Below are 230,686 nucleotides of genomic sequence, written 5' to 3'. Positions count from 1 at the left end.
CGCCTTCTGGATACTCGCGATGTCTTCAATAGTTGAGGCAATCTGCTGCTCTCGAGCATGTTTGAGGCGTTCCATTTCTACACGTTGGCTTACTCCAAAGCCCATGTCTTGCATTATAATGTCGGTACCCGAATCACCCGCTTTAGTAAGCCCTTGACGCGTCATACCTAGGCGGATGTTCTGAAACTCATCACTACGCACATAGACCGTGTTACCCTCAAGCTTGTAGTCAATCTGATTGGCGTCCATGTAATCGAGGGTTTCTATTAGCTCTTGTGTCTCCATTTTAGCGAGTGGACGATAGTCGGGTTCTTGAGACCATATGAAAACAAAGATTGCGATGGCAACGCAGATAACCAGCACTACCACAAGCGCCACTTGGCGCATCATGTCTGTACTGCCCAAGGTGTCCATAAAACCAGACTTATTTTCTGGCTCGTTGTCTGCAGATTGATGTTGATCTGGAATAGTTAAGTTTGTACCTGTTGCTTCAGCCATAACCTACCCCATTTATACCGGCATATTCATTATTTGTTTGTAGGCATCAAGTACTTTGTTACGCACTTGTACAGTCGCTTCAAAGGCGATGCCAGACTTCTCTTTAGCAAGCATGACTTCTGCCAAACTTAGGCTCGGATCACCCATTTCGAAACGCTGTTGCATGTCTTTTGAATTCAGCTGCATGTTATTGACGCCGTCTACCGCATGCTTGAGCATGGTGGCAAAGTCGCTAGCCGATGAGTTAATTTCATTAAGCTGCTGAGGCTCATTAACTTGAAGACGAGTTTGCCCAATCATGTTTTGCATTTCTTGATACAAACTGTTGGCTTTAACGTCCATAACCACTCCTAGAGTTCTTACACAACACGCCGCTGATTTGGCGAATTCTTTATAGATAGGAGAGATTTAGCAATCACCTTGCCAACTTTATTTAGCGATAAAAATCAACAAGTTAACACAGAAAAACTGAAGAATGCCAAATTTATGACACGAGAATGGAAGAAACAACAAAAAACCGCCGCCCAGTAAACTGCAAAGGCGACGGCCGGCTATGAAACCAGTAAAAAGGTGCAACACAATGGCTATAGCCATTGTGAGTGGGGTATTACACTAAGCAGGCACTTCGATGCCGTCCTCTCTCATGCGCGCAAGCTTGTAACGCAGAGTTCTTGGACTAATACCTAGCTTTTCTGCGACATCTTTTCGCTTGCCATTACAAGAGACCAAGGTATCGAGGATAATTTGATGTTCTTGATAGCGAAGCTCTGAACCTAACTTGTTGTCTTCAACCTGCTCTGGAGTCGCATCAATAGTTACCTGAATATCCTCATCAATCATGAGATCGCTGGCATCAATTTCGCCGTTCTCACATAAGATGAGGGCACGCTGAACTACGTTCTCTAGTTCGCGAACATTGCCCGGCCAACTATACTGACTAAGCTTGTTTCGGGCTGCCGCACTTAATCTTATTGTACCCAAACCTTGTGATGAGGCGTGTCTATTCACTAGATGCTCAGCCAGCGGTACTATGTCACCGGGGCGCTGAGCGAGTGGACGCCACTCGATTGGAAATACATTTAATCGGTAATATAAGTCTTCTCTGAACTCACCTGCGTCTACCGCTTTTCTTAAATCTCGGTTGCTCGTGGCGATAACTCGCACATTCAATTTTACGGTCTTACGCCCACCAAGTCGCTCAACCTCGCGCTCTTGTAATACTCGTAATAGCTTTGCCTGTAGCGCTAAGTCCATTTCGGTGATTTCATCTAATAACAACGTGCCGTCTTGCGCTTGTTCAAACTTACCAGGACATGCCTGAATAGCGCCGGTAAACGCCCCTTTTTCGTAACCAAAAAGGGTTGCTTCCAACATATTTTCCGGAATTGCGGCACAATTGATAGCAACAAACGGTGCCTCGCAACGGGGTGATTGGTCGTGAATGTAACGTGACAACACTTCCTTACCCGAACCACTAGGCCCCATAACCATTACAGTTGCATCAGATTTAGCCACTTTGCGTGATAGTTCGAGTAATTTGAGACTTGTTGGGTCAGCAACAATTGGCGTGCGCGATTCTATCTTTTGTGCTGGCGCGTAACGTCCAACTAGGTTAAGTAACACCTCAGGAGCAAAAGGTTTTGATAAATAATCTGTGGCACCATCGCGCATTGCTTGCACTGCATCGTCAATCGTCGCATAAGCCGTCATCAATAAGACAGGCATGTTGGGAAACTTTGCTTTTATGCTTTTGAGCAACGTTAAACCGCTCATTTCACCCATTTGGATATCACTGACCACAAGGTCAACGTGGCGTGAAGACAGCACCATCAGCGCGGCTTCTGCACTGTCTGCATCTACAACGTCATAATTCCCCAACAAAAGCGTATCAAATAGTGCCTCTCTGAGGCCTGCGTCATCTTCTACAATCAAAATGGTTGTTTTAGACATCATTATCTCCTGATACTTATGCTACTTGCGTCATGGTATGACGTGTATCTATGGGTGGATTGCACGGAAGCGTTAACGAAAAGCAAGCGCCGCCATTTTTTACGTTGCTCACACTCAAGCTTCCGTTATGTGCAGTAACAACAGATTTCACTACCGCCAAACCAAGACCAGTTCCATGCGTTTTGGTAGTAAAGAAAGGTTCGAATATTTTTCTTTGTAGTGAGCGAGGCACACCTTCTCCGCGGTCAGTGACAGAAACGGTTAACTGACCATTGCTGTGACAGGCCTCAATACTGATCATTTCGTTTTTGGGCGTTACTTGGCTGGCATTGTGAATCAAATTCAAAACAGCGCCCTGTAATGCCGTCAAATTACCTGTTATTGATATGTCTTGATCAAAACCTGAAAAAGATAACGTTTGAGCGTGTTGAGCTGCCATAGTATTGGCACTCCCCTCAATAGCGGCGAAAAGCTCAGCGAGCCTTATCTGCGCGACCACTTGCTCTTCACCAGATTTAGCAAATAGCAGCATGTCGTTCACCTGACTCTCGAGCTCTTTTAAGCGGTCTGACAACTTATTTGCAAACTGAGTTTGTGCCTCTGCCGCTAGACCTTTTCGCGTGAGGTTTGAGGCATACAACATGGCAGCAGAAAGTGGTGTTCTTATTTGGTGAGCCAGTGATGCCACCATTTTTCCTAATGAAGACAAGCGCTGCATGTGACTAACACGCGCTTGTAACTGCCGTGTTTCAGTCAAATCGGTAATAACTATTAGCTGGCCCGGTTCATTTTCAAGGGGTGTTATTGAAAGCTTTACCCGTCGTCCGTCAACCAGTGATACTTCATGGCCATCGTCAGCACGCGGCTTAAAGGAACGGGTGATGATGCTACGCCAAACCTCTTCTTCAAGGGGTTCACCTAACAAGGCTTTAGCTTGCTCGTTGGCTTGACGGACAATACCTTTACCGTCAATAACGATGACGCCTGCAGGCATTACTTGCAACAAATGCTCTAAACGAGATGCTTGCAGTCGTAACGACGCAATATCATTAGATTTCGAGCTACACTTACCGCTTTGCGCAATCGCACTGTCAATTTCATCGTGCAAAAAACGATTTGCTGAATAGTCGGTTGTATTGTGTGTGCCTTCAAAAGCCATATTACCCTCGTCAAATTGCAGACGCTATTGAGATATGACTGGATAAAGCAGAAGATGTGCCAAAATTATTTACACAATAATTTCAACAAGATAAGAAAGAAATTAGGGAATAAAGCGTAACGTCAAAACCCTGACGTTACGCATCTTCAGTGCGTTGGATATCGTACTTGCGCATTTTCTCAACAAGTGTAGTGCGTCTCATGCCAAGTTTGTCGGCCGCACGAGCCACCACCCAATCCTGGTTATCCAAGGCTTGGCGAATAAGGTTAACTTCAAGCTCTGACAAGTACTCTTTAAGATTAACACCTTCTTCTGGAAGTGCTGATGATATCGTGCTGTTAGGCGCAACATCTTCATTGCTGCTATCTGGCTCTTCTTCAGGTTCTTGTGCAGCGGCTTCGGCGAACAAAGCATTGAACGCTTCGCGCTCAAGGATCTCTTCTGGATAATCAGGTTCGTAAGCTTGCACATCGCCGTATTGGTATTTTTCGGGTAAATCAGCAATATCGACAATTTGCCCAGGATACAAAATAGTCAGGCGCTCAACTAAATTAGACAGTTCACGTACGTTACCTGCCCATTCATGCTCCATAAGTGACGCTATTGCATGTTCAGTAAACCGAACGCCTTCTACACCATCACCTTGAATGCGACTATTAAGCTCTTGTAATAATAACGGAATATCATCTTTTCGCTGACGAAGAGCAGGAGAGTCAATTGGGAAAACATTTAAGCGGTAATACAAATCTTCGCGAAACTTATCTTCGCTAATCATGTTTTCTAGATTGCGGTGGGTAGCGGCGATAATACGCACGTTACACTGTAGAGGTTTATTCCCACCTACTCGCTCATAAGTGCGCTCCTGCAATACTCGCAGTAGCTTGACCTGCATCTGCATTGGCATATCGCCAATTTCATCGAGAAATAGCGTACCGCCCTCAGCTAGCTCGAAACGCCCTTTCCTAGCACTTATCGCACCAGTGAAAGCGCCCTTTTCATGCCCAAACAATTCACTTTCCAGCAGCTCTCCGGGAATAGCACCGCAGTTAACAGGTATAAACGGGCCATCTTTACGCTCAGATAAAAAATGTACGTTACGGGCAACAACCTCTTTACCTGTGCCCGATTCACCGAGAATAAGTACGGTTGCATCGGTTGGCGCAACTTGCTCAACTAAACGGCGTACAATTTGAATTTGCTCACTTTTACCCACCAAACTTCTAAACAAGCGCGTTTTCGCCCCTGAAGAACGTGAAAGGCCAGGCTTACGCCTTGTGTACTCTTGGCAACGGTGTATTGCCTGTGTCAAAACTGGGTAGGTAAGAGGTGTTGCTATAACACTCACTAAATTGCGATATGCAGATGCTTGGCTATTACTTTCTACCAAAGCCACAAAAGGGATATGAGGGAATTTTTCAACAAACCCTTTCACCACTTGGCTCGATGTGTGCTCAATAAGCACCGCATCAGCCCCACTATCTTGCAAATACCGCTCACCCTCATTAAAACTGCGAGCCTGGCATGACTCACCCATGAAGGTAACGATAGTTTCCAAGTTTTGAATAAGTTCCTGATTGTCACTAACCAGCAAAATGTTCTTCATCAATTCCCCGAGAACGCTTTGTTATTATTTACAGTTTAGCGCATTTACAAATTGTAACGGCAAAAGATCGCAGCGCAACAGCTGAATGAGGAAATTTACCAATAAAAAAAGCAGGTTGCCCTGCTTCTTTCGAATAATATTGAAAAATAATGCGTTAATTTAGCAGTGCAAGAACCTGACCTTCTTGCTGATTTGCTTGCGCTTGAACAGATATTGCTGCTTGACCACGCACGTCATTAGCCGCTCGATCTGAGGCGGCTTGTGCATAGTCTAGGTCTTGTAGCCGACTTCTTGCTTCTGCTGTATTAACATTCGCTTGTGTGAGGTTACGAGCAGTGCTTTCAAATCGGTTTTGCACTGCGCCGAGATCGCCACGCGCACCGCCAACCACTTCAATAGCATCGTCGGCTGCACTAAGCGCATCTTCAACACTTGTACCTGAGGTTATGTCGATTGACAGTACACCGCTTAGTTGCGACGCGATATCTTGAGTATTAATGCTAATCGACTGACCACCATTTGCGCCAGTTTGAAATGACAGTTCGCCATTATCAGAAAGTAATGGTTTACCAGCAAAGTTAGTTTGCTCAATGGTTTGACTGATGTTTTCTTGAAGCTGTGTAATTTCAGATTGAATTGCGCGGCGATCGCCGTCACTCAGCACACCACTGCCAGATTGCAGTGTTAATTCACGAATACGATTTACATCGTCGTTAATGCTCCCCAAGCCACCTTCAGCCACTTGAGCTACGGAAATGCCATCGTAAACATTGTTGATTGCTTGGCGATTGCCTTCAACTTCAGAAGTAAGACGGTCAATAATTTGCTGTGCCGATGCATCGTCAAGCGCATTGTTAACCTTTTTACCACTAGCAAGCTTCTCCATTAGAGATTCTTGCTTCTCCCGCACTTGGCCGAGAATGGAGGATGTTGAGCTGTCAATTTGCATGGCGCTTTCCTATATCAATTAACATTAAGAGTGTAGCAGAAAGCTGGACAAAATGTAGCCAACGAATCGTATAACAATGAATACCTTTAGATGCAAAAGCATAACCTCATGGATTTGATTGACTTGCCGATAAGCTATTGGTGTACAATTTGTTAATTTTCAGAGAGTAGCGCTATGACGACTGTAGTTACCTATGGCACATTTGATTTATTTCATATTGGTCATGTGAGGCTTTTAAAGCGCCTGCATAGCTTAGGTGACAAGCTTGTAGTCGGACTATCCTCTGATGAATTCAATACCGTTAAGGGTAAAAAGGTTGTTATTCCTTATGAGGATAGAAAGGAAATCCTACTTTCTTGTCGTTACGTAGACAGCGTGTTTCAAGAAAACTGTTGGGAACAAAAGCGCGAAGATTTACAAAGAGAAGGAGCCGATATTTTCGCCATGGGTGATGACTGGATTGGTAAATTTGATGATTTGCAGGATATCGTCAAGGTTGTCTATTTACCACGCACTCAAGACGTTTCAACCACAGAGTTAAAAACTGTCATTAGTGAAATCCAAAACGAAAAAATTCGCCAGCTACAAAGCCTCACTGAGCATTTAAATGCTTTAGTCAAGCGACTTTGATGAACAAAACTCTAGATTCAACCACGCCATTAAAAGTAGAGAAATAGAGCAGAAAAATATGAACGTAGCGATTATCCCTGCGCGAGGGGGAAGTAAGCGAATTCCTAAAAAGAATATTAAACCGTTTTGTGGCAAACCTATGGTCGCTCACGCAATAGAAAATGCGTTGGCAAGCCCCTATATTGATAAAGTTGTTGTTTCTACAGACGATGAAACAATCGCCAATGTAGCCGCTGAATATGGTGCCGATATACCGTTTATAAGGCCTGCTGAGCTGGCAGACGATTACACGGGAACCAGTCCTGTTGTTCGCCATGCGCTTAATGAACTTCTAGAAAAAGGCTGGGATATCAATTATTGCGCTTGTGTCTATGCAACATCTCCCCTCCTTACCACCTCATTAATCAATACGTGTTTTGAGATGCTAGATGGTGCTTTAGATGTAGACTATGTATTTACAGCTGCGCGGTTTTCATTTCCGATTCAAAGAGCGATATTACAAACCGAAAATGGCGGTGTTAAACCCTTCGACGAGTTTGGTATTACTCAACGCTCACAAGATTTACCTCCTGCTTTTCACGACGCAGGTCAACTCTATTGGGGCCACTATAAAACTTGGCTCGACACCAGCAAGCGTATTTTCGGCGCCAATTCAAAAATGGTCGTGATGCCTGATCATTTGGTACAAGATATTGATACCCCTGAGGATTGGGTAAGAGCCGAATTACTCTTTAAGTTAATGCAGACTGAGAGTCTTACGTGAAGGTTGTGGTTCGGGTAGACGGTACTGCGCAGATAGGGTTAGGCCACGTTATGCGTTGCTTAACACTTGCAAACCAATTCCTTCCCTTCGCTCGTGTCACCTTCTTATCATGCCCTCTCCCTTTTGCGTTACATCAACAAGTGGAGCAAGCCGGAATTACTTTGTTAACTGCGCCACCATTAAATAGCAGTGAACAAAGTACTCGTTCAGATTGTAAGCTAGACGAGCAAGCCCAATACAAGCACGCAAACCAATGTATTGATGTGCTTTCACGAGCGCATAACGACAGCATCGATATTTTAATAATAGACCATTACCAACTGTCATCTGCATTTAGCAAAACAATGCGTAGGTGTAGCAAACATATCGTTGTTATCGATGATTTGGCCAATCGACAACACGATTGCGACGTACTGTTAGATCAAAACCTCTATGACAATTATGAAGTACGCTACGAGCAGCTAGTGCCTAGCCATTGCCTCAAGCTACTTGGACCTAAATTCGCTATTTTACGTGATGAATTCTACTCGTCTTCTGTCATACCAAGAAAAGACAATCATTTTCTCATTTGCTTCGGTGGTAGCGACCCTTCAAACCTCACGGAGCGAGTAGTAGATACTTTACTTTCGTTAAAGTCCCTGACCATTTCGGCCGATATCGTGGTAGGCGCTGGATATACGCACACTGATTCATTGAAAACAAAAGTGAGTTCACTGGCAAATGTTACGCTTCATGTGGCATGTTCCTACATTGCTCAGTTGATGAAAACAGCCTCTACTATGATAGGAGCAGGTGGTTCGATGCACTGGGAACGTGCGGCGTCAGGCGTAGCGGGTATGATTATTACGCTAGCCGACAACCAAATTGAAACGACGCGCTGCTTACATAAGCAACAATGTTGTTTGTGGATAGGCAAAAGCGATGACGTTACTCAAGAAGACATTAGCGAAGCGATCAATTTTGCGATAAGTTCGCCCGAAAAAATGCGTAAACTCGCCGATAATGCGGCGTCGCTACTAAACAGCAATAAAAATCCATCTTTTGTAGTGGATACTATATTGAACAGTATTAAGAGGTAGTCATGAATCCAATCACAATCGGTGATATTCAAATTGGTCCTGGGCGTGCGCCCTTTATCATCGCAGAGATGTCTGGTAATCATGGCCAATCATTAGATAAAGCATACCGCTTAATTGATGCTGCCGCAGAGGCGGGAGCACATGCAATAAAATTGCAAACCTATACACCAGACACCATTACATTAGATTGCCATGAGGGCGAGTTTTTTATCGAAGATCCCAATAGCCTTTGGAAGGGAAATTCTCTTTACAACTTGTATAAAGAAGCGATGACGCCATGGGAATGGCACAAAGAGCTTTTCGACTATGCAAAAGAAAAAGGGCTGTTGGCTTTCAGTACGCCTTTTGATTTAACCGCAGTCGATTTTTTGGAAACACTAAATCCTCCCTGTTATAAAGTTGCTTCTTTTGAAAACACCGACCACGCTATTTTGGCTGCGGTGGCAAAAACAGGAAAACCTGTGATTGTGTCCACCGGCATGGCCAGTCAATCTGAAATAGCTGAATCTGTAGAGGTACTTCGCGCCAATGGTTGCAAAGACCTTGTGTTACTCAAATGCACCAGTAATTATCCGGCGAACCCAGTAGACGCCAACCTAAAAACGATTCCACATTTAAGTGAACTCTTCGACTGTCAGGTTGGGCTTTCCGATCATACACCTGGCGTGGGTGTAGCTGTCGCTGCAGTTGCGCTTGGCGCGACCGTAATTGAAAAGCATTTTGTGCTTGATAGAAAGGGTGGTGAAGTCGACGCAGAGTTCTCGCTTGAACCACATGAAATTAAGTTATTGGTCGAAGAGACAGCCCGTGCCGCAGTGGCTATCGGCAAAGTAAGTTATGGCGCAACAGAGCGTGAAAAGGCCTCTTTAGTGCATCGACGTTCTTTATATATCGCCCATGACATGAAAGCAGGTGACACACTTACGGCGGAAAATTTACGCTCAGTTCGTCCGGGACTTGGTTTACCGCCTAAATACTTGCCGCTCTTACTTGGAAAACAAATAAAATGTGATGCTCCTAAAGGGACCCCTATGAGTTGGGAGCTACTGTAACATGAAAGTAATTCTGTTCGGTGCAAGTAAAGCGGGTGAGAACTATATTTCCAATCATCCCAATATTGAAGTATTGGCGTTTGCCGATAACGATAGTGCCAAGCACGGTTCTAGTTTTATGGGTTACCCTGTTATTGCTCCGGCAGACATTTCAAGTTACGACATCGACAACATAATTATTACCAGTCAGTGGATTGACCAAATACACGGTCAACTCACTAATGACTTATGTATTCCCAAAGCTAAAGTGATTGTTCCGAGCAAACAAGCTGTGAAAGCCGCACTGCCTTTTGAAGACAAAGGGACGCTTTCTTTCGCTCAAACTTTATTGCGAACGTTAAATCGCTTTTGCCAAACGCGAGATATCGTATTTTGTTTAGACTCAGGCACACTATTAGGCGCGGTAAGAGACAAAGGGCTTATTGCATGGGACGACGATATTGACCTTGCTGTCGACAAAACAAATTTTGCTAAGCTGCAATCTGCGCTACCCGAGCTTAGTAAAATGTTAACTGAACAATTTGATGTAGATTGGAACATTGTGATTATCAATGTAAACGGCATTGATTCATGTATCAATTTAGAGTTTGCGAATTCAAGTACCAGTGCATACGTACAATTTGATGTCAGCATTCAATGCAGAGAATCGCTCGAAGGTTATTCAGAACTATTATCCTCTGGTGGATTATTTTTCGCGCCAGCAAAGCACTTCGACAACTATGAGCCAATTACTTTTCTAGACGAAACGTTTTTGGCCCCCTTTGATAAAGAAGGCTTTTTGACTTTTATGTACGGGGCATGGGAAACGCCTAAAAAAACAACTCAAATCACCGAATATGAAAACCGTCGGGCATCGATGCCTTCTCCAAAAGGTGGTATAAAAATACAGAAACGTACAATCACAGCAAAAGGCATTTAAGACAAACGTGAACGTTCTTCTTTCCAGTGCGAGTAACAAAGTCCCCTTACTGTTGGCTTTAAAAGATGCGGTTAAGCGGATTTCGCCCAGTGGTGTAGTGACTGCAGGTGATATCAACGAAAGAGTATTGACGCGTTACTTTTGTGATGAGTTTTGGTGTATGCCGCCAACAGTCGAGGCAAATATCGATCACATTATCGCTGAGCTTAAACAACGAAAAATCACTCATATATTTCCCACCAGAGATGGCGAACTACTTTTCTGGGCCGCACTAAAAGAAAGATTGAGCGACGCAAACATTTTCGTCATTGTGTCAGAGCACGACGCCATTGAGCGCTGTTTAGATAAGCTAGCCTTCGCTCAGCTTGATGTACCGTCCATTATTCCAACGTTCTGCGAGCTAAATGGCGAATTAAAACAATCCAAGACAAAACGCTATGTGGTGAAAGAACGTTTTGGTGCAGGTAGCAAATCTATCGGGGTTAACCTCAATATTGACGACGCAGCGGCTCACGGCAAGACACTTTCATCGCCCATCTACCAACCCTTTATATCAGGCCAAGAAATAAGCGTTGATGCATGGTTAACTCGCGAGAACGTTGTAAAAGCGGCGGTGTGTCGCGTACGTGAACTTGTAATAAATGGCGAGTCTCAAGTTACGTACACCCTTCCCCAGTTTCCCTTGCTACCCATTATAAATGACGTATTATCGGCGCTTAAACTCTCCGGTCCTGTCGTACTACAAGCCATAGTAAGCGGTCAGCATTTACACATTATCGAATGTAACTCGAGATTTGGCGGAGCATCAACGCTAGGCATCAAAGCAGGCGTCGACAGCTTATACTGGAGCTTATGCGAATCGCTGGGCCATAATATTGACCAGATACCAGCCATACTTTCAAAAGAGAAACTCACGCAAATACGCGCTGCCACAGATTACTACCTATGATTTACATTTTTGACCTTGATGACACGCTCTATAATGAGCGCCACTATGTTGAATCTGGCCTAAGGGCTGTTGCTTCCTATGTCGAGAGTACCTGGGGCGTAAACAAAGAAGTCGGCACCAAGGAATTGACCACTTTACTGGATAAGAACGGTCGAGGTCGTATTTTCAATGATTATCTTGCCATGCACAACATTGCAGACACAAAAAGCAATGTGAAGGCATGTGTTTCTGCATACCGATTACACAAACCCTCTCTTACTATGCCATCAGCACACCTTTCGCTGTTGAATGCTTTACCTTCCCCTTTGTATTTAGTCACTGACGGCAACAAAATAGTGCAAAGTAATAAGGTTGACGCGCTAAATATTGCGCCACTGTTTAGACGCGTATTTATCACACACCGATTTGGTGTGAAGCATGCAAAGCCATCTCTTTACTGCTTTGAAAAAATAAAAAAGGCGGAAAAATGTGAATGGCGCGATATGGTATATATCGGCGATAACCCGTCCAAAGACTTTGTTAACTTAAACAAAGTGGGAATGCCCACGATAAGAGTCCTTACTGGCGTGCACAAACACGTTGTCGCTAAGCCGGGATATGACGCTGCTCATACAATTAACCACTTAAACGAATTAACGTCGATCAAGCTATAGAAAGTCCCTTTAACATAGCTTCTTTTAGCAGAAGTATTTGTGCACTGATAAACACCTAAACGCATAGATTCTAATGCTTTATGGCAAATATGCCGACACATGATATATTGTGTTTATAACCATAAAAACAGCGAGCAAACCATGTTCGACGGAAAATCGATTCTCATAACAGGTGGTACAGGGTCATTTGGCCATAAATATGTCGAAACCTTGTTAGCGAGACACAAACCAAAGCGCTTAATCATTTACTCGCGTGACGAGCTAAAACAGTTTGAAATGCAGCAAAAATTCAACGCGCCTTGTATGCGATATTTTATTGGTGATGTGCGCGATAAAGAGCGTATGCATCGTGCTATGCAAGGTGTTGATTTCGTTATTCACGCCGCGGCTATGAAACAAGTCCCAGCTGCTGAGTACAATCCTACAGAATGCATACGTACTAATATCGATGGCGCGGAAAACGTAATCAATGCTGCAATAGACAATAACGTGAAAAAAGTGATTGCACTGTCAACGGACAAAGCGGCAAACCCTGTTAACTTGTATGGTGCGACTAAGCTCGCATCTGACAAACTGTTTGTGGCAGCCAACAATATCGTTGGTGCGGGCGCATCGCGTTTTTCAGTGGTTCGTTATGGCAACGTAGTAGGTTCTCGTGGCTCGGTGGTGCCTTTCTTTAATAAGCTAATCGCAGAGGGCAGCGACCACATTCCAGTCACGCACAAAGACATGACACGATTTTGGATAACCTTGCAGCAAGGCGTCGACTTTGTGTTAAAGAACTTTGAGCGTATGCTAGGCGGTGAAATATTCGTTCCAAAGATTCCCTCAATTCGAATCGTCGATTTAGCTGAGGCAATGGCGCCTAATACCCCCATAAAATATGTTGGAATTCGACCTGGTGAAAAGCTGCATGAGATGATGTGTCCTGGTGATATGTCGTTGCACACGTTTGAATTTGCCGATCACTTTGTTATCGCTCCCGCTATTAAGTTTTTCCATAGAAGCAATAATTTCACGTCAAATGCACTAGATGAAGTGGGTAAACCTGTGGATTCTGGTTTTGAATATGTATCTGATACAAATGCGCACTTCCTCAGCATTGAAGAAATAAAGCAGTTTAATGAGGAAGCACGAAAGTGATTCCCTACGGGCGCCAGCACCTTGATGAGAGTGATATAAAAGCAGTCTTAGACACACTAAAATCTGACTGGTTAACTCAGGGGCCAGCGATCCCTAAGTTTGAAAGTGCATTCGCAGACTATTGTAGTGCAAGCTATGCTGTTGCGGTTAATAGCGCGACATCAGCCCTTCATATCGCATGCCTTGCTCTTGGCGTAGGTCCGGGCGATTGCGTGTGGACCTCGCCTAACTCATTTGTTGCCTCATCAAACTGCGCGCTCTACTGTGGCGCTGGTATAGACTTTGTCGACATTGATTTGCAAACCGGCAACATGTGTGTCGACGCCTTAAAGTACAAGTTAGAAAACGCTGAAGCGAACAACTGTTTACCAAAAGTAGTCATTCCCGTGCATTTTGCAGGGCAACCTTGCGACATGGCACAGATACGCGCACTTTCCAAACGTTATGGTTTCTTCGTAATTGAGGATGCCTCTCATGCTGTTGGTGCAAGATACCAAGACAAATCTGTTGGAAGCTGCGAATTTTCTGATATTTGTGTATTTAGTTTCCACCCTGTGAAAATAATCACGACCATGGAAGGCGGTATGGCGCTAACCAACAGTATGGAACTGGCAGATAAAATGCGCATGCTTCGTAGTCACGGCATTACCAATGATCCAGCGATGATGACTGAGGATAGTCATGGTCCTTGGTATTATCAACAGATTACGTTGGGCTTTAATTACCGTATGACTGATGTAGAAGCGGCGCTTGGCTTAAGTCAGCTGGATAAACTCGATACATTTGTTGAAAAGCGAAACGCACTAGCTGCCTACTATGACAAGTCACTTTGCGACCAGGCAAATATTGCTCCGCTTATACAACACAATGATACTTACTCAAGTTATCATCTATACGTTGTCAGAGTGAAATCACTAGACAGTACGACGCATACAACGCTTGTGACACAATTGAGAGAGAGCGGTATTTTTGCCCACGTTCACTACATCCCTATTCATTTACAACCTTACTATCAAAACTTGGGGTTTAAGAAAGGCGACTACCCAAACGCGGAGCGTTATTATCAGCAAGCCATTACGCTGCCTATGTTTCCTGACCTAAGCGAAAATGATGTTGCGTCAATTGTGTCTACGCTCATCAAACATGTAGATAATTTACGATAGAATCTGCGATAGATTCTCGTACAACCGCGATAAATATTCTCAAAAAAACTCTATTTAAAATCTCTGTAGTCGATAAAGAAGATAGGGAGCAAAGAAGTAAACAACATTCTGGTAAGTCAAAAGAGAATCTCAATTATGTCCACGCGAACAATAACAGCACTGCTTACCACCTACAATTGTGAGCGCTTTATAAACGCCACTATTGACAGCATCCTCTCGCAAACTTTTTCAGATTTTGATTTTCTGATTATTGATGATGGCTCATCAGACGATACATGTAAGCTTATTAGACAATATAATGATCCGCGTATCACTCTTATTACGCACGACGAAAACAAAGGTGTTGGGTACCGACTTAATGAAGCATTAGACTTAATTCAAACGCCTTATATTGTAAAAGTAGATGGCGATGATTTAAGTCTCCCTACTAGATTTGTAGAACAACTATCTTACCTTCAAAGCCATCCAAATGTTGCAATAGCAAAGTGTTACATCGAATACTTCACAACAGATCCACAGGTTGAAAGAAGTGATCGATTCCGACAGTTTCAAGAAGAAAAGGCCCCTCTCCTAAACAGCATAAATACGATTGAAAAAATTAGGGAAGAGTTACTAAGATGGTGCTGTGTAACACATAGTACTTATTTTGCCCGAAGTGACGTCATCAAACAGCTAGGATATGCCGAGCGAAGAATGGGGGAGGATTACGATCTCTTTTACAGGGCCATTAAAGCAGGCTTTGACATCGGTTGTGTTCCAAAGTGTCTACTAAAAGTGCGATTAAGTGACTCTTCGACAACAACCTTGAACAGCTCGACCGATGCATTTGCAAATATGTTAGTAGAGTTGAAATTAGCGGAGATAGAAAAGATTGTAGATAAGCATGGGGCGCTTTATCTTTATGGACGTGGTCAACTATCTAAAGCGCTAGCAAAGTGTTTTGCAGCGCGAGGGTACCCAATAAATGGTTTTATTGATAAAACTGCTGGCCGTGAAACCATCGAGGACACAACTCTATGCGTATTTGAGCACTCACCTACTCAATATGGTGGTGTTATTATTGCCGCTCAACCCGTTCGAGAAAAAGTAAGAAAGTCGTTAAGTTACGCTGGCTGGCGTGAATGGGATGACTTCTTGGTTATAGCGTAACTTATTCAATGAATGTTAAAACTAAAGCTGCAGTTATAGCGGATGAATTTACATTACTATCGGTTGCATCAATTTGGGATGTTTGTTCTCTCAATAGACTCAATGCAATTGAGCAACTGAAAGCCTTCTGTCCAGACCTATTATTTATAGAATCTACATGGAATGGTGCGGATGGAAGTTGGAGTAATGAAAACCGCATTACGTCTCAACTTCCTCTCATTCGGTCTTTAACAGAGTTCTGTAATCAGAACAACATCCCGACTGTGTTTTGGAATAAAGAAGACCCTGTGCATTTTGTAGACTTTTCTATCAGAGCAAAACTGACAGCACTTTTTGATATTGTGTTTACCACAGAAGTCGATTGTATTGCTCGCTACAAAGCCTTACTTGCACATGAGAGGGTCTATTTTTTACCCTTTTTTGCGAATACACAAACATTTTACCCTAAGGATTTGAAACGTCAGTCTGGCTATTGCTTTGCTGGTTCCTGGTATGAGAAGTACCATGAACGCAATAACGATTTTCTTCACTTATATGGCTTGATAAAAAACAGTGGCGCGTCAGTAAGTATTTTTGATCGAAACCATCAGAAAAATATCGAAGGAAGAACATTCCCAGCTGAATTCCAACCAAGTATTGTAGGTAACCTCCCCTATTCAGAGATTGACAAAGCTTATAGCGGTTATGAAACCGGTATTTCTCTAAACATTGTAAAAAATGGACAGACCATGTTTGCGAGACGAGCAGTAGAGCTCTTAGCATCAGGTACCGCTGTTGTATCGAATTACACAAGAGCAATGAGAGTCTTGTTTGGAGAATTGGTTGATACCGTATCTTTATATGATGACAAAATTCACCATACATCATGCGATACATCCGATCGGTCTACCTTTATTAAAAACAATCTTGATGAGCATTATTTCCAGCATCGAGTTGCGCAAAAGATTGCGTTGTTGCAAGGCAAGGGGGGCATACCTAAAAAGGGAGGTACTAACGGGAGTTGCCGCCTACGTCTTGTGGAACAAATGAGTGAACACTTTAATTATCAAGACGCTATTTGTTATACCCGTTCTCCAGTATCTAACTTATTAGAATCTGGCCATTTTGAAGTTAACACCTCTGCCTTGAAGGTAAGTACTACAAACGACAAAGTAACAATAACTTCAACGCTATCAGAAGCTGAGCATTCTTATATTAATCTGACATCTCATTTTCATGTTTCTGAATTTGCGGAGTTCGAAGAGTTTGTCTACCTAACAGATGATGAACGTACCGAACTAGATATATGGCAATACAATGAATCTGGTGCTTGTGTTCAAAGAGATTTGTTTTCCACATCTCAACCATGCAAGCTAAAGGTACAACCTACTGCGATATCAATAAGAATTGGATTCAGAGTGACTGGTCCAGGCACTAGAAGCATTGAAGTGCTATCAAAAGGACGGTTACGACGAATTCCTCACTATATCATTCCAATAACTCGTTCTTATTTGCACGTCACATGTAGCGAAGAAGAGCTGATTGCTAATGTTAACGCGATTAAAAGCCAGCATTCCGGCAACTATGAAATATTTGTAGATACTGGGAAAGACGATACATTCAATTACACCAGCATAGGACAGACAAACATAATTATCGGTGGAGAAAGAGTTCACTCGGCCATAAAAGAGGGTCGAAAGTTGGCTGCACAGCTAGGCTACGATTTTTACACGACACCACTGACGATAGAAAACCAAAATTCATGAAAATATTGAAATCGCCGATACTATCGGTAGATGCAGGAAAAATTTAAGAGAGAGCTGTTTGATGCAAGATGATTGGTTAACCTTGTTTAGGGAGCAGTGGCAAGATAGGACATTCATCGCCTTTGTGGGTACGGGCAGAATTGGTACCGAGTTTTTTGCGTCCTTCTTTAACTCGGTGCTTAAAGAGGGCATCAGTGTACATGAACCAATTCCTGACGCATTCAACCTTGCCATGAGCTACATCAGAGGTAAGCGAAACACTCAAGAAGCTGCTAAAGAATACATCCGAATTCGAAGCGGCCTATTTTCTCAAATGGAAAATGAACGTTGTCATTATTTCGTTGAATCGAATAATAATCTTTCACTGCTGCTTCCGATTATCAAGCTCTTATTTCCAAACTATAAAATCGTACATATTGTTCGTCCTCCAGAGGACTATGTTTGTTCAGTCCTTGGCAATATACAAGCGAATAGCTATTCGATGTACAGCGTTGATGATCCCAGAAATCGTCCAACAGCAACTGATTTCAGTGATGATAGCTTTGCAACAAAATGGGCACAATTTGAACAAGCTGAGAAAATTGCGTGGTTCTGGGGAAAATACAATGAAGTAATTAGAAGCGAACTATCTGGCGACGCGCATTATCTGCGTCTCAATTTTGTCGATTTGTTCAAGAATAAACCATACGCGTCAATGGCAGAAATACTGACTTTTTTAGATATCCCCTCTTTAAAAGCGTTAAGTGAAGAAGAGATAAACACTCATCTTCATTCACCTAAAAACAGTGCAAAGAAGAAAATAAAGAGATTTGAAGAATGGCCAATCGCATTACAAGAAAAATGTAAAACCATCTTCAATCACTTTGGAGCTGAATATAGTCTTGAGAGCTGATTTTTCACAGTTCTTTCCTTAACAAACACGTGTATTATTATGATTGAGCGTAAATTAGCGACATTTTTATCAGGCCAAGAATTAAAAAGAAATGCACTAACTCGTGAAGAGCTAGAACGCCATGACATGCGCTTTTCCAAAGGACTTCGCAACACTGTATTTGAACAGGGTGCACATTTTCACTCAGGTATTATAAATCCCGAGTTTACAGTGTTTCTTGGCGCATACTCCTACATGAATGACCTTGGCTATGTTCGTGACAACACCTTTATAGGTCGATACTGTTCAATTGGAAGAAGGGTAACCATTAGCGCAGGAATTCATCCCATGCATGGCGTAAGTACACACCCCTCGCTACGCAAACCCATGAAATATAATACTCATCAGTTATCCGAACTTGGTATCGAAAATTCAGCGCCGACAGTAAAGAAAACCAGAATTCTCAATGATGTTTGGATTGGTGATGGGGCCATTGTCATGCCTGGCGTTGAAATTGGTAACGGCGCAGTTATCGGCGCCAATGCTGTGGTGACAAAAAATGTACCTGACTATGCGGTAGTTGGAGGAACCCCTGCCCATATAATTAAATATCGATTTCCTGAGTCTGTCAGGGAAAAACTGGCGAAGAGTCAATGGTGGAACCTACCCCATGATGTTCTCACCAACCTGCCCAGTGGAAATATATTTGATTTCCTTTGTGCAATAGATGACTTACCACAACTGCAAGAAGAAAAAGCAAACTATTACTTGCTGCATGAAGATGAAAAAGTTTAGATTCCTAACGCATAGTATTAAAGATAATGACCTACAGTAAAACGGCACAGTGATATGAAAAGTTTAGTTAAATTTGTTCGTTCTATTTATGATACAGATGCATTCATACCACTGCACGAGCCGCGTTTTTCTCAGTTGGAACATCACGTTCTGCGCGATGTTGTCGATTCCACTTTTGTGTCCACTGTTGGAAAATATGTTGATAAATTTGAAGACCAAATCAAGTCCTATACCGACGCTCAAGGCGCTGTAGCTGTAGTTAATGGCACTGCAGCACTACATGGTGTACTTCATGCGTTGGATATTTCGTACGGCGATTTGGTGATAACTCAAGCCGTGTCATTTGTTGCTACTGCAAATGCCATTAAGATGACTGGAGCTGAGCCAGTATTTGTTGATATATCACGAGAGAGCTTAAGTCTTTGCCCAGAAAAGCTCGCTCAGTTTCTCTCTGATAATACCGTTCTTGATGACAAAGGCAGATGTATTCACTTATCAACCCGAAAGCCAATCAAGGGAATTGTTGTTGTACACACTTTTGGGCACCCAGCGCTTTTGGATGAGCTTATACAAGTTGCCAACAACTGGCATATTCCTTTGATTGAAGACGCGGCTGAAAGCTTGGGAAGCTTCTACAAAAACAAGCATACTGGAACGTTAGGGAAGTATGGTGCAATAAGTTTTAACGGAAACAAAATTGTTACCACTGGCGGAGGTGGGATGATTTTGACGCGTAGTAAAGAAGATGCTCTTCGTATCAAGCATTTAACGACAACAGCTAAAGTAGCTCACCCCTTCGAATACTATCATGATGAGTTTGGATTCAATTATAGAATGCCTAACTTAAACGCTGCTCTTGGCTATGCGCAATTTACATCATTCCTAAATATTCGAGAACAAAAACGTGAGTTAGCGCAACAGTACGCTAGTTTTTTTGAAGATACTGAATATAGTTTTGTTAAGGAGCCTTCTTATGCGAGTTCCAATTATTGGTTAAACGCGGTGGTGTGCAAAAACGCTGACGCTAAGACTGCGATGTTGGAAGATACTAACCGACAGGGGGTCATGACACGCCCTCTGTGGCAGCTTTTAAATACGCTTCCGATGTACCAAGCATCCCTGTGCGCTAACCTAGACAATTCACAGTGGCTTTTCGAGCGTTGTGTGTGTATCCCTAGCGGAACATTCAAGGAGTTATCATCAAATGAACAACAGTGACTTCTCAGTTTTTTTTATATCAGAAACCGACACTATCCTTGATGCGCTAAAACAAATGGACCGTATTGCTAAGAAGCTGCTTATTCTTGTTTCGCACAATGATACCTACATAAACCTGATTTCTGTAGGCGATTTACAGCGCTCAATAATCAATAATGTTCCCCTTAGCGCACCGATTTCAACACTTAAGATTGATCCCAAATGGGTATGTAAAGACACTGACTCTTATAGCCACATAAAGCGTACGATGGCGAAGATTCGCTGTGACTTCATGCCAGTCATAGACGAATCTAATACCATTACGGGAATATATCACTGGAACGACGTTTTTGGTGGCGTTAACAGATATAAAAGCCAGGGTTGTAAAGGTGTGCCAGTCGTTATAATGGCCGGAGGTAAAGGGACGCGCCTGAAGCCGATATCAAATGTGCTACCTAAACCTTTGACTCCAGTAGGTGAGCGAACCATATTAGAAGAGATCATCAGCCAATTTAAATCTGTCGGTTGCGACGAATACTATCTTTCCGTTAATTATAAGAAAGAGCTAATAGAATACTTTGTGAATGGCTTTAAAGACGACGACTATGAAGTCAATTATATTTGTGAAAGCGCGCCACTGGGAACTGCTGGCTCTCTTTCGTTACTCAAAAACAAAATAGACCGTACGTTCTTTGTCACGAACTGTGACATTCTGATTAATCAAAATTTAGATGAAGTCCTTGAGTATCATAAAAAAAATAATAACAAAATCACTTTAGTGGCGGCCTTGAAACACCATAAACTGTCTTACGGTACACTTAAAACTGGGGACGACGGCGTTTTACTTGAGCTCGAAGAAAAACCCGAGTTTACGTTTAAGATAAATACAGGCGTTTACGTGCTGGAGCCTGATGTATTAGATCATCTACAACAGAACGAATATAAAGACATTACTGACTTAATTACATTAGTTAAAAATGCCGGAGATAGAGTGGGCGTTTTTCCTATTAGCGACAAATCGTGGATGGATATTGGAGAGTGGCCAGAATACATTAACACTGTCAAAACATTATCTGATGACGATAATTTCAGTGGTTTAGTATTGAGTTAAGATAACGATGAAAAATATTGTTGTGCTTGGGGCTTCTGGCCATGCAAAAGTGGTGATAGATATTATTGAGAAGGACAATAGATTCCGAATCGCTGGTATTGTCGATCCATTGTTGCCCAGAAAGTCGATGTTTATGGGGTACCCTGTAATAGGCCATGACGATGACCTTCCAAGGATTGTAGAGAACTTTCAAATTTACGGAGCCATAGTTGCAATAGGTGACAATTCTCTGCGCCAGCGCATTGTCAGAAAAGTGAGTCATAGTGTCCCACACCTTAGCTTTGTAACTGCTATACACCCAAGAGCGACCATCGGAACTCAAGTCACGATAGGCCCAGGAACAGTTGTTATGGCCGGAGCCGTAATTAATTCAGACGCAAAAGTAGGTAGTTTCTGTATTGTGAACTCTATGTCGCTTTTAGAACACGATTCTTGCTTGGGAAATTTTGCGAGCCTTGCACCGCGTGCATCCACGGGAGGAAATTGTGATATTGGCGAGATGGCGACTGTAGGAATGGGCGCTGTTGTACTGCAAGGACTATCAATAGGGACAAATACAATTGTTGGTGCAAGCGCAATGGTGAATAAAGACTTACCAGCTAATGTAACCGCTTATGGACTGCCAGCACGCATTATACGTCACCAGCAGCCACACGATTAGCAGAGCTATATATTACTGTACACTTTACTGTCAGGATCAGTAATAAAGCCATCTCTGACGACTTGTAATATTTGTTCTATGCCATCAGGTACAGTTTTCGTAATTTTAAAATCGAGTACACGACTAATTTTATCGAAGTTTACGCGGTAATCTCGAGGGTCTTCTTGTTTTTCAACGTAGCGAATATTAGCGTCTGGTAGAAACTTAATAATCTCTTCAACTATCATTTTTTTCTGATAATTTTCTGAGGAGTCTCCAACGTTGAACACTTCAAAAGCCACTTTTTCGCTCGACGCTTTAAACACTTCGAGCACTGATCGTGAAAGATCGACTACATGACAATATGGACGCCAGAATTGCTCACCAAATATGACCAACTCTCTTCCAAGCGCCAATTCCTTTGTAAATTCATTTACGGTTAAATCAAATCGCAGTCTTGGAGATAATCCGTAAACAGTTGAGAAACGAAGACAAGTAGGTTCGCACTGACTTCCCTCTTCTCTTTTAGACAACAAAAATTGTTCAAATTCGACTTTGGTTTCTGCGTACAACGAGACTGGCGCGAGTGGAGACGTTTCCGTTACAAATCCATCACTGTCTTCCATCTTCCCGTAGTTACTGCAGGTTGATGCGAATACGAAACGCTCTACCCCATGCTTGTTTGCAACATTGTAAACTAACTTTGCCCCATCTAAATTAATTGACTTAGTGAGTTCAGGCTCTTTAGCACAAGCAGGATCGCCAACAATTGCCGCTAAGTGAGCGACAAAATCAATGCCTTGCATAACCTCATTTAGTAGTGATTCGTCACGGATGTCACCTTTGACAAAAACAAAGTTCGGATTATTTAATAGCTCTACAATGCTTTCACCACCGAAGCTCAATGTATCTAGTACAGTGACGTGATAGTTATTTTCGAGCAGGATCCGTACTAAAACACTTCCTATATAACCGGCACCGCCGGTAACAAGTACCTTTTTCATGTTTATTCTCTTTATATTGAAGTCTGTGAAGGCCTAGTCAACAACCAATTCATACCAACCCTTTATCAGCACCTGCCAATCACCAAAACTAGCGACGCGTTCTGCATTTTTACTTGTATCCTTGGGGGATGATATAAGCGATAGCAACGTTTGATTTATATCAGTCAATTTATCTATTGTGGTGTAAGTGACGCCTGCATTCACCAATTTAGAATAGTCCAACCAGCGGCCTGTTATCAATTGACTCCCTGCAAACAACGACTCTATTACTGTGCCGGATGCGGCATCAGTAATAGGCACAATGATATTGATATCTACTGAAAGTCTCAGCATCGCTACATCATCATCGGACAAATAGCTCTCTAGTGTTTGATAACTCAACTTTGTTGAAGCTAATGTTCGTTTTAGCTGTTCAATGTAGCTAGGGTAATTTCCATAGGTAATAGGCAGAACGAAGTGAACATTCGTTAACTGATCTTGGATTTTAGCAAGCTGTTCAACAACTTTTATGTGCTGATGCCCAGGGTCAGCATTGTAACCTACAAGTACAATAGTCTTATCGACCGGTAAACCTAATTTTGTTCTATATGTCTGCTTATCAGCTATGTTTGCTCTTAAGCTTTTTATCTTTTCAAATGGAAGTAGCCCAAAGTGACAATGAGAAAACTGTATAGAAGGTTTCCTCTTCTCAGACAATAAATTTTGAAGCGACGCTTTCATTTTAGGTGTATGACAATTGATTGAATCACATTTATTTAAAATTTGAGCCAACATTGCTGGGTTGCTACACCGCATTAGGTCAGAACCCCAAATTACAGCGGTTAGTTTACGTGTACATAACTTGTATAGAGGCACTGCAAACTGATGTAAAATATCGACAAAATGAATTTGAATGTTGTCGTAACGAACACGGTTTTTCCGAAACAATACCCATCGCAGTACGCCTAAAAACCAGCCATAACGCACTTTCTTACCAAACTTATTTTTCCACCACTCGCAAATTGAGTTGACATAAATATTGTCTGCCAGCACGTCGTCACGCTCTATCGGCAGAATACTAAGACAATCTACCCGCAAAGCAGGGTCGTACGCTTTTAGATTGTTAATTAGTCCAACAACAAAGGTTGAGTTGACGTTACCAATTATGAGCACTGATTTCATTATTTGTTAAGTACATCCTGGAATGTACCCCTTCAGTTGATTCCGTTGAGAATTCGAATAGCATCTTTTTTATTAGTGTACTTTTCGCTCGAAAGCTCTTCATACCTAAAGCTTTCTTTTCGCAAAGAAGGAATATAAGTTAGCCTATCTCCTGTAGGCAGTATTAGACACGTTGGATCCAAGAGTTCATTTGTCAGAATTAGGTAATCAGGTCCCGCATAAGAATGGAAAGGCTTACATAAAGCAATTATTTCTTCAAAAAACGTAGGTGACAATGAGGGATGAAAACTGACTTTTTGCAGAAAGATCGCGTTATTAAGACCGCTCATCAGCGCTATTATTGCCATATTGGTTATCGCTACCTCGTTATATTGAAGAGGCGCAGTAACATCTAAAAAGTTACCTGAAGCAATAACATGTAAGCCCTCGATAGGCACCATGAAGTTGTTCTGCTCAATATCCCTTATAATATTACACGTGTTTTTTCCAACAACACGTCTCGGGTTGTGTTCATCTACCCAGTTCAGTGTTAGGTTTTGGCGTACATTCTCTCTTTCAAGAGTAGCTAGTTGGGTCAATACTGTTGAGATTGGCTCTGGCTTATTGCTGTGCTCGATGGAAAACGGCGTAAGTTGCCACATTTCCTTAAGCTTATTTGTACGGCGAATACCTGAAAAAGGAGATATATTGTCGAAACCATATTGGTAGTTTTCTATCGTTTGATGAATATCCGATACAGTTCGACGCCAACTGGTAAGCACAGCATTTGCAGTCGACACTACAACGTCATTATCATTTATATTCAACAACTTACTAAACATACTATTAACGTAGTTTAGTGTTCCATTAAGATAATAGAACGCGAGTGATTTTCCTCGTCGATAAGAAGCAACAATAAACTCTCTTTGATCAGAAATCATCTGCGCGACATCTTCAACCGTCTCAAAGGATCCATCTAGTAAGCGAGTCAGCGCGGACAACTCTTCCAGCAAACTGTGTGTACTGTACTTTTCATCAAAATTTTGGACAAACTGAAGGTTAAGTTTTGAAGAAAATGCATCGCTAACAAGTGTATTGATTGCAAACGCTTTTTGTTCTGAAGTTGCACTGACTAACATTAGCGCCTTGTCTAATGGTTGCGCTCCAGTAATTCTGGCTCCATCATTCAAATTGTAGACATCTACTTTTGCTTTCGTAAACGTAAGCTCTAGAACGCTCTTTGATACCTTAAATTCGTATTTTGTCTTTACCCACGGCTTAAAATTTCCTGGAATGACAAGTGACATAGAATGATTATCTGCATAGCGATAAAGTTCCTTACCCTCGCCGTCGTAATATCCCGAAGAACGTGAGTGATGATAAGTGTCACTGACAAACCCCATATCGGTCCCAAACAAATAAATCTGCTTAAATCCAATTGTTGTTACTAAATCAGATACGAAATTTGTTACTGTAGGATATGCATGTTCGAGTAATGCAAAAGGATGTTTTTTATCGAGCTCTGTAAGCGATACTGTAGACGCTTCGCCTTGTTTGAAAGCAAGTAAGGTACGCTTGAACAAAGAGGTTGTATCGGGGTGAATGCCATTGCAACTCAATAGCGTGATATTCCTCAAATATTCACTATCTTCAATGCGAGAGAGCCAGTCAAATGTGGAACGGTTGGTTTCTATCTCTGCGTGAAAATCAGGCGTTATTCCATTATTGTAGAGCGATTGAAGCGCTGTACCACATGAAATGACGATAGCCTTGTCATTCTCCAGTTTCAACGTATCAATCAAACCATCCAACGAAGGACCATTTCCCACGACAAACACTGGCACTTCGAGTACTTCTTGGGGAAGCTTCTTGCGCGTATTAGCCAATAAAAAGGGAATATTCTTCTCTAGTGCTGTGTGCGTGTGAGCTATGCCAAAATTGGCATTGTCAAAATAATCTCCCATGGCAATTATGACTAATAATTGCTCTCTCAATTGAGCCACAGCATCTGTCAATTTATCATTTACGTAAGTTTGATAAAAAAACGTGTTGGCCAGCATATAAGGTCCAACAGTTTGAAATTGTACAAGGAGATCGTTTGTTAAATTAGAGCCATCGTCGCCTATATTCAGATATAAGCGCTTTTTGCCTTCATCGAAAGTTTCAATAATTTTAGCCCAGTCGATAGCGTATAAAGAGGCATAGAAGAAATCTTTGTTTGGTTCACAAATGAAAAGCATACCAGTATCATGATTGCTCATTAATGCTTCTACTGAGTAACCACTTCCGATACCAAACATGATCAGTGATTTAACATGCTCAGGCAGTTCTCCCTGCTCTTCGTTTACTCCCTTAATAATCGATTCACACGCTTCTACTAGCTGATAATGAAGATACCCCTTGAGCTTTTTCCCCTTGTAGCTCAGTAACAACCCGTCCTTATTTGGTTTTCTCGAAAACAACTCAAAACTAGTAGTGGCCTCACTTTTAGGCGATATGGAAAAAAGGCTATGTGTGTTTTTATGTACAACATTAACTGTACCATCACTACTTGCGACGGGGCGCCAACGCTGTGGCGTATATGAGGAAAACTCGTCGTAAAGATCTGGAAAGTACTTTTTCAACGCGTTTAAGTTTGCGAGCTTGCACTTTTCGTCTAAAAACCGCTCTTCAAAACCATACTGACTATTAAGTGGCGCCCAAATAGGAAGATAACTTTCATTCAATGACGCCGTTGCGTTCTTAGGTATCCATCCTTGCAACTCTGACCAATTGCTAGCGTAGAGCTTCTCCTCCAAACTATTAAAAACTGGGAGGTTGAAGTGCTTGTATAGTTGAATTTTATTAACACCTACATGGGCAACAAGCTCGTTTATATCACTAACAAAATTCGTTGCATCAGCGCCTATTTGCAAGTAAAGCGCAACACCCTCTTCCTTCGCTTTTTGAAAAATAGACTGCCAGGGAATACAAGACAATGAACATATGAAATAGTCTACGTTAGGTTCATACACCACAATATGTTTATAGTTTGTTGCTTCGACTAAATGCTCTATGTGGTGTCCTAAGCCTAAACCCAAACAAGCAATTGCTTCCATGATCTTGGGCTTTTCGAAAGTGGTGGCTGACAACTCAACCGGTGAAAAGCACGAAAGATAACTATCAAGATGAGACAGAACTTCTTGCTTTGGGTGAGCACCATAGAGTACTTGCCCACTATTGAAGTTTACAATATTAAGCTCTTTATGTTTATTACATAATAACGTAGATACTGACGCCTCTCGTTTTTTTACCATGTCAGCAAGTGTTGGTATAAAGCGCTCAAACGCACCAAAGCTTAACCGATAATTATCACTAATCTGCTGTGCAAGTGCTCGTTCTATATCTTGCTGCGTTTGTTCATCTTCATGAACATGAAACTGAATTTGCTGTAACATAGCTATTTATATTTCTTTACGGCTGCGCGGCCTCTAGAAAACTTGACCGCTTCATCTTTTGCATTTTCTAGCAAGCCTTGCGCCAGCTCCTCAAGCTTTTGATTTATCGCAATTTCATTTCTAGAAAAAGCTTTTTTTGCGTCTCCCTCAAGACGCGATAGCGCGCGAACGACAACTTTATGACGAATTTGGGATAAGTATCTGAAACGTTCCGTAGAAAACGCTTCAATATCGGAGGACAGACAAGCAGACAACTCTGCGTTGACTGCTTGAAGGAAAAGTGGTGTGTATTCGTGGTTTAAAATTGAGTTTTTCAAACAGCTTGTCGTTTTTGACGCTGGGCTTCGTACGCTTCCTGCTTTGCTTCTTCAGGAATTTGTACCCACGCGTCTCGAATGGGTGTTAACAGGCTAGACACTTCATCTAAAATATTCAAGTTGTTGTTTATGTGCGCTTCGCTCAATCGTTCTACCATGTAGTTGTATAACGCAAACATGTTTTCTGCAACCTCACCACCCGCTTCAAGATCAAGCGTATCTCTCAAGTGCATAATAATGGCGCTTGCTTTAGAAATGTAGTTAGCTTTCTCGACAAAGTCTTTACGTTCCATTGCGCCTTTCGCGTACGCGATACGATCAAGCCCACCTTGCAACAACATTAATGTCAGTTTATGCGGATCAGCATTGGCAACATCTTGTTTAAGATTTCCTTTGCGATACGCGTTAATACCCTTAAGTGACATAATATCTCCAACTCTTTTCTATCTACAGCGACGCTAATAACGCAGAGCCAGTTTGGTTTAACTGAGCAACGGTTTGGTCAAGATTCAAATACTTGTCACGAAGAATATCTTCGTAACTTAACATGCGTAATTCCAATGTTTCACGTTCGTCAAAGATCTCATCGCGAGTATCTTTTGCAGAGCGCTCTCGAAGACTAATCAAACCACTGTACGACGTGTACTCTTTCGAAAATTCGTATAATCTTGTGGCGATACCTTCGTCATCATCAGTAAATAACTTGGCGATTTCATCGAAGTTATCTTCTAGCGCGTCTTCTAAACGGTCTTCACCCGAGCCCAAACCAAAGTCAGTTGTTCCGATCTCAAGTTTACCGTCACTATCAAATTCAATACCAACTTGAAATAAGCCCCCTAGCGCGGACGCGCTAACATTGTCACCAATGATTGATGCTAAGCCGGTTTGGATACCTCGTAATAAAGAGTCACCCGCTAGCGCACCATCTTCTTCAAGCTCTGATTCACCGTAACGCGTTAACGTCTGTATTTCGTCTATTAATGAATTGTAGTTATCGACAAAATCACGAATCTTTTTATCTAAACCGTCTTTGTCGTAACCAATATTGAGTTTCGTAGCGAGAAAGTCGCCCACAGAATCTTTCGGTGACACTTCACTGACTTCAAATGACACGTTTTGAATGGTGTTCTCAAATTCATTTGAGCTACTTTGCACCTCTATACCATCGACATACGCGATAGCATTTTTGGCTCCTTCGATATTCGCTGCACTGATGTTTGCCGTACCGCCAGTGGTAGATAATCTATCTAACTCTGCAGCTCCTGTGTCATTGGTAATAACAAGATCGTTGCCGTCGCCAGTTTCACTTGAAGAAAACACTAAGCGAGGTCCCGCAGCAGTTCCGGTATCAATAATATTGGCAGTAACACCAAAGTTATCATCAGCGTTATTAATCGCTTCTCGAAGCTGGGTTAGCGTCATGCCAGCCGACACATTAATAGTAAAGCTCTCACTACCGCCCACATCAAAGCTGAGTGAGCCCGTGCCGGATGAAAGCACCGAATCGCTGCTTGAAGTAAATGCACCGTCATCTGTTGTTATACGGCTACCAGACGCCAATTGCTCGACGACTATCTCGTAACTCCCCCTTAAAGCGGAGTTAGATGCCTCTGCAGATAATACATCGTTGTCTTCGGAAGGATTGGTAATAGTCGGTTCACGACCATTAATGCCGTTGTCACTTCTTAACTCGTCAACAGCATCTTTGAAGTCAGACAATTTAGATTTAATTTGACCGAGGCCAGAAATTTCAGCCTCGTTTCGCTCTTCTTTTGCATTAAGACGCGCCTCTTTAGGCTGCCTTTCTGCATTCAAAAGCTGCTGCACAAGATCATCAAGGGCCAAGCCCGATCCTACACCTAGAGACTGAATTGTCATACATTACCTCATTAAACCTGATTGTTGATAAACACTCCCACGCTGTTCCCAACATCCTGTTGTAATTCTTGGATACGCTCGGCAAGTTTTAGTACTTCCTCGGAAGGAATTTGCCGTATCACATCACCAGATGATGAATCTTTTACCGTTACCACAGAGCGATTTGTATTTTCATCTATGGTAAACGCTAAATCACGATTCTGAACTTTCAAGAATGATTCAACTTTAGCGACAGCTTCCTCAAGCTGGGCGCCATTTCTCTCACTATCTTCTATATCGGCTTGTCGATTAGAAGCTTGAGATAAATTTTTACTGTCGACCGCCGAATTAGCTGTGTTCCGCTCAACTGCTACATTTGCACTTTGCTTTTGTTGAGACAGTGATTGTTCGCGTGAAGAGTCTACCTCTGGTGATCCTTCTGTCTCAACGCGAACCGGCGCAACAGCGTTATTTGGCGCTACTGATGTAACCGATGCAAAAGCTTGGCCATTTTGGGTATTTTGAATTTCCACCTAATACCTCCTTACTGAAACGACAAAACGGGTACTTGCTCGAAAAGCAAACACCCGTTACATCTCAATTAAGGTAACTAATATAGTATAGCTTATCCAAGCAACGACAACGCAGTTTGCGGACGCTGGTTTGCCTGGCTGAGAACTGAAACAGATGCCTGCTGAATAATCTGGTTTCTAGTCAGTTCAGCGGTTTCTGTTGCAAAGTCAGTATCTCTGATTTGTGAACGCGCTGAAGACAAATTCTCACTAATATTACTTAGATTACGAATAGTTGATTGGAAACGGTTTTGAAGCGCACCCAAATCAGCACGAACCGCACCAATACCCGAGATTGCACCGTCGATATCAGAAAGCAATGACGAAGCGCCAGTTGCAGTTGAAACATCGTTGCTTGTAATACCAAGACCAGTTGCGCTAAATCCGCTAATTGAGCCTAAGTTTGTAGACGACAAATTAACAGAGATTGTTTGACCTTCGTTCGCACCAACTAGGAACTTCGCAGAGAAGTTACCATCAAGTAAGTTAACGTTACCAAACTGCGTATCCGTTGCGATACGCGAAATTTCAGTACGAAGCGCAGACACTTCTTTTTGAAGCGCCAGACGGTCTGCAGAGCTGTTGATACCATTTTGTGATTGAACAGCTAGAGTACGGATACGCTGTAAGCTAGTTGTTACTTCGCTTAGTGCACCTTCAGCCGTTTGTGCTAATGAAATAGCGTCATTGGCGTTACGCACAGCTTGATTAAGACCTTGCACCTGTGATGTAAGACGATCTGAGATTTGAAGACCAGCGGCATCATCTGCAGCACTGTTAATACGGAATCCCGATGAAAGTCTTTCAAAAGATGTGTTTAGACGATCATTAACGTCAAAAAGCTGACGCTGTGCATTAATCGAAGACACATTAGTATTTACAAATAAAGACATTAGATTACCTCCTAGGGATTCGATGGCCGTTGTGGTATCATCAAACCCTTCCAGTTCAAATTAGCTGGGTCACTACTCCCTGCTAACTCCTCTCGTAAAAGTAAAGTAAATTACCCCTCAACAATAGGTATCGGCCAACCCTTTAGGTTCTTTAGCTTTTTTTTCTATTTTTTTGAAAAATAATCACAAAAACAACATAAACAATTGATTTAAAGCAATTAATTATTTTAATTTTTTTGATGAGATAATGGAGTTTGTGCAACAAGTTTGAAAAAAAGCATGCGAAAAACCCAACGCCCAAAACGCTTTTGCGTAAAACAGACTATTATCAGATGTGTCCCGTTTAGGCGTTGAAAACGAGAATTAGAATGCTACGTGAAGAAGGTCGACGAGTTGATGAATGAATCGCAATGTTCTTGTATCCCGCGCGCTCAGAGATAACTTTCAAAGATATCAAAGTTGGCACTAAACATGCTAAGTAATATTTGAACACACAGTGTTGCTCAGCTTGTGTTTGAAATTGACGGGATGTTTCGGTAAGAATAAAAAAAGGCCGAGACAATTTATCTCGGCCAATTTGCTCACGTTAGGAGATTGAGCAAATTCAGTTTCTGTCGGCTGGCAGGGTTTAAGTAGGATAAACTGGCCTCTCAACCAACACTTCTACACTCTCAGTCCTGTTAGTCGGCGCTTTCTTCAAAGGGGCGGCCCTATGGCCGCAACCTTTGTGGGGGATGGCCTCTCAACTCCTTCCCAAATTAACGCCTACGTAATTAACCTAGTAGTGACAATGCTGCCTGAGGACGCTGATTCGCCTGGGCAAGAATAGTTGTACTTGCTTGCTGAAGAATCTGGTTACGGCTTAATTCTGCCGTTTCAGTGGCAAAGTCTGCATCTTTAATTCGTGATCTTGCCGCAGATACATTCTCAGAGATATTGCTCAGGTTACGAATTGTTGACTGAAAACGGTTTTGTAATGCACCAAGGTCAGCTCGCAAGCCACCAATAGCCGATATCGCTGAATCAACTGCAGTCAATAGGCTTGACGCAGAACCTTCGGTTAACACGTTGTCGGTGGTAATGCCCAAACCTGTAGCACTAAATCCGTTTACACCTGCACGCGTCAATGCATTGGTAGACAAATTAACAGAGATGGTTTGACCTGCGTTCGCACCAACAAGGAATCTTGCTGAAAAATCACCAGACAGTACGTTTACACCTGCGAACTGTGTGGTCGTTGAAATTCGTGAAATCTCAGTACGCAGTGCAGAAACTTCTTTTTGCAGTGCGACACGGTCAGCAGAGCTGTTAATACCGTTTTGAGACTGGATGGCCAACGTACGAATACGTTGAAGTGCTGTCGTCGTTTCTTGCATTGCACCTTCCGCGGTTTGCGCTAGTGAAATGCCGTCGTTCGCGTTACGCACAGCTTGGTTCAACCCCTGAACCTGAGATGTCATACGGTCGGTAATTTGTAGACCAGCAGCATCGTCCGCTGCACTGTTAATTCTGAAGCCTGATGAAAGGCGCTCAAACGCAGTGCTTAGATTGTTGCCAGTAGTGAATAATTGACGTTGTGCATTCAATGAAGACACGTTGGTATTTACAAATAGACTCATGGGTCTCTCCTAACAGTTTTAAGTGTGCGCTATTATTTTTATTATTTGCGCATTGGTTTTAAATATTTGGCATAGCCTGTGCTTTACTTACCAGTGTCAGAGTAAATCTGACGTTTTATCGGCACACTACCGATGAAACTTGCTAAAAAGAGAATTTACTTCTCTTTGCTGGCTGGTGGGTTTGTTGTTCCAGAACCTCAAACCTCTCACTACCTCCTGGCTTCATTCTCGCCGGTCAGCAGCTCCACCCAACTTCAGCAAACCTTCTTATTTATCGACATAAAAACGAATTTCCTTTAATAATATTTGAAATTAATTTTTACACCTTTAAAGCACTGTTTTTCCTAACTTTAATAAACACCTAAATTCAAATTAAGGTGCAAAGTTTTGTTACTTTACGTGCATTAGAATTATTATTGTTTGCACCAGAAGATAAAAAACATCTTTACCTCCCCTTTGTAATAGTTATCGTCACATCAGGGAATTTCCTTTAGCGTTTTTTTATGTTTTTTGACGCGCCTTTCGAAGTAAGAATAAAGTAATTAAATTTCATATAGTTACAAGGCACTGAGGAAGAGTTGAATGGCAGAAACCGGTGTGGTTGTTAGAAAAAAGTCAAAAAAAAGCTGACACTTCATCAGTGTCAGCTTTTAAGTTATCTCGTGGATCAGAGCACTACCTCCTGGCTCCACCCTCGCTAACGCGCTTATCCAAGAAGCTGTAACGCAGCCTGTGGACGCTGATTAGCCTGAGACAATACAGTTGTACTTGCCTGCTGGATAATCTGATTACGCGTCAAGTTAGCCGTTTCTGTTGCAAAATCAGTATCTTTGATCTGAGAGCGGGCTGCAGATACGTTTTCTGATATGTTGCTCAAGTTACGAATAGTTGACTGGAAGCGATTCTGAAGTGCACCAAGGTCTGCACGTAGACCACCGATAGCAGAAATAGCACTGTCAACCGCGGTCAGCATGCTTGATGCATTGCTTTCGCTTAGAACGTCTGCACTTGTCACACCTAAGCCTGTTGCACTGAAGCCACTTACACCAGCGCGCGTAAGCGTACCAGAAGACAAGTTAACAGAAATAGTTTGACCCGCATTGGCACCCACTAGGAATTTAGCTGAAAAGTCACCCGACAATACATTTACACCAGCAAACTGGGTAGTTGTAGAGATACGTGAAATTTCAGTACGCAACGCAGACACTTCTTTTTGAAGCGCTACACGGTCAGCAGAGCTGTTGATACCGTTTTGCGACTGGATAGCCAACGTACGGATACGCTGCAGTGCTGTTGTAGTTTCTTGTAGTGCACCTTCTGCAGTTTGCGACAGTGAGATCGCATCGTTTGCGTTACGAACCGCTTGGTTAAGGCCTTGCACTTGTGAAGTCATACGATCGGTAATCTGTAGACCTGCAGCATCATCAGCAGCGCTGTTGATACGGAAGCCTGAAGATAGACGTTCGAAAGACGTGCTCAAAGAATTGCTCACATCAAAAAGCTGACGCTGGGCGTTCAATGAGGATACATTGGTATTGACGAACATAGACATAAAGTCTCTCCTACACTCTCAGTCCAGCTGGTGCTGGCAGTCGGACATACCGACGTTTTGTTTTAGTAGTCACCAACACCTGAGGGGTAATTGATGAACTGGCTCTCTCAGAATCTATATCGACAAGATTTAACTTCCCTTTAGAAAAAATTACGAAAATTGCCGAAAAGCGGTAAGGTATTGCCGTAAGGAAATAGATATTTCTTGGTTAAGGGTCAGATTTTTAAAGGAGATTTCGATGTTTGACAAAATTCAGTTCGAAAAACCTGTACGCATTTCTAAGCCAGCAAAACACGCAGCATTTACCGATTTGCACGACAATCCTTTTGACGATTCTCATAAAACGTTATTTTGCTGTTATCGAGAAGCGCAAGATCATGTCAGCCCTGACGGAAGGATCCGAATACTTACTCTTGATAAAACGACGTTCAACGTTATTCGACACACTAGGTTATCGCTGCCAAAGTATGATTTGCGTGACCCGAAGTTTTCATTTGACGGGCGAAGGTTAATTCTTACTGCCTATGCCAAAACATTTTTAGAAGATGGAACCATGTTTACCAAAATGGTGAGCTTTTTCAGTACCACGGGAGAGTCGTGGTCGAGTAGAAATGAGTTTGGTGAGAGTCGATGGTGGTTGTGGAATCACACTTGGTACAAAGACGAAGCCTATGGCTTCGCTTACAATCGCCCTTCTGAATTTATTTCTCTTTTTAAAGGCGATCCAACACGCTCAATGCAAGCCTATAGACCCAATTTATTTGGTAAGAAAAAACAGGGAAAAGGATACCCTAACGAAAGTGCTTTTCTCATTGACGACGCTGGTACTGCGTCGGTTTTTTTGAGGCGCGATGCAGACACATTTAGTGCACAATTTGGCACAGCGGTGGCACCTTATGTGAATTGGCAGTGGTATGATTTAGGGATCTATATTGGTGGCCCGGCCGCTGTGGCACTTAAGGATGGAAACTTTTTAGTTGCCGGGCGACATATTGACTGGCAGGCTCGCAAGTTTTCCACTCGCCTTTGGCATTTTAACGCTGATACCAAAACGCTTTGTGAACTTTTGACCTTACCCAGTGCGGGTGACACTAGTTACCCTGGACTTGTGCTTGAAGGCGATACCTTGTATTGCTCTTACTACTCTTGCCATATCGACAAGGAAGCACGTGTTTACATGATTAAAATAACTGGCGTAAACACGCTGTATTCGTAGGTTTATATGTAATTGAATAGAGACAAATTGGTCACTTGGGGAAAAGTGGCCAATGCAGCACTCAATGCCGTTTCTTGCTTCGCAAATTCCGTAGAAGCCTCGGCGTAGTCAATATCCTGAATCGAAGAACGTGCAGCTTTGGCTGCGATTTCCATATCTAAATTACTTTCGTAAGTACTTTCGGCAATATTAAGCCGACTACCGATAGATGCCCGTTCTAGTGAGATCTTCTCAAGCCCATTATCAAGGCCCACAAGCGCATCGGCGATAGACTCTTGCAGCGCGCTATTGTTAATAGTTGAGTCCATTAAAATAACTTGGATCTCATGAAGTGATTGCGCCACACTTTTCTTTTCTGGCGCATTGAGAGAAAAGTCTATGGTATCGCCAGTAGTCGCCGATGCAGAAAACTCCATACCTTTGATACTAAATGGTGATCCAGACTGGTAGTCAACAGTGTCAATTACTGCACCAGTGCCTTGATTTACCAGTTGTGCCTGCCCTGACGCTAAAAACGTAATTTGATAGTCGTTGTTAGCTGCGGTAACCGGATCATAGTTTTTGTCGAAAAACGTATCAAACGTACCTTGCTGTTTTACTGTTGCGCTTTCTAAATCAGCCACAGTGCTGCCAGTTACCGAAAATTTAAACCGCGAGAGTACATTTTCAAACACTTCATAGCCATTGCTGGTCGATTGAATTTTTGAGCTGTTCGACAATTGAATGAAGCTTACCCCGGGGTCGCCTGCAAAAGTAATCGCATTACCGGAAGCAGCTGGGTTGTAATCAAACGCCTGATTTCCAGACTGATAGCCTGCGTACAAATAGTTACCATCTGCATCTTGCGTATTCATCAAATTGAACACTTCTAACTTAATTTGTTCAAGTTCAGCACCAATGGCACGTTTGTCAGGGTCTGAAAGAATGCCATTACCCGCCTGTACGACAAGGGTTCTTGCCCGGTTAATTGAGTCAGTAATATTTGTTAATACCGCTTCTTGCTGTTCTAACGAGCCAGTAACCAAATCGTTGTTTCGTTGAAATTGGCTCAATTCATCGATTTCTTCAGTGAGGCGAAGAACTTTCGCTGCGCCAACAGGATCATCACTTGGGGTAATAATGCGCTTTCCCGTGGCGAGCTGCTCTTGCGTTTTAGCAAGATCGCCTTGGTTATTCATAATAGAACGCATGTTCTGATCATAAAGTTGGTTTGTTGAAATACGCATTACTCACCTACCTTGCAGATTGCAAAATGGTATTAAATAAATCTTGTGCCGTAGACAAAATACGAGCGGCGGCAGCATAACTTTGCTGATACTTTATAAGATTCGCAGCTTCTTCATCTAGACTCACGCCCGATACTGACTCAAACCAGTTTTGAGACTGAACTTTCATTGCCTCAGCTGACGCCAGTGATACATTCGCCATCGCTGTATCTTCACCGACACGGCCCACCATAGACGCATAGGCATCTTGAAAGGTACGAGGCGTATTTGTTGACTCGCTACTTACTTGTACGTTGTTGGCATTTTGCAGTGCAGCTAAACTTAATGCATTACTGTTGTCGTTAAAACCGTCGGTATTATAGCCAATAGAAAAACTATCCCCAGCACGCGGCAAGCCATCGAGGCTTAGATCATACCCAGGGTAATCAGTCAGACCGGCAAAACCCGCTGGCCAAGTACCACTATTTTTCGCTTGCTCAATCAAGTTATTCAGATCAGTGGCCCCTGTTACCGTCGCAATCGTCGCCCCTGTACCATCGAGTACATCATAGGTATTCGCAGCGGTAAACACGATTTGCGCAGGTGCCGCAGTGTCGATGCCACCCGCACCATCAAACGCAGAACGGTCGGTGCCCGCACCCACAGTGGTATTTGTCACGGTAACATCAATTACGTTTGCACTGCCTAGGTTCGTATCGTCGGCGCCAGCGCGAACTGGGTTTGCAAAGGCTAGATCTTCAGGGCGGTTCGTGGCAAGCGTTATGCTTGATGCAACCGTCTTAGTCGGCTGAACCAAAAATTCATTGCCTATGGCATACGTCGACGTCCCTGAAAAGTCGACTTCAATGCCACCTGGCAGTTCATTGAACCCTGTGGTTACCGCAAAATTTGAATAAACAATATCATTGCCCGATGCATCTTTTTTTGGCGTTCCGTCTGAATTAAGTAAGGTAATTTCAATTTCACTCGGCACACCTGCTGCAACGTTTGTCACCTCTATGCGATAGTCTGCGTCAGTCAGTTCAGCGCCTTGACCTTCTGTAATTTGCGCCGTTACAACATAGTCACCTGTAGTGCCCTCGTATGCTAAACCTGGGAATGTAGGAATAGTGAAAATGTCTCCACCTAACTGGCCATCTAGGTCCATCCCAAGCTTATTTTGGGTATTCATTGCATCAGCAAAGGCTACTGACAACTGCCCCACATCACGCATTGCTGGGCCTAGCACTTCGTCACGGTAGCGGAACAATCCGCCCATACTTCCGCCCAAGTCACTTTCCACGATGCGCACCGACGCATCGGCTTTGGTATTTGAACCAAAATCAGTTTCTAGCTTTAACTGCTTAAAGTTTAGGTCAGCGTTGCTATTTAGCTCGAACAAATTAAACGCGCCGTTTTCGAGTACAAGTGACTCTCCTGATGTCAGGTTAATGGTTACGGCACCATTTTGGCTTTGACTTTCTTTTACTGAAATCCCCATGATTGAGGCGAGTTCATCAATGGCTTTGTCTCGTTCATTAAGCAGTGCACTAGGCTGATCGCTAGTGTTGTTACCATTTGCGATGACAATGTTTCGGTTAAGATCACCGATATTTCCAATCAAGGTATTGGCACGATTGATCAAAGAAGTAAATTCTAAGTTGAGTTCTTCTTCCTTCTCTATCATGTAATCAGAAAGCGTCTTCATTCGGTTGTACAGCGACTCAGACTTACCCAGCACCTGCTCTCTGGAGGCGAGATTGGTAGGGTCGTCAGCTGCAGTTTGTAACGCCGAAAAGTATTCAGTCAGCCCTTTTGATATAGAATTGGCCTCACTGGCAAGCAAGTTGTCTATGGCGGTTGTCTTTTGAGAAAAAGATTCCAACTCTCCCACAGACGTAATGTCTCTTCGCAGCTGATTTTGGGCAAAGACATTGATGATACGTTCAGTATTACCAATTTCTACACCAAACACACCGCTGTTTTTAATCTCTGTGCGCTCGCGAACATACCCCGGCGTATTCACATTGGCAATGTTATTACTGGTGGTCTGAAGCAGCTTGCTACTGGCATTAACACCACTTGTCGCTATAGAAAATAAATCAACCGAATTCATTTTGATCTCTCCATCCCTATGGCATTAGCGCACTGAGTCGGTCGCTGTGATAAACGGCCATTATCTTGTTCGCGTATTCTGGATCGGTAGCGTAACCCGCATCTTGTAGTGCTTGCGTGTACTGGCGCGCATCAGAGGCCTGCTCTACCGCTCGATTATAACGAGGCTGCGATGTAATGAAGCGCCCATAATCTTCCATCGCCTCTTCTACAGAGCCGTAAGAACGAAATGCCGCTTTTTGTTTTTGAGCGATGCCGTTATTAAACTCAAGGGTATCTACAACCGCTTGCTCACCTTGCCATTGGGCGTTTGCTTTTATGCCAAACAAGTTGTGAGAACTTTTCCCGTCAGCGGTATGGATAACAAATTTTCCCCACCCTGTTTCAACAGCAGCCTGCGAAATAATTGCTTTGGGATCCATTCCATACTTATCAGCCACTTTCTGCGCCACTGGCATTAAGCTTTCAACAAACTGCTCTGGACTTTCAAACATCGCATCTTTACGCGCAGACTGAGTGCGAATAGAGCGCGAATTTAGGGCGAGATCTTGCGCTTGCTCAATGTACTGTGCACGTTCGCGATTTAGCGATGACAAATTACCATCGCTACGAATAACGCTCGATGGCGTATAACTATCTTCGGTTTGCCCTAACTGCTTAACAATCACGTCAGCAAGCCCTAACCCACCATTAGCCGTCAAGTCAGCAGCAAGCTGCTGGTCATGCATGTCGCGATAGAATTTTACTTGTTGAGAATTAAACGGACTATTTTCATCAGCGAGTGCGTCTTGTGCTTTACGCATAGACTTCAACATCATCTGCACAAATATAGCTTCGAATTGCTCAGCGGCTTCTTGCAATACTTTCTCATCGCCAGACGCTATTGCTTCACGCATTTTGTTAATGCTACCTAAATCGTGAACATTGCGAGCCATGTCCAATTGATTTTTAGTACTGAGCGCTTCCATCATGCAGCTTCCTAAATAATGACCAGTTCGCCGCGTAGGGCACCGGCCTGACGCAAAGCTTCAAGAATTGCCATCAAATCACCAGGTGCCGCTCCGACTTCATTGACGGCGCGAACAAGCTGATCCAATGTAACGCCCGGTTCGAACTTGAACATGCGACTGTCAGCCAAATCAACATCTACAATCGACTGTGTAGTAATCGCAGTTTGTCCTTCACCGAAGGCATTGGGCTGCGAAACCTGCTGATTTTCGGAAATTGTAACGGTAAGCCCACCGTGCGTAATGGCAGCAGGCAACAGACGAACGTCGCTTCCAATGACAATAGTGCCAGTTCGACTATTGATAACCACACGCGCAGGCGCATCTGCTGGCGTGAAGTCAAAGTTCTCAAGGGTTGCTAAAAAACCAACGCGTTGGCCTGCGTCTCTAGGTGCAGTTACTCTTACTGAAGCGGCATCAATGGGCTTTGCAATAACATAACCATTCTCAGGCTGCGCCCCCAGTCTTTCATTGATGGTGTCAGCTAGCGCTTTAGCAGTGGAAAAATCAGGGTAGTGAAGATTAAGCGTCAAATAATCCCCATTGGCAAAGCCGCTTGGCACGCTTTGCTCTACCATGGCACCATTAGGAATGCGCCCTACAGTCGGCGTATTTACAACGATTCGAGAACCATCACCGCCTTCTGCACCGAAACCGCTTACCACCAAACTACCCTGTGCCACGGCATACACTTTGCCATCAACACCGCGCAGGAAAGTTTGTAACAACGAGCCACCTTGCAGGCTTTTCGCTTCACCAACTGAGGATACAGTTACATCAATGGTTTGACCGGGTTTGCTGAAAGCGGGCAAATTGGCATGTACCGCCACCGCGGCAACATTTCGCGTATTAGGTCGCGTGTTGGCATCCATCCGTATACCAAAATTAGCCAACATGGTTCTAAAACTTTGCTCAGTAAAAGGGTTCTGTTCGCCAGTGCCTGGCAAGCCGACAACCAAACCGTAACCAATTAACTGATTTGAACGAACACCCTGAATGGATGCTACGTCTTTAATACGCTGTGCATAAGCGCTATGAATGCAGCCTACACACATGCACAGTGCTATCGCGAAAAACGAAAAATAACGCATAACTACACTCTCCACGTTAAAGTGGCCACCAAGATGAATCGAAGAACTTTGCCAACCAGCCCTTTTCTTGTGCTCTTGCAAAGGTACCAGTGCCGCTGTATTGAATGCGCGCATTGGCAATTTTGGTAGACTCTATTTGATTGTCAGGGTTGATATCTAACGGACGAATCACACCTGTAAGACGAATATATTCGTCTCCGTGGTTAAGGGTCATCCATTTCTCACCGCGCACAACTAAGTTTTTGTTGGGGAGTACATCGACAACTGTCACCGATATAGCGCCTTGAAGGCTGTTGGTCTGATTGGCCGCAGCGTCCCCCGAAAAGTCATTCGACGAATCAAGACCAAACTGGATAGACTGATTACCTATGTTAATGGCGTTGCCCGCTAAACCCGTAATCGGTTGCAAGTCTGCTGTTGTTTCACGCGATGTGGTCGTGTTCGCAGATTTCGTTGCCGCCGTATTCTCGCTTAGTACCACGGTAATAATGTCACCTACTTGACGTGCGGTAACATCTGAATACAAGCTGTTAGCCAGATGAGGTCTAAACAAGGAGCCGTCTTCAATAACGGTTTCTTCCGGATAATTCGGCACCACAGGCGCATAAAACGGGTCATTCGCCTGAACGCGCTCATCAGTAGTACTCTGACAGGCGCTAAGCAGTGAGCAAAGCATAATGAAAATGGCGCAACGCATCTCAATCTACTCCTACAGCTGTTGAATAACTTGACCAAGCATCTGATCAACAGAGGAAATAACTTTCGAGTTCATCTCATAAAGACGTTGGCTTTCAATAAGGTTTACCAATTCTTCTGTCACGTTTACATTCGACGTTTCCAGCGTACCTTGAGAGATCATGCCAAGCCCCTGCAAACCTGGGATACCTTGTATAGGCGCACCACTTGATGCCGTTTCTACATATAGATTTTGCCCAGTGGGTTGCAAACCAGTTGGATTGACGAAGTCGGTTACATTCAACTGTCCAAGTAGCTGAGGCTCTGCCTGTCCTCGAATACTTACGCTGATCTGGCCGTCTTGTGAAATCGTGATTTGCTGCGCATCAGGAGGGATCGTGACCTGAGGTTGTAACAAGTAACCTGCACCAGAGGTAACAATTTGTCCTTGGTCGTTTAGGCTAAATTGCCCATTACGGCTGTACGCTAATGTGCCATCTGGCTGAAGTATTTCGAAATAGCCACGGCCTTGTATAGATAAATCTAACGCATTTTCGGTTGTTAGTAGGTTTCCTTGCGTATGTGCTTTTTGCGTAGAAACCACTTTCGAACCTGAACCTAGCATTAGTCCCGAAGGCAGCTCAGTATCTGCTGACGAACGGCCACCTGGCTGATTGATATTTTGATATAACAAGTCTTCAAACACTGCACGGTCTTTTTTAAAGCCAACCGTTGATGCGTTTGCCAAGTTGTTAGATACCACAGCAACATCAGTTTGTGCGGCATCAAGTCCGGTTTTACTAATCCACAGTGCTGGATGCATGTTAACCTCCGACGTTGCCTTTCAAGCAACAAATCTAAAAATACGTTTACAGAATTCGTAGCAGCATGTTGCCGCGAGTATCTAATTCTTCCGCTTGCTTCATTACTTTTACTTGAAGCTCGTAATGGCGCTGAAGACTGATCATGTCGACCATCTCTTCTACGGCATTCACGTTCGACCCTTCTAGCATGCCCGACATCACTTTCACGTTAGCATTGGGATCTGCAATTGAACCGTCTTCCATTCGAAAAAGACCGTCTCGACCACGTTCCATATCAGCGTAATTAGGGCTGACAAGTTTCAGTCTACCCACCTCTTCAATAACGTTAGCGGGTGCGCCGAGTTGTCGCATAGACAGTGTGCCATCAGACGCAATATTCAAGTTGTCCAACGGCACTGGAAGAAAAATTGGACCGTTGTCGCCTAATACAGGGCGTCCTTGAACATCTGTCAAAATTCCGTCGTCACCTAACTTGAAGTTACCATTTCGCGAGTATGCTTCTTGTCCGTTTTGGTCTTGAACGGCAAACCACCCGTCCCCTTGAATAGCAACATCAAGGTCACGTTCAGTCTTAATCATCGGGCCCGACTCGTAATTATTTGAAGGGCTCTCTGTCATTGAAAATACTCGGGTTGGCAAACCTTCACCGTACGCGGGCATTGACCTTGCCTGCTCTAACTGAGCACGAAAACCTGTAGTCTGCGCATTGGCCAAATTGTTCGCGCGTACACCAGTACCTAAAAGATCTTGAGAAGCGCCACTTGCTGCGATGTAGAGTAGTTTGTCCATGACTGACTTTTGACTCTGATTAAACCTTACCCTTGATTTTGCAAAGGCAATGCCAATGTGTAGAGTTTGTAGCCAACAGGCTCACATGAAGTTGTAGAGGTATGAAATATATAGAAAAATAAAGAGGCCGCGCAGAGGCGACCTCGTGAATTAATATGAACTTTGCCGACGAAAAAGCGCTTAGTTATTGCCGCTTTTCTGCCGCCCTATCCGCCTATCGAATATTCAGGATAGTCTGGTTAAGCGAATTGTTTACTTCAAGCGCTCGAGAGTTTGCCTGGAAGTTACGCTGAGCGATGATCATGTCGATTAGCTCAGTGGTCAAGTTTACGTTCGCTTGCTCTAGCGCTGATGAATTAATTTCACCAAAGGTACCCGTGGTAGCTTCACCTGCTAGTGCCTCTCCAGACAAAATACTTTCTTTCCACTGCGTGCTACTTTCCTGAGTAAGGCCCTGCTCGTTAGAGAAGCGTACTAAGGCTACACGCACGATAGGTTCAGACGTACCGTTTGAGAAAGTTGCTCGCACAAGGCCATCTGGACCAATATCAATACCCGTCAAACGGCCCACTGGCAAACCATCTTGCTCAAGTGACGTTACTTCGAATGCAGACGCGAACTGAGTAGGTTCATTCGGTGTTGCACCATTAACATCAAGGTTAAAATCAATGCTAATTTGTTGCGATGGATCTGAACCGTTTGCCAAAATAGTGGCACCAAGTGCCTCTGTTTGCATCTTAAAGTCTAGTGTTGCAGTACCATCTGGCGTTTCCATCCCAACAAAGTCACCACCTTGCGAGAAGATGAGCTTTGAAGCAGTCACTGCATTACCCGTATTTGATCCCACAACATTCACTGCTGTAGCAGGGTCAGTATCAGCGCCAGCAGAGTCGGTCATGTCAACCAAGGTATCGTCAACGGCCGTTGCAACATACCATTCGTTATCTACACCCGCGGTGCCGTCTTTAATAAAGTAGTATGTCATTACGTGGCTATCACCTAATGAATCGTACACTGTCACTGACGTGGCCGCGTTGTAGGTTAAGGGGTCTTCTGGGTTAAAATCTGCCGGATCAAGTGCTGAATCACCCGCCGGTAGGTTCATTCTAATGTCGACTTCAGAAGTTTGTTGCGGCGAACCCGAAGAATCAGGAATTCGCACGGGCTCGGTGGTACTTAATGCAACCGATGCACTCGTGCCATCAGCATTCACTGGAAAACCTAGCAGGTTGTCACCATTACTGTTAACGACAAAGTTATCACTATCTAGTTTGAACTGACCTGCGCGAGTGAAAGAAAAATCGCGAGAGGTTATTTCAGGTACAGTGGCAAAAAAGCCATTGCCGGTAATCGCCAAATCCAGTGAAGTATTGGTAAATTGCAAACTACCTTGTGAAAACTGCTGTGCAACCTCTTGTGTTAAAACACCATCACCCACTTTGGTTTTACCGCCAGCCAACAGTGATGCCGCATAAACGTCACCGAACTCTGCACGAGATTCCTTAAAGCCAACTGTATTTACGTTTGCGATGTTGTTGGCGGTTACATCCAAATCTTTTTGTGCGGCAGATACGCCACTCAGTGCAATATTAAAAGACATTATTGATTCTCCTACTAACTGCCGATTTGAATGACGTCATCAAGATTGATACTGACATCACCATCCAAATTCAAAATTACGCCTTGACCACTACCGGCCAAACTGACACTTCCCACATGGCGGTTTACGGCTGTGTTCAACTGAACACCTTCACCGTTCAACTCACCGGTAGCATTGATTACATACTCGCCCGGGGTGACATCATTGCCATGCTTGTCTTTGCCATCCCATTCAAATTCGATATTGCCAGCAGTTTGAGTGCCAGCATCAATTGTTTTAATTACTTCGCCGTATTGGTTTTCAATGGTAATTTTCATGTTCTGAACTGTCTTCTCGTTCACAACTACCCCTGAAATACCGTCACCTTGATTTGCCATATAGCCCACGTTGCCTTGCACCAATACGTTTTGACCAATAAGACTAGAGGCTTGAAGCGCTTGGTTTGATGTCATGGAAGCAGCGAACGACTCAAACTTTTCATTTAGCTGTGAAATGCCATCAGCCATAGTAAAAGATGTCATCTGAGCAACCATTTGGTCATTATCAACCGGTGCGGTCGGATCCTGATTGGCAAGCTGTTCAGTCAACATCGCGAAGAAATCTTCTTGCGATAGCTGCTGCTCAGTCCCGTCGGCAATCTTCACCGTCTCTTCTTGCCAATACAAATCTGTATTTAAGCCGGTATTGTTTATGGTATTCACTGGTTTATCCTCACATTAACCAAGCGGCAGATTATTGCCCTTGACCGAGTTGAAGCACGCGGCGGAAAATTCTTTTGGTTGTATCGGCAACTTGCACATTTGTCTCGTAAGCTTTTGACGCCGACATCATATTCGCCATTTCTTCCACAATGTTGACGTTCGGCTTATAGATGTAGCCATTCTCGTCTGCCATTGGGTTATTTGGTGCATATTCCACTTGCAGTGGCGCATCGCTCTCTACAATGCCTCTTACCTGCACGCCAGTACCTTTTGACTGATCACGCATGGCATCTTGAAGCGCTGTTGCAAACACAGGGTGTCTTGCTCGGTAGGTCTCGTTGTAACTACTGCTCACCGAATTCGCATTGGCGATATTACTTGCAGTGGTATTTAAGCGCACATTTTCCGCTTCCATACCTGTGCTCGATATTGTCATTACATTAAAAAGACTCATGACTATTGACCTCCAGAGCTTAACGCTTTCTTCATGCCTTTAATTTTTCCATTCAAAAATTCAAGACTTGCTTGATAGCGCAACCCATTATCTAAAAATCGATTTCTTTCGGCTTGTACTTCAACAGAGTTCCCGTCTCCCGTATCAGGTTGAGTCGGGATTCGGTATTTCATGTCAAAATTTGCCGCTACTGACGTTGAATTGCCGCCTATGTGGCGAGAATTTGTCCTAACGAGACCACCTGAAGAGTGAGAAGAGACGCCGCCCGAACTTTCTTTCATTGCAGACTGCATAGCTTTGTTAAAATCGATATCTCTGGCTTTGTAGCCAGGTGTATTGGCGTTGGCAAGGTTGCCCGCAATCACTTCCATACGCTCTGTGCGTATCTTGAGCGCGGATTCGTGAAACCCTACTAATTTGTCTAAATTAATTGCCATAAATCGACCTCTGACTTACTCGTATTGCTTTCTCTGTGTTCATCTTTTGGCTTGGCGTTTATTTGCCCACAAGATGAGATATGAAAAAGTCTCTTCTAAGCATGTGATGTATGTGGAAGTTCAACACACGTCATCGATACTTATTTTTGATTGCGGTTAGGCTTTCTTGAAGATTATTTAGCAAAGCAGATGCCAAAATGTGTTTTTGACGGGGAAAGATAAGTAAGAAAACGGGTTTGATTAGAAGAAAAACACTTATTAATCAAACCCATATTAATATTTATTTTTTTTGATAGTAGAGCCCAGGGTGACACTTAACCATGCTATAGATATCACTCGCTGCGCTTATAGATTCAGAAGCGCCAAGGAACAGTACGCCATCACTTTGCAGCTGTCCGGCAATTTGTTGCAGTATTCGCTGTTTAACTTGAGGTGAAAAATAAATAAGGACGTTGCGGCAAAAAACGATGTCGAAGCGGCCAAGACCTGCATAACTTGACAACAAATTAAGACTTCGAAACGAAACCATTCGCCGAACTTCAGGCTTCACTTGCATCAGGCCTGTTTCGTGTTGCTCAAAAAAAGTGTCACGGCGCTGCGCAGAAAGACCACGAGCAAGTGAAAGTTCGTCATAGATACCTTGCTCGCACTTCTTAAGCATTTCAGAAGAAAGATCAGTCGCCACTATTTCAACGCCAGCACGCAGAGCGCCCGGCCGCTGACGCTGGAACTCAAGTACTGACATGGCAATAGAATATGGCTCTTGGCCGGAAGAGCATGCCGCACTCCAGATCCTGATCTTCTGATTCTTAGATGCGAGTTTTGGCAATAAATCCTTGATGAGAAGATCGAACGGGTAATTATCTCGAAACCACAACGTTTCGTTTGTGGTCATTGCATCGATCACACCTTGCAGAAGTGTGCGATCAAATCCGCGCACAACAACATCGATGAGTTCATCCGCAGATTCGTACTTATGCTTGTAAAGCAAAGAGGCAAGGCGGCTTCGTACTAAGTACTGTTTATTGTCACCTAATACAATACCGCACTGCTTTTCGAGAAAGTCTCTAAATTTAAGGTAACTTTCTGGCGAAACATCTTTATTAGCCAATGCAGTGTTGCTCCGTTACTCGCATTCAGTCATTAACCATTTTTGGACCGCTGTAGCCAACTCATCTGGGTGGAATTTAGCGATAAAGTCATCAGCCCCAACTTTCTGCACCATGGCTTGGTTGAACACACCACTTAATGAGGTATGTAAAACGACATGAAGCTTCTGAAGCTCTGGTGTATTTTTGATTTCGGCAGTAAGGGTGTAGCCGTCCATTTCCGGCATTTCAATATCCGATACCAATACACCTACTCGATTTGTTACATCACCATATTCTTCGGCAATAGCCTTTAGACGATTGAGCGCTTCTAACCCGTTTTTGGCAAGCTCTATTTCAAGCCCGAGGCTTGTTAGCGCCTTTTTGACCTGATTGCGCGCCACGGCAGAATCATCTGCAATAAAGATGATCTTGTTCTCTTGGCCTTGGGTGGTTAAGCCCTCTGCAACCTCAGTGCTAACTTCAGCATTGAGCGGTGAAATTTCATTTAAAATCTTTTCAACATCGAGGATTTCGATTAGTTCATTTTCTACTTCTGTAACCGCGGTCAAGTAGCTGGCGCGCCCTGTACCTTGAGGCGGCGGCATAATAGCATCCCAGTTTGTATTGATAATGCGCTCTACAGCACCCACCAAAAATCCCTGAACGGAGCGGTTGTATTCAGCGATAACAATAAAGGAATTTTTCAAATCCTCAATACGCTTACCACCGGTAGCCATGCTCAGGTCTATTACTGAAATAGTTTGCCCACGGATATGTGCAACGCCGCGTACTAGCGGGTTCAACTTCGGCATTGCGGTTAGAGGTGGACATTGAAGTACTTCACGCACTTTAAACACGTTAATCCCAAAACGCTGACGTCCGTTCAGTCTAAACAGCAACAGCTCTAAACGATTCTGTCCAACGAGCTGGGTGCGCTGGTTAACTGAATCTAAAATCCCCGACATAGGTCACCTCTAAGTAATACTGGGCATGATCATTGCCTACTATGTTTAAGATAGACAATATCACTAAATTTTTGCAGGTCAAACGACAGAAAAATGACGCTTGCTTCTGGTTATCGACCAAAATGCACGTTACTGCAACTTTGTTATCTGCATTGAGTTACTTAAGCATAGTCAATAACTCAACAACTGAACACGAAAAGTCATGATGAAAAATACGTACGCTAGCCTAAGCAGAACCATTTATTCGTTCGTCACACTTGTTGCGATGGGACTTATCCCCATTTCGAGTGATGCTTCGCAAAGTATGCACGAAAAAGTCGAAGAAGGCGCGAAACAATATTTATTGTCACAACTTGCTGATAACTCTCAAGATACTAGCACTGATGTGTCAATTGTGAAGATAGACGATAGAATAAACATTCCCAATTGCCCGACTGGCTTCCAATATCATGCTTCTGATGAAGCGCTCGCCCAGTCGTACATATCTGTTCGTGTGAGTTGTGGCGATAATGATTGGTATTTATTCACAAGTGGTCAAGTTACGCGCACTACGGAAATTGTGGTAACTCAAGGCGCGGTAAGTCCAGGAACGGTTTTGACCGCTTCAAACCTATCACTTGCCAAAGTGGATATTCGAAAACTTAGATTCACCGCTTTCACCGATATTGATGCGCTTGTTGGCGCTCGCGTAAAACGGCGGGTAACTGATGGTCAGGCACTGCAAAGCAATATGCTATGCTTTGTATGTAAAGGTGATAGGATTACCATAACCGCACAGGTGGCTGGTATGGAAGTAAAAACAGCTGGAATTGCCCAACAAGACGGTGTTGTAGGTGATAACATTAAAGTGATTAACGCCACCAGCCAAAAGCCTGTTATTGCAAGAGTCGCCAGTTCAGAAGAAGTCGTGATACACTTGTGATTGAGGCAGTGAAAATCTACCGCTTTTGTTAGTAAAAAGGCTAAAGAAAATACGCGCTAGGCCGATACAGATAACAGAGGCAAAAAGGTAGTGAGGATTAATTATGGCAATTAATAATATAAACAATGGGTTACCTAAAACTCCCGTTGATAATGGCAAGGTTGCGCAGCAAAATCAAACGCAGCAAGCCCAACAACAGGCATCGGCTCAGACTGCATCGACAGCGCCTGCGCCACGTCAAGATTCTGTTTCGTTGACACAGTCGGCGCAGCAGTTAAATCAAGTTCAAAAGAAAGGGTCTGAAGCGCCTGTGAATCAGGAAAAAGTGGACCGTCTTAAAAAAGCAATTCAAAGTGGTGAGTACCGCGTTAATCCAGAAGTACTGGCTAACAAAATTGCAAAACTTGAGTCAGAAATCTTCAGCTCAAAGTAAAACGCATGCCCGTTGGCATGTAGAGTCCACTAATCTTTAAAGTAATTTAGTAAGTAGCTTAATAAGCAATGTAATACAGGTATCGAAGTGACAGAACAGATGAGCAATTTGGAACAGGCACTAAGCAAACAGGTAGAACAACTTTCTACACTCGCTTTATTGCTTGAAAAAGAATTGCAATTGATCAGTTCCCGCGAAGCAGAATCACTGATGCGTTTGCTCGACGAGAAGTCTGTCTTACTGGAAGCTATTCAAACTCTTGACGGTCAGGTGGAGCAGTTGATAAATGCTGTTCAAGAAATGACTGAAAAAGAAGAAGCGTTACTAGAGAAAGCAAAGTCGCTTTTAGACGATTGTAAGTATCGAACTCAAATCAATCAAAAAGCCGTTGAGCAAGGACAGCTACGCCTCACACACCTACGCAATTTGATGATGGAGTTACGCGCCAAAGAATCGTTGACTTACGATAAGAAAGGTAAACCGAAAGGTGGCACTTTGGGTTCTGGCGTAAGTGCGTAACGCAATTTAACTCGGCACTACCTTAATAGTATTTAACGTTTTTCACCCTTCTAGGCTTTGCTGTCGTTAGGTAAAGGTCGTAGACCTGCTTCATATCTAATGAGAGTTCGGTAACATAAGTGTCATCTCCAACAGGATACGCCTTCACAACCTCAGCGCCACGGATAACACCTTCTACTGATGCTTTGAGTGTTTCACTTTCAACCACAAGACTCGAGACAGATTGGTTACCTTCTAAACGCTGCCCGTATACTTGTTCAGCTAACTCGCGATAGGCATCAAGTTTTGAAGCTCTCATTGCCATTATTAGCTTAGCGCTCTCGCTGTCACCGCGCTGAGAGTCAATAGGCGCATAACCAACCGCTTTAAGTATAGGATAGCTCTCGGGCTCCACCGTTTCCCATTCCACATGCTTGTCGATAATGCCACAGCCACCCAAAGAAAGTGCAGCCCCTAGCGAAATAGCAAGCAACGAAGATTGACCGATATTCTTAAGTTTCTTAGACACTTTACATGGCATAACCGTATTTCCTGACAAAAACAACTCAGACAACATTTTGACGCTGTTAAGCGTCTATTGGCTTTGAATTAATGTAACAGTAATTCATAAAGCAATTTGTGCGCCCATTTGAATTACTCTCGTAAATCTGAATCCATTGTAGGTTTGATTACGGGCCGTAAATTGCCTGAAATGTTACGCAATCAATAGACGGATTTTTGGCAAAGATTATTGGCATCTTTTTAGCATATCCCATATGCGTTTGCTTCTTGCCTTAATAAACAAGGTACAAACAGCGCGGTAAAAGCCGCGCACAACAACACAACCAAACGCCCTTATCAATAGACGCCTGACGCGCGTTGCGTCAAGGTATTAGTGACATTTTACAGAGGTGTATTGTGCGACATTTAAATAGAGTGACAGCAACAGCCCTATTTAACATTGTTGTGGTGGTCATTTGCCTAATTGCACTTTTTATGGGGCAAGCAAATGCCGCATGGTATGAAGCTAAAGGACAAGCCGTTATTATTGATGGCGATAAAGAAGACGCAAGAAAGAAAGCTACGCAAGAAGCACTAAAACAAGCAATGTTATTCGCTGGTGCGTCTATCCACAGTGTACACACACTTACCAATGGGCTGCTTGAAAACGAAGAAATGACAATCAGCGCCTCAGGCGAAGTTGCTCAATTAGAATTAGTCGATGAAATATACAATGGCAACGTTATTACCGTCGGTATCAGAGCCGATATCTTTCCAAAAGCACAATCATGTGACGCACAATTTGATGAGAAACACTTTTCAACAACGCGCTTTTTAGTTAAAAGCCGTCAGCAACTCACTCATGGTAACATTGTAAACTTTGACCAGGCATTTACTGAGCGCTTTGGTTTTATAATGCGCAATACCACTGACAACCTAAAACTTACGCACATAGCGCCCCACACTGCCCAATTTAAAACCCAATTTACCGAACAAAATGTGCGCAATCTTTCTCAGCAAAGCAACACGCAGTACGTTATTCTCGGCAGTATAGACGACCTCAGTATTGAAACATCTCCATCATCAATTTTCACACCTTGGAAAGACGACAAACAGCATAGACATTTTTCGCTTACCCTGCGCGTATACGATGGTATCAATGGTGGTCTTCTGTTCACGCACAACTACAAGACACGTGCGCAGTGGAGTTTTGACAAGTTCGAGAATGTTGACGAATACTCAACCGCATTTTGGCAGTCCCGTTACGGGCTAGCAGTGCAAGAGCTCGTTGAAGACGCCGTGCAAGATATAAAAGAAGCGACAGCATGCCAGCCAGTCACAGGGCGAGTTATCCACGTTGCAGGCGATGTTATTTCGGTATCTTTAGGGCGAGATAACGGCGTCAGTAATAATGATGAACTATACGTTTATCAATCAAAAGAAGTCATAGACAACTATGGTCGTAAATACCTTCAATATCACCTTTACCCTGGTACTTTTGTTGTGCGTAACGCGTATAGCAACTCCTCGTCAGTAGTGAGTAAGAATACAGGTATTGTGGCTAATATTCAGGAGAACGATTTTGTTGTGAAGAAATAGTGTGATTCAATTCTATGGGTTAACAGGACTAATTTTTTACGTATAATCAAGATGCTGTCCCCATAGTTTAACTGGATAAAACAAGAACCTCCTAAGTTTTAGATCTGCGTTCGAGTCGCGGTGGGGACGCCATTTTCGTGATATTTTCACATACCTTTAACGTAAATTGCTGAGATCTTTTATCTTGCAATTTGTGCATTTCGTGGAAAAAGTCGATTTTTCATGAAAAAAACTCGCCTAAAGTATTAAAAAAAATAGCATTTTTGGGCTAATTGAAAATTTATACGAAAGTATTAAGCTGTTTTTCGAGTCCAAAAAAAACACTCCAAAATCACAAAAATCCCATTTAAAACAAAAGCTAACGAAGTTAACAATTCCAATTCTCATCTGTAGTCAGGGCACTGCTTAATTAGTTATGTGTGTTGATACTTTATCTTTTGTCAAGTCATGTGGTTGAATAACCATCGAAGTATGCTAGCAGTCTAAAACAGCGTACATCACCACTATAAAATTCATAACATTTTCGTGTCACTGGAAGTTAGGTGACACTTTTAGGGATAATTTGGGATATACACATGAAAAAACGCTTAGTGTCTCTTGCGCTACTTTCAACGCTATCTGCTTCAACAATTGCTGCAAATAGTACATTTCAAGCTACTGTAAACGCCATCTCTGATGCGGCAATTGCACAAACTACTGCACTTCATTTTGGTGCGATGCAACCAACTTCAGGTGCCGTTTGTACAATGGACAACACAGGTGCAGTTGCAGGAAGCTGTGATGCAACCAACGCAAACATTGCTATTGGTCTAATCACAGTAAGTGGGCTGACCGCTAACGTACCACTAAACGTAACCGTTACAGGTCAAGCTGGTACTAATGTTTCATTTGTATCTGAGTTTGATATCAACGGCGCTGTTGGTACACATGAAAATAACGCTGACAACACCGCTATTGCTGTAACGACTAATGGTACGGGTGATAACTTAACGCTTGACGTATACGGTCAGATGACTGTTACTACTGCACTAACACCTGGTGACAGCTATACAGCAAACTACATCGTAGATGTATCTTTCCAGTAAAACTGCTAAAGTAGGGTGCTAATTCAAGCACCCTTTCACTCTCAAATCATGCAGTTGGGACCTTCACTTTATGCGCAGTACACCATTCTTTTCTCGTTTCTTTTTTTATACATTTTTACTTTTTGGGCTAATACTTTCAACGCAGGTTTCAGCCAATGTCGCGCTATCTAAATTTAGAGTCTATTTCGACGGTAAAACCCGAACCGCTTCACTGCAATTAAGAAATACGGGTGCTAAAGAGTTTAAGTACACTGCTGAATTAACGCTTAACGAAATGACCGAAGAGGGTGCTATTTATAGCGTTAATAGCGACCCATTGGCTGCCGATAAGTTTATTCGCTTTTCGCCAAAGCGAGGCACTATTAAGCCAGGTGAAAGACAGGCACTTCGCTTTGCTTTAAGAAAACCGTCAGGACTTGCCGATGGCGAATATCGTGCGGTATTGCGTATCGTAACTGAACTAGCTCCTACTGAAGGCGGCAACGTTAACCTTGCAAGTAAGCTGGCATACAATGTACCCATTATAGTTCGTCACGGTGAGGTGTTTGCTGAATCAAGTCTTGCCTCACCCTCTACTGTGATGCATAACGGCCAGCCCCATATACAGGTATGGCAAACAAGAACGGGGAATCGTTCTTTGTTCGGCAATTATGTGGTGGAAACGACAAATGGTGAAACCTTAGGTGTGCTAAACAACGTAGCCGTTTATCGTCCCCTGGAACGCAGAAAAGTATTAATACCGTTAACTAATGCGTCAAAGGGCGACGTGGTAATCCGCTATACAGAAAACGAAAAATTTGGTGGTAGTCTAGCACTCTCTATCCCCCATACTATTAACTAACCCACTTTTAGATCTTTATGTTCAGGCTCGTTCTGCTTTTGCTGCTTGCGTTAACAAATAGTGCGTTCGCAGCAAATTGTAATATCAGCGAGCCTTTTAAGCGCGTAACACTCGATGAAGACAACTTTTATATTGCCGTTTTACGCTTAAACGGGCGCCCGGTGTGGGACGGATTAGATGTTTACAGCGTCGATGATCATTTGCTTGTTCCTGTTTCACTTCTTGTAGATGCAATGGGCCTGAATTGGAACATAGACATTCCTACGAATAATATTGCTTCGCAAGGCGCTGAAAGCCACTGCGATTTTGATATTCAATTTTCATCTACCAGTACAAACTCTCGCGACTTCCTTTATTGGAGTAAAGACGATTTTGACCTTTACATTGATGTAAATGCGCTGCCAGCTTTGCTGCCCGTAAGTTATGAGTTCGATGATTCACTTTTGGTATTAAGTCTTACCAGCAATGATATAGAATTTATAGATACCACAGAGCCTCAGTTGATTGTCCCAACGTTTTATAAAAAAGATACCGAGAGTATCGACCGTGTTATTGACGATACGTACCACTTTTATACCTCCCCATTGTTTAGTTATCGCGTTGTAGCGCAAGACAGGAACGCGCAATCAGAACGATTAAGTGTCAATATCAATGCTGGTTTCGATTTACTTAAGCACGAAACCAACTTTCGAATGAGTCGAGTAAGGGATACTAGCCAACACTTCTTACGACTGACGAGAACGTTAGAAGATACCGCGACGTTACTTAGCGAACGAGGCTTAACTTATGAATTAGGTGATATTCAATTAGTCGGAGACAATGTTGTCACCTCCCCCAGCCAATCGCTGGGTTTCCTCGTTCACAACGGCGATGACAAGGGGCGACGGAACTTTTCCAAAACCACTATTGAAGAGTTTGTACTTCCGGGTTGGCGTGTGCAGCTGTTTAGAAATGGGCAGTTTATCGATGAAAAATTCAGTGACGATCAAAACAAAGTACTGTTTGAAGATATTGATACGTTTTACGGAAACAACTTCTTCGAACTTAAACTTTACGGTCCTGAAGGACAACAGGAAACCCGAAATCAAACCGTTAGCGTTGGGCAAGAGCAAACACAAAAAGGTGACATCGATTTTAGTTTTGGGGTGAATGACAATAATTATCGCCTGTTAGATGGCAAAGTTTCTGAAAGTGGTTTAGGTAAATCTGTATTAGCGAAGGTAGGCGTGGGCTTAACTGATGATACAAGTATATCGGGTACTTACCAGCGTTTATGGCTTAACGATACACCACTCGATTATTACACCAGCGCAATAGACACGCAATTTAAAGGTTCTGCGTTGCATGTATCCCTTACACAGCAAGAACAAGGTGGTTATGCGACGTTTGTTGGATGGAATGGAAGGATAAATCAGGATGTTGTATTCAACTTTTCAAATCGACATCTTAGTAACTTTGTTAGTCAGCGCTATGGTGAAAACTCGCTTATTGAAAACGAAACCACTGCTCGAATTAATGGGCAAACTGAATTGTTTGGGCGGCTAGGCTGGAACGCCAACCTATCGTATCGTACGTTTAAGCGAACAGTTGACAATGCTAGCCTCGGGCTAAACATAAATAACAATTTATTAGGCGGTACGTTTTCTGGTGGTGTAGTGCTAGGCAAAAATACTGCAGAACCTGTAACAGGCCGATTGTATTACTCTAAACAAATTGAAGGCTGGCAAGTTGCCAGTGCTTGGGACTTTGTTCCATCAGATGGCTTTAATACCGACACTTTTTATGTTGCATTGCGCTGGCCTTATTTACTATCTCAGCATCGAGAAACACGTTTACAGTACAGAGCAAGCGGTACGAACAACCTTGAATTGCAACATCAGCACAACTGGACCTTCGACTTTGTTAACGTGGGATTGGGTGGAACGCTTGGTGAAGACGGCGACTGGTCAATAAATCTCACATTTACAGGCAATATCAATTATAACCCGTACAGTCGCGCATTTAATTTTGACAGAGCGGCTACTACAGCAGCTGGTAGAATAGATGCTTTTGCATTCCTTGATGCAAACAGAAACAATCAATTTGACAGCAATGAACAACCTCTCGAGGGTGTGAACTTCAAAGGTAATTCGCAATGGCGCAATGATTACACCAATGAAGAAGGTAAAGCGCGCATTATTACCAATCATAACTTCCAAACTTTATCGATTGATAGCGCCTCACTGCCCGATCTCTATATGATAGCCGCAGACAATAATGTTGAAGTACTGACGCACAGCGGTGGTGTAAACCAAGTGAATTTACCGGTACACACCATAAGCGATGTAGAAGGCACACTTTTCCTTGTTAGCGAACAACAAAGTCGCGGCGCACCGAGGGTTCAGCTAAATATTGTTGATGAAACTGGCAATAATGTGGCCACAACTTATACCGAGAGTGATGGTTATTTTTACGTTACGCAACTTCCACCCGGTGAGTACGAACTTGAAATAGACGAAGGCTACTTACAACGAAATGCGCTAAGCGTAAGTAGCAATTCATTGTCATTTATTGCACCTACTGAAGGTGATTCCATCTACTTAGACGACATCAAACTTATCAAGTCAATCGAATCGTCACAAGGTCTCCAATTAGACGATGATAGTCAATTTACCGAAAGTTCGATTATTGATGCCGATGTTAAATACGAAATACAAATTGGTATTTTTAGACATGCTCGTTCGATAAGTGAAGTCGTTAGACACCTCCCTACTACACCGAGCTCAATGCAGTATTATCGCAATCATAGATTAGCCATGACCTATGTAACGGTTGGCGGGTTTACAAGTATTACTGATGCATCGCTATTTTTAGAAGCAATTCAAAGTCACGTTGCGTTTAGTAACGCATTTATTAGTCCTGTTACGCGCTATGAAGGCGAAGATTGGACAAGAGAAACGGTTGTTTATGAGTTTGATGAGAAAATTAAAGCGTCACAACGTGCACTTACAAAGAGCCTACCCAAACAAATATGTCAGTTGTCTGCATACTACTCCAAGACATCCGTAAACCCACAAATACTTATATTACACCCAGAATTATTGCTTGTACCAAACTCACCTGCAGACGCAACATTTTATCGATTGTTAGCACCGGTTAACGAAAATGGTAAGTGTGTTGATGACTACCTTGATCATCAATATCGAGACACACCTTTCATGACCCGCGCTGCGAACGTTCTTCACTAGAGCGCGTTTAATTAAAAGGGTTATTGAAAGTTTACGTTAACGGTATAACTGGCTTGATAGGTGTCACTGCTTTGCAATTCAGACAACACTTCTAAGTTTCCATGCACACTGATAGTCATGGTGTCAGTTGGCTGAATAGTAGTAACGGAAACACTTTGATCGCCGTCGCTATCCGTACTCACTATACTGTCGACCGTTATGGCAGGCTGAAAACGCAATATGCCGTTATCAGAACCGACGACTTCAATTTGATATTCTTGGTTAGCAAGCAACCCAGATATATCGATTAGCCCAACAGAGATATTGGCGTTAGCGCTCGCGCAGGCGCCAGATACCGTACCAGAGTTGTCAAGCGAACAGGTTGAGCCTGAAGTGTTGAGTATGCTTCCAAAATGCAGTGGGCTCGCCTCACTGATACTCGGTTCGTCGAATGCCGTAACTGCAGCCTGGAATACTGTGGACGCGGCAGTAACCGGCACAGTAATCAATAGGCAACACAATAGCGTTAGACGTAAAAACATAATTAGAACACTCATCAGATGATACTGAGTATTATAGCCTATTCTTAACCTTGTGCTTAATATCCAGCGACGAAAAATCACCTTCTATATATACCAAAGTATAAATAGACAAAAGTATAAGATCAGAATACCTAGTCGTATGCGAACGGATATATTGTAAAAACAATATTGCGCCCCACATTAAAGTAAGCGAATCAAAGAAGCGAGTAGTTAACGGGAGCTGACCATGATGTATGAAGATAATGATGATTTAAGTTCGTTCTTTGATGAAATGAAAGACGTTAGACGTATCAAAAGCGATAATGTGGCTCAACTTCACGACCCAGAAAGTGCGCTAAAGCAAAAACGAAAACGCGCATCCTCCCAAGATAGTATTCGAGATAAGTTATTAAATCCTCTGAGTATGGAAGGCGTAAAACCGGTACCGCCTGATGATTTTATTGCCTTTCAGCAACCAGGGATCCAAGATGGGGTGTTTAAAAAACTTCGTTTGGGCAAATACCCTTTAGAGAATAAAATTTCGCTAAAAGGAATTTCATTAAAAGAAAGTTGTGATCGCGTTTATCAAACCATTAAACAAAGTCATGAACGGGGCGTTCGCGCACTGCTTATTCAACACGGACAAGGCCTTGACAGTAAACCGTTTCCAGCTTTAAAGAAAAGTTATGTGAACCATTGGCTGCGTGAGCTTGAAGAGGTCATTGCGTTTCACACAGCCCAACCATTGCATGGCGGTTTTGGGGCTACTTATGTTTTACTTAAAAAACATCCCGCTCAGAAGATGATCAATAGGGAAAATAATAGAAAGCGCTAACGCGCATTATTTGGCGTTTTTTAGCCCCCTAAATGAGTAACGCCCGTAACAGGAAACCTGCTACGGGCGTTAGAATTTTTCTTTCAGACTACTTAACTGAAGACTGCACACTAAGCGTCGATGGAGCATCGGCTGATTTCGCTGAAGTGCTAAACACAGCAGTAACGAACATCAGAACTACAGCAACAGCTACTCCGGTTAAGCCAAACCCTTTTGAAGAACGATTCATTAGTCGTCTCTTATTATTAAAGCCAGCGTATGACTTCGCAACCACGTTGCTTACCACTGGTACAACCCCAACTAAACTCCTGTAACCTAAGCGCATTCCTTGCTTGCACTACAATAGATCAGAGATCCGCTATTGACAAGAGTAAAAAGCAGATTTTTGACGCTTTGCCAAAGGTTTGACACAAAAGGTCTGCTACTTTGGTAAGAAAACGGCTATTTTTGTTTAAATTCAACACCCATTGATGATGAATCTTTCAAAATAGCCGTTTTACTTATTACTGAGATCCGTCAGTTATTAGCCAACAAATTTGCGTGCATTTCTAAAGATACGCATCCACGCGCCATCTTCTTGCCAATCATCCGGACGCCACGAGTTCGCTACCGCTCTAAATACACGTTCTGGGTGCGGCATCATAATTGTACTGCGCCCATCTGATGACGTTAAACCTGTGATCCCTTGTGGTGAACCATTTGGGTTTGCCGGGTATTGCATCGTTGGCTTGCCGTAGTTGTCTACATAACGCATCGCCACTTGCGCACTCACTTGTGCCAGGGCATTATCGTTGGCAAATTCAGCCTGACCTTCACCGTGTGACACGGCAATTGGCATACGAGAACCCGCCATGCCGTCAAGTAACACCGACTTAGACTCCATTACCTCAACCATAGCAACACGAGCTTCAAATCGCGCCGACTGGTTAGTGACAAAGTGTGGCCAGTGTTCAGTACCAGGAATCAATGATTTAAGGTTTGATAGCATCTGACAGCCGTTACATACACCTAAGCTAAAGGTGTCGTTGCGTTTAAAGAAGCCTTCAAATTGGTCGCGCGCCATACTATTAAACAAAATAGACTTAGCCCAGCCTTCGCCCGCACCGAGTACGTCACCGTAAGAGAAGCCACCACAAGCAGCAAGGCCAGCAAACTGTTCAAGCGTTATACGACCGGCCAACACATCACTCATATGAACGTCGATAGCGTCGAAGCCTGCGCGAGTAAATGCCGCTGCCATTTCAAGATGCGAATTGACGCCCTGCTCTCTTAGAATGGCGACTTTTGGCTTGACGCCCTTAGCAATATAAGGCGCAGCAATGTCTTCATTAACATCATAAGACAAAGCAACATGCAAACCTGGGTCTTCAGCGTCTTGCTTAGCAGCGTGCTCTTGTTCAGCGCACTCTGGGTTATCACGCAGCTTCTGCATTTCAAACGTAGTTTGCGCCCATGTAGTGCGCATAGCAACGCGACTGTCGGTAAGTACAGCAACGCCATCGCGGCTGAACTCAATCATGTCTGTCGTGTTAAGCGTGCCGATATCGTGGGTAAGGTCAGTGAGGTCAAACTCGGCCAACACAGCATTAACCGCGTCTATATCGCTTTCGAGCACTTGAATAACGCCACCTAGTTCTTCATTGAACAATACAGCAACCTCATTGCCTTTAAGGGTATCAAGTGTAACGCTCACGCCTGTCTTACCGGCAAACGCCATTTCAGCAACTGTAGTAAACAGGCCACCATCAGAACGGTCGTGATAAGCTTGAACTAACCCTTTTTCAATGAGTGCCTGCATGGCGTCAAAGAAGCCTTTAAGGCGCTGTGCACTGACAACATCCGCAGGGCTATCACCAAGCTGTGTATACACTTGAGCTAAACAACTCGCACCCAAGCGATTTTTACCTTCGCCAAGATCAAGCAGTAACAAGCGGCTTGCACCTTTGTCAGTGCGAAGCTGAGGTGTAACCGTTTTACGGATATCTTTAACAGCACCAAACGCTGAAATAACCAGTGACAACGGTGAAGTAACCGCTTTATCTTCACCGTTCTCATTCCATGCCGTTTTCATAGACATTGAGTCTTTACCAACAGGTATCGTTAGGCCAAGCTCTGGGCAAAGCTCTTCACCTACGGCTTTTACCGCTTCGTAAAGGCCAGCATCTTCACCCGGGTGTCCTGCTGCCGCCATCCAGTTTGCCGAAAGTTTAATGCGCTTGATATCGCCTATGTTTGCCGCAGCAATGTTCGTTAGCGCTTCACCAACAGCAAGGCGCGCAGACGCGCCGTGCGATAGCAAAGCCACTGGCGTACGTTCGCCCATCGACATCGCTTCACCGTGATACGTATCAAATGCAGTGGCCGTTACCGCCACATCAGCAACAGGCACCTGCCATGGACCTACCATTTGATCGCGGCTTACAAGACCCGTTACAGAGCGATCGCCAATAGTAATTAGGAACGTTTTCTCAGCAACCGTTGGCAAAGATAAAATGCGATTCGCAGCATCAGCTAATGTAATACCTGTATCATCGAGTGCAGGCGAGCTGACTTTTGTAGAACTTACGTCGCGATGCATTTTAGGTGGCTTACCTAAAAGTACATCAAGCGGCATATCAATAGGTTTATTATCAAACTGGCTATCGTTAAGGTTTAGGTGTTGTTCTGCCGTTGCCTCACCAACCACGGCAAACGGCGCACGTTCGCGGGCACAAATTGCTTCGAACACTGGCATATTTTCAGGTGCTACAGAGAGTACATAACGCTCTTGTGACTCATTACACCACAATTCAAGTGGCGTCATACCAGGTTCATCTGACAGTACTTTTCTTAGTTCAAAATTACCGCCACGGCCGCCGTCATTGACAAGTTCAGGTAATGCGTTTGAAAGACCGCCCGCGCCAACATCGTGTATAAACTGAATTGGATTGTTTTCGCCTAATTGCCAACACGCATCAATGACTTCCTGACAGCGACGCTCCATTTCTGGGTTGTCACGCTGTACAGAGGCAAAATCTAAATCTTCGTTCGATTGGCCAGACGCCATTGACGATGCAGCACCGCCACCAAGGCCGATATTCATCGCTGGGCCACCCAACACGATTAGCTTTGCGCCAACTGTAATCTCGCCTTTCTCGATGTGTTCACGACGAATGTTACCTAAGCCACCAGCCAGCATAATAGGCTTGTGGTAACCACGAACTTCAACGCCGTTGAAGCTATTAACTTCTTGCTCAAACGTACGGAAATAACCCAGTAACGCAGGACGACCAAACTCATTGTTAAACGCCGCACCACCAAGAGGTCCTTCAAGCATGATATCAAGCGCGCTTACAATGCGCTGAGGCTTACCATACTGTATCTCCCACGGTTGCTCAGCCCCGGGAATACGTAAGTTAGATACGGTAAAACCAACCAAGCCCGCTTTAGGTTTTGAACCTCGACCAGTTGCACCTTCATCACGAATTTCACCACCTGAGCCGGTTGCTGCACCTGGGAAAGGCGAAATAGCAGTTGGATGGTTATGCGTTTCTACCTTCATCAAAATATCGATATTTTCATGATGGTATTCGTATTGGTGTGACTGCGGATTTGGGAAAAAGCGCCCTGCTTGCCATCCTTCCATGACTGCCGCGTTGTCTTTGTAAGCGGAATACACATGATCAGGTAACAACTCGTAAGTGTTTTTGATCATTTTAAACAACGATTTTTCTTGGTCTTCGCCGTCAATTGTCCAACTCGCATTGAAAATCTTGTGGCGGCAATGTTCAGAGTTTGCTTGAGCAAACATATAAAGCTCTACATCGGTAGGGTTTCTTCCTAGCTTTGTAAAACTATCAAATAGGTAGTCGATCTCATCATCCGCCAGAGCTAGGCCTAATGAGACATTGGCATTTATCAATGCATCTTTGCCTTCACCTAGTACATCTACACTGGTGAATGTATTTGCTTCAGTATGAGCAAATAGTACAGCAGCATCGTCTGTGTTCGAAAATACAGACTCAGTCATACGGTCGTGAAGAAAACTTGCAATCAGAGCAAAATCATCTTCAGTCAGTTCACTCTCTGTCTCAATATAAAACGCACAGCCTCGTTCAATACGATTAATGCTTTTTAGACTACAGTTATGAGCGATGTCGGTGGCTTTGGAAGACCAGGGAGAGATAGTGCCGGGGCGAGGAGTTATGAGGAAGAGGGTTCCAGTGGGGGTTTGTGCTTGCCTCGCGGGGCCGTAAGTGAGCAGCTTTTCCAATATTTCTATGTGCTGCTTAGACAAATCACCCTGGGAATCGACTAGGTGAACATATTCGCTATAAAGGTTTTTGACCTTAACGCCGGATTGACCCAGCTTTGCAATCAGTTTAGTTTGGTTAAACTCTGACAGTGCAGGAGCGCCTCGAAGGACCAACATATTGATTTACCTGGTTTGTTAGAAACAACGACCACCAATGCGACACGTTGCCTCTTGGATTGATGAGTATTTCGGCGCGGATTATAGAGTAAATATGATCGCTTGATAACCTCATAACGCGCTAACATGACGTTTTTTTTAAACTTAGACGGTTTAATCACAATAAGACAAGGTCTATGCCGCTACTTGAATACAAAAAACGATTAAAACTTTTACTTGTAATCACTTTATCCATGTTGGCTGTAAGCTGTGGTGTGCCATCGGTGCATACTGCTTTATCGACATTGTTAGAGCGCGAATCGTTGCGCGTAGGCACTGTCTACGGTGCTGCAACCTTTTACAACGGTGCTGAAGGGCCACAAGGCTTTGAGTACGAGTTGTTAGCAGGTTTTGCCGATTTTCTTGGCGTCACTCTCGATTTATATCCATTCTATAGCTATGACGTCATGCTTGAGCAGTTAGAAGAAGGTAACCTTGATATCGTAGCCACAGGCGATGCCATAACTCCTCTGCTAGCCAAACGATTCGACTACGGACCGGCTTACCAGCACGTAGAACAATTATTAATTTATCAAGCTGGAACCACTCGCCCACGAGACCTAGAACAACTAGATAAGCCTATTGTTACCGTTTCTGGCAGCAGCCAGACACAACTACTAGAAGAAAGGCTTAACCTCGCCCCCCAACTTCAACCGTCCCAACGATTAGTCACTACTGATGACTCTGACTCTGAAGAATTACTGCAGCAAGTGGCTGATGGCTCCATTGCTTATACCGTGGCAGATAGCAACCGCCTTGCGCTGCAGCGCAGGCGCCATCCGAATCTTGCTGTCGCATTAACACTTCAAGAAAACATGCCAATGGCGTGGGCGCTACCGCTCAATCAAGACGACTCTGTAAAGGCCGCACTTATCGAGTACTTTGGAACCGTACATCAATCTGGTTGGTTTACTGTTTTAGAAGACAAATATTTTGGCCACATTAGGCAATTTGACTACGTTGACTCGCGAGCGTTTAACGCATCTGCAGAGACCGTACTCAATGAATATAAACCGTTATTTCAAAAGTACTCTGGCGAGTTGGACTGGCGACTAATTGCAGCAATGAGTTATCAAGAGAGTCATTGGGAACCCGAGGCTGTATCGCGAACCGGCGTAAGGGGGTTGATGATGTTAACCATGGATACGGCAAGTGACTGGAACGTTGATGACAGAACCGATCCAGAGCAAAGCATTCGAGGAGGTTCTCGCTACTTTGCCAGCCTGTTAAGTCGCATTCCCGCTCGTATTAGTGAACCTGACAGAACGTGGATGGCAATGGCTGCGTATAACGTTGGAATGGGACACTTAGAAGATGCACGAGTCTTAACACAACGACAAGGCGGTAATCCTGACTTGTGGGTTGATGTAAAACGCCGTCTTCCACAACTTAGACAAAAGAAATACTACCGCACCACCAAATACGGTTATGCACGAGGCGATGAGGCGTTGCAATACGTGGAGAATATTCGCCGCTATTACGACAGTTTGGTCTGGCTTGATGAACAAGGACGTATATAGGCGCGATTAACCTGCCATTTATCCTACGCCTATTGATAATTGTCATATCGATGTCATTTATAGGAAGTAGAGTGAGATATACCTATTTCACCGCACTATCGTGCGAGTGTCATAAACTGAACAAAAGCGTGTTTAATTTAAGCTCGCAACACGCTGAACTGAATGACTGAATGGTTGTCTTACCTCACGTTACGCAAGCAATTGCAAGGAGGATTAATGAAAAAAAACCGTTTTATGAGAAAAGGAACAAAATTGAAGAATAACAATAGACGTAGAATGATGTTAAAACGTTGCCATCAAAAAGTACTGCAGCGCCGTAAATTATTTGTCACAAGCGATATGTTTACCCAATTAACTCGAACAAACTAGCCTTCAGCGCTCTGCTTTTTCGCCTTTTTGGCAGCTTTTATTTCCTTCCTGCGCTTTTGAAAAAAACATGACAATTTGTCGGCACATTCATCAGCAAGCACCCCAGAGACGATTTCGGCTTGGTGATTAAGCGCAGGATGTTGCAATAAGTTCATTACTGAGCCAGCGGCCCCTGTCTTTGCATCCCATGCGCCAAATACCACACGCTTAACCCTAGCATGCACCAACATACCCGCACACATTGAGCACGGCTCAAGAGTGACATATAAGGTTGCGTCGACCAATCGGTAGTTTTGTACTTGCCTTGCAGCCTGTTGTACCGCACGAAGTTCAGCGTGTGCCGAAGGATCATGTGTGGTGATAGGCTCATTATACCCCTCACCCACTATCTCACCGTCAACAACAATACAAGCGCCTACAGGCACCTCGCCAATCAACTCGGCCTTATCAGCAAGAGATAGCGCGTGCTTCATAAACTTAATGTCTTGTTCAGAAACCATTGAAATAGCGTCAATACTATCCGCTTGTTGTTGGACCATCTCGGAGCCCAATAATTGATTATTTTCGTTACTCATTCGTCAATTTAACTAACTTGGATGGTGAAATTACTCAAAAGGCTGTAGCCATAAATGTACTAGGTCGCGTTAACTCATTATAAAATAGTGACTTTTGTCACTTGGCAATGTATTTGCAATATTTCAATATAACCATACTTGCTATTCGTAACTCGTTACATTTAATGCTGAAACGCTATGCCATTTAGGGCTATAGTAACAAAAGGGATATAGCAGTAAGTAGAAAAATAGACGAAACAGGTAAATTGCCGAGTTTTCATCTACACTCTTTTAACGCCATCTGAGAGGGATACCGCCGTGAATATGACCGCTGTTGCCATTGTTGCCATTTGTGCTTGGGCGCTTGTAAGTATTATCGATAGTGCCAAAGACAAAAGTAAAAAAAAGCTAAATAGCAAAGAGACTGACGCTTACAAAGCAGAAATAGCCGAACTAAAAGAGCGTGTTTCGGTCCTTGAAAAAATCGTTACCGATGAGCGCTATGATTTGAAAAAGCAATTTGCTGATTTAGAAAAAGATCGCGTAGCCTAACCTAGATTTCTATGCAGCAAGGCCAGTATTAATTGGCCTTGATGCTCTTACATGTATCCCACTTATTGATAACGCAGTGCAATTGCACTTTGCGCTAGCTACCTTCAAGCAGTTTACGTTCAGCACGCTCCACTCGTCTAGGTTTACCCGCAATCACCAACACGTCATGCGCTTGTAATATGGCATCTTGGTCTGGATCTTTCACTTCGTTGCCATTGCGCCTTAGCCCTTTAACTGTCACGCGCATTCGAGCAAAGTCTATGTCTTTGATGGGTTTACCGATACAGGATGCATGCTCAGAAAGTACGACAGCATGAATAAATTCCAGCTTATCCTCAGTACCATACGTTATCTCGGTTGTCTCACCAGGATAAAAGCCGTGCATATGATCATACCGGCCTTTTCGCTCTGCACGCACGCGTTTTAAAATACGTGACATGGGCACTCCCGCATAGTGCAGCACCTGAGAGACCAACATTAAGCTTCCTTCTTGAAGCTCTGGAACCACCTGATTAGCACCTGCATTGTAGAGACTGTCGAGCTGATAATCTCGTTTAGTACGAGCCATTACATCCACGTGCTCTGCAAGTGAGCGAGTCTGTGTAATCACTTGCTTGGCTTTATCTACTTGGTCGAAGGTGACTAACACAAGCTTGGCGCTTTCTACATTTGCACTTATCAAAATATCCTTTTGGCTTGCATCACCGAAAATCACTGGTTCCCCCGCATTTCGGCTTTCATGCACTCGTACCGGGTCCATATCAATAGCAACAAAATGAATACCTTCCATTTTAAGCATTCGCGCAACAGACTGCCCTACACGACCAAAACCACATATGACAACATGGTTGCTTAACGAACCGCTCAACACCGATGCCGTATCGTCATCGCTCGGCAACTCGTTGTTTACTATACGCTTTGCAATAATAACGCTGTTAGCCATTAGCCATGGCGTAAGGGCCATACTTATAACGCCCATACACACAATAAGCGATGACTGTTGTGAGGTAAGCACGCCGTGAGTAGTGGCCAACGCTGCTATAACAAAACTAAATTCTCCTATTTGGCATAGTTTTACGCCAGCAGACCAACCATCAATAGCATCTGTTTTAACGAGCATTGACGCTGCACGAACCAGTACCACTTTAACAATCATTAACGCGAATACACCAAATACAATCTCAAATAAGCTGTCCCATAGTACCGTCAGTTCGAGTTGCATTCCCACCGTGACAAAAAAGAGACCCATCAATATATCTCTAAAGGGTCGAATATCTGCTTCTAGTTGATATTTATATTGGCTTTCTCCCAACATCATGCCAGCTAAAAACGCCCCCAACGCCATGGATAGACCGAAGTAATAGGTAAGACCACCAGCAAGTAGTGCAATTAAGATGGTAGTCAGTACAAACAATTCATCCGTTCTTGTTCTCGCGACTTCTCTAAATACCCATGGCAGCAACCACTTACCTATCGACATCAGTAGTGCTATCACAAATACACCTTTTAATAGTGCTTCGCCTAGCGCCAACGCAATACTGACTTCACCAGTTTGCGCCAGTAATGGAATCGCAATTAAAAAAGGCACTACCGCGAGGTCTTGAAACAATAAAATACTGACTGCAAGCTGTGTTCTTCGATTGTTGAGGATCCCCATTTCCGTGGCCTGCTTTATAACAATAGCAGTAGAACTCAGTGCTAACGTCCCGCCAATGATTATCGACGCACTTAAATTGATCCCAAGAAAATACGGTACACAAGTAAACACTGCTGTGGTGAGCAGCATCTGGCCAAGCCCTACACCAAATACCAATGAACGCATTGCGAGCAGTTTTGGGAGCGAAAACTCTAAGCCTAATGAGAAAAGTAAAAACACAATACCCACTTCAGCTAATAGGTGCATTTCCTCTGGGTGGGCAAAAACCGTTAATACTTGTGGACCTGCCAAAATACCGGCAAAGAGATACGCGAGAATGGGTGGCAAGTGTGCGCGCTTAAATAACGCGACGGCACACACAGAAATAAACATCAGTACCACAATATTTAAAAAGCTAGTTCCCACATCAACTCCATCTTGTATAACCACTTACTAATCAAACATTTCAACCAATATCGCTAGACTAGCCTTCCCATAAAGCGCTGCAATTAATAGTGTTTTGCAGCTGCCACGTGTCGCGTGAAGAGGCGTCAAAATAAGAATTGGCATCTACTTTGCTAAATCACATATATAGATGCAAATCCGGCAAGTTTTGCCGCTGTAAAACATTAAGCCAACCATACTATTGGCGTTTAGCAATTACAGAATCGTCAGGGCATTGACGCTATTTTTTGCATACCGAAGCACATTTGCATAGAGGTATCACTGTGGATTTTTCATCACCCATTTACGATAGCACACAACATGACAACTTTTACCCTGCACAAAGTACAGGCACATCACTTTCTGTTAGTGAGTTAACCGGGTTTGTCACGCAACTACTCTCTACGCTCGAATTACAGGAGTTAGGTGCACTGTATTTTCAGCAGTTGAATATGCTCCTTCCAATGGTTGGCTTTAGCTTATCTGATTTTGATTCTCGCTGGGTATATGGCAACGCTAAGGTTTCCTCGACGTTGATTGATTTACCACTTCACGGGGCGCATTCATTAAGTGGCGAACAAGCCCATGCCTACTATTACATTAGCTCACCACTGTCGTTGTCGCAACGCGAAACCCTTTTCCAACTGCATGATTTATTTGGAAAACAAGTGAAACATGCATTGTCACTGCTTCGTTTACAGCAAATGGCAACAAAGGACAGTTTAACGGGAGTGGGTAATAGAGCAGGCTTTGAACAAGCTATGTTACGTCAATTAGGTTGGGCGCAGCGCCATAACGAGCCCTTCGCGCTTCTCATCATTGATCTAGATAACTTCAAATACGTTAATGACAACTATGGGCACAGCGAAGGAGATAAGGTGCTCGTTCATATTGCGTCGCATCTCACCAAGGTTTTACGTGACGAGGATGAAGCTTTCCGCTTTGGTGGCGATGAGTTTTGCTGTGTACTCGATTGCCAAACACAACAGCAACTAGCATGCGCCGCACAGCGTATTCAAACCAGTATCAATCGCTCTCAATACCTTTCTCGGCTTGGTATCTCTTGCAGTTTAGGCGGTGCGGTATATCGTGATGCTGACACCACCGAAGCACTATTTGACAGAGCAGACAATGCACTATACCGCGTTAAAAATTCAGGTAAAAACAGCTACTACGCGGCTTAAGCGCGTTGTTAGAGCGGTAAAAGCTGCGGCAAAAAACTGCCGCTCTCTTGTTGTGCTATGTGCTGAAGGTTTCGCTCTACAAGTCCCGTGAAAACGTTATCTTAATGTCGCTATTGCATGTTGTTAGGTAGACACAAGCGTTATCTACTATAAGTCCTACTGGCACGCCGTTTATGAAAATCACAGGCACCTGACTTCGTTCCCACAAGGGCACACGCCACACTTTAAACCAATCCTTCAAGGTTTTAGAGACGCTTGACGAACTTGGCTTTACTTTAAGTCCGCGTTGATTTGTTTTAAGTACAATCTCACCGCTGTCATTCTTGCCTGAAACTTCAACGCGTATGTTTCCCTGCAACCAAGGTAGGTAACATGGTTCATTGGCAGTCAGTGTTATTTCACTTTCTGCAGGGTGTTTGGCATGCTCAACCCAGAAAAGGTCGCCGTTAAATCGTGCCACTTTCCCCCAATTAAACAACACTTCTGGTGTTGCATCGGGTTTAGCATGCAACATCGCCAAGATTTCGTCGAGTTGCGCTTTAGAGGGAACAAGTACCTTATGCGATGTGAACCACGCTCTTACAACGGCTGATTGCCATGGTACATTGAGTGTCGCAAGCCGTTCACCATTAAGACGTTTACCATTGTGTTTGACCGTATCAAGGTGAGCCAGCGCGGTTTCATTAACGAGTTCGGTTTGCTGTGCACACAACATGGCACTACGCCCTACCGTTTTAGTAAGCTTTGGCCAGCGTGACATGAGCTGAGGGATAATTTCATTGCGCAAGAAATTTCGGTCAAAGCTATTTTGGGTGTTTGACTCATCTTCTATCCACTTGAGACTTTCATCTTCAGCGTACTGAATGATATCTTTCTTTTCTAAGGCAAGCATCGGACGCACAACCAGTACGCCTTCGCGCAATTGCGCTTCTCCCATCCCCGAGAGACCTTGCGGCCCTGCTCCGCGCTTTAATTGAAGTAGCACAGTTTCGAGCTGATCTTGTGCATGTTGGCCTAATAGAAGCACGCCGTTAACGCTACGACATACTTGCAATAATTCCTTGTATCTCGCCTTACGCGCTTCTGCTTCAAGGCTTTGCCTTGCACCTTTTGCCACATCAACATGATGAAGGTGAAAGGTAATGTCATTCAATCGGCACTGCAGCTCACAGTGCTGTGCCCAATGATCTGCGTTAATACTAAGCCCATGATGAACATGTACTGCATGGATAGGACAATCAAACTGGTCGCGATAATCAACTACAGCTTGTAACAGAACGGAGGAATCAACACCGCCGCTGTAAGCAACAACGAGCGGTGTCTTTTGCGAATATGCAGCATCGGCAAGTGCGTGAGTGATGCGGTTAACAATATGCTCACTCACTGAGAATGATTGACGTGTCACTTACCTACAATGCCTTTTTTATTTCAGCGATGTTTAGCGCTTAACAATAACCAAATGACATCAAGCGTGCATAACGCTCTTCCATCAGTTTTGTTTTATCTAGCTCTTTAAGCTGATTAAGCTGCTGTTTAATTACCGCTTTTAGGTTTGCAGCCATGCCATTGTGATCACGATGTGCACCACCTAACGGCTCTTCAACGATACTATTGATTAGGCCTAATTCTTTAATTTGCGGTGCACTTACGCCCATTGCTTCTGCCGCTAATGGCGCTTTTTCAGCACTCTTCCACAAAATTGATGCACAGCCCTCAGGTGAGATAACCGAGTAGGTTGAATACTGAAGCATGTTTACGCGGTCACCAACACCAATAGCCAGTGCACCACCCGAACCACCTTCACCGATAACAGTACACACGATTGGCACTGTTAATTCAGCCATTTCAAACAGGTTCTTAGCAATAGCTTCACTTTGACCACGCTCTTCAGCACCTACACCAGGATATGCTCCAGGTGTATCGATGAAGGTAATGATAGGTAGATTAAAGCGTTCCGCCATCTTCATTAGACGCAGTGCTTTGCGGTATCCCTCTGGCTTCGGCATACCGAAATTACGTTTGATTTTTTCATTGGTATCACGCCCTTTTTGATGACCAATAACCATCACAGGTTGGTCATCCAGCATCGCTGGGCCACCAACAATGGCTTTATCGTCAGCAAAAGCACGATCCCCTGCAAGCTCATCAAACTCAGTGAAAATGCGAGGAATATAATCTAGTGTATAAGGACGCATTGGATGACGTGCTAGTTGCGACACCTGCCACGCGCCTAGGTCAGAAAAGATTTTCTTAGTAAGCTCCGCACTCTTGCCACGAAGTTTATTAATCTCTTCTTCGATACCTACATCAAACTCACCACCTTGATTTACCAACCTAAGCTCTTCAATTTTTGCTTCTAGTTCGGCTATTGGTTGCTCAAAGTCCAAAAACTGTATACTCATTTCGTGTCCTATTCGTACTACGCTCGTCTATGCAAACGCGAGATGTCCAATCTATCGAACTCTTACCCTTAATGGTAGAGTATTGAAACGGCTTTTTCTCCCAAACACTGTTTGAGGTCGTGTAAAAGTTGATCCTCTGGTGTGACATACCATTTAGCTCCGCATGCTAGAGTAACCTCTGCATCGGGATGTGTCACGACCAATTGAACGGGACAGCTTCCACCGTTAAATGCCTGCAAGATAGATTGCATCTGACTCATTTTCTTTGGTTCAAGCATCTGGGTATCTATATTTAGTGCCAGTGCTCTCGCGTTTTTCTCTCGTGCCTGAACAATGTCCATTACATCACGGGCGGTGATTGTATTGCCCCCAGAGAAATCATCAAAGCTGACCTGTCCCTTTATGAGTAAAATTCTATCGGTTTCAAGGACACTTTCGAACTGTTCATACATATCGGGGAAGAAACGTACGTCTATTCTCGCACTCTTGTCATCCAGAGTCACAATAGCCCAACGGCGCCCGCGCTTATTAGTCATTACACGCACACCAAGCACAAGACCAACTGCATTAGCCATTTGATCTTTGCCCGTGGGTTTTAAATCAACCAAGCGTCCATCAGTGTAATAACGCAGTTCATCGGCATATTGATTTATGGGGTGACCCGTAAGATACAAGCCCAATGTGTCTTTTTCGCCCTCCAGCCAGACTTTTTCTGGCCATTCTGGCACGTCGGCAAACGCCTGCTTAACATCTTCTGGTTCGGTAGTCAGTAGACCAAACATATCAGACTGGCCAAACGACTCAGCTTTTGCGTGCTGACCCGCAGCTGCAAGTGCCTCTGGCAAGCTTGCCATTAGCGTTGCGCGATGTGGACCTAAATTGTCCATTGCACCTGCTAAGACCAACTTCTCGAGCACGCGCTTATTAACGCGCTTGATGTCGATTTTGGCGCAGAAATCAAAGAGGTCTTTAAACGCACCTTGGGTTTCACGAGCTTCAATAATCGCCTCAATTGGGCCTTCCCCTACCCCTTTAATTGCGCCAATCCCGTAGACAATACGCCCTTCGCTATCGACGGTAAATTTGTATTTACCTGCATTCAAATCTGGTGGCAGTATCTCAATACCCATGCGCTCACATTCATCGACAAGGGTTACGATTTTATCTGTGTTATCCATATCAGCAGACATTACTGCAGCCATAAATTCCGCGGGATAGTGTACTTTTAACCACAGTGTTTGGTAAGAAACCAGTGCATAAGCTGCCGAGTGTGATTTGTTAAAACCATATCCCGCAAACTTTTCTACCAAGTCGAAGATTTTCATCGCCAGGTCTGGGTCGATGTTATTGCCTTTGGCACCTTCAGCAAACGTACCACGCTGCTTGGCCATCTCTTCTGGCTTTTTCTTACCCATTGCACGACGCAGCAAGTCAGCGCCGCCCAGTGAATAGCCTGCCATTTCCTGAGCAATCTGCATTACCTGTTCCTGATACAAGATAATGCCATAAGTAGGCTCTAGAATTTCTTGCAAGCACTCGTGCTGATATTCAGCATCGGGGTAGGAAATTTCTTCACGTCCGTGCTTACGGTCAATAAAGTTATCTACCATGCCCGATTGCAGTGGACCGGGGCGAAATAGCGCAACCAGTGCGATAATATCTTCAAAGCAGTCAGGTTTAAGGCGCTTAATCAGTTCTTTCATACCACGGGATTCCAGCTGGAATACCGCGGTAGTCTCGGCGTTTTGAAGCGTTCTAAAACTCTTAGGGTCTTCGAGTGGAATCGCGCTGATATCTACTTCAACGTTTTTGCCTTCCTTAATCATATCAATCGCCCACTGAATGATAGTCAGTGTACGAAGTCCTAAGAAGTCAAATTTTACAAGGCCGGCAGTTTCAACGTCATTCTTATCGAACTGGGTAACCGGGTTTTTACCTTCGTCATCACAATACAATGGCGAAAAATCAGTAATAGTGGTTGGCGCAATAACAACACCACCGGCGTGCTTACCTGCGTTTCGCGTAACCCCTTCAAGAATACGTGCCATATCGATGAGGTCTTTGACTTCCTCATCACTTTCGTACACTTCAGGCAATTGAGGCTCGGCCTTAAACGCTTTTTCAAGTGTCATGCCTGGGTCTGGTGGAATAAGCTTAGAAATGCGGTCTACAAAACCATAGGGGTGGCCTAATACGCGACCTACATCGCGAACTACCGCTTTTGCCGCCATGGTACCGAAAGTGATAATTTGTGATACCGCCTGACGCCCGTAAAGCTCAGCAACATGGTCGATTACTTCGTCTCGTCTATCCATACAGAAGTCGACGTCAAAGTCGGGCATGGATACACGTTCTGGGTTCAAGAAACGTTCGAATAGCAAATCGAATTCAAGCGGGTCAAGGTCAGTAATTTTAAGCGCGTACGCAACAAGTGAGCCGGCACCTGAACCCCGCCCTGGACCTACCGGAATACCGTTGTCCTTACTCCACTGAATGAACTCCATAACGATAAGGAAGTAACCGGGGAACCCCATTTGGTTGATTACTTCTAACTCTACGCGCAAGCGATCATCGTATTCTGGTCGCTTTTCTTTGCGCTCATTTTCATCGGGGAATAAGAATTCGAGGCGCTCTTCCAGACCTTCTTCCGATACTTTAACCAAGAAGTCTTCCGTGGTCATGCCGCCCGTTGGAAATTGCGGTAGAAAGTATTCGTTTAGCCGCACAGTTACGTTACAGCGTTTTGCAATTTCAACGGTGTTTTCAATTGCTTCTGGAATGTCGCTAAACAACTCAATCATTTCATCGGCAGTTCGCAGATATTGCTGGTCGCTATAGCGCTTGGGACGACGATTGTCATCAAGGGTGTATCCATCGTGAATACACACGCGGATCTCGTGAGCTTCAAACCCTTCTTGCTCGATAAAACACACTTCGTTAGTGGCTACTACTGGCAACCCTTGCTTTTCGGCAAGCTCTACCGCCAAATGTAAGTAATCTTCTTCGCCCTGACGACCTGTGCGTATAAGTTCTAAATAGAAGCGGTCGGGAAAGTGAGTTTCATAGAATGATAATGCGCTATCTAGTATTTTGGCGTTGTTCTTCATTAGTCCAACGCCAATATCCCCATGCTGAGCACCTGATAACACAATAACGCCTTCACTGTGCTCTGCTAACCATTCTTGGTCGATAACCGCACGATGAGATAAATGCCCGCGAAGGTACGCTTTTGAAATAAGAATAGTTATATTTTTGTAACCTTCGTTGTTCATTGCGAGCAACGTCAGCCTGAATGGTTCATCACCAAATATTTCATTTGTCACCCAAAAATCAGTGCCGATAATAGGTTTGATACCTAAATTATGTGCTTCAGAGTAAAACTTTACCAAGCCGCACATATTCATTTGATCAGTAATGGCAACGGCAGGCATGCCCAAAGCTGCTACCTTTCCTAAGATAGGCTTTACCTTGTTAAGCCCATCCATCATCGAAAAATCGCTGTGGACACGTAAATGAATAAATGGCGATGACATGATGTTATTTCTCTTCAAGTAACGCTTTTACTGGTTTGAAACTTTTGCGATAGCAGTCTAAAACGCCAAATTCGGCAATGGCTTCAAAATGCGCTTTAGTCGGATAGCCCTTATGCCCAGCAAAATTATATTGGGGATAGGCGTCGTGTAAGGTGAGCATATCATTGTCACGCTCCACTTTGGCAATAATTGACGCTGCCGATATTTCTGCATGAAGACTATCACCTTTCACTACGGCCTCTGCGTCGTAATTCCAGGCAGGCACGCGATTGCCATCTACGCGCACAAAGTCAGGCTTTACTGCAAGCCCGTCAACTGCACGAGTCATGGCGAGCATGGTGGCGTGTAATATGTTGAGTTTATCGATTTCCTCAGGACTGGCGCGTCCGATACTCCAATAGAGTGCTTTTTCACGAATTGCCTGTGCTAAAGCAACACGTTTTTTTTCGCTTAACTTCTTAGAGTCAGTGAGCCCTTCAATGGGATTATTAGGGTCTAAAATAACTGCGGCGGTGACCACATCACCCACCAGTGGTCCGCGCCCTACTTCGTCTACTCCGGCAATTAACTTATGCAAACAATTCCTCCACGACAGCTTTTGCTGCTGTTTTATCAGCATTGCATTTTAGCGTATGGTGGAGGTCGGTGAAACGGGAAATAAGAACAGAATTGTCACTTTCGAAGAAGTTGAGCAACTGTTTGCTCATATTCTCTGCATTAACGTCATCTTGAAGCAATTCAGGAATAATTGCTTCATTTGCAAGTAAATTAGGTAAGGTGAAAAACGGTGCTTTGTACAACCGCTGCATAATGCGGTAAGTCAGCGGTGCAAGTTTGTACGCCGCTACCATAGGCCTTTTACACAACATCGCTTCCAATGTCGCCGTACCAGAGGCAAGCAAAATTACATCACTGGCAATCATTGCCTCGCGTGCGGTGCCTTGTGAAATTTTAATGGGTAAGCGCGCTTGCGCATTATCGCTATTAGAAAGGATGTCATTAATTTGAGCAAGGCGGTGCTCATTTGCCGCAGGGATCACAAACGTGATATCGCTTTGCTTAGAATGAATCGCTTCAATGGTCTCTAAAAAGACAGGCAGTAGTGTCTCAACTTCGCCGCGCCTTGAGCCAGGAAGTACTGCAAGTACGCGTTGATCACTATCAAGTCCAAGAGATTGCCGTGCCGCTTTTTGATCGGGCTCTATGGCAATAGCATCTGCCATTGTGTGACCTACAAACGTATAAGGTACTTGGTATTTATCATATACCTGTTGTTCAAATGGGAATAAACCCAACACTCTGTTACATGCTTTTGCGATTTTATGAATGCGTTTTTCACGCCATGCCCACACCGTCGGGCTTACGTAATGCATGGTTTTTATGCCACGTGCTTTTAACGTTTTCTCTACACGTAGATTAAAATCGGGGGCGTCGATACCAACAAAAATATCAGGTGGGTTTTTCTCAAAATGAGTAAGCAGCTGCTTTTTAACTTTTAATATAGCCGGAAGATGAGAAAGCACTTCAACTAGCCCCATAACCGATAAGGTTTCCATGTCAAAAAGACTGTGAAAGCCGTTCATCATCATATTGGGGCCACCAATACCCTCGATAACAGCATTGGGGTATTGGCGCTTTAGTTCAGCCACCATTCCAGCGGCAAGTACATCACCAGAGGGCTCTCCGGCAACCATGCCGATTCGTAATGGCCTTGTCATAATTAGCGAATAATGCCTCGCTGTGCATTTTTAAGGAAGTCGACCATTCTGGCCACACCAGGAAATGAAGCAGCAGGCTCGGCGAGCTTGGTAATTGCTTCTTCCACTGTATTGCCCTCACGGTAAATAGCCTTGTAGGCGCGCTTAATCGCCATCACTTCATCTTTCTCGAAGCCACGACGCTTCAACCCCTCAGAGTTAATTCCCTGTGGGATATTCTTTTGGCCACTGACCATCACAAAAGGTGGCACATCGCGCAGAATAATGCCGCCAGCGCCCAAAAAGGCATGTGCACCAATCTTACAAAATTGGTGGATACCTACTGCACCACCTACGATGACAAAGTCGTCCATGTGAACGTGACCTGCCACTGCAACATTGTTAGCAATGATAATATCGTCGCCTAGAACACAATCGTGAGCAATATGCGCATTAGCCATAAATAGGCCACGAGAGCCTATAATGGTAATGCCTTTATCTTGAATAGTGCCGCGGTGAACGGTAACCCCTTCACGAAACTCGTTATCATCACCGATAACCAGTTCGGTAGGCTCGCCCGCGTACTTTTTATCTTGGCAGTCTTCACCAATAGAAGAAAACTGATAAAACTTGTTGTTTTTACCGATACGCGTAGGGCCGCGTACCACCACATGTGATTTCAGTATACAACCATCGCCAATTGTTACATTGTCATCGACCACGCAAAAGGGGCCTATGGTGACGTTTTCACCAATGGTTGCACTATCAGAAATTACCGCAGTAGGATGGATCACGTTATGCTATCTCTCTCATCGCACACATAAATTCTGCACTACAAGCTAGGTCGCCATCGACACTCGCAGTACCTTTAAACTTCCAGATCCCTCTGCGCTCTTTTACTAAGGCAACATCGAATTCTAATCGGTCACCTGGTACAACCGGACGCTTAAAGCGCGCGTTGTCTATCCCTGCATACAAATATAACTTGTCATTATTGCCCATGGTCTTAAAACCAAGCACACCGGCAGCCTGCGCCATCGCTTCAAGAATGAGCACGCCTGGAAAAATCGGCTGTTCGGGAAAGTGTCCCGTAAAACAAGGCTCATTAATGGTAACATTCTTATAGGCCTTAATCGACTCACCCAGCACATAGTCTGTTACGCGATCGACCAATAGGAATGGATATCTATGCGGAAGTAATTCCAGGATTTCCTGAATTTCGATGGTATTGAGTGAATTGGTCAAAAACTTTCTCCTGTATACAAGCATGACCTTTAGTGGTGTTTACCCTCAATGCATTGTCGCGGGTATAATGGTCAAGCTCGCCGTAAAAAACAAAACGGCGGCAACCATACGCTGTTAAGCGTAAAAAACAAATCAGACCAACACCTTTTGAGTATTGGTCTGAAGATATTATAGCCTGTTAACTGCCTACCTTGGCAGCAAAAGCAATTAGTTAACTTTGCTAACTTGCTCTAGAACTTGCTCAGAAAGGTCATGCTCTTCTTTTGCAAATGCAACTGCACCTGAGTTAAGAATAAGATCATAGCCTTGCTTCGCCGCAACAGAGTCAATCGCTTGCTTGATAAGACCAAGAAGCTTGTTGCGCTCTTCGTTGCTACGACGCTGAATATTTTGCTGTAGCGGTTGACCTTTTGTGGCTAGCGCTTCTCGTACTGACAAGATTTTTTGTTCTAATTCTTTCTTCTCTGCATCGCTCATTGTAGCTGCATCGCGTTGTAGACGCTCTGCGTAAAACTGACCGTCACGTTGAAGTTGGTTTACTTCTTCAATTTGGTCTTTAAACTCTGCTTGAATTGCATTTTGAATTTCAGCAGCCTGAGGCATAGCTTGGAAAATACCTTGAACATCAACAACTGCTACTTTTTGTTCCGCCATTACAGACGTACTTACTAAAGCGCTACCCAACATTGCACCAGCAACGATATGTTTAACCAACTGTTTCAAAAGGAACTCCTTTTTTCATCTTTTTATAGGGCGCGGTAATCTCGCGCCACTTTTAATATTTAGAAAGTTTGACCGATATTGAAGGTGAAGAATCTTGCATCATCACCTTCGCGCTGTTGTATAGCTTTCGAGAAGCTGAATACCATTGGTCCCATTGGAGAAATCCACTGAACCGATACACCTGCCGAGCTACGATACAGGCTCCAATCAGAATAGTCCAATAGCACTTGTTCACCGCGCTGGTTTGGACTTACTTCAAACTGGCTATATCTGTCATAGTCGAATTCAGTATCCCACACGTTACCCACATCCACAAACAAACTTGTGCGAACTGAGTTGTCCATGTCTTCTTCAACAAATGGTGTTGGAACAATTAGCTCGATACCACCGAGCGCCATTGCGTTACCACCTAGGCTTCGCTGCGACCAAGAAATTTGGGCATTGGCAGGATCGCCAGGGAATGGTACGCCATCTGGACCAACAATACTGCCTGCGTTGCCAAGGAAGATACCGCGAGGACCCACTGTGTTGTTTTCAAACCCGCGCAATGAATCTGCACCACCCGCCGTAAAGTTCTCGGTGAATGGAAGAATTTGCTCATTACCGTCGATATCACCATAGCCATTACCGTAACCTAGACGCATACGAGCAAGGAACGACCAGCGTTGATTACGAGAAAGTGGGAAGTACCACTTTCCATCGAACACGCTTTTGAAGTAGTTAACGTCTGAGTTTGGTGTAGTGATACTAAAAGAAGCACGTTGCGATGAACCCGCCGTCGGGAATAGACCGCGGTTCAATGTACTTCTACTCCAGCTCACGCTCGCCAAATAGCTATCGTATTTAATCGCTGCATCTGGATCTTCACCATTGGTGAATTGGTTATAGAATTGTTCGGTTTGCTCGTAATAACCACGGTTAAATAGCTCTACGTTAGAGTAAGTCAAACCGAAGTTTATACGGTTGAATTCGTTGATGGGGTAACCAATGTTGGCCCCAATAGACCAACGCTTTGAGTTGTACTGGATAACGTTGAAGTCAGAACCATCAAATTCGCTATAACCAATACTTCCACCCAAGCTAATGCCATCAATAGTGAAGTAAGGGTCGTTATAAGTGATTTGTGCTGAGCGCTGATAAGACACTGTACTTAGGTTAATACCTACGCGTTTACCTGTGCCCAAGAAGTTATCCTGCTGAATGCCAGCCTGCAAACTCAATTTGGTACGGTCACCATAGCCGATACCAGCATTAAAAGAACCTGACGGCTGCTCTTTAACGTTAAAGTTTACATCTACTTTATCTTCAGAGCCTGGAATACGGATTGTTTCAAACTCAACCTCTTCCATGTAAGTCAAACGAGAAAGTTGGTTCTTTGATGACTCAAGTAGGTTATTTGATAGCCACGTACCTTCCATCTGACTAACGTTTTGACGAAGTACATTATCAGCGGTGACTACGTTACCATTAAACTTTATACGGTTAACGTAAATACGTTTTCCTGGGTCTACAGATAAAGTCAATTTAACGGTTTTATCTTCATCATTAATATCAGGTACTGTAGTTACAGTCGGATAAGCGTAGCCAAAGCGTCCTAAATATTTGCTGATGAATTCTTCGGTATAAGTGACTTCAGCTTGGTTGTATAGCTCACCTGGCGTAAGTGGCAATACTGCTTCAATATATTCTTCGTGCCCGAGTACGTCACCGACCAGCTCTACTTCAGAGATAGTATATTGTTCTCCTTCACTTACGTTCATCGCAATATAAATACCTGACTTCTCGGGTGTCATTGACACTTGAGTCGAGTCTACATTAAAACGCAAGTAACCGCGGTCAAGGTAATGGTTGCGCAACGTTTCCATATCACCTTGTAGCGTTTGCTGCTGGTAACGGGTTTCTGAAAGGAAATCCCACCACGGTGTATCGTATTGGAGCTCAAACGCTTCCATTAACTCTTCGTCAGAGAAAAGCTCGTTACCCACAATGTTTATCTGCGCAATCTCAGCGGCATCGCCCTCTTCAAAAAGCAGCTTTAAATCTACGCGATTGCGCGGAAGTGGCGTGATGATTGCCGTTACATCAGCATTATATTTACCAATACTGTAGAAGAAATCTTTGAGGCCATTTTCAATAGATGTCAGTACTGTCTTATCAAGCGGCTCACCAACTCTTACGCCATTACCATCTAAGCTTTCTTGAAGCTGCTCATCTTTGATGTCGTCATTGCCTTCAAAAATGATATTACTAATGGTTGGACGCTCAGCGACGCGAACAACAAGTGTGTTGCCATCGCGCAGTATTTCTACATTCTCAAAGTGAGTTGAAGAGTAAAGCGAACGAATGAGCTGTGTCACTCGGAACGTATTTAGCTCATCACCAACCTGCACCGGCAAGTATGTAAGCGCCGCACCTAGTGCAACACGTTGTAAGCCTTCTACACGAATATCTTCAACAACGAACTCACTGTCTTGCGCCGCAGCGTTGGCAAAGCTAGCACTGGAAAGGATGGCTCCGGCTGCTACTAACTGTTTTAACTTCATCTATTTTTCTTTTCCTGGCCGCGTTTTTATATTAGCTGTTTTGTACTTCCTGATTTGTATCAGGTTATGCGAGCAATATCGTTAAATATAGCGATACCCATAATCATAAACAGAAGCACGCCACCTATTCTGTAACCCCACTCCTGCACCGCTTCAGGCACAGGTTTGCCTGTGATCCACTCCACGGTAAAAAACATGAGGTGACCACCGTCAAGCATGGGCAAGGGTAATAAATTAATAATGCCTAAATTTACGCTTATTAAGGCAAGAAAACTCAAAAAGTACGCAAGTCCATACTCTGCACTTGTCCCCGCACCTTGAGCAATTGAGATAGGCCCATTTAAATTTTTCACAGACACATCGCCTGTGATGAGCTTACCTATCATGTCGACACTGAGTGTCATAAGACGCCACGTTTTATCTAGCGCCCTCCCAATAGCCTCTATAATGCCATATTGATGGGTAAACACATACCCCTCAGGCCAAGGCTCAAACGTTGGGCTTACACCTAAATACCCACTTTGCCCTTGTGGTGTATCACGGCGCGCTATCGTGGCATGCAGTATCTGTGTTTGTCCATCCCTTTCTATTTCAAGCGCAACACGCTCTCCAGGGCTATCGACCACCACGTCCACCAAACCATTCCACGATGACAACTTGTTTCCGTTCATCGCAAGAAGCGTATCGCCAATTTTCAGGCCCGCTTGCTGCGCTGCACTTCCCTCTCCAACAAAACCCACCTCCAAAGTAGGATCAGGTCGAAATGGGGTTAGTCCCAAACTGCTTAATGGAGACTCACTATCTGGGTCAAAGTTCCAAGAAGTCAGTGTAAATGTCAGTTCTTTTTCAATACCTGCTGCATTTTTAACCGTAATTTGCGCTTTTTCATCACCTATGTTCGACACAAGCTCAAAATTTACTGCTTCCCAATCTGGCGTAGCGCGAGAACCAATCTTTATAATTTCGTCACCATTTTGCATACCTGCCATCGCAGCGATGCTGTCGGGCTCAACACTTTTAACTACGGGTTTAACTGTCTGAAGGCCAACCAAGTACATTAGCCACAACGCAAAAAAAGCGAAAATAAAGTTCACCCCTGGTCCGGCGGCAATTACCGCCATTCGCTGTAATACGGGTTTATTATTGAATGCTTTGTCAGCTAGATGTGGTGGTACGTCGTCAATACGCCCATCTAACATGCGAACGTAACCACCAAGTGGAATCATCGCAATCACGTATTCGGTGCCTGATTTGCTCAGCTTGCGCCAAATTGGCTTACCGAAGCCTATCGAAAAACGTTCAACTTGAACGCCGCACTTGCGTGCAACATAAAAATGGCCCCACTCGTGAACAGCGACCAAAATGCCCAAGGCGATAATAAAAGCCCCAAGGCTCCACAAAAACGCTAACACAGGAACTTACCTCTTATAATGTCGCTCGCTTTGTCTCTTGCTAAAGCATCTTGTTCAAGAATTTGTTGAATAGACGATACTTTTACCATTGGCATGGACTCAAGAGTGGCTTCGTTGACCTTGGCAATGTCACAAAATTGAATTTGCCCTAAAAGAAAACGCTCTACCGCTACTTCGTTAGCCGCATTTAAACGCGTAGTTGCACACTGCCCTTCTTTACATGCATCGATGGCAAGCTTCAAATTGGGGTAGCGCTTAAAACACGGTGTTTGAAAACTGAAACTGCTAATATCAGCGAAGTCTAGAGGAGTTACACCGGCTTCAATCCGTTCAGGAAATGCAAGACCATACGCAATAGGCGTACGCATATCTGGATTACCCATTTGAGCAATGACAGAGCCATCAATGTACTGCACCATAGAGTGGATAATACTTTGAGGATGGATAACCACATCAATATCTTCAGCACCCGCGCCGAATAACCAACACGCCTCAATAAATTCGAGCCCTTTATTCATCATAGTGGCAGAATCTATCGTAATTTTTCTGCCCATCGACCAATTAGGATGGGTACTTGCCTCATCAATACTGATAGACGAAAAGGTATCTAGCGCACGCTCTCTAAAAGGTCCACCCGAGCCCGTAAGAAGAATTTTGCGAATGCCCGATGCCTCAAAATTTCCATATTGGAAGTCATGAGGTAGGCATTGAAAGATAGCATTATGCTCGCTATCAATCGGTAAGATTGTTGCGCCACTTTGATTCGCGGCTTCAATAAATAGCGCGCCAGACATCACTAACGCTTCTTTGTTTGCTAGCATGACACGCTTACCTGCTTTAACAGCAGCAAGTGTAGGCAGTAAGCCTGCAGCACCAACAATGGCGGCCATAACTGAATCGACTTCAGGTGCACTTGATACATCTTCAAGCGCTTGCGCCCCGCATAAAATTTCAGCATCTACGCGGTATTGCTTAGCTAACTCACAAGCCTTGTCGTACAGACTATCATCAGCGACAACAACATAACGAGGGGCGCATTTAAGCGCTTGTTCCATGAGAAGGTCTAGCTGTGAATTACCCGTAATAGCAAATACACGGTATTGTTCAGGGTGGCGGCTAATAACATCAAGCGTATTACAACCAATGGAGCCTGTTGCCCCTAGTATTGTTACCGTCTGCATTACGCCATCCAAGTTACATAGCAGAACGCAAATACCGGAAACGCTGCGGTAAGACTATCAATGCGATCAAGCACACCGCCATGTCCAGGTAGTATCTTGCCACTATCCTTAATACCCGCACAACGCTTTAACATACTCTCGTTAAGGTCGCCTAAAGCAGATACTGCTACCGTAATACACCCAACAACAAAGTGAAGCCAAATTCGCGAAGGTTCAACCTGATAGTGCAATGCCGCAAAGGCGATAATCGCAAATGAAGCGGCAATACCACCTAACAACCCTTCTAAGCTTTTTCCTGGTGATACATTTGGACGAAGCTTGTGACGACCAAATTTAACACCCACGAAGAAAGCACCAATGTCAGCAGCCCATACAATACCCAGTACGTAGAATATTAAAGAGGTACCGTAATGGTGGTCAACATCGTACAAACTTGTCTTGAGCGCAATTACAGCAACCCACGTAGGAATAAGAGTTAACGCACCAAATAACGTTCTAACGCCTTTACTCTCACGCCAAAACCCCGTATGTTTTGGATAGGCTAGCACCATAAACAATGACGCAATCCACCAAAAGACCGAAATTGTTAAAATACCTCTATACAATCCATGAAGTTGGCCTTGGTGCCAAATGCTATCTGCATCCACAATAAGCGAAAGTAGTATACAAATACTGAATGCGCCTACTAAGTACATAAGCTTTTTGGGGCGCTCGCACACACCAGACATATTTGCCCACTCGTAAGCGCCGATACCAACGACACCCGCAATGGCAATTTCAAACCAAAAAATAGGAAGGAAAAGAATGGCATAAAGCGCCAGAGGCGCAAGAATTAATGCAGTTATTATTCGTTGTTTTAGCATAGTTTGCCCTTGGCTCCTGTTACCAGGGCGCGCCTGATAATCGCCTGCATGGTCTTAACCATCGGCAGTGACAACCTGCTCACCAGTAAGTCCAAATCGGCGCTGGCGAACATTGAAATCGTCTACGGCTAATTGAAACACGTCTTCGTTGAAGTCGGGCCATAGAACGTCGGTAAAATACAATTCAGCATAAGCACATTGCCAGAGTAAAAAGTTACTTATACGGTGTTCGCCACCTGTGCGAATCAGTAAGTCTAGCTCTGGAAGGTTTGCTGTAGAGATATGAGTATTAAACGTGTCTTCATTTATGCTATCAACATCAATGTCACCACATTTAACTTGCTGGGCCAGCTGCTTGGCAGCGTTGACGATATCCCAGCGACCACCGTAATTGGCGGCAATATTAAGGACCAAGTCTTTGTTGTCCTTCGTCATCTCTTCGGCTTTGCGAATCTTTTCTACAAGCTTGGCGTCAAACGCAGAAACGTCACCAATTACCTGTAATCGCACGCCGTTTTTATGCAGACGCTTAGCTTCGCTGTTCAACACAAGATTGAACAAGTCCATCAATACACTGACTTCTTCTTCTGGTCGCTTCCAGTTTTCACTGGAAAACGCGAATAATGTCAGTGATTCAATCGCGTTTTGTCTAGCAAAGCGCACTACAGCGCGCACTGATTCCACCCCGGCTTTGTGACCAAAGGTACGAATTTTCCCTTTCTTCTGCGCCCAACGACCGTTGCCATCCATGATGATGGCAACGTGCTTGGGGCCGGCAGATGAAACCGGCTCCACTACTTTTGTCGATTTAGCTGCGCTTAACCGCTTTCCAATCATAATACTGACTTAAACTTCCATTAATTCTTTTTCTTTGTCAGCAAGCATGCTGTCAACTTTCTTAATGAACTCGTTAGTAATTGACTGGATGTTCTCTTCTGCTGCACGGCTCTCATCTTCGCTGATTTCTTTTTCTTTCAGCAGATCTTTTACATCGCCATTCGCGTCGCGACGAATGTTACGAATAGCCACACGGCCACCTTCTGCTTCGTTGCGCACCACACGAATTAAGTCTTTACGACGCTCTTCAGTAAGCGGAGGAAGAGGAATACGGATTGAACCACCCGCACTCATTGGGTTAAGGCCCAAGTCAGATTGCATAATTGCTTTTTCTACCGCTTGAATGGCGCTTTTATCAAAAACAGTTAGCGCAAGTGTGCGGCTATCTTCAGCGACTACGTTAGCAACTTGCTTTAGCGGTGTATCAACACCGTAATAAGGGACCATAATACCGTCAAGAAGGCTTGGATGTGCACGACCTGTGCGAATTTTACTGAATTGGCCCTTAAGTGCTACAAGGCTTTTTTCCATGCGCTCTTGCGCATCTAATTCAATTTCATCAATCACGATTTGTATCCTATTGTTCTTAATTAATCGTTGTCAGCGTGGCGGATCACAGTACCTTCTTTTTCGCCCATCACTACGCGCTTTAGGCAGCCTGGCTTGTTCATATTGAACACGCGAATTGGTAAGCTGTGATCACGAGCCAAAGTGAATGCTGACAAGTCCATCACTTTAAGTTCTTTTTCTAACACTTCTTGATAAGTTAACTCATCGTAAAGCGTTGCTTCTGGGTTTTTAACTGGGTCATCACTGTAAACGCCGTCAACTTTTGTTGCTTTAAGAACAGCGTCAGCTTCAATTTCAATTCCGCGCAAACATGCTGCAGAATCTGTGGTAAAAAATGGGTTACCTGTCCCGGCAGAGAAGATAACAACACGGCCTGATTTTAGTAAGCTAATCGCTTCTGCCCAGTTGTAAGCATCACACACGCCATTAAGTGGGATTGCAGACATCATGCGCGCATTAACGAAGGCACGGTGTAGTGCATCACGCATGGCTAATCCGTTCATCACCGTTGCTAACATTCCCATGTGATCGCCCACTACGCGATTCATACCTGCTTTTGCTAGGCCTTCGCCGCGAAACAAGTTACCACCACCAATAACAAGGCCAACTTGAACACCTAGCTCAACCAGCTCTTTAATTTCTTGTGCCATTCTATCTAGCACTTTTGGGTCAATACCAAAGCCTTCTTCACCCATTAGGGCTTCACCACTTAGCTTTAACAGAATGCGACGGTATGCTGATTTTGGTGTGATACTCATAGTTTGAAATGTCCTCGTAAACCCGTTTTGTCGTATAGCTTTCTTACTGTCTAAAGGCAAAAAGCATAGGACAAAGCGTTTTAGCATGCTTAACTGCTTAGCTTCACATCGTTGAGCGATAATGGCAACAACAATGAAGTGCAGCTATAAAAAAGCACCTCAAATGAGGTGCTTTGTAGTTTATCTAACTATTGCGTAATGCAAAAGATAAACGCTCAATTATTTCTTAGCAGCTTCCATTTGAGCAGCTACTTCAGCAGCGAAGTCTTCAGTCTTCTTCTCGATACCTTCACCAACTTCAAAACGTACGAAGTTGATTACGTCTGCGTTGTTGTTCTTAAGAAGCTCAGCAACAGAGATTGAAGGATCTTTAACGAAAGGCTGACCAGTCAAGCTCACTTCGCCTGTGAACTTCTTCATGCGGCCTGCAACCATTTTCTCAGCGATATCAGCTGGCTTACCAGACTGGATAGCGATTTCGATTTGGATTTCTTTCTCTTTCTCAACAACTTCTGCTGGAACGTTTTCAGGCTTAACGAACTGCGGGCTTGCCGCTGCTACGTGCATTGCAACGTCTTTCGCTAGCTCTTCGTCACCACCAGTAAGGATAGAGATAACACCAATTCGGCCACCGTGAATGTAAGCACCTAGTGTATCACCTTCAACGTTGATAACACGGCGAGGAGAAATGTTCTCACCGATTTTAGCAACTAGCGCATCACGCGCTTCGCTAACTTTAACGCCGTTCATGTCTGCGTCGTTAAGCGCTTCGATGTCGTTGATGTTGTTAGCTGCTGCTACTTCTAGAAGCTCGTTACCGAACTTAAGGAAACCTTCGTCACGTGCAACGAAGTCAGTTTCACAGTTTAGTTCAAGCATAGTCGCGCGACCTGCTTCAACTTTAGTAAGGATTACACCTTCAGCTGCGATACGACCAGCTTTCTTAGCCGCTTTCGCTTGACCTGATTTACGCATGTTTTCAATGGCTAACTCGATGTCACCATCCGTCTCAACCAGGGCTTTTTTACAATCCAGCATACCTGCGCCAGTACGTTCGCGCAGTTCTTTAACTAGTGCTGCAGTCACTGCCATTTTTCAATTCCTCAGCATTAAATTTTAAATTCGTTAGGTAAAAGGGGCGATACCGCCCCTCTCAATACGTCTCGTATTATAGCTCTGTCATATTATCTTGATATGACAGTTAGCAATCAGAATTACTCTGCTGCTTCTACGAAGTCGTCTTGCTCAGCTTGTACTTCAAGGTTGCTTTCGCGACCTGAGTTGATAGCGTTTGCAGCTGCATCCAAGTAAAGTTGGATAGCACGGATAGCATCGTCGTTACCAGGGATGATGTAATCAACACCGTCTGGGTTAGAGTTAGTATCAACAACACCAACAACAGGGATACCTAGGTTACGCGCTTCAGTGATAGCAATGTGCTCGTGATCTGCGTCGATAACAAAGATTGCGTCTGGAAGACCGCCCATATCCTTGATACCGCCAAGGCTGTTTTCAAGCTTGTCCATTTCGCGCTGAAGCATAAGTGCTTCTTTCTTAGTTAGCTTTTCAAACGTACCGTCTTGGCTTTGTTGCTCAAGATCTTTAAGACGCTTGATTGACTGACGTACTGTTTTCCAGTTAGTCAACATACCACCTAACCAACGCTTGTTTACGTAGTACTGGTCGCACTTAAGAGCAGCTTCTTTAACCGCTTCACCAGCTGCGCGCTTAGTACCAACGAAAAGGATTTTACCTTTCTTAGACGCAACACCTGAAAGGTAGTTAAGTGCGTTGTTGAAAAGTGGAACCGTTTTTTCAAGGTTGATGATGTGAACTTTGTTACGTGCGCCGAAGATGAAAGGCTTCATCTTTGGGTTCCAGTAACGAGTTTGGTGACCGAAATGCACACCGGCTTTCAGCATGTCACGCATAGAAACATTAGCCATTTTATTTTCCTCTTGGGGTTAGGCCTCCATATACCCCTTGTATCGATTCAAAACTGCATTTAAGCAGCGCTGAACACCCCGATACGAAGTGACGGTATATGTGTGTTTTAATAAAATAAATTTACCCTCTAAAACGGCGCTTTTTGCACAAGGCAAATGGAGCTTTCCGTCAGGGCGCGCGCTTTATATCACAAGTCGCCACCAGTCTCAAGTTTTCAACCTTAAAACACATCTATTTTAGTCAGTCAGCGCTTGGTGTCTTTCCGCTGGCTTGCTCTGTTGACTCTTTTGGCGCATCCACAACAAAAACCCTAACATACAACAACTTACCAATAGTGGCCTGTTTAATGTTATACTTCGTATCATATTTATACTTATTGATTTTAGCTTAAATGATTTGAGAGGCGCTGTGACAGCAATCATCAAAACCCCAGAAGAAATCGAAAAAATGCGCGTAGCCGGAAAACTGGCTGCCGAAGTATTGGAAATGATTACCCCGCATGTGAAAAAGGGTATAACGACAGATGAGCTTAATACTATCTGTCACGATTACATCGTCAATGAACAAAAGGCGATTCCTGCTCCACTTAACTACGGGCACCCACCTTTTCCAAAGTCTATTTGTACGTCAGTAAACCATTGTATATGTCACGGTATCCCATCGGATAAAAAGCTCAAAGATGGCGATATCATCAACATTGACGTTACTGTGATTAAAGATGGTTATCATGGCGATACCTCAAAAATGTTTATCGTCGGTAAACCTTCAATTCTTGCCGAGCGACTCATTCGCGTTACTCAAGAATGCCTTTACAAAGCCATTGAGCAGGTTAAGCCGGGTATGCGTCTAGGTGATATCGGTCATATTTGCCAAACCCATGCAGAAGCGCATAACTATTCAATTGTCCGCGAATATTGTGGTCACGGTATTGGCGCTAGCTTCCACGAAGAGCCACAAATTGTGCATTACGGGAAGGCAGGTACAGGTGATGTTTTAGAGCCTGGTATGTGCTTCACTATCGAACCTATGGTCAATGCTGGAAAACGTTATTCTAAAGTCCTTCCAGATCAATGGACTGTTGTAACCAAAGACAGAAGTTTAAGTGCCCAATGGGAACACACGCTGTTGGTAACTGAGGACGGTGTTGAAGTGCTAACCCTGCGTGAGGATGAAACGTTACCTCGTGTAATATCTCATAGTTGATAAAGCGAGAAATTGCTGTATTGCTTAATTTCGAAGCAGTTGAATAAAGGTTCAACTGCTTTTTTTATGTCCATTTTCCATAACTTATCACTATTTTGTGACTTTTTTTATTTTCAAGCTTACCGCTATCCCGCACAAAACAAGGGGTGAGAAACTTACGATAAAAGCCGCCAGACAGCCAGAAACATATTTGCAACAATTTATCATAAATATTCACATTTCACCCCACATTATGCACCGTTTGGATACTGCGAAAATAAATAGATTCGTGTTATTGTTCGTAACGTCTAAAAAGAAGTCTTTTGGAAAGGTACATTTTGAGCCTGCAATCACTGATTAAAAACATCGACACTATTAGTTCTGTTGACGATATACCTGCAATCAAATCTTGTGTTGAAGCAAGTTATGTGTGGATATCGGCATCTTTTGACTCAACGCCAGTTAATCAATTGGTAACGGGTAGAGCGCAATTCATCGATGCACTGTTGTGCCACCTGTGGCAATTGTATGGTTTGGACACCGTGAGTGAATTATCGCTTTGTGCCGTGGGAGGATACGGCCGCGGGCATCTGCAGCCTCATTCTGACATTGACCTGCTCATAGTGAGTAAGAAGAAGCTTAAACCGGAAGTACAAGAAAAGATTGGCCAATTTATTACATTGCTGTGGGACATCAAACTTGATGTTGGGCAGTCAGTGCGAACCATTAAAGAAACGGTTAAGCTTGCAAAAGACGATATAACCATCGCAACCAACCTAGTAGAAAGCCGCTTACTTTGTGGCAGTGAAACTACGTTTGAAAAACTTTGGGAAGAAGCCAACGGGCGAAACTCATGGAGTAGCAAAGCGTTCTTCTCAGCCAAATATGATGAACAATTAAAACGTCATGCAAAATTTAACGGTACAGCCTATAACCTTGAACCAAACATAAAGGAAAACCCAGGATGCCTTCGCGATATTCAATCTATTGGCTGGGTTGCGAAAAAACACTTTAAAGAGTACGACGGCTGGAATCTTGTTGGGCACGGTTATTTTACTGAGCAAGAACACAGTGAATTAATTGCCTGTAGAATGCATCTCTGGAAAATGCGCTGTGCACTGCACCTAGTCGCAGGGAGAAGTGAAAACAGATTATTGTTTGACTACCAACCCGATGTCGCAAAGATGTTGGGGTACGGTGAAGAAGGCAAACCCTCGGTTGAAAAAATGATGCGTGACTTTTTTCGGACCGTCGCACGGGTTTCTGAATTAAATCAAATGTTGCTGCAACGCTTTAAGTACGACATGCTAAACCAAACTGTGCAGCGTACTTCAATCATTAATGAAGACTTTGAACTTCTCGACAACATGATTTCACCGCGTCATGAGCATGTTTTTACCTCTCCTGAGGCAATTTTAGATTTTCTAAATCTCATCACTAATACCCCAGAGGTACAAGGGTTAAGTACGATTTGTATTCGACAACTTCGCAATGCCCATCGCGCATTTGAAACCGAGTACTTTGTTGAACGCCCCCAATGTCGTGAAAAGTTTATGGTATTAATGCGCCAACCAGAATTCTTTAATTTTGGTTGGGACATAATGCACCAATACGGTATTTTGCAAGCCTACCTACCTGAATGGGACACCATTGTGGGTATGATGCAATTTGATTTGTTTCATGCTTATACGGTTGACGAACACACACATCGGCTTGTAAAGCATGTGAACTATTTCTTTTCGAAGGAAAATAAAGACTTTCCGCGCTGTGGTCGAATTTGTCGAAATTTAGATAAACCAGAAGTCCTCTACATCGCCGCCATCTTTCATGATATCGCCAAAGGCCGTAATGGTGACCATTCGACACTTGGCGCACAAGATGTTGCGAAGTTTTGCAAGCTGCATGATATTCCAAGTGACGACGCTGAAATGATTGCTTGGTTGGTCGAAAATCATCTACTTATGAGTGTAGTAGCACAGCGTCGCGATATTTATGACCCTGACGTTATCAGTGAATTCGCTGGCGCAGTAAGAAGCCATAACCACTTAAATCTGCTATACACCCTCACGCTTGCTGATATACGTGCAACTAATGATAACTTGTGGAATGACTGGAAAGCGTCGCTTTTACGCGAACTATATTTAATGACTCAAAAAGCATTAGACAATGGCTTGCAATGCCAAGTTACGCTTAACGAGAGAGTAACCACTCACAAACACCAAGCGCGTCAAATATTACAGGAGCGCGCTATCGACCCAATAGCAATTGATGCACTGTGGGCACGTTTGGATGATGATTATTTTGTGCGCTTTAAACCAACTCAAATTGCGTGGCACACTGACGAAATTTTAAAGGCGCAATACGATTGGCTTACACCTGAACACAACGGCCTGTTAGTCAAAGCAAATGATAATAGTGCAAAGGGCGGAACTGAGCTTCTGATTTATGGAAAAGACAGAAAAGCGTTATTTGCCCAAGTCGCTTCGGTATTAGATAGTCGTAATTGCTCAATTCATGATGCACATGTTACGGTGACTCGCGACGGCTATGTGTTCGATAGCATGCTAATTTTAGAAAACGACGGAACGCGATTAACATCAGACTCGCGCATCGCCTCTATCGAGAACGCCATATCGGCGCAATTAGAAAAGCCGGGCCGTTCCCATGAGAATAAGCGCAAACTACCGCGACAAATGAAGCAATTAGATGTGCCAACTAAAGTACGGTTTTTCACGCTTAACGACGAAGCGACACTTGTTGAGTTAGAAGCGCTGGACGCACCGGGCATTTTAGCTAAAATTGGACACGCTTTCGTCGATACCAACACCACACTTAAGCTTGCAAAAATCGCCACCATTGGCGAACGCGCGGAAGACATTTTTATTGTCAGCAATGAATCTGGCAAAGCATTAACCCAAGAACAACAGGTAAGCCTTAAAAAGCGTATACTGTTTAAACTCGATCAACTTGAAGATATCACGATACCATGAATGAATTGAAAGCCATTATTGAAGACGCCTTCGAAAATCGCGACAGCATTAGCCCAACGTCGGCACCTGAAGATGTTAAAAACGCAGTAGCACAAGCTATTGAGCTACTTAACACTGGTAAAGCGCGTGTTGCTGAAAAAATAGCTGGCGAGTGGGTAGTACACCAGTGGCTAAAGAAAGCTGTACTGCTTTTCTTCCGCTTACACAATAACGATGTAATTGAAGGTGCTGAAAGCAAATTTTACGATAAGGTACCACTGAAATATACCAACTATACTGCTGAGCAATTTGCTGCAGATGGCGCACGTATCGTTCCGCCAGCGGCCGTTCGTACGGGTACTTTCGTGGGTAAGAACGCAGTAGTCATGCCTTCTTATGTCAATATTGGTGCGTTTGTAGATGAAGGTACTATGGTAGATACATGGGCAACTGTTGGTTCATGTGCTCAAATTGGTAAAAATGTTCACCTTTCTGGTGGTGTGGGGATTGGTGGCGTTCTAGAGCCGCTTCAAGCTAACCCGACAATTATTGAAGATAACTGCTTTATTGGCGCGCGTTCTGAAATTGTAGAAGGCGTAATCGTCGAGGAAGGCTCAGTGATCTCTATGGGTGTTTATATCGGTCAAAGCACGCGTATTTATGATCGAGAAACCGGTGAAATCCATTATGGTCGTGTACCAGCGGGTTCTGTGGTTGTTGCAGGCAACTTGCCAAGTGCAGATGGGAAGTACAGCTTGTACGCTGCAATCATTGTTAAGAAAGTTGATGCAAAGACTCGCGCTAAAGTAGGTATTAACGCTTTACTTCGCGGTGTTGAATAGCCTTTTGGTTGAATAGCCTTTTGAAGGTAGCGATTTATCCGAAAAATGGCGCTTAACGCGCCATTTTTTTGTCTTTACGCGATTAACTTATCTTTAATGCTATTCACCCACTCAACCACGTCTTTCTCTGGCTCCAATGTCTCCATTGCATCAACTTCTAATAAATCTGCAACGGCAGTCGCTTGAAGTTCATTAAGTAGTGCTTGAAATTGCTTACCTGCGCCACAAAAGCTTTCCCCGTAGCTGCTATCACCTAATGCAGCCACTGCAAATGGCTTTCCTGTTAACATCGGCGACTCATCCTTCAAGTCAGAAAAAACAAATTCCAGATTAGGTGGCACATCGCCCTGCCCCGTGGTTGACGTAATAACAAGTAGAGCGTCGGCGTCTGTAAAGTCAGTAACTGAAGGATCACTTTCTAGAACGCAGTCTATCCCCTGCTGTGCTAAGTTTTCTTCAACTTGCTCCGCAACATGCTGAGCATTACCGTAAACCGTGCCCGCGATAATCGTTAATGTCGCCATTTTTACCTCTTTTAATTCATAATAAATTTATTACTTTCGCAACAAGCGAACACCATACTTAAGCGTGCATGTTACTTCGTTATTTTAAATGGCTGTAATGTATCTACTAGCCTTTGCATCTCTTGATGCATGCCCGTATTCACATCCACCCACTGGCCAGTAACAGGATGCGTAAAGCCCATATGAGTACAACTTAAGGCCAAGTTAGCAAAATTAAAGTATACCTTTGCGAATTTGTTTTGTTTGCCGTCGCCATGCGTTGTATCACCAATGATGGGATGACGAATATGCACCATGTGACGTCTTAACTGATGTTTGCGCCCCGTGCTAGGATGAAGCTTTACTAACGAATATCGAGCACTTTGATACTTGCCTACTGGTTCAGGCACCTCAAAGTGTGCGATTGACTCATACACAGTAGTTGCTTGCTGAGGTGGCTGTTGGGGGCGTTTGTGTTTATCTGCAATTTTATCGTAGCGATATTTTAGTGCATAGTCGATGAGACCAGTATTATGTACAAAGCCGCGAACAACAGCGTGATACGTCTTTGTCACTTGTTTTTCCATCATTTGCTTGCCAAGCTGGGCAGCAATTTCTGAATTAAAACTAAATAGCAAAACGCCAGATGTAGGTCTATCCAACCGGTGAGCGGGGTAAACATGTTTGCCAAGTTGGTCGCGAAGAGTCTGCACTGCAAAAACTGTTTCATGTTTATCAATGGGACTGCGATGCACCAATAAGCCAGGCGGTTTATCAATTGCCACTACATGCTCATCTTGAAAAAGCACATTTAGTTTTTCACTACTGAGACTTAACGCTTCCACTAGCTGTACTTCCCATCGCTATTTTTAAAGCTAACCTGATATTGCTTCGCTATAGTATCTATTCGCTGCAATTGTTCCACAACGCCTTTACCCGCAGAGTCTTCATTGGTTAAGTGAAGATAGACCTCGGCGGCAGGTGCGATATTCATCGGTGGAATAGGCATCTTCTCATCCACAATCATGCGCATTTTGGGAATAAATATAAATGCCAACCAGCTTTCAAATGGCATGGTGTCGATTGCGAAAGGTTCACTACTTTGCAATGCTTCTTTTGTAGGCACCTGTTCAGGCCACAAGTTTGCCTTTTGCATTGTAATTGCCAATACATCAAGCGCTGCGCTTAAAGCAATATAAGACACTGTTGACGTCACCTCGTTTAACGGCTTACTTCAAATTTTTTCAAAGACTAAAATTGCGGCGCAGTATAGCATAGGAAACAAAGTTCGCTGGGCGTGTCAGAAAAAACAACAGCTGTGATAAACTTGCGCCTTAAAGCAAAAACATTAGCAGTAATTTCGGAATACACGATGAGCGCCAATAGCATAAATTCAATCAGCGAGTTTTTATTACACGCTGGTACAGAATATCAAGTATTTGACATGGGTCGCAGACTAACCCCACTTGATAGCCAACAGTTCTTAGATATTGAAAATGGCAGCGCCTACGCCCCCTATCCTCGTCAGCAGCATGCGTGGTTTGGTATTGTTTTTTGGAATAAACGCGCTTCTAATCAGCATTACATTTGGTTTATTAAGTTACCGCTTGATGAGCAAGGGTTGGTTGTATCCGCCACACGAAATCATTTTTTAGAAATCATCGTTGATGCTTTGGGTCAATCTGTCGCCGACGACTCTGAAAAAGCGCAAACGCTACCAGATAATCCGTATTCCTTCGTCCCTGGTCAGTCTCTACTCGCTCAGTTTAACGCATTCGTGAAAAACACGCTTAAACAACCACTTAGTGAAGATGCTCAAAAAGTAGAAGCGTATATAAAGGCGCCTCAATTAGTCGATTGGCAACAAATATCAATGCAAAGTGTCGCTGACTTTGTTCACGGTCTCAAAAGCCACGAACACTATGACGCCATCGTTAGCGCGTTTTGCACTAACAAGGCGCTTTATTCGGACGTTTTTCTCAATACCTTCTTAGAGATGAGTGAAAACATCTCATTGCCAGAGCAGATAGAAACATTTGCAATCGAACGTCTACAAAACAGCGGTGATGTTTCACTTAGCGCTCTGCGTGCACTTTCCAGTGATGTTTTTTCTAAGCGCATTAATACGCAATTAGTTGCACTTTTAAGACAAGAAGTATCTTCACGTCTAGATATTTTAAGTGTAATAGCCGCACGGCATTTCGAACAAATGGATGAAGTGCTGCTAGAAGTATTTTTAGAACAGGCGGCGAAAGTGGACGAAAAAGAAGGGCACAATGGCGCGCTATTTTCAGGCTTTTTTTCTGACTTAGTTCAAATCCCCAAGTTACGTCGCCAAGTGTTGACTTTGCTTCATTCTTCTACTCATTCTCAAAGTCTGACGAAAGCATTCGATCAACTCTTTGCTCAAGCGAGAAAGTGACATGACACTATTAGAACTTGTAGTTTGGCTGGTTATTGCATTTGCGGCTTATCAATTTTGGCGAATTCGCGCAATTTCAGAGGCCACGTATAAATACTTAACACACTATTGCAAAACACATCAGCTTCAGTTGTTAAGCGTCGCGCGCGCTAAAACCCGCTTTTCGTTTAAATATGGAAAACCTGATTGGCATAGTTCATTTAATTTCGAATTTTCCAGTAATGGAGAGGATAGATACAGTGGACAGGTAGAGTTGGTTGGATTACGCATTGTGCGCACTGAAGTCCCACCGCATCGTGTTTAAACAGAATGCGTGACGTACTATGAGATCATTGTGCGCAGGTTGTACGTATTACTCGCCCACTAATAGGTAAAAAAAGGGGAACCAAACGGTTCCCCTTTTTCTTGGAATTTTGAGTTTCCCTCTCTGCGATCCCTTGCAACTAAAATCTTCCCGATTAAAATCCGTATACGCCCCTTTCCTTCTAATCTCGCGACATCCTGTGCGAGCTACCCGTCCTTGCGTAGGTCCCTTTCCATTTCTCCATGACTTACTGTACATCCTTTATACAGCGTTCCCCATCCTAGGGCTGTCCTATGTCAGACTCCGCTGACAGTCCTTTCCGTTGCTCCATGTTTCACTGTACTTCCTGCTACAGTCTTACCAATCCTTGGCGTGTCCTCATGTCTTCCTTGGTTAGCTCGTCCGTGCAAATTCGTCCTGAACTCTGGCTTCCTGCTACATCCTGTCGTGACATCCCGTCACTCAATTAATCCGTTAAGTCCCTTACAGTCCATAAATCCGTGTAGATACAGCATCCTCGCTGTGTTTCCTTTTCCTGTACTCACCGCCTTGTGAGATTCTCATCCTTAAGTTGTCCTAGGTCGTCCCTGTTAAATCTTCCTGACTCGTCGTGATTCCCTGTGACATGTTCATAGTATCCCTTCTAATTATTACCGCCATATGGAATTACACGATTTTAATGAACTATTTTCTTCTACTTTCGGCTAATGAATAAAAAAACGATAAAAATCAACTACTTTATACTTTAGTATAATTTTAAACTTCAAAAAAAAGGTAAGATCACTCACATATTTTGTAGGAAATGTCTTACAAACGAATGGGACGTTAGGGAGAAAGGGATGAATACAGAAAAGTGTTGGTCGCTCACCAACATACTTTTCTGAGACCGAAAGTACAAAAAGCGAACGAAAATTCTGTTAATGAGATGACTTTCTTTGCGCTCTAAACATGACTTCACCATTAACATGAGAAAGCGTCAGATTTCCCACTACGCTGTAATTATCGTCACCAAAGAAAGAGCGATGCTTAGGTACTGTGACAAATACCGCCACCCCCTCACTCTTATTATCTTCGTCAACAACGCTGTCGATTGCGCCAAGCAAAATATGACCTAAACCATGATCTTGATAATCTGGGTGGACCGCAATAAAGCTCAGCATGTGAAAGTTGTCTGCTGGTACCAATGCGCGTACTTTTTCTTCTTTTTGAAGCATTTGCTTAGTACCAAACAAACCGGCAGTTAATAGCATTCTTAGTCGCCAATGCCAGTAACGGCCAGAGCCAAAAGCAGCATCGGGTGAGGTAAGGCACGCCAAGGCTATTAAACGGTCATCATCAAATAATCCAATCATGGGTTGTTCTGCTACCCAAAAGGCATTTAATTCTTCGCGAATAGCTGAGCGAAGTCGACTTTCGTACCCTTCTTTTTCTGCTTGAAAGATCTCAACAAAAAGTGGGTCGTCAACATAGGCATTATACAAAATCGATGCCGCGACTTTCAGATCATCCACACACAGATAGACCGCTTTAACGCTCTCATGAATAGGTGCTATTGCATTTGTAGAAGCGTTTGTTGTCATGAAGAGTTCCTCACTGTCCGGCAAGCATTACAGGTTGAGCAAAATGATACGACACACCATTTTTACTTACTTAATAGGCGATGAGTATAGTTCACACAAGCAAACAGCGCCCTTGATTAAACTTTAGCCTACGCTAAAAAACAAAAAATGTTAACTTTTTGTTAACATCAAGGGTAAATACGAAGAACCAAAGCTAGAAAGGAAAGAAAAAGAAAGGAAGAAATAAAACTAGAATAAGATATTGACCTTCGCGCTAAAGGCCCTAGAACAAGCAATAGGGCACTCTCTCAAAGGTCAATATCATTAATCGGTATTAGTGCATGAGACTGTATGCACTATCTCCCCAACCAATCAGACTACCATTTTTGAATACCAGCGGTGTGCACTCATCTTTGGTTGTGATGCCATCGCCCATTGTTTTTTGTGTACGATAATAAAGCACGCGGTATGTACCATCTTGCTTTTCAAATAATTCGTTAAAGTCAGCTACACCCATTTTGCGCAAAACACTTTCATATGCTGTGCCGGTCTCCAAATTAGCAATATGTTTGCGGTTATTGAACTCTCTATCTTCCCAATCTGCACCATAGTGGCTGTCTGAACCACCACCGACAGATACCACACAACCAGAAAGAAGTACTGAAGAAGCCAAAGCAGCTGAAATAAGAAGCGTTTTCATGTGTTTTCCTTGTTGAAACATTTTACTTTTTTAAATTTACTGAAGCTCGAATGAACGGTAACTGAATACTACTGATTATCGAGCTTTTGATGCGTTCTTTTGAGTTAGATTCGTAACCAGATACAATCAAGAATGGCGCCAAAATATAACACATTGATTTAATTAAATTATTCAAATAAGCAACACATATTTCGTCAAGAAAATTGGTGAATATGACAAAATTTTAGTTAAATTGACCGCAATACCCGTTTACACTAGTCATTACGTACTTCTCATTGCGAATTTTATGGACAACATTCAACAGCTTATTATCATCTGCCAAAAAATGCATAGTGAGGGTAAAACGCCTTCAGTAGGAATGCTTCGCTCGAAAGCCCCCTTTAAGGCTTCTGTTACAGATGCTATTGAGGCGATTAAACGCTTTAATGCGTCGAAGAAAAGTGAACTAGGTTCACAGCACGTCCCGACTAAGAATAAAGAAACGCACGAGTCGGCGTTAGAAAGGCGCGTGATAATTCTGGAACAAGAAGTGGCAGCGTTGAAGCAATCCCTTTCAGCATTGCTTAACAAACCAAAATAATTTCTGCTGTTTAGAGCCTCGGGCTCAAGTCAGCGATAAAATGAGCAAGTGACGGCGCAAGAATCTTTTGTGCAGGTTTACCAACCTGTTCAAGAGCAACTTCCCCCGTCTCATTAACAACTGTCAAAATGAAATCTTCTTCGTCTGTTAATCCGAAAAACAAAGTTGGCGCTTGATTAAGACGTTGCTTCATCAATAAATGACCGATGAGGTTTTGCTGCAGTCGCTCAAAATCATCTTTATTCCACACTTGAAGAAGTTCGCATTCACCTTGTGGAGCGGTTGCTTTTAAACTGTCACTAAAGTAGCGAGTGAAAAACACACAGTATTGCGGGTCGAGAGTAAGCGACATTGCGTCTTCAACATTGCTAAAAGAAAGTGTCTCAGTTTGACGCACTGGCCTCCATGCAACCATGCCTATTTCTTTGCTATTGCCTTGATTACTCGCCATACCAGGCTCATTTTCAACGTAACATTCTGAAGGCCACTCTTCATCGTAAGGTATAACAAGTTTGTCCGGCTCACCGAGCTCGACATAAGATGATACAAAATTATCTAATTGTTCAGTTATAGTTAGTGTCATTGTGAAGTTACCATAGAACGCGCTGACCTTTGCGCTACGTTTTTGCAGCTGCTTGCAAGGTTTACCCAAGCGAGCGTCATACTACTTCACTCGGCGCTTATTTGGAATAACCAAACCACGTACCTTGTTTATTGCCTGAAACTCGCATGAAATATGCGAACCGTGTACCGCAAAGGTCAACACGCTCATGCTATTTTGGGGTACACTATACCTATAGTACGTAGTACGTTCTTCAATATCAGTTTCGTTTTGGTAACTTTGGTTTTGCAAAACGTGAAGCCCATACCAATGATGTTTATAAAGGTTAGTATGTCAACGGATAACACATTCGAGAAAATTTCAATTCAAGCACCTGATGATCTTTCGTTAGGAAAACAAGTTGAGTACGAATACGAGTACAACCCCGGCTTGCTACAAGGCGTACCAAGAAGCTTAAGTCGCGATACATTAAGCCTTGGTGAATCGCTACCTTTCACTGGTGTTGACACTTGGACTGGCTATGAGCTTTCTTGGCTAAACGCGAAGGGTAAGCCTCATGTTGCTATCCTTGAGTGTAATGTTCCGATTTCGTCTGAAAACCTCATAGAGTCTAAATCATTTAAACTGTACTTAAACAGTTTCAATCAAACTAAATTTAACTCTGCAGATGACGTAAAAGCGACGTTAACCAAAGACCTTTCTGCTTGCGCCGGCGAACCCGTGGAAGTAACGCTTACTTTGCCTAGTGCATTTGGGCAACTGGAGTTTAGGGAGTTTGCAGGAGAACTGTTGGATGATTTGGATATAGAAATTACTGACTATTCGCCCAATACACAGTATTTATCGTTATCACCTTCAACTGAGATTGTTAGTGAAACGCTTGTATCTCATCTACTTAAATCAAATTGTTTGATCACAAGTCAGCCAGATTGGGCTAGTATTCAAATAAGATATGAAGGCAATAAAATTAATCGAGAAGGTTTACTGAAATACTTGATTAGTTTTCGCCAACATAATGAGTTCCACGAACAATGTGTTGAGCGTATATATAATGACATTATGCAACACTGTGCCCCAGAAAAGTTAACAGTGTGCGCACGTTATACACGAAGAGGCGGTTTGGATATCAATCCTTTCCGTTCTAATTTTGAAGCGCCTTATGGGAATTACCGTCAAGCACGCCAGTAGCTTGTGAGTTGTTAACTTGCAGCACTAGTTACTCGTTTCAGGCTAAGCTAAATTATAAAGACGAAAATAATGGAAGCAAAACAACTACAGGCTCTAAAACAAAATAACGCGCTTCTTTGCCAATTTATTGTGAGGCTCTCAGCGTTTTATGAAGGTTTCTCCGACAAACTTGATGACGAACTACGGACGTTGCGCGGCCACCTTTCTGGCACCCCTAACTTCAGCCTTGCTGCAGTTAGTATTGATAAGCTAAATAAAGCGCTTCAACATCAAGAAGTAACGCTTAGAAAATACAGTGTCGAAACGCTCTCTTCACTTGAAGACGCAATGAAGCAATTGCAGAAGATTGTTTTTGAAGATGAAGAGCTAAAGACCCTTACCACCAATGAGCTTATTAAGTTAAATCAACCACATAACGATATTTTTGGAATTTATAAACTTTTCGCAAAGGCTATAGCACTTCACCGCATTGCACTAAACAAGAAAATTGTCGGCCTAAAACATTCTGAAAAAGAAATAACGCCAGACCCGGGAACGAGTAGTTCTACACAAAATGAAAACCCACACTACCGCTCTATATTGGTTGAACTGAATCAATTGATAGCGTCGTATGCACAAAAAAAGCCTAATGATAAACAACTTATGGATATCAAGCAGCGACTAGAACAAGGCATGGACGAAGATCAGTTACTGAAAAGTTGCGTTGTTATTTTACGTATGATTGTGCAGGACGCTATGTCAGAGGCCAGTTTCACCGGAAAAGTGATTCAGAGCCTACATAACTCACTGGGTCAGATTAATAATGAAGTTGGTGAGAGTATAAAGGGCAGCCAAAGCCAGTTCGAACAGCGCAAAGCGGGTAATGAGCAACTAAAGTCTCATATAGATAGTATTGAAGAAGCCGTCTCAGTAAGCGATTCGTTAGAGACGCTTAAAGAACAAACTCAATTTTGTGTGCAGAACCTTGTTAACACACTTAGTGAACAACAAAACAACGATGAACAAGGCCAAGAGGCTTTGATGGCGTTGCTTTCTTCTATGCAGGAAAAGATAAATACGCTGCAACAGCAAACAAGTGTATACAAGAAAAAACTTGCTGAACAAGTAATGCAAAGTCGCACCGATTCACTTACACGTTTACCAAATAGACAAGCGTACAATGAGAAGTTAGATGAGGCCTTTGCGCAATATAAAGAATCCGGTAAACCCCTGGCGGTTGCGGTTGTCGATATTGATCACTTTAAGTCAGTTAACGATAGATTTGGTCATGCTGCTGGTGACAAAACACTTCAAGTAGTGAGTAAATTTTTAAAACAGCATTTAAAACGCCCAGAGTTTATTGCACGCTGGGGCGGAGAAGAGTTTGTTATGCTCTTCCCAGATACCACCATTGAAATGGTAGAAGATAAACTCAACGCGTTACGCAATAAACTCGCTTCAATGCCTTTCAAGTTTAAGCAGGAAAAAGTCAAGATAACCGCCTCTTTCGGCGCTACGTGTTTCAATACAAATGACAGTACTGAATCCGTTTTTGAGCGCGCAGACGAGTATCTCTATCAAGCCAAACGAGATGGCCGTAATCGCGTAGTGACGGACTTAAGTACTGCGCAATAGGACGCAGATGTATGAAAAAAGTGCAGCTTAACCCTGTTGGCTCAATGAGCCAGCTCTCTCAAGTTGAAGTCGCTAAATTGCAAGACACGACCAATAGTGAACTTTTCTCTATGTTCAGGAATTGTAGTTTAGCGGTACTCAACAGTGGTGTTGATGAAGACAATTACGAAACCCTGTTTGCACCATATGAAAATTTCGATATCAGACTGATTCGAAGAGAGCGAGGCGTTAAGATTGAACTTGTGAACCCGCCAGAAGTTGCTTTCGTTGACGATAAGTTGGTCAGAGGTGTACATGAACACTTGTTTGCGGTTCTTCGTGACTTGCTTTATATGGGCAACAAATATGCGTTTCTGCATCAAGCTCACCCAGCCGACAGTTCTGAAATTACCGATATGGTATTTGACATGTTACGCCACGCACAGGCACTTGAAGGCAACGATGGAGTAAATACCATCGTATGTTGGGGCGGCCACTCAATCAATCAGGTTGAATATAAGTACACAAAAGAAGTGGGCTACCAACTGGGCTTGCGCGACATGCATATTTGTACCGGATGCGGCCCTGGTGCCATGAAAGGGCCAATGAAAGGTGCCACTATAGGTCATGCCAAACAAAGACATAAATCAGGTCGCTATATTGGCATATCAGAACCAAGTATTATTGCAGCTGAGCCACCTAATGCTATTGTAAACGAACTTATCATCATGCCGGATATTGAAAAACGTCTTGAAGCATTTGTTCGCTTGGGACACGGTATTATCGTATTTCCTGGTGGTGTAGGTACGGCAGAGGAACTACTGTACCTTTTGGGAATTTTAATGAATGAGCGCAACGCACAACAGCCCTTTCCAGTAGTACTGACGGGACCCGCTGGCAGTGAAGGCTACTTCGAGGCAATCGATACTTTTATCGGTGAAACACTAGGTAGCGAAGCCCAAGATAAGTATCAAATTGTTGTGGATGATCCTGAAGAAGTAGCAAGAATACTGTGCACAGGTTTAGAAAAAGTGAAAAAATTTAGGGGGGCTATGGGCGATGCTTTCAGTTTCAACTGGTCACTCAAAATTGAAACCGATTTTCAACAGCCCTTTGTGCCAACACACGAAAGTATGGCTGCACTTCAACTTAACCACGATCAAAGTAAAAGTGATTTAGCAGCAAATTTACGAAAAGTGTTTTCGGGTATAGTCGCGGGTAACGTTAAAGCAGAGGGTATAAAACAGATTAAAGAACGCGGGCCTTTTGAGATTACGGGTGATGCAATGTTAATGCAGAAAGTAGATACTTTGCTTGAATCGTTTGTCGCTCAACACCGAATGAAATTACCAGGCTCTGCTTACAAACCCTGCTACGTGGTTAAAGAAGCATAAGCAATTTTTTACATTTTTAGCATAACACGACGCATTTGCTTACGTTTGGCACTTATGTTTACAGACAAATTTAGGTTACACTAACTGTTAGATTGTTACCGAATTTGCAATGCAGTGTGCCTACAGTAACGATCTGCCTGTATTTGTTATCTTATATTTTTATACGCTCATAGGGTTTTAACGACTATATGGGCTAAAAACGCGCCTCTACATAGCGTTAAGAACACGAGAAGTAACGGTTATGAATAGCAAAGTTATTCGTTTAATTTTGGCTGGCATTGCATTGTATGCGGTGTTTGTTTTTATGGTCATCGCATTTTATCCAGACAAACCAGAAAATATGGACTGGAAAGACCGTGAAGAATACAACCGTGTTCAAATTACTAAGCTAAAACTCGGTAGCACCCGTGAAGAGGTGCTCGCTCTGCTTGGTACGCCAGATATTACGGAAGCGAAACAACAAGGCGCGACCGTTATTCAAGTTATGTTCTTTAGAACCCAACACGTTAGAGCAGACGGATTAACCACCCAAGACGAATGCACACCGCTTTTATTTGAGAATGATAAGCTCATAGCGTGGGGTGAAGGGGCCTACTCAAGCTATCAAAATAGTTGAGTTTAAATGGAAGTGAACAATATCATTTCCGCCCTTTCGCGTCTTGTACACCCTCCCAAACATTCAACGCCAATAGACCAGTGTGTTAATCACTGGCTCAAGAATGCGAAACGGATTTTAACAATCGTTAATAGTGATCCCGCTATTGTTGTACCTATCATTCATATTGAAACACCGATGAGTGAAATTTCACGGCATGTGTTATTGCTTGCGTTATTTGGAAAATTAAATCAGTTTAACGAGCACTACCTTCAACACATTATTGCCGCACTACTTGCAACGCACTGGATCACTACGAATAACGTGCACGAGGAACGCAAAGCACTTATTAGCTTTTTAACCAAGCGCCAATTGTTTGTCTGGCGCGATATCATTCGATTGCGGAAAGCATTTGCTAATAGTGCTAGTTTACGTCGTATCTTGGCTGACTTGCGGTTAACGCAAGCGCAACGTTTGAGTGTAATTTCACGATTGTGCGCAACAAGGAGTTCCAATTCCAGTGCCAGTACGACATTTGAAATTGTCGTCCGTAATATTGCTCCATTACAACGAATACTCGTATCGAATCTCGCTACGCTTTTTACACGCGCCGTTCCTGGAGCGAAAGTGTTCGTTGGCGGCAAGGCTGGCGTGGTTGTTGATATCCAGAAAGATCACGCTTTTGTTATTGCATTAAGTGATAATGATATAGATGGCACATGGCAACCTTTCACTCGTGTGTTGTTTCCAAAACCGCTATTTATACCCTACGAACACTTGGTAGCCCTATATTCCCAAACCTCTGACAACAGGCAGTACAAGGGAGGAAACGGGTTTCTACCAGCCACATATGCAATTCAAGCTCCGCCTACTTCACTTACCGCTATCATAGATGAGTTACAAAAGCGGGATTGCGAAATTCCCTCACTGTGCGAAAAAATAGAAAACGTTGAATCCTTTAATCTGTTTCTAATGCACACCGCGAGTCAGGACAACCGGCTACAGTTACAGGTTAAAAATATAAAACAGGCCGTGATGACTTATGGCATTGAACGTGTTGGCGACATGCTCATTCAGTTTGCTTTAATGGAAAGGCTCACGCAAAAACAATTTCCACTTATGTCAACGTGCAAGCAATTCACATTGCTTTGCTGCGCAATAGCCAGCTCCCTTGCCAGTATGACTAATACCAAATTCAGCCCTCAATCTGCAGCGCTAACAATGACATTTTTGTGCTCTCCGCTTTTTACCCTACCTGGTTTGAAAATAGCGCGTAAGCTTCCAGTAAACCCAGAAAAACCCTTTTCGTTTAATCACGCTTTTCACGTTAAGAGTGAGATACCTTGGATAACAAGTGCAGGTGAGCTTGCCGGGAACTGGCATCAAAGTGCCACATGGCGTGCCGTTATTCATCACTGCAACAAGCAAAATGAAGAGATTCCATCGTCATTAAGAAAAGAACACGCACTCATGCAACTGGCGTTTGCACTTGGAAAAATCAGTCTGTTTCATGGCAACATTTTTACTTTAGGCCAAGACATCACGTTTAAAACACTTTTAAATCAACTTTCGCTTAGTCAAAAAGACATACAATCAATAATCACATCCCAATCGGCGCTACTTTTCTGCCCGCTCGCTTAAAAAAGTACATCGACCTTTATTGTTCATCATTTTTGTAAATACGGTTTATGCGAATAAATCTCGATAAGTGGCTATAACTTGCGCCGACTATCGTATAAAATACGGCAACTTTTGCGCTGCTTTACGCAACATCCCTACAAAATCAATTATAATAAGCTAGCAGGCAGACTTTGGCGCATTTCGCTCGCCAGACTACAATTTAAACCTAACGATTTTGACAACAGAATTATCAGAGGATCCCTCAACATGACTCAGCAACGCATTACAGTCATTCGTGGCGACGGCATTGGCCCGGACATTATCGATGCAACCACAAAAATTCTAGATAAGGTTGGCTGTGACTTTGCCTATGATTATGCCGATGCAGGTTTAGTGGCATTAGAAGAGCACGGTGAGCTTCTACCACAAGAAACGCTAGACCTTATTGCAAAAAACAAAGTTGCACTAAAAGGTCCTCTAACTACGCCAGTAGGTGAAGGCTTCACCTCAATCAACGTAAGCCTTCGCAAGCAGTTCAAACTGTATGCGAACCTTCGCCCTGTAATGTCATTCAAAGGCACCAAAGCCCGTTATGAAGACATCGATATCATTACGGTTCGCGAAAACACGCAAGGCATGTACTCAGGTCTTGGTCAGGTTGTTTCTGAAGACGGTAATGAAGCTGAAGCAATGAGTAAAATCACTCGTGACGGCGCAGAAAAGATCGTTACTTTTGCTTATGAGCTTGCTCGCCGTGAAGGTCGCAAGAAAGTAACCGCTGTTCACAAAGCAAATATCCTTAAATCAACTTCAGGTTTGTTCCTAAAAGTAGCCCGTGAAGTTGGTGAGCGTTACCCAGATATTGAATCTGCAGAGATGATCGTAGATAACTGCTGTATGCAGCTTGTTATGAACCCTCATCAGTTCGACGTAATCGTAACTACCAACCTATTTGGTGATATCCTTTCAGATCTTTGTGCAGGTCTTGTAGGTGGTCTTGGTATGGCACCTGGTGCGAACATCGGCGAAGATTGTGCAATTTTTGAAGCCGTACACGGCTCTGCACCAGATATCGCAGGTAAGAACCTTGCAAACCCTACATCAGTAATACTTGCTGCTGCGCAAATGCTTGAATACCTTAACATGGGTGACAAAGCTGAGAAGATTCGCGCAGCACTTAAAGATGTGATTGAAACGGGTGATCGTACTACTCGCGATCTTGGTGGTGAAGCTGGTACTACAGAATTCACAGAAGCGCTTCTAGAGCGTCTATAAAGATCATTGGTTACTGCAACTAACAGTAACCATGTGATATTCATATTTAAAATAGCGAGCGTGTGCTCGCTATTTTTTTACCCTCGATAAAACTGTACTAAAACTGGTCTACCTTTTTCTCTCAAACTTCGTACCATCTCACTTGTACACATTTTGTACGCAAATCTACTACGATGTAATGCGTGCCCTTCACGGAACAACAGCATTACAAATGCATGACAAGGAATGACAATGAAGAAAAGACTAATTGGTTTAGCTGCATTAGTAGCAATAACAATACAATCACCTGTAGCAACAGCGGCAGTATTCAATGATGATGACAGCCCTTCTGCATACAGTGAGGTGACGAGCAAGCGAATTGACCTCAACAATGCTTCTATTGAGCAGCTAACCTCTCTGCCTGGCGTAGGTAGCGCTAAAGCACAAGCGATTGTTAAATATCGAGAAGAGATTGGCCCCTTTCTGGAAGTTGCGCAACTTACGCAAGTAAAAGGAATTGGCGAGAAAATGTTGTCGAAAATACAACAGTATGTAGAAGTAAAACCGTAGAAATAAAAAATGCGCCTAAGTAGGCGCATTTTCAATAGGAGTTGTAAACTAAAGTGGCGCTAGCCAACAACAGAAGCAAGGTATTCTTTAAATTCATCTGCAAGTGCTGGATGACGAAGTGCGTACTCTACGTTTGCTTTCATATAACCTAGCTTACTACCACAATCATGGCTCTTACCTTTCATGTAATAGGCATCAACTTGTTCAAGTTTCATCAGCGCATCAATAGCATCTGTTAGCTGAATTTCTCCCCCCGCGCCTGGCGGTGTGAATTCAAGTAAGTCCCAAATCTTTTCAGAAAGCACATAACGCCCCACTACGGCTAAGTCAGACGGAGCCTCATCCAATGGCGGCTTTTCTACCATTTTATGGATTTTAGCTGATTCACCAGGTGCTATAGATGCGCCGTCAAGGTCGGCAATACCAAACTTTGAAATATCTTCTTGTGGTACCTGTTCAACCATTACCTGACTTACGCGGCTCGTATTAAACTTAGCGACCATATCCGCTAAATTATCCTTTTTAGGATCGCTTGCAGCATCATCAATGATGACGTCTGGAAGTACTACGGCAAAGGGAGCGTCGCCAATAACTGGACGAGCACACAATATAGCGTGGCCAAGACCGTTGGCAACACCTTGACGAACTTGCATAATCGTTACGCCTTTCGGGCAGATTGATTGCACTTCTTCTAGCAACTGACGTTTTACACGCTTTTCAAGGGTAGCTTCTAACTCGAATGATGTATCAAAGTGGTTTTCGATACTGTTTTTACTTGCATGAGTAACCAGAATTATTTCTTTGACGCCCGCTGCAACACATTCACTAACGACATACTGAATTAATGGTTTATCAACAACCGGAAGCATCTCTTTTGGAATTGCCTTGGTGGCTGGAAGCATTCGTGTACCCAAACCTGCAACAGGGATGACCGCTTTTTTAACCTGACTCATAAGTTAATATCCTTTTTTAAAATCCTAGTCACACGCCAATGACACATTTCGTGGCCAATTTTCTAGATCGTGTTCGAATTATCTATCATTACTCGTTTAGGTAATGCAATGGGTGTTCCAATTACCATTTTGGTACGCCATTGTATTAAAACAGGGCATTTGGCTAATTTTTTACCATAACAAGCACTTTTTTTGCGCTCAATACTAGCGAATGCACTAAAATGGTGAAAGTGATTCTAGTAAAAATTTCGTAAAGTGTCTCTCATTTACCACATTTAGTATTGCAACTTAGCCAATTGGGCCTGAGCGTTTTTTCACGCCATCTAGGAGACCTTTACGCATGTAAGTGCCACGTAAATCGCCTTGCTCAAAACAGTACCTATTAACAAGGTAACGCAGAGGTATTGCTAAAAGATGACGACATTTCCAATAAAGCGGTACATAATTTCTTTTTGCCAGTGTAAGGACGTTGCGAAACTGATAATAGAGGCGAATTGGCGAGCCTTGCTTAAAGGTCACTCCCATCACTCTAACGCGTGCATCACCTTGGCGATGGGGCATACACGCAGTTTGAGACTGAAAAACCTTAAACCCCTTGCTTCGCGCGCGCCAACACCACTCGTGATCAACACCATCAATAAACAGTTCTGTTTCTTTTTCCCCTACGCATTTAAACGCATGCTTAGATATTAACATTCCAGAGGCGATGATCTGTTTTACTTCTTTCAAACATGCCGAATACGCCTTACCCTTCTGGAGAACGCCTTGGTCAACACACTCTGAAAACTGACAGAATATAGAGGGGCCAAGCGCAGCAATAGACTCTTTTTTTTCTAGGTCTTTGAATTGTTCAAAAAGTGTCAAAGCAACGTCAGGCGTAAAAAGGCTATCTTGGTCGAGTAAAAAAGCATAATTGCATGACGCCGAAAACAACGCTCTTAACCCAATATTCTGTGCCTCAGCAATGCCCACATTGTTGGGGCAATGTATATAAGTTATATTGCCCTTGATTTGCGCTTCACAAGATGTGGGAGAATTGTCGACAAACAATATTGGCCATAACGCTGTATCGAACATACCAACAAAGTGATTGATATGCGCAATATCTGGATGATACAAAATGACTACAATACCCGCGTTCAATGCTTTCCAAACCTTTCTAAGAAATGTCTATCAACCTTATATGCTAATTTTACAACTTTTCCCGGCATTATGCGCAACGATAACACACCGCACGCATAGAATAGGTTGTAAAAGGAGTACTGTCTCAGCGCTTTTATGGCGTAAAGTCGAGCCTTAAATTCATTGAGAGATTTACTCAGACCTCGACGTTTATAGAAATTATTGACTCGTCTAAATTTCAGCAATCTGTCTTTTAGATTCCTGAAAACATAACCTTTAGAAGCCAGTCGAATCCATAAGAAGTAGTCTTGCGTGTTACGTAGCTGCCCATCATATCGATGCCCATCAGTGAACACATTATATCGAACAACAACGGTTGGGTGGTTAAGTGAACAACGTCTAGGTAGAATTCTGACAATCTGGCGATGCGATGCAGGCATAACCCGTGCGCCAACCTTTTTACCTCGCTCGTTAATTTCTGTTAATGCTGAACCGAGTACCGAAATATTATTGTGGCGCTTTAAATAGTGTACTTGCCGAGAAAGGCGATTTACTTCAGAGACATCGTCCGCATCCATTCGAGCAAAATAGGAAGGCTGATATTTTAGGCCAAAATCAATGGCAAAATTCATTGCCGTAGCCAAGCCCTTATTCTCTTCACTAGAGACGAGAACAATTCTTTCATCGCGTGCAGATGCCGCGGTCACTGACTCCAGTATTGAATCAGGAACTGGGCCATCGAGCACGATGATAAACAAGAAATCACGGTAAGTTTGGTGCTCAATACTTTCGATGGCCTCATTTAACCACTCTGCATTATCTGCCTCATAGACAGACATAGCCACTATGGTCTCTACTTTCTCATATTTAAAATTGTTATTGAGAATGGCAAATTGATTTTTCAAATAAAGACACCAAGGCTAGAAGTAGTAACAATGCTAAGGAAAAACACAATAAGCGCAGAACACTGCGCTTTTTAAAAACAGCATGTTACAGAGAAAATACAGAGGATTCCATGACTTTGCTGAAGCTATGCGGTAAACCGTTTAACGAAACGCAACACACTCCAAATGTGTTGGATAACTAAGCTATATACGATGAGCATACCAATAAAGCCCCAAAACATTACGGGTTCTGGCACTTGATATACCTCACCTAAAATACCAATGAGGCAATAGCACGCCCCCAGCATTAGAATGGCAACTAGTGACTTTCTGCTGCTGAGTCCTGCACGCATAAAAATATTATGCAAATGCTGACGATCGGGCTTAAGCATAGACTGCCCTTTTCTCGCCCTGCGATACATAATCGCGGCCATATCCATCAAGGGAAGGCCTACTAGCCACACCGCTGTAATTGGCCTAAACGCTGCTGCTTCATTCTGTGTATGATCAACCAACAACCAAACAATGGTGAGACCAACGAACATACTGCCCGCATCGCCCATAAATATCTTATTGCCTTTGAACCCCTTCCAGCTTAAGTTAAATGCAAGAAAAGGTACAATAGCGGCGACTATAATAAGTGGTTCCATGATCGACGCGCCATTGCCTGTAGCTATCAAAAAGCCAGCAACCGTCAACAAAATAACCAAACTCATTCCGCCGGCTAGACCATCAATTCCATCAATCATATTGAACGCGTTAATAACGCCTACTACACAGATGATAGTGAAAAAATACCCGCCGATACCAAGCACTACATCACCAGTGCCAAAGATATTTCCTAATGATGTAATATAGTTTTGCGCACTCCACGCCATTATAGCGGCAACGCCGAACTGACACATAAGACGTCCCTTTGCACTTAAGTCAAAGCGATCATCTAACATACCCAGCAAAACAACAAATGCAGACGCAGTAAAAAAGAGTGGATCATTTTTCATCCAGACATCAGTGGCAACACTTGCCACCAACACTGCCATAAAAATGGCTACGCCTCCCGTCAACGGGACTATACCTGAATGGCGTTTTCGCGCAGAGGGCTGATCAACCAAACCAAATTGATGTGCTAGCGGCGTCATCACAACTAATAGTATGAGAGCCACAAAAAATGCAGTAAAAAGAGGTACAAACTGCAAATATGCTAACATAAAACGTACAACCTCGAGCCTCCGCTAATTCCATTCCAGAACGTTTGCAGCAAGCTAAATAATTTAGATTTTAAAAATGCTATCGATTCCATTTATTTACAACTTCCATTTCATCCAACATCATGAGGGTTTCGTTATTATGAGTTTGTGGATAGAAAACTGTACTATGATATAAGACATTTACGCTGCTCACCACCCTCTCATGTAAAAATAACTGCTTCAACGCAACACAAATTTGTTTTTTAGAGCCATTGTGGTCATTTCATACTCGCAAAAAGAGCCTAGCAACTGTATTACAGTCACTCCAAAAACGCTTACAGACATTTCTACAAACATGCTTTTTCATAAACTTGTGGTATCCTAGCGCCAAATTGCTATATGGATATCAAAGCTAATGTTAAAACAAATTACGCGCTATATTCTTCCAGTCGTGCTTACTATCAGCGTAAGCGGGTGTACAAGCGCCCCCAAAACGACGCATGCCGATATTCCACTGGTGCATTCATCTCTGGCTTACTCATTAACGCCAGACTCAGAACATGCAATTAATATTCCCAAAGCCAATCTATTATTCAATAACCAAGAATCATTCGAGATACTTTTTAATGGTCAGCAATACAATGCTTATAAATACTATATCTCGGCTACTGGTAATAAATGTATTCGCTTTATGTTACGGGACAGTGAGATACAAAAAACAGAAATTGAAAATCGATTAACCACGTGTCAACGAAATGGTCAATGGAAGGTCATTGCACCATTAGTGGAGTCATCACCCTTGGCTGCGAAGTAATCCGTGGAGAGTTTAACAATGAAAAAAATAATTACGCCGCTACTGCTATCTTTTTGCGCTTTTTCCATGACAACGTCTCTTGTAACAAACGCGCAGTCTATTGAACAATTGCAAGAGTTGCGTCAGCGTGCACAGCAAAACGACACAACATCGAATGCTGCAAGACCAATATCGCCATTAGATATTTCTAGCCAGCGCACACTTCCTGGCGCGACTGGCGTTGAGAGCACCATGGGCCAATTTTCTACGCAGCCTAGAAACGGCATGCGTCTGCCTGGCGAGCCTACTATTGATACGGTATTTCCCGCTCAAGCCCCAATGGAAAACCCTCCGTTTGCGGCTAATCTATTCATCGGTGGTTTTGAGTCTGAGAGAACCTCTGGCTTAAACGATAACTACCTTGTTGCGCCGGGTGATAAAATCGCTATTTATTTGTGGGGTGCGGTCAATTTTTCAAATGTAGTCACCGTAGACAATCAAGGGAATATTTTTATTCCCAATATCGGGCCAATAAGCGTAGCAAATACACCAGCAGGTAGTGTAAATCAAACGGTGACAAGCAGAATCAAACAAGTCTACACCAATGACGTAAATATTTATGTCAATCTGCTTACCTCAACCCCTGTTTCAGTATTTGTTTCTGGCCCCGTTTTGCGCCCTGGTCAATACGCTGGCTTGGCGTCTGATAGCGTACTTTATTACCTTAAACGCGCTGGTGGCGTTGATTTCCAGCGCGGAAGTTTTCGTCAAATTGATGTTGTCAGAAACGGCGAGGTGGTAGCAACGGCCGACCTTTACGCGTTTTTTAGAAACGGAAAGTTACCAGAATTGTCATTTAAAGATGGCGACACCATTTTAGTGCATCCGATTGGCAATACCATCGTTGTTGAAACTGGTGCGCGCAACAGCTTTACCTTTGAATTTCTTAATGAAGAGCTAAATGGTAGCGTGGTAAATTACTTTGCGCGCCCAGGTGAATTCGCCTCACATGCATCTGTTGCAGGTGTGCGTAATAATAAACAATTTGCTCGCTACCTGAGTATTCAAGACTTTGCGGCTTTGCCGTTAAAAGCAGGCGACACTGTTGAGTATGTAGCCGATCACGAACCGCAAATTTATCGTATAAACGTAGCCGGTGCCTTCTCTGGCGCTTCACAGGTAATGGTAGATAAGGGCGCACGATTAATAGACGTACTCGATCACATTGAAGTTGATACTAAACTATCAGACACTCAGAATATCTACCTTTTGCGTGAAAGCGTTGCGATAAAGCAAAAAGAAATTATTGAAGAAGGGTTACAACGCTTAGAAAGAAGTATGTATACCGCCCCAATAAGTTCAACGGGAGAAGGTACAATTCGAGCACAAGAAGCACAGCTTGTTGCCGATTTTATCGCGCGAGCGCGACAGGTTGAGCCTCAAGGCCGCGTAGTTGTGTCTGAAAACGGTGACGTTGCTAATATTTTGCTTGAACCAAATGACACCATTGTTATACCTGAGATCACGGATCTCATTCATGTAGGCGGGGAAGTACTGCTACCGCAATCTGTTGTATTTAACCCAGATGCGACGACAGAGGATTATGTTGCATGGGCTGGAGGCTTTACAGAGCGCGCTGAAGATGAGCGAATTCTTATTATACATAAGAACGGCAATGTGTCTTTTGCAAGTGTCAGCGGTACATTTTTATCTGACGAGCACACTATGCTTCAGCCTGGCGACCAGATTATCGTGCTTCCTGCAATCGACACCAAAATCATGCAAGCGGTTAAAGATGTCTCGCAAATTATCTTTCAGATCGCCGTTGCAGCAAACGCTATCGACAGATAGACAGTATGATTACATTTAAAGAACAACTCTACGCATGGAGAAGCGTGATATTCGCGCTTTTTCTGCGTGAGTTGCAAAGTAAATTTAATGATAAATTTGGACTGGGATGGGCATTTCTTGAACCGTTTGCATTTATTTTCGCACTCTCCTATTTGAGAGGGTTAGTTAGCGGCGGAGATATCCACACTATTCCAATTTTTATCTTTATGATGATTGGAATGGTTGGCCTTCAGTCGCTAACCGTGTGTCTGCAATCTGTTTCAACATCTGTAAGGCGCAATAAGCCTCTCTATGCGTTTAGGCAAGTACAACCAATATCTGCAGTGATCACCGCGGGCTTCTTGGAGTTCTCAATAAAGGTAATTGTAGTTGCATTATTAATATTAGCGATGTATCTCATGGACACCGAAGTATCTATTCACGACCCGCTACTATTAATAGGCCTCTTTTTATTGCTCTGGGTATTTTCAATTTCGATTGGTCTTATGTTTGCCATTGCAGCAGCTTTTGTACCTGAAGTGGATAAAATAAAGTCTATGCTTACCCGGCCGCTTATGTTTATCTCATGTGTATTTTTTAGCCTGCAAGATTTACCTGATGAATTTTGGCCCTATTTAACCTGGAATCCTCTCGTGCATTTTAATGAACTAGCACGCTATGCCTGTTTTGAATCCTACGGACAAAAAGGCGTATCGCTCAGCTTTCTCATTGAAGTTACTATCGCATCACTCTTTTTGAGTTTGTCGATGTACCACATTACTTGGAAAAAGGTGCTATCTCGATGATAAGAATAGAGAACCTCACTAAGAGTTATCCAAGTAAGATGGGGCCACAATATATTTTCAGAAATCTAAATTTTGATTTTCCAACTGAAAATAATGTGGCCATCTTAGGTAAAAATGGTGCAGGTAAATCTACCTTGTTTAGGATGCTCGCTAAAAGCGAATACCCTGACAGAGGGCGCGTGTTAACCAATAAATCCATGTCGTGGCCAGTCGCCTTACAGACCGGGATTCACCCTCAAATGACGGGGCGAGAAAACACTCGCTTTATTGGGCGAATCAATAATGTAACGTCACTTCCAGACTATGAAGCAAGAGTACAAGCTTTTGCTGAATTGGATAAACGCTTCGACTTACCCGTCAAAAATTACTCTTCAGGGATGCGTGCGAAACTTGTTTTTGCGTGCTGTATGAATATTGATTTCGATATTTACCTTATCGATGAAGCAACATCTGTTGGCGATCCGCTTTTTAGAAAGAAAGCCCGCGAATCTCTTAAAGAAAAAAGTGAAACGGCGGGCGTTATCATGGTAAGCCACGAGCTAGACCAAATTCGCGAGTTTTGCACTTCAGCTGTCATTATCGATGATGGAAAGCTTACATATTATAACGATCTCGAAGAAGGCATCGACGTTTATACGCAGGATGCAGACAATAAGAAAACACTAAAATAGGTTTAAATAACAGTGGAAAAATCTCTTACTCAGCTCAATGCTCTTCTCAAGAAAAACAAAACGCTTATTCTTGTTTTGCCTTGGGCATTGTACGCATTTTATCTCATTCTTTGGGCTGCGCCCCAATATGAAAGTCAAAGCCAACTTATTGTCAAATCAACTGATGGTGGCAGTAGCTTTGATCCCTCGTCGCTATTAATGGCTGCTGGTGTCCCCGGCGCAGCTTCAGCAGGTGAAAGCCAATTAATTGAGGCTTATATACAATCTGCCGATATGATTAACTATTTAGACGAAACTATAGGTCTTCGAGAGCACTATATCTCTGATGAAGCCGATTTTTTTAGCGGCCTGGCAACCACTCATACTCGAGAGAGCTTTTATGAATTCTACTTATCACACATCGACGTCAGCGTTGATTCTGCATCTTCCGTAATCACCTTAAAAACCCGAGCATTTAACGCTGAGTTTGCACAAGTAATCAACCAGGCTATCGTCGATAAAGCAGAACAATTCATCAACAACATCAATAACAACCTAGCCAAATCAAAGCTGGCATTTGCGAAAGGTGAACATGAAATTGTTGAACAGAAACTTCAGCAGGCTAAAACTGACATTTTGGCCTTCCAGTCAAAATACAACGTATTAGACCCGACAGCCGAAGGCGCTGCATTTCAGCAGATAGCATTTTCACTAGAAGCCACGCTGGCACAGAAAAAAGCGCAATTGAGCACCATGTCTACTATGATGTCTGACGCTGCGCCTGAGATAATTAACGTTAAACGCGAAATAGCCGCCCTACAAAAAGAAGTGGAAAAACAAAAAGAGCGCTTGAGCACTGCCGAAGATGAAAGTGAGGCACTTTCTGTAACCGAACTTATGGCACAGTACAGCAACCTGCAAGTGCAACTTCAGTTGGCTATTCAGGCATACTCCTCATCGCTAATCACACTTGAAAATGCCCGGGTAGAAACCTACCAAAAACTTCAGCACCTTGTCACGGTTGAGTCACCCACCTTACCCGATGATAACGCCTACCCCACCGTTATTTACAACTTGGTACTGTTTGGCGTAGCACTGCTACTTATCTATGGTATTGTTCGCATTGTTGTTGCCACTATCCGCGAACTGTAATTTTTTTATCTTTCTAGTAAGAACAACAACCGACTAAGTGATTAATCCTTAGTCGGTTGACAAACCTTTGATGAAGTTTATCGTCGAAATCTTGTGTCTTTATGCAAGCTCTAGTATAAGAAGCTATCCGCCTAAGGACCTATATCAAAGAGCCTGTGCAAATAAGTGCTCTACAATAACAACCATAAGCAATATGGAATAGAAATATAATTATGAAATCATCTAACGATACTAGCTTTTTCGGCCATCCAGGGGGCCTAAGAACGCTATTTTTTACAGAGATGTGGGAACGCATGAGTTATTACGGCATGCGCGCGCTTCTTGTACTTTTCATGACAGCAAGCCTACAAACCCAAGGGTTGGGCTTCACTGTGGCAACAGCTGGCGCTATCTATGGCCTATATACCGGTGCGGTATATTTTCTAGGTTTGCCCGGCGGTTGGCTAGCAGACCGCTTAATTGGTGGTAAAAAAGCCGTTTGGTACGGTGGTCTTATAATTTTTACTGGTCACGTTGTGCTGGCGATAGACTTACAGAACTTATTCTTTGTTGGCCTTATCCTTGTTGCTACAGGTACTGGTTTACTTAAGCCAAATATCTCAGCAATGGTGGGACAGCAATATGGCGACGACGATGGTCGCCGCGACAGTGGCTATGCGCTTTACTACATGGGCATTAACATTGGTTCTCTTATTGCTTACCTTGTAACTGGCTACCTTCAGGAAAACTGGGGCTGGCACTATGCCTTTGGTGCAGCAGCAGTGGGCATGGCTATCGGTCTAGTTCAATACTACTTTAGCAATCGTTCGTTATCAGCTGAGTCTGTTGCGCCAGCAAACCCTTATGAAGGTGCTGCAAAGCAGCGCGCATGGATGGGTGTGTTTGGTGTTATAGCAGCCGCTGTTGTGGTTATTATTTTAGCTCATATGGGCACCATTGTTATCGAGCCTGTTGTACTTGCTCAGCAAGTCGCCATCGCGTTTACTGTGATCTTCTTTTTATACTTCGGGTTCATTTATTTCAAAGGTAAGCTAAGCGACAACGAGAAAAAGCGCATGTGGGCGCTATTTTTGGTGTGTGTTGCCTCGGCGTGCTTCTGGTCTGGTTTTGAGCAAGCGGGCTCATCACTTAACCTTTTTGCACAAAATTATACTGATCGAGTGCTAGAAAGCGACTCTTTGCTTACTTCATGGTTCGGAATGGACGCAATTCCTACCGTGTGGTTCCAACTTTCTAATTCACTATTTATCATCATTCTTTCGCCTTTCTTTGCTGCACTTTGGATTAACTTAGCCAAGCGCATGATTGATCCGTCGTATACGATTAAATGTGCAGTCGGTATCATCATTATGGCGTCGGGTTTCCTTGTAATGTTTATGGCATCGCAGTATGCGGCACAGGGCTTAAAGGTAGCACCTATGTGGTTGGTTACTACATACTTCCTACACACAGTTGGTGAGCTTTGCTTAAGTCCAGTTGCACTAAGTGCAGTAAGTAAATTGTCACCAAAACGCTTTGCCGGCCAAATGATGGGTGTGTTCGTACTGACCTACTCTATCGGTAACATAATCGCTGGTTTACTTTCAGGAAACTTCGATCCTGAAAACGTGCAAGAGATGCCAAACCTATACTTACAAATAGCCCTGTTTAGCATTTCTATCGCAATCGTGATTGGCTTGTTTAGCATAAAGTCTCGATTCTGGGAAAAAGCAGGTATGGAACAGAAGGCATAACTTACCTTGTTTAAATAACAAGTAGATTGCCATACAATGACCGCCGCAACGTCTAGTTTCGGCGGTTTTTTATTTTAAGAGCAATGTATGAAGTTTTATTTTTCCACTCGTGACATCCCCGCTCTAAAAGGGCTCCCTCTCACAGAGCGAATGAAGCTGTTAGATAAAGCATCAAAACGTCTATCTGTTCCTGAGAAAACCATGCTCAATGTGTTGAAGTTACTTGTGATAGTGCCAGTGTTTGCACTTATTTTGCAGACAGCAGCAAATTGGACCTCGTTACTGTGGGCTTTTGTGGTATTTTTATGTTATCCGCTATTTATCAAACCCATTCAATATTCAATGTGCGCTAAATATATAGCGTCTTCATCAAGCAAGGAGAATGCATGAAAACTATCTTAGTTACTGGTGGTGCTGGCTATATTGGTAGCCACACGGTATTACAGTTACTTGAGCAAGACTATGGCGTTGTGGTTTTAGATAATTTATCAAATGCCAGTGCAGAATCTTTGCGCCGCGTAGAATCACTTACCGGAAAGTCTGTCACCTTTGTTCAAGGTGATATTCGCGACACTGCCGTACTAGACGATATTTTCAGTGAGCACAGTATCTTTGCTGTCATCCATTTCGCGGGCCTAAAAGCTGTCGGAGAGTCTGTTGAAAAGCCACTTTCCTACTACGAAAACAATGTGTACGGCACGCTAACTTTGTGTAAGGCAATGCAAAAACACAATGTGAAGAATATTGTATTTAGCTCGTCAGCTACTGTGTATGGCGACCCTGCTTCACTTCCACTTCGTGAAGATATGGCTACTGGTCAACCTACTAACCCTTACGGCATGTCCAAGCTAATGGTTGAACATATGCTAAGCGATCTCTATATGTCGGATAACGAGTGGAATATTGTACTACTTCGCTATTTCAACCCAGTAGGCGCACACCACTCTGGTCAAATTGGCGAAGATCCTAATGGTATTCCCAATAACCTCATGCCTTATATTTCCCAAGTTGCTACAGGAAAACTCCAACAGCTAAGCGTGTTTGGTGATGACTACGACACGGTAGATGGCACTGGCGTGCGTGATTATATTCACGTGGTTGACTTGGCAAACGGGCACTTGAAAGCACTAGACCGTTTAGTGCTCAATATGGGATTAGACAAGTACAACTTAGGTACAGGTCAAGGCTATTCGGTACTAGAAATGGTTAAGGCATTTGAAAAAGGCTCGGGTAAAGCGGTGCCTTATAAGATTGCACCACGCAGAAGTGGCGATGTCGCAGCCTGTTATGCAGACCCTACAAAAGCCGCAACAGAGCTTAACTGGCATGCACAAAAAGGACTGGACGAAATGTGCGCCGACACATGGAACTGGCAGTCTCAAAACCCCATGGGCTACCCTAAAGATTAAGTAATCCACCTGTCGAGCACTTCATTACCTAAGTGCTCGACTTTTGACTAATTTCTTCTATCTTTTTTCTTGGCTACTATAAATAAAAAAATTTTGGTTGCCCTGTGAAACACCTTGTTTATTCTCTCTTTTTGCTTTCAATTTCGTCCAGCCTTGGCGCAATTACCATAAGTGAAATTGCACCTGTACATTTTGGTTCGGTCTCTGCTCAATCTGGATTAACATGCACAATGTCCCAGTTCGGCGTTATTTCTGGTGCGTGTGACACAACGGATATTGATATTACCCTTGGAGAGGTACTGGTAACTAACTTGCCTAGAAACGGCAACGTTGAAGTAATGATTACGGGAAGCACGAACACAGCGCTACAATACGCGCCCATCGCAGAACTTACAGGAGCAAAAGGCGGAACCGTTTTGTTATACGATAATCAGCCGGTTAACGTTACCGTAAAAGGAAACGGTGCCGATTTCACGATAACCGTTTTTGGCACCCTGACCTTACAAAATGATTTGTCGTTGTCAGGGGCATACACCGCCGATTACACACTGGAAGTTAATCAACTTTAAGTGTGTATCAGCGGCGATAATAACTAGAACACATCTACTTATTGTCTATATCGTCTTTTTCTTTATCTTCTTTCTTGTCTTCTTCCGGAAGATCATAAGAATCAAAATCATTGTCTTCAAGCATGGCTTCGAAATCGGCAAAGTCATCAAGCTGTTCTTCACCTAGTGCTTTATCAGCACTTTTTCCATCGGTAACTCTAAATTCTAAACGCTCAAAATAAGCATTTTTGATAAAGGCATAATCATCAACTGCTTGCTCTAGTTGAGCTTCTTGATCAATTAGCTGCGCGCGTGTTTCTAATAACGATATACCAATACGCGCAAGATTGAGTGTGCCGTCAATAAGCGTCATCGGAAATGCAAACCCATCTACATAATCGCCGGTGAAACTTCTTGGGTCACTTGGGCCTAAAAAGGGCAACATAAGATAAGGGCCTGTTTCAACACCCCACACGGCCAGCGTTTCACCGAATTGCTCTTCTTTACGTTCCAGTCCAATTTTAGACGCAACATCAATTGTTCCTACCAAACCAACTGTCGTGTTTATTAGAAAACGTGCCAAGCTATCTAAGCTATCATCAATCTTTCCTTGTAATAGATTGTTGGTGAAGTTTGCAGGTTCTCTTAAGTTTTCGGCAGCGTTAACCAAACCAGTGCGAGCAAACTGAGGCATAACAGTCACGTAGGTGATGGTTACAGGTCGAAGGATATAGGCGTCTAATACTTCCCAGTTAAAATCCCATACTTCACGGTTTACCGACTCAAAGGGGTCGCGAGGATCAGAAGTATCCACGGTCGTACTAGAATTGTTAGTTGCAGCCTGCTCTTGTGCGTTATTACTCGCACACCCACCCAAAAAACTGCTGGCAATTAGCAGTCCTGCAACGAGCGACTTTGAAAAATTCATAACTACAATTCCTTATTAATCGTGATATTGATTGGTGTAATCTGGCCTTGCTTGACAGGGCTCTCTATACTACCTTGCCACTCTCCTTGTGCCACAGCCACATTTTCATCGAGTGAAAGCCTAGCAGTTATACGCACGTCTGATAATGATAAAAGCGTATACTGGGGCATCATAGCACTGTCAGCGGTTAACCTAACAGACAAAGGGAATTCACCGATAGGTAACTTAACCACCGCAGCGGGCATTCTATTGCCCGAATTAAGGTCCTGTGCAAATACAATGAGGTGACCCGATGTAGGCGCTTTTTCTTTCGCGCTTTGCGATAATTCTATTGAAACAGTAAAACCTGTCTGGCTGTCTTGCTCATCTCGCTCTATCTCGCCTTGAGAAGGTAACGAGCCTAATGCGATAGACTGTCCCTCAAGTTCATTCAAGCGTGCAGTTAAACGCTTTGACATGTCACTGTCTTTTGGTAGTTTATCTTTTACTTGGTTGAAGAAACGCTTCGTATTATCCAAATCACCGAGTTGCGCCGATACCACGGCCATCATTAATGCTAAATTGTCGTTTTTTGGATTCTCTTCGAGCAATCCTAAAAGCAATTGTTGTGCACGTTCTAGGTTGTTTACGTCACCTGTTGTCATTAACGCTTGGGCTAGGGTAATTCGACTGCTTGAATTAGTCGGGTCGAGACTCACAGCCTTATCAATTGCCTCAATTGCCTGCACCTCTTGCCCAATGCTGAGCATAAGCCTGCCAAAATACATCCAACCCGTATCGTCTTCAGGCTCATTACGCAATCGCTGTCTAATTGCTAATGCAAGGTTTGCGATATCTTGCTGAGTAAGATCATTCGCATTACCACTGGTTAATTGCTGACTGAGCTCTGGCAATGCGGCTATCGCTTCGCTTGCTTGTACTACACGAGACATTTGGTTTACTTGTGAATAAACCACAATACCAGCACCTAATGCCAACGCACCGCCTATGACCAAAGGCAGCTTTGCGTTGCCTTTTTTGTGTGCTTGAAACGCGCTTTCATCAACAAGGGCGAGTTTTAACTCATCAACCGCTTGACGTTTGTCGTGCTCACTGATGAGTCCTTCATCCACTTCGCGTTCTAACTCAGCCAAACGCTGTTTGACGATTTGTGTGTTACTTAAGCTGTCTTGCTTCGCGTGGTTCTTTCTCTTTAGCCACGGAAAGGCAATAATCAGCAACACTAACGTGATAAGTCCGGAAACTACGAGATAAAATTCAGACCAACTCATTCTTTTTCTTGCTCCAGCATAGCGTCGGCTTTTGCGAGCTTAGCCGCCATATCTTCTGGCGGCGTTACAGATTTACGTCTAACAATCACAACAAGTGCAATAAATATAAACAGCACTGGCCCCGCCCAAAGCCAGAGTGTTGCTGCAGTTACTGGTGGCTGATAATGTACAAAATCACCATAGCGCGCTTTCATGAAGTCGATAACCTCCTGCTCAGTTTTACCTTGTTTAAGCAGGCTATAAACCTTACGCCGCATGTCATGCGCTATCATTGCATCGCTATCCGCAATGTTCTGATTTTGACACATAGGGCAGCGCAACTCGGCGGTTAATCGCAAGAAACTGGCGCGCTGTTCGGCAGAGTCAAAACTAAAGCTCTCTTCAACCGCCTGCGCAGATGACAGGCTTAATACACTCAGCAGTATGAGTAGCATAAACTTACAGGATCGAATCATTCACTCTCTCCCTGCGTGTCTACCTCGTAAGTATTGCTTGAAGTCATTTCAGCTTGAGCCACCAATTTGTTATATAGAGGACTTATTTTATTGTTCCATACCCTTTCGTTGATATCGCCAATATGATGCATACGGATAATTCCTTCGGCATCTATAACAAAGTGCTCTGGTGCGCCAGTCACCCCTAAATCGAGTGAAGTATCACGGTAGACATCAAAAATGTTGAACGCATAAGGGTTGCCATAACGACTGAGCATCTCTGTCACTTCTTGCTGAACACGACTTAGCGTCTTAGTACCAAAATCAGGATCTAAGTCTTGGTCAAAGTACAAACCCACAATATGAACACCTTGCTCATTTTTAAGCTGTGTTAAGTAGGGCATTTCCACAGCACATGTCACGCACCAAACACCCCACACGTTCAGAATGGTCACCTTGCCTTTAAGATCGCTTGGCGTGTACATTTTCTCTGGATTCATTAAATCAGGTAGAGAAAACGCTGGCAGCGTTTTGTCTTGCACTTGCGAGTCCAACTCTCGCGGGTCCGAAAAGAGCCCTTTAAACAAGAAAACTACCAGCAATATGAAAAGCACCAAAGGAATGGCCACTAACGATGTTTTTTTCATTATGCCTCTCCTTTTGTCGCAGAGTTTTGTGCAACGTTATCAACACTGACGTTGCTTTTGTTCGAGACACCGCGCTTACCTGCAGTCATTTTATTCAACACTGCGCTCACTTTCTTAACCTTCGCCATACGATAGCGCTTGTCACAAATTGAGAAAATCCCACCAATAGCCATTACAACGGCACCAGCCCATAGCCATATAACAAATGGCTTAATGTAAATACGAATCGCCCAAGCCCCGTTGTCTAATGGCTCACCCATTGCAATAAACAAATCCCTGGCCACATTTGAGTGGATAGCCGCTTCCGTCATTGGCATTCGCTGCACGATGTATAGGCGTTTTTCAGGCATGAGATGAGCCACTTTCTCTCCGTCTTTATAAACATCGAAAATGCCTGCATCAGCTTGATAATTGGGCCCCTGAACTTTCCTTACATCTTTAAAGGTAAAGTCATAGCCACCCAAACTTACTGTATCGCCTACATCCATTCGCACATCTCTTTCCAACTCATAATTAGATACCAACGTGATACCAATAATGACAATGGCGAAACCAACATGACCTAACACCATTCCCCAGTGACTTGGCGTTAATTTGCGAAGTTTGGTCATCAAGCTATTTTTGTCAGCGCCTTTTTCGGGCATGGCACTAATACGCTGAACCACTTCTTGCACGGTTGTGACGAGGATCCAAAATACCAGCACCATCCCCAATACACCCATATAGGTTGGTGCATCGTAAGCAAAATTCACCAGCACGCCAGCACTTAATGCGATGCCACCGGCAACAAGTAACTGCTTTTGAAGCTCACTGGCTTTTTGTTGTTTCCAACGTGTTAGTGGTCCAAGGCCAAGTATCAGTACAAAAGGCACTATCAAAAGGGTAAACATTTGATTAAAGAACGGCGCGCCAACAGAGATACTTCCTAGCCCCAGCTCCTTGTGAATTAACGGTAAAAGCGTTCCTAATAGCACAACTAATGTCGCTGCACAAAGAAACACATTATTGCCCATTAGCAATACTTCACGTGAAAATGCTTGATAACGACCAGGGCTTTTCAGTGACGCTGCACGGAGGGCATAAAGCAATAACCCTAACCCGCTTAATACAATTAGAATACCAAGGATGAACAGTCCCCGCGTAGGATCACTGGCAAAAGAATGAACGGAAACAATAACACCTGAGCGAACTAAAAACGTTCCCAACAAACTGAGGCTGAATGCCGCTATGGCTAATAACACTGTCCACGATTTAAAGGCTTTTCGCTTTTCAGTTACCGCAAGAGAGTGCATTAGCGCAGTACCTACCAACCACGGCATAAAGGATGCGTTTTCAACCGGATCCCAGAACCACCAGCCACCCCAGCCGAGTTCGTAATATGCCCACCAGCTACCAAGCGCAATACCTACCGTAAGAAACGCCCAAGCAGCAATCACCCATGGACGTGACCAACGGGCCCATGTTGAATCTAATTGACCAGAGATTAGCGCTGAAATAGCAAAAGCAAAAGCAACAGAAAAACCAACGTAGCCCATGTACAACATGGGCGGATGGATTATCATGCCAAAATCTTGAAGTAACGGGTTTAAATCCCTTCCATCGACAGGGAAAAACGGCAACATGCTATTAAATGGATTAGAGGTTAATAACATAAACAGATAAAAGCCGATGCCTACCATTCCTAGCACGGCAAGCACACGTGCGACCATCGCAAGCGGAATTCCCTTACTGAAAATAGCGACCGCCACTGTCCATACTGACAGCATCAAAACCCACAACAAGAAAGAACCTTCGTGTCCGCCCCACACTGCCGTTATTTTGTAGTAAATAGGCAATCGACTATTAGAATGCTGCGCTACGTAAGCCACGCTAAAATCATCTGTCACAAAGGCGTAGGTAAGACATACATAGGCAATAAGCGTGAAGATGAATACCCCTATCGCCAAAGGTTTTGCCGTCGCCATTAGCGCTTCATGTTGGCGATGTGCCCCCCACAGTGGATAAACGGCGAGGAGGATAGATAATACTAATGCGAGTGTTAGTGCAATATTTCCAATCTCGGGAACCATGCCTTAGTATCCTTGTGTCGATTGACTTGCATCACTGCTTTCAGAATTCGCGCTCTTGGGCATATTGTCAGGCTTAACGTGTTTTATGCCTTTCATTTTTTCAGCTAATTCTGGAGGCATATATTCTTCATCATGCTTTGCCAGTACTTCTTGCGCTTTTATGTGTCCGGTTTGAGTTAAAACACCTGTCGCAACTATGCCTTGTCCCTCGCGAAATAAATCGGGCAAAATACCTGTATAAGTTACCGTTACTGTAGGGCCCGTGTCGATTAAGTCGAAGCCCACCGCCAGGCTCTCGCTGTCACGTTTAACACTGCCAGGTACGACCATACCGCCTATGCGTAAACGCTGTCCGATTTGTGGCTTCTGCCCGTTTTTACCTTCAATAATTTCGCTTGGCGTATAAAACAGGTCAATACTGTCGTTTAATGCATAAAGCATTAATCCAATTGCACTTACAACCAAAAAACCGATAATTCCAACTACGGCTAATCGCTGCTTTCGTCTCGGGTTCATGCAACTATCTCACTTCGAATTTCTAATACTAAAAAAATGGCACCTCGGTGATGTGCCTTCTTGAACTTTATTCCACTTGAACACGCATGCTACGCCGTACGTGTATGCACAATGAATGCACTAAGACTTATCGTCCTGCGCTTCCTGTAAACGTGCTTTCTTAATGCGTGCTTTGCGCGCTTGCTCGGTTATCACTGCTTTAAGCAAAGACTTTTGCTTGATATAGCTTTGAATTACTACCAGCGCCATTGCACCAAAAGTAATACCGAAAGATAGCCACACATAAAAAGCATATCCGCCCATATTGAGAAAGTCGGTAACGGAATTAAACTGCATATTACTTACCTGCCTCTAGTGCATGTTTCGCTAATTGTTGCACCCAGGGGCGATGCATTTCTCTTAGAACAATTTCATTGCGCAATCTTACGGTTGTGACTGCACCAATAAAAAACGCAAACCCTAATAAGTTAATCAGCAATGGCCATAACATTTCCGGCGCAATTGACGGGTTATCAAATTTACTGATTGTTGCTCCTTGATGAAGCGTATTCCACCACTCTACTGAGTAATGAATAATGGGGATATTTACCACGCCCACAAGTGCCATAACACCTGCCGCTTTGCCAGCCTGCTGTTTATCTTCAAATGCACCGTATAGCGCAATAACTCCCATATACAAAAACAATAGAATTAGCTCAGAAGTTAACCGAGCATCCCATACCCACCACGCTCCCCACATTGGTTTACCCCATGCTGCGCCGGTAAATAACGCAATAAAGGTCATCACTGCACCCACCGGCGCCATGGCAATCATGGACATATAGGCAGTACGCCACTGCCATACCATACCAACTAATGCAGCCACTGCCATTGCAACGTAGGTCCCCATGGACAAAATAGCGCTGGGTACATGGATATAAATAATGCGAAAAGAATCGCCTTGTTGATAATCTTGCGGTGCAAATGCCAAACCCCAAACGGTTCCAACACTCAAGCACAATGCTGCACCAACCCAAAACCAAGGTTGTAATGTTAAACAAAGTTGGTAGGCACGCTCAGTTTTAGCGTAGGGGTGTAACCACTTCCACATTAGTTTTGACTCACTTTTAACGAATACGCTATGGCGAACGGAGCTAAGGCCGCTGCCAGCAAAAGCATAGCGGCGATGATAGCAAGTTGTGAATGATAAGGTAATTGCAGTGCGGCAGAATCCACAGCAGATGTGGCAAATATCAGTAACGGAATGAAAACAGGAATGAGCAACAGGGCTAAAAGTACGCCCCCTTTCTGTAATCCCACAGTCAGACCTACTGCAATGGCACCAATTAGCGACAATAACGGTGTGCCTAGTAACAACGTAAGCAACAACGCCAAGTACATATTAAATGATAAATTCAAAAACATCGCCAATAAGGGCGACAATAAAAGTAAAGGTACGAAACTCACTAACCAATGTGTTGCAACTTTCACCGCGCTGATGGCTGGGAGTGCCATACCCGACAAAACGTACTGCTCTAACGAACCATCATTGAAGTCATCTCGGAACAGTCGCTCCATTGCCATCAATGACGATAATATCGCCGCTATCCAAATAACGCCTGGACCGATACGTTGCAACGTATCAGGTGACGGGCTTACGCCAAGGGGAAAAAGCGTTACCACCATAAGCAAAAACATGAGGGGCTGCACCAATTCAGCTTTTTGCTTAAACGCGATGTGTAAATCACGCTTGAAAATCCCGTGATACAGTGACATTAAAAACGATACTCCAAGTCAAATACGCGATGCGCACCCGCCAAATCTGATAAAGGTTGATGCGAAGTTGTCAGCACAATCCCCCCTTTATCGACGTGAGACTTCATTGTTTGTTCAAGTAATGCAATACCTTTTACATCAAGCGCCGTAAAGGGCTCATCTAAAATCCAGACTTTTGCTGGCTTAAGCCAGAGGCGCGCGAGCGCCACACGTCGCTGTTGCCCTGCGGATAAGTAGCGAACCGGAACATCCTCAAGACCAACCAAACCAACGCGAGCAAGAGCCTCATACAATTTGTCTTGCGTAACACTAACGCCATGCTGCGAGAGCCAGAATGACAAGTTATCGAGCGCGGAAAGACTATTGCTATTACCTGTTTTGTGGCCGAGATAAAAAAGGGCATCGTAGTATTGCGCTTTTATCTCCTTGATATTGCTCCCGTCGTATTTAACTTGTCCAGCGTCAGCGTCGCATAACCCTGTTAGAATACGCAGTAAGCTGGTTTTTCCAGCGCCGTTGGGACCGCGCAAGTATAAGAGTTCACCAGAGTTAACTACCAGCGAAAGCCCTTCAAACAGGCTTCTATCTCTTTTAATGCACGTTAAACTGCATGCTTCTAACACAGCCTATAAACCCCAAAAAATCGTCAATCTGAAAAAACCGCGATAGTTTACCACATGACGGCTTTTTCGCAGTCGTGAATTCCAATTAAATATGATTTACTTCAATGACAAAGCACGAGTTTGTGTGCTGGCTGCTGTGTATTATGCTTAAATGAATTAAATAATGTTTGCCTGCTTGTTGCCGATACGCTTTCTATGACATCACACCTTACCTCACTCATTGCCAACGCAGTTCGCCAAGAATCGGGCTCTGTGGCAAACGTTGCAGGGCAATCAACGTTTGCCAATCAAGCAACGGGAAATCAAGTGGCCCTCTCTCAAGCTGTCGCATTGGCTAATGCTGCGAGGGTAACCGTGGCGCGATTGCCAGAGCATATTCTTGCGATAAGGACACCGTCATCAACATCACAGTCGCTCAACATTAAAGTACCCGTTGAGATAACACAGCAAGCGCTCCAAAACCCGCAACTTGCAGCGCTCCCCAATAACAATATTGGTGACAAAAACGTTTCAGCTATTCTAAGTGCCACGACGAACACCACGTATCAAATCGAGTTACCCCATGCGCAGCGTGGTGCATTGTTTAAAGCTCTAATGCAGGCACTGGAAAGCGGCAACTCAGCGGCTTCTATCAATGGAAAATTAGTTACCCTAGCTAATGGTCAGTTTGCCCTTGATACGAACAATAAGCGCTTACCAAATTCATCTTCCAATGTATCTTCGGCGACAGTTTCGGCACAAACACAAGGTGCAATAGCGCTTTCCATCAGCAGCGCAGAGCAAAAAGCGCTTCTGCAAAAATGGCTGGGTTCTCACGTCACTCTGACTCTAGCGAATGCCACAAATTCAGGTGCTAGCACGCTACAAGCAACGCTCTCGCCTTCGACCGCAAATACATTGGATGCACAAAGTCGCACACAGCCCCTCAGGCTCAGTAATATGACTGGCGCTACTCACACCCAAGTTGTTGAAGCTGCGTTAAAGCAGGGGACAGTAGCACTTGAGTCTAAAAGTCTTAATAGCACTTCTTTAAAGTCTTTTTTACCAAGCGACATCACGCAAACGCCTAACGTTTTAAAAAGCGCAGCATTAATTGGATTAAGTGACAATGCAGGCAAAACTCGCGATGGGGTTATTACCATTCAGTCGGCACACCATAGAGCCTTAGTTTCTATCGCACTTTCTCAAACTCAGGCGCAAGCACTGCCCGTATTAGACAACAAACAAGTAGCGCAAATCGATCAAGCACTGCTGCCAAAAGTAACGCTTATCGACGGTAAAACGCCTTTGGAGACTCCGTCTCTCCAGCAACAAGATGGGGTCAATAAACACGCATCCACTGCGGTTTCACATGCTTCGCTAAAAGACAGTGATGTACACCGCGCTATTATGACCTTATCGCGCGTATTGCTCAGTCAAACGGGGAATACTCAACACGCCTTGTCTCAACTACTTTCTATTGTAGAGGGTACAAGTAATAGTGCGGTCAATCCTCCCCCAAACGCCACGGCTAGCCCTACTGAAAAACTGGCAATAGAAAAGCTTTTACAGCAATTAAAATCCCTTGATGTGCTAAACGCAAAACCTTCAACCCGACAGGCGTTGAATATGAGCAGCAAAACGCAAAACACCGATACTTCAACTGTGGCGACTAACAGCCTGCAACGAGATAGCGCGCATCAAGCCGAGCAGCAAAAAACAGAAACTACCGCGAAACATGACCTTGCAGCACTTGCAAAACTACTGGGTAATCAAGCAAAGGCGGCTTCAAACAGTTTACTTTCAAGTGCGCTACAACAACTCACCGGCACTGGCACCAAGACTAATGTAAACTCGTCTGCCATGGCAGACGTAGAGCAAAAATTGCAGTCACCTGCACAGGGCAGCGTTTCTGGTGAACAAATAGCGTCGTCCAAACCAACCATGGAGTTGGCAGAGCAAGGTTTATCACAACGAATTCAACAGGTATTTACCGCCAATGCACTGCTTGCTACACCATTGACGCTGACCTCTCCGGTAGCGTCATCAAGCTTTGTTCAAGGGTTGGTCGCTTTAGTTCAGCTTGCTCTAGCTGGTCGCGCAATACAGCGCCAACCATCGCTAAAATCACTTGCTGACGCCCCAGACTCAATCATTTCGAAAACACTCACAAACATGGGCGTGCCCGGGCAGCCAAGCAAAGTAAGCCAGGAGATAAATCAATTAGATAGTCGCCATCAACTGTTATCCCAATTGAAAACCTTATTGGCCTCCCATCAGCAAGCAAAATTAGCCAGTGCAGAAAGCAGAATTCAAGGGCAAGATAGTCTTTACTACGTATTTCCCTCGCTATCTCAACAGCATTCGCCCACCGAACTGCTTGTTCAGCGCGAGCAAGAAAAGCCTAATCAAGCACGGCAAGAAAAAGGCGAACGCAAGTTATGGAACGTAACAATGAAGTTAGATATCGGAAGTACCGGAGCAGTGTTGGCAAAATCCAAAATAGACAATGACACTATTACCCTCGACTTGTATGCGTCTAACGATGTGATACTCAAGCGACTGGCAGATACCCTTCCCTACCTCAAAAAACGCCTTACCGAACTAGGCTTAACCGTTGAGCAAACTACCTTTCAGCGAGGCCACATTCCCGAGTCGTTAAATACACGTCCTCATCAAATATTTGAGACGCGCGTATGAGTGACACACAAAAAGCAAAACGGGCTATAGGGCTTAAATACGAAGGGGGTGATAAGAAAAACACCCCAAAAGTAGTTGCAAAAGGCTACGGCGATCTCGCTGAGGCAATTATTGCGATGGCGCAGGAAACCGGGATCCTCATACACGAAGATCCCTACCTAAGTGAAGTACTCGCTACTTTAGATGTTGGACAAGATATTCCAGAATCTTTGTACTACGTAATAGCTGAGTTGCTAGCGTATTCCTATGTACTTCAAGGAAAAATCCCTCCCGGCTGGGAGGGAATAATTAAACGTATAGACTTTGAGGTATAACGTGCGCAGAAGCAGCGTATACCGTAAACGCTTAATACGCGTTAGTAAGGACCGTCTATGACAGGCTCTTGCTGCCACAAAGAGTGATAGATGTTGTTGCCTCTTAGGTAATACACATGATCACTATGCAACACACTTCTATCTTCGTAGCTGCCATAATAATTGTCATTATCTTGAGGCTGAGTGATGCTTCCCACGAGGGATAATGTTCTTTCTTCGCTATCAACCGCTAACATTTGCAAAGCATAGTGTATTGAAAATATACCTTCATCGCTTATCCATGATTCAGATGGCAATGCAAAGCGATACCCCGTTGGCGTTTTTAACACCGATAACGCTCTATAATCGTATTCAGCCCCAGTATACGTATCAGGCCACACGTACTCGTTAAGTAATATAGGGTTTTCAGGGTCTACGACATCAAACAAACTTACCTTCATCCCATCTTCCACCGGCGTTGTCATGGGTTGCTCGCCAGCGCTGGGAATATTCGCCCCAATAACTTGTTGCCCTATTCCTAACAGTAAGCCATTTTCCATTGGATGTAGATAGCTTGAAAATCCAGGAATTGTAAGTTCTCCGCGTATAAATGGTGCTTCTACATCAGAAAGATCAATAACGTAAAGCGGGTCGATTTGCTCAAAAGTAACCACATATGCCTTATCGTCAAAGAAGCGTACTGCATAAACATCTTCTCCGGGCTTTCCTATTGGCGAGGGCTCGTTGTCATTAGGAAGTCTGGTCACTTCAACTAACTGGCGACCTTGCTGCTTAAGAACATGTAGATAGTGTTCAGGGTCATCCGCTAAAAGGCCTTGCGTTGTGAGCGCCATAAAGTAATCATCACGCTCAGACATCTTGAGTTGGGCAGAACTACTCCAGCCAAATATGCCTTGCACCTTCCCCGTAGCTTGATATTCAATGCCGTTGTCCAATGATACCTTATGAAAAACAGTATCATTGCCTTGGGTTGCATGTAAGTACATATTGTTATGTGTCATGAATAAGCCATGTGCTTCTACAATGGTACATAGAGCCGAATATGTTGAAGGCGATGACATATCAATTTTTACCACACTAAGCATTTGCACGTGGCCATTCTTATTGCTCGCATTTTCGGGCACGAGACAGCTATCTAAGTCATAAAGCGGTGAAGACTGATCATTGATTGTAATGTGTGGCACTAACGACGCATTATCCAATGCGAGTAAATGTTGGTAATACTTAATGCGGCTGCTTGTAGTGTCATCAACGGCTGGCAGGTTGTCAGCAAAAGGCACATACTGCATCGCAAGATATAAATCATTCCCTATTCGCCTAGAGCTAATGAGACGCCCATCAATCTTGACTTTATGAGGTGTTGTTGGCGCATTAGGTAAGGTAACGTCAATGAATTCTATCTGAGTGTCGTTGTCTGGGCTGTGCCATGGGCTTGAGGTGGCAACAGCGTCTTCTAATGGGTAGTAGCCAAACTTACGGGTAATCACACCAAGGCGCTTGTCATGAAGATACATGCCAGCCATTTCTTGCTCAGACTCAAGCGGTATATCAGCAATAACGTCAAGAGAAAAATCATTTTGTCGTTTCAATATTCTCACGCGATTTTCTATGCCTGATTGTGAGTCCCAGGTAGGTAAATTGGCGACATAAAAATACTCGCCGTCATATTCAATACGGTCGGCCTCGTCTACGCCATCAATCTGCGTTGTGGTCGTTGAAAACTCAGGGGCTTCTGCGGCTACATCACCACTTCCATCACTGGAACTTTCGCGTTGTTGCACATTTACTAAATACAGACCATTTTTGACATACTGGCTCGCCGATATATGTGGACTTTGTCCCAATGGTGAATCAGTAGAGGTGGTTAACGTAAGCTGTGGCGCTTGTTCTTCATCGCCGCCATCTCCACTGCTACACGCGGTTATCACGCAAGTAGAGAAAATAAGTACTGCCATGCATTTTGAAATGCCGTCTATCCCGTGTTTCGATTTCATGTTCCATATCCTTGTTTGAGTGAAACCCTGAAATCCATAATAGAATCGCATTGCATATCAATCAGATCCAAACTGAATATAAATGTGACAATTTGTAATCGAGTACTGTTTCACGCTTTACAGTTTGGTAGTCTTAGCACCTCAATGTTGTTAAAGGGAATTTGTGTGCTGCTGCGTTTCGCTCTTTGTGTGTTATTCACAAGTATTTATCATGCATCTGCATGGGGCTGTGAAAACTCGCTAGTCTGTATTGAAGAAGACAACTGGTCTGTTGGCGTCGCCTTTGGCGTCGGCGCGCGCACAAACCCATTAGTTGATGGTGACGCAATTCCACTTATCATTTTGCCCGATGTTGCGTGGTATGGTGAGCATGCCTATTTCGACAATGGTGAGTTTGGCTATCAGTGGCAACCTCACCAAGATATGACAACCGAAGTATTCTTTCGTGCCAATTCAGAACGCGCGTATTTTGCTTTTTGGCAACCTAGTAACATCCTATTACCCACAACAAGTGTGACTGATGGCGTGGACACGCCAAACCCTAATGAACCAGAGGAAACGCCGCCGCGCTATATTTCAGTTAATGATATTGCTAGCCGCAAGTGGTCGTTGGACGCAGGTGTTCGCACTAATTGGTTTAATGACCAAGACAGATGGTCACTGACTTTCATTCATGATGCGCTTAATGTACACAATGGATTTAGCGCCACAGGCCGGTATCAGCACGATACCAAGTGGCAAGATTGGACTTTCTCTACCCACATCTCGGTCACCTACAAAAGCAGCGCGCTTATAGATTACTACTACGGTATCAGCGAACGAGATACGAATGATGAAACGCTATGGTATAGCGCCGATAGTACTTTTCAATTTACTGGCGGTCTGCTTTTTAACAAACCACTAAATCAGCAATGGCATTGGCTTGGTAGAATTCAATTCACCACGTTAGGCAGTGGAATGACTGATAGCCCATTGGTATCAAAACGCTTCGTTACCAATATGTTTTTCGGCGTTGGCTATCGGTTTTAGGGTGGCGTAATGCGTATTTCACTGTTTGTCACTTTCTCACTACTGTGGTTGCCAGTTTTCGCTACAGAGCAAAATCCTACCTCATTTTCCGTATTCCCAAATGAATGCATAGCAACTCAAAAAGGTGATATTTGCGTTTTGCCTATCACATTGACCTACCCTGAACTAAGTTCACACGAGCACTGCTTGCACATGAATGAACAGGTTTTAGGGTGCTGGTTACCCAACCAGCTCCCCACAGAGCTTAACGTAGAGTTAGACGCGGACTCTACACTCACTCTTGTTAATGAAGACAACAAAAAAACTCCCTCTGTATTACTTAAAGTAAAGTACCGACAAGCCTCTACACATCGACGGCGTGTTAGAAATCCGTGGAGTATATTCTAATGAAAAAGTTAGTTTTGGTTGAAGATGACGAGCGTTTAGCCTCATTAGTTGTTGAGTATCTCCAGCGCAATGGCTTTAGCGTTTCGCGACTGGCCTGCGGTGAAGGCCTTGTGGAATTGGTTAAGTCGGTAAGGCCAGACATTGTCATACTTGACGTTATGTTACCCGGTGAAGATGGCTTCGCCTTGTGCAACCAACTACGACAATTCTATACGGGCCCGTTACTCTTTATGACCGCCAAAAACGAAGACTTTGATCAGGTGATAGGTCTTGAACTAGGTGCAGATGATTATGTCGTCAAACCCGTAGAACCCCGCGTGCTTTTAGCGCGGCTCAATGCATTGCTTCGACGGACAATGTCTACACTTCCACAAGATAGCAAAAGCGATGTCTTAAATTTTGGTTCGCTTTCTATTGATAAAACATCGCGTCGAGTAACACTTGCCGGTAACGTCGTTACGCTAACCAGTCACGAATTCGATTTACTTTGCCTCCTTGCTAACAATGCCTCGCAGGTCGTAGACCGAACGACTCTGTATAGAGAACTTATTGGTCGAGAATATGATGGACTTGATAGGTCCGCTGATGTGCGCGTATCACGCCTAAGAAAAAAGCTATCTGACGACCCTCAAAACCCTTATCGCATTAAGACAATTTGGGGTAAGGGTTTCTTTTTTGTCAGTGATGCTTGGAACGAGTAATGACCCGTCTATTTGTAAGCTTTTATCTTTTTGTCGCCATCGCACTTGTACTTATAAGTAGTACATTAGAGATCGTATTACCCAACGAAAACCATGAAAAAACGAGAGAAACCCATATTTTAGAGTCTGTACTACCACTTGTTGTTTCAGACAGAACATCACTTATTGAACGACTTGATAGCATTGGTGTGGACTATGAAATAAAGCCGATAGATTCTATTGGCTGGTCGTCTAACGAACGTGATGCATTTTCCGAAAAACACGTCATTACTTTATTCGATGAAAAGGCCAAATATATCTATGCGCCAATTGGGAACGAGGAATTCATTGCGCTTACACTGCCCTACGAAAAAGTATCCACTCCCTATCTCATTGTTTATCTGTTTGTTTTCCTCGTTTTGCTTGGCTTAGCAATGGCGGTATGGCTTTGGCCTTTATGGCGAGATCTCTCTCATATAACTCGTGAAGTAAGCCATTTAGGTCAAGAAACAGAGCGCTTTTCTATTTCACTTAAAAAACGTTCTATCATGCAGCCCATTGCTAATCGGCTAAATTTACTAAGCGATCGCGTACACAGTTTGCTTCGCGATCAACGAGAACTAACCGGTGCCGTCGCACATGAATTTAGAACACCGATTGCAAGACTAAAATTTGCACTGGAGATGAATCCTCATCCAAATAGTGAAGCATTCGACGGGATCCTTGCCGATATCGACGAACTAGAAGGCCTCGTGCAAGAGATGCTCGACTATACACAGTACGATGCCATCACACCTGAACTCAGCATCTCTGATATTCCCATCAAAGAGTTATGCGAAAACCTAGTTGAACGTCTTGCTTTGACAACGGGTAAGTCATTGGCTGTACAGGGAGAAAACGTTGTAATGCGTGGCGATGGCCACTTTGTCGAGCGGGCGGTGTCTAACTTACTTACTAACGCCATTCGACATGCACATAGTAAGGTGTCTATACGAATTCGGACAAATACAAATACTATTAGCATTTCAGTGTGTGATGACGGAGACGGTGTCTCTGAAGACTTAGCAGAGCGCATATTTGAACCCTTTTATCGACCCGACAATAGTCGCGTTCGCTACTCGGGTGGTGCAGGATTGGGCCTGGCGATTGTGCAGCGGATCCAAAGTTGGCACAAAGGCACGGCAAGCGTAGTTCCTAGCGATTTAGGTGGTGCGAGTTTTATCCTAACTTATCCAAAATAGTACTATTAAAAAAACCGTTTAGTACAAGTACCAAACGGTTTTTTATTTATCGCATTAATGTGTTCAACGTCATAGTCAAACAATAAACATTATCTAAATAGTACTTTCTCTTTGTTGAACCAGTGAATACAGAACATTATTAGACCCGCCGCAATCACCGCTGTTGAGGTAAAAATACCAAACAACGCAAAGTAGTCCATTGTACCTTTAAACAATTCCTTCATTGCTAATGCAACGTTGGTTAATGGCACCCAAACCCATCCGCCTTTCAGCTCTACGCCGGGCATCATGGCAATAATTACTGGAAAAATTACCACCATAATTAATGAGCCCATGTAGCTTTGTGCTTCTTTAAACGAGCGCGCATAGATTGACAGCGACAATAAAACCGCAGCAAACACAGCCACAACAGGTACCAGCATCAAGAAAATAAGTAAGAAATCCACAAGACCAATCATCGACATGATTTTTACGACAAACTCTACGGCCATACCTTGGGACAGCACCAGCCCCCACAAGGCCATGGATGACACTGTGATAAGCGCCGTAATAATCCCTGCCGTGGCAATGGTAATAAACTTACCCAATACCAGTTTATGACGATCCATAGGAGATATAAGCAGTGTTTCAAGCGTGCCTCGCTCCTTTTCACCTGCACCTAAATCTGCTGCTGGCGCCATTGCCCCTTGCAAGCATAAGATAAAGATAAAGTAAGGTAACATGCCGCCTAAGCGCTCACCCCATACCTCTCGGTCGTCAGCCACATTTTGCTTTTCAATTTCAATGGGCTTCAGCAAGGCTGTTTGTTGCGTTTCGTTAAGACCCAACTGAGAAAATGCTGTTTGTTGGTAAGCATCAGAGAATTCATCAACAATGTCTGATACACGTCCCATCACCTTATTGAGCCCAGCATCATTCAAATACAGCTGTATTTTATGCTGTCCTGATTGAAGAACGTCACTGTTAAACGTCTCTGGAATCACTAACACAAAGTCTAACGTCTCGTTTTTGATAAGCTTCGCATAGTCTGTTTCATTGCCAATGGATACTGATTCAAACTTGTCTGAAGCATCATTAAACGACTGTACAATAGCAGGGGCATAAGCTTCACCAACAATGGCGTATTTCAGCACTTTGTTCTCAGCTTTATCGGCGGCTGAGCTCATAAAGAAGAACGCCACACCAAAAATTGCTGGAAACAACAAGAGCGGAAGACCAATCATAAAGATAATGGTTTTTTTATCGCGCAGGAGCTCTTTAAATTCCTTCTTAAAGATTAACCACATTGCTCATCTCCTCAGTATCCATAGATAGTGTTTTTAAGAAGCTCTTGTGCATCTGTCCACCAGACAAGTCACTAAAGGCTGATAAAGTGTCGTTAAATACCGTTTCACCTTGGTTAATAACAGTGACTTTGTCACAAAGAGTTTGTACTTCGTCAAGGTGGTGAGTAGAAAAAATAACTGGGGTGCCTTTGTCTTTGAGACGCTGAATAAATTCCATCACCGTGCTCGTTGCCATGATATCCAAACCCGTAGTAGGCTCATCAAGTACTACCAGCGCAGGCTCGTGGATGACAGCGCGAGCAATAGACACTTTTTGCTTCATACCAGACGAGAAGTTTTCCGCACGTCTATCTAAGAAGCTTTGCATATCAAGTAAGTCTGCCATCTCTTCAATACGCGCGTTTATCACGTCTTTTGAGATACCGTGCAGTTCGCCAAAGTAGCTAATATTTTCACGGCCACTCAAGCGCCCGTACAAACCGGTAGAGCTTGACAAGAAACCAATTTTCTTGCGAGCAATATTAGGGTTAGCTAACACGTCTTCACCGCCAATTAACACTTTACCGCTGTCTGGCTTAAGCGCGGTCGATAGCATGCGAAGCGTTGTTGTTTTACCAGCCCCATTTGGCCCTAAAAGCCCAAGCACTTGGCCTTTTTCACATGTAAAAGAAACGTCTCTTACAGACTGAAAATAGCGCCCCTTTAATCGCGGATCCTTCTTCTCTTGCTCACTTAGCTTTTTGGGGTTTTCTACCTCAAAACGCTTTGCGAGACCTGATATTTCAATCATTTCCCTTCCCTCTTTTAAACCTAATTTTTAGCTTTTTCGTTATTTATTGATAGAACAAGCAATATGCCCACTAAGTCAGTGAGAACTTTGCTTAAACATTGCTTAGGTAGTCTTTGCAATTTTATTTTTATTACAGCATCCCTACTTTTTGTTGATTGCACAAGCTTCTAAAGAAAAAGAAGTGTTAACAAATATGTTGTGCTCGCGATTGATTTCCACAAAATCGTACACATAAAAAAACCCACCTAAACGGTGGGCTTCTTAATTATAATTATATGAGCGCTACTTGTTATTCTGGCAACACATCATCTTCTTGCTGAGGAATTGCTTCTTCTGCTTTCATCGTCTTAGAAAGTAATAATTCCTGACGAATCTTAGTTTCAATTTCGTTGGCAATTTCAGGGTTCTCTTTAAGGAACTTCATTACGTTCGCTTTACCCTGACCAATGCGATCGCCCTTGTAGCTATACCATGCGCCCGCTTTATCAACTAACTTTTGCTTAACGCCTAGGTCGATAAGTTCAGCTTCTTTACTGATACCTTCGCCGTAACGGATCATAAATTCTGCTTGTTTAAACGGAGGCGCGACTTTGTTCTTCACAACCTTAACGCGAGTTTCGTTACCCACTACCTCGTCGCCTTCTTTAACCGCACCAATACGGCGGATATCTAGACGAACAGACGAGTAGAATTTAAGCGCGTTACCACCAGTGGTGGTTTCTGGGTTACCAAACATAACACCAATCTTCATACGAATTTGGTTGATGAAGATACATAGTGTGTTTGAACGTTTAATGTTTGCCGTTAGCTTACGCAGTGCTTGCGACATAAGACGTGCCTGAAGACCAACGTGAGAATCACCCATGTCGCCTTCAATTTCTGCTTTCGGTGTAAGTGCCGCTACCGAGTCAACAATAACCACATCTACCGCGCCTGAGCGTACTAGCATGTCGCAAATTTCTAGCGCTTGCTCACCCGTATCAGGCTGAGATACAAGCAGCTCATCAATGTTTACGCCAAGTTTTTCGGCATACACAGGGTCAAGCGCATGCTCGGCATCAACGAACGCACAAGTTTTGCCTTTCTTCTGTGCTTCAGCGATAACCTGAAGCGTTAGCGTTGTTTTACCTGATGACTCTGGACCATAAATTTCTACAACACGACCACATGGCAAACCGCCTATACCCAACGCAATATCGATGGTAAGTGAGCCCGTTGAAATAGCTTCAATATCCATGGCTTGGTTGTCGCCCAAGCGCATGATTGCACCTTTACCAAATTGCTTTTCAATTTGGCCAACTGCGGCGGTTAAAGCTTTTGATTTATTATCGTCCACGTCATTATCCTCTAGGATTAGCGGTTAAATTCTGTATTAAGTAGCGTTGTTATCAATAACACTACCAAATGATATGTGCATTCTATACTGTACAAGCATACAGTTTCAACCAGTGTTTTTATTTTTCACTCAACATTTTTATCAAATGGGTTATGGCAAAGGAAATTGCCGCACTTCGCACCTGGTCACGATCGCCACTAAACACCTGCTTTATCTGTGCTGTGCTATCACCGCAAACAAAGCCAAACCAAACGGTGCCTACCGGCTTTTCATCACTACCGCCCCCCGGCCCGGCTATTCCGCTAACCGTTACCGCTAGCTGTGCACCACTTTTACCACACACGCCTAGCGCCATTTCTTTTACGGTTTGCTCTGATACCGCACCATATTGCTCAAGTGTTTGCAAAGTGACGCCAAGCTCGCGCTGCTTTGCTTCATTAGAATAGGTCACCCACGACTGATTAAACCAATCTGAACTGCCAGCAACGCTTGTAAACGCAAAGGCAACCCCGCCCCCTGTGCACGACTCTGCTGTAGAGACCGTCCACTTTTTTTCCCTTAACACGTCGCCTAGCGCCAATACTTGTGCAGTTAATGCGCTATCAAGCTGTAAAGGGCTAGCGTTTGCATTAGATTCAGTTGAAAATGTCGAATTCATAACGTTATACCTGATTACACCTGTTGTGCTTTTATAAGTTTGCGCTTTGCAAGGTTGTTCTTTATAAGCATGTGCTTTATAAGATCCGTGCTTGATCTTAATGGCCGTGAGTTTATCATTTATTCCCTTCAACAGGCATTAAACCCAGCAACAAAATTACAGAGGCTTTTTTTGGAATCACATACTCCCATGATGCGCCAATACCTTACTATTAAGGCGCAGCATCCGAATATTTTATTGTTTTATCGCATGGGTGACTTTTACGAGTTGTTTTATGACGATGCCAAAAAAGCTGCCGAGCTGTTGGATATTTCTTTAACCGCTCGAGGTAAGTCAGGCGGTGAGCCTATTCCTATGGCGGGTGTGCCCTATCACGCGGTTGAAAGTTACTTATCTCGACTTGTTAAAATGGGCGAATCTGTTGCTATTTGTGAGCAAGTAGGCGACCCAGCAACCAGTAAGGGCCCTGTTGAGCGCGCCGTTCAACGTATTGTCACGCCTGGCACAGTCACCGATGAAGCACTATTAGAAGAACGTCGCGATAATATTCTAGCGGCGGTGTGCGGCCACAGCATGCACTACGGCCTTGCTACCCTTGATGTTACCAGCGGACGCTTTGTGATTTTCGAAAGTGACAGCGATGAAGGACTTCTTGCCGAAATCCAGCGAGTAAATCCCGCCGAGTTGCTCTATCCTGAAGGGTTTGAGAGCCTAGCGCTTATTGAAAACCGCAAAGGGCTTCGCCGTCGCCCAGAGTGGGAATTTGATATAGACACGGCTAACGAGCAGCTAAATGCGCAGTTTGAAACAAAGACCCTCGACGGTTTTGGTATCAAAGGAGTCACTAAAGGCTTAGGTGCCGCAGGCTGTGTTTTACAATATGTAAAAGATACCCAGCGTACGGCGTTACCGCACATTCGCCGTATTCAAACCGAGCAGCAAGACAGCCGAGTACAGCTTGACGCCGCCACACGTAGAAACCTAGAGCTTACTCACAATTTATCTGGGGGTCAGGAAAACACCTTATTTAGCGTTATGGATACCACCACTACGGCCATGGGTAGCCGTATGTTACAGCGAATAATCCATTCACCGCTTACTGACCAGCACGAACTTCATAGTCGCTTGGATGCAGTAGAGACCTTTATTAACGATGACCCAGAAGACATTCGCGGTGCCCTGAAACATATTGGTGATATAGAACGCATTATGGCGCGTTTGGCGCTTCGCTCAGCTCGTCCTCGAGATTTTGCGCGTTTGAAAAACGCGTTTAACGCACTTCCTGATTTGCAAGATGCCCTTGGCCGTTTCGAGACAGGGCAAGTAAAAAGCATCAGCGAAACCATTGGCACTTATCCTGAACTTCAGGCGTTATTGAACGAAGCCATCATCGACAACCCACCTGTGGTCATCCGCGATGGTGGCGTCATTGCTGAAGGGTACAACGCTGAACTTGATGAGTTACGCAAACTCTCGCAAGGTGCGACCGACTACTTAGATGCTATGGAGCAGCGAGAACGCGAGCGCACTGGAATTTCTACCCTTAAAGTGGGCTACAACAAAGTGCACGGTTTCTTCATTGAAATAAGCCGAGCAAATAGCGCCTTAGCGCCAGCAGAGTATATTCGCAGACAAACCTTAAAAAATACCGAGCGCTACATTACGCCCGAGTTAAAAGAGCACGAAGACAAGGTACTTAGCAGCCAAGGCGCAGCGCTTGCACTTGAAAAGCAGCTTTACGAGGCGTTGTTTGATAACTTCGCACCTTATCTTAATAACCTGATTGAAACTGCATCGGCGTTGGCAAAACTTGATGTGCTATGTTGTTTTGCAGAGCGTGCGCTCTCGCTTGACTGGCACCGTCCGCAGTTAAGTCACGAATGCGCGCTAACTTATGATGCAGGTCGTCATCCTGTTGTCGAAAACGTCATGAAGGACCCGTTCATTGCTAACCCGCTTGTGCTTAACCACACACGACGAATGCTAGTTATCACCGGTCCTAATATGGGCGGTAAATCAACGTACATGCGTCAAACGGCGCTCATTGCATTACTGGCCTGTATCGGCAGTTTTGTGCCCGCTGAAAATGCGCATATTGGAAAGATAGACCGTATTTTCACCCGCATTGGCGCCTCTGACGATTTGGCGTCTGGACGTTCAACCTTTATGGTGGAAATGACAGAAACCGCGAATATCTTAAATAATGCCACAGAGCACTCACTAGTATTAATGGATGAGATTGGCCGCGGAACCAGTACGTACGATGGCTTATCATTGGCGTGGGCGTGTGCCAGTTATCTAGCGAAGCAGCTAAACGCATACACGCTATTTGCTACGCACTATTTCGAACTTACTGAATTACCAGATTCGCAACCCGGCGTGGTAAACGTGCATCTTGATGCCATAGAGCACGAAGATACCATTCGCTTTATGCACACGGTATCAGAAGGCGCGGCCAGTAAGAGCTTTGGTTTACAAGTTGCACAATTAGCCGGGGTACCTAAACCTGTAATAAAAGCAGCGCAGCAAAAACTCGCTATTCTTGAGTCGTCGCACATAATGAGTAGCGATGAGGCGAAAAAACCTGGTAAGAGTACCTCTGCTAAATCCAAGGGATCTACTGTCGTCGGTCACACTGTCGTCGGTCAAGCCGAAATGCTGTTCCCTGATAAGCCCCATCCAGTTATAGAAGCCCTAGAGAACTTAGCGCCGGATGAACTATCACCTCGCCAAGCTCTTGATCTTATCTACACATTAAAACGCTTAAGCCAATCCTAAGCGCATACAAATTGTGCATCATGTGGGCAAATTGATTGTCTGCCCACATGATTTTGCGTATACTATCGCCCCGTCCAAAGTGTAGCTGGTTTTGTTCTAAACTCAGCCTATATTTACCATACAACCCAAACGTTCTAGGTTTCGCATGACAAATTATATTTTCGTCACAGGTGGTGTAGTTTCATCGCTAGGTAAAGGTATTGCTGCAGCATCGTTGGCCGCAATTCTTGAAGCTCGCGGTCTCACCGTAACCATGTTAAAACTCGACCCATACATCAACGTCGACCCAGGCACTATGAGCCCTATTCAGCATGGTGAAGTATTTGTTACTGATGACGGCGCTGAGACCGACCTTGATCTTGGTCACTACGAGCGTTTTATTCGCACCCGCATGACTAAACGCAACAACTTCACTACCGGTCGCGTATATGAAGAAGTATTGAAGCGTGAACGTCGAGGTGATTACCTTGGTGCAACTATTCAGGTTATTCCTCACATTACTAATGAAATTAAGCGCCGCGTAATTGAAGGTGCTGAAGGTCATGATGTGGCTATTGTAGAGGTAGGCGGTACGGTAGGTGATATCGAATCACAACCGTTCTTAGAAGCTATTCGTCAGCTAGGTACTGAAGTAGGCCGCGAACGTGCGATGTTTATGCACTTAACGTTAGTGCCTTATATGCCTGCATCAGGTGAAGTAAAAACTAAGCCTACTCAGCACTCTGTAAAAGAGCTTCGCTCTATTGGTATTCAGCCAGACATTTTAGTATGTCGCTCAGTGGGCGCGCTGCCCGCCAGCGAGCGTTCTAAAATTGCACTTTTCACTAATGTTGCTGACAAAGCGGTTATCTCACTGAAAGACGTAGACAGCATCTACCGTATTCCAGCGGCGCTTAAAGCACAAGGTATGGATCAGCTAGTAGTAGACCGTTTTGGTCTTGACTGTAAAGAAGCAGACCTATCTGAATGGGAACAAGTGCTGTATGCAGAGTCTAACCCAACAGCCGAAGTAAACATCGGTATGGTAGGTAAATATGTTGAGTTACCAGACGCCTATAAGTCAGTTAACGAAGCGCTGAAGCACGCAGGCCTTAAAAACCGTCTGACTGTGAACATCCACTATGTAGATTCACAAGATGTAGAAAGCAAAGGTACTCAGATTTTAGAAAAACTGGATGCCATTCTAGTACCGGGTGGCTTTGGTGAACGCGGCATAGAAGGCAAAATTGCCGCTGCACGTTATGCGCGCGAAAACAAAGTACCCTACCTTGGTATTTGCCTGGGTATGCAGGTTGCTCTAATTGAGTATGCGCGTAACGTTGCAGGCATGGAAAACGCGAACAGTACTGAGTTTGATGCTGAAACACCATACCCAGTAGTGGGCCTTATTACAGAATGGCTGGACGCGGCAGGTACTACCGAAACCCGTACAGAAAAGTCAGACCTTGGCGGCACAATGCGCCTAGGCAGCCAACTTTGCCACCTTATTGAAGGCACCAAAGTACACGAAATGTATGGCTGTGCTGAAATTTACGAACGTCACCGCCATCGTTACGAAGTCAATAACAATTTGCGTGACCAAATTGAAGCTGCGGGTTTAAAAGTAAGTGGTTTGTCCACTGATAAGCGACTTGTAGAAGTTGTCGAAATCCCTGATCATCCATGGTTCATTGCGGGCCAATTCCACCCTGAGTTCACTTCAACCCCTCGGGATGGACACCCATTATTTACTGGTTTTGTAGCTGCGGCTGGCAAATACCAGAAAGAAAATCACTAATTTCTAATAAAGGGGCGCTCTCTCCCGTTGCGCCCCAATCAATTGTTGAGGAAAAAACATGGCGAAAATTAGTCGCATTATCGGACGCGAGATCTTAGATTCTCGTGGTAATCCAACAGTAGAAGCAGATGTATATCTTGAGTCTGGCGTTATGGGCCGTGCTGCAGCACCTTCTGGTGCCTCTACTGGTAGCCGCGAAGCACTAGAACTACGCGACGGCGACAAGTCTCGTTACCTAGGTAAAGGCGTAACAAAGGCAGTTGCAGCAGTTAACGATACCATCGCGCCAGCACTTATCGGCAAAGATGCACTAGCACAATCTGACATCGACGGCATCATGATTGACCTTGATGGCACAGAGAACAAAGAAACATTGGGTGCAAACGCTATTCTTGCTGTGTCACTTGCAGTAGCAAAAGCAGCGGCCGCTGAAAAAGGCGTAGCCCTTTACGAGCACATTGCAGACCTAAACGGTACATCTGGTCAATACTCAATGCCAGTACCTATGATGAACATCATCAACGGTGGTGAGCACGCTGACAACAACGTAGACATTCAAGAGTTCATGGTACAGCCAGTTGGCGCGAAGAGCTTTAAAGAAGCACTACGTATGGGTGCAGAAATCTTCCACGCCCTTAAGAAAGTACTTTCTGCTAAAGGCCTTAACACGGCAGTTGGCGACGAAGGTGGTTTTGCGCCTAACCTTAGCTCTAACGCTGAAGCACTAGCAGTAATCGTAGAAGCAGTTGAAAATGCTGGCTATAAAATGAATGAAGACATCACGCTTGCTCTAGACTGTGCGGCGTCTGAATTCTACAAAGAAGGTAAATACGTACTTTCTGGCGAAGACAAGAGCTTCGATTCAGAAGCGTTTGGCGACTATCTTGCTGACCTTTCTTCACAGTACCCTATTGTGTCAATTGAAGACGGCCTAGATGAAAGCGACTGGGACGGCTGGGCAAGTCTAACTAAGAAAATTGGTGACAAAGTACAGCTTGTTGGTGACGACTTGTTTGTAACTAACACTAAAATTCTTAAGCGCGGTATTGATAACGGCATTGGTAACTCAATCCTTATCAAGTTCAACCAAATCGGTTCACTAACAGAAACGCTTAACGCAATTAAGATGGCAAAAGACGCAGGCTTTACTGCGGTTATCTCTCACCGCTCTGGTGAAACTGAAGATGCCACAATTGCAGACCTTGCTGTAGGTACAGCCGCAGGCCAAATCAAAACGGGTTCACTATGCCGTTCTGACCGTGTTGCTAAGTACAACCAGCTACTTCGCATTGAAGAAGCGCTTGGCGATAAAGCCGTTTATAAAGGTCGCAGCGAAATTAAAGGTCAGTAATTCGCGTCCTTGTATCATAAAAATGCCGCTCCAATGAGCGGCTTTTTTATGCCGTCTTTTTATCATGAAGACATTAAACGACATCGTGATGGCATCAAACGTCGAATCTTGCTAGGGTTAGTGAACGATAGTTAGTGATACGTAAACCTGAATGGCTGCAAGCGACAAACTTCCCCACTCTACTTTCAACACCCAAGCTGGCTTTTTTAGTGAAGCGGGAGAACTCGGCGGTAGCCAGCCCCAGTTTAATGAAATATGTACTGCCTTGTACGAAAGAGAGCTCATCGCACTCGCTCACAGTGAAATTAAAAATCTATCTTTGTTGAAACGCAAGATGGGTGGACTTCCCTATCATGTTAAAGCCATCGCAAGATATATGGTGGACAATAGCTCATCAATAAACCCTTCCCCTATCAACGTCGATACTCACAATGGCAGCTGGTTTGCCAAACAACCTTCCAAATGTCCTGGCATAAATCATTTAGATGACGTCGACAAACGGCAAGCTTGGTATAAAAAACATGCTGAGTACGGACTTGTTGTGCCGGTTTTAGTCTTAAATATGGAAGGAGCACACATAGAGCTGGATTCCATCGATATGGTCAATCAAAACAATAGTCAGCTTCACCTCAATAAAAGTGGGTGGTTTTCCAACTCAGGTGACTTTATCCCTCCAAATACTCATGATGAGGGTGAGGCCAGCTCACGTGCCCTGTCGGTGGAAAACAAAATACTACTCAGGCCTACTAAAGCTATAATGACCAGTGGGTGCTGTGGCCACACATGGAGTTTTAAATCTAAGCGTTCACCGCGTTCGCTCTCTTTAAGAGAAATGCGCTTGTCGACGCAAGTAAACTGGAAACAGTTTACTTTATTGAGAAACTGAGAGACTGAGAGACTTCGATACGGCAACAAGATGGCAATAGCGGTGAGTGTCAGGTTGAGATTAGAGTTGTACTAAAGTTTTTTACCTAAGATTATTATAGCACTGTTATGATTTTCGACTCTGTGTATCCGTCCATATCATTATACAAATGTCCAGCTATCGTGACCGGTAACATAGAAAGTTCTTCAAAGAATATATGGAAAAATTGATATCCGTTTATTTTGCTACAATAAAACAAGAGTGAGATAGTATTTTGCTCCCTCGTAGGAGGCCTTTCTAGGATCACATTTTGTTTTTCAAATACTTCCCGATATATGCCATTAAACTCATAACCAATCCATGCCATACTACGTTTTATGATAGCAAGCCGCCTTGCATCAGGCTTCTTTTTTCTGATTGTCAAAGTTGGCCATTGACTGAATGCTTCAAATACTAATCGGGCCTGCTCTTCCTTTTGGTAAGTTAATTCAAAATGAAGAGTTATCGATGACATAATGAATTTCCTATCGAGTAGTGCTAACAGCTAGAACGCGGCTATCTTTCTATCAAAGATGACGACACCTCACAAAACTGCAAAACCAACGCCCAAAGGCTATTGGTATCATCATCCCATAAAACCTCGTCTTCCCCCCAAGTCAACCTAAATACAGCCTCCCATGTTTCGCAATCTTTAGGCACCTGAGAATTAAACGCTCTTGCAGTATCGATACTCGCTTTCCATGTACTCAGCATAGCTACAAAATCCGGATCATAATTGGAGCTTTTCCTTTGTAAACTCAAAATTTCAGGTATTCTTTCAGACATAGCAACGAAGCGGTTGTATACATAACCTTCATCAGGGTGCACTGACAAAATACGCATTTCAGCTTTAAAGGCATCAATCTCTGGCCAATTAATAATTGCCTGCTGCTTACCCACATCAGTAAATGCTAAAGTCAACACGACGAACAAAGAGAGAGCGACTAGCACCATAGGCGCAATACTTTTTAATTTTATCGCTGTGATTTGTGGGCTAGAAATCTGGGGATTATTTTCCCCTATGATTCTAGGTAAAACTCGCTCGAGATAAGCCTTAAATGTTCCTTCGAGAGCCTCTCCATTTCCTAGGCGATAAGTAAGAAAACGCGCCGGATAGAAATTAAATTCGCCAAAACTCAAATAGGCCGTGTAAAAATTGGACTCGGGTGTATCAATGATAAATTTACCTTGCCACTCACCGCCATAAAGTCTTTTCAATGTCTCGCCAATATATGCCTGAATGCCCGCTAGATGCCTATAACCAGAAGGATTCTTATCATCAAATGAAATCCTAGAAGAACTTAGTATCACATCAATATCGTTCAAAAGACTATGCAACGAAAAATCGCATTCAAAGCCAAGGCTCTTCATGTCATTGACAAATGTTTCAGCTGTTTGCTCTTGTAAGGTCAATATGCACATACTGGTGTAGTCACTTTTAATCTAACGCTTTAGGGCTAAATTTTTGCTTCAAGACATTTTCGATATCCACTAGCGTCCCAGAAATGATGCCATCTGGGTCGTAGATTTTACTCTCAAAGACATGCCTTTTACTTCGAATTTCAGCGAGTACTGCTTCCACTAGTTCAGTGTCTGAATATTCAAATTTAATACCTTCGAGGCAATCATAAACAAAGTATACTGCATCACTTACTAACTCATGATTGTTGAAGCCTGAAGTCGTATAACTTTGCCCTACAATATTTTGGTTTTGTTCCATTACCTCAGCAAGAGTCGCCCGTATATCCTCTACCAATACTTCGGAATTGGACGTAACAATTAATTTTTTTGAAAAATTAAAGATTTTACGAAAAATGCGCATGTAAACCAGCACTCATTGCGAGAAGCATACCTCTTATAAACCACGAAAGAAGCCATTGCTACATACCCAATTTATTCAGTAGTTCTGCTGCTCCTTGATGCCCTTGAGCAGCTGATTTTTGCAATAATGCCATACCTTTATCATTATCTTTGGCTACTCCAACACCCTGAATGTAGAAAAAACCAAGATAATATTGGGCTGAAGCATGGCCCTGTTCTGCGGCCTCTTGATACCAGTAAGCCGATCTTATTAGATCTTTTTCTACCCAGTCGCCCATTAAATAAATTCCGCCCAACATAAATTGAGCTCTTAAGTGGTTTTGATTGGCGGCTTTTTCATAAAGTGCTACTGCTTGTTCATAGTCTGGAGGAATTTCGTTAGAAGAAAGTAAAGCGGCTAGGTAAACTTGCGCATCTACATGATTCAAGTCTGCGGCTTTTTGTAAGAAACCGACAGCTTTTGTTGGATCATATAGTGTACATTTGCTATCCGAATGTACCACTCCAGCGTGGAAGCATGCATCAGCGTTGTAACACGCACTGTGCCCTAAACTGTAACCTTGAATCGTACTTAGCACTTCCACACAAGTACTGTCTTCATTTGCGCTAGCAGAGGAAGACAGTATCAAAAAAATTATTATCGTAATGTATTTCCATACTGTTTTTTTATAACCAATCAAATGCATGAATAGCCCTGTCATCTGTTCTGTTTCAGTAAAGTAGCGTGATGAAAAAACATTCTAGTCTTTTTGCAAGCCACTACGAGTCTATACCACTTACCACTTCAAAAAAAAGTCCAGCTCAGAAACTACACAAAAATTAAGCACTTTCGCAATATATTCAAGACAAAATCCAACAAAGTTATAATTAAAGCTTCGGAAGATAACTCATCGTTGTGCAGTCAAACAGAACCTGCTCTATCGTTTGAGGATCAAACTTATAACGTTGCGAAAAATATAAAATCACAATTGATGAATAAAAACCCAAAACGAAGCCTATCCAACCAACTTAAGATTTAGTACATCTGTCCTAAAAAACTAAAAATCACTCACTTAGATGCCGATGAAACGGCGTTTAAAATGCAAAAACAACTTTCGTAGAGAAAAAATTAGTATATACATCCTAAATAATTAAAACTCGCCTCTTATACACGAAAAATATACTCATTATTGTAAACAATGGTTGACCTGTTGCGCTCACATGGTTACATTGTCGCTATCAACTTGGTCAGCAAAGAAACAACAGCACATGCGTAATCGTTTCATTCTTCTATCTCTACTCCTTATGGCAGCCAGACTGCACGGGTAGATTGCGACCAGCGATTAAACATAAAAAACCCGTGCCAAGCACGGGTTTTTTTTTAACTATTCAACTGAGAGAGCGTCATGACAAATCAAGTGAAGATCTTTGATACCACATTGCGAGACGGTGAGCAGGCGCTACCTGCCAGCCTAAGTGCCAAAGAGAAGTTACAGATTGCACTGGCGCTCGAACGCTTAGGCGTTGATATTATTGAAGCAGGATTTCCTGTATCGTCGCCGGGAGACTTCCGTTCTGTACAAATGATTGCAAAGGAAGTTAAAAACTCCATTGTTTGCGGGTTATCTCGTGCATTGCCAGGTGATATTGACGCATGTGGACAAGCATTGAGCGTTGCAGAACAGTTCCGAATTCACACCTTTATTGCGACGTCTGAAATTCACGTAGGCGCCAAACTTCGAAAGTCTCAAGACGAAATTGTAGAGATGGCGGTAAAAGCGGTAAAACACGCCAGACAATATACCGATGACGTAGAGTTTTCGTGCGAAGACGCTGGCCGTACCCACATAGACTACTTATGCCGTATGGTTGAAGCCGCTATTGACGCTGGTGCGACAACCGTCAACATTCCAGATACCGTAGGTTACACCACACCAACAGAGTTTGGCGGCATTATCCAGCAATTGTTTAATCGCGTCCCTAACATAGACAAAGCAACCATCTCTGTACATTGCCATAACGATTTGGGGTTAGCGGTAGCAAACTCATTGGCTGCAGTAGAGCAAGGTGCAAGACAGGTCGAATGTACAATAAACGGTATAGGCGAACGTGCCGGTAATGCATCACTTGAAGAAATAGCCATGATCTTACAAACCCGTAAGAACATGCTAGGTTTTGACACCAATATTAACTCTACGGAGATTTCACGCACATCGAAGTTGGTCAGCCAGCTTTGTAATATGCCGGTTCAAGCCAACAAAGCCATTGTGGGTGCAAATGCATTTAGTCACTCGTCAGGCATTCACCAAGACGGTGTCTTAAAAGCGCAAAACACGTATGAGATTATGACCCCAGAAAGTGTGGGCATAAATAAGAACAACCTTAATCTTACCTCTCGCTCGGGTCGCCATGTGATCAAACATCGCTTAACCGAACTTGGTTACAAGACTGAAGATTACGACTTAGAAGCAGTTTATGACGCCTTCTTAAAGTTAGCCGATAAGAAAGGCCAAGTGTACGACTATGACCTAGAAGCCTTGTTGTTCTTTGACAAACAAAAGCACGACCAAGCACACTTCCAGTTGCTTTATCTTCAAGCGAACTCAGGGCGTGAAATTATCCCAAGCGCTACGGTAAAAATGAGAGTGGGCACTGAAGAGATCACCCAATCCAGTATTGGTAACGGCCCGGTAGACGCAGCTTACAAAGCCATTATGTCTATACTAGGTCACGAAGACTTAGAAGTTGTCGACTTTAAACTAGATTCAAAAGGTGAAGGGGCCGACGCCTTGGCACAAGTGAGCGTTATTGCCACTTACAAAGGCCGCCGCTTTCACGGCATTGGCCTTGCCACAGACATCGTAGAAGCCGGTGTAAAAGCACTGATTTTTGTACTAAACAACACCTATTTAGCTGACAAAATCGATCAGCAGAAAAACCAACAAGAACGCGTTGCAGGAGTTTAAATGAGCCAGTATTCAATTGCCGTATTAGCCGGAGACGGTATCGGCCCAGAAGTTATGCAGGAAGCCAACAAGGTTTTAGATGCTGTTGAAAAGAAGTTTAACGTCGCCTTAAACCGCACTGCATACCCGGTAGGTGGCTACGCCATTGATACTGAAGGCGAAGCCTTGCCCTCAAAAACGCTATTAGGTTGTGAGCAAGCAGATGCCATTTTATTTGGCAGTATTGGCGGCCCTAAGTGGGACACGCTACCGCTTGAACAACGCCCAGAACGCGCCGCGCTGCTTACCCTTCGCAGCCATTTTGACTTATTCAGTAACTTACGCCCAGCGCGCATTTATCCGGGCCTTGAAAGCTTGTCTCCGCTTCGAGAAGACATTGCCAAATCTGGCGTAGACGTTTTAGTAGTGCGCGAATTAACAAGCGGCATTTATTTTGGTCAGCCAAAAGGCCGTGAAGGTGAAGGCGAAGAAGAGTTTGCGTATGACACTATGCGCTATAGCAAACGTGAAATTCGCCGAATTGCCATTGCAGCGTTTGAAGCGGCGCAAAAACGTCGCGGTAAAGTAACGTCGGTAGACAAAGCCAATGTGTTGGTAACCAGTCGTTTATGGCGTGAAATTGCCGAGGAAGTAGCAAAAGCCTACCCGGATGTTGAGCTTGACCACATCTATATCGATAACGCCACCATGCAAATAATGAAAAACCCGGCACAGTTCGATGTCATGCTGTGTTCAAACCTTTTTGGCGATATCGTTTCTGATGAATGCGCAATGATGACAGGATCTATGGGCTTGTTACCATCGGCAAGTATGAACGAAGATGGCTTTGGTCTTTACGAGCCAGCAGGCGGTTCAGCGCCTGATATTGCTGGCCAAGGCATTGCAAACCCTATCGCACAAATTCTATCAGCTGCCATGATGCTGCGCTTTAGCATGAACTTAGGTGATGCAGCAGACGCTATTGAAAAAGCCGTTGTTGCAACATTAGAAGCAGGTGTACTTACAGGCGAGTTACTCCCTTCTGACAAACGCAGCCAAGCAGCAAGCACGTCTCAAGTAGGCGATGAAATCGTTAAACAATTAATGGCGCAGGAGTAAAAAAACCTCATGGCCAAGACCTTATATGACAAAGTGTGGCAAGCCCACATTATCGACCAAATTGGTGAAGACAGCTTAATTTATATCGACCGCCACCTAATTCACGAAGTGACATCGCCTCAGGCATTCGCTGGCCTTAATGAAAAAGGCCGTAAAGTACGACGTCCTGATCGCACTGTTGGCACTATGGATCACAGTATTTCAACTCGCTCACTAGCAATCGACGCATGTGGGCCAGCTAACGCGCTTCAGCTACAAACCCTGGCTAAAAACTGCGAAGAACACGGCATACAGCTTTTTCCAGTAGGTCACCAAAAGCAAGGTATTGTGCATGTCATGGGCCCGGAATTAGGATTAATTCAGCCAGGTATGACCGTGGTGTGTGGCGACTCTCACACTGCAACCCATGGTGCGTTTGGTGCACTGGCTTTTGGTATTGGTACTTCTCAGGTAGAGCACGTACTGGCTACACAAACGTTGAAGCAAAGCCGCGCGAAAAGCATGGTAATCAACGTAAATGGAAAGCTTCCGGTTGGTATAACCGCAAAAGACATCATTCTTGCCATTATTGGTAAAATTGGCCACGCCGGCGCTACCGGACATGTTATTGAATATGCGGGTGAAGCCATTCGCGGTTTAAGCATGGAAGAGCGCATGACCGTGTGTAATATGAGCATCGAAGCGGGTGCTAAAGCTGGTCTTGTTGCACCAGATGAAAAAACCTTTGCTTATCTTGAGGGGCGTGAATACGCACCTAAAGGCCAAGACTGGGAAGACGCAGTCGCTTACTGGAAAACCCTTTACACCGAAGAAGGCGCTACCTTTGACACTGTCGTTGAGCTTGAAGCGGCTGATATCGCGCCTCAGGTTACGTGGGGTACCAACCCGGGCCAGGTTATTGGCGTGAACACCCCTGTACCTGCGCCAGAAGATTTTAGCGATCCAATTGAAAAAGAAAGTGCAGTAAAAGCGCTTGAATACATGGGTCTAAAACCAGGCGAAAAACTTGCCGACGTTGCCGTTAACCACGTATTTATAGGCTCATGTACCAACGGACGTATTGAAGATATGCGCGCCGCCGCACAAATTGCTAAGCGCGGCAAAGTAGCCGACTCAGTAACTGCCATCGTGGTTCCGGGGTCGGGTAATGTTAAGCGCCAAGCAGAGGCCGAAGGCTTAGATAAAATCTTTATCGATGCGGGTTTTGAATGGCGCTTACCGGGCTGCTCAATGTGCCTTGGTATGAATGACGACAAATTAGTAGCAGGCGATAGGTGTGCTTCTACCAGCAACCGTAACTTTGAAGGCCGACAGGGCCGCGGTGCACGCACTCACTTAGTAAGCCCTGCAATGGCAGCTGCTGCGGCGATTACTGGTCGCTTTGCTGACGTACGAGATTATCAGGAGTAAGTTATGTCTGAACAAGGTTTTACACAACACACAGGCATTGCTGCGCCACTTGATCAGGCCAATGTCGACACCGACCAAATTATTCCAAAACAGTTTTTAACTGGTGTAACTCGTGCTGGCTACGGCAAACATTTGTTTCACGACTGGCGCTATTTGGATCTAGAAGAAAAAGAGCCAAACCCAGCGTTTGCGCTTAACAAGCCTGAGCACACAGGCGCAAGCATATTGCTAGCTCGCGAAAACTTTGGCTGTGGTTCAAGCCGTGAACACGCACCATGGGCGCTGGCCGATTTTGGTTTTAAAACGGTAATTGCCACCAGCTTTGCCGATATTTTTTACGGTAACTGCATCAATAATCAGCTAGTGCCAGTGGCACTATCAAGCGAGCAAATGGACGCTTTATTTGCTGCAGTGAAGGCAGATCCAGCAACTAAGATTACGGTTGATCTTCCCGCACAAACTGTGAACTTCAACGACACTAGCTTCAGCTTCGATATTGCCGAGCATCATAAAAACAACCTTATTAAAGGTTTGGATGCTATCGGTCAAACGTTAGAGCTTACGAGCACTATTGAAGCCTTTGAGAGGAAGCAGCCTGCATGGCTGTAATTTGCGATAGCGGGCAGTTGTTATCGTTTTAGCCTTACAACCAGCTAAGCACATCAATAACGGCATATACAGAAAGCTAAACGCTGTGTATGTCGTTTTTTTTCGCATATACTAAGTCTAATTGAGTTAAAAAAAAGACGAAAGAACTCACCTTTTTCAGTGGATTATCGTAGCATTCACACCTATTGTAATTAGTATAAAGCCGTCGTACCAAGACTTACAGGAGAGATAATGCTAGAACAAGTACCCATTGATGAATTGATACCAGGGATGTACGTCAATCAAGTACTTGAACAAACTGGAGCGCTTAAAATGCGCTCGAAGGGCATTGTCAAAACTCAAGCCATTATTGATACCTTAAAATCGAAAGGGATCTTATTGCTTGAAGTTGATATGGCAAAATCAAAATTGCCAGAAAAAAAGACCCCAACGCCTCCGCCTGCACCTCAAGATGAAGTCAAAGAAGACCGCCCTAGAGCAGTTGCCAAGCCCGTTGGCAGAGAATCCATTAGCGAGGCGAGCGATCTTTACGAAAATGCGCTCACAATACAGAGCAGTTTTTTGAAAGGCCTTAAAAACGGTGCAGTAAAAGACTTATCGCCCATGGAGTCGTTGTCTGAAAGCTTAATAGAGAGTGTTTTTGACAATAAAGACGCGCTTAGCTGTTTGACGATGATAAAAGAAACCGATAAGTACTTATTGGAACACTCAATAAATTGCAGCATTTTAGGCGGTATATTTTGCGAGTACCTCGGTTATGACAGAGATACCATAGAACAAGTTAGCTTAGGCATTCTGCTGATGGATATTGGTATGTCATCGCTTCCAGATGAAATACGAAACAACACTGGAAAGTTCTCTAGTGACGATTGGGAAGTCATGAAAACCCATGTGGAAATTGGTGTAGACCTTGTTGAGCAATGCGGCGAGATATCAGACTTATCTCTTAACATTGTTGAACAGCATCACGAACGTATGGATGGCAGCGGCTATCCGAAAGGCCTTGCTGGTGAAGAGATAAGTGAATTTGCGCGTATTGCAGCTATTGTAGACGCGTACGATGCCATGACGTCTAACCGTCAACACAAAGACAGCATTACACCGTCGCAGGCACTCAAACGCTTGACCAATTCAGAACATCTCGACCAAGACCTAGTAAAACAGTTTATTCAATGTATTGGCGTTCACCCAGTAGGTTCACTTGTAAGACTTAAAAGTGGAAAATTAGGCATTGTAAGTAGAGCAAATCCGAAAGCTCCTGTGAGTCCTCAGATAATGACGTTCTACAGTGTTACATCACAACATTTTAATGAAGTGAAGCGCATAGACTTAGCCGTCCACGACGATGAAATCGTATCAGGTGTTAGGCCAGAAGAATTCAATTTAAACCTTCCAAAGTTTTTTAAAGATGTCTTTGTAAACCAAATGCCTATTTAGATTTCATCTAACTTAGTCGTCATTAAAATTAAAAAAGGCCACAGCGATAAACGCATGTGGCCTTTTTTTCGATTAAGATAGCGTTTACCAGTCGGTTAATGCCGCCATAGTAAATAGCTCATCTTCAAAAGACAGCACAACACGCTGGGCTTCAATGTTGATAATTTGCACCTTATCAGCAATCCACTCGCCTTCTCCCATTTGTCGGCCGTTCACACGTACCCACCTATCAGCTGGGCGCGACGCATACATGTGCGCACTAAAGTTCATGGTGGGTAGACGCGTTAAAAGTCGCACTGGAAGTTGATCTACACGCGGGATGTCATCTCTTGTCGTTACGGGAATCTCAGCTTCTTCAGTATCGTCGCGAGCTTGCGAGTCTAGCGCTTTTACCGCAGCATTGAATTTTGCCATCAATTCAGGCGACACCGATACATCTGAATTACTTTGCCCGTCATTAAGTACTTTTCCCTCATAGTCACTGTCTGGTGTTTGAGGCTGAGCCTCGGGCGTATTATTGACAGAAGGTACTTGCGCAGATTCAAGGGCGCTGTTTTGAACAACTGGTTCTGACAAGCTACCCGCTGAGGGAGTATCTAAATTTGTACCCGATTCAGGCGCTGTTTTTGCTACTCTACTCAAATCGCCTTTAGCAACTTGTCCACTATCATTATTTGAGGCCGCTTTTTCACTGGTAGGCCCACTAGGCGCAACATCTGAGGCGGGTGGAACACTTTGGGCTACAGAATTTTCTGACAATTTACCTGTGATAACAGGCCACCAGCGCTCGGTTGTTGCACCCGTAAACCCAATAGCCAAACCACCTAAGATGACAATGGCAAACGTTGCCACCTGCTTACTGTATATTTTCCAAGCAGAAGGTAAGCTTTCGACAGTTGGCAGGAATAGGCTACGGTTAAACTGCTCGTTAAGCGATTTATCGAATTTAGCAGACGTGTCGTGCTGACCACGAAGTAACGCTTGTGTTTGCGTGCGATGCTGTCCTACCGCGGGGGCTATTTCTACGGTTTGTTCAGGGTCGATTTCTAGTTCTTGAACGCCCATTTCAGACAAGCCCTGCACCATGGCCTCACTTGTCACAAGCCCAGACTTTCTTATTTTTACCGGTCCATTTTGTTGAGTGATTTGTACGATCACCATGCCAGGCTTGAGCTTATCTATTGAAACTACATTAGACATACAAGCTCCCTAACCCATAGCCACACAGAATTGCTATTACAAAGGTCGCCACTAACACCCACTTACGTTGACTTTGTACGCGCTGACTCACTACGTCATCACCTAAGATTTGCTCTGCAGCCGCTAAGAATATGGGCTTTTGTACTACCGCGTGTTGCTTAGTAAACGATAATGTCAGTGCTCTGTCGCACAACAAGTTAATCACGCGTGGTATACCGCCCGTAATTTGATGGACCGCACGCAGTGTCGACTTACTGAAAATGCTTATGTCACCATCAGCCACGCTGAGGCGGTGCGCTATGTAAGCGCTCACTTCGGGCGCGGTTAGCGGCAGAAGGTGGTACCTAGCGGTAATACGCTGCGCGAGTTGGCGCAACTCATTACGCTTTAGTAATTGCTGTAGTTCTGGTTGACCTATCAGCACTACCTTAAGTAACTTTTCACGGTTAGTTTCCAAATTGGTTAGCAAGCGAAGTTGCTCAAGCACTTCAGGTAATAAATGTTGCGCCTCGTCCACCATTAATACCGTGTTAATACCCGCTTGATGATTTTCGGCTAACTTACTAAGAATTAAGTCGGTGAAGTATTTAAGACTGGCTTGTTGAGGCTGATACTCAAGCCCAAGTTCATCACACACCGTCGCCAAAAGCTCAAGCGCAGAAAGCGTTGGGTTTAAAATCATAGCCACCTGCGTATTATCAGGTAGCTGCTGAAGTAGCTTTCTCGACACCGTTGTTTTGCCGGTACCTACTTCACCTGTAAGCATAACAAAACCGCCGCTTTCTCTTAGCCCAAACGTTAAATGGGCTAACGCTTCCTTGTGCCTAGGGCTCATATACAAATAATCGGGGTTTGGCGCGATAGAAAAAGGATTATCGCTTAACCCGAAGTAATTCAAATACATGGTCGCTGCTAAAAATAGTTAAAAACGACGATTAAACTACCAGACGCTAGGCCTTAGTGAAAGCACTGAAACAATAATGAATGGAGCAGAAAGCCCATACACTGCGAAATTATCCTTAAGATTGGTATACTTCGCGTCATATTTATTCTTTAGTGGTTATTCAGTACCACCTTTTTCTTTCAGTTAGGTTTATACGAGGCAGCATGCAGGTATATTTAGTAGGCGGTGCAGTGCGCGATGCTTTACTTAATCGCGATATTACAGAACACGACTATGTAGTAGTGGGCGCAACGCCAGACGAAATGTTACGCCAAGGCTATACGCAGGTAGGTAAAGACTTTCCGGTATTTTTGCACCCAAAAACCTCTGACGAATATGCCCTTGCGCGAACAGAGAGAAAATCAGGAAAAGGATATACGGGCTTTATTTGTGATGCGTCAACCTCAGTCACGCTGGAAGAAGATCTTATGCGGCGCGACCTTACTGTGAATGCCATGGCGCAAGATAGCAGTGGCACTATTATCGACCCGTATAACGGTCGAGTAGATCTTGAAAGTCGTATATTACGTCACGTGTCTGATGCGTTTAGCGAAGACCCTCTTCGCGTATTCCGTGTGGCACGATTCGCAACACGCTATGCCTATTTAGGGTTTACCATTGCGCAAGAAACAGAAGCGCTAATGACAACGATGGCAAAAAGTGGGGAGCTTAAAAGCCTCACGGCGGAACGAGTATGGCAAGAGACCAAACGAAGCCTACAAGAAAAAACGCCTGAAGTATTTTTCCAAGTACTGAGCAACGTACACGCGCTTGAAGACTGGTTTTGTGAAATTGTACCAACCATTGAAGACGCCATACCAACCTTGGCTCTGTCTGCAACAATAAAACCCTGCAGTAACACAGATAGCCTAACCGTTAGATTTGCGGCACTAACCGCACACCTCTCTGAAGATGAAGTAAAGAGCTTGTGTACACGACTAAAAGTGCAAAACCAAGTGAGTGATGTCGCGCTGCTAGTGTGTAAATTTAAGGCGTTATTGCTAGAGAAAGACAATACAGCTCAGTCATTGCTTACCCTTTTTAATGGGTGTGACACGTGGCGGCGAGCAGAGCGCTTTTTGATGGTACTTGATGCTGTTGCACCTTACGCACAATACCACGGTATGAACTGGGACATACGCAGAGAGCAAATCCTTTTAGCATTAAATGCCGCGACACAGGTTGACGTTCAACAGATCATTGCTCAAGGCATAAAAGGGCCTGCCATAAAGCCTGCATTGGAAGATGCAAGACTAGCCGCAATTGCACAAATAGCTACAGAATAAGAATAATAAACACCAAGAGAACCCAATGCTTAGTTATGACGCACTTGTTCGCAAAACGCTGACTGCATGTATCTTTAGTTTACTACTTGTCATGCAGCAAGGTTGTAAAGAAGACGCGCCTGTATTGCCTGTTGAAGAAACTCGACTAACCAAAATTCCTGTTAAACAAGCAGCATTATCTAGTGACGCCAGCTTGGCAGCCTTTATCCATAATGATCATTCTGTGTCAGTGTGGGACACCAATAGCAAGCAACAACGCTATATATGGCGTCAGGATGAACTGGGCCAAGAAGCGCTAGCTATCATCACACTCTCAAACAACAAAAAATGGCTGGCGGTTACAGGGCATTGGAGTACCACATTAATAAACCTGCATACGGGTAAGATCTTAGGTAGCTGGCAGTTTTACGGGAAAGACTCTGGTGCTACGGCTTCATCAATGCAGCTTTCTCCCGAGGGCGAAAGCGCGCTGGTTGGTATGACTGATGGAACCGTACTCGAGTTAGACTTTGCACAAGGAACTGCATTGCAATTCAGCCACAATACCATGAAAGTACTTCACGTGGGGTATGCATCCGAAAGTTACGCATTCGCAGGTGGTATAGACAAACGATGGTTCTTATGGGATTTAGCGCAAAATGATGTAGTTCATCAACGGCACTATCGCAGTCGCATCACGGCATCGGTGATAGATTCACAATCACAACGAGCGTTTATATCTGATGCACTGAACAGCCACGAAATTATTGACCTTGCCCACAATGCAGTAATTTCAGAACTTTCGTTTTTTGAGCGGTTTCGCTTTTTTAGAAAGGGATTATTTCTTGAAAATGGTGAGTACCTTGTAACCACGTCACCTAAATCTGTAGTAACCCTGTGGAATGCCAACACCGGCGAAGAGCAAGCATCGTGGGAAATAACACGTTACTCAAGCGAGGCCACCACTCATGCGTTAACAATCAACAACGACGGCGACCTTGTTACTCTTTCATCTGACGGTGTTTTGCAAAGCTGGGATTACAGAGCGTTGATTGTTACACCTTAAGCCCAATAAATAAGTCACTCCGTTTGAATTAAATCACCCGGCTCGCAGTCAAGGGCCTCGCACAACGCGAGCAAGGTACTAAAACGAATTGCTTTCGCTTTTCCTGTTTTAAGGGTAGAAAGGTTGGCCATAGTAATACCCACTCTTTCTGACAACTCAGTGAGTGACATTTTTCGTTGAAGCATCACCATATCTAAATTTATTTTTATTGTTTTCTTCATTTTAAATTGTCAGCGTCTGCTCTTTATATATTTCCACGGCCTCGTCTAATAGCTGCGCAAGCACCAACAACGCCAACCCTATAATCAGTCCGGTAATAGGTAATGATATTGAGGGAGATAGCTCGATTTGAGCATTAAAGCTGCCAATGTCGTTCAAAATCATTAATCCACCAGAATAGATAACGATAGGGTATACAACGCAACTCACTATAACGATAAATGCGATACGCCTGATATACATTGCATTAGCTTGCGTAAAGTAGTGGCGCTGAGCAAAATTGGCGAACAACTTACGTAAGTAATGAAGCGAAATCATCACAACAATGGCTTGGAGAACATAAATAAAGTTAGAAATATACCAAGCCGACTTTCCAAGTGTATTGTTGAGCTTTATTTCTGCTTGGCCTTGTATGATTTCACTGATCTTATTTGTATCATTCTTTGGTGCATTCGCGACTTCATCACTAGGTAATACCCTAAAATTCAGTGGATAATTAATATCTGTATGACGAGCCTCTTGGTCAGACGGAATATTGAGACCTACGACGACTATCATCACTAGCCCAACAATCATCAGTGCACCAAACAGATAAAATACCCCATCAAATAGTTTTTTTAACCGCAAGGCCAATATAGGCGTTGTTGTAGTGTTCGAGTCCATAGCGAAGCCCTGTTTAAAATTCACTCACCAACTATAGCGCAACTTTATTATAAAACAACAAAATTTTATTGATAAACAATAAAACATTTTTGTTTATCAATACAAAGAAACAAGTAACCGCTATGTAATTTCGAAAAAACACTTTGCTTTCATATCCCATATCGCTATGCTACACAAATAGGATTACAAGTGTAATCCTAAAAGTAAAACATGAAACAAAAGCAAATGACAAAAAGATGAAGTCCAGTCTAATTTCAAAAAGCATAAGGGTGATGCATTGTGACAATATCTAAAACACTTTATTCGAAACACATAACGCACTTACTCACTAATACCGTATTTAACGGTATCGGACTACTGCTTTGCTTATTAGCCATTGCAGGCTGCACCAGCAAACCCACTGTACATATTTACGGAAAATACATAGCGCCTTCGCAAGTACAATCGTTAAGTGAAAGCCTCAGTGAAAAAGGGCTGAACGTTGAAGTAAATGACTTTGAATTCCCTACTACCATAACCTCAAATACACTGCTGTACTCACTGTTATTGCAAGCGCCAGAAGCCATCGACTACGCTACCGATGCCGCTCAATCTAATGGTTTACCAATAAATAGTGTTCAACCACTTTCACAGGGTAATCATTGGTATACCAAAAACTCGCTCGCTGTTTTCTTATTTCCTGATGGAAAACGCCCCAAAGGCACCTTACTTGCTCAAGACCTTGTACATAGCTACGCAAGTAAGGAATGTGGCGATGGCCAACGGTTACGTTTGAATAAAGACGGAACCTATCAACTTACTCTTGAAATCGACGAGTCCACCGTTAGCGCACAAGGTCACTGGAAATACCGACAATTCCCCTACCTTGAATTGCGGGAGCTAAACTCGCCTTATGCGAACTACTACTTTGAAATATCGCGCGAGCTGAGCGAAGACCAAGTAAGTAAACTCAGTCTTATCCACTTACAGTTGCTCAATGCCAATAGTGCTAACCCGTTGGCACCTGAATGTGTATTTACCCATGGTGTTCGAATTTAAACGCAGTTTTTCTCTATGTTTTGGTGCAGCAATGCTACAATACGCCCCATTCATTTAGAGCGTTTTTTATACTATGACTTTCGAAGAACTCGAATTAGACGAAGCACTGTGCCACGCAGTTGCCGATATGGGGTTTGAAACTCCAACTAGCATACAAGAATTAGTGATACCCCATGCGTTAGACGGGCGTGATATCTTGGCATCAGCGCCAACAGGTACAGGTAAGACAGCGGCGTTCTTGCTGCCTGCGTGCCAGTTTTTGCTCGACTACCCTCGCAAGCAACCGGGTGCTACGCGCATTTTAATTTTAACGCCGACTCGTGAATTAGCGCTTCAGGTATACGAGCAAGCCGTAGCTATGACCAAGCATACGCAAATTGTGTGCGGTGTAATAACCGGCGGTATTAACTACGGCACCGACAAAGAAACCTTGAGCAAAAACTTAGACATTCTTGTTGCAACGCCTGGTCGTTTACTTGAACACATCGAAAAAGAAACCGCGGACTGCCGTGATATCGAGTGCCTAATTCTTGATGAAGCCGATCGCATGCTAGACATGGGCTTCTCAACCGTGGTGAATCAAATTGCCGCGGAAGCACGCTGGCGCAAACAGAATTTATTGTTTTCAGCTACCTTGGAAGGTGCTGGTGTAAGAAACTTTGCTCATGAGATTCTGAACAATCCAGAAGTCATCGAAGCAAATCCTTCGCGCAAAGAGAAAAACAAAATTCACCAGTGGTATCACCTTGCTGATGACATGAATCACAAGCAAGCCCTATTGGTTAATATTCTTCAGCAAGAAGCGACCACTACAGCGGTTGTTTTTGTTAAAACCCGCGACCGTCTGCAAATGTTAAAAGACTTTTTGGCATCAAAAGACATTCCAGTATGTTGGCTACAAGGCGAAATGCCACAAGATAAACGCATTGCCGCACTGGCGCGCTTTAAGAGCGGTGAAGTGCCTATCTTACTTGCCACAGACGTTGCGGCACGCGGTATTGACGTACCAAACGTAAGCCATGTAATTAACTTTGATATGCCGCGCAAAGCCGATGTTTACGTTCACCGTATTGGTAGAACAGGTCGTGCTGGCGCAAAAGGCACGGCGATATCGCTAGTTGAAGCACACGACTTTGAAATGATAGCGAAAGTAGCGCGTTACATGGGCGAGCCCTTAAAAGCTCGTGTTATTGATGAGCTTCGCCCCAAAAACAAAACACCAAAGATTGGCCCGAAAAAGAAAAAAGTAAAGGCCAAAGACAAAGCTAAGAGCAAAGCAAAGCCCAAAAAGCGCAAGTAAATAGGCATGAATCAGGGTATGCGAGCCAAAGAAAGCATATTTTCTTTTGATACTCCCCTGAATCTAAGCACTACAAAGAAAGCGCACGGGGTCGCGTGATGTACAAGGATGTGGGAGGGGTAATGCTGGAACAACCCCTCTGCCGCATGGATGCGGCAGCGGAGCGCACACGGACGTGTTTACAGCGTGTTTGTGGAAGCATTGCCCCTCCCGCAGCCGATGTTCATCGCGCGGCCTCGCAACCAATTCAAAAGAGAGTACTATGAAATTTCCTGAGAAAATTGTTTTAGCAACGGGTAATCAAGGCAAGGTGCGCGAGTTTGCGTCACTGTTTGTTGATTATGGTGTAGACGTTGTTACGCAAAAAGAATTAGGGGTATCTGATGTGCCTGAAACAGGCACTACTTTTGTTGAGAATGCCATCATTAAAGCGCGTCATGCAGCACAGGTGACAGGTCTTCCTGCGATTGCTGATGACTCTGGCTTAGTAGTAGATGCTCTTGGTGGTGCACCTGGTATTTACTCTGCCCGTTATGCTGGCGCTGATGCTACAGACGATTCTAACATCGACAAACTGCTAGCTTCGCTTGATGGCGAAGCCAAACGTAAAGCCCATTTCTTCTGTACATTAGTGTTTATGCGCCACGCAGATGATCCCGTTCCTTTAGTTAGCCAAGGAAAATGGGAAGGTGAAATACTCACCGAGCGCTCAGGCAATGACGGCTTTGGCTACGACCCTGTGTTTTATGTACCTAGTCATGGCTGCACCGCGGCAGAGCTTGAAAAAGCAGAAAAGAACCGCATTAGCCACCGCGGTAAGGCATTGGCCATTTTGCTTGATAGCATGAGAGTAAACTTTGCGTAATCCTCCGCTAAGCCTTTACATTCATATACCCTGGTGTGTGCAGAAGTGCCCTTACTGTGATTTCAACTCTCACGGGCTTAAGTCTGAACTTCCCGAAAAAGAGTACGTTGCTCACCTATTAGATGACTTAGCCATTGACGCCAAGCGTATTGGCGATCGCCCAATAGAAACCATTTTTATTGGTGGTGGCACACCCAGCTTGTTTTCCCCAGACGCCATGGCCGACATTTTAAACGGTGTGAAAGCGCGGGTTAACTTAAGTGATGACGCTGAAATAACCATGGAAGCCAACCCAGGCACGGTAGAAGCAGGAAGATTTGCCGGCTTTTATCAAGCTGGCGTTAATCGAATATCTGTAGGTATCCAAAGCTTTCAGCCAAAGCACCTAAAAGTGCTTGGTCGCATTCACAACGAAAGCCAAGCCGAAAATGCCGTAAAGCAAGCACACAGCGCGGGCCTGCCCACATTTAATTTAGATCTTATGCACGGCCTGCCAGAGCAAAGCGTCGACAATGCAATGGCTGATTTGCAGCAAGGCATTGCGCTAGACCCTTATCATCTGTCTTGGTACCAGCTTACGATTGAGCCAAACACGCCTTTTTATTCTCGTCCTCCTGAACTCCCTGATGACGATGTGTTGTGGGACATTCAGGAAAAAGGTCACGCGCTTTTAGAAGCGGCAGGCTACCATCAATATGAAATATCAGGTTATGCAAAAACGGGCCATCAATGCCGTCACAATTTGAACTACTGGCGTTTTGGAGACTATCTTGGTATCGGATGTGGCGCGCATGGCAAAATAACAGATGCCAAAAATGGCACCATACATAGAACAGTAAAGGTTAAACACCCTCGTGGCTATATGGAATTGAGCCGTCCATATCTCGATAGCGAAACGCAAGTTGCTAGTGACGACCTTCCCTTTGAGTTTTTTATGAACCGCTTTAGATTGGTTGAACCCTGCCCTATTGAGGACTTTACCAACTTCACAGGCATTAGTTTGTCAACGGATGTTAAGCGGGCACTCGATGATGCACAGCAACAAGGTTTGCTTACTGCTAATAACAGCCATTGGCAAGTAACCCATAAAGGCAGACGATACCTTAATTCTTTACTTTCGTGTTTTGTATAGCGCCAGACCAAGCGCCGATGTGCCCTCTCCAACATCTTATTCAGTGGAAAATACACTCGCTGGATTGATTTGAAGAAACCCAACATGCCAGTGGTTTCCCATGAGTAGATAAGTGTTCGGCTGGTGGTATAATAATTCACTAATAGTAAACAATTGGAAACGCTTATGGATAAGTTAAGAGCGCTTGAAGTGTTCAGAAGAGTGATAGAGCTTGGTAGCTTTAGTGCAGCTGCTGAAGATTTAAACTTATCTAAAGCAGCAGTTAGCAAGAATATTAACGAGCTAGAAGACTCGCTAAAAACTGCACTTATTAACCGCACAACACGGAAGCTTCACATTACCGAAAGTGGGAAGGCATACTACAATCACGTCTCGGCTATTCTCAATGATTTGGCCAATGCCGATCTTTCTATACTCGAGACGTCGAATGTTTTGAGGGGCACGTTAAGAATCAGTATCCCTATGACATTAGGCGTTCTTAAAATAAACCCCATTATTTGTCGCTTTCAAAAACAATATCCCAACGTATCGATAGAAGTAACGATGGATGATAGCTATGTGGACTTACTGGAAAAGGGCATTGATATCGCTATTAGAGGTGGTGGAATTCTAAAGGACTCGAGCTTAAAGTCTCGCAAGCTTTTAGATATCGAACGCGTAGTATGTGCATCTCCCGAATACCTCGCCGCTAACCCTAAATTGACTGAACCAAAGGATCTTCTTTCTCATAATTGTCTTATCTATACTCTATCATCGTCTCGCAGTTGGGTTTTCACTAAAGGTACTCAGACGCAGACCGTTCACCCGAATCCAAGTTCATATGCTGTAAACAATGGCTTAGGCTTAAGGCAGGCTATCGTTTCGGGGCTTGGCGTTACCTTAACGCCTAAGATGATTGTGGACGACGCTATAGCGGCAGGGCATGTTGTGGAGCTTATGCCTGATTGGAAATCAGAAAATCACACTCTGTACGCACTGTACCCTTACCATAAAGAACAATCCCCTAAATTAAGAGTCTTTATCGACTTTCTTATAAGTCACCTATCCACCTAGCAGCGTTCTCTGTTTTTCTTGTTCTCATTGCGCTTTACCGACTTTCCAAACAACATTGTTTACTAATAGTGAACAATAAGTTAACTCAAGTCATGTTTTTCGACACTTACAGCACACATAAACTGTGCTCCTAATAAACCAGTCACCTCAATGTGATATTTGATAGGAGCTATAGCAATGAAAAAAGTACTCGGGTTAGTATTTATATTTACAGTTTTAAACGCTGGCATATTCAAAGCCCACGCAGAACAAACAATCTCCAATAACAGGCTTACACTTTCATTCAGTGACGGACGCAACGATGTGCATGGTATCAAGGCAGTTAACCAGCACCTATTGCAAGTGGGCGTGAGAGTAAGCACATTACCTTTACCCGAAGAAGCAAAGCCCATTCTAGTGGCATCATCTAAGCGTGCAATCACCAGTGATGAAAGCAAACAGCTCTTGTCTTATTTTTCGCTTCACCGCGGACAATTATTGAATGAAATAGCTAAGGCTGGGCGCCAACCAGAATCACACCGAGGCGGGTTCTTATCCACGTCTGAAATAGGTGTTGCGCCATATCCGAAGGTATACGATATGAAGGCAATGACTACTGAAGTGAAGGAGTATTTACAAGAAAAATTCGGAAAACTTCATGTAAATAGTGCTGATAACGGCGTGGGTATAGATGAAGTTATGACAATTGTGTCGGGTGGCTCATGGACTTGGTTTTTCGTTTTGCCTGACAATGTGGTTGGTAAACTAACCTTGGCTCACGTTGGCATAGATGATCACGCATGGCGCATTAGTTACCCAGGTCTTGTTCCACATGGCGGCTTCCTAGATGCAGATTACGGATTGGTCGTTGCCTACGCACATGGACCTGAACACTTTGTGATGCGATATGAAGAGCCCAGTGTTCAAGGTACGAAGATGCTTAATGACAATCCTTGGATAGACTTTGCAGGTAAGAAACCTATACTTTTAAAAGCCGCGAATTAATACAAAAAAGCCCGATTTAATCGGGCTTTCTTTTTTGAACCGTAATAATGTTGTAAGCCTCAAACGCTGGCACTGATTCTCGTAGCTTTTCTTCAGCTATATCTAAGCGTTTTAACTTCTCACAGAACCATTCAGCTTTCTTTCGCAATGTAGTGGCTTTATCGCCCACATCTAACTGTTCACCAACATTGTTAAGCTGACGGGTTATTTCAGCCACTTTTTCTTGGTTCACTTCGCCGCTATTCGTATTAATGCCACTAATCGCAGATAAGATACCACCAACAGACGTGGAAATAGCTTCTTCTAATTGCGCTTCAATTTCACTATCAACGAAGTCATCGACACTCTCCAGCGATCCGGGGCCTATGAAATAGTGGTTACTGGCGTGCCTAAATTTATCTTTAACGCGATTTTGAACCCGTTTCATGGCCGTGTTCAAACGCTCATAGCTTTCGTGATCGCTACCCACTAAACCTAAATACACATGCTCAATGGTATCTATTGCCAAGTCGACACCTTCTGTTGCAAGCACTATCATTTTTGGCACTACATAATGCAAACCAGAAGAATACTCATAAAGCCATTTTCGCTGTTCATCATCTAATGTTTGCCAGCGACCGCCAATAAAAAGTTGAGACTGATTATTTATTTGAAGTACGGTGCGGGTTTTATCCATAACCCTAAGCTGGTTTTTGTTCACGGCAATTCCGTATGCAAAGTCGATGTTGCAGGTATACTCAGCCTGCGCCGATGTAGAGAGTCCAGCGAACAAACAAATTGTGAAGAGTGCAGCCTTTAGGCGCGATATCATTTTCATAACAACATTGTGGCTAGCTTATGGAAAAATGAAAGCCATCATGAGTCTAACGTGCTAAAAATCAGGTTGAACATGAGCTAAAAAGAAAGCACGCATTATAGTGCGTGCTTTTCAGAGTAAAAGTGTTAGGTAAGTATGTTATACCAAAGACTAGTATTAAGTCTGCATTGTCATTTCACCAACGATTACTGACTGTAAAAAGCGCGGTACGACGCGTCGATTTTACTCGGTGTACGTGCGCACTAATCTAACGTAAATGAATCGATCTTTCTCTTTAATTGAATGACTTGCGTTAAAAAACGCCACTACCCATGCCCTATCAGGGTCGTCAACCGACGGTGTTGATGTCCAAAAGTCATCTGGAGGCGTTGCAGGAAAAAGTGAAGTATTTATGGCCGGACGCACGCAGTCGCGCTCCGTTAGCGTGGCTAACTCTTTAACGTTTGGCAACCGCCAACCTAGTAAATCTTCGTTACTTGCTTGTTGTGCTAACTGCAGTGCCTGCTGCCATGTGTATTTGACCGCTTCACCACTGCACGTTGACCCGTTCCACGTTTGCCCTTCAGAGCATCTGCGCCAAACAAGGTCAGTTGTTGTATCTAGCAAGGTACTTGATGTTACCGCAGAAAAGTTATCGTTAGGTGTTGTCTCTAACCCATCAGACAAACATTCCTGAGCATTCACAGCGAATGAAACCAACATGCTAGCGGCCACCAACAACGCGGATAAAAATGTTTTACCTTCTTTTCTTTTTTTCATAATTATCGCCCTGCTCTTACTAACCGTACTCGCGCGGCAGTAGATTTATTGAGAAAATTATCCACACCAGAGTCAAAATCTAATGCCCACGCATTTTGTGCATTATCGCTGTTTACACCGTCTGCGCTTGGCACTGACGTCCAGTACCATAAAGGCTCTGTCGATACGCTTCCGGTATTTGGGAAATAGTCTTCATCAATGGCAACATCGTCGGCAATACCTAAATGCATTAACGAGAAAAGCTCGTGGTGGGTAGGCAGTCGCCAATCATAAAACCCACACAGGCCTTGGGCATTAACAGCGGCCACGTAAGCTGAGGTGTTGCAGTTTGTGAGTAAACAAGTTGCGTTAGCACCGGTTTCATCGCCTTCAAAGCCGCCGTTCACTTCTTCGCTGTACCACGAATAAGTAAATCCACCATCTTGAAAACTACCATCATCGGCTTTCACTTCCCACACAAGCCCTGTCACGTTATCGCGAACACATGACCAGCTATCAGCAGAGCCGTCTTGTTCATCGCCATTGGCATTAAGGCGGGTGAAATCAAACCCAGCCTTGCCCCTTCCCGCTTTTTCAATAAAACCATTTTGCTCAATGATGTCGGCACCTCGCTGGCCATCTTGACCGGGAAAGTCGTTCTGCTGAGCTTGTGTTAGCGCATCGTTAGTGGCCTGCTGTAAAAAGCCGGTATCGTTTATAAGCGGTGTGGGCATAGGGCGAATTTGTACGTTAATAGTATCCTCAACACTATTGCCGTTTGCGTCGGTTACCGTAAGGGTGTAAGTCACTACCGTCGCGGCCGATACCATTGGAGCAATGGCAAATGTAGACAGGGCAGTATCATCATCAATGGCATTACTATAAACGGGGTTTTGCTGTGCTGATTGCGCAGCGGTACTTATGTTATTGCTTCTTTCCCATGAATAAACAAGTGGTTCTGCGTCACTAATGCTAGTGCTAGCTTCACCATCCAAGATAACCACTTCGCCGCTGAACACGCCTTGCGAATATCCCGCATTTACAACGGGCACTGTGTCTTGCTGCGACTGTACCGTAATAGTTACTGTGTCAGTATCGGTTGCACCTTCTAAATCGGTTACCATCAACGTAAAAGAAAGTGTTTGCGAGTCGTTGGCAACAGGCGTGACAATAGTTAATGTAGAAAGGTTTGTATCTACTCCGCTTATTACATTAGTTCCGCTTGTTTGAGACCAGCTGTAATCAGAAATAGATGACTCAGATGATGCCGCATCGGGATCTGTGCTGCCTGAACCATCAAACACAATTTCGACACCGCCAGGGAACGTATTCGCCGAAAGGCCATCCCATTGCGGTACGTCGATACTGGCTTCTGGCGCAATGTTAACGGGAGCAACAGTAATAACAGTTGCGTCGCTTGCCGTATTACCGCTTTGATCATTGACCGAAACAGTAAGCGTGTATTGCGTAGCATTACTGACAGCTGGCGCAACAAAACTGGCAGCAGGCGAACTGGTATCTTCATGAGTAATAGTAAGAGAGGGTGAAGCGCTCCAATTGTACGTATAGGTGCCATCGCCGCCGCTAACTTCAGCACTCAATGTATACGTCACGCCTTCAGTCACTGTGGCATTTGGTCCTGCACTTACCACAAGGGTGGAATTGCCAGAGCCCGAGCCATCACCGGAACTGCTGTCGCCACCGCCACCACCACAGGCAAATAACATTAACATTGCCCCAAAAATCGCTACTGCTCGAAAAAAGATAACGCCAATGCTGCTATGCGTATTATGGCTAAATGGCATAAAAACTCTCCACACACGTTAACGTGTTAAACACGAAAAAACATGTATTTGTTAAAGCTAGAACAATGTGGCGTTGATGGCTGGCCAACTATACCCTTTATGTCACGATGGCCACTGCAATGGTAGGTTAGAGCGAGCGTTTAGATTCTTGCGCTTCTGAGATCATTACCTGTAGCGCTTCCAATTGCTTTTTACCTACTGCCACATCTGTCATGTCGTAAATCATCATGCTGATATAATCTACTTTGCCAGTCGCTGAAGTCAGCGGCGACAATGTGATGTTTTGATACATGAAAGACTCACTTCCTGTAATCGGCCGATAGTTAGGAAACTTAAATAGATAAGGGCGTTGTTCCCATGTCATAAATGCTCGGGTTTTGAGATCAAACACAGGCTTGGCCTTCTTCATAAACCAATCTTGTTTGATGCTGGGGAACAAGGTGAAAAGCGATTTGTCGCGAACTTCACTGGGCAAAAGGCCACTGTGACTTTCCATGAAACCGTTCCACACTTGCACAGAAAAGTTGCGATCAAGAACAACGATACCCACGTCGACAGACTGCAACATGTCCATCATCCAGTGGAATTCTTGCAACTCGTCTAAATGTTGGCTCATTAAAAGTCCTCCAACAAGTGGGCAAGCTTCGAATTCATCATCTTCATCGACTCTTCAGTAAACAGCAAAATAAGGTCACACTGCACATTGTAGCCTTCCAAACCGTAGCTCAATTCAATGGCCAGGGTTCGCTTCCACTTAATTTGATTCATGCTAATTATTTCAGTGATTGCCCTGTGTTGACCTAATACAATCGGATGACCTTGGCTGAAGTTAATATCCATCTGATTAGCAAGGCCGGTTAAACAGGTTCCAATCAAAATACTGGCAGCGTCCATTAACAGCTCTAACTGTAACTGGTCGTCAACTTCGCCTTCTACGTTAAGAATTTTAGCAACATCATCAAAACTTGAGTCACTTAAAATACACAAGGCTTCACCACTTACACCCGGGCCCAAAAAGCCCTGGCAAACTGCGGTAACCTGTTCGTGACTTTCGATGTCAGAAAGCATCATGTGAAGTTCAGACACTTCGATAAGATTTACATTCGGGATGGGCAATTCAACAAACACATTCATGATGCGCGCAAGGTGATCCCCTGCTTGCCCCATAGCAATATTGGTTATCTCTTGATAACAATCGCGGATATCCGGGTCGAGCGGCGAAGCTTCTTCTTCAACTTCTTCTTCGGCATGCAGAATATTGAACTTATCTAGCACATCGGCAAGTGTTTTGGGATCCACCGGCTTTCGAATAAAGTCTAGTGCCCCCAAAGCAGTAACGCGCTCGTGTGCTTCCGGCTGAATATCCCCAGAAACCACAATTACCTTGGTACTAAGACCTTGCTTTTTGATTGCCTCCAGTGTGCCATAACCATCAAGAACTGGCATATTGAGGTCAAGAAGAAGGAGATCCCCCTTACCTTCACCCAGTGCAGTGAGCGCCTCTTGGCCATTTTTTGCGAAGTGCACCGCAACTTCCCAATCTTGAGGAAGGCATTTGGCAACTTGTTTACGTGCAACTAACGAGTCGTCGCAGACGAGAACAGAAAACATTAAGCTCTTTTACCACCTAGTTTTTGAAACCAGCTTTCACCGAAATTTTCAATTGTTAGCATTGTATCGGCATTACTTCGTTTAACTGAAGAGACGATTTGCAGTTGTTTATATTGTGCTACTAAACATCACTCTAACAAATAGCACTTTTGTAGAAATTTGCCAGCAGCTTTTACATTTTCAAGCGAAGTAAGCATTGAATAATAGTGGAAGAACAAAGGCGGTAAAGACACCATTAACGCACAGCCCAAGTGTTGCCATAGCAGCAACATCGTCTCCCATATGAATTGCTTTGGCAGTGCCTACGGCATGTGCAACCGTACCCAGCGCTATTCCTTGCGCTTTTTTATTCACAATTGAAAGAAACGCAAATACAGTCCCTGACAAGATAGCGCCTACCACGCCAGTCACAATCACAAAAACCGCTGCCAACGCAGGAATGCCGCCAATATGCGCAGATGCTTCCATTGCTAACGGCGTAGTGATGGATTTCGCAAGCATAGTTAACTGCATCGCTACTGGTGCATCGAGTAAAAAAAGTGAAAACCATGCACTTACCGGTGCTATTACGCCACCAAAAGCAATGCTCAACAGTAACCGCCATCCGTAATGCTTAAGTATTTTCCATTGCCGAAAGATAGGCAGAGCCAAAGCCACTGTCACAGGCCCGAGTAGCCAATGTAAAAGCGAAGCATGCAACTGATAGTCACTTACGCTAGTTTGTGAAATGAATAAACACAAGCCCACAGTAATGGCGGTAATAATGAGCGGGTGAGATATGGGATGATTATTCAGACGCTGATGTACCTTTAGCGCAATTATATAGCTGACGATAGAAACCAATAGCCAAGCCATTCCCTTAATACTAAATGCGTGTTGAAGAGCGTCAATCATAAGGGCTATTGTCACCTTTTTTGATAAACAGGCGCTGAGAAAACCATGCCGTCGCCCCAAGGCTTACCGCGGTAGTTAAAACAATAGCGATAAATAGGCCTAAAGCATTTTCTACAATATCTGCCCAGTAAAGCGAAACACCTAACACGGCAGGAACAAATAATAGTGACATGTGCTTAAGAGGGAAAAGTGCGAATTTAGCGACATGACGCTCGAACGAGGGCGCGGCAAACAGCACGCCTAACAAGAGTAATAATCCAAGTAGTGGTGCCGGAATAGGTAAAGCAGTGACGTGCACAATGAATAGGCTTAGGTAATAAGCACTAAAAACAAGTGCACCACCCACTACATAGTGAAGGAATTGTCGCACGTTTTTCCTATTTCTCTTAGGCCGCTAATCGTAACCAAAGAGTGTAGCGATTTAGTGCTTGCTCTACCAGCGCGACCATGGTCTTAAGGCAATGATACTTCGCGGGTAAAAGCGCAGACAACTACCTTGTTTGCCAGAATTGGTAGTAGTATTTATGGGTTATTTTAAACGCCTCTCCGCCTTGCATGATAACGCGCTGTTGATTGTACTTTTGCTCTAAGTGAGCTACGTGTTTTGCGTTAACTGCCACAGAACGATTACAGCGTTTAAAGTGCTGCTCGCCTAAGCGTTTTAATAAGTCGCAAAGTGTGGTTCGCACAACAATGTTTTCCGACAAGGTTTGCACACACATATAATCGCCAGCCGCTTCAATCCACTTAATTTCGGCAGGGTCTAGGCAACACCAACCGTTTTCAGAACGAATACCGACAACACTGGGCTCTTTGTGTTGTGAGAGTTGACGTCGAAGTGTGGCAAGTAAAGCAGATTCTGTAACACCATACTGTTTACATAACCCTTCTACTAATAAGTTAAATTGGTATCCACGCTCATAGTAGTGGTATTTGTCTTGTACACGGTAAATAGCCTGTGCGACTTGCTCATCGTCAAATGGGTGAATAACGAAGCTAGACGCATTGTGCTGAAAAGCCAGCAGTGCTTCATGGTCTTTTTCGCCAACAGCAATCCAGTATCGAGACGCTAAATTCCGACTCGACTGCGCAACAGAATAAAACCCTATTGAGTTTGGGTGTTTCTCGGCCAACGCTAAACAATGCCCTGTCGACTCAGCTTCAAAGATCTGCGAGAAAATATTGATCTTACGCAGAATATCAACAAGTGCTTGTTGTTGAGAAAGTGATTGTAAGAAAACCAGTGCGATCATCTGCTTTCCCTTGCATACGCTAATAATGTAATTTGCTACCCACTAATGCGGATAAGCGCGTATAAAGCCTGGGCGAAAAAGGAGCTGCAGGCTTTGCAGCCCAAATCGCCAGGGTTAAAAACACAGTACCTATCGCTTAGCAGTTAGCACACTTGGCTCTGCACTGACTCGTCGCGCTATAAGCGCACCGTTTTTCGTTGCGTTATGTGTTAGCGCAAACGTAATCATATCTTCTCCGTTACATACCAAACCTTCGTGCAGGTCTCGCATGCTCAAACCCGTCGCTTTTACAGCGCGGTCTAGTTTTAAACGGCTATCGCTTTTTACGGCTTCGCAAACAGCAATTAAATCGTTTTCCATTTCTTTAGGGTAACCACCTGCTTGTGCTGCAGTAGCAGTAGCACCAAAAGCAAAAGTAAGACCGATTAGGGTCATTTTAGTAACGCGGCGTGACATAAACATAACAAGTTCCTCTGATAATATTCGGCAACGCGGTGACTACCTCTTTTTGCCTCCGCACCATTAAATTAGTGAAACTTTGTGAACATCACGCTATAAATTCGTTAAAGCCCCGCTATTTGCGACGTTGCGACAAGTGCACAATTTGCGAGGTTTAATAATCGGGCTAAACTGTTATTAGTCGTGCTTAACACACACTTTGAAACATTCGCCCAAAAAGATGTATCCTCACCATTATAAAAACGACACCAGGGAAGGAATATGTTAGAGCAACAGCAATACCATCACATTAGAGAACACATGCAGCCTGGTGATATCATTGCATTTGGCGGCAATAGTCTATTCTCACGTTGGACTAAACTCACCACCCGCTCAGTTGTGACGCATGTTGCCATTGTCACAAAAACTAAAATGCGCGACGAATCAAACCGCTACTTTAATCACGTTATGGAAGCCACCTCGTTTAATGGCAAGCGCGGTGTTATGACAAACCGTTTGAGCGAGCGCATTTCTTCCTATGACGGTGACGTATGGTGGTTACCATTATCAGACGCCTCGCGCAGTGTATTTGAGCAAAACAGAAAACACTTTTTTGACTTTATGGTTGAACAAGACGGTAAGCCTTATGATTTATGGCAATTGTTTGGTTCGGCTGTTGATGCGCTGGACGACCACCCTGTGTTTGGCGGCATTACATACAATCAAGAAGATTTTGATAGCTGGTTTTGTTCTGAGCTAATCGCTGAGGGCTTAAAAACGGCAGGCGTCATTTCAGGTGTTAATGCGTCGGAAGTCACACCCGTCGACATTTGTAGATTTAATATTTTCAAAAAACGCTATGTGCAGTTTAAAGGGAAAGGAAAAATGATTAGAGGGTTTAATTCATTAACTGCAGACAACTGGGGCCAGATTGCCTAACCCCATCAACAAAACAGGTGTGTACAACACACACCGTACGTTATTAAAACGTGCTGTCTTGGTGAATTTTGATGAACATGCTAGTACCAATTTTTGAATAATCAATTTTGTACTCTTTGCCGTTCAATGTTTGAATAAACAACAATGTTTTCTCGTCACCAAATACGTCGCTGGTTGTAACGTCAACCAATTCCATGTCCATCATCTTTGCATCGCGCTTATTTTCAGGCACTTTGCCTTCATACTCTTTAATGCCCTTGTAGGTTACAAGAACTGGCGGATGCTCGTCACCATTGATTACCAATAGATCCAATTTTCTTATTTTATGAATGATGGTATTTCGACCACTAGTAATAAAAGGTTTTTCAGTCATTTTCATCTCCGCGACCACTTACCTGCTTTTTATTATGTTAACAACTTTTGTAATTGACTGAGTTTATCACGATGTTAACAAACAGCACATAAGCATTTGGTTGATATGTAAGTACAAAGTATAACCACAAAATGTAGCAATTGAGTAAAAAAACACTAATTTTTGTGCCTATTATGGGTTTTTAAAAACTTTTCGTCAGTCAAGCTGTTCAAAAAAGCAACGAGCGCTGCTTTTTCAGATTCTGAAAGGGAAAAACCTTTAATAAAAGGACTGCGATACGGGTTTAGCTCGTTAGCTTTATTTCCACCACGGGCATAAAACTCGATAACCTCTTCAAGACTACCAATACTGCCGTCGTGCATGTAAGGAGCGGTTAAGGCAATATTACGCAACGTTGGTGCCCTGAACTTCCCCATATCTTTTTTATTGTGGCTTACGCTATAAAGCCCCATGTCTGAGGCGGGATAACTGCCCTTTCCATCTTCATTGTATAACCCTGTGTTATGAAATGGCTGTACAGCAAATGCCTGAAAGCTGTGTTTGGAAGACTGGGTAAAGTTAACCCCACCATGACAATGAAAGCACTCTGTGCGTTCGGAAAAAAACAGGTTTAGCCCTTCTATTTGCTGGGCGGTTAATGCGTCATCGTTGCCAGCATAGGCATAATCGTCAAACGCACTATTAAACGACACCAAACTTCGAACGTAGTTGGCCAGCGCCTTCACCACCGTGTCCATCGTAGGGGCTTTTGTACCATAAGCTTGTTCAAATAGTTGCTGGTAAACGGGGGTATTTAAGCGTGCTAAAATTTGCTGTTCGTTGCCTGTAACGCCCATCTCAATAGGATGCTCGTTAAACAGCGGGATCATAATTTGCTTTTCAATACTTTCTAGATTGTTGTGCGCCCACGTAAAAGTTGCATTGTAGGCAACGTTAACCAGCGCCAATGCATTGCGATTTAATGCGTCTCCCGCTGCGCCAATTGACACTGCCTTAGGTTCTGCAAAGGCGTATTCAGGCGCATGACAACTGCTACAAGATAACGTGTTGTTGCCACTTAATGCAGTATCAAAAAATAGCGTTTTACCAAGTAGAACGCTTTCTTCTGTCATGGGGTTATCTTTAGGTACCACGGGCTTAGGTACATAGTCGGGTAGCGGCCATGTGTAAGGCGTAGGCGCTTTGCTGCAAGCAAACAAAACAAGCAGCAACGTTGCCAATAACAACGGCTTAATACCACGAAAATTACTCACCATTGCAATGACTACGTGTTAAAACACAACCGACTGCCACTTTATCCAAGGCCGATTAACTAAGTTTTGAATTAGGCGCTTACAAGGAGCGGTGTCTGGCGATTCAAACATACAATTAGGCGCCTCGTTAATATCTACTTTTGTAATGATATCGGCTAAGGACACTTCTAAATCAAGGTCGCTATCAAGTTGCACCATAGGCAACACGAACTCAACGCGATTGGTATAAGCGCAAGATTTCTCTGGCGGCCTTACTGCCGACTCAGACTCACACCCTACACTCCCCAAATGATACGACCATTTTCGTGACGTATCGCCATTCTTGGATAAGTCTAAACGCAAGAATTTATGGCCGTTTTGCCAGCTCCAAAACATTGAACTGTCGTTTAGTGGTGACGGTTGAGAAAGCGGGTTTGCATGGTTCACGTCAAAAGGTAAGCCCATAGTAAAGCGAAGGCTAGTAGATAATTTTAAAAACGCCTCTGACACATCAAGCATAATTTTGTCGTTAGCATTTGATGGCGAACTGCATAAATCGTGAAATTTAAGTAAGGCCACATCCGGAGTTTGCCATTCGTTCTGTTTAAACTTCACACGCTGCCATTTACCATCAATTTTCATTTCAGGTTTGCTAAGGTAAAAAGCAAAATAGTCGACATTCCAGCCCTGCTGACCAATGTGCATGATCATAGGGCATGCACCACTATCAATGCCTACCATCTTTACTGGGATCTCGCCCGGCTGACGACTGCCAAAATCAATTGCGTCGCATCCTGTCAATGTTACGAGGAACGCTAAGAGTAACGATGACATGACACGCTTTTGGAAAAGCCTTTTCATAAGATTATGTACTTCCCTTCAATATCTGGTACTTTTTTATGCAGATTCAATATCATCAATTGCACGGATGACAAGATGAAAGCATCAAATTTACTGCCAATAGTGCTGCTTTTGGCATTTACTAGTCAAGACACAAACGCGCACACCGACCACGACAAAGCCCGATTTGTTGCACAAGACGGTGTTGATGCCGGTAAGTGTGACAATCGTTTTAGACCCTGTAAAACGTTACTTTACGCCGCGCGTCAAGCAAATAAAGGCGATAAAATTTTAGTGGCTGAGGGCGAATACCACTTTGACAGCGCATCTCACTCACAAGTGCTCAACGACAGTTTAATGCCGGTGCTAGGTGGTTTTTCTCGCGACGACCATTATCAGGTGCAAAATCCTACTGTAAACAAGACAACACTGGTTAACGTGCCTTTGTATCTTTCCCAAGACCTGTACAACAAAGGGTTCGACAGTATTACAGATGGCAAAAGCACAGCGTCAGGCATTCGCGCAACAGCCGAAGATATGGTGCTTTCCAATGAAGTTTCTGCCAACGAAGCCTGTGTAGATGGCATGGCAGGACGCTTCCCCTGCGATAAGGTTACACTGCTTGCCAATGTGCCAGTAAGTTTACTGTCGTCAGTATCGGGCAGTGCTAACGATATATGGGGGCACGTTGACCTTAATACTCAAAGGGAATATGCCATCGTAGGCATGCGGGCAAGTATTGCGGTGGTAGATGTTACTGAGCCTACTTCACCTGTTGTGGTGGGCGAAGTGCAAGGCCAAAGCACCTCATGGCGTGACGTAAAGGTTTATCAATATTACGACAGTACGGCAAATCGCTGGCGCGCATATGCGTATTCAAGTGCTGACAGCGTAACCGAAGGCTTCACCATTATTGACTTGAACGACTTACCTAACAGCGTAAGCCTGCTAAGACGCAATACCGACGACAATCGCGCTCACAATATTTATATCTCAAACGTAGACTACACCTTTAACACAGCGCTAAATAATGCACGTGTGCAATTACACTTAATGGGTCAAGACAGTGATGGCGGTGCATTTCGTTCGTATGCCCTGCAAATACCGCAAACACCATCTGCTACCTATAAACCAAGCTCACTTAACCGCAACGACTACGCGCATGACGCTTCATCGATGTTGATTACCGATGAACGAGCGCAAAGTGAATGTAATAACGCTGAGGGCGACGGCTGTACAGTAATGCTCGACTTTAATGAAAACGAATTACGGTTGTGGGATCACACCAATGCCTCGTCTGTAGAAGAGTTGAGTAAAATAAGCTATGCCGATGTAGCCTATACCCACAGTGGTTGGTTTAGTGAAGATAAGCGTTTCGCTTTTGTGCATGATGAATTAGACGAGCGCAACTTCAGCCTTAATACCCGCGTTATGGTGTTTGATATTACGTCGCTTACCACGCCAATACTGGCGGGTACTTGGACAAGCGACAATACCACCATCGACCATAATGGTTATGTGCGGGGCAATCGCTATTACATGTCAAACTACGAGCGCGGCCTAACTATACTGGATATTTCAAACCCAGCAGCACCTGAGCAGGTTGGCTTTTTTGATACCTACCCTGCGTTTGACACCACCAATTTCAACGGCGCGTGGGGCGTGTATCCGTTCTTACCTAGCGGAAATATATTAGTGAGTGATATACAACGCGGCCTGTTTATTTTAAAAGACGACACGTTAGAAAATACCACGACAGTAGCGTTGAGTAACACTACTGCCACAACCACTGATGACACCACATTTACGCTACCTGTCATGAAAATGGGCACTGGCGCAGTTACGGTAAACTACGAGGTGATTAATGGCTCGGCCAACGCCGATGACGTGACGCTTGCAAGCGGCGAACTTTCGTGGGGACAAGACGACACAGATGCGCAAAATATTGCGCTAACCATTGCGCCAAACCGCGCAACAGAAAGCGATGAAATGTTTTTTGTACGTTTATATAACCCGCAGGGTGGCGGTATTACTCCGGGCCTAGGCTACGCACGGGTAACAATTGAGGGGGCTGAACAAACTGGCGTTGCCGAACTGAGTGTAGATGCAGTTACCGTACTTGAAACCGATGCTTCAGTAAGTGTTAACGTTACTCGACAAGGTGGCGCTGAAAGCGATTTAACCATTACCTACACTATAGAGAGTGACAGCGCTGTTGCTGGCGAAGATTTTGAAGCCCAGTCGGGCACGTTGACGTGGGGCGAGGATGAAACGCAAACTCAGTCTATTACCGTAACCTTATTAAACGACAGTATTGAAGAACCTCAAGAGCAGTTTTTCATTACCCTAAGTGCTGACGACGAAAGTCAACTTGGCAGCTTTAATCAAACTGTAGTCACCGTTAAAGACGATGAAAGCAATCAAGCCCCTGTAGTTAATGCTGGCAACGACTTTGCGGCGCTGCTTCGCACTTCGCAAACACTTCAAGGTAGCGCAACCGACCCTGAAGGTGCGCTAGTTGGCGTACTGTGGGAGCAAACCGCAGGGCCGCAAGTTACTATAAATGACGCAGAAACGGTGCGAGCGAGTTTTACCACGCCAGACAACGAAGCCACACTTACGTTTACCCTAACGGCTACTGATGAGTTTGGTGTAAGCACCAGCGACAGTATTTCGGTTGATGTTCAAGCCCCTGCCGAAGTGGTAGATTTGGGCAACGACACTGTATCAAGTGGCGGCGGTGGCAGTATGGGAATACTAAGCCTTACAGGTTTGGTCGCGCTTTTATGGCAACGTAGACGGCGTTTGACCAAAACCCTATAACTGCCCCATAAAGTACTTTAGAGCAATGCAAAGAAGCGGTACGCCCAGAGCAGAATATGTTCAATACGTACCGCTTCACGCAGCAACTTGAACAAAAATAAAGCAAACACATCACAAAGCCCTTAGTGGGGCGTGACAAGGCAAATAAAACTGCTTATACTTGCGCTCGCTTGTGATTGTTATGGCTAACAATTTCAACGCATCTTATCTAAATGGCCCTATAGCTCAGTTGGTTAGAGCATCCGACTCATAATCGGCAGGTCCCCTGTTCAAGTCAGGGTGGGGCCACCATTTCTCCTACTCTTCGACGATAGTTACTACTAACCTGATAAGGTTGGTGCTACCTCTGTACTACTTATTACCTTAGCACGCAAAATAAGACAAATACCTAAATATTTTGAATCACTTCTTTTTAATATCTAAGCCTAAGTGTAAGCCTCCACTAAATTAGTGGGATACCTTATTAGAGTTCTTCGTCGTAGGCCACGCCAAGAAAGAGTCCCTAGCTGACAATCTACTTGTGCCGATTGCTGCCGTTAAAACTGAATTATGTAGACGGGTGCTGTGTACGTTTAGAGAACCTTGCGATAAAGAATTTTACCACCTCATAGTACAGTAGATTTAACCCTACCGCATCTGCACACTGAGATACCAATCCTTGACAAGTGTGCCTTTGCTAGTAGCTCAATATTTTACCTATAAACGACCTCGGCCAGAGCAGGCATTGCTGAATCAATTAGTCAAACTGGTCGAAACCTCTAAGTATGGGTGTAACTAATTGGGGGAGGTTTACAATTGCTCATTTAGGTTTGCACCTAAGCGGCGTCTTCAAATTATAGCAGTCTCAGATAGCTCCAGTGTCTTTATATATGGCTTGACCTTTGGCTGCTGAGGTATTCTCACTCCCCAAGGGTACTTTAAAGTATGACTGCGTTCATATTGATACACTGTAATCGAAGGCAAATTTCGCTTGTCGTAAATCTGACCAAATCTGAATGCCACGCTATTCTGAGAAGCCAGAATCAAGTGGATGTGTTCTACCCCCTGCCCCGCAAGCTTTTTACAGTATTCGAAGAATTCACCCGCCAACCTAGACTGCTTTTGCTTTGACCAGTGATTGTTGCGACTAACATCATTTAACGAAAGATAATGATGGGGCAGCGATGGAAATGCAGAATTGATAGCAGCCTTGTCTACCGGATATGAAAACGAAACAGCAATCACTGCGCCATTGCATGTCTTTTGATTTTCTACATCGACTCTGAATTGCTCACTATCATCATCACTATCAAGCTCTCGCCAGGCAGAAGCATCTCGATCCCAATCTATAATCTCTACTGACGATTCATCATCTAGTAAGTAACCCGTCAAAAAAGCAAACGGTACGGGCATTATCCCACCGTAGATAACGTTGATGTCTGATACATCTAAAGAGTTTATTTTCTCTTTTAACGAATGCTTGAGATTAAAAACTTTATCTAATGCGATTTCAGGTTCACTTATAACGTTATCTATTAAGCGCTCTCTGATATCTACTAATATCGAATCCACCTGTATTTTTCTTGTTTTCCTGACATGCTCAGCTAACGACTCATCTTTCGTATCAACCAGGCCACGTTGTTCGATAACAATTGTTTTTCGCTTTTTTAAGATCTGATATTCGCTTCTATATCGGATAAGCTCCCATGCCAAGCTGATAAAAATTAGCGAAGCGCCCAACACAAAACTTATTAAAATGATCAACTTTGGAGTGCTTGAAGAGTGGTATTCTATTTCAAAAAAACCGTACTGCCCCTGATATGTGACCGATACTACCAAACTAGCGACTGCTGATAACCCGACCAACGAACCACCAATTTTGGCAAATACAAGAGCTGCTGTTCTTTTCCTGAATATGAAATCAGTAAAACTTCGAAAAAAATAGCTTAAGTCTTTCTTCATACTCAACTACCCTCTGAAGCGTGTTCTACACCACCGCCTTGCCATTCACCGCTGGCAAGCCAATCTTCGAAATAGAAAAGCCAGAGCGACGCCCATGGAACAATAGTCTCTACAAGCAACAGTTTAGAATTCCACTCACTTGCTTTGTTTTTACCCGATATATATGGCAAATAAAGGCACAATTGCGTCCCTTTTAATCGAGTATCGTTCGCATACGTATGCGGTATCTTTCTTCCATCCGCTAACTCTTCCAGACAAGGACTTGTTACTATACATTTAGGTGACTGACCCAGCGTATAACTCACCGTCACCGAGTAGAACGCTGACCAAGGCGTGGGTCGCAATATCCCCTCCCAGACAACTGTCCTGTCATGATCAGTGATGCGTGCATCGCCATTACAATGTGCGTTAAGCGCTAGAAATTGCTCTTTTATGCTTATGTCAGGATAGGCAAGCTCGAACAGCGCTCTCTCACTCACCGCCATAGAATCTATTCTTCTTAACAGGAACAATGGGATTTGTTTTGGCTGTCACTGCTTTTACAGTTTTAGGTGCAGCAGCTGCAATTGCTCCTGTTCCTAACACAACACCTAAATTACCTTTCTCACGGCTAGCAGATACAGTTTCGACGATGCTTTCCCGGGCCGCTTTAACTGGACGCTCTCCCAATGCCTCGGATAGAGATGCAAACATGACGTTCATACCTTGATTACTTGCTCTAGCTAGCTCTTCTAAATCATGTATGGCCGCCTTATGCCATTCAAAAAATCCTTGCCTTAACTTCGGCCCTTCCATTTTTTCTTTGCGATTCCACTTCTCCGCGTAATTTTCCTCATGCATGCTTGGGTTCTCAACCCGGTATTCATCGTTAGCCTGTTGAATGAAAGTTGGCATCAGTTCTAAAACATCCAACAGCACGTCAAGTTCTGATGAGAATGTTTTGCCTAAGCGCACAATATGGAGATAGGCCAGAGTAGCCAACGTTGTGAGTAGTACTGAAATAGGCTTGTATTCACCATAGCGATTATCTTCGCGAGCGGCCCAAACATCTCGATGACGCTTGATGACCTGGATGATGCGGTTCAACAACTTTTTATCATTCTGATCCGGAAAATCCTTAATCATTTCAGCGCTTAAAGTTTCACGAAAAGACTGCGTCCGCATAATTTTTGGAAGTAGCCCACAAGCATCGTCAAAACATAACGCGAAACCTTCAGGGTTGGATTCCTTAAATTGAAAGCGCTTATCAACTACCCATAGGGGCTGCCCCCTTAATTCCTCAGCCGTATATTCGACCGCAGGTGTGATATCAAGGTGGTAGTTGCCCGAATAGTTTATCCTGAAACCTCTTGCTAGCGGTTCAGCAAGCGGTCCATACACCTTACTTGCTTTAAGATGTTTCCAAACGACATCGTTGATCTCGTCTCGTGTAGCATTACCTGCATTGGGAAGAAAAAGAATAAGATCGACATCGAACTCTTCTTTTGTCCGCGGCTTAACAGTTGTTCGCAGACGTATTGAGCCTTGCGGATAAATTTCAGCGTCCTCTAGCAAAGGATGTTCGCAGCCAGCCAGATAGTTGCCTACCCCGTTATATGCAGATTCAATCTTTTCTAAGTCAGAAGTTCCCAGATCAAGCTGGTCCAGCGCAAGATCAATTGCCTCCATTAGAAATGCTTTCTGTGGTACTTCTAACTGGCGTGCTGCATTAAATTGAATCATACAACGGAACTCCTATAACTTGCCTAACAGTGGAAGGCTCTTCGGTGTGCATCCGTCAGCAATTAAATGGCTGATGTAGGCTACACCACCGATTAGTAGCACGCCACGGAGCACCTCTTTTAGTTTGCTATCCGGCTCCCAGGAATAAACTTTCTTAACCCCTGCCCCTACAGCAACTAACATTGCCAGACTATGGAAAAATTGACGGTGATGTGGATTGTGAGCTGGCTCTAAGATATCTGGTAACCTTGCGGCGACCGCACCTAGAATTGGAGCAACTGCCAGATTATGAGTGAATTCATTTGGCCTTTCGTCACCGGCCATAGCGATAGTACAGCTAACAGCACCTATCGCCATGTGAGCATGTCTATTTGGCATTATTTCTTGTCCTTTGGTGGGTGGGGATCGTTACCGTAGCTGTTGCCAGCCCTAATTCTTCCGTCTCGTCCGTGCACCTTAGTATCAGATTGCTGATTGCGTGCGATATCTTGAGCAATATCTATTGCTTCGCGTTGCGTTTCAGTTACACGAGTCGCCCGGCTGTTGCCTGCTCCTCTCACCGCCCACCCGTCAGGGTGTTTGACCACATGTTGATTTTTTCCTCTAGACATTACTGTCGCCTCTATACCGGTTAAATGTAAATTTATTGTGAATTTATACACTACTATAAATATCACTAGCACAGATCATATTTCATAGTGCCACTTCGATCAAGTGGATCTACAGAAAATATTTTAAGCAGTCATCACACGTATTTTTCTTGATATGATTACCCGATTGATTATCATGTTCGAAAAATCCGAACATGAGGTTTTTATGGATTACCTAAAATTTGAAAATGAGAAAGGTGTTCAGAAAGCTGAAAGAATGCTGTTTATCGACTTTAGACTCAGATTCATAGGGACGATCAGTCGTAGCGACATAAGTGACCAATTTGGAATTATGGATGCAGCGGCCACTAGGGAAATATCCGACTATAGGGATCTGGCCGAAGAGAATGTCAAATACAGTCATAAGCTCCGAGCCAACGCTATATTGGATACCTATAAACCAGTTTTCGACATCAGTGCAGAAAAGGCACTGGGTATGCTAGGTAATGGGTTCAATAAAAATCTATTATTTGAGGAGCCTCTAGCGCCTTACCAGCGTGTGGGAACATTCCCTACTCGATTAGACGTAGATCTCGTTGCAACAATCACACGGGCAATGAGCGCTAGAGTTGGGGTCAAGTGCAGATATCTTACAAGCAACAGTGACAATATTGGCGATAGAACTCTCTTCCCCACAGCAATATTTTACGACGGCAAAACATGGATGTTTAGAGCTTTCCATAAAGAAAGCGAAGGGTTCAAAAACTTTCATTTTATTAGACTAGATGCGACCGAAATACTGGGGGATGAACCTGCACCACACCACGCGACCATCGAAGCAGACGGAGATTGGAACACCAAGCTCCCATTGACCCTTAGACTGCATCCAGGTCTTACGGACAGAAAAGAAATTGTCGTACGGAAAGATTTCGGGTTGGATGATAAAGACGAATTTACATATTTTGAAAGAGCCGCGCTGATCTACTATTTAATTGAGAATTGGAGCATTGATGTATCCGAAAAACCTTCTGCTAAAAAGCACGGAAGCTATAATTTTCAACTTATGATGCCGGAAATCTTCAAGCAATATAAAGGTACGGAGAGGATTTTTGATATCTTCGGTTAGATTAATTCATTGCCCGGCGAGGTGCTATTTTGATTTAGCGAACGAAGCATTATCTTTATTGTAATAGACAATCGGATTGATAAGCGTATTGATAATACTAACGTGGTTGTTCGGAAGTCGATAATGTTTTGGGCGACCTTCTTTGAAGCTTGTTGGTTCATTCACAGTCAATGTGATAGGCGCAGATCCATCACGGTGTTAGCCAAACTTGCTATAAAATAACCAACTCCGTCCTAATAGCGTAAAATGCTCATTTCTCTTTCGCGGAAATGCGAATAAAGGGAACAGTTTATAAGCCGACATAATCATAAAATAAGTGAAGCTTTCCCAGAGGAACAGTGAGAAGGATAAATTAGGGTTGTTCTGAGGCCGTGGTGTGTCAGGAATTGGCATTGACTTTTAATATAAAACGGCTGCTTGGTACGTATAACGGCAGTTGGCGCATTGATTACTTGATGGAGTCAATGCGCGAATTTTTGACATTCCCACGACTGATAATAACCTTTGCATTCTTTGACTTTCAGTAAACTAGCAATGATGGCACTATGGATAAAAACGAGCACACGCTAAACGAGCAATTTGCTCACTATTAAATTGCTAGGGCTCCAATCGAACATCGGATTTTCGAGGAACAAATTATGAATATCCCACAAGGATTAAAAGGAAGATATGCGTATCATTTTACTTTGATCGATAATCTAGAATCGATCATTGATAGTGGTTTGTTGTGTACAAACTTAAAGGATGCACAGGGTGTATCTCACGAAGACATTGCTGAGAAGGGGATTCAAGGGAGAAGGAGCACTATGCCTGTACCGTGCTCTGGAGGAAAATTTGTTCACGACTACGTTCCTTTTTATTTTTCAAAAAAAACATCCATGCAACTCGGTGTTATAAATAAGAAGAATGTAGACCAGCCCCTACTAATATACTTTGCAGTTCCGATAGAAATTATTGAAAAAAAAGTTGGCGTTGTTTTTACTGACGCATCAGCAAATACTGATATTCCACCAAATTTCTACAATTTATCGTCAGTAAATATGCTTGATTCTTTAAATTGGGACGCCATTGATGACAAAAAGTGGGGGTGTCCAACGGAAGAGTATCGTCATCAGAAAATGGCAGAGTTGCTTGTGCCTGGCGGCATTCAAATTTCTGAAGTCTCTTACATTATTATCTGGAATGAGTGGATAAAGGGAGAAGTAGAAAAAATATTCCAGGGCAAAGCGGTACAATCTCCCAGCCTAAAATTTGATGAAGATCACTATTATATGAATTTTTATGACGGTGGCAGGCAGTCAATCATAACTGGCCCGAGATTTCTAAAACATGAAGTTGATCAGACAATTTCAGATATATGTAAGAACACTAATGGTCCGAAGAAGTATGAAAGTATTCGCGCCTCATTAGAGGCTATAGCGCGTAACTTTTCATCGATAAAAGAACTTGATGATATTGATGGATTAAGAGCCAGCTACGGGCCGCATGCCGACGATGTTGGCACACATAGCAGAAAAGTAGCTGCTGGCCTCGATCAGTTGTGTGAATATAATGAGCTATCAGACGAGGATAAAGAAATTGTTCTTTTATCAGCGTATTTGCATGACATAGGGAAGGGTCCAAAATCACGATGGGGACAAGATGGCATGACTCGGGCTGATAACGATCATGCGGTGAAGTCTTTGCCTATGTTAAAGCGAATCCTCACTGAGGATATTGGAGGGCTTAGTGAGGAATCAATAAGGAAAATAGTGATTTTGGTAACCTATGATGATCTAATTGGAGATATTGTTGCCAGAGGGCGCGATGAGAAGCAATTGGCCGACGTGATTGAAAATGAAAACGATCTAAATATGCTTATCGCTCTTGGTAAGGCAGATATGAACTCAATCAATATGTATTGGGTAATGTCTCATGGGCAATCGATTGAGACTCTAAAAAGCAGAATGCTTCAAGTTTTAGGGTGCAATAGTCCATGCTAGAGTTTGTTAAAGGTGATTTCTTCGATTTTGATGCTGACATTAGAATCAATACGGTCAACTGCGTGGGCGTCATGGGTGCTGGTGTAGCACTAGCTTTCAAGAAAAAATACCCTGAGATGTTCAAGGAGTATGCTCGGGAATGCAAAGAAAAAGAAATTGCACCTGGAAAACCTACTGTTTGGAAGGAAGGAGATATGTTTTCGAAAGGGATTGAAATCATAAATTTTCCTACAAAAAATCATTGGAGAAACCCCTCTAAATATGAGTATATCGAAGATGGCCTCATCTGGCTTTCTAATTACTTGAAAAATAAAGAAGGGTTGACGATAACATTACCTGCTCTTGGATGCGGACATGGAGGCTTGGATTGGGGGGAAGTTAAGCGACTTATCCTAAAATACCTTAAAAAAACTTCAAACAATATTCTTGTGTTTGAGCCTGAAGCGTCAAAAAATGCTGGAAAAAATCTGTCAATCACGCCTGAAAAAATATCTGAGCTTAAGAGTCTAGGTGTGAGTCTTGTAAGGAAGAATGAAAAATATTATCCGATTGGATTGACACGCTATACAGAGAAAGATCTCTGGGTTATAGGGAACTTAACCACAGAATTTGATATTGCCATAATCTCTGGAACAAAGCCTAGCGAGGAAGAAAAGTCTGTCGTAAATGAGCTTATAAACTATTGCGAGGTTAACAATCATAGCGTTTTGTTTGGTGGCTCTGCATTCGATAAGCGAATGGCTACAGTTGCTATGAAAAAGGGAGTGAAAACTGGGGTTTTCTTGCCGAGCGGTATATATAATTCTGCTGAGAAAATGCTTAAAAATAAAGTGGATGGACATCTTTCCATTCTTTCCATAGGCGACCCTTTTACAGTATTCGATAAACGAGAGTATATCCCATCTGTTCTTAGTCGTATGTTTATCTGTAAGTCGGTCATCTTTACAACTGATAGACTTAAATGGGTTAAAAAGCAAAGCGGTATTATTTTAAAAAACAAAATACACTCATATTTCGTTAAATATGAAGAACTTCAGGACGATGATTATTTGGCTGCTAACAGTATAAATTCTGAACCAATAAAACGGATTGGTTTTGATTTTTCAATAGAGATAAAGCCCTAACAAGCTGCTGATGTCGGACTGGTAAAGGCTCCGGCTTCGCTACCGGTTTTACCAGCGGCAGAGCCCAGTATTCAAACGATGAAGGTCTTCGGCTCGCTCTTGAGTAAATGCTAGGACAAGCAGCATTCAGTAAATTCTAGTTAGACTAGATAAACTTCAGTTATCTCGGGCCTAAAATGCCCCATTTCTTGTGAAACCGTTTCCAGAGCTTGAACACGCCTATACCCTAGGGCTAATAGCTCCCTCATCCGTTCTCGCGCATAGCTATGTCGCAAGCCATGGGCACCTGTAGAGAAAAACAGAGCGCGTTTAGATGCTTTACTGAAAGAGTCAGACCATCTCTTCCCTGCCCCAATATCATAACGCTGTAGGTAATTAATTTTCCGGTCTTTGACGGTTACTGGATAATTAAATCTGCGCTGTTCGAGCTGCACGACCAGGTCGTTAGGAATTAGTACGTGGCGTATCAACCCACCTTTACCCTGAACCGTGTACAACTGACCTTCCCGTCCAGCCCATTTTGAGTTTAAAGCAGGGCGTTCCTCAGGGTTTCGCTCTTCTGCTCTGGCAAGAGTTAGAAGCTCATCTATCTTGAGCCGTATTAGTATATTGGTTTGATAGTAGCATCCGTATCTACAAATAAATCATTTTTTGTGCATTTATGAGCTAAATTGTTGTGCCTGCTTTACATTTGTTCTGAAACGACCACATCACATATTAAAGCCGGTTAGAAATATTGAACTAGCAAAGCGCGCGGAATGGTCATTGATAAAATTATCACCAGCGCGCAAGATATTTAGGACCCTTTTGATTAATAACTGCCACTTTTTTATTAAAGGAAACGATGAACTTTTCAGGAAAAATTTTAGGCTACGACCCCGGCGGAAATGGTGTTCATGGTGTGGCTATAGCTACTCTTATTTGTAATAAAGTTAAAGATTTAGAAGTACAGACTTTAGCTACCGCTGAGGATGTGATTAAGCTTGCTTCAGCGGCACCTCGGTTAGATGTTTTAGCCATTGATACACTAACTGCCTTGTCTACTGGCTTAAGTGGTTGGAGACCTGCAGATCGTTGGCTAAAGAAAAATTACAAAGAAATAACACACAGCATTGCATCAGCAAATAGTTTATTCGGCTCTATGGGACTTAATGGTATATCTGTCATGGCGGAACTGAGAAAACAAGACCCAAGTATTAGAATCACCGAAACACACCCTAAAGTCCTATATTTTGAATTGTCAGGTTGTAAATATGACTATAGGTATAGCGCCCAGAAAATGAATCACTTATTAACTAAATTATTAGGAATTCAAGTCCATACATCTAACGACCATGAGTGGGATGCTGTAGCTTCAGTTTATTCAGCAGTTATGGGTTACTCTGGCCAGTGGCATAATAATCTTCATGCTCTTCCCGTGGAAGAGACAGAGCGTTTAGTCAAGCCAGTTGGTGACACAGAGTACTGGTGGCCCTCCATATAATTGCTATAAGATATTTATCCGGTATTTTGATGAGATAAGGGCATTACAGACGAAAGCATTGGTTATAAAAAAGCCTCTTCGATAAGAGGCTTTCAATTTTCAGTAGGATGTTTGCTCCATTCTGTAGAAAAGATAAGCACTACCAAATAGTGCAATCACTACGAAATAGATAAATAGATCCGTTGTATACCAGGGCAGGTTGAATCCATTTGCGTCTGAAGTAATAAAGATTTGACCTCGGCCCACTGCATTTGCTTTAGCGAGCATTAGTCCTTTACCTTCTATAAACCAGAAAAATCCGGCAGCAACAGAAGCTACCGTTAGAGGAAGCCATTGGATGTAGAACGCTGCTAAAGCGATTGCCAGGCATACTACAAAGGTCTTGATTGAAGCAATAAGTGCATCCAATGGGATACCCGTTTGATAGCCAACAAACCCTAAAACAAAGACTATAACTAGCAAGAACAAGCCAAACGCACTGTTATTTTTATTCATAATATTCACTATATTCATGCGAATCAGGATGATTCGCTTCTGACAGAAATAGTGTATTACTAACTCTGTTTCCAAAAGAGCATAAAATCTAAAATTCGAGAGAAAAATCACTCTAAAAGCTAATATTAGGTACGTTGGTGGCTAGATTGACACTGTTTACATTGAAAAATGTAAAGCAAAGTTCCACTCTGAGATTCCCCCTCCTTTAAATAGTTGATAAGACTGGTAGAGTTTTGGAACGGTAAAGGTGTTTGTAATGCGCTTTTACAACTATCAATCAGTTGCTGACGGACTAAGCGTTGCTCAGAATCCGAAGACATCTCATTTAGTAAAAGCTAGTACTTTTTAAGAGATACCAAAATATTCGGCTATCATCGACTATTCTATACGATCAAAGCTGACATGAGCTCTAGCCGCTGCTCTTTGCTCAAATTTGCTAGCTGCTTTGAAAGTTGTTCGAGGGAATTTTCACCACCACCGCTTTTACCTCCAGCATATTCAAACAATCGCAGGCAGATTCTATTTGCTGGTTCCCTCAACTCTTCTGCCGTTAGCACGGTATAGCCAGCAGTAACATCGCTACGACTGGTCTTGTGGTTCAGTAGCCGTTTCAAAGTGTAAGTACCAACTCCAATAGTTTCGGCAACTGAACAGAAAGTACGGCGAAGGTCATGCAATGTGAATGAGACATCAGCCCGTTCGTTCATCTGTTGGATTATCTTCTTAGGCTCCACCACTCTGCCATGTTGATTGTCTGCACCAAAAACAAAACCCGAAACGCGGTACTCTGCCCTTCTCATAAAGATTTCCTTTAGTGGCTTGGTGATTGGCAGCTCCAGCCCATGACCATTTTTTGTATCATCTAAGCAAAATAATTGATCGTCCAAAAATACGTTTTTCCATTCCAGCTCAAGCAACTCTGTTTTGCGCAGTCCGGTAAACGCCATAAACTCGACGAAGTCACATACTGTTGCAGTAAAATCTTGACGATAGGAAATGGCTTCCTCACGCATCTCATTAACTACCTTAAGGAATGGCTTTAACTGTGAAGGTCGAAGCCTTGTCTGTTTGCGGGCTACGTTGTTCCAGCAACGTTTTTCAGACAGAACAGTAACAGGGTTATGAGGGAATAAAGTTCTGCCGTCTGAGGATTTATACTCAGCTCTGGCGAAATTAAAGAGCGCCCTCAATGTGCGCATGGCAAGATCCGCCTGTGCAGGGCTGCACTTAGTCAGTTCACAATGCCGACGATAGATGCGGTTTTCTGTAAGGTCAGCCATACGCTTCTTTGCCCAATCGTCAAAATAACAGTCCATCACTTGCTCGTAGCCACGTAACGTAGTTTCTTTAAGCTTTCTAGAGAGTTTATAGCTCTCGTAAACTGTCTCCAATGTGACTGAGGCGGCCCTTAAGTGACGTTTGCTATCGTTGGGGTTCATTCCATCAGCAATATCCGCCATAGCCTTCCTAGCCTGTTTACGAGCCTGTTCTAGAGAAATGGATGGAAAAGCGCCGATAGTTACCGACAGTGGCTTCTGTGTGCCAGGAAGCTTCTTGTATACCCGAAAGGTTTTTTTATTTGAGGGAAGAACGTCAATGATGAGACCTGGCATCTGAGCATCGTAATATCGAACCCGTTTATCTGAGCCTGACAGTTTTTCAATGGCCTGCTCTGTAAATCTGAATTTTGTTGCTGACATGCTGTGCTACCTCTGTGCTACTTTGAGCGCAAAATCTAATGCGCTGAATTGCTTAAAAAATTAAGCAACAGAGATAACAAAACCGCAATAACCTACTGATTTATATGAAACAATAAGTAATTAGCAGGTAAATAAAGTAACTATCGGTAAAGGCTCGGTTTGAGCCTCATAATCGGCAGGTCCCCTGTTCAAGTCAGGGTGGGGCCACCATTTTTCCTTTCAAGTAAGTATTGTCGAAAGTTTCGCGACATGCACATAGTCTTATAATTACAAGCGTTGACAGGCATCAATAGACAATTGGCAGTCATTCGGTCTTGAGCCTAATTCAGCTCAAAGTAGGGTTTTTGAATTTTTTGACGAATACCTCAGGCCAGTCGCCGGCATTGTTATATGGGCCAAATAATCGAACGGTATACTGAAACTCAGCCTTTAGCTGCTCCATCTCAGACACCTTTTCCCTTTTTGCACAAAGCCCCAGTTATCCTGACTACACATTATAGCGACCCACAAGCGCCTCAATAGTGTCTGGGGTTGCTCCACGCAGTGTTAGTGGTTTTTAATATTGTGCGTGACTATCCAATGCGTTTGATTTCGATTTCTGCACCTGATATTTTTTGTGGTCTTTTAACTTCACTCAGTATCGATTCCAACAGTGGTAACATATAGTTTAGCTTTCTGCTTTTAATCATGAAATTCCACAGGGGTTCGAACTTTTTCCATCCGCCCATATAAAATAAATGTTTAAAACTGTGCTTGAGTGAATCGTGATTAAAGCTGGATTTGAAAATATTTGACCAGCTATAGAACTCCTTGTAGGCCCAGTCATATCCCGCCTTTAACTCTTCTTCCGATAAGTTTTTGGTTTCATAGACCACATGTCTGGTGTCATAGAGGTCCCAATTATCGGTTTTTATTCGACCTTCCTCTTGCATCCTTTTGTATAGGCCGGTTCCAGGGTAAGGGGTCAAGATGTGATAGGTAGAGGTTGTAAGAGAATTCTCAACTCCCCAGTCTACGGTTCTTCTAAAAACATCCTTGTCATCATAATCCAATCCAAAAACAAAGCTTCCGTTAATCATTATGCCTAGTGAATGTAAGCGATTAACAGCTTGTTCGTAGCTACGCTTTAAGTTCTGGCGCTTGTTACTCAGGCGTAAGTTATCATTTGAGAATGTCTCAAATCCTACAAACAGGCTTCTTAAGCCTGCTTCTGCGGCCTTTTCAATCAAGTTTCCATTAATTATGGAATCTACAGTAGCGGCTCCCTGAAACACTCTGCCCATACCCTTCATGCCTTCAAACAACTCAGAAGCAAACTTTGGGCTGCCCAGCAAATGATCGTCCAAAAAATATAAATGCTTGCCTGGTAATCGATCTATCTCGGCCAACGCATCGTCTATCTGCTGGGTGTAAAATGACTTGCCTCCGGTGAAAAAAGCATCTTTGTAACAAAAATCGCAAAGATGTGGGCAGCCTCTCGTGACCACAATTGAATTCGGCACTAAATAGTGACTGCGTTTTATCAAATCTCGCCGAATTGGAGGGATTCCGACTAGGCTCCTCACATGAGACTCGTAGACTTTTTTAGTTTTTTTTGCTTTAAAGTCTTTCAGAAATTCCGGGAAGGTTTCTTCTCCAGGCCCCAAAAAAATTGAATCCGCGAATGGCATTGCTTCATGTGGTAGGGACGTTACGTGCAGTCCGCCTAGCGCTACAAAACTCCCTTTAGCCCTGTAGTGTTCCGCTAGCTTATATGCTCTGTAAGCGTTGGTGATGTAGACCTGAATGATGACCAAATCTGGATCGTCGTCTATGTAGAGATCTTCTACATGTTGGTCAACCAGATCTATTTCATCATCCGGTGACAAATATGCAGCTAAGGTCGCCAAGCCTAAGGGTGGAAAAAGAGAATATTTTATGGGACGCCAAAAAGGTGATTCCGCTTCAGCGAGCGCCGGAAGTATTAGTTTAACTTTCACTTAAGCGCTCCATTTGCAAAAATCATTCTTCTTACTTTTGTTTTACCAAAAATATTCATGGTGAAAGACACAAGTATTATTTTTAAATCCAGCGATAGTCCATAGCTTTTAATATATTGCTTGTCCCAGAAAATGGATGTTTTTTTGTGTTGCCCTCCATAAATCTGTGCAAGTCCCGATATACCTGGCTTCACGTTCCATCTGAAATCATAAAATTCTCTATCCCACTTTAAACGCGCTATGTCTTCAATAGTTAATGCTCTTGGCCCAATGACACTCATGTCACCTTTGAGCACATTTACAAACTGGGGCAACTCGTCTAAGCCTGACTTTCTGAGTATTTGACCGAGTTTGGTAGGCTTGTTTTCAACCAGCGTTTGAAATTTGAGTATTTTGAAGGGCTTCTTGTTTTCGCCAATTCGAGATTGGGTGAACAGGACTGGGTGTTTAAAAAAGTAGATGATGAGGCATGAAATTATCAATGCCGGAATGATGAAAATGATTATGGCTACAAATGACATTATTATATCGAAAATCCGTTTCACCAATGTTCCCAAGCTACTTTATATGGTCGTAAATCGAGTGTGCACTAAAGAGTCCTGACTTTCAATTCTGTGATATTGCACTTCTCTAAATACCTAAGATAACTGGAGTTGTGTGAAACTAATGCGTAAAGACCGAATGCGACAGCCTGTAAACTAAGTTTCATCCATTCAGTTAGTCATCAGCCTTTTTTCGCCGCTCGAACTTTTGGCGCAACTCTTCGGTTCTCCTCAATCGGTCAAGTATGATCTTCCTTTCCTCTTCGGGTGACATTTCTTTTTGTTCAGATTCAAATTCTGGAATGCTGTTTTCAGGTGGGTAGCTGGATTTGTCGGGGTGGTGAATAAGTTCAGGCTCTTGGTGGCGTTTTCTATGGGAACGTTTGACCCAAATTGCGGCCCCAGCCATCAGTGCTCTCTTTTCTAAATCAGTTCATAGCCTCTGGATTTTTAAAGGATTAAACTAGATCCCACAAACTTGTGGGTTCCAGTGTGGGACTGAATTCTGGGTATTTGAAAATCAACAGGTTAGGTTAGCAATCCAAATCCAACATCTGACTTTTCCGATTAGGCAATAAATTATCCGCCAAAAATCCAGCATCATATTGAATTGACAGTGAATTCAGACATCCTATTAGTATAGGATTTATCGTGATAATTGGTGAATAATGTAAAAGTCAGGCTTTGTAATATGTGGACAGTATTGCCCAAGTCTGAGAAGCAGCTATGCACAAGAAGCGGTTACTTGATCTCCTTTAAATGAAGGTCCGCTGAAGACAATAAGCTGTTGCTCAAATTTTTAATCAGAGCGCAACTTTATGCCAATATCAGCCATTCAAATACAATAGTTAACCTAAACAATATTTTCATGGTTGCTTCTTAACAACAAAAATCATGGCAATTAAATTTATAGATGTTGATGAAACCAGTCGGCTAACCCTCTCATGGCGGCAGGTTTGGTTTTAGGGCTCCAACCATGTCCTTCATTCTTATAAATACTAAGTCTATGAGGATGCTCTGATTTTTCTAAAGCATTAGCAAGCCATTTGGCATTTTCTACAGAAACACGGTCGTCCTTATCACCATGTTGTATCAGTATTGGCACACCTTTATCTAATTTATCTACCCATTTAACTACCGAACGCTTACCTAACTCTGCTTCTTTATTAACGTCGTAATTTGGTATTCTAACTTTGTAGACATTTTCCATTGATTGCCTGAACTCTAATTCTCGTAACAGATCCGATGCGCCCGCTATGGAAGCAACAGCTTTTACTTCAGGCATTCTTTGCATAGCTAAAAAGGTTTGCATACCACCTCTACTTGAGCCATACATACCAACCTTAGATGAGTCTGCACCTTCAATATAAGGAATGTATTTTGCCAGTTTGACTACGTCCAACACATCAGAACCGCCAAATTCGTCATATTTCCCTTTAACCACTTCTTTATCAAACGCTCCCCGGTATTGGCTACCTATAATTACAAAGCCTTGTTCGGCCATAGGAAACAGGTTTGCCATCATTGCTCCAAACACCACCGCTCCATAACGACCATTGCCACCTCTGTTGTATATTAAAACTGGCAAGTCTGTTTGACCTTTAGGTTTTATAACGTATCCAGATACTGTAAGGTTACCTACTGGGTATTTGAAAACCGTGCACTCAATTGATTCTTTATACCGATCAAAACTTTCTTTAGAGAAAACTTCTTTGAATTTGGCTAAACGCTGTTCTAACTCTTTAGGTGTTTTCGCTTTTCGCTGGCTACCCTTGGTGATCATGGCTAACCAAGAATCATAATTAACAAAGGGACCTGAAAAACAATCTCGGTGAGCAAAAGTCTCTTTGTCGGAAAGTATTTTTTGCGCGAAACTAAACCGACTCAACAGCAAGCTTAGCAATAAAATTAATAACAGCGATTTTTTCAAGATAATTCCCTTTAGTTTAAATTACTGAAAATGCAGCAGATAGAAAACAATCACTATCGTTATTTCCTATCAAAAAATGGTAGGTTTAACGCCCCAAATTAAGTAGCACAACTAACTGTTGTTCGATTATTACTGTGTTTGCTCACACAATACCCCAATGTCTGTTTTACGTACACAATGGCCTGTCAGATTTGGTTCTGTTATCTAAGATTTCAGATCAAGTTGGAATTAACTCGATTAATTACGCAAGGGCTGTTTTTAGGTTTTCTGTTCTTAGCATTCGCATGACATCAACGCTAACCATGTGCAGAAAACACTGCCTCACCAACCACAGAAACACATCTCCACTTTTCGCTGTAATACTTGCGAAAGAAAGCTTTATTAGTGTGAGCACAGACCACTATGATAAAACTATAGAATCGCTTGCAAAAAACTAATTAGATAATGTTATGAGTGGAATGATTAACTCAACGTGGTTGAGAACCTTCAGTGTTCTTGCTGATACAAAAAACTTCAGACTGGCAGCGGAAATGTTACACATGACGCAGCCTGGCGTCAGTCAGCACATCGCCAAGTTAGAACAATTTCTGGGTCAAAAACTAATTGTTAGAGACGGTAAGTCTTTTGAAATGACACCAAAGGGTTTTGATGTCTTGGAGTATGCTCGCGAACTTATCCAGAACGAACAGCAGTTACGAGAAAGAATAAGCGATGATGATCCTTTTTCAGGTCTATGCCGAATATCCATGCCTGGTGGCATTGGCAACTTAATCTACCCCTGGTTACTAGACTTACAGGTTAAATTTCCAAGCCTTACTATACACATTGAATTTAACCCGACGAAAACTGTTGAGCAGCTAGTTGCTGACAATCTTTGTGACATTGGGCTTGTTACTCACGAGATAAACAACGGCTCTATAGAGCGAATGCCATTTTTATCCGAAAAGTTATGGTTGGTCTTACCTGAAAACATAGAATGTACAAGTTTCTCTCAACTTCAACAGTTAGGCTTTGTAGACCACCCAGATGGAAAAAAAATGGCAGAAAAAGTTCTACCTCTGATCTTTCCCGAAGAGTTTACTGGTTCTGATAGGATGCACGTTTCAGCCTACACCAACTCGGCACCCAAAATATGTCACCATGTTGCGAAAGGAGTCGGCTATACCGTACTGGATGAGTTTATGGTTCGTCTCAGCCCGGAATTTAAAAAGCTTAAAATTGTAAATTCCGATAGCATTTCATCTGACGAAATTGCCTACATTTATAAGGGCTCCTGGCCACTTCATCCACGAAACCGCTATATTATTGATTATCTTAACGAAAGAGCGAAGCACTACCTACAACAGCAGAGTCGGTTTTAATTCCTCCCGACCAATAACATTATGTTATCAATGCAATACCAATTGATAATTATATTTTCATTTTTACTCTTAGTAAGCTCCCTCCCGTCTTGTAATTCATAAGCCGACGAAGGAGTCTTTATGCAAAATGCATTAATCATTAACGCACATCATCCCTATCCATTTTCAGAAGGTAAACTGAACGCCGAGCTAGTTAAAAGAATTGAGAAAAACCTATCTGCAAAGGGGTTCGAAATTGAGCACACTGCCACATCTGAAGACTACGATATTGAAAAGGAGTTGGAAAAACATCGCTGGGCAGACCTGATTATTATTCAGGCCCCACTAAATTGGTTCAGCGTGCCATGGCTAATGAAAAAGTATATGGACGATGTCTACACTGCTGGCCTAGATGGTACTGTTTGTAATACTGACGGAAGAGTGTCGGAAAAGCCAAAAGAGAATTATGGCACAGGGGGAACCCTAAATGGCAGAAAGTATATGCTCTCGATGACATTCAATGCCCCAGAAGAAGTATTCGACAATCCCTCTGAATATTTGATGCAAGGTAAAAGCGTCGAAGATCTTATGTTACATATGCATGTTAATTATCGATTTCTAGCCATGGAGGCTCTCCCAACATTTGTTTGCTACGACGTAATGAAAAATCCGACTATTGAAGAGGATTTCGTCCGCTTAGAGGCTCATCTTGACCATCATATTCCCGCAAACAAATAAAAGGAGAAAGTAATGAAATATGTTTTGATTACAGGCGCAAGCGCCGGAATTGGCATGGTTATGGTTATGGTTATGGTTATGGTTATGGTTATGCATTAATTAAGGCATAGAGTCCGACTCTTCTAAAGATCGTTCAAAATATACAGCCGCGTCTTTGCTCGCTGAGTACGCATACGATTTGTTGGTAAGCGACCAATAGACGTGTGAATTGGTCACTAAAATGCCAATAAAAAAACGGGCTAGACTCAAAAAGCCTAGCCCGTTTTTACGTCGGGAACTCAGTACTTAACTTTCGTTATTCGGGCACGGTTTCAACTAGCACTACAGGTGCGCCAGTATCACTTGAATCAATGGCAAAACGCAGTGTTTGCGATTCGCTTACCCTTAGCTGAATGTTACCTGCACCTTGCGACAAGGTTAGCGACTCACCTACATTAATCGCGCCGCCATTACTGCCTAAGTTGGGCGACGACCAGTTGGCTTCGGCCACTTTAAACTCATGGGTGCCCGCGGTAACCGTGAAGCTTATTGCATAAATACCGGCACCTTCGTAGGTCATGGGTCGAGATGTCCCCCAATCTCCCATAATACCGCGCACGTATAGGGTTGTATCACCATAGGGGGCTGGTACTGCGTTGGGGTCTTGCGTCGTAATGGTGAGCACAGGATTGGCGTCGTTAGCAGCATCTAGCTCGAAGGTATAATCCCCGTCACTAATAATATTAAGCGAAAGGTTGTTACCGCCGTTGGTAAGCGTTGCCGACTGCCCCGCGCCCACGGTTATACCACCGCCTATGTTAGCAACATCAAAGTTTTCGTCTGCCAGTTTGAATTCATAACCACCCGACAGTAACCCAACTTCAATGCGGTATGTATCATTGCCGACATACTCAAGCGGCAACGAGGTATCCCACCCATTCATACTACCTCGCAAGTACACGGTCCTATCGCCATACGGTGGCAAGGCAGATAGCCCATATCCCTGCTCACCATTTTGTGGCTTCACAAAAATGGCAGTAGTCAATGCAGGCACGTTAAAGGTGCCATTACTAAATGTCGCACCTTGCACACGCTCATCGGCAGACGCCTGCTGGTTAGCGTGAAGCTCAAAGCCAACCGCATCGCCAATGGTAAAGCTTTGGGCGCTCTGGGTGCCGTTAAATAGCACAACTATGGCATCGTTGTTTTCGTCAATATCAGTCAGGCCAATACCATCATCAAGACTCATCACAATAAGCCCTTGCACTTGCCCTTCTCCGATATTGTGAAAACGGATGCGCTGTGAAATATCCTGCGCACTGGTTAGTCTAAATAGCTTGCTGGAAGCACGTACATTTAAGAACTCTTTGAATAATGACGAAGTTAGCTGAATATCTTCTGCGCCAAATTGCGAATTAGGGTTAGCAGATACTTGGCTAATTTCACTCCATCTTGCTTGGTTGTCTTGCGCTAGTGGTAACCCAATATTCCAGTTGCTCATGGTTTTGGTGAAATCAACACGGTTAAACCAGTCACCGGCGTCGTAGGTGTTGCGATCCATTGATTTAGAACGAATTAAGTCAGACCCCATGTGCAAAAACGGGATCCCTTGGCTTAATAACGGAATAGACAAGGCAACATTTTGCACGCGCACACGATCTTGTAACGACATATCAGCAGGCAAGCCATATTGAAGTTGATCCCACAGCGCTTCGTTGTCGTGCTTAGAAATGTAGTTAACGGTATCGGCAGGATCAATGCTGTAACCGGCAGGTTGTCCATTCCAGTTATAGTCATAAGCCGACAAGTATGAGCCATCGGCGGCAACGAACTGATAACTGCCTACATTGCCTACTAAACCAATTCTAATGGTATCTTGGTCGTGCAAGCTGCCACCTTGATTAAACAGTGCAGCACTGCGCACTGCTTCACGCTGCCTGTCAGAGAAGGTTCCTATCTCAGAGCCTGCCATATTTAGCTGTGCAGCTTGTTCAAAGCGACGATTGTTAACCACTTCACCGAAATTCCATCCCTCACCATAAAAGTAGGTGTCTGGATCTACGGCGCGCACTGCTTCGCGCGCGTCTAGAATAGCCTGTTTTGGAATATGCCCCATTAAGTCAAAACGGAATGAATCAAAACCAAAATGCTCTGCAAAACTAACAAGCGAGTCATTCATTAGCTTGGCCATCATTACGTGCTCGGTCGCTGTGTTTTCACAACAGGTTGAGTTTTCAATCCGCCCTGTTGTTTCGCTAAGGCGCTGGTAGTAACCGGGTACTACTTTGTCTAACACTGAATTGTCATACAATCCCGAAGACGCCGTATGGTTATAAACCACATCAAGCACCACACGTAGTCCCATTTCATGTAACGCTTGGTTCATAGCGCGCATTTCTACAATACGGGTTTCGCCATCTGGGTCGGTAGCATAACTTCCTTCTGGAGCCGCAAAGTGATGCGGATCATAACCCCAGTTAAATCCATCGTATGCACGCATCGATTCAACAAGAGCTTGAGCGTCTGTCGTACTTGGTGAATAGCTTTGTAATACCTCAAGTAACGTTGCGCTGTCATTTTCAATACCACACACAGGGGCCTGCGCATTTACGCTACACAATTTGCCAACGGTGTCGGTTATATCCACACGACTTGCATCGTCTTCACGTATGGTTGCAATATCGTTAGCAGGTAACATATGAAAGTGCGTAAGACCGGCGTTTTGCAGTGATTTAAGGTGTTGAACTGGCGCTGAGTTTGACTCAGTAAACGCCATGTATTTACCGCGATTCTCTTCACTGGTGCTTTCATCAAGAATACTGAAGTCTCGGATATGACTTTCGTAAATAATGATGTCTTCTGGATCACCTGCCAACGGCACTACATGGTTATCCCACCCTGCAGGTTTTAAGTCAGCATCGTCAAGATTCACAAACTGCGTATAACGCCCATTAGTCGACAGTGAAATAGAGTATGGGTCGGTCGTTTCTACCACTTCGATATTTTGGGTTAGCGGATGATAAACACTTAGCTCGTAGCGATAGAACTGTCTATCAAGGGTCGATTTCTCACCCGAGTAGTGCCAAATCCCTGTTGTAGCATCAAGCGTCATGGGTTGAGTGCTTTGCAGTACTTTCGCCTTGTTATAAACCTTCAAATTAACCGACTGCGCCGTTGGAGCCCACACCGACGCGGTTATAGTATCGCCGTTGTAAACTACGCCTAACTCAGCTTCGTCAGCATCATTAGCGTTACGGGTATACAGGTAGTCTAATACTCGTGGAATTTGCACTCGTGTTGAGTCAAGTACATTACCTTCAGCATCTTTTGCTACCGCAATTAGCTGACCTGTAAGCAACTGCTTAACATCTGCCTCACTAACATCTAGCGAAAAGCCTGCAAACCCGTTTAGATGAGGGTTCGCGCTGTAGTGACTTTGCTCTGCTGGCGCCAATGTCATTGGAATACGTGTGGCAGAATTTAAGGCCCCAACGTTAAGCAGTGAAACTCCTGCACTGTCGGCATCTAGGCTGGCGTCATTAGAATAGTAAAGGGCAATATCGGCAGCATCGCTGTGCGAGGTAAGCCACAACAGGGTATTATCATCCATCCAATGCGCTCTTGCGCCATCAAGAAATTGCGGACGACTGTCAAGCGGCGTGTACCAAAGTTCAGGAAAGCCATTAAACGTGAATGCTTGATTACCGTACTCTGGCTCAAAGCGACTATCAGCATCACCCAGAGCTTTGTCGTTACCTTTGTGCACAATAAAGTTGTAACATGCGGCTCCCGGTTCAACGGTTAAGATATAGTAAGCACCGTACTCTGGGTGAACGCCGTCTGCTGGGTACGGGTCTGGCCAATTGCTGAAATGCGTGCTTTGGGTGGTAGGCGCCGCGTAGTTACCGCACGCTTGCCCATTCCAAAGGTGCAAGCCCCAACCGTCATATTGACCATCCTCGCGGTTGTAAAACACTGCTATTTGATTTTCATCCAGTGTAAGTCCTGTACCACCTTCATCTTCCACAAAAGCATGCACACTTAACGACAGTGAAAAGCGCGCACGCTTCACCTCAAACCTTGCAGTAACGTTAGCGCTCTCTCCACTTCCAAGCGACTCTGTATCAAGTGTTATATAAGGCACGCCTTCCTCTTCGCCACTGGCATTTGCTAGCGTGTGGCTTGAGGCATCAAACATAATTCGGATAGGCCCATTTAATGCCGAGTCACCGGTATTTTGAATGGTAATAGTCGAAACGTACTGTCGGTTAATGCGGTCAAATACTGGTCGACTGGCGAATTGGGTTTCTGCCGATTCGGTTTGCTGCCAGTCGGCAAGCGAAGGGGCGCTGACCATTGCCAAAAATGGCAAACAAAAAATGGATGTTCTCTTCATAACCCCTCTCCTTATTTGGCAACGTGCTTACGGCGAAGCGCCAGCACACCTAAGCCTAACGCCAGCAGTAACGAAGTTTGTGGCGCAGGCACTTCTGCGCTTTCGGTCAGCGACACATTGTCGAAAGTGAATGTTGATGAAAATGATTCAATGTTATAGCCAGGCGCTAACATAAATTCGAGGTAGTAACCGTCGTAGGTGTTATCGATTTGTGTGCTAAAGGTACCGCTGCCATCTTCATATCCGAAAAGTAGCGTTTCAACGTCAATGCCATTGTTTAGCAACACAAAGAACGCATCTGAAAAATCGTCGCTTTGTAAGTCAAAGCCACTGTACAACCAATCAAAGCTTAAATCTAATTTTGTACCGTTTGCTACGCCTGACAAATTAAGTTGGGTGAATAGCGAATTAGAGATGCCATCCGGAATTAGGTTATTAGTGCTCAATTGAGCTGAACATTGTCCAGCATTATCAACAATTGCGAAATCACTGGTATCGGCAGGAGCTCCGAACCCATCCGAATCTAAACTCCAAGCGCTGAAGTCGCACGTTTGAAAGTCACCATTTGTTATGAAGTTTGCGTTTGCTTGCGCACTTAAAAAAAGCGCTGCGAAAGCGACTAAAGCCTTAATATCCATTTGCCCACCCTGTTGTTAAATATTAATTTCCAGATGTAAAAATATTGTTTACATCGGCGAATACTATTTAAACAACTAACGCCTTGCTAGCGCGAAACAGCGAAAAGTGGGCTGAATACGTATGCAATGCATACATAGGAGGAAGCTTATAAATTAATAACTTACGAATGTTTCTTAATGGACTGAGAGATAATTGCGTCAGTACGCTCCTGATCAATATTCAAAGCTGTAATCGGGAATGGAATGACAATACCCTCTTCATCGAAGCGCTTTTTAAGGGCTTTGATAAAGGCACTCTTGATAAAAAAACGATTGAAGTATTCGCGGGTTCTGAGCATCACCGTTAAATTTATACTGGAGTTGTCAAATGTGTGAAACAACACAAACGGCTGAAAGGTTTTAACGCCGTATTCATGCTTGGCCAATATGTCTTCGGCCACGGCCAAACACACTTTTTCCACCTGCTCTAAGTCAGAACTGTAGTGCACACCTACTTCAACTGGCACTGACAACTCGCGCTCTGGGTAGTAGTAATTGATCAACTTTGAATTAGACAACTTGCTGTTTGGCATGATCACAATGTTATTAGGCAACATTCTCACCCATGTAGACCGCCAGCCAATTTTCTCGACAAAGCCCTGTTCCCCGGAATCAAGTTCAATGAAATCGCCTATTCTAATAGGCTTGTCCATGACCAACTGTATACCTGAAAAGAAGTTTTCCAGCGTGGGCTGAAGTGCAAGAGCCACAGCCAATGAGGTGATACCCAACGATGCCACAACGGGCGTAATAGAAATCCCCATCGTGCTTAAAATAATAAGTACAGCCATAATGGCGAAGACAGCACGCACTGCCCCACTGGCGATTGCACTGGTATTTTTAACTAACGTTGATTGGTCGCGATAACGTCTAAGAGAATAGGTAACAAAGCGTTCAAGAAGCAGAAAAAGCGTAATGATAAGGCCTGCTTCTATCGAAATACTCAACGCCTGCACAACGGCTTTATCTTCCACTTGGAAAACCGCTACAACGCTTTTAACCAGTGATAAGAAAATCACTAAGATAAGTAGGTTTAACGGCGCATTTAGCGACAACACCAGCACGCGATAGATATTCGACATGCTGCTTGTTTCTGAGCGGGCTTTTTCTTTAAGCCGCACCAAAATAAGGCGCTTTATCACAAAAAGCAAAACCACAACGGCGACTAAGCTGACAATAGCCATAGCCTGCTTATTTTGTAAAAAGCTAGATATTTCCACGACTTAAAAGCTCCATACGTAAGATAACAAACCGTATTTGAACACTCATGATCTTGTTGTTAACGTTTATACGCAAAAGCCACACCAGATGATCTCGTTCCGTAATGTTAAGCTATGTTAAGCCGTGTGCTGCTAGCTTTTTTCAGCTTTAGTGATCACCGTTACATTGTATTTCTTTGCCAAGGCAATAAGCTTTTCATCATCAGGATATTGCGCTAATGCGGTGCGCAAAACGTACTGTCCTTTGTAAATCCAGTTCTTTTTATTTTTTGTTTCACCATTGCCTACATTGCTACTTTTACCGCCCTGTTCTAACAGTACTAACGCATAGTTGTGAAGGTAAGCGAGTTGCGTTTTGCCAGCCTCAAACCCTTTGTCGAACCATGCTATGGCCTTGGCGTTGTCGCCTTGCTCCATGTGGTAGTTTGCTATTAAAAAATAACTTAGCCACTGCGAGGGCCAATGGGTTGATGCGGTTTCCAAAAATGCAAGCGCGCGCGCTTTATCGCCTACTTTTAGCATGTCATATGCCGCACTGGTATAGTGGTATGGCTTCATTTCATTTGATGTTTTATCTGGCGGAATAGGTGCCAAATACCAGTAATTACCTCGTCCCCATGTGCGCTCAAAAAGCTCTAACGACATTTCATGATTGGCGGTCTCACCAGTGTGCAGTGTGACAGCCCCTTTATCACTGTCAAAGCCGATAACCACGGCATAGTGCCATTGAGGCAACAATGCGATTGATAAGTTTTGAAATACGATAACAGGGATGTCCTCTTTAACTAGCCCCATTATGGAAGAAAGCGTACCGCGCTCAGTGTAAGGCAAGAACCCGTATTGTCTGGTTGCACTGACCATTTCTAACTGCAGGCTACCTTCCTTGTTAGGAATAAATAACTTGGGCGCTATTTCCTCAGGTGTCGCTTTAACACCGTAATAGCCAAACACTTCAGATAATGTCGTGGGGCCACAATAGTATTGCTGTTGTGGATAAAATGGGACTGCGTTAATTGTGTGAGAGTCAGGTAACGACGCTAACCCCTGTTGACGTAAACGGTCAGCCTGCGGGGTAGACTGACACCCCGCAAGTAATAACAAACCGAATACAAAAACAGTTTGCTTTAGTGATACAACCATCTTACTAGTTGCTGATTGGACGAATAAATGGATAAACGTCTGTTACGCCAGCTAAGTCTAGAATTGCGATAACAGCAAGAACGGTAAGTACGGCACCCACTACGCCACCTGCTGGCGCTTGGTTAATTTCAGCGTTAAGCTGCGAAATCTCACTATCTGTCATTGCATTTATTCTTGCAATGGCATCATCGCTATCCACACCCAAACCTACAAGCTTGCTTTGCACATCTGCGCGGCTAACCATATCTATCAACTGCTGCTTGTTATATTGAGCAGCTTGGGTCTGCATAACGGTATCTGAGCTAATAGCTTCTGCCTGTGCACCACCAGCCATTAGTACTGTTGCTGAAAAGCAACCAATTGCCATAGATTTTAAATACTTCATTAGGTTTCCCTCTTATGTTTGCATCAAGGTAATAGCCGTCAATAGGCTTCGTTTAACATTAATAAACGTCTACACTGTATTTGCATTTATGTTTTCAAGGCGCTTCAGCAGAAAATTATTTGCGAGCGCCGTTATTGTTGATAGCAATTAAAGCGCCAATACGGCATCAACGTTTAAAAGCGCAGAAATGATGCAACAATAAAGGTGCACTAACGCGGGCAAGTATTGAGTGAAAAAGAGAGCAAGCTATTGAGAGTGTTGCACAGGTATTTTGTATGTTGGCTTGTGGTGTTGTGTGCACTGGGTGCCTGTAGCACCAATGACTTTTTTCGCCAAAAAGCCAAGCCCATCCCCCTTGAAAGGGCTTATGGGTATGGGGTTTTACCCGATTTAAGTGGGCTTAATAACAAGGCGTTAAAAGCCAAATGCGAACAGCAGGAACGTACAACGGCACTAGGGGTTACGTTACTTTTGCATTGCACTTACGAATTACTGAGCAGAAAAAATGTAAGCACTGAAAATCGCCAGTTTGCCCTTCGCCATTACAACTGGGCTGTGGGGACTTTATTCCAACAGCGCGACATTCAGAGCAACTTGGTTCAAGTAAATTATTCCGGTCCTAGTAAAATTTTCCTAGTGGATGACATGATCCCAACCGAAGATCGGCTACAGCCGACCGTGTTTGGACAACTAGGCAGTGCTGCGGTGAGTTTTCAGAAAAACAGATCCAGTGAAAATACCAATATCGATCCGAACTTTCCTCTAGAAGGCATATTTTCCTCCTACAGCATTTATGCCGGTGCAGTAACACTTGAAGGACTTCGACTTCACGTTACCTTACACGCTGTTCCCGTTAACAAAACAACGTATGTCGATTTTTCTCAGCAGCAATATGCGCTGCGCTACTCTGAGGGTGCCGCATTTTTAGGTTTACTACAAAGTGCAGATATCCACAATTTCAGTTGGTTGGGTTTCACCAACGCGGAAAAAGCAGAAAGCCGTATGGGCGTATTTAGTATAGGTGCGCTGTCATCATCAAAAACGCCACTTATTATGCTGCATGGGCTAAACTCAGATCCGTTGATTTGGCGCTATCTCACTATGGCCATTTTGAACGACGAAACATTGAGTCAGCGTTTTCAAATATGGCATGTGTATTACCCTTCTGGCCCGCCTCCCTTTTACAATGCTATGCGCGTACGCAAGCTACTTAATCAACTAAAAGTGCGCGTTAGCCCTGAATCTTCATTGGAAAATGCAGTCATCGTTGGGCATAGCATGGGCGGAGTTATCGCAAAACTTCTTACTAGCCAACCCCATGATAAACTGTGGGACGCTACTTTCACGTCTCCACCAGAAAGCTTATTGAGCGAAGACGATACAGACGTGCGCGATGTGTTTTTATTTTCTCCGGTATTTAAGCACAACACCGTTTTCTTTTTAGATACTCCTCATAGAGGGTCGGATGTTGCCAATAGCCTTATAGGAAGTATTGGCTCATCTCTTATCAGCTTGCCGTTTAACTTCAGAGAACTCTTTCGTGGTTTTATTGAAAAGGTCGGCGTTAATAAGTTAACCCAGGCTATGCTGCCATTTTTACAAAATTTCGGCCCCGATAGCGTGCAGGTATTGCGCCCTAATCACCCCTTAATGACCGCCCTTGCGACAACACCTGTTGAAGGAAAAAGTTATTCAATAATAGGGTCTACCAGTGCACTTGAGTGTGATACACAAAAACGCTGCGCAGCCATTAGCGACTCTGTGGTCACGTATTCAAGTGCGTTTATTGAAGATGCCGAAGAAACCATTATCGTTGCTTCGTCACACAATTCATTCAAAAGCACGCAAGCTATCCAATTCATCTTAGAAAAGCTGCATGACATTGATAAATAGCGTATTATTTAGTGATATTCGCAAAACCTACTATTAACTGGTGTCACTGTGCGGGAGCTACTACGTGTCTAGAATGAACTACCATCATCTGTACTATTTTTGGCGTGTAGCAAATACAGGTAACCTCACTCAGGTTGCGAATGAAATTCACTTATCTCAATCTGCCATTTCAGCTCAGCTTAAGCAGTTTCAAGAGAACATGGGAGTAGCACTACTTACTCGCAAAGGCCGCTCATTGGTGCTTACACCGCAAGGAAAGCAAGTACTTGCCTATGCCGATGAAATATTCTCAAAGGGTGAAGAACTTGAGAACCTAATCAATAAGGGGCTACCTTCACAGTTAAGTCATATTTCGATTGGCGTACTTTCAAACCTTTCGAGAAATTTTGTCGAAAGCTTCACTCTGCCATTGATTAACGACAAGTTTGCGACCTTTTCGCTACAAACCGGTAGCTTAGACTCGTTGCTTGAAGGGTTATCAAGCTTTCGCTTCGACATTATCTTAACCAATCACAATGTCGAATTAGGCCAACAAAACGGTATTTGGCACAGTGAATTAGTTTCTCGCCAAGCTATTGAAATTATTGGCCCGTCTAAGCCCAAACGCGCGCGAAAATTCCCGCAAAGTTATGCAGATGCCTCGTGGGTTTTACCTTCTCAAAACAGTGAAATACGTTCGGCGTTCAGTATTGCCTGTGCCAAGGTGCAATACGCACCAAAGATTAAAGCGGAAACTAACGACATGGCCATGCTACGTCTACTGGCTCGTGACAGTGGCGCTTTTTCGGTGATGCCTTCCGTTGTAGTGCGTGATGAGGTGGCCAATGGGCTGCTACATGTGCAACAAAGCCTGCCTGATGCCTACGAACACTTTTATGCCGTTACATTAGCAAAGAAAAAAGTGCCACCTCATGTGCAAAACATTATCGACAATGCCAAAAATAGCGAACATTTCGTTACGCAGCCACTGTCTAGCTAACCTGCCACAACACGTCCGATACGATTATTAATCGCTATCCACGGTGTGCTGGTTGGCGTACTTTCTAGATAAATGCACGACAGCGCGAGTTTATCTAATTGATGCAGTGCAGCGTAGAATTGGGCACTGTATTCACTGGCGTTGTCAGAAAGTTGAATATGACAATCGTCGTCTAGATGCCCAGCTAAACGTGGCTGTGAATAGCTAATGACACCCTCATTGGATCTGAGCCCTCTTCTCTCAAGTTCTTCTGTTGATAGTAAGAACACAGGCGTATCTGGTTGGTAATGTTGCTTGGCACTACCTGGCACTGTAATACCTAAATTAGCCGCATAACGCACTTTGCGCCCTAATGCACGTTCAAGCATTACGTCGTCAATGGGGCCAGGACGCAAAATTGTCGGCACATCCTGAGTTACATCAATAATGGTTGATTCAATGCCCACTTCGGCACTACCGCCGTCAACAACTGCCGCTATGCGTCCATTGAGCGACGTTAAAACATGTGCCGCGGTAGTCGGGCTTATGAATTTATATCGATTGGCCGATGGCGCAGCCAGACCCGTTCCCGATGCCTGTATTAAAGAAATGAAGTCTTTACTTGCTGGGCATCTAAGCACTACAGTGTCCTGCCCCCCCGTCACCGCATCTAATACCCAATATTGTTTTTTGAGCAATATTGACAGTGGACCAGGCCAAAAGGCATTGGCCAGCTCAAAAGCGATATCCGGAATATCTTTAGCCCATTTCGCCATATCAGCGGCACTTGCAATATGTACGATAAGAGGGTTAGAAGCGGGACGCGCTTTGGCTTCAAATATCTTCGCTATTGCACGCTCATTGGTCGCATCCGCAGCTAACCCATATACGGTCTCTGTTTTAATCGCGACGCACTCTCCAGCCTGAATAAGCGTTGCAGCTCGACTGATATCGTCAGGAAAGACTAATGTAGGTGTGTCTGTATTCATGATGAACCTAGCAAATATGTCTCATGCTATCATCCGCCAAAACAAACTATAAATAAATTTCAAATTTTATAAACCATACATTTATTTAAATTATCTTTTAAGCCCATAAATAACAGCAAACAATTGAATTTAAACACATAATATAAAAACAATTAATTAACAATTAAATAAATAAGAACGAAAAACAAAAATTTAAATATTTAATTTATCTTAAAAGAGATGCTTTACTCCACACAATAAAAAGGAGTACATCATGTCGTCACAAACCAGTTCATTTCTGCTTGTTTTATTACCGCTGTTTTGGACTTTAATGTCATGGTTCAGCGGACCAAGAAACACATTTTTTTCAAAGCTTTATATTGAAAGAATAGCAATATGGGGCAGTATTATTCTGTTTGCTATTTCACTTGTTGTTGGCTTTATCGAGAACAACACTGCAAGTGTAAGTTCCATGCTGGTTACCCTCTCTCCTTTGAAGTCAGCCGTTATTTTAACGGTAGTAGCAATTGGCGTAATTCTTATGCGCTTCTCGCGCAATTACTTTGTCGGTGAAGCATGCTACCCGCGTTTCTTAAAGTGGATGCAACTTACTCTTGCGTCAGTGGTTATTACTATACTAGCTAATCACCTCATCGTTTTCTGGTTTGGCTGGCTGGCAGTAAGTTTGTCGTTGCATAACCTACTTTTATTATATCCCGACCGTCCCCGCGCCATCGTTGCAGCACATAAGAAATTTATTTTAGCCAGAACCTCTGAATTGTTTATGGCCGGCGCATTTGCGTTACTTTACTTGGCTTTTGACACGCTTTACATCAACCAAATTGTCAATGCACTTGTGCAAACCTCGTTAATCAATAGTGACGCGCTGAGTAGTACACAGCAAGAGTATACTGAGCTTGCGGCTTGCTGTATTGCCATAGCAGCACTCATAAAATGTGCACAACTTCCAGCGCATGGATGGCTAATTAATATTGTTGAAGCGCCAACACCCGTTAGTGCACTACTTCATGCCGGTGTCATTAATTTAGGCGGGTATTTGTTATTAGCTTTTGCCCCACTCATTGCCCATCATGCTTCTGCACAATGGATCTTAGCCGTTGGCGCTGGTTTAAGTGTGTTATTTAGTGCGCTCGCCATGACCACGCGCGTAACGGTAAAAGTTCGCTTGGCGTGGTCTACGTCGTCGCAAATGGGTTTAATGTTGGTTGAATGCGCCCTTGGCCTGTATTCTCTTGCTCTTATTCATTTGGTTGCGCACTCATTCTACAAAGCGTATGCCTTCCTAAATTCTGGTTCGGCGGTCTTCGAAGCGCTAGAAGATGATATTAGTGCCCATCGAACGCCACAGTTTGCAGATTGGTTAAATGCACTGTTTGTTACATCACTTATTGTGTTGGCCAGCTTTTCATTTGCCGAATATCAAGGACCGCTCAGCCCATGGCTGCTTATCACGCTAGCCTTTACGGCCTACATCGCCACACGCACAGCGAATTCAGATCAAACACAGTTGTACGTTCTAGTAGGCATTTCTATTGTGCTCATTAGTGTATATAGCACAGCAAAAGACATGGTAACCCACTACCTTTTTGCGCATTTCCCCGCGCCTGCTTCTATGTTGTCAACTATCGATATCTGGGTTGTCAGTCTAATTGCCGCGCTTTTTGTTATTCACATCGCAATGCAAACCTTCGGACATAAACCTGCAGTTCAGCAATTTAAACAATTGCTTTTTGCAGGCCTGTACCTAGATGAATGGTTCACAAAAATCACCTTGAAAGTATCGCCTATTTCACTTCGCAAACGCAGTACAACCAAGCAGACCTCAGCGTCAGTTACTCACATTGGAGGCAAGTAATGGCTGTTATATCGCTCAATACCACTAATTTAGATACTAAACGCCTGTATCGCGCTGCTAGCGAGGCGTGCGATAGTGTTGCGCCCAACTTTCCATTAGACAAAATGATTGCTGTGAATCCATTTTGGAAGCTAATTGACGCACCTTTTCAGGATGTATCAGCGCGCGTACACGCACTTACTGGAATAAACGCAATTATGCCTGCGTCGCATTGGCTCGACCTTTATAAAGAAGGGGCCATTTCAGACGATGCCGTAAAACACAGTATGGACCTGTACGGCATTAATCTGGATAAAGAGACATTTCTATCCACCCTATCTGATGATGCTCAATCGCCACCTTTACCGCTATTGACCAAACATTTCGACGCTTACCGAGGCGCTAGCGAAATGACATGGGAAGAAGAATGCACATTTCAGATTAGCCAGTTTTGTGCAGCTTATTTTCAGCATGAATCGCCTCTTGTTCAAATAGAAGGAAACTCACCAGCGGACACCTTATATAATAGCTGGCTAAATGGTTTAAAGCACGACACCGGTATTAGCGTGTTGATGAACACCAAAAGCCTTAAAGGCATTTTCAAATCTTTGCCAGACACAGTCGATGCACTATTAAGGGAATCTGCAGATGAGCTTGGCTTTGAACCCGTGCGCGCAAAGGATTATTTCTATGCGCTGATTATGAGTATTAATGGCTGGGCGTCGTATGTTGCCTACCGCACCTGGCTGAAAGACAGTAATGAAATGCAAGGGTTGCTCGCTATTCGCTTAGCATGGGAGCTTATCATTCATCGCTATTACCAAGCACATCAGCAGGAAAGAGGTCAGCAGGTTAGCATTAGGTGGCAATACTTGCTTAAACAGCTTCCAGCACGTATTGCACAGCATAAAGACAAGGAACTCGCCTTGTGGGTAATGATGTATGCCTATGAATACGAGCAACAGCAGCGCTTGCAGTCAAAACTCATAACATCATCGCCAGCCCCGCAGCTTACGCCCGACGTACAGGCCATTTTCTGCATTGATGTGCGCTCGGAAGTAATTCGTCGTATTTTGGAACGTAAAAGCTCAACAATTAAAACGATGGGCTTCGCGGGCTTTTTTGGGATGCCTATCGCTTATGCTCCTGCGAATACCGATGCAACACGCCCTCAATTACCTGGGCTATTGTCTCCAAAGCTTACAGTAAAAGAAAAAGACGCCACTTCTCATAGAGCGGAGTTAATTCAGCAACGCGCCACCTGGCACAAGTGGAGTAAGTCCCCCCTTGGCAGTTTTTCTATGGTTGAATCGGCAGGCTGGTGGTATGCCTTTAAGCTACTGAAAAATACCCTGATGCCATCAAGTAAAGAGAACCCAATTAATACGCTGAGTCATCACAACGAATGGGAAATCAGTAATGAACGCGGCCTTCTTAGTTTAGATGACAAAGTAGCCCTTGCCGCAGGTGCCCTCAAAATGATGGGGATGACAAAATTTTCGCCAACGGTATTGCTGGTAGGACACGGTAGCAAATCACGCAATAACTTACATGCAGCAGGACTAGATTGCGGCGCCTGTGGCGGTCAATCTGGCGAAGTAAACGTACGAGTATTGGCACAGCTTTTAAACGAAGGTGAAGTGCGCAAAAAGCTCATAAGTATGGGTTACAAGATTGCTGGCAATACTCGCTTCGTGCCAGCGCTACACAATACCACTACTGACGATATTGAGTGTTTCGATAAGCAAGTGCCTGAGAAAGTTAAAAACTTGCTTGTTGAAGCCAAGCACCAAGCACAGAAAGAACGGGCTAAACACTATAGTAAGAATCTACCTTTTGAGTCCGACAAAAAGCGTAACCAACGTTTTCAACACCGTGCCTGTGATTGGTCGCAGGTACAGCCTGAATGGGGATTAGCAGGCAACGCCTCTTTTATTATTGGACCTAGAATTCGCACTCGTGGTCTCGATTTAGAAGGTAAGAGTTTTCTGCACGATTACACATGGCAAACAGATGAAGATAGCGCTGTGCTAGAAACCTTAATGACAGCCCCTATGATTGTTACCAATTGGATAAACAGCCAATACAACGCATCGGTTGCCGACAATCAAAAACTGGGCAGCGGTAACAAAGTGCTTCACAACGCGCTTTTTAACAATATTGGCGTATTTGAAGGCAATTCGGGTGACCTGCGCATTGGCCTATCTAAACAATCGCTGCATAACGGTGAACGTTGGGTACACCAGCCACAGCGACTCAGCGTTTACATTGTCGCACCTAGCAGCAAGATTTTGCAAATAGTGCAAAAACACCAAATGCTGCAGGACCTCATTAATAATGACTGGCTGTATGTATTTAGCTGGGAAAGTCCCGCTGTAATCGAAAGACTATACAAAGGCAAGTGGTACAAATCCCACGGTTTAAGCATGTAATTAGTGTGTTGTGTGTAGGAGAAGTGACAGGGACGTCTTTTTCTCCTTACTGTTCAATTTTCCCTCGACTTATGCAGTTTATTTCCTTATAGTGCGCCGGCTTTTACATATTGGTGGCATTCCCATCAGTATCTCCTCTTTAGTTTTATCCTCTGGAAACCTGTTTTGATTACCACTGCAAATATCACCATGCAATTTGGCTCTAAGCCATTATTTGAAAATATTTCTGCTAAATTTGGCAACGGCAACCGATATGGCCTTATTGGCGCAAACGGTTGCGGTAAGTCTACCTTTATGAAAATTTTAAGTGGTAAGCTTACTCCGTCATCAGGAAACGTATCGATGGCGCCAGGTACAAAGCTTGGTATTTTAAGCCAGGATCAATTTGCATTCGAAGAGTTCAGTGTTGTTGATGCGGTGATCATGGGTGACCGTGAGCTATGGGAAGTTAAGCAAGAACGCGATGCCATATACAGCAAAGCTGAGATGAGCGAAGAAGACGGTATGCGTGTTGCGGACCTTGAGACCCAATTTGCTGAAATGGACGGTTACACCGCAGAAGCCCGTGCAGGTGATATTCTTAATTCAGCGGGCATTGATGAAAGCTATCACTTTGGATTAATGAAAGAAGTTGCACCCGGTAAAAAAGTACGTGTGCTTCTTGCTCAAGCTCTGTTTGCTGAGCCTGACATTTTGTTACTCGACGAACCGACCAACAACTTGGATATTTACACCATTAGCTGGCTTGCTGACGAATTAAACAAACGTAAGTCGACAATGCTGATTATTTCGCACGACCGTCACTTCTTAAACTCGGTGTGTACCCACATGGCCGATATCGACTATGGCGAACTGCGCATTTATCCGGGCAACTACGACGATTACATTCAAGCTGCTATGTTAGTGCAAGAGCAATTGCATGCCGAAAATGCGAAGAAGTCGGCAGAAATCGAGGAACTTCAAAGTTTCGTAGCGCGATTCTCAGCTAACGCATCAAAGGCAAAGCAAGCAACCTCGCGCGCACGACGCCTTGAAAAAATAGAGCTGGCTGAAGTAAAAGCGTCTAGCCGCCGCAAGCCTTACATTGTATTTAAGCAACATAAAAAACTTCACCGACTTGCGATCACCCTTGAAGAACTTGGTCACAGCTACCCAGACCTACCGCTTTTTGACAACGCAAATTTGCTTTTAGAAGCAGGACAGCGTCTAGCCATTATCGGTGAAAATGGCGCGGGTAAAACAACGCTACTGAAGTGTTTAGTTAACGATATTGAACCTACGTCGGGAAGTTATAAATGGGCTGAAAATGCCGCTATTGGTTACATTCCACAAGACAACGCGAAATATTTCGCCGACGATCTTACGATGTTCGAATGGATGAGCCAGTGGCGCAGTCCAAAGCACGACGACCTTCAAATTAAAGGGATGCTTGGTCGACTGCTATTTACATCTGACGATTTTAACAAACGCGTTCAAGTGTGTTCAGGTGGTGAGAAAAACCGTTTGTTGTTTGGCAAGCTAATGCTTGAAGACATTAACGTTTTGGTAATGGACGAGCCAACTAACCACATGGACATGGAGTCTATCGAAGCGCTAAATAATGCTCTTTTCAAATTCGATGGTACCGTGATTTTTGTAAGCCACGACAGAGAGTTCGTGTCTTCGCTTGCAACGCAGGTTATTGAAATAAAAGATCAGAAACTTAACCACTTCGATGGCAATTACGAAGAGTTTTTGGCTCACAAAGAAAACGCCTAAAACCAATACTTGTGTGAGGCGACTTTGTTAAGCCTCACACGCTTCTCTTCCTTGCAATCTCAGTCACCTGCCTTAAATGCAGTTAGTGTGCGGCAAAGTAATCCGCAACCACCTCAGCCAGGTCGTTAATATAGTCAGTAATGGCGTGTTTAACGGGAATTAGCTCATCTTGAGTTAATTCGTCAAAATCACTCGGCGCGGAAAAGCTTTCCAGTTTGAGGTTTTTCGCTTTATCGTTGGTAAGTACTTCAAATCCAGGTAACGACGATACCTCAATTGGCGTGTCAATGCGTTCAACACTCACAGTAAAGCTTGCCGAAGCAACGTAATTATCGGTCCCTAGAAAGCTTCGGGTGAATAAACCATACCCTTCGCTTGTATGCTCCACACACCCATAAGTACCACATTCTGTCGCCGCTATAGTGGGGGTTTCATTAACGATAACCACAGCTGACACCCCGGCGCTAACTAGCGCATTTCTTAATGTATCAGCACCATTGAAAAACACTGATTTGTCCTGTTCCTTTACGACAAAATTCGTTTTTTCATTCATTGACGATAAAACAGATTTATCAATGGTATCTAGCGTAGCAACGTCAACAACATCATAACCACTACTCGATTCTATTTTGGCCTTTAGCGTATTGAAAATAGTTGATTTAATTTGCCAGTCATACGGGTATTGCTTGGTAAAATTATTAAACGTTGTGGTACCAAGGTGTGTATGGGTGGGATGCTCACTGACATTGATGAGTACAGCTATTTTTTCAACAGTCGCTTTGTGTGAAGGCTGCTGATCGTCACTTATTCCTGAATCGGCGGTAGTATCAGTATCTTGTTTGCCGCTACTAGTGGGGTGAGCGTTAGACGTATCTTCACCTTTCACCGCTTCATCAGAAGTATTAACAGCGGGGTCAGTTACGGTGGGAATATCCTTTGAAACGCACCCGACAACCATTAATAACACAAACATAACGCCAATCTGAGAACATAACTTCATTGTGAGTCCTTGTAGTGGTCCCTTTTGTTGCACTATGTCTTTAATACTCTTTTGGTCGCTAAAAGACCACTCGCATTTTGCTCCACACTTGCTTTAATTGGTTACGTTGATTTACCAGCACAAAATCGGCATTTCTCCCCAACGCAATACTGCCAATTTCATTCTCAACGCCCATAAAGTGAGCTGGCGTGGTACTGGCCATTACGCTGGCTTCTTCAAGTGTTACATTGCATCCATCAATAGCATTAACTAGTGCAGAATGCATATCTAAACATGAACCTGCCAATGTGCCATCTGGCGTTGTGAGCTTTTCTCCCTTACGTACAATTTCGGTATTGAAAAAAGGTATTGTGGTAAGGTCGCTGCCAGCATGTGCCATGGCATCGGTGACTAGCATAGCGCGCTTTTCTCCTTTCACCTTGAGCGCTAGCTCAGCGCTTCTTGGATGAAGGTGAAAGTGATCAATAATAAAACCACAATAGGTTTGGGTATTAAGCAGTGCAGCGCCAACTGCGCCCGGTTCGCGTGACGTTAAGGCTGACATTGCGTTATAAAGGTGGGTAAAGCCCGTCGCCCCTGCATCGATAGCGTGTTGAACCTCATCAAACGTGGCGTTGGTATGGCCTAACGATACTACAACCCCTTCGGACACCATTTCTTTGATAAAACCAACATCGATGGTTTCAGGAGCCACTGTGATAAGTACTCGACCGATATCTTTGCGCGTTATTGTGGCGATCTCTGCATCAGAAGGAGATCGTATGAAGCGTTCATCGTGTACCCCTTTTTTAGCTTTGCTTAGAAAGGGCCCCTCAAAATGTACGCCTTTAATAATTGCTTTTACACTGGCGACGCCTGATGCCATTACCTCAGCAACAGCGTCTGCAGCCGCTGCCATAGTGTCAGCATTATCAGTTATGATGGTGGGCAACATTGCCGTAGTGCCATAACGCAAATGCGCTAACGCCATGGTTTCAATGTGCGCTACAGACGGCTTGTCATTAAACAAAATACCGCCACCACCATTAACCTGTGTATCAAAAAAACCTGGCAGCAAGCGCCCTTTAAGCACATGCTCACATTCAGCCTTACTCGCTTCTCGAATGTCGGTGATAACACCATCATTGGTAACAATCGTTTGATTTTGTGCCCAACCATTAGGCAATAATACGGCTTCGACAGTGAGCGTTGATATCATAGCGAGTTAGTCTGTTTCAAAAAATCAATAGCACCTTGTTGGGCGGGCTTTGCAGCATCACACAGCACGCTAGACACGTCTGATGATAAAAATGGTCGATAAACATTTGATAAGCCACCTACAAAACAAATAGGTAACGCCTGCCCTGCTTCACGGTGCAAGGCTTTACCTAATTTTGAAAGGTAGTCACCACCTTGCTCAAGTAGCTTTTTGGCACTTTCACAGCCTTGGGAAAAACTTTCCACAACAACGGGGGCAAGCTGACCATAAGACTCTGCGGTAAACTGTGAGACCTCTTGAATAAGGGTTTGAGGATCGGTGACATCAAAATGAGAGGTTAAACGTTTAAACAGCATGCCGCGACTTTCAATGTTATCGAAGGCAAGTAATGTGTGTCTGATAGCTGATTGGCCTAACCAAGCTGCGCTGGCGTTGTCGCCTACATTCAAGCCATAGCCACCTTTATCGGCGAAGTGCCCTTTTTGATATACGGTACCGGCCGAACCAGTACCACAGATGATCATCGCGCCGTCTTGCCCGTTGTGCGCGCCAAGGCATGCTGCGTGTAAATCACTCATTACTTCAAGACGAGCAAATGGCATGGGCAGCGAGAGAAAAGCACTTTTCGCTTGTGGAATATTGGCTCCTGCTAACCCTGCTGCAACGGCAATGTCGCCAAGCGCAACATTAACGGTAGATTTTTCAATAGCGTGTTCACTTGCCTGAATAATCGAGGTTAGTGCTTGGGTGGCATTGCTCATAATATTGGCAGGACCTGCTTCACCCGTACCCAATATATTTCCATTGATGTCTTGTAACATTGCACGACAATAGGTGCCGCCGCCATCAATCCCAATTACAAATTCTTGACTCACTTCATTTCCAGATATCACTCAATAGCCGCCCACTTTACCACTGCTTCAATTCAATATCACTGTCATATTTGACCTGCATACTGGGGGCTCTGTCGTTAATTTTTAAAACACCCACAGCGCGTATACAGACCGCTGTGCGCTTTATTTGTTCATTTTGTTAGGGCTACCAAACAAGAAACGATGATCGCATGCAGGTGTTCTAGAGTTGAGAAGTGCTTTTATCCCACAGCAAGCAATTCCTGTTTGTGCATATAGCTAAGACAGGAGGAACCAGCGTTCGCAACGCGTTGTCGTCGTATCGATGGGGACACAGGTACGCAATTGCGCAGTTTATGTGCGACAAAATGAGCCAACTTACTCACCATCGTATTGGCAGTCGATTTCCGCGTCACTCTCGGATAGTTGCGGCAAAAGAAATGCTACCTGAAGATTACTTCAATACCCTGTTTAAATTTGCCATTGTGCGAAACCCATGGGACTTACAAGTCAGTTCTTATCACCATATAAAGCGCGAACGCCCTCATATTATGCAGGGGCACGATAGCTTTGAGCATTTTATGATGTGGAAGTTTGCTCCTGACAGACCTTATCAATATCACATTGATACATCACTGCAGTTACAAACAGACTACCTAATTGATTTAAAGGGTAATATGTTAACTGACTTTGTGGGACGTTATGAACGACTGGAGCTAGACTTTGCCACTATATGTCAAACACTCTCATTGCCTGAAATAACACTACCTCATAAACGTAAAGCTGCTGATAGAACAACGTATCACAAATACTACACCCCAACACTTGTCGACTTGGTAGAGCGACATTTTGCACAAGATATTAGTTTGCTCGGGTATCAGTTTGAATAAAAACAACTATTAACTTCGCGGTTGTGATCAAGTTTCGTCGATTATCAGTATTGTCATTAAAAAGGATGTTCAACATGAAATACCACTCTCTAAGTTCATTGGCAGCGCTTTCGTTACTCACTTGTAGCTTCAATACCTACGCTCAAGCTCCACAACAACCTCAAGGCTGGATGTGGGGATTCGGCGTTGCTGCCTCACAAGATGTATATACTGATTTCGATAATCGCGTTGTTCCTATTCCTATCATTGGTTATGCGGGCGAGCGCCTGCGCATTTACGGCCCATTTGTAAGCTATCAATTACTTCAAGAAGGGGCGATGTCAGTTGATGCTCAGTTAGTGCCTGTATTTGCAGGTTTCGAAGAAGATGACAGCTTTATCTTTGAAGGTATGGAAGACAGAGACTTTAGTTATGCTGCGGGAGTTGCACTAAATTATAACTGGCAAGGCTGGACGTATTCGTTATCGACTAACGCCGATATTCTTGGAAAATTTGATGGCTATCAAGCGTCGTTTCGCTTAGGTAAACCCTTTCGATTTGACGGCTACATGATTGAGCCATCACTGGGTGTAACTTTCCAAGATGAAAACTATGTGGATTACTACTATGGTGTGCGCCCTGAAGAAGCAACAAATTTTAGAGCTTTCTATGAAGGAGAAAGCGCGGTTAACACCGAACTACGTCTTGCCATTTCAACACGACAGTTCTTGGGCGGTATGACTCGCCTTGAATTTGGCGCGACCTTTTTTGATGACAGTATCAGCGACAGCCCATTGACTGACGATGATACTGCACTAAGCGCGATGTTTGTTTACACTCGTATGTTCTGACAACGCACTTACGTTGAAGGCTGAGGTGACACCGCAAACGCTTGGGTTTCCCAAAGCGGCACAGTAGATAAACTATGCTTGTAGCTTCCCGACGTTTCTTTTGTGCTGTACGACAAATATATTAGCGTTTTAGTCTCTTCATCATAAATGCGGCGAAGTTTCATATTTTTAAAGAATACACTTTTGGACTTTTTAAATATGACTTCGCCAGAATCAGATTTATCTATCTCTGAAAGCATCTTGGCCGTTATAGGCCCTGTTTGTCTGCAAGCGATGGAGCTATCAGACGGGTCGGAAAAATCCAAATTGGCTTCAATGCTTGAGATATGACAAGTTACACCGGTTACAACTGGGTCTTGTAGCGCATCAATCTTAATGTCTTTAGTTGTAAACAGACCAAGGGAGACATCACCCACCTCGCTGTCGCTACACCCTGCCAATGTCAAACTTGTCACACCAACAGCCAATACTGTTTTAAACCATCGCTTCATTTTCTTCTCCCTAATACTAAAGCTGCCCCCAGCCTATTACATTTTTGCGAAACGCAACCACATGATTTAGGCCGAGGGATTAGCCAATGTACTTAGCATGGGGTGTGTTTACTTGTCATTCAACATATTTAATGCCGTTGTATCCATTAAATGATGCTGTTTGATAAGTTGTTTGGCAGCTTCAATGTCAGGAGCAAAGTAACGATCCTTGTCGTAAAACGGTACTTTTTCTCGTAACAGTGACATTAGCGGCAATAAACGCTCGCTGGTTTTTAGCGGTTTTCTGAAGTCTAAGCCTTGGCATGCGGCTAACCACTCAATGGCTAAAATGCCGGCGACATTGTCAAATATATCGCGAAGCCTGCGGGCGGCAAAAGTTGCCATAGACACGTGGTCTTCTTGGTTTGCTGATGTGGGAAGTGAATCGATTGACGCCGGATGTGCCAGCGTTTTGTTTTCACTGGCCAATGCGGCACAGGTAACCTGAGCAATCATAAAGCCTGAGTTAACACCGCCGTTTTCCACCAAAAATGGCGGTAAGCCACTTAAATGCGTATCAATCATCAATGACATGCGACGTTCAGACAACGCACCAATCTCAGATAACGCAATAGCTAACATGTCCGCCGCCATCGCCACCGTTTCTGCGTGGAAGTTGCCGCCAGATAAAATATCACCCTGCCCACTTTCGCCACCATCATCGTTCACAAATACTAACGGGTTATCGCTAACACCATTAGCTTCTGTCACTAGCACTTCTTGTGCGTAGCGCATTTGCTGCAAACACGCTCCCATCACCTGCGGCTGGCAGCGCAAAGAGTATGGATCTTGTACTTTTTCACACCCCTTGTGTGACTGTCCGATTTCTGAGGTATCTAGCAGGGTTCGAAATGCTTCGGCCACATCGCACTGGCTTTGGTGCCCGCGTACTTGGTGAATGCGTGGGTCAAACGGCACGCGTGATCCTAGCGCGGCATCAACGGTTAATGCACCAATACCGATGGCACTGCAAAGGGCATTTTCAGTGTAAAACAAGCCTTGTAAGGCAAACGCGGTAGACGCTTGTGTACCATTTAATAGCGCAAGGCCTTCTTTTGGCGCAAGGGCAATGGGTTCAAGTCCTGCTATTTGTAGCGCTTCAGTGGCGGTAATTCGCTTGCCTTCATAAAACGCTTCACCTTCGCCCAATAGCACCACGCTCATGTGCGCTAACGGCGCTAAGTCGCCGCTTGCACCTACCGAGCCTTTTTCCGGAATGGCGGGGTAGACTTGTGCGTTGTATAGCTTAATGAGTGCTTCGATAACACTTAGGCGAATGCCAGAGAACCCACGAGCCAATGAGTTTATTTTAAGCAACATCAGCAAGCGCACAGTATCTTCGCTCATGAAGTCCCCTGTACCGGCGGCATGTGAAAGCACAATACTGCGTTGTAAGAGTTCAAGTTCATCAACGTTAATGCGCGTGTTGGCCAGCAAACCAAAACCTGTATTAATGCCATATACAGTGCGGTTTTCTTTTATAACATTTAACACCACCTGCTCTGCGGCATTGATGGCGGGTTTAGCACTTTCATCAAGTGCCAAGTGCACATGCTGTCGATGTACGTCACGCAGTTGTGAAAGAGTAAGCGTACCGGGAATAAGGGTTAATGTAGGTTTCATTCGCTTATTCCTCGCATTTTGCCGTATTTAACATTGGCAAGTCTAAGTTGTGCTTCTTCGCACAGGTTTTTGCAATATCGTATCCAGCATCGGCATGACGCATAACCCCTGTTGCAGGGTCATTGTGAAGCACGCGCGCAATGCGTTCGTCAGCTTCTTTTGAGCCATCGCACACAATAACCACACCAGAATGCTGACTAAAGCCCATACCAACGCCGCCGCCGTGATGCAGGCTTACCCACGTTGCACCACCTGCGGTATTGAGAAGTGCATTCAATAACGGCCAATCTGAGACTGCGTCAGAGCCATCAAGCATAGATTCTGTTTCTCTGTTCGGCGACGCTACCGAGCCAGAGTCAAGATGATCGCGCCCAATGACCACTGGCGCACTTAGTTCACCATTGCGCACCATTTCGTTAAAGGCCAAACCAAGTTTTTGTCTTTCACCTAACCCAACCCAGCAGATACGCGCGGGTAGCCCCTGAAATTGAATACGTTCTTTGGCCATATCAAGCCAATTGTGCAAATGCGGATTATCAGGAATAAGCTCTTTTACCTTGGCGTCAGTTTTGTAAATATCTTCAGGGTCGCCAGATAACGCAGCCCATCTAAAGGGCCCTATGCCTTGACAGAAAAGCGGGCGAATATAGGCTGGCACAAAACCTGGGAAGTCAAAGGCATTAGCAATTCCTTCTTCTAGTGCCATTTGACGAATGTTGTTGCCGTAGTCTAGCGTTGCCGCCCCAGCCTGTTGGAACCCTAGCATCGCTTTTACTTGCAGCGCCATAGACTGCTTAGCCGCTTTTACCACGTGCGCTTCATCAGCGGCGCGCTCAGATACAGCTTGCTCCATCGACCAACCTACTGGTAAATAGCCATTTAGCGGGTCGTGTGCACTGGTTTGATCGGTAACCACATCAGGGATAACACCGCGCTCAAGTAACGCTGGAAATACTTCAGCCGCATTGCCAAGCAAACCAATTGAAATAGGCGTACCTGCTTTTTCTGCCTGAGCCAACATATCTAATGCTTCATCAATCGAGCTCGCTTTTTTATCAACATAACCAGTGCGAATTCTAAAATCGATACGACTTTCATCCACTTCTACGGCAATCATTGAAAAACCCGCCATGGTTGCCGCTAGAGGCTGTGCGCCCCCCATACCACCAAGACCACCGGTTAAGATCCAACGTCCCTTTGCTTGGCCATCGAAATGGGTCTTAGCAACACTGACAAATGTTTCATATGTACCCTGCACAATGCCTTGCGAGCCAATATAAATCCAAGAGCCTGCGGTCATCTGCCCGTACATCATCAAGCCTTCTTTATCGAGCTTGTTAAAGTGCTCCCAGTTAGCCCAGTGTGGCACAAGGTTAGAGTTTGCAATGAGTACGCGAGGTGCGTTTTCGTGAGTAGGAAACACGCCAACCGGTTTACCCGATTGCACTAGTAATGTTTCGTTGGTGTTCAGGCGCTTTAACACCTCGACAATTTTATCGAATGACGCCCAGTCTCTGGCCGCACGGCCAATACCACCGTATACCACAAGATTTTGAGGGTGCTCGGCAACATCAGGATCTAAGTTGTTCATTAACATGCGAAGTGGCGCTTCAGTTTGCCAACTTTTAGCATTCAGCGTAGTGCCCTTTGGGGCGCGAATGACTCGTGTAGGGTCGAGGCGTTTCATAAACTTCTCCAAAAATATGTGAAGGCCGTTATTAGAATTCTAAGTGGCCACCTAAGCGGTAACGGCTTCCGGGGTGATATAGCACCGCGTGACTTACCACTGTGTTATCTGATGTGTTTTCTTGCAGCTTTGTGCGTGTAAAGGTGCGCCTTGTTACTTTCAAGCAAGGCTCTTTATGTTGAATAAGAAGCGATTGAGCAATGTCTTTGTCTACCAACACGGCTTCCACGCTATGGTCGGCCTGTGACAAAGGTGCAACTTGGTTTAAGTAGTAGTTCGCCGTTTGCGCTTTAAAGTCTTTATCAAGGTAATCTGCTATCCACTTTGGGCAAACCCAGCGGTCTTCATACTGCACGGGAAGCTTGTTTTCGCAGTGCACGATAATGCTATGGAATACGTCATCTCCTTCGCTTAGCCCTAATCGCCTAGCGATGTCAGCGCTTGCCGAAGTGCGCTCCAACAATAAGATTTCGTTGCTGTATTGATGTCCGCGTTGCTCAATTTCATCGCGAATACTCTTTATTTCCAGCATAGAACTCATGGGGCGATGATCAGACACAAAGGTTCCAATTCCTTGGCTTCGCATCAAAATACCTTCATCGACCATCTCGCTAAGTGCACGCCTTGCTGTCATTCGACTTACGCTATGCTGCTGTGCCAACTGGTTTTCCGAGGGCACCTGCTCTCCTGGCTTCATGTCACCCTTTTCTATGGCATCTAGTATTGCCGTTTTGATTAATACGTAACGTGGCTGCATAACAAGGATGTACTACTCTTAGTCTTTAACATTTTGATAACAGCATACTTGTATATACAAGTATGTACAAGTAGACTCAGTACAAAATTTGTCTTTACGTAGGAAGCAACATTTGGCCATGAATTATCAATACGACGCCTTATTCCACAATGTGCGCATTGCCTCTATGCAAGATAACAATGCCCTATACGGAGAACTACTAGACACGGCCGTGGCCGTTAAAGATGGTCACATTGTTGCGCTTATCGACGCGCAAAATAACCGCGAGTTTCAACAACACGCTGAAGCTGCTAAACAACTTATTGACGGCAATAATCAATGGCTATTGCCCGGTTTTGTCGATTGCCACACGCATTTGGTGTATG

Annotated in this window: 211 protein-coding genes and 2 tRNA genes (2 of these 213 running past the window's edge); 91 read left to right on the top strand and 122 right to left on the bottom strand. The window is 43.8% G+C overall.

What is annotated here, in order from left to right:
• The 6 genes from fliF to OZ660_RS05205 form a co-directional block, all read right to left on the bottom strand.
• Positions 1-498 carry the beginning of a flagellar basal-body MS-ring/collar protein FliF gene (fliF, locus tag OZ660_RS05230; RefSeq protein ID WP_274742798.1) on the bottom strand. 1,197 nt of this gene lie to the left of the window's left edge, so the window shows 498 of its 1,695 coding nt (coding positions 1-498); the start codon lies at positions 496-498; its stop codon lies beyond the left edge, outside the window.
• 12 nt (positions 499-510) lie between these two features.
• Positions 511-840, bottom strand: coding sequence for a flagellar hook-basal body complex protein FliE (fliE, locus tag OZ660_RS05225; protein WP_159623504.1), 330 nt, complete (start codon positions 838-840; stop codon positions 511-513).
• Positions 841-1,110: 270 nt separating this feature from the next.
• Complete coding sequence (locus OZ660_RS05220) at positions 1,111-2,448, bottom strand: sigma-54-dependent transcriptional regulator (protein WP_159623610.1); 1,338 nt, start codon at positions 2,446-2,448, stop codon at positions 1,111-1,113.
• Positions 2,449-2,464: 16 nt separating this feature from the next.
• Positions 2,465-3,607, bottom strand: coding sequence for a sensor histidine kinase (locus tag OZ660_RS05215; protein WP_274742797.1), 1,143 nt, complete (start codon positions 3,605-3,607; stop codon positions 2,465-2,467).
• Between the two features lie 136 nt (positions 3,608-3,743).
• Entirely contained in the window at positions 3,744-5,210 is a 1,467-nt protein-coding gene (locus tag OZ660_RS05210; protein ID WP_202264177.1) for a sigma-54 dependent transcriptional regulator, read from the bottom strand.
• Positions 5,211-5,364: 154 nt separating this feature from the next.
• A complete protein-coding gene (locus OZ660_RS05205) occupies positions 5,365-6,159 on the bottom strand; it encodes a flagellin N-terminal helical domain-containing protein (RefSeq protein WP_274742796.1) in 795 nt (264 codons plus the stop codon).
• Positions 6,160-6,333: 174 nt separating this feature from the next.
• Here OZ660_RS05205 and OZ660_RS05200 point away from each other — a divergent pair, with 174 nt between their 5' ends.
• From OZ660_RS05200 to OZ660_RS05125, 16 genes are all read left to right on the top strand, one after another.
• Positions 6,334-6,789 (top strand): adenylyltransferase/cytidyltransferase family protein, encoded by a 456-nt coding sequence (locus OZ660_RS05200; protein WP_159623612.1) that lies wholly within the window; start codon positions 6,334-6,336, stop codon positions 6,787-6,789.
• A 58-nt stretch (positions 6,790-6,847) separates the two neighbouring features.
• Positions 6,848-7,552, top strand: coding sequence for a pseudaminic acid cytidylyltransferase (gene pseF, locus OZ660_RS05195; RefSeq protein ID WP_202264173.1), 705 nt, complete (start codon positions 6,848-6,850; stop codon positions 7,550-7,552).
• Positions 7,549-8,631, top strand: a complete 1,083-nt coding sequence (gene pseG / locus OZ660_RS05190; RefSeq protein ID WP_232369697.1) for a UDP-2,4-diacetamido-2,4,6-trideoxy-beta-L-altropyranose hydrolase — start codon at positions 7,549-7,551, stop codon at positions 8,629-8,631. The genes pseF and pseG overlap by 4 nt, the downstream gene beginning before the upstream one ends.
• A gap of 2 nt (positions 8,632-8,633) precedes the next feature.
• Complete coding sequence (pseI, locus tag OZ660_RS05185) at positions 8,634-9,683, top strand: pseudaminic acid synthase (protein ID WP_274742795.1); 1,050 nt, start codon at positions 8,634-8,636, stop codon at positions 9,681-9,683.
• 1 nt (position 9,684) lies between these two features.
• Entirely contained in the window at positions 9,685-10,602 is a 918-nt protein-coding gene (locus OZ660_RS05180) for a LicD family protein (protein ID WP_274742794.1), read from the top strand.
• A 7-nt stretch (positions 10,603-10,609) separates the two neighbouring features.
• Positions 10,610-11,551 (top strand): ATP-grasp domain-containing protein, encoded by a 942-nt coding sequence (locus tag OZ660_RS05175; protein WP_274742793.1) that lies wholly within the window; start codon positions 10,610-10,612, stop codon positions 11,549-11,551.
• Positions 11,548-12,204, top strand: coding sequence for an HAD family hydrolase (locus OZ660_RS05170; RefSeq protein ID WP_274742792.1), 657 nt, complete (start codon positions 11,548-11,550; stop codon positions 12,202-12,204). Before OZ660_RS05175 ends, OZ660_RS05170 begins: the two co-directional genes overlap by 4 nt.
• A gap of 141 nt (positions 12,205-12,345) precedes the next feature.
• Positions 12,346-13,347 (top strand): UDP-N-acetylglucosamine 4,6-dehydratase (inverting), encoded by a 1,002-nt coding sequence (gene pseB / locus OZ660_RS05165; protein WP_274742791.1) that lies wholly within the window; start codon positions 12,346-12,348, stop codon positions 13,345-13,347.
• Positions 13,344-14,510, top strand: a complete 1,167-nt coding sequence (pseC, locus tag OZ660_RS05160) for a UDP-4-amino-4,6-dideoxy-N-acetyl-beta-L-altrosamine transaminase (protein ID WP_274742790.1) — start codon at positions 13,344-13,346, stop codon at positions 14,508-14,510. The genes pseB and pseC overlap by 4 nt, the downstream gene beginning before the upstream one ends.
• A 135-nt stretch (positions 14,511-14,645) precedes the next feature.
• A complete protein-coding gene (locus tag OZ660_RS05155) occupies positions 14,646-15,659 on the top strand; it encodes a glycosyltransferase family 2 protein (RefSeq protein ID WP_274742789.1) in 1,014 nt (337 codons plus the stop codon).
• Between the two features lie 8 nt (positions 15,660-15,667).
• A complete protein-coding gene (locus tag OZ660_RS05150) occupies positions 15,668-17,404 on the top strand; it encodes a CgeB family protein (protein ID WP_274742788.1) in 1,737 nt (578 codons plus the stop codon).
• Between the two features lie 61 nt (positions 17,405-17,465).
• On the top strand, positions 17,466-18,296 hold the full coding sequence (locus OZ660_RS05145) for a sulfotransferase domain-containing protein (protein WP_274742787.1): 831 nt from the start codon (positions 17,466-17,468) through the stop codon (positions 18,294-18,296).
• A 39-nt stretch (positions 18,297-18,335) separates the two neighbouring features.
• The gene (locus OZ660_RS05140; protein WP_202264137.1) at positions 18,336-19,070 is read left to right on the top strand and encodes a CatB-related O-acetyltransferase; all 735 of its coding nucleotides are present in this window, start codon (positions 18,336-18,338) and stop codon (positions 19,068-19,070) included.
• A 54-nt stretch (positions 19,071-19,124) separates the two neighbouring features.
• Entirely contained in the window at positions 19,125-20,288 is a 1,164-nt protein-coding gene (locus tag OZ660_RS05135; RefSeq protein WP_202264135.1) for a LegC family aminotransferase, read from the top strand.
• Positions 20,275-21,378 (top strand): nucleotidyltransferase family protein, encoded by a 1,104-nt coding sequence (locus OZ660_RS05130; RefSeq protein ID WP_274742786.1) that lies wholly within the window; start codon positions 20,275-20,277, stop codon positions 21,376-21,378. Before OZ660_RS05135 ends, OZ660_RS05130 begins: the two co-directional genes overlap by 14 nt.
• 7 nt (positions 21,379-21,385) lie before the next feature.
• On the top strand, positions 21,386-22,039 hold the full coding sequence (locus tag OZ660_RS05125; protein ID WP_274742785.1) for an acetyltransferase: 654 nt from the start codon (positions 21,386-21,388) through the stop codon (positions 22,037-22,039).
• 5 nt (positions 22,040-22,044) lie between these two features.
• On the opposite strand, the gene OZ660_RS05120 is transcribed toward OZ660_RS05125, so the two are convergent.
• The 10 genes from OZ660_RS05120 to OZ660_RS05075 all read right to left on the bottom strand — a co-directional run bounded on the left by OZ660_RS05120 (position 22,045) and on the right by OZ660_RS05075 (position 34,409).
• Positions 22,045-23,022 (bottom strand): NAD-dependent epimerase/dehydratase family protein, encoded by a 978-nt coding sequence (locus OZ660_RS05120; protein WP_202264129.1) that lies wholly within the window; start codon positions 23,020-23,022, stop codon positions 22,045-22,047.
• 33 nt (positions 23,023-23,055) lie between these two features.
• Positions 23,056-24,183: a hypothetical protein gene (locus OZ660_RS05115; RefSeq protein ID WP_274742784.1), complete on the bottom strand. Its 1,128-nt coding sequence runs from the start codon at positions 24,181-24,183 to the stop codon at positions 23,056-23,058.
• A 32-nt stretch (positions 24,184-24,215) separates the two neighbouring features.
• Entirely contained in the window at positions 24,216-27,599 is a 3,384-nt protein-coding gene (locus tag OZ660_RS05110) for a motility associated factor glycosyltransferase family protein (RefSeq protein WP_274742783.1), read from the bottom strand.
• Between the two features lie 2 nt (positions 27,600-27,601).
• Positions 27,602-27,916 (bottom strand): hypothetical protein, encoded by a 315-nt coding sequence (locus OZ660_RS05105; protein WP_202264123.1) that lies wholly within the window; start codon positions 27,914-27,916, stop codon positions 27,602-27,604.
• Positions 27,913-28,341, bottom strand: coding sequence for a flagellar export chaperone FliS (fliS, locus tag OZ660_RS05100; protein ID WP_159623557.1), 429 nt, complete (start codon positions 28,339-28,341; stop codon positions 27,913-27,915). The genes OZ660_RS05105 and fliS overlap by 4 nt, the downstream gene beginning before the upstream one ends.
• A 22-nt stretch (positions 28,342-28,363) precedes the next feature.
• Positions 28,364-29,794, bottom strand: a complete 1,431-nt coding sequence (gene fliD, locus OZ660_RS05095) for a flagellar filament capping protein FliD (protein ID WP_274742782.1) — start codon at positions 29,792-29,794, stop codon at positions 28,364-28,366.
• Positions 29,795-29,805: 11 nt separating this feature from the next.
• Entirely contained in the window at positions 29,806-30,306 is a 501-nt protein-coding gene (locus tag OZ660_RS05090) for a flagellar protein FlaG (RefSeq protein ID WP_202264119.1), read from the bottom strand.
• Positions 30,307-30,398: 92 nt separating this feature from the next.
• Complete coding sequence (locus OZ660_RS05085) at positions 30,399-31,238, bottom strand: flagellin N-terminal helical domain-containing protein (protein WP_159623560.1); 840 nt, start codon at positions 31,236-31,238, stop codon at positions 30,399-30,401.
• Between the two features lie 773 nt (positions 31,239-32,011).
• Positions 32,012-32,857, bottom strand: a complete 846-nt coding sequence (locus OZ660_RS05080; RefSeq protein ID WP_159623561.1) for a flagellin N-terminal helical domain-containing protein — start codon at positions 32,855-32,857, stop codon at positions 32,012-32,014.
• A 706-nt stretch (positions 32,858-33,563) separates the two neighbouring features.
• Complete coding sequence (locus OZ660_RS05075) at positions 33,564-34,409, bottom strand: flagellin N-terminal helical domain-containing protein (RefSeq protein WP_202264117.1); 846 nt, start codon at positions 34,407-34,409, stop codon at positions 33,564-33,566.
• A 238-nt stretch (positions 34,410-34,647) separates the two neighbouring features.
• Between OZ660_RS05075 and OZ660_RS05070 the strand changes: the two genes are divergently transcribed.
• Positions 34,648-35,625 (top strand): hypothetical protein, encoded by a 978-nt coding sequence (locus OZ660_RS05070; RefSeq protein WP_274742781.1) that lies wholly within the window; start codon positions 34,648-34,650, stop codon positions 35,623-35,625.
• A gap of 2 nt (positions 35,626-35,627) precedes the next feature.
• Here OZ660_RS05070 and flgL read toward each other — a convergent pair whose 3' ends face one another.
• The 13 genes from flgL to OZ660_RS05005 form a co-directional block, all read right to left on the bottom strand.
• Entirely contained in the window at positions 35,628-36,851 is a 1,224-nt protein-coding gene (gene flgL / locus OZ660_RS05065) for a flagellar hook-associated protein FlgL (protein ID WP_274742780.1), read from the bottom strand.
• Positions 36,852-36,858: 7 nt separating this feature from the next.
• A complete protein-coding gene (flgK, locus tag OZ660_RS05060) occupies positions 36,859-38,946 on the bottom strand; it encodes a flagellar hook-associated protein FlgK (protein WP_274742779.1) in 2,088 nt (695 codons plus the stop codon).
• Between the two features lie 16 nt (positions 38,947-38,962).
• The gene (gene flgJ / locus OZ660_RS05055) at positions 38,963-39,913 is read right to left on the bottom strand and encodes a flagellar assembly peptidoglycan hydrolase FlgJ (protein WP_202264110.1); all 951 of its coding nucleotides are present in this window, start codon (positions 39,911-39,913) and stop codon (positions 38,963-38,965) included.
• An 11-nt stretch (positions 39,914-39,924) separates the two neighbouring features.
• On the bottom strand, positions 39,925-41,043 hold the full coding sequence (locus OZ660_RS05050) for a flagellar basal body P-ring protein FlgI (protein ID WP_274742778.1): 1,119 nt from the start codon (positions 41,041-41,043) through the stop codon (positions 39,925-39,927).
• Positions 41,044-41,059: 16 nt separating this feature from the next.
• Positions 41,060-41,740: a flagellar basal body L-ring protein FlgH gene (gene flgH, locus OZ660_RS05045; protein WP_159623570.1), complete on the bottom strand. Its 681-nt coding sequence runs from the start codon at positions 41,738-41,740 to the stop codon at positions 41,060-41,062.
• A 12-nt stretch (positions 41,741-41,752) separates the two neighbouring features.
• Entirely contained in the window at positions 41,753-42,541 is a 789-nt protein-coding gene (flgG, locus tag OZ660_RS05040; RefSeq protein ID WP_159623572.1) for a flagellar basal-body rod protein FlgG, read from the bottom strand.
• 46 nt (positions 42,542-42,587) lie between these two features.
• Positions 42,588-43,331, bottom strand: a complete 744-nt coding sequence (gene flgF / locus OZ660_RS05035; protein ID WP_159623574.1) for a flagellar basal-body rod protein FlgF — start codon at positions 43,329-43,331, stop codon at positions 42,588-42,590.
• Between the two features lie 214 nt (positions 43,332-43,545).
• The gene (gene flgE, locus OZ660_RS05030) at positions 43,546-44,931 is read right to left on the bottom strand and encodes a flagellar hook protein FlgE (protein WP_202264106.1); all 1,386 of its coding nucleotides are present in this window, start codon (positions 44,929-44,931) and stop codon (positions 43,546-43,548) included.
• A 14-nt stretch (positions 44,932-44,945) separates the two neighbouring features.
• A complete protein-coding gene (locus OZ660_RS05025) occupies positions 44,946-45,632 on the bottom strand; it encodes a flagellar hook assembly protein FlgD (protein WP_159623578.1) in 687 nt (228 codons plus the stop codon).
• 31 nt (positions 45,633-45,663) lie between these two features.
• Positions 45,664-46,086: a flagellar basal body rod protein FlgC gene (flgC, locus tag OZ660_RS05020; RefSeq protein WP_159623580.1), complete on the bottom strand. Its 423-nt coding sequence runs from the start codon at positions 46,084-46,086 to the stop codon at positions 45,664-45,666.
• A gap of 2 nt (positions 46,087-46,088) precedes the next feature.
• Complete coding sequence (flgB, locus tag OZ660_RS05015) at positions 46,089-46,523, bottom strand: flagellar basal body rod protein FlgB (protein ID WP_159623582.1); 435 nt, start codon at positions 46,521-46,523, stop codon at positions 46,089-46,091.
• A 280-nt stretch (positions 46,524-46,803) separates the two neighbouring features.
• Positions 46,804-47,634: a CheR family methyltransferase gene (locus OZ660_RS05010; RefSeq protein WP_159623584.1), complete on the bottom strand. Its 831-nt coding sequence runs from the start codon at positions 47,632-47,634 to the stop codon at positions 46,804-46,806.
• Between the two features lie 15 nt (positions 47,635-47,649).
• Positions 47,650-48,579, bottom strand: coding sequence for a chemotaxis protein CheV (locus OZ660_RS05005; protein ID WP_202264105.1), 930 nt, complete (start codon positions 48,577-48,579; stop codon positions 47,650-47,652).
• Positions 48,580-48,781: 202 nt separating this feature from the next.
• Here OZ660_RS05005 and flgA point away from each other — a divergent pair, with 202 nt between their 5' ends.
• The 3 genes from flgA to flgN all read left to right on the top strand — a co-directional run bounded on the left by flgA (position 48,782) and on the right by flgN (position 50,453).
• Positions 48,782-49,501 carry a flagellar basal body P-ring formation chaperone FlgA gene (flgA, locus tag OZ660_RS05000; RefSeq protein WP_274742777.1) on the top strand — a complete coding sequence of 240 codons (720 nt, stop codon included), beginning with the start codon at positions 48,782-48,784 and terminating at the stop codon, positions 49,499-49,501.
• A 103-nt stretch (positions 49,502-49,604) separates the two neighbouring features.
• A complete protein-coding gene (gene flgM, locus OZ660_RS04995) occupies positions 49,605-49,934 on the top strand; it encodes a flagellar biosynthesis anti-sigma factor FlgM (RefSeq protein ID WP_202264103.1) in 330 nt (109 codons plus the stop codon).
• An 87-nt stretch (positions 49,935-50,021) separates the two neighbouring features.
• The gene (gene flgN / locus OZ660_RS04990; RefSeq protein ID WP_202264101.1) at positions 50,022-50,453 is read left to right on the top strand and encodes a flagellar export chaperone FlgN; all 432 of its coding nucleotides are present in this window, start codon (positions 50,022-50,024) and stop codon (positions 50,451-50,453) included.
• A 22-nt stretch (positions 50,454-50,475) separates the two neighbouring features.
• Here flgN and OZ660_RS04985 read toward each other — a convergent pair whose 3' ends face one another.
• Complete coding sequence (locus OZ660_RS04985) at positions 50,476-50,973, bottom strand: LPP20 family lipoprotein (protein WP_202264100.1); 498 nt, start codon at positions 50,971-50,973, stop codon at positions 50,476-50,478.
• Positions 50,974-51,350: 377 nt separating this feature from the next.
• Here OZ660_RS04985 and OZ660_RS04980 point away from each other — a divergent pair, with 377 nt between their 5' ends.
• The 5 genes from OZ660_RS04980 to OZ660_RS04960 all read left to right on the top strand — a co-directional run bounded on the left by OZ660_RS04980 (position 51,351) and on the right by OZ660_RS04960 (position 57,685).
• Positions 51,351-52,532, top strand: coding sequence for a flagellar assembly protein T N-terminal domain-containing protein (locus tag OZ660_RS04980; RefSeq protein WP_274742776.1), 1,182 nt, complete (start codon positions 51,351-51,353; stop codon positions 52,530-52,532).
• A 56-nt stretch (positions 52,533-52,588) separates the two neighbouring features.
• Positions 52,589-52,664: transfer RNA gene (locus OZ660_RS04975), tRNA-Arg, on the top strand.
• Positions 52,665-53,107: 443 nt separating this feature from the next.
• Positions 53,108-53,617: a hypothetical protein gene (locus OZ660_RS04970; RefSeq protein WP_274742775.1), complete on the top strand. Its 510-nt coding sequence runs from the start codon at positions 53,108-53,110 to the stop codon at positions 53,615-53,617.
• 70 nt (positions 53,618-53,687) lie between these two features.
• Complete coding sequence (locus OZ660_RS04965; protein WP_274742774.1) at positions 53,688-54,458, top strand: hypothetical protein; 771 nt, start codon at positions 53,688-53,690, stop codon at positions 54,456-54,458.
• Positions 54,459-54,475: 17 nt separating this feature from the next.
• Entirely contained in the window at positions 54,476-57,685 is a 3,210-nt protein-coding gene (locus OZ660_RS04960; RefSeq protein ID WP_274742773.1) for an MSCRAMM family protein, read from the top strand.
• 20 nt (positions 57,686-57,705) lie between these two features.
• On the opposite strand, the gene OZ660_RS04955 is transcribed toward OZ660_RS04960, so the two are convergent.
• Entirely contained in the window at positions 57,706-58,221 is a 516-nt protein-coding gene (locus tag OZ660_RS04955; RefSeq protein ID WP_274742772.1) for a hypothetical protein, read from the bottom strand.
• Positions 58,222-58,432: 211 nt separating this feature from the next.
• On the opposite strand from OZ660_RS04955, the gene smrA reads away from it, so the two are divergent.
• Positions 58,433-59,020, top strand: a complete 588-nt coding sequence (smrA, locus tag OZ660_RS04950) for a DNA endonuclease SmrA (protein WP_274742771.1) — start codon at positions 58,433-58,435, stop codon at positions 59,018-59,020.
• A gap of 88 nt (positions 59,021-59,108) precedes the next feature.
• On the opposite strand, the gene OZ660_RS04945 is transcribed toward smrA, so the two are convergent.
• Both OZ660_RS04945 and purL read right to left on the bottom strand, forming a co-directional pair.
• Positions 59,109-59,249 (bottom strand): hypothetical protein, encoded by a 141-nt coding sequence (locus OZ660_RS04945; RefSeq protein ID WP_201283734.1) that lies wholly within the window; start codon positions 59,247-59,249, stop codon positions 59,109-59,111.
• Between the two features lie 294 nt (positions 59,250-59,543).
• The gene (gene purL / locus OZ660_RS04940; protein ID WP_274742770.1) at positions 59,544-63,431 is read right to left on the bottom strand and encodes a phosphoribosylformylglycinamidine synthase; all 3,888 of its coding nucleotides are present in this window, start codon (positions 63,429-63,431) and stop codon (positions 59,544-59,546) included.
• A 176-nt stretch (positions 63,432-63,607) separates the two neighbouring features.
• Here purL and mltF point away from each other — a divergent pair, with 176 nt between their 5' ends.
• On the top strand, positions 63,608-64,990 hold the full coding sequence (gene mltF, locus OZ660_RS04935) for a membrane-bound lytic murein transglycosylase MltF (protein ID WP_274742769.1): 1,383 nt from the start codon (positions 63,608-63,610) through the stop codon (positions 64,988-64,990).
• A 365-nt stretch (positions 64,991-65,355) separates the two neighbouring features.
• Here mltF and tadA read toward each other — a convergent pair whose 3' ends face one another.
• Positions 65,356-65,859 (bottom strand): tRNA adenosine(34) deaminase TadA, encoded by a 504-nt coding sequence (gene tadA, locus OZ660_RS04930; RefSeq protein ID WP_446698967.1) that lies wholly within the window; start codon positions 65,857-65,859, stop codon positions 65,356-65,358.
• Positions 65,860-66,237: 378 nt separating this feature from the next.
• Here tadA and OZ660_RS04925 point away from each other — a divergent pair, with 378 nt between their 5' ends.
• Positions 66,238-66,465 carry a hypothetical protein gene (locus OZ660_RS04925; protein ID WP_159623779.1) on the top strand — a complete coding sequence of 76 codons (228 nt, stop codon included), beginning with the start codon at positions 66,238-66,240 and terminating at the stop codon, positions 66,463-66,465.
• Positions 66,466-66,559: 94 nt separating this feature from the next.
• Here OZ660_RS04925 and OZ660_RS04920 read toward each other — a convergent pair whose 3' ends face one another.
• The gene (locus OZ660_RS04920; protein ID WP_159623629.1) at positions 66,560-68,527 is read right to left on the bottom strand and encodes a cation:proton antiporter domain-containing protein; all 1,968 of its coding nucleotides are present in this window, start codon (positions 68,525-68,527) and stop codon (positions 66,560-66,562) included.
• A gap of 302 nt (positions 68,528-68,829) precedes the next feature.
• On the opposite strand from OZ660_RS04920, the gene OZ660_RS04915 reads away from it, so the two are divergent.
• Positions 68,830-69,729: a GGDEF domain-containing protein gene (locus tag OZ660_RS04915; RefSeq protein ID WP_202264090.1), complete on the top strand. Its 900-nt coding sequence runs from the start codon at positions 68,830-68,832 to the stop codon at positions 69,727-69,729.
• Between the two features lie 76 nt (positions 69,730-69,805).
• Here OZ660_RS04915 and tilS read toward each other — a convergent pair whose 3' ends face one another.
• The 17 genes from tilS to rpsB form a co-directional block, all read right to left on the bottom strand.
• Positions 69,806-71,134 (bottom strand): tRNA lysidine(34) synthetase TilS, encoded by a 1,329-nt coding sequence (gene tilS, locus OZ660_RS04910; RefSeq protein WP_274742768.1) that lies wholly within the window; start codon positions 71,132-71,134, stop codon positions 69,806-69,808.
• 40 nt (positions 71,135-71,174) lie between these two features.
• Positions 71,175-72,131, bottom strand: a complete 957-nt coding sequence (gene accA, locus OZ660_RS04905) for an acetyl-CoA carboxylase carboxyl transferase subunit alpha (protein WP_202264088.1) — start codon at positions 72,129-72,131, stop codon at positions 71,175-71,177.
• Between the two features lie 68 nt (positions 72,132-72,199).
• Positions 72,200-75,664 carry a DNA polymerase III subunit alpha gene (dnaE, locus tag OZ660_RS04900; RefSeq protein ID WP_274742767.1) on the bottom strand — a complete coding sequence of 1,155 codons (3,465 nt, stop codon included), beginning with the start codon at positions 75,662-75,664 and terminating at the stop codon, positions 72,200-72,202.
• A 4-nt stretch (positions 75,665-75,668) separates the two neighbouring features.
• Complete coding sequence (gene rnhB / locus OZ660_RS04895) at positions 75,669-76,241, bottom strand: ribonuclease HII (protein WP_274742766.1); 573 nt, start codon at positions 76,239-76,241, stop codon at positions 75,669-75,671.
• Positions 76,234-77,382 (bottom strand): lipid-A-disaccharide synthase, encoded by a 1,149-nt coding sequence (gene lpxB, locus OZ660_RS04890; protein ID WP_274742765.1) that lies wholly within the window; start codon positions 77,380-77,382, stop codon positions 76,234-76,236. Before lpxB ends, rnhB begins: the two co-directional genes overlap by 8 nt.
• A gap of 2 nt (positions 77,383-77,384) precedes the next feature.
• The gene (lpxA, locus tag OZ660_RS04885; protein WP_202264084.1) at positions 77,385-78,155 is read right to left on the bottom strand and encodes an acyl-ACP--UDP-N-acetylglucosamine O-acyltransferase; all 771 of its coding nucleotides are present in this window, start codon (positions 78,153-78,155) and stop codon (positions 77,385-77,387) included.
• A 1-nt stretch (position 78,156) separates the two neighbouring features.
• Positions 78,157-78,606 (bottom strand): 3-hydroxyacyl-ACP dehydratase FabZ, encoded by a 450-nt coding sequence (gene fabZ / locus OZ660_RS04880; RefSeq protein ID WP_159623645.1) that lies wholly within the window; start codon positions 78,604-78,606, stop codon positions 78,157-78,159.
• 207 nt (positions 78,607-78,813) lie between these two features.
• A complete protein-coding gene (locus OZ660_RS04875) occupies positions 78,814-79,329 on the bottom strand; it encodes an OmpH family outer membrane protein (protein WP_159623647.1) in 516 nt (171 codons plus the stop codon).
• Between the two features lie 59 nt (positions 79,330-79,388).
• The gene (gene bamA, locus OZ660_RS04870) at positions 79,389-81,872 is read right to left on the bottom strand and encodes an outer membrane protein assembly factor BamA (protein ID WP_274742764.1); all 2,484 of its coding nucleotides are present in this window, start codon (positions 81,870-81,872) and stop codon (positions 79,389-79,391) included.
• A gap of 59 nt (positions 81,873-81,931) precedes the next feature.
• Positions 81,932-83,284 carry a sigma E protease regulator RseP gene (rseP, locus tag OZ660_RS04865; RefSeq protein ID WP_274742763.1) on the bottom strand — a complete coding sequence of 451 codons (1,353 nt, stop codon included), beginning with the start codon at positions 83,282-83,284 and terminating at the stop codon, positions 81,932-81,934.
• Positions 83,278-84,465, bottom strand: a complete 1,188-nt coding sequence (gene ispC / locus OZ660_RS04860; protein WP_274742762.1) for a 1-deoxy-D-xylulose-5-phosphate reductoisomerase — start codon at positions 84,463-84,465, stop codon at positions 83,278-83,280. Before ispC ends, rseP begins: the two co-directional genes overlap by 7 nt.
• On the bottom strand, positions 84,465-85,328 hold the full coding sequence (locus OZ660_RS04855) for a phosphatidate cytidylyltransferase (protein ID WP_159623655.1): 864 nt from the start codon (positions 85,326-85,328) through the stop codon (positions 84,465-84,467). The genes ispC and OZ660_RS04855 overlap by 1 nt, the downstream gene beginning before the upstream one ends.
• Positions 85,329-85,382: 54 nt before the next feature.
• Positions 85,383-86,165 (bottom strand): polyprenyl diphosphate synthase, encoded by a 783-nt coding sequence (uppS, locus tag OZ660_RS04850; RefSeq protein WP_202264080.1) that lies wholly within the window; start codon positions 86,163-86,165, stop codon positions 85,383-85,385.
• Positions 86,166-86,174: 9 nt separating this feature from the next.
• Positions 86,175-86,732: a ribosome recycling factor gene (gene frr, locus OZ660_RS04845; RefSeq protein WP_071817377.1), complete on the bottom strand. Its 558-nt coding sequence runs from the start codon at positions 86,730-86,732 to the stop codon at positions 86,175-86,177.
• A gap of 23 nt (positions 86,733-86,755) precedes the next feature.
• Entirely contained in the window at positions 86,756-87,493 is a 738-nt protein-coding gene (gene pyrH, locus OZ660_RS04840; protein WP_159623659.1) for a UMP kinase, read from the bottom strand.
• Positions 87,494-87,712: 219 nt separating this feature from the next.
• On the bottom strand, positions 87,713-88,585 hold the full coding sequence (gene tsf, locus OZ660_RS04835) for a translation elongation factor Ts (protein ID WP_159623660.1): 873 nt from the start codon (positions 88,583-88,585) through the stop codon (positions 87,713-87,715).
• Positions 88,586-88,707: 122 nt separating this feature from the next.
• Positions 88,708-89,439, bottom strand: coding sequence for a 30S ribosomal protein S2 (rpsB, locus tag OZ660_RS04830; protein ID WP_159623661.1), 732 nt, complete (start codon positions 89,437-89,439; stop codon positions 88,708-88,710).
• Positions 89,440-89,848: 409 nt separating this feature from the next.
• On the opposite strand from rpsB, the gene map reads away from it, so the two are divergent.
• From map to dapD, 3 genes are all read left to right on the top strand, one after another.
• A complete protein-coding gene (gene map / locus OZ660_RS04825) occupies positions 89,849-90,643 on the top strand; it encodes a type I methionyl aminopeptidase (protein ID WP_159623662.1) in 795 nt (264 codons plus the stop codon).
• Between the two features lie 317 nt (positions 90,644-90,960).
• Positions 90,961-93,612 carry a [protein-PII] uridylyltransferase gene (gene glnD / locus OZ660_RS04820; protein ID WP_274742761.1) on the top strand — a complete coding sequence of 884 codons (2,652 nt, stop codon included), beginning with the start codon at positions 90,961-90,963 and terminating at the stop codon, positions 93,610-93,612.
• On the top strand, positions 93,609-94,433 hold the full coding sequence (dapD, locus tag OZ660_RS04815; protein ID WP_202264078.1) for a 2,3,4,5-tetrahydropyridine-2,6-dicarboxylate N-succinyltransferase: 825 nt from the start codon (positions 93,609-93,611) through the stop codon (positions 94,431-94,433). Before glnD ends, dapD begins: the two co-directional genes overlap by 4 nt.
• 74 nt (positions 94,434-94,507) lie before the next feature.
• Here dapD and OZ660_RS04810 read toward each other — a convergent pair whose 3' ends face one another.
• The 3 genes from OZ660_RS04810 to OZ660_RS04800 all read right to left on the bottom strand — a co-directional run bounded on the left by OZ660_RS04810 (position 94,508) and on the right by OZ660_RS04800 (position 96,140).
• Complete coding sequence (locus tag OZ660_RS04810) at positions 94,508-94,957, bottom strand: flavodoxin (protein WP_274742760.1); 450 nt, start codon at positions 94,955-94,957, stop codon at positions 94,508-94,510.
• A 71-nt stretch (positions 94,958-95,028) separates the two neighbouring features.
• The gene (locus OZ660_RS04805; RefSeq protein ID WP_274742759.1) at positions 95,029-95,781 is read right to left on the bottom strand and encodes a pseudouridine synthase; all 753 of its coding nucleotides are present in this window, start codon (positions 95,779-95,781) and stop codon (positions 95,029-95,031) included.
• Entirely contained in the window at positions 95,781-96,140 is a 360-nt protein-coding gene (locus tag OZ660_RS04800; RefSeq protein WP_274742758.1) for a YqcC family protein, read from the bottom strand. The genes OZ660_RS04805 and OZ660_RS04800 overlap by 1 nt, the downstream gene beginning before the upstream one ends.
• Positions 96,141-96,308: 168 nt before the next feature.
• Here OZ660_RS04800 and OZ660_RS04795 point away from each other — a divergent pair, with 168 nt between their 5' ends.
• Together OZ660_RS04795 and OZ660_RS04790 are read left to right on the top strand one after the other, a co-directional pair.
• Positions 96,309-97,358, top strand: a complete 1,050-nt coding sequence (locus tag OZ660_RS04795) for a DUF3549 family protein (protein WP_274742757.1) — start codon at positions 96,309-96,311, stop codon at positions 97,356-97,358.
• Between the two features lies 1 nt (position 97,359).
• Positions 97,360-97,662 carry a DUF3301 domain-containing protein gene (locus OZ660_RS04790; RefSeq protein WP_274742756.1) on the top strand — a complete coding sequence of 101 codons (303 nt, stop codon included), beginning with the start codon at positions 97,360-97,362 and terminating at the stop codon, positions 97,660-97,662.
• A 917-nt stretch (positions 97,663-98,579) separates the two neighbouring features.
• On the opposite strand, the gene OZ660_RS04785 is transcribed toward OZ660_RS04790, so the two are convergent.
• Together OZ660_RS04785 and OZ660_RS04780 are read right to left on the bottom strand one after the other, a co-directional pair.
• On the bottom strand, positions 98,580-99,242 hold the full coding sequence (locus OZ660_RS04785; RefSeq protein WP_202264074.1) for a GNAT family N-acetyltransferase: 663 nt from the start codon (positions 99,240-99,242) through the stop codon (positions 98,580-98,582).
• A 313-nt stretch (positions 99,243-99,555) separates the two neighbouring features.
• Positions 99,556-99,921 (bottom strand): DUF3192 domain-containing protein, encoded by a 366-nt coding sequence (locus OZ660_RS04780; RefSeq protein ID WP_159623674.1) that lies wholly within the window; start codon positions 99,919-99,921, stop codon positions 99,556-99,558.
• Positions 99,922-100,207: 286 nt separating this feature from the next.
• On the opposite strand from OZ660_RS04780, the gene OZ660_RS04775 reads away from it, so the two are divergent.
• Positions 100,208-100,501, top strand: coding sequence for a hypothetical protein (locus OZ660_RS04775; protein WP_274742755.1), 294 nt, complete (start codon positions 100,208-100,210; stop codon positions 100,499-100,501).
• A 10-nt stretch (positions 100,502-100,511) separates the two neighbouring features.
• On the opposite strand, the gene syd is transcribed toward OZ660_RS04775, so the two are convergent.
• A complete protein-coding gene (syd, locus tag OZ660_RS04770) occupies positions 100,512-101,084 on the bottom strand; it encodes a SecY-interacting protein (RefSeq protein WP_274742754.1) in 573 nt (190 codons plus the stop codon).
• Between the two features lie 309 nt (positions 101,085-101,393).
• Between syd and queF the strand changes: the two genes are divergently transcribed.
• The 7 genes from queF (at position 101,394) to OZ660_RS04735 (ending at position 109,277) form a co-directional block, all read left to right on the top strand.
• On the top strand, positions 101,394-102,251 hold the full coding sequence (gene queF, locus OZ660_RS04765; protein ID WP_274742753.1) for an NADPH-dependent 7-cyano-7-deazaguanine reductase QueF: 858 nt from the start codon (positions 101,394-101,396) through the stop codon (positions 102,249-102,251).
• Between the two features lie 69 nt (positions 102,252-102,320).
• The gene (locus OZ660_RS04760) at positions 102,321-103,865 is read left to right on the top strand and encodes a GGDEF domain-containing protein (protein WP_274742752.1); all 1,545 of its coding nucleotides are present in this window, start codon (positions 102,321-102,323) and stop codon (positions 103,863-103,865) included.
• 11 nt (positions 103,866-103,876) lie between these two features.
• A complete protein-coding gene (gene ppnN, locus OZ660_RS04755; protein WP_274742751.1) occupies positions 103,877-105,238 on the top strand; it encodes a nucleotide 5'-monophosphate nucleosidase PpnN in 1,362 nt (453 codons plus the stop codon).
• 241 nt (positions 105,239-105,479) lie between these two features.
• Positions 105,480-105,854 (top strand): DUF3192 domain-containing protein, encoded by a 375-nt coding sequence (locus OZ660_RS04750; protein WP_159623683.1) that lies wholly within the window; start codon positions 105,480-105,482, stop codon positions 105,852-105,854.
• A 6-nt stretch (positions 105,855-105,860) separates the two neighbouring features.
• On the top strand, positions 105,861-107,474 hold the full coding sequence (locus OZ660_RS04745) for a histidine kinase (RefSeq protein ID WP_274742750.1): 1,614 nt from the start codon (positions 105,861-105,863) through the stop codon (positions 107,472-107,474).
• A 246-nt stretch (positions 107,475-107,720) separates the two neighbouring features.
• The gene (locus OZ660_RS04740) at positions 107,721-108,728 is read left to right on the top strand and encodes an isocitrate dehydrogenase (RefSeq protein ID WP_159623685.1); all 1,008 of its coding nucleotides are present in this window, start codon (positions 107,721-107,723) and stop codon (positions 108,726-108,728) included.
• 231 nt (positions 108,729-108,959) lie between these two features.
• Positions 108,960-109,277 (top strand): ComEA family DNA-binding protein, encoded by a 318-nt coding sequence (locus OZ660_RS04735; protein WP_274742749.1) that lies wholly within the window; start codon positions 108,960-108,962, stop codon positions 109,275-109,277.
• A 59-nt stretch (positions 109,278-109,336) separates the two neighbouring features.
• Here the strand turns inward: OZ660_RS04735 and galU are convergent, their stop codons facing one another.
• The 4 genes from galU to wecA all read right to left on the bottom strand — a co-directional run bounded on the left by galU (position 109,337) and on the right by wecA (position 113,444).
• On the bottom strand, positions 109,337-110,230 hold the full coding sequence (galU, locus tag OZ660_RS04730; protein WP_226432342.1) for a UTP--glucose-1-phosphate uridylyltransferase GalU: 894 nt from the start codon (positions 110,228-110,230) through the stop codon (positions 109,337-109,339).
• A gap of 288 nt (positions 110,231-110,518) precedes the next feature.
• Complete coding sequence (locus OZ660_RS04725) at positions 110,519-111,373, bottom strand: glycosyltransferase family 2 protein (protein WP_274742748.1); 855 nt, start codon at positions 111,371-111,373, stop codon at positions 110,519-110,521.
• Entirely contained in the window at positions 111,370-112,257 is an 888-nt protein-coding gene (locus OZ660_RS04720; protein WP_202264065.1) for a glycosyltransferase, read from the bottom strand. Before OZ660_RS04720 ends, OZ660_RS04725 begins: the two co-directional genes overlap by 4 nt.
• A gap of 125 nt (positions 112,258-112,382) precedes the next feature.
• On the bottom strand, positions 112,383-113,444 hold the full coding sequence (wecA, locus tag OZ660_RS04715; protein ID WP_159623695.1) for a UDP-N-acetylglucosamine--undecaprenyl-phosphate N-acetylglucosaminephosphotransferase: 1,062 nt from the start codon (positions 113,442-113,444) through the stop codon (positions 112,383-112,385).
• A 394-nt stretch (positions 113,445-113,838) separates the two neighbouring features.
• Here wecA and OZ660_RS04710 point away from each other — a divergent pair, with 394 nt between their 5' ends.
• The 9 genes from OZ660_RS04710 to OZ660_RS04670 all read left to right on the top strand — a co-directional run bounded on the left by OZ660_RS04710 (position 113,839) and on the right by OZ660_RS04670 (position 122,365).
• Positions 113,839-114,237, top strand: coding sequence for a hypothetical protein (locus tag OZ660_RS04710; protein WP_274742747.1), 399 nt, complete (start codon positions 113,839-113,841; stop codon positions 114,235-114,237).
• A gap of 66 nt (positions 114,238-114,303) precedes the next feature.
• Entirely contained in the window at positions 114,304-116,067 is a 1,764-nt protein-coding gene (locus tag OZ660_RS04705; protein WP_446698966.1) for a polysaccharide biosynthesis/export family protein, read from the top strand.
• A gap of 5 nt (positions 116,068-116,072) precedes the next feature.
• Positions 116,073-116,852, top strand: coding sequence for an ABC transporter permease (locus tag OZ660_RS04700; protein ID WP_274742745.1), 780 nt, complete (start codon positions 116,073-116,075; stop codon positions 116,850-116,852).
• Entirely contained in the window at positions 116,849-117,523 is a 675-nt protein-coding gene (locus tag OZ660_RS04695; RefSeq protein WP_274742744.1) for an ABC transporter ATP-binding protein, read from the top strand. Before OZ660_RS04700 ends, OZ660_RS04695 begins: the two co-directional genes overlap by 4 nt.
• 12 nt (positions 117,524-117,535) lie before the next feature.
• Positions 117,536-118,654, top strand: coding sequence for a capsule biosynthesis protein (locus tag OZ660_RS04690; RefSeq protein WP_274742743.1), 1,119 nt, complete (start codon positions 117,536-117,538; stop codon positions 118,652-118,654).
• Between the two features lie 212 nt (positions 118,655-118,866).
• On the top strand, positions 118,867-120,387 hold the full coding sequence (locus OZ660_RS04685; protein WP_274742742.1) for a peptide MFS transporter: 1,521 nt from the start codon (positions 118,867-118,869) through the stop codon (positions 120,385-120,387).
• A gap of 87 nt (positions 120,388-120,474) precedes the next feature.
• Positions 120,475-120,777 (top strand): DUF6170 family protein, encoded by a 303-nt coding sequence (locus OZ660_RS04680; protein ID WP_202264058.1) that lies wholly within the window; start codon positions 120,475-120,477, stop codon positions 120,775-120,777.
• Positions 120,774-121,796 (top strand): UDP-glucose 4-epimerase GalE, encoded by a 1,023-nt coding sequence (gene galE / locus OZ660_RS04675; RefSeq protein WP_274742741.1) that lies wholly within the window; start codon positions 120,774-120,776, stop codon positions 121,794-121,796. The genes OZ660_RS04680 and galE overlap by 4 nt, the downstream gene beginning before the upstream one ends.
• A gap of 104 nt (positions 121,797-121,900) precedes the next feature.
• Positions 121,901-122,365 (top strand): hypothetical protein, encoded by a 465-nt coding sequence (locus OZ660_RS04670; protein WP_202266684.1) that lies wholly within the window; start codon positions 121,901-121,903, stop codon positions 122,363-122,365.
• Between the two features lie 34 nt (positions 122,366-122,399).
• On the opposite strand, the gene OZ660_RS04665 is transcribed toward OZ660_RS04670, so the two are convergent.
• The 10 genes from OZ660_RS04665 to ccmA form a co-directional block, all read right to left on the bottom strand.
• The gene (locus OZ660_RS04665; RefSeq protein ID WP_274742740.1) at positions 122,400-123,272 is read right to left on the bottom strand and encodes an MlaA family lipoprotein; all 873 of its coding nucleotides are present in this window, start codon (positions 123,270-123,272) and stop codon (positions 122,400-122,402) included.
• Between the two features lie 2 nt (positions 123,273-123,274).
• Positions 123,275-124,543, bottom strand: a complete 1,269-nt coding sequence (gene ccmI / locus OZ660_RS04660; RefSeq protein WP_274742739.1) for a c-type cytochrome biogenesis protein CcmI — start codon at positions 124,541-124,543, stop codon at positions 123,275-123,277.
• Positions 124,540-124,998: a cytochrome c-type biogenesis protein gene (locus OZ660_RS04655; protein ID WP_446698951.1), complete on the bottom strand. Its 459-nt coding sequence runs from the start codon at positions 124,996-124,998 to the stop codon at positions 124,540-124,542. The genes ccmI and OZ660_RS04655 overlap by 4 nt, the downstream gene beginning before the upstream one ends.
• Complete coding sequence (locus OZ660_RS04650) at positions 124,995-125,624, bottom strand: redoxin family protein (RefSeq protein WP_274742738.1); 630 nt, start codon at positions 125,622-125,624, stop codon at positions 124,995-124,997. The genes OZ660_RS04655 and OZ660_RS04650 overlap by 4 nt, the downstream gene beginning before the upstream one ends.
• The gene (locus tag OZ660_RS04645) at positions 125,624-127,693 is read right to left on the bottom strand and encodes a heme lyase CcmF/NrfE family subunit (protein ID WP_274742737.1); all 2,070 of its coding nucleotides are present in this window, start codon (positions 127,691-127,693) and stop codon (positions 125,624-125,626) included. Before OZ660_RS04645 ends, OZ660_RS04650 begins: the two co-directional genes overlap by 1 nt.
• A 3-nt stretch (positions 127,694-127,696) precedes the next feature.
• Positions 127,697-128,209 (bottom strand): cytochrome c maturation protein CcmE, encoded by a 513-nt coding sequence (ccmE, locus tag OZ660_RS04640; RefSeq protein WP_274742736.1) that lies wholly within the window; start codon positions 128,207-128,209, stop codon positions 127,697-127,699.
• A 120-nt stretch (positions 128,210-128,329) separates the two neighbouring features.
• The gene (ccmD, locus tag OZ660_RS04635; RefSeq protein WP_274742735.1) at positions 128,330-128,545 is read right to left on the bottom strand and encodes a heme exporter protein CcmD; all 216 of its coding nucleotides are present in this window, start codon (positions 128,543-128,545) and stop codon (positions 128,330-128,332) included.
• Position 128,546: 1 nt separating this feature from the next.
• Positions 128,547-129,299, bottom strand: coding sequence for a heme ABC transporter permease (locus OZ660_RS04630; protein ID WP_274742734.1), 753 nt, complete (start codon positions 129,297-129,299; stop codon positions 128,547-128,549).
• Positions 129,299-129,964, bottom strand: coding sequence for a heme exporter protein CcmB (gene ccmB, locus OZ660_RS04625; protein WP_274742733.1), 666 nt, complete (start codon positions 129,962-129,964; stop codon positions 129,299-129,301). Before ccmB ends, OZ660_RS04630 begins: the two co-directional genes overlap by 1 nt.
• Positions 129,964-130,587, bottom strand: a complete 624-nt coding sequence (ccmA, locus tag OZ660_RS04620; RefSeq protein ID WP_274742732.1) for a cytochrome c biogenesis heme-transporting ATPase CcmA — start codon at positions 130,585-130,587, stop codon at positions 129,964-129,966. The genes ccmB and ccmA overlap by 1 nt, the downstream gene beginning before the upstream one ends.
• Positions 130,588-130,782: 195 nt before the next feature.
• On the opposite strand from ccmA, the gene fliK reads away from it, so the two are divergent.
• Together fliK and OZ660_RS04610 are read left to right on the top strand one after the other, a co-directional pair.
• Positions 130,783-133,266 carry a flagellar hook-length control protein FliK gene (gene fliK, locus OZ660_RS04615; RefSeq protein ID WP_274742731.1) on the top strand — a complete coding sequence of 828 codons (2,484 nt, stop codon included), beginning with the start codon at positions 130,783-130,785 and terminating at the stop codon, positions 133,264-133,266.
• Positions 133,263-133,580 (top strand): EscU/YscU/HrcU family type III secretion system export apparatus switch protein, encoded by a 318-nt coding sequence (locus OZ660_RS04610; RefSeq protein ID WP_159623737.1) that lies wholly within the window; start codon positions 133,263-133,265, stop codon positions 133,578-133,580. Before fliK ends, OZ660_RS04610 begins: the two co-directional genes overlap by 4 nt.
• A 41-nt stretch (positions 133,581-133,621) precedes the next feature.
• On the opposite strand, the gene OZ660_RS04605 is transcribed toward OZ660_RS04610, so the two are convergent.
• Positions 133,622-135,574, bottom strand: a complete 1,953-nt coding sequence (locus OZ660_RS04605; protein ID WP_274742730.1) for a beta-propeller domain-containing protein — start codon at positions 135,572-135,574, stop codon at positions 133,622-133,624.
• A 165-nt stretch (positions 135,575-135,739) separates the two neighbouring features.
• Between OZ660_RS04605 and OZ660_RS04600 the strand changes: the two genes are divergently transcribed.
• The 4 genes from OZ660_RS04600 to OZ660_RS04585 are packed head-to-tail and all read left to right on the top strand — an operon-like array spanning position 135,740 to position 138,911.
• Positions 135,740-136,603, top strand: coding sequence for a MipA/OmpV family protein (locus tag OZ660_RS04600; protein WP_274742729.1), 864 nt, complete (start codon positions 135,740-135,742; stop codon positions 136,601-136,603).
• Between the two features lie 9 nt (positions 136,604-136,612).
• Positions 136,613-136,990 (top strand): DUF3019 domain-containing protein, encoded by a 378-nt coding sequence (locus OZ660_RS04595; protein WP_274742728.1) that lies wholly within the window; start codon positions 136,613-136,615, stop codon positions 136,988-136,990.
• Positions 136,990-137,691 (top strand): response regulator, encoded by a 702-nt coding sequence (locus OZ660_RS04590; protein ID WP_274742727.1) that lies wholly within the window; start codon positions 136,990-136,992, stop codon positions 137,689-137,691. Before OZ660_RS04595 ends, OZ660_RS04590 begins: the two co-directional genes overlap by 1 nt.
• Positions 137,691-138,911 carry an ATP-binding protein gene (locus OZ660_RS04585; protein WP_274742726.1) on the top strand — a complete coding sequence of 407 codons (1,221 nt, stop codon included), beginning with the start codon at positions 137,691-137,693 and terminating at the stop codon, positions 138,909-138,911. The genes OZ660_RS04590 and OZ660_RS04585 overlap by 1 nt, the downstream gene beginning before the upstream one ends.
• A gap of 89 nt (positions 138,912-139,000) precedes the next feature.
• Here OZ660_RS04585 and OZ660_RS04580 read toward each other — a convergent pair whose 3' ends face one another.
• The 4 genes from OZ660_RS04580 to OZ660_RS04565 form a co-directional block, all read right to left on the bottom strand.
• Entirely contained in the window at positions 139,001-140,197 is a 1,197-nt protein-coding gene (locus OZ660_RS04580; protein WP_159623749.1) for an ABC transporter permease, read from the bottom strand.
• Positions 140,181-140,987: an ATP-binding cassette domain-containing protein gene (locus OZ660_RS04575; RefSeq protein ID WP_159623751.1), complete on the bottom strand. Its 807-nt coding sequence runs from the start codon at positions 140,985-140,987 to the stop codon at positions 140,181-140,183. The genes OZ660_RS04580 and OZ660_RS04575 overlap by 17 nt, the downstream gene beginning before the upstream one ends.
• 289 nt (positions 140,988-141,276) lie before the next feature.
• Positions 141,277-142,323 (bottom strand): recombinase RecA, encoded by a 1,047-nt coding sequence (gene recA / locus OZ660_RS04570; RefSeq protein ID WP_202264039.1) that lies wholly within the window; start codon positions 142,321-142,323, stop codon positions 141,277-141,279.
• A gap of 118 nt (positions 142,324-142,441) precedes the next feature.
• Positions 142,442-142,981 carry a CinA family protein gene (locus tag OZ660_RS04565; protein WP_202264038.1) on the bottom strand — a complete coding sequence of 180 codons (540 nt, stop codon included), beginning with the start codon at positions 142,979-142,981 and terminating at the stop codon, positions 142,442-142,444.
• A gap of 189 nt (positions 142,982-143,170) precedes the next feature.
• Here OZ660_RS04565 and mutS point away from each other — a divergent pair, with 189 nt between their 5' ends.
• The 4 genes from mutS to OZ660_RS04545 all read left to right on the top strand — a co-directional run bounded on the left by mutS (position 143,171) and on the right by OZ660_RS04545 (position 149,773).
• Positions 143,171-145,759 carry a DNA mismatch repair protein MutS gene (mutS, locus tag OZ660_RS04560; RefSeq protein WP_274743429.1) on the top strand — a complete coding sequence of 863 codons (2,589 nt, stop codon included), beginning with the start codon at positions 143,171-143,173 and terminating at the stop codon, positions 145,757-145,759.
• A gap of 145 nt (positions 145,760-145,904) precedes the next feature.
• Positions 145,905-147,536 carry a CTP synthase gene (locus OZ660_RS04555; RefSeq protein WP_274742725.1) on the top strand — a complete coding sequence of 544 codons (1,632 nt, stop codon included), beginning with the start codon at positions 145,905-145,907 and terminating at the stop codon, positions 147,534-147,536.
• Between the two features lie 58 nt (positions 147,537-147,594).
• Positions 147,595-148,887: a phosphopyruvate hydratase gene (gene eno / locus OZ660_RS04550; RefSeq protein WP_274742724.1), complete on the top strand. Its 1,293-nt coding sequence runs from the start codon at positions 147,595-147,597 to the stop codon at positions 148,885-148,887.
• A gap of 151 nt (positions 148,888-149,038) precedes the next feature.
• A complete protein-coding gene (locus OZ660_RS04545; protein WP_274742723.1) occupies positions 149,039-149,773 on the top strand; it encodes a hypothetical protein in 735 nt (244 codons plus the stop codon).
• Between the two features lie 94 nt (positions 149,774-149,867).
• Here OZ660_RS04545 and OZ660_RS04540 read toward each other — a convergent pair whose 3' ends face one another.
• The 4 genes from OZ660_RS04540 to OZ660_RS04525 are packed head-to-tail and all read right to left on the bottom strand — an operon-like array spanning position 149,868 to position 152,298.
• Positions 149,868-150,266 (bottom strand): hypothetical protein, encoded by a 399-nt coding sequence (locus OZ660_RS04540; RefSeq protein WP_274742722.1) that lies wholly within the window; start codon positions 150,264-150,266, stop codon positions 149,868-149,870.
• Positions 150,267-150,307: 41 nt separating this feature from the next.
• Positions 150,308-151,213 carry a hypothetical protein gene (locus OZ660_RS04535; RefSeq protein ID WP_274742721.1) on the bottom strand — a complete coding sequence of 302 codons (906 nt, stop codon included), beginning with the start codon at positions 151,211-151,213 and terminating at the stop codon, positions 150,308-150,310.
• Positions 151,214-151,229: 16 nt separating this feature from the next.
• Positions 151,230-151,613: a hypothetical protein gene (locus tag OZ660_RS04530; RefSeq protein WP_274742720.1), complete on the bottom strand. Its 384-nt coding sequence runs from the start codon at positions 151,611-151,613 to the stop codon at positions 151,230-151,232.
• A 58-nt stretch (positions 151,614-151,671) separates the two neighbouring features.
• On the bottom strand, positions 151,672-152,298 hold the full coding sequence (locus OZ660_RS04525) for a tetratricopeptide repeat protein (protein WP_274742719.1): 627 nt from the start codon (positions 152,296-152,298) through the stop codon (positions 151,672-151,674).
• Positions 152,299-152,997: 699 nt separating this feature from the next.
• Between OZ660_RS04525 and leuA the strand changes: the two genes are divergently transcribed.
• The 5 genes from leuA (at position 152,998) to OZ660_RS04500 (ending at position 159,111) form a co-directional block, all read left to right on the top strand.
• Positions 152,998-154,557 carry a 2-isopropylmalate synthase gene (gene leuA / locus OZ660_RS04520; protein WP_274742718.1) on the top strand — a complete coding sequence of 520 codons (1,560 nt, stop codon included), beginning with the start codon at positions 152,998-153,000 and terminating at the stop codon, positions 154,555-154,557.
• Positions 154,558-155,655: a 3-isopropylmalate dehydrogenase gene (gene leuB, locus OZ660_RS04515; protein ID WP_274742717.1), complete on the top strand. Its 1,098-nt coding sequence runs from the start codon at positions 154,558-154,560 to the stop codon at positions 155,653-155,655.
• Positions 155,656-155,664: 9 nt separating this feature from the next.
• Positions 155,665-157,065, top strand: coding sequence for a 3-isopropylmalate dehydratase large subunit (gene leuC, locus OZ660_RS04510; RefSeq protein WP_274742716.1), 1,401 nt, complete (start codon positions 155,665-155,667; stop codon positions 157,063-157,065).
• Between the two features lie 3 nt (positions 157,066-157,068).
• Positions 157,069-157,674, top strand: coding sequence for a 3-isopropylmalate dehydratase small subunit (leuD, locus tag OZ660_RS04505; protein ID WP_274742715.1), 606 nt, complete (start codon positions 157,069-157,071; stop codon positions 157,672-157,674).
• Positions 157,675-157,905: 231 nt separating this feature from the next.
• Positions 157,906-159,111, top strand: a complete 1,206-nt coding sequence (locus tag OZ660_RS04500; protein WP_274742714.1) for an HD-GYP domain-containing protein — start codon at positions 157,906-157,908, stop codon at positions 159,109-159,111.
• A gap of 84 nt (positions 159,112-159,195) precedes the next feature.
• On the opposite strand, the gene OZ660_RS04495 is transcribed toward OZ660_RS04500, so the two are convergent.
• Entirely contained in the window at positions 159,196-160,311 is a 1,116-nt protein-coding gene (locus OZ660_RS04495) for a general secretion pathway protein GspB (protein ID WP_274742713.1), read from the bottom strand.
• The gene (locus OZ660_RS04490) at positions 160,304-161,215 is read right to left on the bottom strand and encodes an ExeA family protein (protein WP_274742712.1); all 912 of its coding nucleotides are present in this window, start codon (positions 161,213-161,215) and stop codon (positions 160,304-160,306) included. The genes OZ660_RS04495 and OZ660_RS04490 overlap by 8 nt, the downstream gene beginning before the upstream one ends.
• 203 nt (positions 161,216-161,418) lie before the next feature.
• Here OZ660_RS04490 and OZ660_RS04485 point away from each other — a divergent pair, with 203 nt between their 5' ends.
• Both OZ660_RS04485 and OZ660_RS04480 read left to right on the top strand, forming a co-directional pair.
• Positions 161,419-162,540, top strand: coding sequence for a CCA tRNA nucleotidyltransferase (locus OZ660_RS04485; protein ID WP_274742711.1), 1,122 nt, complete (start codon positions 161,419-161,421; stop codon positions 162,538-162,540).
• Between the two features lie 25 nt (positions 162,541-162,565).
• Entirely contained in the window at positions 162,566-163,585 is a 1,020-nt protein-coding gene (locus OZ660_RS04480) for a WD40 repeat domain-containing protein (protein ID WP_274742710.1), read from the top strand.
• A 14-nt stretch (positions 163,586-163,599) separates the two neighbouring features.
• Here OZ660_RS04480 and OZ660_RS04475 read toward each other — a convergent pair whose 3' ends face one another.
• A complete protein-coding gene (locus tag OZ660_RS04475; RefSeq protein ID WP_226432380.1) occupies positions 163,600-163,806 on the bottom strand; it encodes a helix-turn-helix domain-containing protein in 207 nt (68 codons plus the stop codon).
• A 1-nt stretch (position 163,807) separates the two neighbouring features.
• Entirely contained in the window at positions 163,808-164,467 is a 660-nt protein-coding gene (locus tag OZ660_RS04470) for a DUF2975 domain-containing protein (protein ID WP_274742709.1), read from the bottom strand.
• A gap of 279 nt (positions 164,468-164,746) precedes the next feature.
• On the opposite strand from OZ660_RS04470, the gene OZ660_RS04465 reads away from it, so the two are divergent.
• The 6 genes from OZ660_RS04465 to OZ660_RS04440 all read left to right on the top strand — a co-directional run bounded on the left by OZ660_RS04465 (position 164,747) and on the right by OZ660_RS04440 (position 170,839).
• On the top strand, positions 164,747-165,505 hold the full coding sequence (locus OZ660_RS04465; RefSeq protein WP_274742708.1) for a hypothetical protein: 759 nt from the start codon (positions 164,747-164,749) through the stop codon (positions 165,503-165,505).
• 73 nt (positions 165,506-165,578) lie between these two features.
• Positions 165,579-166,805: an ATP-dependent RNA helicase SrmB gene (srmB, locus tag OZ660_RS04460; RefSeq protein WP_274742707.1), complete on the top strand. Its 1,227-nt coding sequence runs from the start codon at positions 165,579-165,581 to the stop codon at positions 166,803-166,805.
• Positions 166,806-167,067: 262 nt separating this feature from the next.
• Positions 167,068-167,670: an XTP/dITP diphosphatase gene (locus OZ660_RS04455; protein WP_274742706.1), complete on the top strand. Its 603-nt coding sequence runs from the start codon at positions 167,068-167,070 to the stop codon at positions 167,668-167,670.
• Positions 167,663-168,802, top strand: coding sequence for a radical SAM family heme chaperone HemW (hemW, locus tag OZ660_RS04450; protein ID WP_274742705.1), 1,140 nt, complete (start codon positions 167,663-167,665; stop codon positions 168,800-168,802). The genes OZ660_RS04455 and hemW overlap by 8 nt, the downstream gene beginning before the upstream one ends.
• 165 nt (positions 168,803-168,967) lie before the next feature.
• On the top strand, positions 168,968-169,855 hold the full coding sequence (locus tag OZ660_RS04445) for a LysR family transcriptional regulator (RefSeq protein WP_274742704.1): 888 nt from the start codon (positions 168,968-168,970) through the stop codon (positions 169,853-169,855).
• 177 nt (positions 169,856-170,032) lie between these two features.
• Positions 170,033-170,839 (top strand): hypothetical protein, encoded by an 807-nt coding sequence (locus OZ660_RS04440; RefSeq protein ID WP_274742703.1) that lies wholly within the window; start codon positions 170,033-170,035, stop codon positions 170,837-170,839.
• Positions 170,840-170,855: 16 nt separating this feature from the next.
• On the opposite strand, the gene OZ660_RS04435 is transcribed toward OZ660_RS04440, so the two are convergent.
• The 9 genes from OZ660_RS04435 to OZ660_RS04395 form a co-directional block, all read right to left on the bottom strand.
• A complete protein-coding gene (locus OZ660_RS04435; RefSeq protein WP_159623831.1) occupies positions 170,856-171,650 on the bottom strand; it encodes a DUF2884 family protein in 795 nt (264 codons plus the stop codon).
• Positions 171,651-171,878: 228 nt separating this feature from the next.
• Complete coding sequence (locus OZ660_RS04430; protein ID WP_226432386.1) at positions 171,879-172,415, bottom strand: Lcl C-terminal domain-containing protein; 537 nt, start codon at positions 172,413-172,415, stop codon at positions 171,879-171,881.
• A gap of 2 nt (positions 172,416-172,417) precedes the next feature.
• Positions 172,418-174,127: an Lcl domain-containing protein gene (locus tag OZ660_RS04425; RefSeq protein WP_446698965.1), complete on the bottom strand. Its 1,710-nt coding sequence runs from the start codon at positions 174,125-174,127 to the stop codon at positions 172,418-172,420.
• A gap of 199 nt (positions 174,128-174,326) precedes the next feature.
• Entirely contained in the window at positions 174,327-174,815 is a 489-nt protein-coding gene (locus OZ660_RS04420) for a PAS domain-containing protein (RefSeq protein WP_159623788.1), read from the bottom strand.
• A complete protein-coding gene (locus OZ660_RS04415; RefSeq protein ID WP_274742701.1) occupies positions 174,815-175,810 on the bottom strand; it encodes a response regulator in 996 nt (331 codons plus the stop codon). Before OZ660_RS04415 ends, OZ660_RS04420 begins: the two co-directional genes overlap by 1 nt.
• Before the next feature lie 180 nt (positions 175,811-175,990).
• Positions 175,991-176,704, bottom strand: coding sequence for an LrgB family protein (locus tag OZ660_RS04410; RefSeq protein WP_274742700.1), 714 nt, complete (start codon positions 176,702-176,704; stop codon positions 175,991-175,993).
• Complete coding sequence (locus tag OZ660_RS04405; RefSeq protein ID WP_274742699.1) at positions 176,697-177,074, bottom strand: CidA/LrgA family protein; 378 nt, start codon at positions 177,072-177,074, stop codon at positions 176,697-176,699. Before OZ660_RS04405 ends, OZ660_RS04410 begins: the two co-directional genes overlap by 8 nt.
• A 121-nt stretch (positions 177,075-177,195) precedes the next feature.
• Positions 177,196-177,957 (bottom strand): LytR/AlgR family response regulator transcription factor, encoded by a 762-nt coding sequence (locus OZ660_RS04400; protein WP_202264002.1) that lies wholly within the window; start codon positions 177,955-177,957, stop codon positions 177,196-177,198.
• A gap of 129 nt (positions 177,958-178,086) precedes the next feature.
• Positions 178,087-178,419: a DUF3718 domain-containing protein gene (locus tag OZ660_RS04395; RefSeq protein ID WP_274742698.1), complete on the bottom strand. Its 333-nt coding sequence runs from the start codon at positions 178,417-178,419 to the stop codon at positions 178,087-178,089.
• A 258-nt stretch (positions 178,420-178,677) separates the two neighbouring features.
• On the opposite strand from OZ660_RS04395, the gene OZ660_RS04390 reads away from it, so the two are divergent.
• Positions 178,678-179,334: a hypothetical protein gene (locus tag OZ660_RS04390; RefSeq protein WP_274742697.1), complete on the top strand. Its 657-nt coding sequence runs from the start codon at positions 178,678-178,680 to the stop codon at positions 179,332-179,334.
• A 43-nt stretch (positions 179,335-179,377) separates the two neighbouring features.
• On the opposite strand, the gene OZ660_RS04385 is transcribed toward OZ660_RS04390, so the two are convergent.
• The 3 genes from OZ660_RS04385 to OZ660_RS04375 all read right to left on the bottom strand — a co-directional run bounded on the left by OZ660_RS04385 (position 179,378) and on the right by OZ660_RS04375 (position 181,773).
• Positions 179,378-179,707, bottom strand: coding sequence for a hypothetical protein (locus tag OZ660_RS04385; RefSeq protein ID WP_202263999.1), 330 nt, complete (start codon positions 179,705-179,707; stop codon positions 179,378-179,380).
• A gap of 155 nt (positions 179,708-179,862) precedes the next feature.
• The gene (locus tag OZ660_RS04380) at positions 179,863-180,963 is read right to left on the bottom strand and encodes an MbnH family di-heme enzyme (protein WP_274742696.1); all 1,101 of its coding nucleotides are present in this window, start codon (positions 180,961-180,963) and stop codon (positions 179,863-179,865) included.
• A gap of 15 nt (positions 180,964-180,978) precedes the next feature.
• Positions 180,979-181,773: an MbnP family copper-binding protein gene (locus OZ660_RS04375; RefSeq protein ID WP_274742695.1), complete on the bottom strand. Its 795-nt coding sequence runs from the start codon at positions 181,771-181,773 to the stop codon at positions 180,979-180,981.
• Between the two features lie 102 nt (positions 181,774-181,875).
• Between OZ660_RS04375 and OZ660_RS04370 the strand changes: the two genes are divergently transcribed.
• Together OZ660_RS04370 and OZ660_RS04365 are read left to right on the top strand one after the other, a co-directional pair.
• The gene (locus OZ660_RS04370; RefSeq protein WP_274742694.1) at positions 181,876-184,602 is read left to right on the top strand and encodes a choice-of-anchor B family protein; all 2,727 of its coding nucleotides are present in this window, start codon (positions 181,876-181,878) and stop codon (positions 184,600-184,602) included.
• 214 nt (positions 184,603-184,816) lie between these two features.
• Positions 184,817-184,893 (top strand) — tRNA-Ile (locus OZ660_RS04365).
• A gap of 537 nt (positions 184,894-185,430) precedes the next feature.
• Here the strand turns inward: OZ660_RS04365 and OZ660_RS04360 are convergent.
• The 5 genes from OZ660_RS04360 to OZ660_RS04340 are packed head-to-tail and all read right to left on the bottom strand — an operon-like array spanning position 185,431 to position 188,876.
• The gene (locus tag OZ660_RS04360; protein WP_274742693.1) at positions 185,431-186,543 is read right to left on the bottom strand and encodes an SAVED domain-containing protein; all 1,113 of its coding nucleotides are present in this window, start codon (positions 186,541-186,543) and stop codon (positions 185,431-185,433) included.
• A gap of 2 nt (positions 186,544-186,545) precedes the next feature.
• Complete coding sequence (locus OZ660_RS04355) at positions 186,546-187,028, bottom strand: hypothetical protein (RefSeq protein WP_274742692.1); 483 nt, start codon at positions 187,026-187,028, stop codon at positions 186,546-186,548.
• On the bottom strand, positions 187,015-188,265 hold the full coding sequence (locus OZ660_RS04350) for a nucleotidyltransferase domain-containing protein (RefSeq protein ID WP_274742691.1): 1,251 nt from the start codon (positions 188,263-188,265) through the stop codon (positions 187,015-187,017). The genes OZ660_RS04355 and OZ660_RS04350 overlap by 14 nt, the downstream gene beginning before the upstream one ends.
• A gap of 12 nt (positions 188,266-188,277) precedes the next feature.
• Positions 188,278-188,643 carry a metal-dependent hydrolase gene (locus OZ660_RS04345; RefSeq protein ID WP_274742690.1) on the bottom strand — a complete coding sequence of 122 codons (366 nt, stop codon included), beginning with the start codon at positions 188,641-188,643 and terminating at the stop codon, positions 188,278-188,280.
• Positions 188,643-188,876: a DUF2188 domain-containing protein gene (locus tag OZ660_RS04340; protein WP_274742689.1), complete on the bottom strand. Its 234-nt coding sequence runs from the start codon at positions 188,874-188,876 to the stop codon at positions 188,643-188,645. The genes OZ660_RS04345 and OZ660_RS04340 overlap by 1 nt, the downstream gene beginning before the upstream one ends.
• A gap of 205 nt (positions 188,877-189,081) precedes the next feature.
• Between OZ660_RS04340 and OZ660_RS04335 the strand changes: the two genes are divergently transcribed.
• From OZ660_RS04335 to OZ660_RS04325, 3 genes are all read left to right on the top strand, one after another.
• Positions 189,082-189,981, top strand: coding sequence for a WYL domain-containing protein (locus OZ660_RS04335; RefSeq protein ID WP_274742688.1), 900 nt, complete (start codon positions 189,082-189,084; stop codon positions 189,979-189,981).
• Positions 189,982-190,619: 638 nt separating this feature from the next.
• Positions 190,620-191,963, top strand: a complete 1,344-nt coding sequence (locus tag OZ660_RS04330; RefSeq protein ID WP_274742687.1) for a DarT ssDNA thymidine ADP-ribosyltransferase family protein — start codon at positions 190,620-190,622, stop codon at positions 191,961-191,963.
• Complete coding sequence (locus OZ660_RS04325) at positions 191,957-193,087, top strand: macro domain-containing protein (protein ID WP_274742686.1); 1,131 nt, start codon at positions 191,957-191,959, stop codon at positions 193,085-193,087. Before OZ660_RS04330 ends, OZ660_RS04325 begins: the two co-directional genes overlap by 7 nt.
• 140 nt (positions 193,088-193,227) lie before the next feature.
• Here OZ660_RS04325 and OZ660_RS04320 read toward each other — a convergent pair whose 3' ends face one another.
• The gene (locus OZ660_RS04320; RefSeq protein WP_274742685.1) at positions 193,228-193,584 is read right to left on the bottom strand and encodes a hypothetical protein; all 357 of its coding nucleotides are present in this window, start codon (positions 193,582-193,584) and stop codon (positions 193,228-193,230) included.
• Positions 193,585-193,931: 347 nt separating this feature from the next.
• Here OZ660_RS04320 and OZ660_RS04315 point away from each other — a divergent pair, with 347 nt between their 5' ends.
• Positions 193,932-194,570 (top strand): DUF429 domain-containing protein, encoded by a 639-nt coding sequence (locus tag OZ660_RS04315; RefSeq protein WP_274742684.1) that lies wholly within the window; start codon positions 193,932-193,934, stop codon positions 194,568-194,570.
• A 99-nt stretch (positions 194,571-194,669) separates the two neighbouring features.
• Here OZ660_RS04315 and OZ660_RS04310 read toward each other — a convergent pair whose 3' ends face one another.
• The 6 genes from OZ660_RS04310 to OZ660_RS04285 all read right to left on the bottom strand — a co-directional run bounded on the left by OZ660_RS04310 (position 194,670) and on the right by OZ660_RS04285 (position 201,216).
• Entirely contained in the window at positions 194,670-195,083 is a 414-nt protein-coding gene (locus OZ660_RS04310) for a hypothetical protein (protein WP_274742683.1), read from the bottom strand.
• 365 nt (positions 195,084-195,448) lie between these two features.
• Positions 195,449-196,765, bottom strand: coding sequence for an integrase family protein (locus OZ660_RS04305; protein ID WP_274742682.1), 1,317 nt, complete (start codon positions 196,763-196,765; stop codon positions 195,449-195,451).
• Positions 196,766-197,337: 572 nt separating this feature from the next.
• Entirely contained in the window at positions 197,338-198,744 is a 1,407-nt protein-coding gene (locus tag OZ660_RS04300) for a B12-binding domain-containing radical SAM protein (protein ID WP_274742681.1), read from the bottom strand.
• Positions 198,741-199,289, bottom strand: coding sequence for a sugar transferase (locus tag OZ660_RS04295; protein ID WP_274742680.1), 549 nt, complete (start codon positions 199,287-199,289; stop codon positions 198,741-198,743). Before OZ660_RS04295 ends, OZ660_RS04300 begins: the two co-directional genes overlap by 4 nt.
• Before the next feature lie 172 nt (positions 199,290-199,461).
• Positions 199,462-199,695, bottom strand: a complete 234-nt coding sequence (locus OZ660_RS04290; RefSeq protein WP_274742679.1) for a hypothetical protein — start codon at positions 199,693-199,695, stop codon at positions 199,462-199,464.
• 498 nt (positions 199,696-200,193) lie between these two features.
• Positions 200,194-201,216, bottom strand: coding sequence for an alpha/beta hydrolase family protein (locus tag OZ660_RS04285; protein WP_274742678.1), 1,023 nt, complete (start codon positions 201,214-201,216; stop codon positions 200,194-200,196).
• 449 nt (positions 201,217-201,665) lie between these two features.
• On the opposite strand from OZ660_RS04285, the gene OZ660_RS04280 reads away from it, so the two are divergent.
• Positions 201,666-202,577 carry a LysR family transcriptional regulator gene (locus OZ660_RS04280; RefSeq protein WP_274742677.1) on the top strand — a complete coding sequence of 304 codons (912 nt, stop codon included), beginning with the start codon at positions 201,666-201,668 and terminating at the stop codon, positions 202,575-202,577.
• A gap of 120 nt (positions 202,578-202,697) precedes the next feature.
• A complete protein-coding gene (locus tag OZ660_RS04275; RefSeq protein ID WP_274742676.1) occupies positions 202,698-203,294 on the top strand; it encodes an NAD(P)H-dependent oxidoreductase in 597 nt (198 codons plus the stop codon).
• A gap of 295 nt (positions 203,295-203,589) precedes the next feature.
• On the opposite strand, the gene pulA is transcribed toward OZ660_RS04275, so the two are convergent.
• The 5 genes from pulA to OZ660_RS04250 form a co-directional block, all read right to left on the bottom strand.
• Complete coding sequence (gene pulA, locus OZ660_RS04270) at positions 203,590-207,669, bottom strand: pullulanase-type alpha-1,6-glucosidase (RefSeq protein WP_274742675.1); 4,080 nt, start codon at positions 207,667-207,669, stop codon at positions 203,590-203,592.
• 11 nt (positions 207,670-207,680) lie between these two features.
• Positions 207,681-208,307 carry a PEP-CTERM sorting domain-containing protein gene (locus OZ660_RS04265; protein ID WP_274742674.1) on the bottom strand — a complete coding sequence of 209 codons (627 nt, stop codon included), beginning with the start codon at positions 208,305-208,307 and terminating at the stop codon, positions 207,681-207,683.
• A gap of 161 nt (positions 208,308-208,468) precedes the next feature.
• Positions 208,469-209,530 carry a mechanosensitive ion channel family protein gene (locus tag OZ660_RS04260; RefSeq protein ID WP_446698964.1) on the bottom strand — a complete coding sequence of 354 codons (1,062 nt, stop codon included), beginning with the start codon at positions 209,528-209,530 and terminating at the stop codon, positions 208,469-208,471.
• A gap of 168 nt (positions 209,531-209,698) precedes the next feature.
• On the bottom strand, positions 209,699-210,706 hold the full coding sequence (locus tag OZ660_RS04255; protein ID WP_274742672.1) for a PA2778 family cysteine peptidase: 1,008 nt from the start codon (positions 210,704-210,706) through the stop codon (positions 209,699-209,701).
• Between the two features lie 4 nt (positions 210,707-210,710).
• Entirely contained in the window at positions 210,711-211,091 is a 381-nt protein-coding gene (locus tag OZ660_RS04250; RefSeq protein WP_274742671.1) for a PA2779 family protein, read from the bottom strand.
• Between the two features lie 225 nt (positions 211,092-211,316).
• On the opposite strand from OZ660_RS04250, the gene OZ660_RS04245 reads away from it, so the two are divergent.
• Both OZ660_RS04245 and OZ660_RS04240 read left to right on the top strand, forming a co-directional pair.
• The gene (locus OZ660_RS04245) at positions 211,317-212,984 is read left to right on the top strand and encodes an esterase/lipase family protein (protein WP_274742670.1); all 1,668 of its coding nucleotides are present in this window, start codon (positions 211,317-211,319) and stop codon (positions 212,982-212,984) included.
• Positions 212,985-213,057: 73 nt separating this feature from the next.
• Complete coding sequence (locus OZ660_RS04240; RefSeq protein WP_274743428.1) at positions 213,058-213,963, top strand: LysR family transcriptional regulator; 906 nt, start codon at positions 213,058-213,060, stop codon at positions 213,961-213,963.
• Here OZ660_RS04240 and OZ660_RS04235 read toward each other — a convergent pair.
• The gene (locus tag OZ660_RS04235) at positions 213,960-214,931 is read right to left on the bottom strand and encodes an L-threonylcarbamoyladenylate synthase (RefSeq protein ID WP_274742669.1); all 972 of its coding nucleotides are present in this window, start codon (positions 214,929-214,931) and stop codon (positions 213,960-213,962) included. The genes OZ660_RS04240 and OZ660_RS04235 overlap by 4 nt on opposite strands.
• 253 nt (positions 214,932-215,184) lie before the next feature.
• On the opposite strand from OZ660_RS04235, the gene OZ660_RS04230 reads away from it, so the two are divergent.
• The 3 genes from OZ660_RS04230 to OZ660_RS04220 all read left to right on the top strand — a co-directional run bounded on the left by OZ660_RS04230 (position 215,185) and on the right by OZ660_RS04220 (position 220,955).
• Positions 215,185-216,786: an NADH-quinone oxidoreductase subunit L gene (locus tag OZ660_RS04230; RefSeq protein ID WP_274742668.1), complete on the top strand. Its 1,602-nt coding sequence runs from the start codon at positions 215,185-215,187 to the stop codon at positions 216,784-216,786.
• Positions 216,786-219,197, top strand: a complete 2,412-nt coding sequence (locus OZ660_RS04225) for a YbcC family protein (RefSeq protein WP_274742667.1) — start codon at positions 216,786-216,788, stop codon at positions 219,195-219,197. Before OZ660_RS04230 ends, OZ660_RS04225 begins: the two co-directional genes overlap by 1 nt.
• Before the next feature lie 165 nt (positions 219,198-219,362).
• Positions 219,363-220,955, top strand: coding sequence for an ABC-F family ATPase (locus OZ660_RS04220; protein WP_202263954.1), 1,593 nt, complete (start codon positions 219,363-219,365; stop codon positions 220,953-220,955).
• Positions 220,956-221,037: 82 nt separating this feature from the next.
• Here the strand turns inward: OZ660_RS04220 and OZ660_RS04215 are convergent, their stop codons facing one another.
• Genes OZ660_RS04215 through OZ660_RS04205 form a run of 3 tightly spaced genes read right to left on the bottom strand, consistent with a single transcriptional unit; the run spans position 221,038 to position 224,028 of the window.
• The gene (locus OZ660_RS04215; RefSeq protein WP_274742666.1) at positions 221,038-221,955 is read right to left on the bottom strand and encodes a hypothetical protein; all 918 of its coding nucleotides are present in this window, start codon (positions 221,953-221,955) and stop codon (positions 221,038-221,040) included.
• A gap of 58 nt (positions 221,956-222,013) precedes the next feature.
• Complete coding sequence (gene nagA / locus OZ660_RS04210) at positions 222,014-223,153, bottom strand: N-acetylglucosamine-6-phosphate deacetylase (protein ID WP_274742665.1); 1,140 nt, start codon at positions 223,151-223,153, stop codon at positions 222,014-222,016.
• Positions 223,150-224,028, bottom strand: coding sequence for a BadF/BadG/BcrA/BcrD ATPase family protein (locus OZ660_RS04205; protein WP_274742664.1), 879 nt, complete (start codon positions 224,026-224,028; stop codon positions 223,150-223,152). Before OZ660_RS04205 ends, nagA begins: the two co-directional genes overlap by 4 nt.
• 212 nt (positions 224,029-224,240) lie before the next feature.
• Here OZ660_RS04205 and OZ660_RS04200 point away from each other — a divergent pair, with 212 nt between their 5' ends.
• Positions 224,241-224,894, top strand: a complete 654-nt coding sequence (locus OZ660_RS04200; RefSeq protein ID WP_274742663.1) for a sulfotransferase family 2 domain-containing protein — start codon at positions 224,241-224,243, stop codon at positions 224,892-224,894.
• Positions 224,895-224,968: 74 nt separating this feature from the next.
• A complete protein-coding gene (locus tag OZ660_RS04195) occupies positions 224,969-225,724 on the top strand; it encodes a MipA/OmpV family protein (protein ID WP_274742662.1) in 756 nt (251 codons plus the stop codon).
• Between the two features lie 8 nt (positions 225,725-225,732).
• Here OZ660_RS04195 and OZ660_RS04190 read toward each other — a convergent pair whose 3' ends face one another.
• The 4 genes from OZ660_RS04190 to hutC form a co-directional block, all read right to left on the bottom strand.
• The gene (locus OZ660_RS04190; protein WP_274742661.1) at positions 225,733-226,215 is read right to left on the bottom strand and encodes a CreA family protein; all 483 of its coding nucleotides are present in this window, start codon (positions 226,213-226,215) and stop codon (positions 225,733-225,735) included.
• 108 nt (positions 226,216-226,323) lie between these two features.
• The gene (gene hutH, locus OZ660_RS04185; protein ID WP_274742660.1) at positions 226,324-227,877 is read right to left on the bottom strand and encodes a histidine ammonia-lyase; all 1,554 of its coding nucleotides are present in this window, start codon (positions 227,875-227,877) and stop codon (positions 226,324-226,326) included.
• A gap of 4 nt (positions 227,878-227,881) precedes the next feature.
• A complete protein-coding gene (hutU, locus tag OZ660_RS04180; RefSeq protein ID WP_274742659.1) occupies positions 227,882-229,564 on the bottom strand; it encodes a urocanate hydratase in 1,683 nt (560 codons plus the stop codon).
• A gap of 31 nt (positions 229,565-229,595) precedes the next feature.
• Positions 229,596-230,321, bottom strand: coding sequence for a histidine utilization repressor (hutC, locus tag OZ660_RS04175; protein ID WP_202263940.1), 726 nt, complete (start codon positions 230,319-230,321; stop codon positions 229,596-229,598).
• 118 nt (positions 230,322-230,439) lie between these two features.
• On the opposite strand from hutC, the gene hutI reads away from it, so the two are divergent.
• A protein-coding gene (gene hutI / locus OZ660_RS04170; protein ID WP_274742658.1) for an imidazolonepropionase crosses the window boundary here: on the top strand, positions 230,440-230,686 show its beginning. 983 nt of this gene lie beyond the right edge of the window; the window shows 247 of its 1,230 coding nt (coding positions 1-247); it begins with the start codon at positions 230,440-230,442; the stop codon falls past the right edge of the window.

This window comes from Alteromonas sp. 009811495 (assembly GCF_028865455.1).
Lineage (GTDB): Bacteria > Pseudomonadota > Gammaproteobacteria > Enterobacterales > Alteromonadaceae > Alteromonas.
The sequence above is the reverse complement of the archived record's forward strand: the minus strand, read 5'-3'. Positions and strand labels throughout refer to the sequence as shown.

Coding starts and splice junctions, on each gene's coding strand:
- OZ660_RS05155 (WP_274742789.1), top strand. CDS start 14,646: ATGTCCACGCGAACAATAACAGCACTGCTTACCACCTACAATTGTGAG.
- OZ660_RS04325 (WP_274742686.1), top strand. CDS start 191,957: ATGCTAGAGTTTGTTAAAGGTGATTTCTTCGATTTTGATGCTGACATT.
- OZ660_RS04195 (WP_274742662.1), top strand. CDS start 224,969: ATGAAATACCACTCTCTAAGTTCATTGGCAGCGCTTTCGTTACTCACT.
- flgK (WP_274742779.1), bottom strand. CDS start 38,946: ATGAATTCGGTTGATTTATTTTCTATAGCGACAAGTGGTGTTAATGCC.
- OZ660_RS04565 (WP_202264038.1), bottom strand. CDS start 142,981: ATGAATTCGACATTTTCAACTGAATCTAATGCAAACGCTAGCCCTTTA.
- OZ660_RS04315 (WP_274742684.1), top strand. CDS start 193,932: ATGAACTTTTCAGGAAAAATTTTAGGCTACGACCCCGGCGGAAATGGT.
- fliS (WP_159623557.1), bottom strand. CDS start 28,341: ATGTCACTTAAGGGTATTAACGCGTATCGCAAAGGAAATCTTAAACAA.
- OZ660_RS04310 (WP_274742683.1), bottom strand. CDS start 195,083: ATGAATATAGTGAATATTATGAATAAAAATAACAGTGCGTTTGGCTTG.
- OZ660_RS04360 (WP_274742693.1), bottom strand. CDS start 186,543: ATGAAGAAAGACTTAAGCTATTTTTTTCGAAGTTTTACTGATTTCATA.
- OZ660_RS05150 (WP_274742788.1), top strand. CDS start 15,668: ATGAATGTTAAAACTAAAGCTGCAGTTATAGCGGATGAATTTACATTA.
- OZ660_RS04740 (WP_159623685.1), top strand. CDS start 107,721: ATGACTCAGCAACGCATTACAGTCATTCGTGGCGACGGCATTGGCCCG.
- hutU (WP_274742659.1), bottom strand. CDS start 229,564: ATGAAACGCCTCGACCCTACACGAGTCATTCGCGCCCCAAAGGGCACT.
- mltF (WP_274742769.1), top strand. CDS start 63,608: ATGCCGCTACTTGAATACAAAAAACGATTAAAACTTTTACTTGTAATC.
- tadA (WP_446698967.1), bottom strand. CDS start 65,859: ATGGTTTCTGAACAAGACATTAAGTTTATGAAGCACGCGCTATCTCTT.
- OZ660_RS04530 (WP_274742720.1), bottom strand. CDS start 151,613: ATGCGCATTTTTCGTAAAATCTTTAATTTTTCAAAAAAATTAATTGTT.
- flgE (WP_202264106.1), bottom strand. CDS start 44,931: ATGTCTTTTAATATTGCACTGAGTGGCGTATCTGCCGCACAAAAAGAT.
- OZ660_RS04370 (WP_274742694.1), top strand. CDS start 181,876: ATGAAAGCATCAAATTTACTGCCAATAGTGCTGCTTTTGGCATTTACT.
- OZ660_RS04480 (WP_274742710.1), top strand. CDS start 162,566: ATGCTTAGTTATGACGCACTTGTTCGCAAAACGCTGACTGCATGTATC.
- ccmE (WP_274742736.1), bottom strand. CDS start 128,209: ATGAACCCGAGACGAAAGCAGCGATTAGCCGTAGTTGGAATTATCGGT.
- OZ660_RS04540 (WP_274742722.1), bottom strand. CDS start 150,266: ATGTCATCGATAACTCTTCATTTTGAATTAACTTACCAAAAGGAAGAG.
- flgH (WP_159623570.1), bottom strand. CDS start 41,740: ATGCGTTGCGCCATTTTCATTATGCTTTGCTCACTGCTTAGCGCCTGT.
- OZ660_RS04665 (WP_274742740.1), bottom strand. CDS start 123,272: ATGAATTTTTCAAAGTCGCTCGTTGCAGGACTGCTAATTGCCAGCAGT.
- OZ660_RS05135 (WP_202264135.1), top strand. CDS start 19,125: ATGAAAAGTTTAGTTAAATTTGTTCGTTCTATTTATGATACAGATGCA.
- OZ660_RS04380 (WP_274742696.1), bottom strand. CDS start 180,963: ATGGTGAGTAATTTTCGTGGTATTAAGCCGTTGTTATTGGCAACGTTG.
- OZ660_RS04340 (WP_274742689.1), bottom strand. CDS start 188,876: ATGTCTAGAGGAAAAAATCAACATGTGGTCAAACACCCTGACGGGTGG.
- leuC (WP_274742716.1), top strand. CDS start 155,665: ATGGCCAAGACCTTATATGACAAAGTGTGGCAAGCCCACATTATCGAC.
- pseB (WP_274742791.1), top strand. CDS start 12,346: ATGTTCGACGGAAAATCGATTCTCATAACAGGTGGTACAGGGTCATTT.
- bamA (WP_274742764.1), bottom strand. CDS start 81,872: ATGAAGTTAAAACAGTTAGTAGCAGCCGGAGCCATCCTTTCCAGTGCT.
- OZ660_RS04305 (WP_274742682.1), bottom strand. CDS start 196,765: ATGTCAGCAACAAAATTCAGATTTACAGAGCAGGCCATTGAAAAACTG.
- OZ660_RS04780 (WP_159623674.1), bottom strand. CDS start 99,921: ATGAAAACGCTTCTTATTTCAGCTGCTTTGGCTTCTTCAGTACTTCTT.
- OZ660_RS04470 (WP_274742709.1), bottom strand. CDS start 164,467: ATGGACTCGAACACTACAACAACGCCTATATTGGCCTTGCGGTTAAAA.
- OZ660_RS04385 (WP_202263999.1), bottom strand. CDS start 179,707: ATGACTGAAAAACCTTTTATTACTAGTGGTCGAAATACCATCATTCAT.
- OZ660_RS04790 (WP_274742756.1), top strand. CDS start 97,360: ATGACACTATTAGAACTTGTAGTTTGGCTGGTTATTGCATTTGCGGCT.
- OZ660_RS04240 (WP_274743428.1), top strand. CDS start 213,058: ATGAACTACCATCATCTGTACTATTTTTGGCGTGTAGCAAATACAGGT.
- OZ660_RS04400 (WP_202264002.1), bottom strand. CDS start 177,957: ATGATCGCACTGGTTTTCTTACAATCACTTTCTCAACAACAAGCACTT.
- OZ660_RS04750 (WP_159623683.1), top strand. CDS start 105,480: ATGAATAGCAAAGTTATTCGTTTAATTTTGGCTGGCATTGCATTGTAT.
- hutC (WP_202263940.1), bottom strand. CDS start 230,321: ATGCAGCCACGTTACGTATTAATCAAAACGGCAATACTAGATGCCATA.
- OZ660_RS04235 (WP_274742669.1), bottom strand. CDS start 214,931: ATGAATACAGACACACCTACATTAGTCTTTCCTGACGATATCAGTCGA.
- hutH (WP_274742660.1), bottom strand. CDS start 227,877: ATGAAACCTACATTAACCCTTATTCCCGGTACGCTTACTCTTTCACAA.
- OZ660_RS05125 (WP_274742785.1), top strand. CDS start 21,386: ATGAAAAATATTGTTGTGCTTGGGGCTTCTGGCCATGCAAAAGTGGTG.
- eno (WP_274742724.1), top strand. CDS start 147,595: ATGGCGAAAATTAGTCGCATTATCGGACGCGAGATCTTAGATTCTCGT.
- pseF (WP_202264173.1), top strand. CDS start 6,848: ATGAACGTAGCGATTATCCCTGCGCGAGGGGGAAGTAAGCGAATTCCT.
- OZ660_RS04425 (WP_446698965.1), bottom strand. CDS start 174,127: ATGTTAATGTTATTTGCCTGTGGTGGTGGCGGTGGCGACAGCAGTTCC.
- OZ660_RS04655 (WP_446698951.1), bottom strand. CDS start 124,998: ATGATTCGATCCTGTAAGTTTATGCTACTCATACTGCTGAGTGTATTA.
- smrA (WP_274742771.1), top strand. CDS start 58,433: ATGATGTATGAAGATAATGATGATTTAAGTTCGTTCTTTGATGAAATG.
- syd (WP_274742754.1), bottom strand. CDS start 101,084: ATGACACTAACTATAACTGAACAATTAGATAATTTTGTATCATCTTAT.
- OZ660_RS04575 (WP_159623751.1), bottom strand. CDS start 140,987: ATGATTGAAATATCAGGTCTCGCAAAGCGTTTTGAGGTAGAAAACCCC.
- OZ660_RS04595 (WP_274742728.1), top strand. CDS start 136,613: ATGCGTATTTCACTGTTTGTCACTTTCTCACTACTGTGGTTGCCAGTT.
- OZ660_RS04680 (WP_202264058.1), top strand. CDS start 120,475: ATGAAGTTTTATTTTTCCACTCGTGACATCCCCGCTCTAAAAGGGCTC.
- OZ660_RS04580 (WP_159623749.1), bottom strand. CDS start 140,197: ATGTGGTTAATCTTTAAGAAGGAATTTAAAGAGCTCCTGCGCGATAAA.
- flgA (WP_274742777.1), top strand. CDS start 48,782: ATGATGAAAAATACGTACGCTAGCCTAAGCAGAACCATTTATTCGTTC.
- OZ660_RS05080 (WP_159623561.1), bottom strand. CDS start 32,857: ATGAGTCTATTTGTAAATACCAACGTGTCTTCATTGAATGCACAACGT.
- OZ660_RS04970 (WP_274742775.1), top strand. CDS start 53,108: ATGAAAAAACGCTTAGTGTCTCTTGCGCTACTTTCAACGCTATCTGCT.
- OZ660_RS04695 (WP_274742744.1), top strand. CDS start 116,849: ATGATAAGAATAGAGAACCTCACTAAGAGTTATCCAAGTAAGATGGGG.
- pulA (WP_274742675.1), bottom strand. CDS start 207,669: ATGAAGAGAACATCCATTTTTTGTTTGCCATTTTTGGCAATGGTCAGC.
- OZ660_RS04710 (WP_274742747.1), top strand. CDS start 113,839: ATGTTAAAACAAATTACGCGCTATATTCTTCCAGTCGTGCTTACTATC.
- OZ660_RS04280 (WP_274742677.1), top strand. CDS start 201,666: ATGAGTGGAATGATTAACTCAACGTGGTTGAGAACCTTCAGTGTTCTT.
- OZ660_RS05200 (WP_159623612.1), top strand. CDS start 6,334: ATGACGACTGTAGTTACCTATGGCACATTTGATTTATTTCATATTGGT.
- fliD (WP_274742782.1), bottom strand. CDS start 29,794: ATGACAATTCAGTCTCTAGGTGTAGGATCGGGCTTGGCCCTTGATGAT.
- OZ660_RS04390 (WP_274742697.1), top strand. CDS start 178,678: ATGTTAGAGCAACAGCAATACCATCACATTAGAGAACACATGCAGCCT.
- OZ660_RS04355 (WP_274742692.1), bottom strand. CDS start 187,028: ATGGCGGTGAGTGAGAGAGCGCTGTTCGAGCTTGCCTATCCTGACATA.
- leuD (WP_274742715.1), top strand. CDS start 157,069: ATGTCTGAACAAGGTTTTACACAACACACAGGCATTGCTGCGCCACTT.
- OZ660_RS04585 (WP_274742726.1), top strand. CDS start 137,691: ATGACCCGTCTATTTGTAAGCTTTTATCTTTTTGTCGCCATCGCACTT.
- flgM (WP_202264103.1), top strand. CDS start 49,605: ATGGCAATTAATAATATAAACAATGGGTTACCTAAAACTCCCGTTGAT.
- OZ660_RS04545 (WP_274742723.1), top strand. CDS start 149,039: ATGGCTGCAAGCGACAAACTTCCCCACTCTACTTTCAACACCCAAGCT.
- flgB (WP_159623582.1), bottom strand. CDS start 46,523: ATGGCAATTAATTTAGACAAATTAGTAGGGTTTCACGAATCCGCGCTC.
- OZ660_RS04435 (WP_159623831.1), bottom strand. CDS start 171,650: ATGATATCGCGCCTAAAGGCTGCACTCTTCACAATTTGTTTGTTCGCT.
- OZ660_RS04330 (WP_274742687.1), top strand. CDS start 190,620: ATGAATATCCCACAAGGATTAAAAGGAAGATATGCGTATCATTTTACT.
- OZ660_RS05070 (WP_274742781.1), top strand. CDS start 34,648: ATGTTTGACAAAATTCAGTTCGAAAAACCTGTACGCATTTCTAAGCCA.
- OZ660_RS04440 (WP_274742703.1), top strand. CDS start 170,033: ATGAAAAAAGTACTCGGGTTAGTATTTATATTTACAGTTTTAAACGCT.
- OZ660_RS04700 (WP_274742745.1), top strand. CDS start 116,073: ATGATTACATTTAAAGAACAACTCTACGCATGGAGAAGCGTGATATTC.
- queF (WP_274742753.1), top strand. CDS start 101,394: ATGTCAACGGATAACACATTCGAGAAAATTTCAATTCAAGCACCTGAT.
- OZ660_RS04645 (WP_274742737.1), bottom strand. CDS start 127,693: ATGGTTCCCGAGATTGGAAATATTGCACTAACACTCGCATTAGTATTA.
- OZ660_RS04525 (WP_274742719.1), bottom strand. CDS start 152,298: ATGCATTTGATTGGTTATAAAAAAACAGTATGGAAATACATTACGATA.
- OZ660_RS04350 (WP_274742691.1), bottom strand. CDS start 188,265: ATGATTCAATTTAATGCAGCACGCCAGTTAGAAGTACCACAGAAAGCA.
- pyrH (WP_159623659.1), bottom strand. CDS start 87,493: ATGAGTATCACACCAAAATCAGCATACCGTCGCATTCTGTTAAAGCTA.
- flgL (WP_274742780.1), bottom strand. CDS start 36,851: ATGCGTATTTCAACAAACCAACTTTATGATCAGAACATGCGTTCTATT.
- OZ660_RS04455 (WP_274742706.1), top strand. CDS start 167,068: ATGAAATTTCCTGAGAAAATTGTTTTAGCAACGGGTAATCAAGGCAAG.
- OZ660_RS05130 (WP_274742786.1), top strand. CDS start 20,275: ATGAACAACAGTGACTTCTCAGTTTTTTTTATATCAGAAACCGACACT.
- purL (WP_274742770.1), bottom strand. CDS start 63,431: ATGTTGGTCCTTCGAGGCGCTCCTGCACTGTCAGAGTTTAACCAAACT.
- ccmB (WP_274742733.1), bottom strand. CDS start 129,964: ATGTCACTGTATCACGGGATTTTCAAGCGTGATTTACACATCGCGTTT.
- OZ660_RS04415 (WP_274742701.1), bottom strand. CDS start 175,810: ATGTTTTCTGTTCTCGTCTGCGACGACTCGTTAGTTGCACGTAAACAA.
- OZ660_RS04955 (WP_274742772.1), bottom strand. CDS start 58,221: ATGAGTGTTCTAATTATGTTTTTACGTCTAACGCTATTGTGTTGCCTA.
- mutS (WP_274743429.1), top strand. CDS start 143,171: ATGATGCGCCAATACCTTACTATTAAGGCGCAGCATCCGAATATTTTA.
- OZ660_RS04475 (WP_226432380.1), bottom strand. CDS start 163,806: ATGAAGAAAACAATAAAAATAAATTTAGATATGGTGATGCTTCAACGA.
- OZ660_RS04555 (WP_274742725.1), top strand. CDS start 145,905: ATGACAAATTATATTTTCGTCACAGGTGGTGTAGTTTCATCGCTAGGT.
- OZ660_RS04420 (WP_159623788.1), bottom strand. CDS start 174,815: ATGAGCCAACATTTAGACGAGTTGCAAGAATTCCACTGGATGATGGAC.
- OZ660_RS04260 (WP_446698964.1), bottom strand. CDS start 209,530: ATGGCTATTGTCAGCTTAGTCGCCGTTGTGGTTTTGCTTTTTGTGATA.
- OZ660_RS05050 (WP_274742778.1), bottom strand. CDS start 41,043: ATGCGTTATTTTTCGTTTTTCGCGATAGCACTGTGCATGTGTGTAGGC.
- OZ660_RS04250 (WP_274742671.1), bottom strand. CDS start 211,091: ATGAAGTATTTAAAATCTATGGCAATTGGTTGCTTTTCAGCAACAGTA.
- OZ660_RS04445 (WP_274742704.1), top strand. CDS start 168,968: ATGGATAAGTTAAGAGCGCTTGAAGTGTTCAGAAGAGTGATAGAGCTT.
- galU (WP_226432342.1), bottom strand. CDS start 110,230: ATGAGTCAGGTTAAAAAAGCGGTCATCCCTGTTGCAGGTTTGGGTACA.
- accA (WP_202264088.1), bottom strand. CDS start 72,131: ATGAGTATACAGTTTTTGGACTTTGAGCAACCAATAGCCGAACTAGAA.
- dnaE (WP_274742767.1), bottom strand. CDS start 75,664: ATGTCATCGCCATTTATTCATTTACGTGTCCACAGCGATTTTTCGATG.
- OZ660_RS04375 (WP_274742695.1), bottom strand. CDS start 181,773: ATGTCATCGTTACTCTTAGCGTTCCTCGTAACATTGACAGGATGCGAC.
- flgC (WP_159623580.1), bottom strand. CDS start 46,086: ATGAGTCTTTTTAATGTAATGACAATATCGAGCACAGGTATGGAAGCG.
- OZ660_RS04650 (WP_274742738.1), bottom strand. CDS start 125,624: ATGAAAAAAACATCGTTAGTGGCCATTCCTTTGGTGCTTTTCATATTG.
- OZ660_RS04335 (WP_274742688.1), top strand. CDS start 189,082: ATGGATTACCTAAAATTTGAAAATGAGAAAGGTGTTCAGAAAGCTGAA.
- OZ660_RS04265 (WP_274742674.1), bottom strand. CDS start 208,307: ATGGATATTAAGGCTTTAGTCGCTTTCGCAGCGCTTTTTTTAAGTGCG.
- OZ660_RS04925 (WP_159623779.1), top strand. CDS start 66,238: ATGACCGCTGTTGCCATTGTTGCCATTTGTGCTTGGGCGCTTGTAAGT.
- OZ660_RS04225 (WP_274742667.1), top strand. CDS start 216,786: ATGGCTGTTATATCGCTCAATACCACTAATTTAGATACTAAACGCCTG.
- OZ660_RS05085 (WP_159623560.1), bottom strand. CDS start 31,238: ATGTCTTTATTTGTAAATACTAATGTGTCTTCGATTAATGCACAGCGT.
- OZ660_RS04610 (WP_159623737.1), top strand. CDS start 133,263: ATGAGTGACACACAAAAAGCAAAACGGGCTATAGGGCTTAAATACGAA.
- OZ660_RS04795 (WP_274742757.1), top strand. CDS start 96,309: ATGAGCGCCAATAGCATAAATTCAATCAGCGAGTTTTTATTACACGCT.
- flgJ (WP_202264110.1), bottom strand. CDS start 39,913: ATGGAAGCGCTCAGTACTAAAAATCAATTGGACATGGCTCGCAATGTT.
- OZ660_RS04190 (WP_274742661.1), bottom strand. CDS start 226,215: ATGAAGCGATGGTTTAAAACAGTATTGGCTGTTGGTGTGACAAGTTTG.
- ppnN (WP_274742751.1), top strand. CDS start 103,877: ATGAAAAAAGTGCAGCTTAACCCTGTTGGCTCAATGAGCCAGCTCTCT.
- OZ660_RS05145 (WP_274742787.1), top strand. CDS start 17,466: ATGCAAGATGATTGGTTAACCTTGTTTAGGGAGCAGTGGCAAGATAGG.
- dapD (WP_202264078.1), top strand. CDS start 93,609: ATGAATGAATTGAAAGCCATTATTGAAGACGCCTTCGAAAATCGCGAC.
- flgF (WP_159623574.1), bottom strand. CDS start 43,331: ATGGACAAACTACTCTACATCGCAGCAAGTGGCGCTTCTCAAGATCTT.
- OZ660_RS05075 (WP_202264117.1), bottom strand. CDS start 34,409: ATGTCTATGTTCGTCAATACCAATGTATCCTCATTGAACGCCCAGCGT.
- OZ660_RS05210 (WP_202264177.1), bottom strand. CDS start 5,210: ATGAAGAACATTTTGCTGGTTAGTGACAATCAGGAACTTATTCAAAAC.
- OZ660_RS05120 (WP_202264129.1), bottom strand. CDS start 23,022: ATGAAAAAGGTACTTGTTACCGGCGGTGCCGGTTATATAGGAAGTGTT.
- ccmI (WP_274742739.1), bottom strand. CDS start 124,543: ATGAGTTGGTCTGAATTTTATCTCGTAGTTTCCGGACTTATCACGTTA.
- ispC (WP_274742762.1), bottom strand. CDS start 84,465: ATGCAGACGGTAACAATACTAGGGGCAACAGGCTCCATTGGTTGTAAT.
- OZ660_RS04605 (WP_274742730.1), bottom strand. CDS start 135,574: ATGAAATCGAAACACGGGATAGACGGCATTTCAAAATGCATGGCAGTA.
- leuA (WP_274742718.1), top strand. CDS start 152,998: ATGACAAATCAAGTGAAGATCTTTGATACCACATTGCGAGACGGTGAG.
- ccmD (WP_274742735.1), bottom strand. CDS start 128,545: ATGCAGTTTAATTCCGTTACCGACTTTCTCAATATGGGCGGATATGCT.
- OZ660_RS04760 (WP_274742752.1), top strand. CDS start 102,321: ATGGAAGCAAAACAACTACAGGCTCTAAAACAAAATAACGCGCTTCTT.
- OZ660_RS04485 (WP_274742711.1), top strand. CDS start 161,419: ATGCAGGTATATTTAGTAGGCGGTGCAGTGCGCGATGCTTTACTTAAT.
- tsf (WP_159623660.1), bottom strand. CDS start 88,585: ATGGCAGTGACTGCAGCACTAGTTAAAGAACTGCGCGAACGTACTGGC.
- lpxB (WP_274742765.1), bottom strand. CDS start 77,382: ATGACAAGGCCATTACGAATCGGCATGGTTGCCGGAGAGCCCTCTGGT.
- wecA (WP_159623695.1), bottom strand. CDS start 113,444: ATGTTAGCATATTTGCAGTTTGTACCTCTTTTTACTGCATTTTTTGTG.
- fliE (WP_159623504.1), bottom strand. CDS start 840: ATGGACGTTAAAGCCAACAGTTTGTATCAAGAAATGCAAAACATGATT.
- OZ660_RS04500 (WP_274742714.1), top strand. CDS start 157,906: ATGCTAGAACAAGTACCCATTGATGAATTGATACCAGGGATGTACGTC.
- OZ660_RS04685 (WP_274742742.1), top strand. CDS start 118,867: ATGAAATCATCTAACGATACTAGCTTTTTCGGCCATCCAGGGGGCCTA.
- OZ660_RS05170 (WP_274742792.1), top strand. CDS start 11,548: ATGATTTACATTTTTGACCTTGATGACACGCTCTATAATGAGCGCCAC.
- OZ660_RS04495 (WP_274742713.1), bottom strand. CDS start 160,311: ATGTCTAATGTAGTTTCAATAGATAAGCTCAAGCCTGGCATGGTGATC.
- OZ660_RS04430 (WP_226432386.1), bottom strand. CDS start 172,415: ATGAAAAAAAGAAAAGAAGGTAAAACATTTTTATCCGCGTTGTTGGTG.
- OZ660_RS05205 (WP_274742796.1), bottom strand. CDS start 6,159: ATGCAAATTGACAGCTCAACATCCTCCATTCTCGGCCAAGTGCGGGAG.
- OZ660_RS04215 (WP_274742666.1), bottom strand. CDS start 221,955: ATGAAGTTATGTTCTCAGATTGGCGTTATGTTTGTGTTATTAATGGTT.
- rpsB (WP_159623661.1), bottom strand. CDS start 89,439: ATGGCTAATGTTTCTATGCGTGACATGCTGAAAGCCGGTGTGCATTTC.
- OZ660_RS04395 (WP_274742698.1), bottom strand. CDS start 178,419: ATGTTTATGTCACGCCGCGTTACTAAAATGACCCTAATCGGTCTTACT.
- OZ660_RS05115 (WP_274742784.1), bottom strand. CDS start 24,183: ATGAAATCAGTGCTCATAATTGGTAACGTCAACTCAACCTTTGTTGTT.
- OZ660_RS04855 (WP_159623655.1), bottom strand. CDS start 85,328: ATGCTAAAACAACGAATAATAACTGCATTAATTCTTGCGCCTCTGGCG.
- OZ660_RS05215 (WP_274742797.1), bottom strand. CDS start 3,607: ATGGCTTTTGAAGGCACACACAATACAACCGACTATTCAGCAAATCGT.
- OZ660_RS04810 (WP_274742760.1), bottom strand. CDS start 94,957: ATGGCGACATTAACGATTATCGCGGGCACGGTTTACGGTAATGCTCAG.
- OZ660_RS05220 (WP_159623610.1), bottom strand. CDS start 2,448: ATGTCTAAAACAACCATTTTGATTGTAGAAGATGACGCAGGCCTCAGA.
- pseI (WP_274742795.1), top strand. CDS start 8,634: ATGAATCCAATCACAATCGGTGATATTCAAATTGGTCCTGGGCGTGCG.
- OZ660_RS04775 (WP_274742755.1), top strand. CDS start 100,208: ATGGACAACATTCAACAGCTTATTATCATCTGCCAAAAAATGCATAGT.
- OZ660_RS04985 (WP_202264100.1), bottom strand. CDS start 50,973: ATGCCATGTAAAGTGTCTAAGAAACTTAAGAATATCGGTCAATCTTCG.
- OZ660_RS04745 (WP_274742750.1), top strand. CDS start 105,861: ATGGAAGTGAACAATATCATTTCCGCCCTTTCGCGTCTTGTACACCCT.
- OZ660_RS05180 (WP_274742794.1), top strand. CDS start 9,685: ATGAAAGTAATTCTGTTCGGTGCAAGTAAAGCGGGTGAGAACTATATT.
- OZ660_RS04735 (WP_274742749.1), top strand. CDS start 108,960: ATGAAGAAAAGACTAATTGGTTTAGCTGCATTAGTAGCAATAACAATA.
- OZ660_RS05110 (WP_274742783.1), bottom strand. CDS start 27,599: ATGTTACAGCAAATTCAGTTTCATGTTCATGAAGATGAACAAACGCAG.
- galE (WP_274742741.1), top strand. CDS start 120,774: ATGAAAACTATCTTAGTTACTGGTGGTGCTGGCTATATTGGTAGCCAC.
- nagA (WP_274742665.1), bottom strand. CDS start 223,153: ATGATATCAACGCTCACTGTCGAAGCCGTATTATTGCCTAATGGTTGG.
- OZ660_RS04705 (WP_446698966.1), top strand. CDS start 114,304: ATGACAACGTCTCTTGTAACAAACGCGCAGTCTATTGAACAATTGCAA.
- OZ660_RS04490 (WP_274742712.1), bottom strand. CDS start 161,215: ATGTATTTGAATTACTTCGGGTTAAGCGATAATCCTTTTTCTATCGCG.
- uppS (WP_202264080.1), bottom strand. CDS start 86,165: ATGATTGGAAAGCGGTTAAGCGCAGCTAAATCGACAAAAGTAGTGGAG.
- fliK (WP_274742731.1), top strand. CDS start 130,783: ATGACATCACACCTTACCTCACTCATTGCCAACGCAGTTCGCCAAGAA.
- srmB (WP_274742707.1), top strand. CDS start 165,579: ATGACTTTCGAAGAACTCGAATTAGACGAAGCACTGTGCCACGCAGTT.
- OZ660_RS04965 (WP_274742774.1), top strand. CDS start 53,688: ATGCGCAGTACACCATTCTTTTCTCGTTTCTTTTTTTATACATTTTTA.
- leuB (WP_274742717.1), top strand. CDS start 154,558: ATGAGCCAGTATTCAATTGCCGTATTAGCCGGAGACGGTATCGGCCCA.
- OZ660_RS05140 (WP_202264137.1), top strand. CDS start 18,336: ATGATTGAGCGTAAATTAGCGACATTTTTATCAGGCCAAGAATTAAAA.
- OZ660_RS04590 (WP_274742727.1), top strand. CDS start 136,990: ATGAAAAAGTTAGTTTTGGTTGAAGATGACGAGCGTTTAGCCTCATTA.
- OZ660_RS04945 (WP_201283734.1), bottom strand. CDS start 59,249: ATGAATCGTTCTTCAAAAGGGTTTGGCTTAACCGGAGTAGCTGTTGCT.
- OZ660_RS05005 (WP_202264105.1), bottom strand. CDS start 48,579: ATGTCGGGGATTTTAGATTCAGTTAACCAGCGCACCCAGCTCGTTGGA.
- OZ660_RS04410 (WP_274742700.1), bottom strand. CDS start 176,704: ATGATTGACGCTCTTCAACACGCATTTAGTATTAAGGGAATGGCTTGG.
- OZ660_RS04345 (WP_274742690.1), bottom strand. CDS start 188,643: ATGCCAAATAGACATGCTCACATGGCGATAGGTGCTGTTAGCTGTACT.
- OZ660_RS04290 (WP_274742679.1), bottom strand. CDS start 199,695: ATGGCTGGGGCCGCAATTTGGGTCAAACGTTCCCATAGAAAACGCCAC.
- OZ660_RS04230 (WP_274742668.1), top strand. CDS start 215,185: ATGTCGTCACAAACCAGTTCATTTCTGCTTGTTTTATTACCGCTGTTT.
- OZ660_RS04535 (WP_274742721.1), bottom strand. CDS start 151,213: ATGTGCATATTGACCTTACAAGAGCAAACAGCTGAAACATTTGTCAAT.
- OZ660_RS04255 (WP_274742672.1), bottom strand. CDS start 210,706: ATGGTTGTATCACTAAAGCAAACTGTTTTTGTATTCGGTTTGTTATTA.
- OZ660_RS04630 (WP_274742734.1), bottom strand. CDS start 129,299: ATGTGGAAGTGGTTACACCCCTACGCTAAAACTGAGCGTGCCTACCAA.
- OZ660_RS04275 (WP_274742676.1), top strand. CDS start 202,698: ATGCAAAATGCATTAATCATTAACGCACATCATCCCTATCCATTTTCA.
- OZ660_RS04785 (WP_202264074.1), bottom strand. CDS start 99,242: ATGACAACAAACGCTTCTACAAATGCAATAGCACCTATTCATGAGAGC.
- flgG (WP_159623572.1), bottom strand. CDS start 42,541: ATGCATCCAGCACTGTGGATTAGTAAAACCGGACTTGATGCCGCACAA.
- OZ660_RS04960 (WP_274742773.1), top strand. CDS start 54,476: ATGTTCAGGCTCGTTCTGCTTTTGCTGCTTGCGTTAACAAATAGTGCG.